This is a genomic window from Micromonospora sp. NBC_00362, from assembly GCF_026342155.1.
GTDB classification, from domain to species: domain Bacteria; phylum Actinomycetota; class Actinomycetes; order Mycobacteriales; family Micromonosporaceae; genus Micromonospora; species Micromonospora hortensis.
The window spans coordinates 2749713-2980398 of sequence record NZ_JAPENH010000001.1 but is presented as its reverse complement, the minus strand read 5'-3'; the positions used below and the strand labels follow the sequence as shown (position 1 = coordinate 2980398).

Sequence of the window (230686 nt, the reverse complement as noted above, 5' to 3'; positions counted from 1 at the left end):
CAGCACTGTCGACGTGGGCAGCACCTTCACTGTGACCGTCCCGTTCGGCTCGGCGCACCTGCCGGCGGACCGGGTGGCGGCGTTCGACCCGCTGCCCGTGGGTGAGCCCGAGCAGGCCCGGCTCTTCGTTGCGGAGACCGCGCTGTGGGCCGGCGTCGCGTCGACACCCGAGCTGGACCGGCAGCCGGTGAAGGGCACCTCGGCTGGCCGGATCCTGGTCGTCGACGACAACGCCGACCTGCAGGAGCACGTCAGTCGGCTGCTCTCCCCGACCTGGGACGTGGTCACCGCGAACGACGGGCTCGATGCCCTGCCGCTGGCCCGCGAGGGCGGATTCGACCTGGTGCTCACCGACGTGATGATGCCGCGGCTGGACGGGTTCGGGCTGGTGAGCGCGCTGCGCGCGGACTCGCGTACCCGGCATGTGCCGATCGTGCTGCTCTCCGCCCGCGCCGGCTCCGCGGAGGCCGTTGCCGGGCTCGCCGTCGGCGCCGACGACTACCTCACCAAGCCGTTCTCCGCGCAGGAGTTGATCGCCCGGGTCCGGGCCAACGTCGAGCTGGGCCAGCTGCGCGGGCAGATCATCCGCCGGCTCCGGGCGCTGGCCGACGCGGCGGTGGCGGTGAACACCGCCCGATCCACCGCCGACGTGCTCCAGGTCGCCGCCCGGCACGCGTTGACTCTCGCCGAGGCCGCTCGGGTGGTGGTCACCGCGGCCGAGACGCGCTTCGAGGCGGATGGCGGCGGCACCACCGCCGCCGACCCGTCCTTCGTGGCCGAGCTGACCGGCACGACCGGGAAGCAGCTCGGTGAGCTGCAGGTCTGGCGGGCGGCCGGCGACGAGGCGCAGGCCGACGACGCCGCGTTGACCCAGTTGGCCCGGCTCGTCGGGGTGCGACTGGAGAACGCCCAGCTCTACGAAGCCGAACACCGCATCGCCACCACGCTGCAGCACAGCCTGCTGCCCCGGTCGCTACCCCAACTGCCCGGCGCGGTGGTGGCCAGCCGTTACCTGCCCGGCAGCGCCGACGTCGAGGTCGGCGGCGACTGGTACGACGCCATCGCGTTGAACGGCGATGAGCTGGTGCTGGTCATCGGCGACGTGGTCGGTAAGGGCGTCCGGGCCGCCGCGGCGATGGGGCAGCTGCGCAACGCGCTGCGGGCGTACGTGTTGGAGGGCTTCGATCCGGGTGAATCGCTGACCCGGCTCAACCGGCTGGTCGGCTCCACCGAGGGCCGCTCCTTCGCGACAGTGGTCTGTCTGCTGTTCAACCCCCGCACCGGTCGGCTGCGGTACGCGAGCGCCGGTCACCCGTCCCCACTGTTGATCACGGGAGGCGACGTGGCGTTCCTGCACGACCGGGCGCTCGGTCCACCGGTCGGCGCCCTCCCCAACGCGACGTACGAGTCGGTCGTGGGCGAGTTGCCGGCCGGCACTCGACTGCTGCTCTACACCGACGGGCTGATCGAGGACCGTCAGATCGGCATCGATGCCTCACTGGCCCAGCTGCGCGTCGACGCGGCCACCCCGAGTGAGCACGTGGTGGACCTGATCGACGCCGTCGTGGAGCGGGTCACCGGACGGCCGCGCCGTGACGACGTGGCGGTGCTCGCCCTGGAGGCGGCAGAACTGAACCGCTTCGCGCTGCGGCTACCGGCGGACCCGACCCGGCTCAGCGTGCTCCGGAAGCGGCTGGAGGACTTCCTGGTCGCGCACTCCGTCGGCGAGACCGACCTGTTCGACCTGACGGTCGCCGTCTCCGAGGCCGCCGCCAACGCCATCGAGCACCCGGTCCACCCGGCCGAGGCCATGATCAGTGTGGAGGTGGCCATCGAGGATCGGACGGTGACGGCCACAGTGCGCGACAGCGGGCAGTGGCGGGAGTCGACCGGCTCCGGCTTCCGGGGCCGCGGCCTGGACCTGATCAGGGCGCTGGGCGAACTGTCGGTACGGCGTACCGCTGAGGGCACCGAGGTGACGCTGCGCCGGCAGTTGCAGGACTGACCGCGCGCCCGGCGGCGGCCGGCGCCTAGGCCGGGTCGAGCCAGCCCTGCTCGCCGAGGCCGGAGATCTCCAGCACCCGACGGACCTGCCGGGACGGGCGGACGGTGAGTCGCCCCGGAAACTCCTGGGCGAGCCGGACCAGGGCGTGGATGGCGGCCGAGTCGAAGAAGGTGACAGCGCTCAGGTCGAGAGTGATCTTCCCGGCGGGCTCGCGCAGCGCCGTCTGGAGCATCGTGTCCGCTGTCGCCATGTCGACCTCGCCGGCCACCACGACGTGGAGGTGGTCACCGTCGATCTCGGCGCTGGCGGAGAAGACGGGCGGTGCTCCCCCTTGATCCACGCTGACACCATGGCACAGCCACCCTGGCAGGGCAACAACCTCCACCGGGTGGCCGTGGCGCGGGTCACCGGCGGCCCCGGCGATAGGCTTGCGGCATGACCGTCCGTCCGCCGCTGACACCAGGCACGCTCTCCCCGATGCGACCGGTGCCACCCCAGATCGCCCGACCGGAGTACGTGGGCAAGGCGCGTCCGCGGGAGTGGCGTGGCTCGCACGTGCAGACGCCGGAGACCATCGAGAAGATGCGGCTCGCCAGCCGGCTCGCCGCCCAGGCGACCCAGCTCGCCGGCGAGCACTGCAAGCCCGGCGTGACCACCGACGAGATCGACAAGGTGGTGCACGAGTTCCTCTGCGACCACGGCGCGTACCCGTCGACGCTGGGCTACAAGGGCTTCCCGAAGTCCTGCTGCACCAGCCTCAACGAGGTCATCTGCCATGGCATCCCGGACACCACGGTCCTGACCGACGGCGACATCATCAACGTCGACGTGACCGCGTACATCGGTGGGGTGCACGGTGACACCGACGCCACCTTCTGCGTCGGCGAGGTCAGCGAAGAGGCCCGGCTCCTGGTCGAGCGGACCCACGAGGCGATGATGCGCGGCATCCGCGCCGTCGCCCCGGGACGCCAGATCAACGTGGTGGGCCGCGTCATCGAGTCGTACGCCAAGCGGTTCGGCTACGGCGTGGTCCGCGACTTCACCGGCCACGGCATCGGCGAGGCCTTCCACAGCGGCCTCTACGTGCCGCACTACGACAGCCCGCGCCCCACGGACATCATGGAGCCCGGCATGACGTTCACCATCGAGCCGATGATCACCCTCGGCACCTACCAGTACGACATGTGGGACGACGGGTGGACAGTGGTCACCAAGGACCGGAAGTGGACGGCGCAGTTCGAGCACACGATCGTGGTGACCGACGACGGCCACGAGATCCTGACCCTTCCGTGAGCGCGAGGAACGCAGCGAAGCGGAGTCCCGCAGTCGCGAACGAAGGGCAGGCGCCGTGACCGACACCCCGGCGGCGCTACGCGAGGCGCACCACGCGGACGTCTCCGGCGGCTGGCTGCGCCCGGCCGTCTTCGGCGCGATGGACGGCCTGGTCACCAACATCGCCCTGATCGCCGGTGTCGGCGGCGGCGGGGTGTCGCCCCGCAGCATCGTGCTCACCGGCAGCGCCGGCCTCGTCGCCGGTGCCATCTCCATGGGCCTCGGCGAGTACACCAGCGTGCGTTCCGCCAACGAGCAGGTCGCCGCCGAGGTGGCAAAGGAGCGACGGGAACTGGAACGGCACCCCGAGGCGGAGGCCCGGGAGCTGGCCGACGCGTGGGTGGCCCGGGGCCTGCCCCGGGACCTCGCCACCCAGGTCGCCGAGGCGGTGCGGCGCGACCCGGAGGAGGCGCTGCGGGTGCACGTCCGCGAGGAGCTGGGCGTCGACCCCGACGACCAGCCCAGCCCGTGGGCGGCGGCGATCTCGTCGTTCCTGTTCTTCTCGGTCGGCGCGCTGGTCCCGCTGCTGCCGTACCTGCTCGGCGCCACCGCACTGTGGCTGGCGCTCGCCGTCGGTGGGCTCGGGCTGTTCGCCGCCGGTGCCGTGGTGGCCAGGTTCACCCGCCGTCCCTGGTGGACCAGTGGGCTACGCCAGCTGCTGCTGGGCGCCGCTGCGGCCGGCGCCACCTACCTGGTCGGCTCGCTGATCGGCGTACCGGGCGGGCTGTGACGCGCCTCAGGTGCTGAGCAGCTCGTCGATCGTGCCGTCGACAGCGCGACCACGGGCCGCCAACTCCTCGGCCTGCCGGGCCAGCACCACACCCACCTCGGTCATGTCCGCGCCGGCCAACCCGGTGCGCCGCACCGCGTCCCCCGGATCACGGAAGTAGGTGCGACTCAGCAGACCGGTCACCGTGGCCGCCGCCAGCCGGGCCTCACCGAGCATCAGCAGAGCCTGATCGGTCTCGTACCACTCGGCCAGCCGGGCCGCCCGGGAGTGCGCCGCGCTGCCCCTGTACCAGGCCTGGCGGGCCGCGGTGCTGAACTCCGCCGGCCGGGCCCGAGCCAGCCGACCGAGGTGCTCGTCGCGCAACGTCCGCAACCAGCCCGTCGGATCGTGCAACGCCTGCGTGGTGACGTACCGGTCGGCGGTCAGCGGCCAGAGCGGGGAGAGCACCCGGGCCTGGGCCAGGTAGTCCTCGGCGGCGGCCACTGTCAGATCGACGAGCACCCCGTCCACCCGCCGGGTCGCCGGCGGTGGGCCGGTCCCGGGTCGATAGGTGACCACCAGCATTCCCGCCTCGCGTTCCCCACCGCCGTCGTCGTCCCCATGCGCCAGAGGCCCATGCACAGCGATCGCGAGCGCATCGGCCGGGAACCGACGTCGAACCGCCTCGGCGACCCGCTCCGCGACCGTCCACCGTCGATCCTCGAGGCCCCGGTCGACACCGGTCTGCTCACTCCTCGCGCTCACGGGACTGCCTTTGTTCGCGGCTGCGGGGCTCGCAACCCCGGCTCACTCCTCGCGCTCACGGGACCGCCTTTGTTCGCGGCTGCGGGGCTCGCAACCCCGGCTCACTCCTCGCGCTCACGGGACCACCTCGCCTTGGCTACCGAGCGTCAGCCTAGCCAGCCGACGGTGGAGCGTCGGGCGCGCCGCGCCCGGTCGGGGCCAGCCGGAAGATGTGGATTTCCCGGCCGCCGGCACGCTGCACGTACGTGTGGTACGCCGGCCACGCGGTGACCAGCAGCCGCCACAACCGGTCCCGTTCGGCGCCGGAGGCCCGTTCGGCCCGCACCGCGACCCGCCGGCCCTTCACGTCCACCTCGGCGGCGGGATCGGCGAGCAAATTCATCGCCCAGCCGGGGTGGTGGGTCTGCCCCCAGTTGGAGCCGATCACCACGTACGCGTCGCCGTCCGGCACGTACAGCAGCGGATTACTGCGCGGCTTGCCGGAGCGGCGGCCCGTCGTGGTGATCAGCAGGGAGGGGAGCAGGCCGAGCGCGACCACCCGGCCCCGGGTGAGTCGACCAACCATCCGATCGGCCGGAACCAGCAGGCGCGCGGTGGCGCCGAACCAGCGATGATGACCGGCGCGACGGACGACATTCCTGAGCACTGACACGCCGGTCAGTCTGCCGGCTGCCCGGCCCCGGCGGCACCCCCGCGCGGTCCCTTTCGGTGGCCCGGCGCATCGGTCAGTCCAGCCGCCGTTCGATAGGCAGTCGGGCCCTGGTGAACAGGCCCGCCCCGAGCATCGCCACCACCGGCACCAGCACCAGGACCCCGAGCGCGGGCCACGGCACCAGAAAGGGGTACGGATCGGATACCGGCCAGTAACTGGCGTACTGCCGGTTGACCGAGACCAGCACGATCGCGGCGGTGCCGAGGCCGGCCACGATGCCGAGCACCGACCCGAGACCGGCGATGACCCCGGCCTGGCAGATCGCCAGCAGCCGGCGTACCGCTGGGGCCGCGCCGACGGCCGCGAGGGTGGTCAGCTCGGCGCGTCCCTCGGCGGCGGCGAGCGCGGTGGCGATCCCGGCCGCCCCCACGGTGATCAGCCCGGCCGCCGCCGCGAGCAGCAGGAGCAACGGTGAGACGTCGCGTGGGGCACCACCGTTCTCCACGCTCAGCGCGAGCGTCCCGAACGGCCGCAGGACGGCGGCGAACCGTGCCTGTTGCTCCTCGTCGGGCGGGGTCGTGGTGCCGATCACCCAACCGGTCTGAGACCAGCTCAGGTCGAGTTGCCGCGCGGCGGCGGCGGACAGCAGCAGACGGGACTGGCCGGTCGCCCGGGGCAGCGCGTACCCCGGAAGGTCGTGGACGGTGACCGGCCGGTCCGGCCCGGCCTCCACCTCGCTGACCCGGACGGTGACGAGGCCGTCGTGCAGGTAGCGCGGGTCGGTCACCAGCACGCCTCCGGCGCGCAGCACGGCCGTGGCGGCGGCTGTCGTCGCCGGGTCCACGCCGGTGAGCAGGGGGAGTGCGGTCCCGTCGTCGACTCCGGGTTCCACGTAGCCGCCGAAGTAGTCCGCCTCGCTGATCTGGCAGCGGGGATCGGCGCGGGCCTGCTGGCGCTGCTCCGCGGGAAGGTGAACGCCGGGCTGCCAGGGGCAGGCCCGGGTCAGCGGGAGCACCGGTGCGATGTCGCAGTAGCCGGTGCGCCCCGCCCCGCAGCTCGGTGTCTGCACCGGGGCAACAGCGCCGACCCCGAACTGACTGCGGGCCGCGTCGGTGATCTGGGCCAGCGTGGGCTGCCCGGCCGATCCGACCGGGTTGACCATGACATGGCCGGTCGGCAGCGCCGGCCGGTATGCGCGCGCCTCGCGGGCGCCCTCGCTGGCCAGGTATCCGCCGAGGGCGACGCTGCTGGCCACGGCGGCCATCACGGCGCAGATGGCCGGTGCCGCGGCGGCCCGGTTGCGGCTGGCATCGCGCAGAGCGATCCGTGGTGCCAGCGGCAACACCCGGCCGAGGCGGGCGAGCACCCCGAGCAGCGTGGGCGTGCAGCAGACCAGGCCCAACTCGCCGAGGATCAGCCCGGTGAGAACCACCGCCGGGGAAGTCCGGGTGGCCCCGAACGCCGCCAGCCCCGCCCCGCCGACCACCAGCGCCAGTCCGAGAGCCAACCACCGGCCCGGAGACTTCGCCGGGGTACGTCGTCCGGCGAGCCCGGCGCTGACGTCCTGCCGGGCGGCTGTCCAGGCCGGTGCCAGCGCGGCGAGCACCCCGGCCAGCACCGCGACGCCACCGAGCAGGACCAGCGCGCTCGGCCAGCAGCGGTAGCCGCCAAAACGGGCGCTGAAGACGTACTGCTCCATCAGCGGGCGACCCGCGAACGCCGCTCCGACGCCGACCAACAGGCCGGCGGCGGCCCCCAGCACACCCAGCACCACACCGTCGGCCAGCACGACCCGGCGAAGCTGGGCGGCGTCCCCGCCCGCCACCGCCACCAGCGCCAGATCCCGTCGACGGCGACGGACTCCGACGGCGAAGGCCGGCCCGACCAGCAGGACGACCTCCAGCAGCCCGAGGCCGGCGATCAGGACGCCGGTGCTCAGGTCGTTCGGGTTGTCCCCCAAGACCGACCCGAGCCAGGTCCGGTCCGCCCCGGTCGCCGAGCCGATCTGGTACCGCGCCGTGACCACCACCCCACTGGCGTTGAGCCGGGACACCAGCGCCTCGTCGACGGTGCCCGGCACGTCCGCCAGCCAGACTCCGTCCGGCTCCGGGCCGGTCGACGGCACGGCCCCCGGGTGCAGCGCGACCACCGGTCCGAGGTCGTCCGGGAACTCGACCACGCCCACCACTGTGTACGCCCTGCTGCCGTCGGCGGCGGCCACGGCGTGGCCGAGGCGAAGGTCCAGGCGACGCAACGCCCTCGGACTGACAGCGACCTCACCGGGTTGCTGCGGCGCCCGGCCGGCCCGGAACCGCACCAGCCCGCGGGCCAGCGGGTCGGTGAGGTCCAGCACCCGACCGTTCACGACCTCGTCGCGGTGCGGGCCGCGCAGGGTCAGCGGGACGTTCTGACGCACCTCGGTGACCCTGCTGCCCGGCCCGAGCAGCGCCGTCAGCCGGTCCGCTGTGACCTTCCCGGGGGGAGCGCCGTCGCGGGTGTACCAACCCTCGCCCCACTCGTCCTGCCCCACCGGGCCGTTGGCGATCCACTGCAGCTGCGCGTCGGCCACGCCGAGCCGGCGGTCGACGCGTTCCTGTGGGGTCAGCTCGGCCATGTCGTAGCTCGCCGCCAGGAAGGCCAGCGCCGCCACCGGCATGGCGATCATCGCGAGCACCAGGGCGGTCCGACGCCGTGACCGGCGTGACTCCCGCCGGGCGATCCGCAGCGCCGCCCGCCAGGAGCCGGTCAGCTCGGCGAACCGCCGTCGGCCGACCGGGGCAGGTGGCGCGACCGGCCGCTGCGTCGCGGGATCGGCCCGACCGGGGGCCCGCGTCGGACGGCGAACGGTCACCGGTCGCTGCCGGACAGCAGTTGCTCGACACTGCCCAGCGGTGCAGTCGTGTCGACCAGGACGCCGTCGCGGAGGAACACCACCCGGTCGGCCCAGCCGGCGTGCCGTGCCTCGTGGGTGACCAGCACGCCGGCGGCTCCCGCGTCGATCCGGCGGCGCAGCAGGTGCAGCACCGCCTCACCGGTCTGGGAGTCCAATGCCCCGGTGGGTTCGTCGGCGAGGACCAGCCGGCGGTCGCCCACCAGCGCGCGGGCGATGGCCACCCGCTGCTGCTGCCCTCCGGAGAGCTGGTCCGGGAAACGGTCGCCCAACGCGGGTAGCCCCACCTCGGTGAGCGCGGCCATGGCCAGTGCGCGGGCCCGACGCCCGCTGGTCCCGTCGAGTTCCAACGGGAGCGCCACGTTCTCCAGTGCGCTCAGACTGCCCAGCAGGTTGAGCTGCTGGAAGATGTAGCCGATCCGACGGCGGCGCAGCTGGGCCAGCCCGCGGCGGTCCAGGGCCCCCAGCGGCTGCCCCTCGACCCGGACCTCGCCGCCGGTCGGACGGTCCAACCCACCGGCGAGAGCCAGCAGGGTCGATTTTCCGGAGCCGGACGGCCCCATCACGGCGACCAGCTCGCCGGGCCGGACGACCAGGCTGACGCCGCGCAGCGCGTGCACCGCCGCCGGCCCGGCGCCGTGGGTGCGGTGGACGGCGCGTAGCTCCAGCACCGCGTCGTCCGATCCGCTCACCGTCTTGCCTCCTCGCCGGCCCAGCGAGCCGCGTCCCGCGCGTCGGCGTCATCGGGTCGGGACGGGGGAGGCGCCGGGCCGCTGGGTTGGTGCCGGACCAGACTGGTCTCGCAGTGGTCCAGCCAGCGGACCTCTGCCTCGGCCTGGAACACCATCGAGTCCAGCACGAGTCGCCAGGGAAGGTCCTCCGGCCGGTTGCTGCCGTACTTCAACCGGGTCAACTCCTGAAGGGCCCGCATCGTCGCGCTGCGTTGGGCCTGCACCACCGACCGGACGTCGACCCCGGGGGTGGTGAGCGCCAGTGCCAGCTTGATCGCCAGTTCGTCGCGGGGGCGGTCGGTACGGCTGATCGGGGTGGCGAACCACAGCGCCAGGTCCGCCCGGCCGGCGTCGGTGATCTCGTACGGGCGCTGCCCGGCCTCGCTCTCCGGCAGCGGGCGCACCAAACCGTCCCGTTCCAGCCGGGACAACGTGGTGTAGACCTGACCGATGTTCAGTGGCCAGGTCGAGCCGGTCGACTCCTCGAACGCGGCGCGCAGCTGGTAGCCGTACATCTGGCCGCGTTCGAGCAGGGCGAGCAACCCGTGACGGATGGACATGGCAACGGAGTATGCATACCTGGTATGCGTACCGCAACCGGAGTGGACCGGCTCAGGCCGGTCGACCGGGAAACGGGACAGTCAGCGGGGTCGACCCGGCAGTCTTCCGCCACCGGGTGGCCCGCACGGCGTACTCGACAAGGGCGGCCAGCGCCTGGTCCCGGTCGGCGCCCGTGGTGGACGCCAGGGCCGCCCGCCAGTGGGCGGCAGTGCGCTCCTCCACCTCGGCGGCGAGCCGCAGGGCGCTGGCCCGGTCGGTGACCGGGAACGGCAGGGCGTACCCGGCGCGGTCCGGCGGGACCACGCCGCCGGCCGTGGTGAGCTGCACCACCAGCGCGTCGCGTCGACGTCGATGCGCGGCCTCAGCCTGACGTGCCGCGTCCCGCGCCGCTCCGCTGAGCCGGACACCGATCCGTCCGTAGGCGTAGATGGCCGCGTACTCGGCGGACAGGGCGGAGGCGAGTGCCTCCTCGGCGGACGGCTGCCTCACTTCAGTGCCTCCTGGTGAGTCGCCCGAGCGGCGACGATCGACCCGAGCAGTGCCGCCCGTTCCGCGGGCGCCGCGGCGCAGGCGGCGGTGGCGGACTGCTGGGCGGTCTTCTCCAGCGCCCGCAGGGCGGCGCGCGCGCCGTTCGGATCGGCGGCCGGGGCCGTGGTCGGGGCGGCGGAGGCCGCCGACGGGACCGTCACGCCGATCACCCGGGCCAGCTCGGTGGCGTGCGCGGTGTGCGTCTCGGCGATCGGGTTGAGCCGGTCGGCGAGGTCGGGATGGGCGGTCGCGCTCGCCCGGTACGCGGCGGCCAGCGCGAGTGACTCGTCCACCATCGGCCGCAGCGGGTCGGGTGGCGGGGCTGGTTGGTCGTCGCGGTCGAAAAGATCACAGCCGGTCAGCGGCGTCACGGCGCCGCCGAGCACCAGCAGCGCGCCGGCACTCAGGAGCTTTCGCCGGGAATGTCCGGATGCTTGGTCGCGCTGTGTCGTTCTGCCGTTCCCCACCGGCCAAGTCAACACCATCCGTGCCGCTCCGGGGGTCACCGGCGTCGGTGCGCCGCCCGGTCCGCCGCCGGGCAGGCGCGTTACGCTCTGCGCAACCACCGGCGTGTCCACTCCGGTGGCGTGCCGGCATGGCGGGACTACCGGTCCCCGTCGACCAGGGAGAGGGTGCGGAGATGACGCAGCGTGGCCGTGCCACCAGGCCGACGGGTCGACCCCGCGGTGCTGCGGGCCCCCGCGGCGGTGACCTCGCCGCACGGCGGGACCGACTGCGGGCCGTGATCGAGCCGGTGGTCAACGACGCCGGCTACGACCTGGAGGACCTGTCCGTCTCCCGGGCCGGCCGCCGGCACGTGGTGCGGGTGATGGTGGACACCGACGGCGGGATCGACCTGGACGCCGTCGCGGTCGTCTCCCGCGCGGTCTCGGCCGCGCTGGACGCCGCGGAGGAGACCGGTGGCGACATCGTCGCCGGCGAGTACCAGCTGGAAGTCAGCTCACCCGGCGTCGACCGGCCGCTCACCCTGCCCCGCCACTGGCGGCGCAACGTGGGTCGACTGGTCAAGGTCACCGCCCGGGGCGCGGCCGCGCTGCCCGGCCAGCGGGGCGAGCAGCCCGCCGGTGACCGTCAGCTGACCGGCCGGGTGGTCGCGGCCGACGACGAGGGCGTGCACCTGGAGACCGACGACGGCCGCGCCACCTGGGCGTACGCCCAGTTGGGCCCGGGCCGTGTGCAGATCGAGTTCACCCGGCTCGCCGAGCTCGGTGAGCCGGACGACGAGTTCGACGACGCGGATGATTCCGACGAGATCGACGATTCAGACGACATCGACGACGAAGATGATGTGGAGGACGAGGAGAGGTGAACATCGACCTCGCGGCGCTGCGCGCACTCGAGCGCGAGCGGGAGATCCCGTTCGACACGATTCTCGCGGCGATCGAGACCGCGTTGCTGACCGCCTACCGGCACACCGACGGGGCCGAGCCGCACGCCCGGGTGGAGATCGACCGTAGGTCGGGCGCCGCCCTGGTGTACGCGCAGGAGATGGATGCCGACGGCAGCCTGGTGCGGGAGTGGGACGACACCCCGCACGACTTCGGCCGGATCGCCGCCATGACCGCCAAGCAGGTGATCCTCCAGCGGTTGCGGGAGGCCACCGACGAGGTGCACTTCGGTGAGTACGTCGGCCGCGAGGGTGACCTGGTCACCGGCGTGGTGCAGGCGCACGAGACGCGTACCGAGAAGGGCATCGTCAGCGTCGACCTGGGCAAGCTGGAGGGCGTGCTGCCGCAGTCCGAGCAGGTGCCCGGCGAGCGGTACGCGCACGGCGAGCGGGTCCGCTGCGTCGTGGTGCATGTGGCCAAGGGCATGCGCGGGCCGCAGATCACCCTGTCCCGGTCGCATCCGGCTCTGGTCAAGAAGCTCTTCGCGCTGGAGGTGCCGGAGATCGCCGACGGCACCGTCGAGATCGGCGCGATCGCCCGTGAGGCGGGCCATCGCACGAAGATCGCCGTCCGCTCCACCACCCCCGGGGTGAACGCCAAGGGCGCCTGCATCGGCCCGATGGGTCAGCGGGTGCGTGCCGTGATGAGCGAGCTGCACGGTGAGAAGATCGACATCATCGACTGGTCGGACGACCCGGGCACCTTCGTCGGCAACGCGTTGTCGCCGGCCAAGGCGCTGCGGGTCGAGGTGGTCGACCTGGCCAACCGGGCCGCCCGGGTAACAGTTCCCGACTTCCAGCTCTCGCTCGCCATCGGTCGGGAGGGGCAGAATGCCCGACTCGCGGCCCGTTTGACCGGTTGGCGGATCGACATTCGTTCCGATGCGGAGCAGACCGCGCCGGCGGCGCGTGGGGTAACTGATCACGTGCGGGAGCCGGGCGGCGCGATCTCGGGGAGCTAGGGGTAGACTTCCTCCAGTGGTACGACGCGCGCAGCCGGAGCGCACCTGTGTGGGTTGCCGGCAACGTGCGCCGGCCAGCGAATTGCTGCGAATCGTCGCGGTCAGGGACGAGGCTGGTCACAGCCTCCGGCCTGATCCGCGCCGCAGGCTGCCGGGTCGGGGAGCGAACATGCACCCGGATCCGGCCTGCTTCGCGCTGGCGGTGCGGCGCCGCGCCTTCGGGCGTGCGCTGCGCAGCACCGAGGTCCTCGACCACGGTGCGCTGGCGGAGCACGTCGATGCGCCAACCACTACGTCCGGTCAGCCCGACCGGGCGAGGGTCGCTAGCAGGGTAGGACGACCGACATGAGCACACGATGAAGTCCCTGAAATGACCAGGCTTCAAGTGCACGAGTGAGGTCGCTGCGGGTGCTGCCCGCACGACCTCGGAGTGAGGAGTGCAGTGGCAGGCAAGGCCCGCGTACACGAGCTTGCAAAAGAGCTCGGGGTCGAGAGTAAGACCGTTCTCGCCAAGCTGAAGGAAATGGGCGAGTTCGTGAAGTCCGCGTCCAGCACCGTCGAGGCGCCCGTCGCCCGGCGGTTGCGTAACGCATTCGTCGCGTCCGCCGGAGCCCCGGCTCCGGCCGCCCCGTCGGCGCCCGCGTCGACGCCGGCTTCAAACCCGACCCCGACGCCAACCCCGGCCCCGGGCGCGCCCCGGGTCTCGGCCAAGCCGATGCCGCCTCGGCGGCCGGCCGCGCCGGCACCCGGTCCGAAGCCCAAGGGTCCGGTTCCCGGCGCGCCGCAGACGGCGACCCCGGTCGCCAAGCCGGCGAGTGCCCACGACATCGAGGTGGCGGCCGCGGAGGCGCGTGCCGCCGCGCTGAAGGCTGAGCAGGAGGCCGCGGTCAAGGCCGCGCAGGCCGCCCGCCAGCAGCAGCGGGACAACCCCGTTCGCCGGGAGCCTCCGGCAGACGGCGGTAACCGCCCCGGCCCTCGGCCGGGTCCGGCGGCGATGCCGCCCCGTCCCGGTTCGCCGGCAGCTCGACCGAGCACGCCGGCTCCCGGTCCGGGTGCCCGGCCGGGCGGTCGTCCGCCGGCGCGCGGTGCCGGTAACAACCCGTTCGGCATCCAGGGTGGCCAGCAGCAGCGGCCCCCGGCCGCCGGTGCGGGTGGTCCTCGGCCCAACACCCCGGCGGGCATGCCGCCGCGGCCGAGCCCGAACTCCATGCCGCCGCGGCCCAGCCCGGCGTCCATGCCGAGCCAGCGGCCGGCTGCCGGTCGCCCCGGTCCCGGTGGCGCCGGTCGTCCCGGTGGCGGCGCAGGTCGTCCCGGTGGCGGTGGCGGCGGTTTCCGTGGCGGTCCCGGCGGTGGCGCCGGTGGCGGTGGCGGTTACCGCGGCGGCCCCGGTGGCGGCGCGGGTGCCGGCGGTGGCGGTGGCTACCGTGGCGGTCCCGGCGGCGGTGCGGGTGCTCCCGGTGGCGGTTTCCGTCCGGGTGGTCCGGCCGGTGGCGGCGGTCGTCCGGGTGCGGGCGGTCGTGGCCGTGGCGGCGGCGCCGCGGGTGCCTTCGGGCGTCCGGGTGGTCGGCCGACGCGCGGTCGCAAGTCCAAGAAGCAGCGCAGACAGGAGTTCGACAACCTGTCGGCTCCGACCATGAGCTCGGGTGCTCCCCGGGGTCAGGGTCAGATCGTCAGGCTCTCCCGTGGCGCCTCGCTGTCGGACTTCGCCGACAAGATCAACGCCAATCCGGGTTCGCTGGTCCAGGAGATGTTCAACCTGGGCGAGATGGTGACCGCGACCCAGTCCTGTTCTGACGACACCCTGCACCTGCTGGGTGAGCACCTGGGCTTCGACATCCAGATCGTCAGCCCGGAGGACGAGGACCGCGAGCTGCTCGCGCAGTTCAACATCGACCTCGACGCGGAGGTGGCCGAGGAGCGTCTGGTCAGCCGTGCGCCGGTGGTGACCGTCATGGGTCACGTCGACCACGGTAAGACCAAGCTGCTCGACGCCATCCGTAAGGCGAACGTGGTGGCCGGTGAGGCGGGTGGCATCACCCAGCACATCGGTGCCTACCAGGTCCACGTCCCGCACGAGGGCGAGGACCGGGCGGTCACCTTCATCGACACCCCGGGTCACGAGGCGTTCACCGCCATGCGTGCTCGTGGTGCCCAGGTCACGGACATCGTGATCCTGGTCGTCGCGGCCGACGACGGTGTGATGCCGCAGACGATCGAGGCGTTGAACCACGCCAAGGCGGCCGACGTGCCGATCGTGGTCGCGGTCAACAAGGTCGACAAGCCGGACGCCAACCCGGACAAGGTCCGCCAGCAGCTGACCGAGTACGGCCTGGTCGCCGAGGAGTACGGCGGCGAGACCATGTTCGTCAACGTGGCAGCCAAGCCGGGCATCGGCATCGAGGAACTGCTCGAGGCTGTCCTGCTGACCGCCGACGCGTCGCTGGAGCTGACCGCTCCGATCGACGGGCCGGCGCAGGGTGTGGCCATCGAGGCGCACCTGGACAAGGGCCGCGGTGCGGTGGCGACGGTGCTGGTGCAGAAGGGCACCCTGCGGGCAGGCGACTCGATCGTCGCCGGTGGGGCGCACGGCCGGGTCCGGGCCATGCTCGACGAGAACGGCAACCAGCTCACCGAGGCTGGGCCGGCGCGTCCGGTCATGGTGCTGGGTCTGACCGCGCCTCCCGGTGCGGGCGACACGTTCCTCGCCGCGGCGGACGACCGCACGGTGCGGCAGATCGCCGAGCAGCGACAGGCACGGCGACGGGCGGCGTCCTTCGCCAACTCCCGTGGTCGGGCCACCCTCGAGACGCTCATGGAGCAGCTCAAGGAGGGCGAGAAGACCTCGCTCAACCTCATCCTCAAGGGCGATGTCTCCGGTTCGGTGGAGGCCCTGGAGGACGCGCTGTTCAACCTCGACATCCCCGAGGAGGTTCAGCTCAAGGTCCTCGACCGAGGCGTGGGCGCGATCACCGAGAGCAACGTCATGCTCGCGAGTGCCTCGTCCGAGCCGGTCACGATCATCGGCTTCAACGTGCGGGCCTCCAACAAGGTCCGCGAGATGGCCGACCGCGAGGGCGTGGAGATCCGGTACTACACCGTCATCTACCAGGCCATCGAGGAGATCGAGGCAGCGCTCAAGGGCCTGCTCAAGCCGGAGTACGAGGAGGCCGAGCTGGGCAGCGCGGAGATCCGCGACGTCTTCCGCTCGTCCAAGATCGGCAACATCTCCGGTTGCATCGTCCGGTCGGGCATCATCCGACGCAACGCGAAGGCTCGCCTGCTTCGGGACGGGGCGGTCGTGGCGGACAACCTCACGATCACCTCGCTCAAGCGGTTCAAGGACGACGCCACCGAGGTCCGCGAGGGCTTCGAGTGTGGTCTGACCCTGGGTGGTTACAACAACGTCCAGGTCGGCGACGTCATCGAGACCTTCGAGATGCGGGAGAAGGTTCGCGCCTGATCCGGCAGTGACACGCTGATCAAGGGGTTTACGCCACCCGGCGTAAACCCCTTGATCATGCGGGGCGGGTTGGCGGTATCGTCCGGGGCGATGTTCACCGGAACCGCGGTCTTCGACCTGCTGCTGCCGGGCGACTCCAGGTCGCTCAAAACCAAGAGATCATATGTACGGCCGATCGTGGCGGCGCTGCGCCGCTTCGAGGTGTCGGCCGCCGAGGTGGGTGCGCTCGACCTGCATGGTCGAGCGCAACTGGCGGTGGCCGTGGTGGCCGCCGAGACGGCGCACGTCCGCGAGGTGCTCGACTCCTGTGAGCGCCTGGTGGCCAATCGCCCCGAGGTTGAGTTGCTGTCGGTTCGACGCCGGCTCTACGGCGTGGACGACGACTGACCACGGTGCCGGCTGTGCCGGGCGACCGGAGCGGCCCCGAAGGTAATGTTCGAGATGTTGGCCGGTCGGCCGGCGGCCTCCGGGCCGCCGGGTCGACCGGAAGCAGGACGCCGTGGAGGTGGCGAGATGTCTGATCCGGCCAAGGTACGCCGGCACGCGGAACGGGTGCGTGAGCTGGTCGCGTCGGTGGTGCGGAGCCAGATCAAGGACCCGCGGCTCGGGATGATCACCATCACCGACGCCCGGATTACCGCTGACCTGCGTGACGCGACGGTCTTCTACACAGTGCTCGGTGACTCGGTGGCCCAGGCGGACACCGCGGCGGCGCTGGAGAGCGCCAAGGGGCTGCTGCGCAGCACTGTCGGCAAGGCCCTCGGGCTGCGCCACTCGCCGACGCTCACGTTCGTCCTCGACGACGTGCAGGACCAGGTCAAGCACATCGACGACCTGCTCGCCGCCGCTCGCAACGCCGATGCCGAGGTGCAGCGGCTCGCCGCCCAGGCGAAGTACGCGGGCGAGGCCCAGCCGTACCGGGTGGACGACGAGACCGATGAGGCCGACGAGACGGACGAGGCCGACGAGGCCACCGACGTCAAGGAAACCCCGCGGGGTGGGGAAACGCGGTGACCAGCACCGCCAGCGCCCCGTTCGCCGGGGCAGCCGGGCTTGGCCCCGTCGAGGCGGACTGGGCCGCGGCCGAGGCGTTGGTGCGGGCTCTCCCGCCGACCGCCCGGGTGCTGCTGATCTGCCACATCAACCCGGACGGCGACGCGCTGGGCAGCATGCTCGGCTTCGGTCTGGGTCTGCGGCAGTTCGGCGTACGCGATGTGCAGGCGACCTTTCCCGGGCCGCCGGAGCTGCCGGAGCCGTTCCGGGGACTGCCCGGGCTGGACCTGCTGGTTCCGGCGGACGCCGCCGACCCGGCGCCCGATCTGGTGATCTGTTTCGACGCGGCGAGCGAGTCGCGTCTCGGCGAGTTGGCCGGGCGGTTGTCGTCGGCGGGTGCGGCGCTGGTGCTCGACCACCATGCCTCCAACCCCGGGTTCGGCACCGTCAACCTGGTCGACCCGGGTGCGGCGGCCACGTCGGTAGTGGCCGAGCAACTGCTGGCCCGGCTCGGGGTGGTGGTGGATCCGGCCATCGCCGAGTGCCTCTACGTGGCGCTGACCACTGACACCGGCTCGTTCCGGTTCGAGGCGACCACTCCGGCGGTGCATCAGATGGCCGCCCGGTTGTTGGCGACCGGCATCTCACCGGGTGACATCTCCCGGCGGGTCTTCGACACCCGGCCCTTCGGCGCGGTCCGCCTCTTCGGTGAGGTGCTCGGCCGCGCTCGACTGGAGCCGGCCGCCGCCGGAGGTCGGGGCCTGGTCTGGACCTTCGCCACCCTCGACGACCTGGCCCGGCACGAGCAGCGGCCGTACGTGCTGGAGGCGCTGATCGACTCCGTGCGCTGCACCGCTGAGGCTGACGTGAGCTGTGTGGTGAAGCAGACCAGGCCCGCCGAGTGGGCGGTGTCGATGCGCAGCAAGGGCGCTGTGGACGTCAGTCGGGTCGCGGTGGCGCTGGGCGGTGGTGGGCACACGTTCGCGGCCGGGTTCACCGGTCGGGGCACGGTCGAGCAGGTGGTCGAGTCGATCCGCGGTCAGTTGGACGCGGCGCTGATCGACTGACGCGCTTCGGCCGCCATCGATCCGTCGGTCCGGAAGATCAGGGTCAGCTCCGGGGAGTGTTGGTCTTCCCGCGTTCCGTGATACCGGGAAGAATTGCGGGATGGAGCAGCCGCACGACCTCACCGTTGAGGCCCCCCGCGCCTGGGACCGGCCCGCCGTCTCCGTTCCCGTCCTCGTCTGCCTGTCGCTCGTCGGTGGCCGGTTCGCGTCCTTCTCCACCGAGGCGAATCTGTTCACCCTCGGGACGGGTGGGGTGCTGATCTGGCTCGGTCTGAGCAACCGGGTCCCTCGCCGGCCGGCACCGCGCCGGCTGGGCACGGGAGCGGCCTGGTGGGCGGTGCCGGTGGTGGTCTTCGGGGTCTTCGAGGGCGTGACGTTCGTGCTGGCCGCCGGCGATGACTTCCCCACCTTCTCCCGGCTGGCCGATCCTCTCCTGGAGGATCAACTGACCCGGTCGGCAGCCTGGTTCGCCTGGTTGGCCGCCTTCTGGGGGCTGGTGCGGCGATGATGCGCGCGCTCGCTATCGGCGGCTTCCTCGCCGCGTTGGTCCTCTTCGCGGTGGTCGAGTGGATGGCCCGGCGGGAGGGGTCGCGGATCCCCACCCTCGGCGAGGTCTGTGCCTACGTGATGCGCTACGAGGTCGGTCCGGTGCCGGTGGGCCGGATCGGTCTGTTCGGGTTCTGGTGGTGGCTGGGCTGGCACTTCCTGGCTCGCTGAGCCGGGTTGCCGACCGTCCAAATGGCGGGAACCGTAAGCAGTATGTGGACCTGAACGATAACTTGGGAGAAGGCCGGTGCCGCCTGGCGGTGCAGGTCATGGGCGGTGGTGCCACACCCCGTGCCGCCTCCCTCCAGGGTCGGATCGACCCGGGCTCACGCTGCCCAGTCGGCTGCTCCGGTAACCCCGGACCGCCGTGGGGCGCTCAGCAGGACCGCCCGTGAGGGCCGCCGCGTGTCGGCGGCTCACGCCCTGGGAAGAGGAGCGCCACCATGCCGAACAAGCCCAAGACCGAGACCACCACCGACGACGCCCGCGAGCAGGCCCGCCGCGCGCTGCAGACGTCGATGGACACCCGTCAGTGACTCGTCTCGACCGGTGGTGACGCCGCCGCCGCTCCGCGCCGACGGCATCACCGTCCGGTCACCAGTGGGGGTCGAGTCGTTCAGGACAGGAACGTGTCCAGGGCCGCCTCGATGGTGCCGGAGTCCGGCGTCGCGTACGCCCTCATGGTGGTCTTGTCGTACGAGATGAAACTCGGGCACCTGTTCGTCGGGGCGGTCACGGTGCCGCCGTCGCCGACCTTCTCGGCGGTCCTGGCCGCGTAGAAGGTCAGGGTGTAGCGCGACGAGACGTAGTCGATGGTGACCGGCTTCTCCGCCTTGTCCTTGTACTGACACTTCTTCGGGGCGCCCTGGCTGCCCTGGTCGAACTTCAGGCAGCCGACCACCGACACCTTCTGGTAGTCCGCGCCCTTGGCGTAGTAGGACTTGTCCGACGGGACGTATGTCGACGACCAGGACGTCGGCCGGTCGGGGTTGTTCGAGAACGTGTACGCCTTGGCGCCGGCCGGGCCGCTGTAGGGTGCCGCGTTCAGGATCGGGCTGCCCTCGCAGACGTTCGCCATGTCGCTGGAGTAACGGGCGGTCATCGCGTTGTTGTTCGGTGGATCCGCCGGCCCCGGCGTGGGGACGGTCCCGGTGCCCGGCGTGCTGCCGGTGCCCAGCGTGGGGGTGGAGGACGTCCCCCGTGCGGGCTCGTCGTCGTCGTAGGCGAGCAGGATGCCGATTCCCGCGCCGCAGATGGCGAGTATGACGACCACCGCGCCGGCGACCAGCCCGATGATCAGGCCCTTGTTCGACTTGTCCGGCGCCGGCAGTGGTGCGCCGTAGTACGGCTGGGGTGGTGGCTGTCCGTATGGCGGGTAGCCGCCCTGCTGCGGGGCCGGCGGGCCGCTCCAGGGGGTGACGTTCGGGTCGGGCGGAGGGTAACTGTCGCTCACTGTCATAAGGCCTATCGCTGTCGTGGTGCCCCCCGCGTGGGAGCCTCGGACAGGGTAGTGAGCGCCGCAAACCGGGATGCCGGCGACAGGGGGGCGTATCAGGGCCTCGATCCTCGGTGACGTCCGCCGAGCTGGTCGAGGGGTGGGTCCGTAAGTTACCGCTGGCCTTGTGCTCCTTACCGCAGCCGTGCCAGGATCGGCGGCGATGAACCACGCCACCACCGCTCACCGACCCGCCTCGCCCCGGCGGATCGCCGCGCTCGCCCTGCCGGCCCTCGTGGTGCTCGCCGCCGAGCCGCTCTACGTGCTGGTCGACACCGCAGTGGTCGGTCACCTCGGCCGGGTGCCACTCGCCGCGCTCGCCGTCGGCGGCACGGTCATGACGCTCACCGCCTGGGTGGGCACAGTGGTCGCCTACGGCACCACCGGCCGCGCGGCCCGCCGCTTCGGCGCGGGTGACCGGGCCGCCGCGGTCGCCGAGGGCGTCCAGTCGTCCTGGCTGGCGTTCGGTGTCGGCCTGCTGATCGCGATCGGCATGCAGGTCGGCGGCGGCGCGCTCGCGCGTACCCTCGCCGGTGGTGGTGGCGAGGTCGCCGACGCCGCCGCCCAGTGGTTGCGGATCGCGGCCCTCGGCGCTCCCGGCCTGCTCCTCGCCGCCGCCGGCAACGGCTGGCTGCGGGGCGTGCAGGACACTCGCCGCCCCCTGTACTTCGTGCTCGGCCCCAACCTGCTCTCCGCGCTGCTCTGCCCCCTGCTGGTCTACCCCGGCGGGCTGGGTCTGGTCGGCTCGGCGGTGGCGAACGTCGTCGCGCAGACGCTCTGCGGGGTGCTCTTCGCCGCAGCCCTGGTCGGCGAGCGGGTGTCGCTGCGCCCCCAGCCTCGCGTGATCCGCCAACAACTGGTGCTCAGCCGGGACCTGCTGATCCGTGGGCTGGCGTTCCAGGCCAGCTTCCTGTCCGCGACCGCCGTCGCCGCCCGCTTCGGCGCCGCCGCCGTCGGCGCCCACCAGATCGCCCTGCAACTCTGGTTCTTCACCGCGCTGGTGCTCGACGCCCTCGCGATCGCCGCGCAGTCCCTGGTCGGTGCCGCGCTCGGCGCCGGCGACGACGCGGGTGCGCGGGCGCTCGCCCGCCGGGTCGGGCTGCTCGGCGGCGTCTGCGGCGTGGGCTTCGCGCTACTCGTCGCCGCCGGCGCGGGCGTGGTGCCGTCGTGGTTCAGCTCCGATGCGGGGGTACGCGAGCAGGCGATGGTGGCCTGGCCGTGGTTCGTCGTCATGCTGCCGCTGGCCGGGGTGGTGTTCGCCCTCGACGGCGTGCTGATCGGCGCTGGCGACGTGCGTTACCTGCGCAACCTCACCATCGTGGCGGCGCTCGGCGGCTTCCTGCCGGCCATCTGGCTGGCGTACGCGCTCAACCTCGGGCTGGGCGGCATCTGGGCCGGGCTCACGGTGTTCGTGGTGATCCGGCTGGTCGCCCTGCTGCTGCGACTGCGCGACGGCAGGTGGGCGGTGACCGGCGCGGTCCGCTGAGAGTCCTTGCTGGCGCTGCCGGTCGTCCGGGTCACGCAGGGGCCTGCCCACGCACTCTCCGGTACCGGTCATCTGGCAGGCTTGGCCGACGTGAGCACCGATGGTCTGATCGTTGTCGACAAGCCCGGCGGCATGACGTCGCACGACGTGGTGGCGCGCATCCGCCGACTGGCGAAGACCCGACGGGTCGGGCACGGCGGCACCCTCGACCCGATGGCGACCGGCGTGCTGGTGATCGGTGTCGGCCGGGCCACCCGGCTGCTGACCTACGTGATCGGCGCCGGCAAGAGCTACACCGGCACCATCCGGCTCGGCCAGACCACAGTCACCGACGACGCCGAGGGCGACGTGACCGCCACCGTGTCTGCCGCGCAGGTCACCGACGACGCGATCCGGTCGGCGCTGGCCGGGCTCAGCGGCGAGGTCGACCAGGTGCCGAGCGCGGTCAGCGCTATCAAGATCGACGGGCAGCGGGCGTACAAGCGGGTTCGCGACGGGGAGAGCGTCGAGCTGCCGGCGCGGCGGGTCACCATCTCCCGGTTGGAGGTGCTGGCGATCCGTCGCACCGAGCCGGACGTGGTGGACGTGGACGTGGACGTGACCTGCTCCTCCGGCACGTACATCCGGGCCATCGCCCGGGACGCCGGCCTGGCGCTCGGCGTCGGCGGGCACCTCACGGCGCTGCGGCGTACCGCGGTGGAGGGCTTCACCCTCGCCGAGGCGGCGACGCTCGACGAGCTGGAGCAGCGCGCCCCGGACGTGGTGAACCTGCCACTGGACGCGGCGGCCGACCGGTTCTTCGCGCGCCGGGAGGCCACGCCGGACGAGGCCCGGGTGCTCGCCCACGGTGGGCCACTGGACCCGGCCGGCCTCACCGGACCGTACGCCGTCTTCGGGCCGGCCGGCGGCCTGATCGCTATCGTCAGCGAGCGGGACGGGCGCGCCCGCGCGGAGATCGTGCTCGCACCGGCCTGACAGTGCAGCGCAGGTCCGTCGGCCCGCAGCCGGCGGTGTCGACCCGCCGTGCCGGCGGGACAGCAGAGAGGAACGGCATGCAGCGGTGGCGGGGCTACGACGCGGCGCCCGGCGGGTGGGGACGCTCGGTGGTCACCATCGGCGTCTTCGACGGCGTACACAAGGGGCACCAGGCGACGATCGGGCACGCCGTGGCCCGGGCCCGCGAGTTGGGCGTGCAGTCGGTGGTGGTCACCTTCGACCCGCACCCGGCCGAGGTGGTCCGCCCCGGTTCGCACCCGGCGGTGCTCACCGAGCCGGCCCGTAAGGCCGAGCTGATCGAGGCGCTCGGCGTGGACGTGCTCTGCGTGGTGCCGTTCACCCCGGAGTTCTCCCGGGTGCCGGCCGAGCAGTTCGTGCACGACGTCCTGGTCGAGCACCTGCACGCGGCGTTGGTGGTGGTCGGCGGCAACTTCCGCTTCGGGCACCGGGCCGCCGGCGACGTGGCGTTGTTGGAACGGCTGGGTCAGACGTTCGGCTTCGGTGTGGAGGGCGCCCCGCTGGTCGCCGAGGCCGGCACCGTCTTCTCCTCCACGTACATCCGGTCCTGCGTCGACGCGGGTGACGTGGGCGCGGCGGCCGCCGCGCTGGGCCGCCCGCACCGGGTGGAGGGCGTCGTGGTCCGCGGCGACCAGCGGGGCCGGGAGTTGGGCTTCCCCACCGCCAACCTGCTCTGCCACCGCTACGCGGCGGTGCCCGCCGACGGCGTGTACGCGGCCCGGCTGATCCGCCGCGGCCAGCACGAGCCGCTGCTGGCGGCGGTGTCAGTGGGCACCAACCCGACCTTCTCCGGCCGGGAGCGGCGGGTCGAGGCGTACGCGCTGGACTTCTCCGGCGACCTGTACGGCGAGCGGCTGGCCCTGGACTTCGTGGCGCACCTGCGTGGTCAGATCCGGTACGACTCGATCGAGCCGTTGATCGCCCAGATGAATCAGGACGTCGAGCGCACCCGGCGCGTACTGGCCTGATCGTGGCGGGGTGACGGGCCGCCAACGAGGCCCTTCGCCGGGTGTTACCGGCGAGTGCTGGTAGTCTTGCCGGGACGTCGGGTGACCGGCGTGGGGCCTCGCGTGCCTGCTCGACGCCGCGGGTGCGAGGAACCGGTCCGTTCCCGGTCCACCGGGACGACGGACACCCACTTGATCAACCCATCGAAACAGGGAGAACATGGCGCTCGATCAGGAAGCCAAGGCCAGCATCCGCGCGGAGTACGCGACCGCCGAGGGCGACACCGGTTCGCCGGAGGTCCAGGTAGCGGTCCTCACCAAGCGGATCGCCGAGCTGACCGAGCACCTGAAGGTGCACAAGCACGACCACCACAGCCGCCGTGGGCTGCTGCTGCTGGTCGGCCGGCGCCGTCGGTTGCTCAACTACGTCCAGAAGAAGGACATTGCCCGCTACCGGTCGCTCATCGAGCGGCTCGGTCTGCGCCGGTGACGTGACGGGGGAGTGGCCGGACGGCCGCTCCCCCGTACCGCGTCCCACCTGAGGAAACACGGGCCGCGCGACCACCCGAGAGGGAGCCGGTCAGCGTACCGGTCTCCGGTAGTGGCCCCCGGGAACCCCGGCATCATGCCGGCCACCCGGGCGCTTCGATCGAAGACCGGCCGGCTGAGCAGCTCCCCGATGTCGTGGGCCCACGACGCGAAGGAGCACGACAGCACATGACCGAGACCAAACTCGGCACCGAATCCCGCACCGCCGTGATCGACAACGGGTCCTTCGGCACCCGCGAGATCACCTTCTCCACCGGTCGGCTGGCTCGCCAGGCCGCCGGTTCCGTCATCGCCCAGCTGGGCGAGACGGTCGTTCTCTCCGCCACGACCGCCGGTAAGCACCCGAAGGAGCAGTTCGACTTCTTCCCGCTGACCGTCGACGTCGAGGAGCGGATGTACGCCGCGGGCCGCATCCCCGGCTCGTTCTTCCGCCGTGAGGGTCGGCCCAGCGAGGACGCGATCCTCACCTGCCGGCTGATCGACCGGCCGCTGCGCCCGTCGTTCGTCAAGGGCCTGCGCAACGAGGTCCAGGTCGTCGAGACCATCCTCGCGCTCGACCCGCAGCACCCGTACGACGTCGTGGCGATCAACGCCGCCTCGATGTCGACCAAGCTGTCCGGCCTGCCGTTCTCCGGCCCGATCGGTGCGACCCGCGTCGCCCACATCGACGGCCAGTGGGTGGCCTTCCCGACCCTGGAGGAGCTGGCTCGCGCCACCTTCGACATGGTCGTGGCCGGCCGCACGCTCGAAGACGGCGACGTCGCGATCATGATGGTCGAGGCCGAGGCCACCCCGAACGCCGTCGCCCTCATCTCGGCCGGTGCCACCGCCCCGACCGAGGAGGTCGTCGCCAGCGGCCTGGAGGCCGCCAAGCCGGCGATCCGTGAGCTGTGCCGCGCGCAGAGCGAGCTGGCCGAGGTCGCCGCCAAGCCGGTCACCGAGTTCCCGGTCTTCCTGGACTACCAGGACGACGTGTACGACGCCGTCTCCGAGCTGGCCCGTGGCGAGGTGGCCGAGGCGATCACCATCGCCGGCAAGGCCGACCGCGAGGAGGCCCTGGACCGGGTCAAGGCCCGGGTCGCCGAGGAGCTGGGCGCCCGGTTCGAGGGTCGCGAGAAGGAGCTCAGCGCTGCCTTCCGGTCGCTGACCAAGTCCGAGGTGCGCAACCGCGTGCTGCGCGAGCAGGTCCGGATGGACGGGCGTGGCCCGCGCGACATCCGGGCGCTGACCGCCGAGGTCGGCGTGCTGCCCCGGGTGCACGGTTCGGCGCTGTTCGAGCGGGGCGAGACCCAGATCCTGGGCGTCACCACGCTGAACATGCTCCGCATGGAGCAGATGGTGGACACGCTGTCCCCCGAGAACCGCAAGCGCTACATGCACAACTACAACTTCCCGCCGTACTCGACCGGTGAGACCGGTCGGGTCGGCTCGCCGAAGCGTCGCGAGATCGGCCACGGCGCCCTCGCCGAGCGCGCGCTGATCCCGGTGCTGCCGTCGCGCGAGGAGTTCCCGTACGCCATCCGGCAGGTGTCGGAGGCGCTCGGCTCCAACGGCTCCACCTCGATGGGTTCGGTCTGCGCGTCGACGCTGGGCCTGCTCTCCGCGGGTGTCCCGCTGAAGGCGCCGGTCGCCGGCATCGCGATGGGGCTCATCTCCGACGAGGTGGACGGCAAGACCCAGTACGTGACGCTGACCGACATCCTCGGTGCCGAGGACGCGTTCGGTGACATGGACTTCAAGGTCGCCGGCACGCCGGAGTTCGTCACCGCGCTCCAGCTCGACACCAAGCTCAACGGCATCCCGTCCGACGTGCTGGCCGCCGCGTTGCAGCAGGCGAACGAGGCCCGGCAGGTCATCCTCGGGGTCATGAAGGCGGCGATCGAGGCTCCGGCCGAGATGTCCGACTACGCGCCGCGAGTCACCACCGTCAAGATCCCGGTGGACAAGATCGGCATGGTGATCGGCCCGAAGGGGCAGACCATCAACGCGATCCAGGACGAGACCGGCGCCGAGATCTCCATCGAGGACGACGGCACGATCTACGTCGGCGCCACCAACGGCCCGTCGGCCCAGGCGGCCGTCGACCGGATCAACGGCATCGCCAACCCGACGCTGCCGAAGCAGGGCGAGCGGTTCCTCGGCACGGTGGTCAAGACCGCCGCGTTCGGCGCGTTCGTCTCGCTCCTGCCGGGCCGTGACGGCCTGCTGCACATCTCCAAGGTGGGCGACGGCAAGCGGGTCGAGCGCGTCGAGGACTTCCTCAACGTCGGTGACCGGGTCGAGGTCGAGATCGCGGACATCGACGCCCGCGGCAAGATCTACCTCGACAAGGTCCGCCCGGAGGGCACCGAGGCTCCGGCCGCCGGTGAGGCCGCCGCTGGCGACCGGCCGGCTGGTCGGGACCGGGGCGACCGGGCTCCGCGTGACCGCGGCGACCGTGAGCGTGGCGGCGACCGTGGCGGTCGTGGCCCGGAGCGCGGCGGCGAGGGCGGCAACGGCGGCAACGGCGGCGGCGGCGAGGGTGGCGAGGGCGGCGAGCGTCCGCGCCGTCGGACCCGGCACAGCTGATCGTCGTACAACGCATCACCCACCCCTCGTCGAACCGGGAGCACGTCGTGAGTCGGGCCATCAGCGCGCCGTTTCCACCGGATCGACGGGGGGTGGCCCCGTCTCGGGACACCGGGGCGGGCCGCTCCGGCGGCACCGCCCGGGCGGTGACCCGGACGCTCAGCGACGACCCGCTGGGCGGCACGGTACGTCGTACCGTGCTGCCCAGCGGCCTGCGCGTCCTCACCGAGGCGATTCCGGCGATGCGCAGCGTCTCGTTCGGCATCTGGGTGGCGGTCGGCTCGCGTGACGAGACCGGCCCGCAGGCCGGTGCCGCGCACTTCCTCGAGCACCTGCTCTTCAAGGGCACCCACAAGCGCACCGCACTGGAGATCTCCTCGCAGATCGAGGCGGTGGGTGGCGAGACGAACGCCTTCACCACGAAGGAATACACCTGCTACTACGCCCGCGTGCTGGACGAGGACCTGCCGCTGGCGATCGACGTGATGTGCGACCTGGTCGCGGACTCGCTGTTGGAGCCGGCCGACGTCGAGACCGAGCGTGGCGTGATCCTGGAGGAGATCGCCATGCACGACGACGAGCCCGGTGACGAGGTGCACGACCTCTTCGTCGAGGCGGTCTACGGCGATCACCCGCTGGGCCGGCTGATCTCCGGCACCGCGGAGACCGTCACCCCGATGACCCGGCGGCAGATCCAGAGCTTCTACCGGGGTCGCTACACCGCGCCGCAGATCGTCATCGCCGCCGCTGGCAACCTCGACCACTCCGCGGTGGTCAAGCTGGTCCGTCAGGCAGTGCGCGGCACCCCGCTGGACAGCGACCCGTCCGGCCCGGCGCCGCACCGCGCGGCGACCCCGGCGGTACGCACCAAGCCGGCGACCACACTGGTGGAGCCGAAGGAGACCGAGCAGGCACACGTCATCCTCGGCTGCCCCGGCATCGACCGGCTCGACGACCGGCGGTTCGCCCTCGGGGTGCTCAACAACGTGCTCGGTGGCGGCATGTCCAGTCGCCTGTTCCAGGAGATCCGCGAGCAGCGCGGCCTCGCGTACTCGGTCTACTCCTACGCGAGCCAGTACGCCGACACCGGCCTGTTCGCCGTCTACGCCGGCTGCGCGCCGGGCAAGGTGGACGAGGTGCTGGCCCTGACCCGCGCCGAGCTGGCCCGGGTGGCCGCCGACGGGCTGACCGAGGCCGAGGTGGCCCGGGGCAAGGGGATGAGCAAGGGCTCGTTCGTGCTCGGCCTGGAGGACACCGGTTCCCGGATGAGCCGGCTGGCCAAGGGTGAGCTGCTCTACGGCGATCTGATGCCGGTCGACGAGCTGCTCCGCCGGGTCGACGAGGTCACAGTGGAGGACGTGAACGTCCTCGCCGCCGAACTGCTCAGCCGGCCGATGTCGCTGGCCGTGGTGGGCCCGTTCGGCGCCGGCGACTTCGCGGTCTGAGGTCTGCCGCCCGGCCCGGTCGAGGCGGCCCGGTCGGGTGTCCCGGCCGGTGGAGCACAGCGATCCGGCCGGAAGGGCCCGTCCCGATTGGGATAGGTTGTGCCCCGTGACTGACGAGCGGGGAAGGACCCCGGCCCAGCAGCTGCGGGTCGGCGTCTTTGGTGCGCGTGGGCGCATGGGCATCGAGGTCTGCAAGGCGGTCGACGCCGCCGACGATCTCGCCCTGACCGGGGCGATCGACCAGGGCGACAGCCGATCCTCCGTCTCCGCCGCCGACGTGGTCGTCGACTTCACCACGCCGGACGTCGTCATGGACAACCTCCAGTGGTGCGTCGAGCAGGGCATCAGCGCGGTGGTCGGCACTACCGGCTTCACCGAGCAGCGGCTGGAGCAGGTGCGCGGCTGGCTGGCCGACAAGCCCGACGTGGGTGTGGTCATCGCCCCGAACTTCGGTATCGGCGCGGTGCTGATGATGCAGTTCGCCGCGCGGGCCGCCCGACACTTCGAGTCCGTCGAGATCATCGAGCAGCACCACCCGCGCAAGCTGGACGCCCCGAGCGGCACGGCCACCCACACCGCCCGGCAGATCGCCAGGGCCCGCGCCGAGGCCGGCCTCGGGCCGGTCCCGGACGCCACCAAGGACGAGGTGCCGGGTGCGCGCGGCGCCGAGATCGACGGGGTACGTGTCCACGCGGTGCGCGCCACCGGCCTGGTCGCCCACCAGGAGGTGCTGTTCGGTGGCACCGGCGAGACGCTGACCATCCGGCACGACTCGTACGACCGGGTGTCGTTCATGCCGGGTGTCCTGCTGGCCGTCCGCGCGGTGCGCAACCGTCCCGGCCTCACCGTCGGCCTGGACGCCCTGCTCGACTGACCGGCCCACGTCGGTCCGGGGTGAAACCTGGTCGCGGCGCGGGTCCGGCCGGCCCTAGGCTGCCCCGATGATCGATGGTGGATATGGTGACCGGGCCGGGCGCCGAGTGACGCTGCGACCGGTCGACGACGACAACTGGCGGGCGGTGGCCGACGTCGCCCCGCGCGACGACCAGCGCCGGTTCGTGGCGGCGTTGGGCGCGCGTTACCTGCTGCTGAGCATGCGCTCCGAGGTGTGGAACTCGCTCGCGGTGTACGCCGACGAGACCGTCGTCGGCCACGTCATGTGGGGCGTGGACGACGACGGTTCGCACTGGATCGGCGGGATGCTGATCGACGCCGCCGAGCAGGCCCAGGGCGTCGGCCGGGCGACGGTGCAGACGCTGGCCCCCTGGCTGGCCGCCCGGGATGGCAACCCCCCGGTCCGCCTGTCGTACCACCCCGACAACACGCCGGCCGCAGCCCTCTACGCCTCCCTGGGCTTCCACCCCACGGGTGCCGTGGACGACGACGAGCTGATCGCCGAACGAACCCCCTGAGCCCCGCGATCTTGCACTTTCTGTCGCGACATAAGGCGCATCTCACGCAACTCGACAACCGAAACTGCAAGATCGCCGGGCTGTCGCCCACCATGGGCGAGGAGGGGCACCTGGCACCTGGTCAGCGGCTCACTCGGCCGGCACCTTCTCGGTCGGCACGCCCACGTGCAGGCGCACCTGAGGCACCAGCATGTCGTCGACGTCCAGCGCCCGGGCCGCGCCGTCGAGCTCCCACCCGGTGCTGGTCAGGAACTTGCGGGTCGCCTCGTCACCGTCGAACGCCCAGGCCACCGCACGACTCATCCCGTCCTCCCGCCACAGGTCGACGGCGGCCGCGAGCAGTCGACTGCCGTGCCCGCGCCGGCCCCACCGGGGCTCGATCAGCAGATCGGTCACCGCCGCCACGTCCGGGCCGAGCGCGTCGGCCGGCTCACCCGGGGCCAACGCCTCGGCGTCGGCCGGGCCGGAGGCGGCGAACCCCACCAGATACGATTGCTCGGCCTGTTCGACGGCGACCAGCACCCGGTGCGCGCCCGAGGGCGGCTCCAGCACCGCAGCGCTCCACCGCCGGGCGAGGAACGCCTCGTCCAGGTTGTCGAGCACATGCCGAGGCAGGATCCGGCGGTACGCGACCCGCCAGGTCGCGAGCTGGATGCGTGCGATCTCGCCGGCGTCCTCGGGACGCGCCGGGCGGACGTACCCGAGAGCCATGGGACGGAAGCCTACGCAAGGCGAGGGAGACGACGGTGGCGCAGGGTGCCAACAGGACAACCGCGCAGGTCGTCGGGGTGGTGGTGCTCGCCGCGGCGGTCACCGGGTTCCTCGCCGTCGCCGCCGTCCGACACGGGTTCTTCGACCTGAAGGTCTACTACGGCGCGTTGACCTGGTGGGTGCACGACGGCGGGGAGATCTACGACTACCTCAAGCCGGGCACCCAGTACGGCTTCACCTATCCGCCGTTCGCCGCGCTGGTCATGCTGCCGATGGCGTACCTGCCGTGGACGGCCGCGATCGTGGTGAGCGTGCTCGCCAGCGTGGTCACCACCACTGTGCTGATCTGGTGGCTGGTCGACCCGATCGCCCGCCGCGCCGGCTGGACCCGGTGGTTCGCCCTCGCCGTGGCGCTCTGCCTGGCCGCCGCGTTCGAACCGATGCGGGAGACGGTCAACTTCGGCCAGGTCAACACGCTGCTGCTCTTCCTGGTGGCGGTGGACCTGCTGCGGCTGCTGCCCGCCGGCAACCGATGGACCGGCGTGGGCATCGGCCTCGCCACCGCGATCAAACTGACCCCTGGCGTGTTCATCGTCTACCTGCTGGTGACCGGGCGGTGGCGGGCGGCGCTCACCGCCAGCGGCACCGCCGCCGGGGTGTCACTGCTGGCCGCCGCGCTCTTCCCCGACGCGTCCCGGGAGTTCTGGACCGAGGCGCTGTGGAACACCGGGCGGGTGGGCGAGCTGGCCTTCGTCTCCAACCAGTCGCTGCGCGGGGTGGTCGCCCGGCTCGACCCGGAGCACCCGAGCACCTTGCTGTGGCTGGTGCTGGTGCTCGGCACCCTCGCGCTCTGGGCCTGGAGGTCCCGGGCCGCCGTCGCGGCCGGCGACGAGGCGACCGGCCTGGCGCTGACCGGCGCGGTGATGTGTCTCGTCAGCCCGGTCACCTGGGTGCACCACCTGGTCTGGCTGCTGCCCGCGTTGATCCTGCTGGTCGACAACGCGATGGCCGCGCCGGCCGGCCGCCGACGGCAGGTCCTGCTGGTCGCCGCGACCATCGGGTACGCGCTGCTGATCAGCCGGACCGTCTGGCTCTGGGAGAAGGACTTCACCGGCGTCGACGGCTTCCTGGGCAGCAACGCCTACGTGTGGGTCAGTCTGGCGTTGCTCGCCTTCCTGCCGATCCGCCGGTGGCTGACCCCGAACGGGTCAGCGGTCGAGGCGTCCGGCGTACCGCAGCTCGACGAGCCCGACCGGCGGGCCCCCACCGGCCAGCGGCACCTGGTAGGTCGACCGCTCACCGTCCGGTGACAGGCCGGCGCGCTCGCAGAACCGCCGGGCCCGCCGGTTGTCCGCCAGCACCCACGCCCGGTACCCGGCCCAGCCCCGCTCGGTGAGCCCGCTGCGGGCGGCGTCCAGCAACGCCGCAGCGGTTCCGTCACCCCAGTGGGCCGGCTCCACGTAGAGCGCCACCACCTCGCCGACCGTCGGGTCCAGGTCGTCCCGGTCCTGGTTGCGGCGGTACGGTCCGAAGGTGGTGAAGCCCACTACCAACCCGTCCACCTCGCCGAGCAGGGTGATGAACGGGTGTTCCGGATCGGCGGTGCCGACGTCGCGACGACGCTGCGCCCAGGCCACCACGTTGAGCCGTCCGAGCACCTCGTCCGGCATGAAGCCGGCGTAGCCCGCCTGCCAGCCGTGCACGTGTACCCGGGCGACCGCCTCGGCGTCGTCCGGCTCCTCCCGACGGATGGTCAGCATTGCACCGTTCTATGCCCCGTTGGTCCTCACGTCCAGCTTCCCGCACCGGCGTCGTACCGATGAATTAAGGTCGCCGACGATGACCGCACCGGAATCGCTCTCGCTCGCCCAGGCCCGCCGCGTGGCGCTCGCCGCCCAGGGCTTCGCCGACCCGACGCCGACGGGCGTGCCCACCCGCCGGCACCTGCGTCGTGTGCTGGGCCGGGTCGGGCTGATCCAGATGGACTCGGTCAACGTGCTGCAACGCGCGCACTACCTGCCGCTCTACAGCCGGCTCGGGCCCTACCCGACCACGTTGCTCGACCAGGCCGCCTACCGGCGCCCCCGTGAGCTGTTCGAATACTGGGGCCACGAGGCGTCGCTGGTCCCCGTGGAGCTGCACCCGATGCTGCGCTGGCGGATGGCCCGGGCGCACAGCGAATCCTGGGGCGGCATGCGGCGGATCGCCCAGGAGCAGCCGGAGCTGGTCGCCTGGGTGCGGGACGAGGTGGCTGCCCGGGGGCCGCTGACCGCCGCCGAGATCGAGCACGACGCTCCCCGCGAGACCGGCAACTGGGGCTGGAACTGGTCGGCGGTCAAGCGGGCGTTGGAGTTCCTGTTCTGGGCCGGGGAGGTGGCCGCCGCCGAGCGCAGCACCTCCTTCGCCCGCCGCTACGACCTGCCCGAGCGGGTGTTGCCCGCGGCGGTGCTGGCCGCGCCCACCCCGACCGACGCCGAGGCGTACCGGACGCTGATTTCCCTCGCCGCGCGGTCCCTCGGGGTCGCCGCCGAGCCGGAGCTGCGCGACTACTTCCGGTTGCCGCTGGCCGGCGCCCGGCAGGCCGTCGCCGAGCTGGCCGAGGCCGGTGAGCTGATGCCTGTCACAGTGGCGGGCTGGCGACAGCCCGCCTGGCTGCACACGTCCGCCCGGCTGCCCCGCTGGGTGCGGGGCAACACGCTGGTCAGCCCGTTCGATCCGCTGATCTGGGAACGGGCCCGCACCGAGCGGCTGTTCGACTTCAGCTACCGGATCGAGATCTACGTCCCGGCGCCACAGCGGGTCTACGGCTACTACGTGTTGCCGTTCCTGCAGGGCGACCGGTTCACCGCACGGGTCGATCTGAAGGCCGATCGGAAGGCCGGCGTGCTGCTGGTGCCGGCCGCCTGGCTCGAACCCGGCGCCGACCCGGGGGAGACCGCCGTCGCGCTCGCCGCCGAGCTGTACCGCCTCGCCGGCTGGCTTGGCCTGGACGAGGTGGCCCCGCCAGCGGCCGGCGATCTGGCCGGTCCGCTCACCGCCGCGTTGGCCGGCGTGTCCGGTGTACCGTGAGCGCGTGACGAGCGTTCCCGGACCGGTCGACCAGCCGCACCCCGCCCCCGGCGCGGTCCACACGGCGCCGGCAGACGGTGACACGGGTCCCGCCGCCTTCGGTCCGGGTGGCTTCGGTCCGGGTGGCTTCGGTCCCGGCGGCTCGGGTCCGGAGGGTTGGCCGACGACCCCGACGGGTGGCTACCCGGCGCCTGAGCCCGACCGGCTCACCCGGTTCGTGCTGCGGCTCTACGAACGTTCCCCGCGCTGGGCGGTGCCGTTGGCCGCGGTCGGCTGCGTCGCCGTGGGCATGAGCTACGCGCTGCTCAGCAACCCGACCCACGCCGACCCGGACGCCGCGCCCACCTGTCTGCTCAAGTTGACCACCGGGCTGGACTGCCCGGGCTGTGGTGGCACCCGCGCGCTCTGGTACGTGCTGCACGGCGACCTGGCGGCCGCGGCCCGGCACCACTTCCTGTTCGTCTTCGCGCTGCCGTTCCTCGCGTACCTCTTCGTGGCCTGGGCGGGGAACCAGGCGTTCGGTTGGCGACTGCCCGAGCTGCGGATCAGCTCGAAGGTCATCGGCGGGTTCCTCGCCGCGTGGCTGGCCTTCTCGGTGCTTCGCAACCTGCCCTGGGCGCCGTTCACCTCGCTCTACGTCTGACCGGGCTCTACGTCTGACCGGGCTCTACGTCTGACCGGGCTCTACGTCTGACCGCGCTCTACGTCTGACCGCGCTGTCGTCTGACCGCGCCGCCGCCGTCCTACCCGCCAGTGCCCGCTGCGCCGCCGCCGGACCTGCCGCCGCCCGACAGGCCAGTACCCGACCTGCCGCCGCCCGACAGGCCAGTACCCGACCTGCCGCCCGCCCGACGCACCGCTGTCTGGCACCGCACGCGCCGGTGCCCGAGAACGCGACCTCGGCTGCGGACCTCGGCTGCGGACCTCGGCTGCGGACCTCGGCCGCGGACCTCGGCCGCGGACCTCGGCCGGGGGCGCTATTCGGGCGTCCTTTGGACCTGATTCGTCTACGACATCACGGGCCCGCCGGCGCCTATCACCCATGATCGACTCGGCTCTCAGGAAACTGGGCCATCCACCCGACGCGGATACCCCGACTTTCGGGAACCCGAGTTGATCAGCCACTGAGCAGCCGCAAGCTCGCGTCCGCGCCACGGCGGCAGACGTACCTCGCCCCAAGATCGTGCTCGATCCTGGATGTAGTGGGGTCGGGCGCGACGGATGCCACTACATCCATGATGTTGCGCGATCTTGCGAGCGGAAGCGGCTGCCGAGCCGCTCGGGCCCAGGTCCCTCGGCTCGTTCGGGTCGCCCAGGGGCCTGAACGGTGCTCGGGCCTCGGTCGCAGGCTCGGGCGGCCCACCTGCCGGGGCTGATGTCGCAAACGATTCAGCTCCAAAGGACGCCGATGCACCTGTCCGCCCCGGCGTCGACGACGATGCCCGGCTCCTGGTCCCTGGACCTCGGCCCCGGCCCTCGGCCGACGCCCGGGGGCGTCGGCGGGTTCGGCGCTGTCCGAGTGATCGACATTGCACGGGGCGCGCCTGAGTTGGGTCGGGCGGTACCCCACCACTAAAGTCCCAGGAATGCCGGACATGGTGCAGCCCCAGGTCAAGTTGATCGCGTGGACCCAATTCGCGGCCCCGGACGACGTGCCGTGGTCGACAGACGCGGAGGGCGGCCAGGCGCTCGCCGAGTTCGCCGGTCGGGCCTGCTACCAGTCGTGGAAGAAGCCGAACCCGGCGACCGCCACCAACGCCGGCTACCTGGCGCACATCCTCGAGGTGGGCCACCTGAGCGTGCTGGAGCACGGGTCGGTCACCTTCTACTTCACCGGGGTGTCCCGCTCCTTCACCCACGAGCTGATCCGGCACCGGCACTTCTCGTACTCCCAGCTGTCGCAGCGCTACGTCCCGGAGCGGGACGCGGCCATGGTCGAGCCGGCCGTCATCGCCGACGACCCGGAGCTGCACAAGAAGTTCGTGGAGGCCGCCGAGGCGAGCGTTCGGGCGTACACCGAGTTGCTGGAGGGCCTCGAGCAGCGCTTCTCCGACGAGCCCAACCCGACGCTGCGCCGTAAGCAGGCCCGGCAGGCTGCCCGAGCGGTGCTGCCCAACGCCACCGAGACCCGAATCGTGGTCTCCGGCAACTACCGGGCCTGGCGGCACTTCGTCGCGATGCGGGCCACCGAGCACGCCGACGTGGAGATCCGTGAGCTGGCCGTGGAGTGCCTGCGCCAGCTCCAGGGGGTCGCCCCGAACGTGTTCGCCGACTTCGTGATCACCACGCTGCCGGACGGCACCGAAGTGGCGGCCAGCCCGCACGAGGCGTCCTGAGCCCTTCCCCGGCGGGCCTCGGCTGGTCGTCCGCTAGGTTGGAGGGTATGACGCACGACCACCTCGACGCCGCGGCCCGACCGGCGTCCCGCCCCTTCGGCCGGCTGCTCACAGCCATGGTGAGCCCGTTCACCCCCGACGGTTCCCTCGATCTCGACGGCGCCGCCCGGCTGGCGAGCCACCTGGTCGACGAGCAGGGCAACGACGCGTTGGTGGTCAACGGCACCACCGGCGAGTCGCCGACCACCACCGACGCGGAGAAGGAACACCTGATCCGGGCCGTGGTGGAGGCCGTCGGTGACCGCGCCAAGGTGGTCGCGGGCGTCGGCACCAACGACACCCGGCACACCATCGAGCTGGCCGCCGCCGCCGAGAAGGCGGGCGCGCACGGCCTGCTCGTGGTCACCCCCTACTACAACAAGCCGCCGCAGAGCGGGTTGCTGCGACACTTCACCGCGGTGGCCGACGCCACCGGCCTGCCGGTGATGCTGTACGACATTCCGCACCGCTCCGGCGTGCCGATCGACACCGAGACGTTGGTCCGGCTCGCCGAACACGGCCGGATCGTCGCGGTCAAGGACGCCAAGGGTGACCTGACCGCCACCAGCTGGGTCACCAGCCGTACCACCCTCGCCTTCTACAGCGGTGAGGACGCCCTCACCCTGCCGGCGCTGGCCGTCGGGTGCGTGGGCGTGGTCGGCACCTCGACGCACTTCACCGGGGCGCTGACCGCACAGATGATCGAGGCGTACGACGCGGGGGACATGCCGACCGCGCTGGCCCTGCACCGGCGGCTGCTGCCGCTGTTCACCGGCATCTTCCGTACCCAGGGCACCATCCTGGTGAAGGCGGGCCTGGCGTCGCTGGGCCTGCCGGCCGGCCCGGTGCGACCCCCGCTCATGGACGCCACCGACGACGAGATCGCCCAGCTGCGCGCGGACTTCGCGGCAGCGGGCCTGGAGCTGCCCGAATGAACGAACGACACGATGGACGTCGAGTAACGGCGTCGCAGAATGAGGTGGACGCGTGACCGAGGCGCACATCGAGGCGGAGCTACCCCCGCCGCTGCCGGAAGGCGGCCTGCGGATCATCCCGCTCGGCGGGCTCGGCGCCATCGGTCGGAACATGACCGTCTTCGAGTACGACGGCAAGTTGCTGATCGTCGACTGCGGAGTGTTGTTCCCCGACGTCGAGCAGCCGGGTGTGGATCTGATCCTGCCCGACTTCGGTCCGATCCTGGACCGGCTGGCCGACGTCCAGGCGATCGTGCTGACGCACGGTCACGAGGACCACATCGGCGCGGTGCCGTACCTACTCGCCCACAAGCCCGACATCCCGCTGGTCGGCTCACAGTTCACCCTCGCCCTGGTCGAGGCGAAGTTGGCCGAACGGCGGATCCAGCCGTACACGCTGACCGTGCGGGAGGGCGGCCGCGAGCGGCTCGGCCCGTTCGAGTGTGAGTTCTTCGCTGTCAACCACTCGATCCCGGACGCCCTCGCGGTGGCCATCCGCACCCCCGCCGGCCTGGTGCTGCACACCGGCGACTTCAAGATGGACCAGCTGCCACTTGACGGCCGGATCACCGACCTGGCCGGTTTCGCCAGGCTCGGCGCCGAAGGCGTCGACCTGCTGCTGTCCGACTCCACCAACGCGGAGATCCCCGGTTTCGTCACCCCGGAGCGGGAGATCGGCCCGGTGCTCGACTCGATCTTCGCGAAGGCCAAGGGTCGGATCATCGTGGCCTCGTTCGCCTCGCACGTGCACCGCGTGCAGCAGGTCTTCGACTCCGCCGCCGAGCACGGCCGCAAGGTCGCGCTGATCGGCCGGTCCATGGTCCGCAACATGGGCATCGCCCGGGACCTCGGCCTGCTCAACATCCCGGCCGGCCTGGTCATCAGCATCGACGAGGCGACCACGCTGCCGCCGGACGAGATCGTGCTGATGTCCACCGGTTCCCAGGGTGAGCCGATGAGCGCCCTGGGCCGGATGGCCAGCGGCGACCACCGGCACATCACCATCGCTCCCGGTGACACCGTCGTGCTGGCCTCGTCGCTGGTGCCGGGCAACGAGACCTCGGTCTACCGGGTGATCAACCGGCTCGCGCGGGCCGGCGCGGTGGTCGTGCACAAGGATGTGGCCAAGGTGCACGTCTCCGGGCACGCCCCCGCCGGGGAACTGCTCTACCTGCTCAACGTGGTCCGGCCCAGCAACCTGATGCCCGTGCACGGCGAGTGGCGTCACCTGCGGGCCCACGCCCGGCTCGGCATCGAATCCGGGGTCGCCGCCGACCGGGTGGTGCTCTGCGAGGACGGCGACGTGGTCGACCTGGTCGAGGGCCGCGCCAGCGTGGTGGGGCACGTGAAGAGCCGGTACGTCTACGTGGACGGCCTCGCCGTCGGTGACGTCAGCGAGTCGCTGCTCACCGAACGGCGGATCCTCGGTGACGGCGGTTTCATCGCCACCACGGTTGTCGTGGACTCGGTCACCGGCAAGGTGGTCGCCGGCCCGACGCTCTCCGCGAAGGGCTTCTCGGAGGACCCGGAGGCGTTCAACCCGGTGGTGCCGCTGGTCACCGAGGCGCTCAACCGGGCTGCGGCGGACGGCATCACCGACCCGCACCAGCTTCAGCAGATCGTCCGGCGGACCGTGGGAAGGTGGGTCAACGACAAGTACCGTCGTCGGCCGATGATCGTGCCCACCGTCGTCGAGGTCTGAGCAACTCCCGCTGACGCCGGTCCACCTGAACGGGGTGGGCCGGCGTCAGCCGTACCCGGGAGGGTCAAGGCAGCGCGGCGACTGCCTCGGCGTACGCGATGCCGGTGGCGATGGCGGCGTCCATGAGGACCCGTAGCTGCGCCGGTGCCACCCCGTGTGCCAGGTCGGTGGCCACGTCGCCGGCCAGCACCAACTCGTCGCCGAGGTCGTGCGCGTACGCCTTGGGCAGCAGCCGGTCGTGGTTCCACGCGTTGCAGAAGGCGTACGCCTCGGCACGGCGGGCCGCCGGCAGCCGCCGGTTGGCCATGGCGCGGGCGTGCAGCACCTCGCCGCGCTCACCGGCCCGCCGGAACTGGATCACCGTCCCCTCCCAGTGGCCGACCACTGTCTCGCCCTCGTCCACCAGGTACCGGTCGCCGCGCCCGTCCAGGATCCCGGTGATCATGCCGAGGGAGAGCGCCGACAACTCGCGTTCGCCCAGCTCGGGATCGGTGTCGGTGCCGGCGTCGGCCTGGAGGTCGGACCAGTCGGCGTCAGGCTCGTCGGGTTCGTCGTCGGTGGGCAGCGGAACCGGCGCCGCGAGCGGACGCTCGGCCAGCCAGGCGGCCATCCGTCCGGAGTGGTGCCCCGTCCCGTTGCGCGCGTCGAAGCTGCCGGCCAACTCGTTGGCCACCCCGAGCAGCAACGCCCCGAGCGTGGCGACGTCCAACTCGGTGGCCGTCCGCTCGCCGTACGCCGGGCGGGGCATCGTCCGCCCGCCCAGCCCCGCGTCGGCGGCCAGCCCGCAGACCAGTGCCCCGGCGGCGGCGAACTCCATGGCGGCGAGATCGTCGGTCGGCCGGTCCAACCGGGGCAGCTGCTCGGCCAGAATGGCCAGCCCGCGCTCCAGGTGCCCGCCCAGCGCGCAGAACCGCAGGTGCGCGGCGAGGTGCGGGAACGCCGCGCGCTCCCGCCGGTGCCGACGGTACGCCCGCACGTGCGCCGTCGCCGCCCGCGCCGGCTCGCCGGTGCGCAGTGCCGGCAGCAGACCGGCGACCAGGTCCCGTTCGGGCTGGTCGGTGCAGGACGGCGGGTCGCCGTCGGTTTCCCCGAGCTCGCTGACCGCGGCATGCCACTCGCCCCAGCCGGCCAGCAGCTCGGCACGGCGGGCCGAGGCGCAGCCCGGGCAGCCGCCGGCCGGGCCCGGCCGTTTTCCGGACCATCGCTCGTACCAGTGCCGGGCGGTGGGCTCGTCGCCGAGATGATCGGCGATCCGGCAGTGCAGCTCCGCGACCGTCGGTGTGTCCGGACCATCCGTGCCGACGCGGTGGGCCAGGTCGTGCAGCAGGGACCGGGTCTGGTCCAGCCCGACCCGGGGGGTGCCGAGCAGCGCCTCCACCGCGTACCGCTGGTAGCGCAGCAGCAGCCCGGTCTCCGTCTCGGTGAGCAGGTCGGGCCGGTGGTCGGCGGCGGCCCGGCAGCGCCGGACCGGCTCGACCAGACGCCACCGCTCCCCGTGCAGCAGGTACGCCTCGATCAACGCGAACCGCGCGTCCATCCCGGACCGGACGTCGCCGGCCGCGTCGGCGCGCTCGGCGAGCCGCTCCAGGGCCACCTGCCGGGCCGGACCGTCGGGGAGGTCCCGGGCCTCGGCCAGCGCGGTCTCCAGCGCCGGTACGCGGCCCCGCGCGAGGCGGTCACCGGCGCCGGTGGGTGGCGTGCCGGTGCGGCTGCCGGTGAACTCGTCCCGGCCGGTCACGACGGCACCGCGCCGGGCAGTCGACGAACCGCCACGGCCAGTTGGCAGCCGGTGGATATGCCACAGTCGAGCAGTTGGTCGAGCTGGTGTGGCGTCACGCCCCGTTCCAGGTCGGTGATCACCTCTCCGTACACCCGGGCCCGACCGTCGTCGGCGACGTGGACGAACGCCTTCGGCCAGAGCCGGTCGTGGTTCCAGGAGTTGCAGAACGCGTACAGGTCGGGCACCCGTTCGATGCCGAAGGTCGGGTCGACCATGGTGCGGATCTGGAGCAGCTCACCGTCCCCGCCGACGCGGAGGAACCAGATCAGGTTGTCGTCAAAGTTGCCCACCAGCTCGCCGTCCGGGGTCGGGCCGACGGACCGGCCGCGGGCAGCGAGCACCGCCGCGACCAGTTCGCCGGTCAGCGGACGCAGCGCGCCAGGGTGCCCGGCCAGCGGATCGTCCGGATCGCCTTCGATTTCCGGCGACGCCATGGGGCATCCCTTCTGAGGCGGATATCACGACCGGCGGTGGGGTTCGTGTTACGACGCGCGGACACGACCCGGAAAAGCGGGGATCTGCCCGGCCCCACCGTTACCGTGACTCTATGGCGGGCCGTACCTCTCAGGCGAGCCGGCGGCGCGGCGCGTCGCCGCGCGGTGGCACCAACAGTCGTGCCCGTCAACCGGCGAAGAAGACCACCCGGGCACCGGTACGACGTCGCACCACGCCGGCCCGGCCCGGCGCGGCGGTCTACGTCGGCCGTGCGGTGGGTGCACTGTGGATGGGGCTGGCGCACGGGATGGGCTGGGCGGTGCGCGCCGCTGGTCGGCAGGCTGCCTCGGCCCGCGACCTCGACCCGGAGCACCGTCGGGACGGTGCCGGGCTGCTCATGTTCGGGCTCGCCCTGCTCAGCGCCGTGTCGCTCTGGCTGTCCGGGGCGGGGCCGGTCGGCGCGCGACTGGCCGACACGGTTCGGCTGTTCCTGGGCGCGATCTCGATCGTCGTACCGGTGCTGCTGATGATCGGGGCGTGGCGGCTGATGCGTCAGCCGGCCGATCCCGAGCACCGGGGTCGTGGGTTGATCGGCTGGGGTTCGCTGCTGGTGTCGACCGCCGCGTTGCTCCAGATCGGTCAGGACCCGGTCGACTCGCTGGAGCGTGACTTCGCCGGAGGTCTGGTCGGCGCGGGCGTGGGTGGGCTGCTGGAGCGGGCGGTCACCGCCTGGGTGGCGGTGCCGCTGCTCATCCTGCTGCTGCTCTTCGGCCTGCTCGTGGTGACCGCCACGCCGATCAACAAGATCCCGGAGCGGCTGGGCCTGCTCGCCGGTGGGCTGGTCGGCGCACCGGAGGCGGATGAGGAGGCGGACGAGGTGGCCGCGAAGCCGGCGCGCAAGCGCCCGGCGAAGCGGATGCCCGCGCCACTGGACCCGGACGACTTCGAGGACCTGGACGGCGCGGACCTCCAGGAGACACTGGTGCTGCCGCGCAAGTCTCCGGGGAAGGTGCCGGCGAGCCGCAAGCCGTCGGTCGAGCCGCCGGAACACTCGCCCGCCCCGACCCGGGCCGAGCAGCTCGCGTTGACCGGGCTGTCCGGGGACTACACCCTGCCGCCGGCCAACATGCTCAGCGCCGGGGCCGCCGCGAAGACCCGCAGCAAGGCCAACGACGAGGTGATCGCCGCGCTGACCGGCGTGTTCGACCAGTTCGACGTGGACGCCGCCGTCACCGGTTTCACCCGCGGCCCGACAGTCACCCGCTACGAGGTGGAGCTGGGGCACGGCGTCAAGGTCGAGCGGATCACCCAACTGTCCCGCAACATCGCGTACGCGGTGAAGTCGCCGGACGTTCGGATCCTCAGTCCGATTCCGGGCAAGAGCGCCGTCGGCGTGGAGATCCCGAACACCGACCCGGAGAACGTGGCCCTCGGCGACGTGCTGCGCTCGCGCGCGGCGACCAGCGATCACCATCCGATGGTGGTGGCGCTCGGCAAGGACATCGAGGGCGGCTTCGTGGTGGCCAACCTGGCCAAGATGCCGCACATCCTGATCGCCGGCGCCACCGGCGCGGGCAAGTCGAGCTGTCTCAACACCCTGCTGGTGTCCATCCTCACCCGGGCCACCCCGGACGAGGTGCGGCTGCTGCTGATCGACCCGAAGCGGGTCGAGATGACCGGCTACGAGGGCATTCCCCACCTCGTCACCCCGATCGTGACCAACGCCAAGAAGGCGGCCGACTCGTTGGACTGGGTGGTCCGCGAGATGGACATGCGCTACGACGATCTCGCCGCCAACGGGGTCCGGCACATCGACGACTTCAACCGCAAGGTCCGCAACGGCGAGATCAAGGCGCCGCCGGGCAGCGAACGCGAGATGCGTCCGTACCCGTACCTGTTGGTGATCGTGGACGAGCTGGCCGACCTGATGATGGTCGCGCCGCGCGACGTGGAGGACTCGGTCGTCCGGATCACCCAGCTCGCGCGGGCCGCCGGCATCCACCTGGTGCTGGCCACCCAGCGCCCCTCGGTGGACGTGGTGACCGGTCTGATCAAGGCGAACGTGCCGTCCCGGCTGGCGTTCGCCACCTCCTCCCTCGCGGACTCCCGGGTCATCCTCGACCAACCGGGCGCGGAGAAGCTGCTCGGCCGTGGTGACGGGCTCTTCCTGCCGATGGGCGCCTCCAAGCCGGTCCGGATCCAGGGCGCCTGGGTCACCGAGCGCGAGATCGCCGACGTGGTGAAGTTCTGCAAGGACCAGCGTGAGCCGGAGTTCCGCAAGGACGTGCTGGCCCCGGCGCAGGAGAGCAAGAAGAAGGTCGACGAGGACATCGGCGACGACCTGGACCTGTTGGTGCAGGCGGTGGAGCTGGTGGTCACCTCGCAGTTCGGCTCGACCTCGATGCTGCAACGCAAGCTGCGCGTCGGTTTCGCCAAGGCGGGCCGCCTGATGGACCTGATGGAGACCCGGGGAGTGGTCGGGCCGTCCGAGGGGTCGAAGGCGCGCGACGTGCTGGTCAAGCCGGACGAGTTGGACGAGGTCCTGGCCGGCCTGCGCGGCGAAGGGGCGGACTGACGGCCGTTGGCAGCTTCTGCTCGGCTCACCAACGACCAGGTCGCTCCGTCCGCCGTTAGCCTCGGGTCATGCCGGCGACGACAGAGCCTTCGGAGATGGACCGGGACTCCCGTGGGCGGGTCGGGCTCGCCAGCCTCCGACCGTACCTGCGTGGCCACCGGACCAGCCTGATCGCGGTCGGGGCGCTCTCCCTGCTGGGCACGGCTCTGGCGTTGTCGCAGCCGGTGCTGGTACGCAGCGTGCTCGACCGGCTGGCCGAGCGGACGGACGTGTCCACGCCGGTGGCCCTGCTGGTGGCGGTGCTCGTCGGAGCCGCGGTGTTGACCGGCTTCCGTGACTTCATTCTTCAGCGCACCGCCGAACGGCTGGTGCTGAGCACCCGGAAGCGGCTCGCCGGGCACCTGCTGCGGTTGCCGGTCGCCGAGTACGACAGTCGCCGTACCGGTGATCTGCTCTCCCGCCTCGGCGCGGACACCAACCTGTTGCGAACGGTCATCACGTCGGGGGTGTTCGACCTGGTGACCGGGGCGATCACGGTCGTCGGAGCGGCGGCCGCGATGGTGCTGATCGACAGGTTGCTGTTCGGGGTGACAGTGGCCGGGTTGGCGATCGCGCTCACCGTCGGGCTCCTCACGGCCCGTCCCCTGCGGAAGTTGTCCCGATCAACGCAGGCCCGGCTGGGGGAGATGACCTCGGCGGTGGAGCGGGCCCTGGCCGCCGTGCGGACGATCCGCGCCAGCCGGGCCGAGGGCCGGGAGGCCGAGATCATTGGCCGGCACGCACACGACGCGTATCGCGCGGGAGTGCGGCTGGCGGCGCGGCAGGCTCTGGTGGGCCCGGTCAGCTCGACAGCCATGCAGGCGGTTCTCCTGCTCGTCCTGGGCGTCGGCGGCAGCCGGGTCGCGGGCGGGCACATCAGCGTCGGCTCCCTTGTGGCGTTTGTCCTCTTCATGTTCTACGTCTTCATGCCGCTGGCCCAGGCGATCCGGGCATACGTGCAGTTGCAGAGTGGACTGGCCGCGCTGGAACGCATCGAGGAGGTGCTGCGGACGCCTCCGGAGAATCCGGGCGGGCTGCCCGAGCCCAGGGGGGCCGACAGCAGGGGCGTGCCCACGCGCAGCGGCAGCGGCAGTGGTGCCGCCGTGGAGTTCGACCGAGTTGTGTTCGGCTACGACGGCACGCCGGTGCTGCGCGAGGTGAGCTTCTCGGTGCCGTTCGGCAGTCGTACCGCCGTGGTGGGGCCGTCCGCTGCCGGCAAGTCGACGCTGCTCATGTTGGTCGAGCGGTTCTACGACGTCCAGTCGGGCAGCGTCCGGGTCGCCGGGCGGGACGTGCGCCACAGTCCTCTGGCGGACCTGCGCGGTCAACTGGGGTACGTGGAGCAGGAGGCGCCAGTCCTCGCCGGGACGCTGCGGGACAACCTCAGACTGGTAGCTCCGGAGGCCACCGAGGATCAGTTGCTGAGGGCACTGGCCGAGGTGCGTCTCGAACACGTGCTGGCGCGGACACCCAAAGGTTTGGACACCGAGGTGGGGGAGCGGGGCGTCCTGCTCTCCGGCGGGGAACGGCAGCGTCTGGCGATCGCCCGGTGTCTGCTCGCCGATCAGCCGATCCTCCTGATGGACGAGCCGACCAGCAATCTCGACGCTCGCAACGAGGCCCGACTGCGGGAACTGATCGACCGGGCCGCCGCCGATCGGACGATGATCGTCGTTGCGCACCGGCTTTCCACGGTTGTGGACGCCGACCAGATCGTCGTGCTCGACCGGGGCGAAGTGGTGGACGTCGGTTCGCACCGGGAGCTGACCGGTCGTAACGATCTATACCGTGAGCTCGCCCGGCATCAGTTGATGCTGAGCTGAGCGGGGCGGCCCGGAAGCCCGTCCGGACCGCCCAGCAACAGGACCTAGATCCATCCGCGCCGTTCTGCCTCGACCCCGGCGGCAAAGCGGGTGTCAGCGGACAGAAGCTCCATGACGGTGGCGATGTGCCGCCGTACGGTGCGGGTGCTCATCCCGGTGCGTCGGGCTATGCCCTGGTCCTTGTGCCCGTACGACATCAGCAGAAGAACGTCCCGCTGCGCCTGACTGAGGGGGCCGATCTGGCTGTCGCCCGGGGGGATCGGTCGGGCCCACTGCCAGAGCAACTCGAAGTAATGCCGGAGCGCTCTGGCGAGCGGCTGCGAGCGCACCAGGAGGAAGCTCTTGTGTTCGCTGGTCACGAGCGGCACCATGGCGGCGGTTTCGTCGACGAGTTTGAGCTCGATGGGCACTCGCGCCAACGCCCGAGCCTCGCCGTCCGGCTGCGTGGACGCGATCGGCACGGGTTCCGCCCGGTCGACCAACCTGGCGTCGAAGATGATCCGGCTGCGAACCTGGCGGCGGGCGGCCTCGACCTCCGGGTGGCGAACGCTGGACATGATCACGCCCGTGGCGTCGTTTACCGTCACCATCGAATCCCGAACAGCGGTGTTGCCCAGTCCGATCGCGGAGTCGAGGATCTCGTCGTCCTCGGCGAGCACCCGGAGTACCCGGTTGCCACCGTGACTTCCGGTGTCCGAGAGGCTGTTCTGTTGCAGGTCGCGCAGGCGATGGTGACCGTCGAGGAGGGCCTGATGCTGGTGAGCCAGGTCATCTTGCAGGTGCAGTAGCGCGCATTCCAGGGCGATCACAGGTTCCACCGCTCGCAGCTCCGGCTCGCCGGCGTGCGTCTGCCGGTAGGCGAGCCCGCGGTCGACAAGTTCCTGAACGGCTTCCTCCTCTCTGCCGGCGGTGTACTCATCGACGGGTACCGCGCCCCGCTCGAGCAGGTCGGAATAATGTTCCACGACTTGATCCGGGACGAGACTGCGGAGTATGTCGCCGCTTGTCCCTTGGCTCCCTTGCGTCAGCTTGCCCATCTCTTGCCCCCGTTCCCCGTTGTACTTGTTCCGCGATTCGCGCGCCGGTGGATATACCCGGTGAGAAGTTGCCACTGGCAGATCGAACCTTATCCACACGTGCCCCCTCCCGTAGCGTTCGAAACACCCGATGAACACAGGTCAGGTGGACACCGACGGGAGACGAGATGAACGAACTGTCGGATTTGAGACGCTCGGTTGAGTCATTCCCCGTGGACGATGCGTTTCTCGCCGCGCTGCACGCCGCAATGCACAAAGTCGCGCTCGAAGAGTGGCAGTTGCATTCGAGTGAACCGTGGTGCTATGTGGATCCTCCGGCGCACAATCGACGTGCCCAGGGCTGGAAGCTGCACGTCTCGACCACGACCGGACTAGCGGCGGAAACCCTGGAAAGAGTCGCCGTCGTGTTGTTGGCAGAGCACGCCGCCTTCAAGTTCGCCCGGACCCCGGCACTCGTTGAGGACCTGAACTCGCCGCGCTGCCCACGGGGTGGTAGCGGAAAGTTCATCACCGTCTACCCGGAGGATGACAATCACTTCCGCCGGCTCGCCGAGGCGCTGCACAAGGCGACGGAGGGACTGGTTGGCCCAGCGGTGCTGTCGGACCGGCCGTACCGCCCGGGAGGGGTGGTCTACTACCGCTACGGCGGCTTCATGCGCAACGACATTCTCAGCAGCGACGGCAGTTACATCCCGATGCTGGTGGCACCGGACGGGACGTGGGTGCAGGACGCCCGGGAGGCATGGTTCAGTCCGCCGGAGTGGGCGCCGCCCCCCTTTCCGGACATGCCCACGGCGAAGCCGCCCGAGCAGCGAGGTGGGCCCGTGCGGCTGGCGGACCGGTACGTCGTCCGGGCCGCGATTCGGCACTCGAACCGGGGCGGCGTCTACCGCGCCGAGGACACCGCGGCGGACGGCACCACGGTGATCCTCAAGCAGGCCCGGCCGCATGTGGGCGGGGGACCCAGCGGCGAGAACGCCCAGCGCCGGCTCCAGCACGAAGCGAGGATGCTGGATCTTTTCGAGCCGCACGGATTCACCCCCCGCAAGCTCGCGACGTTCGAGCAGAGTGGGCACCTCTTCCTGGCACAGGAGGAAGTGCTCGGCGAGCCGTTGCGCCAGTGGGTCGAGCAGCACTCCCGGCGGAACGACGACGGCCTCGTGCCGTTGGACGCTGTGCTGTCGGTGGCCCGGCAGTTGATCGAGGTCGTCCGGGTCGTCCACGCTTCCGGGCTGGTGCTGCGTGACCTCTCACCGGGCAACGTCATGGTCGAGGAGGACGGCCGGGTCCGGCTCATCGACGTCGAGTATTTCGCCGCGCCCGGCGACGAGGCACCTCGGGTCTTCACGCCCGGGTACGCCGCGCCCGAGGTGATGACCGCGCCCATGTGGGGTCCGGCTGCCGACTTCGCTGCCGATCTGTACAGCCTCGGCGCGGTGTTGCTCTACCTGTCCACGTGCCTGGAGCCGTACATGCAGGCCGACGACGCGCCACGCCGGCCGGTGGACGGCCGGGTCGCCGAGATGATCGCTGTCGCACTGCCACAGAGCGCCGCGGTACGCGTCCTCGCCCCGGCGATCGTGGGACTGATGACCGATCGGCCGGCCGACCGGTGGTCGGTGTCGCGGGTGGTCGACCACCTCGACGAGAACCGACCCACCCCTGCGGACGTGACGGTGCCGGCGCCGGCGGGTCGGGTGACGCCGCAACGGATCGACCGGATGCTGGATGACGGCACGGACTACATCCTCGATGTCATGACCCCGGACCAGCAGCACCTGTGGCCGCCGCTCGAGGTCCAGGGCATGACGAACGACCCGTGCAACGTGCAGGCCGGAGCTGGAGGCGTCGTCGCCTACCTGGCCCGAGCAGCGGGTACACCGGCGAACGCGGACCTGCGCCCCGGACTCGGTGTCGCGGCTCGCTGGCTCGCTCGTCGCCTGCCCGAGGAACGGCGAGTCCTGCCCGGGCTCTACTTTGGGCGTTCCGGCGCGGTCTGGGGGCTGCACGAGGCGGCAGTGGCCCTGGACGACCACGACCTCGCCGCGCAGGCGGTCCGCTTCGCCAAGCGTGCTCCGGTCCGCTGGCCCAATCCCGACCTCACCCATGGCACCGCTGGCGTTGGCATGACCCAACTGCGCTTCTGGGCCGTCACCGGTGACCCGGACTTCAAACAACGCGCCAAGGCCGCGGCGGACTGGCTCGCCGACGCCGTCGTGACCGGCCCGGACGGGGTGCAGTGGATGGTTCCGGAGTCGAGCGATTCGGCGCTGGCGGGTCTGACCCACTACGGGTACGCACACGGCGTGGCCGGTATCTGCCACTTCCTTCTCCTGGCCGGTCGCGCGTTCGACGACGAGCGGTATCTGGAGCTGGCGCGTTCCGGTGGTGACCTGCTCGCCTCGGCGGCGGTCTGGGAGGGCGGCGCCGCACTCTGGCCCAGTGGTGACGCGGAGAAACAGAAGGCCGGCGTGGACACGGCCATCAGCTGGTGGTGTAGCGGGTCTGCCGGTGTCGGCGCCTTCCTCCTCCGGTTGTGGCAGGCGACCGGTGATCCGCGCTACCGGGAGCTGGTGCAGGGCGCGGGTGTGGCCCTGCGGCGTGACAAGTGGTTCATGACAACAGTTGCGTGCCACGGCTTGGCGAGCAATGGCGAGCTTCTGCTCGACATGGCCGAGGCCTTCGACGATCCCACCTATCGGCACTGGGCCGAGGAAACCGCCGCCTGTATCGCTGTCCGCAACGTATATCAGCGCGGACGCATGGTTGTCCCGGGTGAAAGTGGCCGGGGGGTAAGTATCGGGTACAACGTCGGACTCGCCGGGGTGCTCGCATTCCTGCACCGCCTCAAGAATGGTGGCCAGCGAATGTGGATGCTTGACGGTCTGCTGTCCGACGGCGTTACTGCGAAAGGAGGTGAGAAATGAGCACCGAACTGCTTGAGAGGGAGATTGTCACGGACGACGTCCAGGCGCTTCAGGAGTTGACCGAGGCGGACCCGTCCATCGGCATTCTCGCGGAAGGCTGTTGCTGCGCCGGCACCCTGCCGTGGAGCGGCGCGACCTGCGCGTTGTCGTGGGTCACCTGCGGAACGTGTACCAACACCGACAACTGAGGGAGGCGACATGAGTCGTTTCGAGTGGCCCGATCAGGCCATTGAACTCGAAATCATGGAGCGGATGCCCGAGGACGCTCTCTCGAATCTGCGGGCCGCTGCCGGCTGCTGTGACCCGTGGCTGTCCGTGGTGACCTGTTTCGGCTGCACGATCTCCAGATAGGGGTGATGCTGTGAGTTGTGACGTGGACGCTCTGCAGGAGTTGCCAGAGTCCATGACTGATGCCAGGGCCGAGGGCTGCTGCGTCGCGGGTTCCTTCATCACCTGCGACACCTGCACGTTCCTCTGTAGCGCGAACAGCACCTGACGCTGAGAACGGGACGGGCCGCCGGTGACGACCGGCGGCCCGTTCGTGCTGGTGCGAAGCCGGTGTCATGTCTTGTCGTCGATCGCCTCAGTGGAAGATCTTGAGACCGATCACGCCCGTCACCACCAGCAACAGGCAGAGGATTCGGGGCAGGCTCGCCGACTCGCCGAGCGCCAGCATCCCGACCAGCGCCGTGCCGACCGCGCCGATGCCGACCCACACCGCGTAGCCGGTGCCGACGGGGATGTCCCGGAGCGCGTACGACAGCCCGGCCATGCTCAGCAGCAGGGTCACCACGAACACCACTGACGGGACCAGCCGGCTGAAACCGGCGCTGCGGTCCAGGGCGATCGCCCAGGCCGTCTCCAACAGTCCCGAGATCACCAGTACGAGCCAGGCCATCGTTCACCTCACCGGGAGCGCCCGGGCTGTCGCGCCGGGACGAGTCGAGTCTGCACGTCACGCGGGGCGTCTTGGCCTGACCGGGTACGCCCACCACTCGTCCGGAGCGGCCACGAGGATCCGGCCGCCGGAGCCGACGCTAGCACCGACCCCGGTGGCGGGGCGGTGACCACCACCACGGTCCGTTGACCTCTACCTGACTTCAACGTGCAGTATCGCCACCATGACCATGCTGTACGCCGACCCCGAGGTCGCCGCCGCGCTGGACGCCGCCACCACGGTCGACGCCATGCGCGCCGCCCTCCTGGCCGCGTACGAGGGACGCCTGATCGCGCCGCCCCGGGCCGCCGCACCGCTGAGCGGCGGGCGGATGGTGCTGACCGCCGGGCAGCTGGTCGACGAGTGGTACGGCTTCCGCTCCTACGACACCTTCGGTCACCCGCAGGGCGAGCAGTTGGTGGTGCTGCACGACGCCCGGACCGGGGCGATCCGGGCGGTCGCGGTCGGCGAGGAGTTGGGCTCCCGTCGTACCGGAGGGTTGGGGGGCGTCGCTGTCGACGCGCTGGCGCGTCCCGACGCCGCCAGCCTCGGGGTGATCGGTTCCGGCCGGCAGGCGTGGACCCAGGTCTGGGCCGCCGCCGCGGTCCGCCCGTTGCGCGAGGTGGTGGTGCACAGCCGCTCCACCGCTCGCCGGGAGGCCTTCGCCGCCCGGGTCCGTGCCGAACTGGGCGTGCCGGCCCGTGCGGTGGCCGATCCGGGCTCGGCCGTCGCCGGGCGGGACCTGGTGGTGCTGGCGACCACCAGCCCGACCCCGGTGCTCCGCGCCGCCGACCTCAGCCCCGGCACGCACGTCAACGCCGTCGGTTTCAAGCAGCGCGACCGCAGCGAGTTCGGCACCGACCTGCTGGACACCGCCGACCTGCTGGTCACCGATTCACCGGCCCAGGCGGCGGACTACCAGCCGCCGATGCTCGCGGCCACACCCCCGTACGCCGGGCGGTTGCGCGACCTGGGCGGCATCCTGGCCGGCGCGGTCCCCGGCCGGACCACAGCGGACCAGATCTCGGTCTTCTGCTCCACCGGCCTGGCCGGCACCGAGGTGTTCCTCCTCGACGCGCTCACCCGGGTTGGCGCCGAGGCGCGCTGACCGGAATGACGTTCGCCTCCGTGTCGACCGTCCCCGCAGCCCGCGTGCGTGGGGTTACCCGGCCGGCCCGGTACCCTCGGATGGTGTCTGCCACCTCTCCTTCTCCCGCTGACCACGCCGAGGGCCGTCGCGTCGCCCTGCTGACCCTGGGCTGTGCCCGCAACGAGGTCGACTCGGAGGAGCTGGCCGCCCGCCTGCACGCCGACGGCTGGCAGGTGACCACCGACGGCGAAGGCGCCGACGTGGTGGTCGTCAACACCTGCGGTTTCGTGGAGAAGGCCAAGCAGGACTCGATCCAGACCCTGCTCGCCGCCGCCGGAACCGGCGCCAAGGTGGTCGCCGCGGGCTGCATGGCCGAGCGGTACGGCCGGGAGTTGGCCGACAGCCTCCCCGAGGCCCAGGCGGTGCTGAGCTTCGACGACTACCCCGACATCGCCGCCCGGCTGAACGCCGTCGTCGCCGGCGAGCAGATCACCGCGCACACCCCACGGGACCGGCGCGAACTGCTGCCGCTGACCCCGGTGCAGCGCCGCGACAGCACGGTGTCGCTGCCCGGCCACGGCACTGTGACCCGTACCGTCGTCGACACCGACGAGCACACCCCGGCGCACCTGCGCCAGGTGCTGCGTCGGCGGCTCGACACCGGTCCGGTGGCCTCGCTGAAGCTGGCCAGCGGCTGCGACCGCCGCTGCGCGTTCTGTGCCATCCCGGCCTTCCGGGGGGCCTTCGTCTCGCGTACCCCGGACGAGCTGCTCGCCGAGGCGGAGTGGCTGGCCAAGACCGGCGTACGGGAGTTGGTGCTGGTCAGCGAGAACTCCACCTCGTACGGCAAGGACCTGGGTGACCCGCGCGCCCTGGAGAAGCTGCTGCCGCAGCTCGCCGCGGTGACCGGCATCGTCCGGGTGCGGGCCAGCTACCTTCAGCCGGCCGAGACCCGGCCCGGGCTGGTCGAGGCGATCGCCACCACCCCGGGCGTGGCACCGTACTTCGACCTGTCGTTCCAGCACTCCAGCGAGCCGGTGCTGCGCCGGATGCGACGTTTCGGCTCCACCGACCGGTTCCTGGAGCTGCTGGCCGGTGCCCGCGCCCTTGCTCCCGACGCGGGCGCCCGGAGCAACTTCATCGTCGGTTTCCCCGGCGAGACCCGCGCCGACGTCGACGAGCTGGTCCGGTTCCTGACCGAGGCCCGGCTCGACGCGATCGGCATGTTCGACTACAGCGACGAGGACGGCACCGAGGCCGCCGGCCTGCCCGGCAAGGTCTCCGCCGCGACGATCAAGCGCCGATACGACCGGCTCAGCGCCCTCGCCGACGAGCTCTGCTCGCAGCGGGCCGAGGACCGGCTCGGCTCGACTGTCGAGGTGCTCGTCGACTCGATCGAGGACGGCGTCGTGGAGGGCCGGGCGGCGCACCAGGCGCCGGAGGTGGACGGTTCCACCACCCTGGTCGCCCCGGCCGAGGGCGGGGTCGACCTGGCCGCGCTGCGCCCGGGCGATCTGGTACGCGCAACGGTGACCGGCACCGAAGGGGTGGACCTGCTCGCCGTGCCGGATGAGATGATCTCGGCGGCGCCCGGCGCGGCACGGTGACGGCGGGCCCGAGCGGAGCGGGGGACCCAGGTGGTGCGGTGCCGGGAACGCCACGGCGGCCCGAGCGGAGTGCGGCGGTGACCGGGGCGACGGAGTCGACGCCGGGCCGGGTGGTGGCCGTGGTGCCCGTCGTCAACGCGGCCAACGCGTTGACCGCGCTGCGGTTGGTGCTGGTGCCGGTCTTCGCCGCCTCGGTGATCATGTCGGGGATGACCCACGCCGGTTGGCGGATGGCGGCCTGCCTGATCTTCGCGGTGGCCTCGGCGACCGACCTGGTGGACGGCTGGATCGCCCGCCGCTTCGGGCTGGTCACCTCGGTGGGCAAGGTGGCCGACCCGATCGCCGACAAGGCGCTGACCGGCGCGGCGCTGGTCCTGCTCTCCTGGTACGACCAACTGCCCTGGTGGGTGACGGCGCTGATTCTCGTCCGCGAGCTGGGCATCACCGGGCTGCGGTTCTGGGTGATCCGGCACGGCGTCATCGCCGCCAGCCGAGGCGGCAAGGTCAAGACCGCGCTCCAGATCCTCGCCATCGCCTGGTACCTCTGGCCGATGCCGGCCGCGCTCGCCGCCGTCGGCCCCTGGATCATGGCGGCCGCCGTCCTGGTCACGGTCGCCACCGGCTTCGACTACATAGCCCAAGCCCTCCGCCTCCGCCGCCCCCGCTGACCCATCTCTCCCCCCGGCCTCCGGCCCTCTCCCCCCGTTGATCATGAGGTTATCGCCAGTCGGGGCGGCGTGTCGCGACGCTAACTTCATGATCGACGCGATTGGGTCGAGGGTTGGGGCAGGGGTTGGGGCAGGGGTTGGGGGGAGTTGGGTTGGGGACTGGTGGGCGGGGAAGGACTGGTTGGGTGTCGGTGAACGGTGGCGGGGCGGGCGGTGCTGGGGTGAGCGGTCCTGGGGCGAGTGGTGCCGGGGTGAATGGCGCTGAGGTGGACGGTGCCGAGGTGGGCAGCGCGGCGGCCGCGGTCGTGCACCGGCTGGCCGAGCGGCACGAGACCCTGGCCACCGTCGAATCGCTCACCGGCGGGTCGCTGGCCGCTTCGATTGTGAACATCGCCGGGGTCAGCGGGGTCTACCGGGGTGGCCTCGTTGTCTACGCCACCGAGTTGAAGGCGACCTTGGCTGGCGTACCGGATGACCTGCTGTCCGAGCGAGGCCCGGTGGACCCGGAGGTGGCGGCGGCGCTCGCCGAGGGCGGCCGGCAGCGGTGCGGCGCGGACTGGGGACTGGCCACCACCGGGGTCGCCGGCCCGGAGCCGCAGGACGGGAAACCGGTCGGCCTGGTCTACGTCGCGGTCGCCGGCCCGAACGGCGGCGAGGTCCGCCAGCTCGACCTGGGCAGCGGGCGCGACCACGTCCGCGCGGGCGCGGTGGTCGAGGCGCTGCGATTGCTCGCCGAGCGGCTGGCCGCCGCGAACTCATGAACACCTGGGGCCGAAGCGGTCAGAGCCACCCAAGCCGACGCCACACGGGCGGCGGCGCGCCCCGGTGAGCCCGTCCCGGCGAACCGACGGGCGGGGCGGGATGTCGCCCGGGCCCGCAACGGGTACGGTTGCGGGAAGGCTCCGACGTTCGGGGTCGGCGCGGTCCGCCGCGGCCGGCCGCCCAGCGGCGGGCGCGAGGTATCCCTCAGGGGGAGGTGCGATGATCCTGCTACGCCGGGTGATCGGTGACGCACTGCGAGCGCGCCGGCAGGGCCAGCAGCGCACGCTGCGTGAGGTCTCCACCGCCGCCAACGTCAGCCTCGGCTACCTCTCCGAGATCGAACGCGGGCACAAGGAACCGTCGAGCGAGCTGCTCGCCGCGATCTGCGACGCCCTCGGCGCCCGCCTCTCCGAGCTGCTTCTTGAGGTGAGCGACACAGTGGCGCTCGCCGAGCAGATGCCGGGGGTGCTCGTCTCGATGCAGGACGAGCCGGCCGACGCCGCAGCCAAGAACACCAACCGGGGTGTTCGCCAGGTCACCTCCGACGGCAAGGTCGCTGTGTCGGTCCGTCAGGACTCGCCGCTCAAGGCCACACTGCGCAGCACCCGGGTCCGCCCGAACGAGCGCGACCGGGACGTGGTCTGCGCCGCCTGAGCCGCCGATCCGGTTGACCATGGGCGGGCTGGCCCCGGCCAAGTAGGGTTGCTCGCAGGAGCCGCCGGTGCTGTCGACCGCCCGGTACGGATGCCTCATTGGCGTTCGGCTGGGACGATGGAGACCGGCCGGTCATGGTCGGTCGGTTGAGCCGGCCCGGCCGTGGTGGAGCGACGCTACTGAGGGGATACCGCGGAGATGGCGAACCCGTTCGTCAAGGGTTGGAACTACCTGATGGCGCTCTTCGGTGCGAAGATCGACGAGCACGCCGACCCCAAGGTGCAGATCCAGCAGGCCATCGAGGATGCCCAGCGGCAGCACCAGGCGCTGGTTCAGCAGGCGGCCGCGGTGATCGGCAACCAGCGTCAGCTGGAGATGAAGCTGTCTCGGCAGATGACCGAGGTCGAGCGGTTGCAGGGCAACGCGCGGCAGGCCCTGGTGCTCTCCGACCAGGCCCGGGCCAAGGGCGACGAGGCCGAGGCGGTGCGGTTCGAGCAGTCCGCGCAGACCCTGGCCAGCCAGCTCGTCTCCGCCGAGCAGGCCACCGAGGACCTGAAGACCCTGCACGACCAGGCGCTGGGCGCCGCCGCCCAGGCCCGCCGAGCGGTCGAGAACAACTCGATGATCCTCCAGCAGAAGCTCGCCGAGCGCACGAAGCTGCTCAGCCAACTGGAGCAGGCCAAGATGCAGGAGACGGTGGCCCGCTCGCTGGAGTCGATGTCGTCGTTGACCGCGCCCACCAACACCCCATCGCTCGACGAGGTGCGCGACCGGATCGAGCGGCGGTACGCCACAGCGATGGGTCGCGCCGAACTGGCCGGCAACTCCGTCGAGGGCCGTATGTTGGAAATTCAGAAGGCCACTATCGACTCGGCTGGCTCCGCCCGGCTGGAGCAGATCCGCTCCAGCATGGCGGGCGAGCAGCTCGGCGGCGCGGCGCAGCGACCGGCGGTGCCGCAGGCCGAGAAGACCGGCCCGGCAAACGATCCGACGGCCGCCGCCCGGTTGGACGAGCTGCGCGCCAGCATGGCTCGCGAGCGGGGCACCGGCGACCCGACCGCCGCCGGCTGAACGACCGGATCGAGGGGGTCACTGTGGCAGACGAGCGGACACGGTACTTCCGGAGGCTGGGTCGGCTTCGCCGGTCGGCCCGACGGTGGAGCGTGCTGGCCGGTGGGCTCGGCGGCGCTGCGGTGGTGCTGACTCCGTACGCCGGCCTTGGTCTGCCCGACGCGGCCTGGGCCGGCGCCGCGGGCAGCGCGGTGGCGCTCGCCGCCTGGCGCTGGATCGACGTACGCGCCCTGACCGCCCAGCCGGCGCCCCCCGCGCTCGACCCGGCCGAGGCGGCGGCCCGGTCGCGGGCCCGGTTGATCGCAGCCGTCGAGCGGCTGCCGGTCGGCCCCGGCGTGCTGGCCGAGGTGCGCCGGGTCCGCTCCCGGATCGCGCTGCGCGGTACCAGCGCCGGAGAGCAGTGGGCCCGACTGGACCGGGCGGCGCTCACCCTGGCCGGGATGGCCCCCCGGCTCACCGGGCTGGCCGAGCCGGCGGTGCTGGAGGCCGCCGCCGCCGACCGCTCGCTGCGCGAGCTGGCCGCGCGGGTGGCCAGCGTCGAACGCGCGCTGCGGCTGGCCCCGGTCGACGCCCGGCCGCCGCTGGCCGAGGCGCACGCCGCGCTGACCGCTCAACTGGAGGGCGGGGTGGCGGCGTACGAACGGCTGGTGGTCGCCGCCGCCGGCTACCTGGCCGAGGACTCCCGACCGGAGACCGCCCACCCGGCCGCCGACCGGCTCACCGAGGCGACCGACCTGTTGCACGGGGTCGCCGGGGCGCTTGCCGAACTGCGGGCCGTCGGCACCCCGCTGCGCGCGCCGACGCGCTGACGGCGCATCCGCCGAGACACCGCGCCGACGGCGGGAGCGTCGCGACCGCAGCGCGGACGCCGGGTCGGTCACTGTGGTGTCGTCACCACTACCGGCCCGGTGTACGGCGAGGTACCCACGACGTTGAACGACCGGATCCGGTAGTGGTACGTGACGCCCCGGGCCAGCCCGGTGTTGGTGAAGCCGCGGCCGGTGACAGTGAAGGTGGCCGCCTCCTGCTCGAAGGCCGGGTCGAGCGCCCGCTGCACGATGAACCCGGACCCCGGACCGCCGGGTGTGCTCGCCTCCCAGGCCAGGACCACCGTCGCGGTGTCCGGCCCGGGTGCGCTGGCGGCGGCGCTCACCCCGTTGGGGGTCCCCGGCGCGGGTGGCGAGGTCACAGTGGCGACAGTCGACCACGCCGAGGCGGATCCCAGGTAGGTGGTCCGCACCCGGTAGTAGTACGTGGTGTCCGGTGCCACCGTGGCGTCCAGGTGGTTGTCGCCGACCCCGATCGCCGTGGTGCCCGGGCCGCTGGTGAACGTCGGGTTGGTGGCCCGTTGCACGTCGATGCCGGTGGCGAACGAGCGGTTCGTCCAGCGCAGCGCCACGCGCAGCGGCGCGGCCGGCGGGAGCGTCGCGACCAGACCGCTCGGCGCGGCCAGGTGCACCGAGGCGGGTACCCCGTTCGACCAGGACGAGTAGCTGACCGCGTTCTCCGCCCGGATCCGGTAGTGGTAGGTCACCCCGGGGGTGACCGTCGCGTCGGTGTAGCGGGTGGCGGCGGCCGCGACGGTGATCGTGGTGACCTCGCCGCCGAAGGTCGCGTCGGTGGCCCGTTGCAGCAGGTGGCTGGTGGCGGGCGGTCGCCCGCCGTTGCTGGTCCAGGCCAGCGCGATCGCGGGTAGCGCGGTGGCCGAGCCGGGCACCGGTGTGGCGGTCAGCCCGGTCGGTGCCTTCGGCGCCACCCGCAGCACCAGCGGCCGGCTCATTCCGCCGTCGCGGTGGCCGGCGAGCTGACTGTGCCAGCGGTACTCCCAGCCCAGGTTGACCAGTTGGTTGACCACTGTGGCCGGTCGACCGTCGATCGGACTGACCGGCGTCGACCCGGTCCGCGCTCCGGCCGGGCGACAGGGGTCGAGCAGCCGGACGCTGTCTCCCAGCTTGAACGGCAGCACCGGCGCGACCGGGCGCAGCGCCACCACCACGTCCTCCCGGGGGTTGACCCGGATGATCCCCTTCCAGCCCAGCTCCGTGCCGTGCGGGAGTCGCAGGGTGCCGTCCCAGCCAACGCGGTTGATCACCTGCACGTCGCAGCCGGCGACGTGCAACGGCTCGGTCTGCCGGACGTCGCCGCTGATCCGCCAGAGCTGCGTGCCGTCGGTGGGGGAGCCCACCGGCACGGCGAGGTCGGTGGTGAAGAGCACCTCGGTGACCGGGTCGGTAGCAGCGAGCGGCAGCGTTGTTGGTTTGCACGGCCCGGCGTGTGGGTGCCCGACGCCGAGCCGGCCCGCCGACCGGCCGTGGTCCGGCTCGAAGATCGGCCGTACGGCCTTCACAGCGATCGGGACTGTCACCGGGCCGGTGCCGGCCGTCGGCGTGAACGTCACTGTGGTGGCGTGCACCGGCACCGTCGTCTGCGCCGGGGTCCGGGTGCCGAACGCCGGGTCGTACGCCGGCTGCGGGACGATCGGTGGGCGCTGGCTGGCCGCGTACGCCAGGGGCAGCCGTTCGCGCAGCCGGCTCAGGTCGTACGGCGACTCGGGCGTTCCGGTGACCCGGAACTGGAGCACAGTGCGGGTGTTCGGGCCGTACCCCGGTTCGGTCTGAGGAGGGCCGCCCTCGGCGCTGCGGTCCGGGGCGTCGGTGTGCTGGTCGTAGCGACTGTCGAAGCCGGGCAGCGGGGCCGGAGCATCGTTGTACAGGATCAGCGTGCTGCCCGGCGGCATGGAGGAGAAGTCGACGAGCACGTCGGCCCGTTCGCCCGGGGCGAGCAGCACCGTGTGTCCGTCGACGTTCAGCACCGTCGGGTCGAGCCGGTCGTAGCGGTAGCGGATCGGTTGGTTCGGCAGCACCACCGGCGCCGGCAGGAGGCCGGCCTCGTTGCCGATCTGGATGAACTCCGGGCCGGCGGCGCGCGGGTCCGGGACACCGCCGTCGCGTCCGTCGGCCGGCCACCCCGCCGGACGGTCCGCGGCTCGGGCGGCGGGCACCATCGGCACCTCACCGGCGTCGGCGTCGGCGAGCGCCCCGTCGGCCGTCCACATCGGCGCGTCGGAGCAGGCGCGGTAGAGCTGGAGGTTGAGGCTACGGTCCAGGCAGGCGTTGAGGATGCGGAACCGGTACGCGCGCGGCCGCACCTCCAGGTACGGATAGGCGACGCCGTTGACGAGCGGGGTGTCGCCGTACGCCTCGGGAACGGCCGACGGGTGCGGTACGCCAGGGCTCAGCGGCGGCTCGTCCGGCGCGCCGACCGGGTCGTGGTACGGGTTCGCCACCCAGCCGTCGGCGCGGGCGTCGTCCGCGCCGGAGGTGCGGGACCAGGGTCCGTAGTCCCACCGGCCGGTGGGGTTGCGTCCGCCGGAGGAGTACGGGTTCTGCCGGGGCTGATAGACGTGCGGGTGCCAGAGGCTGCCCCGGGCGCCCCAGCGTTCCCGGTCCCAGGTCGGGTCCTCGGCGGCGAGTTGGGTGTCGTCCGGAACGAACGTCTTGTCCTCGATCACCAACGGCACCTGGTCGGCCGGGAGCACCGCGTCGGCGACGAGCTGGTCCTCGGCCGGGTCGGTGAGCAGGTAGAGCGCGAGCTGTCCGCCGTAGACGGTGAGCCGGGCCAGACCGAGGGTGTTGTCGTGCAACCACAGCAGCCGGCCGCTCTGCTCGTTCGGGAAGTACAGCGTGGTGGCGCCGGCGCCGGGCGCCGGCATGTCCGGCACGTGGGCCAGGCCGGGCCCGGTCGGGTACGGGGTGATCTCGCCGGCGGGGGTGATCCACTGCCCCGGGTTGCCCGCGCTGGTCCAGCCGGTCTGCGCCCCGGCCAGGTGCAGTACCGCCCGGTTCTGCGGGTACGGCGCCGGTCCGTCCAGGGGGCCCAGGCCGGCCCCCTCGATGGTCTCGTCGACCGGCAGGAACAGCTCGCCGGAGCGACCGGTGGGGAGCTGGTTGATGAACTTCACCCGGACCGGTCGACCCCTACGGGCGCGGATCATCGGCCCGAGGTGCCACTGCCGCTCCGGAGGAGCCACAGTGTTGTGTCCGGCCGGGTCGGTGCCCAGGTTGAGTTGCCGGTAGCCGCGCAGCCGGGTGACCGGCAGGTCCCGGTGCAGGCGCTGGGCGTACTCCTGTAGGCCGATCTCGTAGTAGTCGCAGCCCGGGTAGCTGATGGTGTCCGGCACCGCCACCGGTAGGCGGCTGCCGAGGTCGCCGTTGCCCGGTTGGCCCGGGAGGGGCAGTGGGTCGACGAACTTGCGCAGCCCGGTCCCGGCCACCACCTGCCCGTCGGGGCCCCGTGTCGGGCGGGGGCTGTGGGCGAAGTTCGGCACCGGGCCGAAGTAGCGGGGCACGACGGCCGGGTCCAGGCTCGACGTGACAACGGCCTCCTCGGCGGTACGGGGGGCCGGCACGGACGCCGCCCCGCCGTCGGCGTCGGCGTCGCGGGTGGTCCGCTCGAAGAAGGTGGAGCGGAGTCTGCGGAACATCGCCATGACTCTCCCCGGTTCGGGGCGCGAGGTCCGCCACCCCGGCGTGGAGGACCTCGGCACTCTGCTGACGGTCGGTGAGCGCTCAACCGCAGCATGCGACTCCGACGGCCGGTTAGGAATTACCCAATCGTCCGTTTCTGCCATGGATCCCGTCTGGCGAGAGCCTGGTCAGCCGGATCTCGGCGGGCCCGGACGCTCGGGCTGGCAGACCGGGCACCAGTAGGTGACCCGTTCGCCCAGTTCCTCCTTGCGGATCGCGGTGCCGCAGCGGCGGCAGGGCTGGGCGCGGCGGCCGTACACGTAGCTGGTCTGCCCCCGGTGCAGTGAGCCGGTGCTGCTCTGCGTCCATCGGCCCCGGTTGGCGGCGAGCAGTCGCTGCGCGAGGGCCACCAGGCCTGGCAGGTCGGGCACTCCGCCGACCGGGGTCCACGGTGACACGCCCCGCAGGAACAGCACCTCGCACTTGTAGAGGTTGCCCACGCCGGCCAGGTTGCGCTGGTCGAGCAGCGCCTCGCCGATGGTCTGCTCCGAGTGGTCGGCGAGCCGACGGACCGCCTCGGCCGGGTCCCAGTCGGCGCCGAGCAGGTCGGGGCCGAGGTGGCCGACCAGCTGGTCCTCCTCGACGGTTGGCACCAGCGTCAGATCGTGCAGGTGGTAGCCGACCGCGACAGCGCCGGGGCTGCGCAGCACCACCCGGATCAGGTGCGCGGGCCGGCCGCTCCAGCGTTCCCCCGGGGCGTACGCCCGCCATGCGCCGTCCATCCGCAGGTGGGAGTGCAGGGTCCAGTGCTCCTCGGTCGGGGCGTTGAGCCGCAGCAGCAGGTGCTTGCCCCGGCTGGCCGACTCGCGGACGGTCCAGTCGGTGAGGTCCGTGGTCGCCAGTTGCGGCACCCGGAAGTCACTGCCGGTGATCCGCGCGCCGGCCAGCGCGCGGTGCAGCACGCGCGCGGTGTTCCAGACGGTGTCGCCTTCGGGCACCCTGCCATCCTCCCTCTGTCGAGCAAGATTCGCATGTGTCGCTATTTGTACTCAGGTTCCTCATGATCTCCTGACATGCGAAGGTCAGGGGGTTCTGAGGAGAATGCCCATGACGCGACCCTCTTGTCGTATCCCATCCGTCGCCCTCATCGCCACCCTCGCCCTCCTGCTCACCACAGCGCTCCTACCCGCGACCGGCCCTGCCCCAGCCGCACCCAGCGGCGCTCCGATCACCCTCGTCGCCGCCGCACCCGGCGGCGAACTGTGGAACGCCGACCTCACCATCGTCGACAGCGACGATGTCAACGTCCGGCGTACCGCCGCCGGCCTCCGCCTGCGGGAGGCCCGGTCCAATGAGCGCGGCGCCCGCAGCCCGCACAGCGCGGTCGCCGAGGGGATGCTGCTGACCGCGCCCCGCACCCTCGCCCGGCCGGCCACCCGGGTCCGCGCCGAGATCAACGCCGCGGTTCCGGCCGGGGCGACAGTGGAGGCGCAGGTCCGCGGCTGGAGGGCCGCCGGCTGGACGGAGTGGCGGGCGGCCACCGTCGGGGCGGTCTTCGACCGGCCGGTCACCCGGGTGCAGACCCGGGTGGTGCTCACCGCCCCGAACGGCGGCGCCACGGCGACCGTCCGGGGCGTGCGGCTCACCGCCGACGCGAACGCCGCCGTCTCCGCCGCCACACCCGGCCGCACCTACCGGGTGTACGCCACCCGCATCGGGCTGGTCGGTGAGCTGACCGCCAACGGCCGTACCGTGCAACCCCGGGACCACTTCGCGGCGCTGCCGTCGCGGCGAGGGCTCTCCCCGCTCAACACCGGCGACTACACGGTGCGGGTCTGCACCACCAGCGGCTCCCGATGCGAGTACGCCCCGGTCTGGGACGTCGGGCCGTGGAACACCCGCGACGACTACTGGAACCCTTCGTCGGTCCGGGAGAACTGGAAGAACCTGCCGCAGGGTCGACCCGAGGCGCAGGCGGCGTACCAGTCCGGCTACAACGGCGGACGGGACCAGTTCGGGCGCACCGTGCTCAACCCGGCCGGCATCGACCTTGCCGACGGCACGTTCTGGGACGGGTTGCGGCTGACCACCAACGCCTGGGTGGACGTTGCCTACCTGTGGACCGGAGGCGGGCCGCGCGGCGTGGTCGGTGACGGGCCGCTCAACATCCGCACCGGGGCCAGCACGTCGTACGCGACGCGTGGCCTCGCCGCCCGGCTGGCCCACGTGCCGATCCAGTGCTACGTCACCGGTCAGTCGGTCGCCGGCCCCTACCGGACCACCACCCGCTGGAACCGTCTGGCCAGTGGCCAGTACGTCAGCCACGCGTACATCTCCAGCGTGTACGGCGGCAGCGTGCCGGTCTGCTGAGCCACGCTCACCCCGTCGGGCGCCCCGTCAACGTCAGGGGCGCTCGTCGGGGCGAGCCGTGCGCACCATGTCCTGGTAGCGCGGGTGGCTGGCACCGTAGACGGCGTAGTTGAGACGGGCGTGCGTGAGGCTCAGATCGCCGTTGGGACCGCCCCGGACGGCGTCGGCGTCGGCGTCGGTCTGGCCGTCGTCGGTCCAGAAACAGACGGGGCAGGTCCCCCCGCCGGTCCGGGATGCACAGCAGGGACAGCCCACAGGAACCACATGCTCACCCACCGGAGAAGCATTCCACAGTCGAACATCAGCCCGATACCCGCAGGAGGTCCCCCGGGGAGGCCGCGAGGAGGTCCGCGGCCCGCCCGCCGTTGACAGCGACGGCGACCAGACCGGCCGAATCGACGTACGCCACCAGGCCACCGGGCGGGGCGTCGCCGAAGGTCCGCCCGTGCACCGCCACCAGGGCCGGCGTCGGCCCCGGCGGGCCCACCCGGAGCGTGGCCGGCAGCGAATCGAGCAGCTCGGCCGGCGCGGCCAGTTGGACGTTGCCGAAGTGGTCCACTGTCAGCACCTCGGCGGTGAAGCCCTCGGCGTCCCGGGCCAGCGTCGGCGTCGGAAGTCGCACCAGCCCGGCCGGGTCGACGGGTGGGCCCGCGTTGGCCAGCGGCGCGCCGAGCGCCAGCCGGGCCGCCACCGGTGCGAAGACGTCGCGGCCGTGGAACGTGTGGGACACCCGGGAGGCCAGCCAGCCCGACCCGGTCAGTTCGACCGCGTCGGTCACCCCACCGAGCGCGGTGGCCGCGTCCAGCAGCAATCCGTTGTCCGGTCCGACCAGCAACCCGCCCGGGGTGGCCAGCGCGACCCCCCGTCGAGCGGTGCCCACGCCCGGATCGACCACCGCCACGTGCACTCCCACCGGCAGATACGGCACGGTCTGCGCCAGCACGGCGGCACCCCGCCGGACATCCGCCGGCGGCACCAGATGGGTCACGTCGATCACCCGGGCGGCCGGCGCGATCCGGGCGACGACCCCGTGGCAGGCGGCCACGAAGCCGTCGGTGAGGCCGTAGTCGGTGGTCAGCGAGATCCAGGGCACTGCGGACATGCCCGCAGGCTAGTAGAACCGCGGCGTGCTGGCGGATACGGGACAGCGCAGTGGCCGACCGGCCCCTCCCGCCGCCGGAGGACGTTGGGCAGACTGCCCTGGTGACAACTCGGAACCTCCCCGCAGTCGGAATCCTGCTGGTCGCCGTCGCCCTCAGCGCCGGTTGTGGCAGTGACGACGACGGCAGCCCGACCGCGACCCCATCCGTCTCGTCCGAGGCGGCCCCGACCGGCCTGCCGACGCCCCAAGCCGCACCCAGTGCCGACGGCGCGACCCCGCCCTCCGCCTCCGCACAGGGCACGACGCAGCGACGGCCGGCGAGCCCGCCGCCGGTGGTGCTGCCGAAGCGCCCGGCCAGTGCGCCCGGCGCGAAACAGGTCGTCGACGCTTTCCGGGCCGCCGGCCTGAAGGTGCCGCGCCCGAAGGACCGCTCGGTCGACTGCGGGCCGGACGGCCTCGGCCTGGGCTGTTCCGAGCTGATGGCCACCGACGCCGTCACTGTCTACGTCTTCCCGGACGAGACCAGCGCCAGCGACATCGCGGAGACCTGGGGTGGTCAGTCGTACCGGCGTGGCGTTGTGGTGCTGAACTACCTGGAGGCGAAGACCCCGGCCGCCGACCGGCCCCGCTACGAGAAGGTCCTCAACGGCCTGCGCTGATGTGCCAGCGTGGCCCAAGCATGTCGTTCTCTTGACTGTGATGTCTGTGAGTCATCGTGATGACTCACAGACATCAGGCTCTCTGCCGGATTGCCCTCGGCGGGGCCCTGGCGTCAGCCGCGCAGACGCAGGCCGCGGGGGGTGGCCCGGAAGCCGGCGGCGGTCAACGCGTCCCGCAGCGGCGACGAGTGCACCGCCTCACCGTCGGCCCGTTCCACCGACATCGCGCCCAACGCCCCGGAGTGGACGGCGTCGGCGAGCGCCTTGCCGGCCGCGGCGAGCGTGTCGGTGTCGTCGGTGAAGGAGAGCAACGTCCGGCCGCCGCGTTCGACGTAGAGGACGAGGTCACCGCCGACCTGCACCACCAGGGCGCCCGCCTTGCGGCCGGCCCGGTGCCCGGTCGCCGGGGTGGCACCGTCGCCGGAGTCGATCACCCGTTCCGGCCAGGGCAGCGCCGCGCCGTACGGGTTGGCCGGGTCCGTCGCGGCGAGCACCGTGGCCACCGCGCCCCGACCCCGGGCGCCGTCGGTCGGCTCGGCCAGCGCGCGCAGCCTGTCCACCGCACCGGGTACGGCGAACTGCGCCGCCCCGAGCCCTTCGACGAAGTAACCCCGGCGGGCCGAGCCGCGCTCCTCCAGCGCCGACAACACCGGGTAGACCGCCGAGAACCCGCCGACCACCTGCTCGGCCATCACCGCGCCCCGGGTGACCACACCGTGCCGCTCCAGCAGCAGGTCGGCGAGCGTGGCGGCGCGTCGGGTCGGGTCGAGGTCCCGCTCCGGGAGACGCGACCACCGGCCGGCGACGGTCGGCGGGCCACCCCGGGTCGGCAGCGCCACCCGACCGGGCCGCCGGTAACGGGTGCGGGGCGCTGACGGCCGGGAGCGGTGCGCGCCGCCGGCGCCGAGCACCGCGCGCAGCGGGGCGAGGGTGTCGTTGCTGAGGTGCCCGGCCCAGACCAGGTCCCAGATCACCCCGGTCAACGCGGCGTCGTCGGTCGAGCCGACCCGGTCGGCCAGCGGGCGGAAGAAGAGCGCCTGCCCGTCGCCGAGCGCGTCGAGCACCGCGTCGTGCAGCGGGGTACGGGTCAACGCCTCGTCCGGGGGTGGAAGCAGCAGCGGCGCGGCGTCCGCGTACGCCAGGGTGACCCACCCGTCGCCCCCGGAGATCGCGCCCGACCCGGCCCAGAGCACCTCCCCGCTGGCGCACAGCTCGTCGAGCTGGGCGGGGGAGTAGTCCGCGACCCGAGCGGGCAGCACCAACCGCTCCAGCGCGGACGCCGGCACCGCGGTGCCCTGCAACTGCTCCACAGTGGCGGCGAGCGCCTCCACACCTCGGGCGGACGAACCGACCTGCTGCCAACGTGGCAGGAACGTCGCCAGCGCCCGGGGCGGCACCGGCTCGATCTCCCGGCGCAGCGCGGCGAGGGAGCGGCGGCGCAGCATCCGCAGCACCTCGGCGTCGCACCACTGGGCGCCGGCCGAATCCGGGGTGAACTCCCCGGAGACCACCCGCCCGGTGGCGCCGAGCCGGCGCAGCGCCTGCTCGACGACGAACACCCCGAGCCCGAACCGGGCCGCGCAGCTGGCCGCGGCGAACGGCCCGTGGGTGCGGGCGTAGCGGGCCACCAGGTCACCGAGCGGATCGGCCACCGGGGCGAGGTACGCCTCGGCCACCCCCATCGGCAGCGCCACGCCGAGGGCGTCACGCAGGCGGGCGGCGTCCTCGACGCCCACCCAGCGCTGCTCGCCCGCGATCCGGACCCGCAACACCCGGCGGGTGGCCTCCAGCTCGCTGAGCCACGTCTCCGGCACACCCCGCTCGGTCAACTCGGTGTCGCTCAGGTCACCGAGCACCCGCAGCAGCTCGACGACGTCCTCGGCGTCGCGGGGGCGGCGCTGATCGGTCAGCCACCGCAGTTGCCGGTCGGTCTCGGTGAGCACCGCCGGGTCGAGCAACTCCCGCAGGTCGACCCGGCCGAGCAGCTCGCCGAGGAGCGTGGAGTCGAGGGCGAGGGCGGCGGCGCGGCGCTCGGCCAGCGGGGCGTCGCCCTCGTAGAGGAACGCGCCGACGTAGCCGAAGAGCAGCGACCGCGCGAACGGCGACGGCGCGCTGGTCTCCACCTCGACCAGTCGCACCTTGCGGGTGGCCAGGTCGCGCATCAACCCGGCCAGCGCCGGCTGGTCGAAGACGTCCTGGAGGCACTCCCGGGCGGCCTCCAGGGTGACCGGGAAGTCCGCGTACTCGCGGGCGACGTCGAGCAGTTGGGCGGCGCGTTGCCGTTGCTGCCAGAGCGGTTGGCGGCGGCGCGGGTCGCGGCGCGGCAGCAGCAGGGACCGGGCGGCGCACTCCCGGAAACGGGCGGCGAAGAGGGCGGAGGTGCCTACCGACTCTTCCACGAGCTGGGTGATCTCGTCGGGCTCGAAGACCACCACGTCGGCGCCGGGCGGCTCGTCGGCGGTGTCCGGAAGTCGCACCACTATTCCGTCGTCGGACGGCATCACCTGGGCGTCGACCCCGTACCGCTCGGCCAGCCGGCGGCCCACAGCGAGGGCCCAGGGTCCATTGACCCGGGCACCGAGCACGCTGTGCACGGCCAGCCGCCAGTCACCCAGCTCGTCGCGGAACCGCTCGACCACCACCGTGCGGTCGTCGGGCAACGAGCGGGTGGCTTCCCGCTGCTCGCGCAGGTAGGCCATCAGGTTGCCGGCGGCCCAGTCGTCCAGCCCTCCGTCACGCAGCGCGGCCAGGGCCGCCTCGTCGGTCTGGCGCAGCAGGGTGCGTACCCGGGCGCCGATGGCCCGGCCCAGCTCCACCGGCCGACCCAGCTGGTCGCCCTTCCAGAACGGCATGCGCGCGGCCTGCCCCGGCGCGGGCGAGACCAGCACCCGGTCCGGAGTGATCTCCTCGATCCGCCAGGAGGACGAGCCGAGCAGGAAGACGTCGCCGACCCGGGACTCGTAGACCATCTCCTCGTCCAGCTCGCCGACCCGGGCGGCCCGTTCGGCGCCGGCCAGGAACACCCCGAACAGGCCCCGGTCGGGGATCGTGCCGCCGCTGGTCACCGCCAGGCGTTGCGCTCCCTGGCGGCCGGTGAGCAGGTCGGTGGCCCGGTCCCAGACCAGTCGGGGGCGCAGCTCGGCGAATGCCGTGGACGGGTAGCGGCCGGAGAGCATGTCCAGCACGGCGTGCAGCGCGGAGTCGGGCAGCTCGGCGAAGGGCGCGGCCCGGCGGACCAGCACGGCCAGGTCGCCGAGCGGCCACGGCTCCAGCGCCACCATCGCGACGATCTGCTGGGCCAGCACGTCCAGTGGATTGCGTGGGTAGTGCAGCTCCTCGATGGCGCCGGCGGTCATCCGCTCGGCGACCACCGCGCAGGAGAGCAGGTCACCGCGGTGCTTGGGGAAGACCACCCCCCGCGAGACCGCGCCCACCTGGTGCCCGGCCCGGCCGACGCGTTGCAGGCCGGCGGCCACGCTGGGCGGCGCCTCGATCTGCACCACCAGGTCGACAGCGCCCATGTCGATGCCCAGCTCCAGGCTGGAGGTGGCCACCACCGCCGGGAGCTGACCGGACTTGAGCGCCTCCTCGATGTGCTTGCGCTCCTCCCGGGAGACGCTGCCGTGGTGGGCGCGGGCGATCACGGGCGCCGCGCCGGTGGCCGCGCCGGACTGGGCCATCACCTCGGCCGGCGGCCGGTTGCGCAGCGGACCGGCGGGGCCACCCCAACGCCGCGCGCCGGATGCCGGGCCGTCGTCGCCCGCCGGGTCGTCGCCGGCCGGCAACCCCTCCGGTACGCCGATCGCGCCCTCGCCCGCCGCGGATGCGGCCACCGCCTCGGCGGCCAGCTCGTTGAGCCTTGCGCAGAGGCGCTCGGCACTGCGCCGGGAGTTGGTGAAGACGATCGTCGAGCGGTGCTGCCCGATGAGGGTGAAGACCCGCTCCTCCACGGCCGGCCAGATCGACGCCCGACGTGGCCCGGGCCCGCCGAGGTCGTCCTCCGGTGGCTGCTCCTGCTCGTCGAGGCGGGTCATGTCCTCCACCGGGACCTCCACGCTGACCTCGATGGTCTTCGGGGTGGCCGGCTGCACCACGTCGACCGGGCGGGCGCCGCCGAGGAAGTGCGCACAGGCGTCGATCGGCCGGACGGTGGCCGAGAGGCCGATGCGCTGCGCCGGGGCGGGCAGCAGCTCGTCGAGGCGTTCGAGGGAGAGCGCGAGGTGGGCGCCGCGTTTGCTGCCGGCCACCGCGTGCACCTCGTCGACGATCACCGTCTGGACGCCGCGCAGCGAGTCCCGAGCCGCGGAGGTGAGCAGCAGGAACAGCGACTCGGGTGTGGTGATGAGGATGTCGGGTGGGGTGCGGGCGAAGGCTCGTCGCTCGTCGGCGGGCGTGTCGCCGGTGCGCATGCCGACGGTGATGTCGGGCGGTGCGACGCCCAGCCGGGTGGCCGCCTGCCGGATGCCGGCCAGCGGGGCGCGCAGGTTGCGCTCGACGTCGACGGCGAGGGCCTTGAGCGGGCTGACGTAGAGCACGCGGCATCGCTGGCGGGCCTCGGCCGGTGCTGGCTCGCGGGCGAGCCGGTCCAGCGACCAGAGGAAGGCCGCGAGTGTCTTGCCCGAGCCGGTGGGCGCCACCACGAGCGCGTTGCGGCCGGCGGCGACCGACCGCCAGGCGCCGGTCTGCGCGGCGGTCGGGGCGGCGAAGGCGTTGTCGAACCAGGCGCGGGTGGCCGGGCCGAACCCGGCCAGCACCGCACCGGCGTCTGCTTCTGCCCCGGTCACCGGTCCATCGTGCCCCGCCGGTCCGACATCCACTAACGACCTCACGACGGAATGAGCCAGCTAAAGGCAAAAAGCGTGGAAGGTGCGCTTAATACGTTAAGTCTCACTTAACTGCTTGCTTCTAAGGAGCAACATAAAGTAACTTCACTCGCAACGCGAACCGGGGTGAGGGGATGTGATGGCCGGCGAGCAGCGCACCGTCGAACCGGGCACCGACGTGCTGATTCGCAAGGTCGACAGCCACCTCGCCGCGCTCCGCGCCGGCCTGCACGGCCCCGAGCTCGAGCTCGCCGAACGCCTCGCCCACTGTCTGCGAGAGATGGTTCTCTGCACCGCCCAGGCCAGCGCCGCCGACCGGGGTCAGGTCCGCGTTGCCGTGCACTACTTCGTGCTCCGTCGCGAGAGCCGTGGCCGCCTGCTGTCGGTGCGGTCGCTGACCGCCGCCGAGCGGGTGGTCGACCGGGTCGCCCGCCAACTCGGCCGCCTCGACCTGCTGGCCGTGCTCCGTCGCGACCGCCCCACCCCCGACGACGCGCAACCCCTCAACAACGCCCTGCTGCGCTGACGACGCCGCACCTTCCCTCCCACGTTGTTGATCAAGAGGTTTGCGTCATCCGCGCCCGTGTTCCTGACGCAAACCTCTTGATCAACGGCCTGAGCTGAGGGTTAGGGCTGGGGCTGTCCGGGCGAATTCCGGCAAAACCGCCCGGCGGGGGAGGAACTGGCGTCTGATCGCTGCTAGGCGCCACCGCTGCCACGGGCGTCGGCCATGTCGATCGGGAGCGCAGGTGCTGGTACTGCTCATCCTCCATCTCGTGGCGGCCCTCGCCGCGCCCCTGCTCGTCCGCTGGTGGGGTCCGCGCGCGTGCTACCCGCTGGCGCTCGCGCCGGCCGCAGCGTTCTGCTGGGCGGTGGCCCGCACCCCGGCCGTCGCCGACGGCGGGGCGGTGGTCGAGACGTACCCGTGGATCCGGCAGTTGGGCCTCGACATCGCGTTCCGGCTCACCACACTGTCCTGGCTGATGACGCTGCTGATCGGCGGCGTCGGCGCGTTGGTGCTGGTCTACAGCGCCCGCTACTTCGGTGCCGGTTCCATCGGGCTGGCGCAGTTCGCCGCGGTCCTGGTCGCGTTCGCGGGCGCGATGCTCGTCCTGGTCTTCGCCGACGACCTGCTGCTGCTCTACGTCGGCTGGGAGCTGACCACGATCTTCTCGTACCTGCTGATCGGGCACAGCACCGAACGGCGGTCCAGCCGCTGGGCGGCGGCGCAGGCGTTGACAGTCACCACGCTGGGCGGCCTCGCCATGCTGGTCGGCTTCATCATGCTGGGCGAGCACGCCGGCACCTACCGCTGGTCGGCGATCAGCGCACAGCCGCTGCCCGGCGGCGGGTACCTGGTGGGTGCCGTGCTGCTGATCCTGGCGGGTGCCCTGTCCAAGTCGGCGGTGCTGCCGTTCAGCTCGTGGCTCCCGGTGGCGATGGCGGCACCCACGCCGGTCAGCGCCTATTTGCACGCCGCCGCCATGGTCAAGGCCGGCGTCTACCTGGTCGGGCTGCTCGCCCCGGTGCTCGCCACGGTCGGCCCGTGGCGGCCGCTGGTGCAGGTCGCCGGCGTGGCGACCATGCTGCTCGGCGGATGGGCCGCGCTGCGCCAGACCGACCTCAAGCTGCTGCTGGCGTACGGGACGGTCAGTCAGCTCGGCCTGCTGGTGGCGGTGACCGGCTCGGGCACCCCGGACGCCGCGCTGGCCGGCACCGCGATGCTGCTGGCGCACGCCCTGTTCAAGGCGGCGCTGTTCCTGGTCGTCGGCATCATCGACCACGGTGCCGGCACCCGTGATCTGCGCGAGCTGTCCGGGGTGCGGCACTGGTCCCGGACTCTGTTCGTGGTCGCCGTGCTGGCCGCGGCGTCGATGGCCGGTGTGCCGCCGCTGGTCGGCTTCGTCGCCAAGGAGGCGGTGTTCGGGGCGTTCACCGACCAGCCCGTGCTGCTCACCGGCCTGGTCGCCGGCACGGTGCTCACCGTCGCGTACAGCGCCCGCTTCCTCTGGGGCGCATTCGCCGACCGGCCCGGTGTGGCGCCGGTCCCGCCGGGGCCGATCGCCGCGTCGCTGCTGGTCCCGCCCGCGGTGCTCGCCGGTGTCGGTCTGCTCGCCGGTCCGGCCGCGAGCGTGCTGGACCACCTCCTGCGCCCGTACGCCGATCTGCTCGGCGGGGTCGACGCGCACCTGGCGCTCTGGGCCGGACCGACACCGGCGCTCGGCCTGTCCGTGCTGGCGCTCGTCGGCGGCGGCCTGCTCTTCGCCGTGCGCGGGCCGCTCGCCCCGGTGCTGGCCCGGCTCCGATCACCGGTGAGTGGAAACCAGGGGTACGAGTGGGTCATCGGCCGGTTCGACCGGCTGGCCATCGACGTCACCGGCGCGACCCAGCGCGGCTCACTGCCGCAGTATCTGGGCATCATCCTGGTCACCCTGGTGCTGGTGCCCGGTGCGGCGATGATCTCCGCCAGCCCCTGGCGGGCGCGGATTCCGCTCTGGGACAGCCCTCTGCAACCGGTGGTCGTCCTGGTGATCACGGTGGCGGCGGTGCTGGCGGTCGGGGCCCGTCGCCGGCTGACCGCGATGCTGCTGGTGGGCATGACCGGCTACGGCACGGCGATGCTCTTCGTGCTGCACGGAGCGCCCGACCTGGCGCTCACCCAGTTCCTGGTGGAAACGTCGACGATCGCGGTCTTCGTGCTGGTGCTGCGTCGCCTGCCGGAGCGGTTCTCGGCCCGTCCGCTGCGCCGTACCCGCTGGGCCCGTCGGGTGATCGGGGTGGCGGCGGGGTTGGTGGCCGCCGGGTTGGCCCTCACCGCCGTCGGCGCGCGCCGGGCGCCGGACATCTCCGCAGCCTTTCCCGACCTGGCGGTGGTGCACGGGTACGGCCGCAACGTGGTCAACGTGACCCTCGTCGACATCCGGGCCTGGGACACGATGGGCGAGCTGGCGGTGCTGGTGGTGGCCGCGACAGGGGTGGCCAGCCTGATCTTCGAGCGCTCCCGCACCGGGCCGCGGCCACGCCGGCCCGACTCCGAGCAGGGGGTGGGTGGACGCGGCCGACCGGTCTGGCTGCGCGGTGGCCCGACCCTCTACGAGGAACGTCGCTCGATCGTGTTGGAGGTGGTCATCCGGCTGATCTTCCACACCGTGGTGCTGTTCTCGCTGTTCCTGCTCTTCTCCGGGCACAACGCGCCGGGCGGCGGGTTCGCCGGCGGACTGGTGGCGGGTCTCGCCCTGGTGGTGCGCTATCTGGCCGGCGGCCGGTACGAACTGACCGAGGCGGCCCCGATCGGCGCGGGCGCGATTCTCGGCGCCGGGCTGGCCATGGCGGTGGGCAGTGGCGTGGTGGCGTTGCTGGTCGGCGGGACGGTGTTGGAGAGCGCGAAGGTCGACCGAGCCCTGCCACTGGTCGGCGACGCCCATCTGGTCACGTCGCTCTTCTTCGACATCGGCGTGTATCTGGTCGTGATCGGGTTGGTGCTGGACATCCTGCGCAGCCTCGGTGCCGAGGTGGACCGGCACATCGAGGCCACCGGAACGGCCACCGGCGGGTTGGCCGTCGACAAGGGGGACCGGGCGTGAGCGTGAGGAGTGAGCCGGGTTTGCGAGCCCCGCAGTCGCGAACAGAGGTGGCACCGTGAGCGTGAGGAGTGAGCCGGGTTTGCGAGCCCCGCAGTCGCGAACAGGGGTGGCACCGTGACGCGGAGCGGTGCGGGGCCGACGTTGGTGCTGGTGCTGGCCGTCGCGGTGCTGGTCGGCTGCGGGGTCATCCTGCTGTTGGAGCGCAGCCTGACCCGGATCCTGCTCGGGGTGGTCATGCTCGGCAACGGGGTGAACCTGTTGATCCTGTTGGGCGGGCGGTCCGGCGGGGCGCCGATCGTCGGTACGGGCCCGGTGGAGCAGATGAGTGACCCGCTGCCACAGGCGATGGTGTTGACCTCCATCGTGATCACCTTCGGGTTCACCGCGTTCCTGCTCGCTGTGGCGTACCGCAGCTGGTATCTCTCCGGCGACGACGAGGTGCCCGACGACCTGGAGGACCGGCAGATCATCCGCCGGGCCGGGCGCAACGAGGTGGGTGCGGCCGATCGCGGTGGGGAGGGCCCGAACGGTGACCCGGAACAGGTCGATCCCGAGCCGGCCCGTCGCCGGTTACGACGCGGGGACGAGTCGTGATGCGCGCCCTGGTGCCGCTGCCGGTGGTGGTGCCGCTGCTCGGTGCGGCGCTGACCCTTCTGTTGGCCGGGAAGCCCCGAGTCCAGCGCGCGATCAGCGTGCTGTGTCTGGGAGGCACGCTCACTGTGGCGGTGCTGCTGTTGGTGCAGGCGTACCGGCACGGGCCGGTGGTGGTGGCGGTCGGGGGGTGGCCGGCGCCGGTCGGCATCGTCCTGGTGGCCGATCAACTGGCCGCGCTGATGCTGGTGGTCTCCTCGGCGGTGACCCTCTGCGTGCTGCTCTACTCGATCGGCCAGGGTCGCAGTGAGACGAGCGAGAGCTCGCCGGTGTCGATCTTCCACCCGACGTACCTGGTGCTCACCGCCGGCGTCACCAACGCGTTCCTGGCGGGTGACCTGTTCAACCTCTTCGTCGGGTTCGAGATCCTGCTGGCCGCCAGCTTCGTGCTGATCACCCTGGGGGGCACCGAGACCCGGATCCGGACCGGGTCGACGTACGTGGTGGTCAGCATCCTCTCCTCGATGATCTTCCTGACCTCGGTGGGTCTGGTGTACGCGGCCACCGGCACGCTCAATCTCGCCCAGCTCGCCCAGCGCCTCGACGACCTGCCCGACGGTGTCCGACTGGCCCTGGAGCTGATGTTGCTGCTGGCCTTCGCGATCAAGGCGGCGGTCTTCCCCCTGTCGGCCTGGCTGCCGGACAGCTACCCCACCGCGCCGGCCCCTGTCACTGCCGTGTTCGCGGGTCTACTCACCAAGGTGGGCGTCTACGCGATCATCCGCACCGAGACGTTGTTGTTTCCCGGTGGGCGTGCCCACATCCTGCTCATGGTCGTCGCCGGGTTGACCATGGTGATCGGCATCCTCGGTGCGGTGGCCCAGTCCGACCTGAAGCGACTCTTCTCGTTCACACTGGTCAGTCACATCGGCTACATGATCTTCGGGGTGGCGTTGAGCACCGTCGCCGGCCTCTCCGGCGCGATCTTCTACGTGGTGCACCACATCACCATCCAGACCACGCTGTTCCTCGTCGCCGGGCTGGTCGAGGAGCGTGCCGGCAGCACCGACCTGCGTCGTATCGGCGGGCTGGCCCGGGTGGCGCCGCTGCTGGGTGTGCTCTTCTTCATCCCGGCCATGAATCTCGCCGGAGTGCCACCGTTCTCCGGCTTCCTCGGCAAACTCGGCCTGCTCCAGGCCGGGGTGGCCGCCGGCGGGCCACTGCCCGGGGTGCTGGTCGCGGCCGGCACACTGACCAGCCTGCTCACCCTGTACGTGGCGTCCCGGGTGTGGAACATCGCCTTCTGGCGTGCGCCCCGGCTTGCCACCAGCGAGCCTGTCGTCCAGTTGCCGAGGCTGATGGTGGGCGCCACAGTGGCCCTGGTCGCCATCGGGCTGGCGTTGACGGTGCTGGCCGGTCCGCTCTTCGACGTTACCGCCGACGCGGCTGAGGACCTGCGGCTGCGTACCCCGTACGTCCGTGCCGTGCTGCCGGGCGGTGTGCCGTGACCGGCTCCCCGGAGCCAACTCCCGACGCCCCCGGCCCCGCCGTCGTGGGGCGGGGCCGGCTCGGGCGCTGGCGGGACCAGGCGGTGGCGCTCGGGTGGCTGGTGCTGGTCTGGAACCTGCTGTGGGGCGACATCAACTGGGCCAACCTGGTCGGTGGCCTGCTGGTGGGTGCCGCAGTGCTGGTGTTCTTCCCGCTTCCGGAGGTCAGCTTCGGTGGCCGGTTGCGACCGTTGGCGCTGCTGGTGTTCGCGGGCCGGTTCGCCGTCGAGTTGGTCAGCGCGAGCCTGCACGTCGCACGGATCGCCGTGCAGCCCGGCTACCGGCCGCGCGGGGCGGTCATCTCGGTCCGGTTGCGGGTGTCCACCGACCTGAACCTGGCGCTCACCGCCGAGGCGGTCTCGTTGGTGCCGGGCACCTTGATCCTCGAGGTGGACCGGGACTCCGGAACGCTTTACCTGCACGTCCTGGACACCCACGGCCCGGGGGACCTGGACGTGGCCCGGGCCCGCACGCTCGCCGTCGAGCGGCGAATCGTCCGCGCGGTCGGCTCCACCAGCGAACTGCGCCGACTCGACGTCACCTCACCCGAGAAGGGAACCCTCCCGTGACCACCTTCCTGGCCGTCGTCCTCACCGCACTGCTGTCGGTGACCGCGCTTCTCGCGCTGGCCCGCCTCTATCGTGGCCCGTCGCTGGTGGATCGGGTGATCGCCGCGGACATGCTGCTCGCCACGATGGTCGGCGCGGTGGGCGCCGAGGCGGCGGTCAACCGGCACGCCACCACGCTGCCCGTGCTGGTGGTGCTCTCCCTGCTCGGCTTCGTGGGTTCGGTGTCGCTGGTCCGCTTCGCCGTCCGGGAGCAGCAGTGATCGCGACGATCGCGGATTGGCTCGGCGCCGGTTGTCTGGTGGCCGGCGCGCTGCTCGCCCTGGCCGCCGGGATCGGCGTACTGCGTTTTCCGGACGCGCTGTCCCGGATGCACGCGGCCACCAAGCCGCAGGTGCTCGGGGTGCTCCTGTTGCTGCTGGGCATCGCGTTGCGGCTGCGGTCCCCGGCCGACCTGGGCATGATCCTGCTGGTGGCGGTCTTCCAGTTGGCGACCGCGCCGGTGGCGGCGCAGATGATCGGGCGGGCCGCGTACCGGTCGGGGCGGCTCGACCGGGGTCTGCTCGACGCCGATGAGCTGGCCGACCGCGGACCAGGCGGCGGGCCGGCGGGGCCGGCGGGCCCGGCGTGACGACCGCCGAGGCGGCGGGCCGGCAGGGCCGGCGTGACGACCGGCGGGGCCCGCTGAACCGGACGTTCCGCTCCTTCGGCCCACCCCCAGCGGAGTCCCAGCCAGCGCAGATAAAATGACAGCATGATCGACTCTTCTGCCCAGGAGGGCAGCAGTAGCCAGCCGGGTCGTGCCCGGCATATCCCCGTACCGACGACCCCGGGAGCCCTGAGCGACCCGTGTTGATCGTCGTTGGTCTCCTTCTGATCATTCTTCTCACTGCCGCCACCGGTTACTTCGTGGCGCAGGAGTTCGGCTATGTCGCCGTGGACCGGGGCAAGCTGCGCCAGCTTGCCGATGACGGCGATCAGGCCGCCGCCCGGGCCCTGACCGTCACCAGCCGGCTCTCCTTCGTGCTCTCCGGTGCCCAACTCGGCATCACCGTCACCGCGCTGCTGGTCGGCTACGTCGCCGAGCCGTACCTGGGCGGTGGCCTCGCCGACCTGCTCGGCGTGGCCGGCGTCAGCGAGGCGGTCAGCCTGCCGCTGTCGGTGGCGTTGGCCCTGGTCATCGCCACCATCGTGCAGATGGTCCTCGGTGAGCTGGCCCCGAAGAACCTGGCCATCGCCCGGGCCGAGCAACTGGCCCGGGCGCTGAGCCGCTCCACCCTGATCTACCTCGCCGTCGCCGGGCCGCTGATCCGGCTCTTCGACCGGGCCTCGGTCCGGCTGCTGCGCCGCATCGGCATCGAGCCGATCGAGGAGCTGCCCAGCGGCGCCACCCCGGCGGACCTGGAACAGATCATCGCCGAGTCCCGCGAGGAGGGCAGCCTCGACGCCGAGATGTCCACGCTGCTCGACCGAGGTCTGGACTTCCGCGAGCTGACCGCCGGCGAGGCCATGGTGCCGCGCGTCGACGTGCACACCGTCCGGGCGCACGAACCGGTGAGCCGGGTGGTGGAGCTGCTGGACACCGGCCACTCCCGCTTCCCGGTACGCGGTGCGGAGGGCGTCGACGACCTGCTCGGCATCGTCGGCATCGCCGACGTGCTCGGCGTACCCCCGGGGGAGCGGGCCACCACCCCGGTGAGCGCTGTGGCCGGGCCCCCGCTGCTCGTACCGGAGACGTTGCCCCTACCCACGGTGCTCGACCGTCTACGGTCCGGGCACCGGCAGATGGCGTGCGTAGTCGACGAGTACGGCGGCTTCGCCGGCGTCATCACGCTGGAGGACATCGCCGAGGAGCTGGTCGGCCCGATCCGCGACGAGGACGACCCACCAGAGCGGGCGCCGGCCCGGCAGGACGACGGGTCCTGGGTGGTGCCGGCCCGCTGGCGGATCGACGAGGTCGCCGACAGCACCGGCATCGCCCTGCCCGAGGCCCCCGAGTACGACACCCTGTCCGGGCTTGTGATGCGGGAGCTGGGCCGGGTGCCCGAGGTCGGTGACCGGCTGGAGATCAGCCTGCAACCCGAGGGGGCGGACGGCGAGGACAACGAGACGGAGCCGCGGGCTCTGGTCGAGGTGCTGGCCGTGGACCGGCACGTGGCCGACTCGGTGCGGTTGCAGTTGACCACACCCGAGGTGACCGCGTGAGCCCCGGGATCGCGCTGTTCAGTTCGGTGATCCTGCTGGCGCTGAACGGATTCTTCGTGGCCGCCGAGTTCGCTCTGGTGGCCAGCAAGCGCTACCGCCTGGAGCAGGCGGCGGCGAACGGTGGTCGAGCGGCACGGGCCGCGCTGGATGGCGTCCGCGAGCTGTCGCTGATGCTGGCCGGCGCGCAGCTCGGCATCACGCTGTGCACCCTGGGTCTCGGCGCGCTGGCCGAGCCGGCGATCGAGCACCTGCTCAGCCCCCTGCTGCACGCGGTGGGCCTACCGGACGCGGCCAGTCACCTGATCGCCCTGGTCTTCGCCCTCGGGGTGGTGACCTTCCTGCACCTGGTGGTGGGGGAGATGGCACCGAAGTCGTGGGCGATCACCGACGCGGAGCGCTCGGCGACACTGCTCGCGTTGCCGTTCCGCGCCTTCGCCCGGGTTTCTCGGCCGGTGCTCTCCGCGCTGAACGCCCTGGCCAACGCGATCCTGCGGCTGTTCGGCGTCAACCAGCAGGACCAGCTCGCCCAGGTGCACGGCCCGGACGAGCTGCGGATCCTGCTGGAGCAGTCCCGTGAGCACGGGCTGCTCGGTGCCGAGCAGCACCAACTGCTGACCAGCATGCTGGAGTTGCAGGGCACGTCGGTGGCGCAGGTGATGGAGCCGTTCGCCACCATGGTCACCGTCCGCCGGGACGACCCGGCCGAGCGGATCGAGGAGGTCAGCCGGGACAGCGGCCGATCCCGGCTCGCGGTGCTCGACGAGGCGGGCGACGTGTGCGGGCTCGTGCACGTCCGGGAGGCGGTACGGGTGGTCACCACCGGCCGGGTCGCCACCGCCGGCGAGCTGATGACCCCCGCGTTCACACTGCCCGCGACGTCCTCGGTCACCGAGGCGGTGGCGGCGATGCGGGCCCGGCAGTCACAGCTCGCGCTGGTCCGCAACGGCGGTGGCCCGGCCCGGCCGATCGGCTTCGTGGCCCTGGAGGACCTCCTGGAGGAGGTCATCGGGGAGTTCGACGACGAGACCGACACGGTCCCGCGCGGGCGTCGTTTGCGCTGACGAGCCGACCCGGCCGCACTGACGACGTGCGGCCGGGTCGACGTCGGTGCTGTTCGACGTCGGCGGGCTTGAGATCACCTCGACGGGGTAGGCGCGGCTGGTGCGGGGCGTTCTGTCCCCGTTCCGGGAGGAGGCGCGCGGTGCGGCTGACGGGAGTGTCCCCGGAGTCCGGCGGCACCGGACTCTCCGTGCAGACCACGCTGCCCAACCCGAGTACCCGGCCGGGCCTGCGCCTGCCCGGCCGGGTGACAGTCGCGGCCGGGCCGGAGGACGTGCTGGTGCGGCACATCCGACTCGGCCTCGTCACCACTGTCGAACCGGACGATCCGGCCGCGGCCCGACGTCTCGTGCAGTTCCACCATCTGCCGATCGCTGGCCGGTTCGTCGTGCCGGCCGGTCGGCGGCGGGCGGTCGACTTCGCGTTCCCGCTGCCGTGGGAGACCCCGGTGACCACCTTCGGTGGGGTGCCGCTGCTGAGCCTGCGGATGGGCCTGCGGACCGAGGTGTCGCTCGACCCCGACCTCGACCAGGGGGCCATGGTGCCGGTCTTCGTGCATCCGATCCCCACCCAGCAGCACGTGCTGGCGGCGCTGGACACGCTCGGCTTCATGATCCGCCAGTCCGGGTTGCTGGAGGGCGGGTTGCCGGGGGTGGAGCACACACTGCCGTTGCACCAGCGCTGGGGCTACTGGGTGGGGCCGCTCTACGCCGGCCCGATCACCGAGCTGGAGGTGATCTTCGTGACCAACTCGGCGGGCCTGGAAGCGATCCTCTGGATGGATCGCCGGCTGGCGCTGGCCGGAATCACCCACCAGAGCATCAGCAGGTTCCGGATCTGGCACGAGGACGCCGACCGGCGGGACTGGGTCGCCACAGTGGACGGCTGGATCCGCCAGGCGATCAACCGGCACGCCGCCGCGGCCGCGCACGCCGACTGGTCCGCGCAGATCGCCGGGTCGGCCCACGTCAGCCGCCATCCCGACGAGCCGATCCGATCCGGCTACGGCCTGGGCGGCACCGCCGGCGGCGCCGGCGTGGGAGGCGGCGGCTCCGGCGGCGACGGCACCTGACCGTCCCCCCGGCCCGCGCCCCCGGCCCCGCCCTCTCACCCCCCCGGGCCCGCGCCCCCGGGGCCCCGCCCTCCCACCCCGCGATCTTGCAGTTTCTGCGGCGACAAAACGGCTCAGAATGCGCGTTTCAACGACCGAAAGTGCAAGATCGCGGCGGGCGGGCGGGCGGGCAGGCGGGCAGGCGGCGGGCAGGCGGGCGGGCAGCGAGGGTGGGGGTGGGGGTTGGGGTTGGATTAACCCGCGCTGGCGGTGGCCAGCTTGAGGCTGAAGGCCAGGAACAGGGCGGCCACGGCGGTGGTGCCACCGGCCGCCAGGCGGCGGCGCTGGCGGAACTGGGCGGCCAGGAACGTGCCCGCGAAGATCAACGCGGTCAGGTAGAGCGCGCTGGTCACCTGCGCGATCAGCCCGAGCAGCAGGAACGACAGCGCCGGCCAGGCATAGCCGGGGTCGACGAACTGGATGAAGAACGAGATGAAGAACAGGATCGCCTTCGGGTTCAGCAGGCTGATCACCAGCGCCTTGCGGAACGGGCTGCGCATCGCCGCCGGCTCCGCGGCGTCGATGAGCCGCGGCGTGCTCGGGTCGTTGCGGTCGCGCCAGCGGCGCGCGGCGCCGAGCAGCATGGTCACCCCGACATAACCGAGGTACGCGGCACCGGCGTACTTGATCACCATGAACAGCGGCGGGTACGCCTTGAGTAGCGACGCCACACCGGCGGCGGAGAGGAACATCAGCACCCCGTCGCCGACGAACACGCCACCGGCGGCCCGGTAGCCGACCGCGACGCCCCGCTTGGCCGCGGTCGAGAGCACGAAGAGTGAGTTCGGCCCGGGCAGCAGGATGATGGCCACGGTGCCCAGCACGTACGTCCAGATGTCGGTGATCCCCAGCACGCCCGTCATCATCACGCCACCGGTGCCGTCCGCAGAAGTCTTTCTCGCAGCCTGGCCTGTGCGTTCGGCCACTCGTCGACGGTCATCGCGTACTGCACGGTGTCCCGCCAGGAGCCGTCCGGGCGTTGCCGGTGCATCCGCAGCACCCCCTCCCGGGTCGCGCCGAGGCGTTCGATGGCCGCCTGGGAGCGAACGTTGCGGATGTCGGTGTGCCAGGCGACCCGTACCGCGCCCAGGTCGTCGAAGGCCCGGCCGAGCAGCAGAAGCTTCGCCTCGGTGTTGATCCCGGTACGCCACCAGGACCGGCCGAGGAAGGTGTGCCCGATGGCCACGGCACGCCGTTCCGGATCGATGTCGTAGTAGGAGGTGCTGCCCACCACCACCCCGGTCGCCGCGCATCGCTGCACCCAGGCCACCCGCTCGCCCCGGTGCTGGGCGGCCAGGGCGGTGCGGATCACCTCGGCGGTGTCGGCGGGGGCGGTGGGCGGCGCGACGCTGAGGTGCCGCCACACCACGGGGTCCGCGGTGGCGGCGTGCAACTCGTCGGTGTGCGCCAACTCCAGCGGCTCCAGCCGAACGTGTTCGCCGTGCAGCGGCACCGGCTCGTGCCAGGGCGTGCGGGGCGTCCGCAGGTACGCCGGCAGCGGCGCGGTGACCCCGGAGTCCGGCTCGGGTGCCCCGGCGGTGAGTCGCAGTGGCAGCACGCCGGCCCAGTGCGGGAGGTCCAGGTCGGCCTCGTCCTCGCGGACCCCGCCGGCGCGGGCCCGGACGGACACCTCGCGCAGTGGCAGCGCCAGTACGGCGGTCTCGGCCAACTCCCGACGGCTGGGCGGACGGGTGGCGGTGCTGCGTCCCGCGCCGACCTTCTCGACCAGCGCGGTGAGCATGGCGAGCTTCTCCCGCTCGTCGCTGACCAGTCGGGCGGTGCCGTGCGCGACGACCGAGCGGTAGTTGGCGCTGTGGTGGAACTGGGAACGGGCGTAGACCAGCCCGTCGAGCACTGTCACCGCGACGCAGACCGGTAACCCGTCGTCCCCCCGGGCGGCGAGCAGCGGCCGACTGCCGGTGGAGCCGTGCAGGTAGAGCGTGTCGCCGATGCGGACGTGCAGGGTGGGCAGCACCCGTGGCTGGCCGTCGACGACGAAGCTGAGCGCGCAGTCGTACGCCTCGTCGAGCACGGCGTGGGCGGCGGCCTGGTCGTAGCTCATCTTGTCGCGGGAGCGGTGGGGTGTGGTCCGGGCGGTGGGTGGATACATGCGCGCGCCCCTTTGTTCTAGTACAATCTCTTATTTGTGTCAGCACACTATCAGCTCACCGGTACGACAGCCGTCGAGATTTCGGCCAGCATCGAGTCGGGCATCCGTACGGGCACCCTGTCAGCGGGGGCCGCCCTGCCACCCGTGCGGGCACTCGCCGCCGAGTTGGGGGTCAGCCCCGCCACCGTGGCCCGCGCCTACCAGGAGCTACGCCAGCGTGGCCTGCTCGCCACCGCCGGCCGGCACGGCACCCGGGTGCGCCCCCGCCCGCCAGTGGCCGCCCGCCGCTCCGCGCTGCGCCCCCCACCGTTGCCCGGCACCCGAGACCTGTCCCGGGGTGAACCCGACCCCCGTCTGCTGCCTCCGCTGGGCCCGCACCTGGCGGCGCTCGCCATCGAGAACGGCCCGCCGGTCGGCTACTCCGATGCCGGAGTTCTGCCCGAACTGGCCGAGGCGGCCCGTGCCCGGCTGCGCGCCGACGGCGTACCGGCCGGGGAGTTGACGCTCACCGGGGGTGCGCTGGACGGCATCGAGCGGTTGCTCGGCGCCCACCTGCGCCCCGGCGACGCGGTGGCGGTCGAGGACCCGGGCTGGGCCAACCTGCTCGACCTGGTCGCCGCGCTGGGCCTGCGCCCGATCGGCGTACCGGTGGACGACGATGGACCGCTGGTCGTCGGGGTTGCCGCGGCGCTCGCCGCCGGAGCGCGGGCGCTGATCGTCACCAGCCGGGCGCAGAATCCGACCGGCGCCGCCGTCTCCGCAGCCCGCGCCGAGGCGCTGCGGACACTGCTCGCCGGCCGCCGCGACCTGCTGCTGATCGAGGACGACCACGCGGCCGAACTGGCCCGCGTACCCCTGCACCCGCTCGCCGGTGCGACAGCGAGTTGGGCCTTCCTCCGTTCGGTGAGCAAGCCCTTCGGCCCGGACCTGCGGATGGCGGTCTTGGTCGGCGACGAGACGACTGTGGCCCGGGTGAGCGGCCGTACCCGGGTGGGCGCCGGCTGGGTCTCCACAGTGCTGCAACGCCTGGTGCTCTCCCTGTGGCGGGACCCGGCGGTCACCGAGTTGGTGCGGCGGGCGGCGCAGAGCTACGAGCAGCGCCGCGATGGGCTGCTCGCCGCGCTGGCCGAGCACGGCCTGACCGCACACGGTCGCAGCGGCATAAACGTCTGGCTGCCGGTCGCGGACGAGACCAGCACTGTGACAGCGCTTCGCGACGCCGGCTGGGCGGTGGCCCCCGGCGCGCTCTACCGGATCGCCGCCCCGCCGGCCCTGCGCATCACCGTCAGTTCCCTGGGCCCCGCCGACCTGGCCCCGCTGGCGGCAGCCCTGGCCCGGGCCGAAAACCCACCCCCCTCCCAGGGTTTCCCCACCTGACCCCACCCCGGGGGCCCTCCACGCCCCCGCCCGCGCGATCTTGCGGTTTGTGTTGACGAAATGTCAGACCTGTGCACGTTGGTCGGGGCAGAAAGTGCAAGATCGCGGGGATTCGGGACGGCGGGGACGGGTATGCGGGCGCCCGGAGGTGGGGGACATGGCTTCTGGTGGGGCTCGTAAGGGGATCTGGATCGCGGTGGCGGTGGCGATCATCATCATCGTCATCGTGCTGATCGCGATCGCGTCCGGCGGCGATGGGGGCGGCAACGGGTACTGACGCGTTGCGGCCGGGGCGCCGGGGCGTATCCGGCGGCGAGCATCGAACGGGTATATAACAGTCGACATGGCCGAGAGTGCTCCCGGCGCCCAGCGGTTCATCCCGCCCGACGCCGACACCATCGACGACCTGCGCAACGCCGCCGGCGGCTGCCGGGGCTGCGAGCTGTACCGGGACGCCTCGCAGACGGTCTTCGGCCGAGGCGACGAGAGCGCCCGCGTGGTGCTCGTCGGCGAGCAGCCCGGCGACATGGAGGACCAGAAGGGGCTGCCCTTCGTCGGCCCGGCCGGACGCCTGCTGCGCCGCGCCGTCGACGACGCCGGGTTGGACCCGCGTCACCTCTATCTGACAAATGCCGTGAAGCACTTCCGTTTCGAGTTGCGCGGCAAGCGGCGGATCCACCAGACCCCGGACCAGGCGCACATCACCGCCTGCCGCCCCTGGTTGGTCGCCGAGTTCGCCCGGCTGCGTCCGGAGATCGTGGTGGTGCTCGGCGCGACCGCAGCCAAGGCCCTGCTCGGCCCGTCCTTCCGGGTCACCCGACAGCGGGGCGAGCTGCTGCCCTGGCCGGAGTCGGCCCAACACCCCGCCGACTTCGAGCAGGTGCCGGTGGACAACGCCGGAAAGCGGGCCGACGCGCCGGAGGCTCGGGTGCTGGCCACCATCCACCCGTCCGCCGTCTTGCGGGCCGACGACCAGGACAAGGCGTACGAGGGGCTGGTCGCCGACCTCACCGTCGTCACCCGCGCCCTACCCGGCTGACCAGCCACCCCGCGCGCCGCCGGAAACTGTCCACGATTGACGGTGCGTCGCGGACCGCGTGGGTGGGTAACGGGGGTCGATGGATGTCGACAACGTGGAGCGTCGGGCGGGTGCGCCCACTGCGGCCGCCGGGCGTCGCGGGAGATGGAAGCGGTTCTTCGAGCGGGCGCCCGGCTTGCAGCTCATGGCCGTCTACTGGGTGCCGATGACAGTGCTCATCGGGCTGCCGGTGCGCTGGCTCTTCGACCGCCAGGAATCACTTGACGAGGCCCTGCTGGGTGCCGCGCTGAACGCCGTCTCGATCGGCCCGGCGCTCTACCTGAGCCAGCGGATGGCGGGCGAGCAGGCCGCCCGGCGCGATCCCGAGGGGTACGCGCTGCGCGAGGCGGTGCGTACCGCCACCGTGCCCGAGGACGACGTGGCGCGGGCCGAGCTGCCCGGCTACCTCGCCGAACAGCGGCGGGCCACCTGGGCGGCGCTGCTGGCCATTCTGGGCATCTGCCTCGGGCTGGTCCTGCTCGCTCTGCTCGCCGCCGACAACGAGGGCTTCCCGGTGATCTTCGGCGTGGTCGCCGCCGTCAGTGTGGCCGTCGCCGCACGCACCCTGACCCGGATCCGTCGGCTGGCGTCCCTGCTGGCCGCGCCCAACCCACCGCAAGCGCCGGGATCGCGTGGGTAGGGCGGCTCAGTCGCCTGCCGTGATCTTGCTGAACACGTCTTTGGCGGCGATCAGACCACCCTCGACCAGATAGAGATCCACTCCGCGCAGCACCGTCCCGTCCTCCGCCCGCGGCCAGCCCCACTCGCACAGGACCCGGTCGCCGGCCGATCGGACCGCTCCGAGGGTCGGCCCAGGGCCGAACTGGTCGGCGAAGGCACGGCACACCGCGTCCCGACCCCGCAGGGTCACCGCCGCACCGTCCCAGGCGCTCGGGCTGTAGGTCACGTCCTCGGCGAGGCAGGCCGACACCGCGGCCAGGTCGCCGCGGTGCCACGCCGCGTTGAACCGCTCGACCACCAACACCCCGGCATCGCTCACCCGGGCACCATAGGCGTGGGCCGCGCCGGGAGCGACCCCGTTCCGGCACGACGGTGCGTCGCGGGCCGCGTGGGTAGGGCGTTCGGCTGTCGGCAAAACCCACTGCCGCTGGTCGGTGCGGGTGCGCGAGGATGAGTCACCCCTTCCGACAGGAGCGCCGATGGCGACCGACCTGACCGCGCCGCGTACCGCCGCCCGACCCGACGTCGCGTCGATCCAGCGGCGTACCCTGCGGCTGCTCTTCACCACCCAGATCATCGGCGGGATCGGCGTGACCATCGGCATCGCCGTGGGCGCGCTGCTCGCGGCCCGGATCGCCGGGACGGCGGTGGCCGGTGTCGCGCAGAGCGCCGGGGTGGTCGGTGCCGCGCTGCTCGCCGTCCCGGTCACCCGGATCATGGCGCGGCACGGCCGCCGGCCCGGCCTGGTGCTGGCGTACGCGGTCGGCGCCGTCGGTGGCCTGCTGGTGGTGCTGGCAGCGGCCACCCGCTGGGTGCCGTTGCTCTTCCTCGGCATGCTGCTCTTCGGCGGGGGCACCGCCGCGAACCTCCAGGCCCGCTACACGGCGGTGGACCTCGCCGAGCCGGCCCGTCGCGGGCGGCAGCTCTCCCTGATCGTCTGGGCCACCACCATCGGTGCGGTGGCGGCGCCGAACTTCGCCGCGCTGGCCGACCGCGTCACCACCGGCTGGGGGTTGCCCCCGCTGGCCGGCCCGTTCGCGTTCAGCGCGGCCGCGTTCGTGCTGGCTGCCGTCGTACTCCTCGGGTTGCTCCGGCCCGACCCGCTGCTCACCGCGCGGCGGCTCGCGGCGGCCGACGCGACGGCCACCGATCTGCCGCCGGCCGCCGACGCGACGGCGACCGCGGTGGCGGCCGAGGCGCCGGCGGCAGGTGGTGGCGCGACGCCGGCCGCCGCGCCGGTCACGGTGCGCGCGCCGCGCGGCGCCGGGATGCGTGTGGCCTGGTCGGTGGTACGCGGACAGCCCGCCGCCCGACTCGGCATCGCCGCCGTGGCGGTGGGTCACCTGGTGATGGTGGCGGTGATGGCGATGACTCCGGTCCGGCTCGGTGAGTCGCACGCCGACGCCGACGTGTTGCGGCTGGTCGGCATCGTGCTGAGCCTGCACATCGCCGGCATGTACGCGTTCTCCCCGGTGGTCGGTTGGCTCACCGACCGGCTCGGTCGACGGGCGGTGATCCTCGGCGGGGTCGGGCTGCTGCTGGCCGCCTGCGCGGTCGCCGGCACCGCAGGGCACCACACGCCCCGGCTCTCGGTCGGTCTGGTCCTGCTCGGGTTGGGCTGGTCGGGGACGATGGTGGCCGGCTCGACCCTGCTGTCCGAATCGGTGGCGGCCGAGGTGCGGCCGAGCGTCCAGGGGCTGTGCGACCTGATCATGGGGCTGGCCGGGGCTGGCGCCGCAGTGGTCAGCGGGTTTGTCATGCAGTTCGCCGGATATCCGGTCCTCACCCTGCTCGCGGCGGTCGCGGCGGCGCCCCTCGTGGCGCTAGCGTTGCGGCCGGTGCCGACCGGGGCACCGGACGAGGAGGGCTGATCACTGTGCGGCTGACCGACTTCTGGACGCGGCTGGACGAGGCGTTCGGGCCCGGCTACGCGGCCAGCATCGCCCGCGATCAGGTGCTGTCCCAGCTCGGCGGGCGGACCATCGAGCAGGCCCTGGCATCGGGGGAGCAGACGCACGTGGTGTGGCGGGCGGTTTGTGCCGCGTACCCCGACCGGGTGCCCGCTCGACTACGCTGAGCAGCCTTTTCGCCCGTTCCGCGTGTCACTTGTCGAGTCGTACACCTGTTCGGCTATTGTCCACAGCGGGGTGCTCGTCCACAGCTCGCGGCCCGTCGGCTGGTTTTCTGTCGGACCTAGCGCCTAGCGTGTCCGCGTGACGCGAAGCTCAGCAAAGACGCCGGCGAAGGCAGGGGTGGCAACCATGGCAGCAGGGCCTGACCGGGAGAAGGCACTCGACCTTGCTCTCGCTCAGATTGACAAGCAATTCGGCAAGGGCTCGGTGATGCGGCTGGGTGACCGGCCGGTCGTCCAGACCGCAATCATTCCGACCGGTTCCATCGCGCTCGACGTTGCCCTCGGCATTGGCGGCCTGCCCCGGGGCCGGGTGGTCGAGATCTACGGCCCCGAGTCCAGCGGTAAGACCACTGTCGCACTGCACGCGGTGGCCAACGCCCAGCGCAACGGCGGCATCGCCGCCTTCATCGACGCCGAGCACGCGCTCGACCCGGAGTACGCGAAGGCCCTCGGCGTCGACACCGACGCGATGCTGGTCTCCCAGCCGGACACCGGTGAGCAGGCGCTGGAGATCGCGGACATGCTGATCCGCTCCGGCGCTCTCGACATCATCGTGATCGACTCGGTGGCGGCCCTGGTGCCGCGCGCCGAGATCGAGGGCGAGATGGGCGACAGCCACGTGGGCCTTCAGGCCCGGCTGATGAGCCAGGCGCTCCGGAAGATCACCGGTGTGCTCAGCAACACCGGCACCACGGCGATCTTCATCAACCAGCTGCGGGAAAAGATCGGCGTCATGTTCGGCAGCCCGGAGACCACCACCGGTGGTCGGGCGCTGAAGTTCTACGCCTCGGTCCGGCTCGACGTGCGACGCATCGAGAGCCTCAAGGACGGCACCGACGTGGTCGGTAACCGCACCCGGGTCAAGGTCGTGAAGAACAAGGTCGCCGCGCCGTTCAAGCAGGCCGAGTTCGACATCATGTACGGCAAGGGCATCTCGCGTGAGGGCTCGCTGATCGACGTCGGCGTGGAGCAGGCGATCATCCGCAAGTCCGGAGCGTGGTACACGTACGACGGCGACCAGCTCGGCCAGGGCAAGGAGAAGGCCCGGGAGTTCCTGAAGGAAAACCCGGACGTGGCCGCCGAGATCGAGAAGAAGATCCTGGAGAAGCTCGGCGTCGGGGTCGGCGCGGGTGACGCCGCCGGTGGCCCGGAGCTGCCGCCGGTCGACTTCTGACCGGTCGCTGACCCATGGCAGGACGACGTGCTCGTACGGGGCGGGGCTGGGATGCCAGTCCGCCTCGTACGGGCGACGCCACCGATGCGCCCCGCCCTCGGCGAGGCCGCCGGGGTCGGTCCGAGGAGGCCGACGCCGTCGAGTCTCCGGCGCCTCCGCGCGACGAGTCCGAGGTGGCCCGCGAGATCTGTCTGCGCCAGCTTGCCGTCCGGCCCCGCACCCGGGCCGAGCTGGCCGGGGCGTTGGCCAAGCGGGGCATCTCCGAGGACGTCTCGGCCGAGGTGCTCGACCGGTACGACGAGGTCGGCATCATCGACGACGCCGCGTTCGCGCGGGCCTGGGTGTCCAGCCGGCACGCTGGGCGCGGCCTCGCGCGCCGGGCGCTCGCCAACGAGCTGCGCCGCAAGGGCGTGGACGGCGAGGTGGCCACCGAGGCGCTGGGTGAGCTGGACGAGGAGACCGAGGCGGACACCGCCCGTGGCCTGGTAGAGCGCAAGCTGCGTACCGCCCGAGGCGAGCCGGACGCGGTCTTCCGCCGGCTGGTGGGCATGTTGGCCCGCAAGGGCTACCCGCCTGGTGTGGCCATCCGAGCGGTGAAGGACGCGCTCGCCGCGCAGAGCGCCGAGGCGGCCGAGTTCGCCGAGCAGATCGACGCCGACGCGCTCGCCGACGCCGAGGGCGAGTTGGAACGCGACAACCGTCTGGTCGACTGAGCGCACGCGATGGGTGTGTCGCCTCATGCTGAGGACCGCCCGTCGGGATGAGCACCGGCGCCCGCCGAGCGACCGCGATCTTGCACTTTCTGTCCCGACGTCAGGGGCATTCCGCCCATACTGACAACCGAAACTGCAAGATCGTCGGGACTTTCTCGCCCGGCCGCAGCTCTCACGCGCCAGTGTCGACCTTCAAGTTGGAGCGATCTTGAAGTGACGAGCCCGACGAGGGCTGGGCGCGAGCGGGGGGTCGCTGGTGTCACAAAGTCGGGTCTTACGCGGGGTGCCGCCGCCGCTGAACAGGCACGACATCCGTATCGAGGCCGTCGGCTCGCGGAGTTTGTCCGCTCCTGTCCGACGCGACATGAGCGCGTGGTGACGGTTCAACTTCTCTCCGTTCGGGGGGTTTGATCATGAGTCCTTGACCAGAGCACCCCCGGCGACCTAGCCTCGCCATACAGGCTCACATTGCCCGACCAGCGCAGGCTAAGCGCACAACATAGATCGCGTAACAGAACAGCATCACTTTGGCCGACTCCGCGGCCTTTGGCGGCAGTTCCGGACAGGCCGGTCCGGAACGCTGCGACAACTGCACCCGGTCGCCGACGCTGCCCCATGGGCACCGCCGGCGGAGAAAGCTACCCACGGCCAGCCGCTCCGGTCGGGCGTCCACAGCCGCAGGAGTGTGCCCCCGGCACGGTCGCTGCGGTCTCGACGTTAGGGGAGGCGGCCATGGCGGGGCGGCGGCACAGGTTCATCGGTAGACCCGACGGGGTCCCGGCATGAACGCGTTCGACGTCGTGCTCCTCGCGGCCGTCCTCGTCCTCGCGGTGGTGGTGATCGGAGCCGTGTTGGTCGGCATCCGGACCATGCGCCGAATGGGCGCCGCGCCGGCTCCGGAGGATCCCGCCTTCATCGCGGAGAAGGACCGCCAGGAGCAGTCCCTGGCTGCCCTGCGGACCGCGGCCGACGAGGCGAACAGCACGATCGACGTGGCGAAGTCAGCTGCCGCCGCGGCCCGTACCGAGGCGGCGGCGGCGAAAGCCGAGGCGAAGGCGGCCCGCGCCGAGGCGCGGCGGGTCCTCGACGACGCCCGGGCCGAGGCGGACACCGTCCTGGAGCGCGCCCACAAGCAGGCCGAGGCGGACGCCGAGCAGTTGCGCACGGCAGCCCGGCGCAGCGGCGAGCGGGAGGTCGCGGTGCTCGCCGCCACCACCCGGGAGCAGGCCGCCGAGGTGGAACGTCGGGCAGCTCGGATGGACGAGCGGGAGCGGATGCACACCGAGGAGGTGGAGCGGTTCGCCGAGCGGGAGCGGCAGCTCACCGCCGCGAAGGCCGCCCTCGCCGCCCGGGAGGCCGCGCTCGCCCAGCGCGAAGCCGAGCTGACCGAGTCGGAGGAGCTGCGCCGCCGGGAGCTGGAGCGAATCGCCGGGCTCACCGCCGACTCCGCGCGACTGGAGCTGGTCGACGCCATCGAGACGTCTGCCAAGCGGGAAGCGGCGCTGCTCGTGCGGGACATCGAGTCCGACGCGCGCAACACCGCCGAGCAGCGCGCCCGACACATAGTGGTGGACGCGATCCAGCGGGTCGCCAGCGAGCAGACCGCGGAGAGCGTGGTCAGCGTCCTGCACCTCCCCGGTGACGAGATGAAGGGGCGGATCATCGGCCGGGAGGGGCGCAACATCCGCGCCTTCGAGTCGGTGACCGGCGTCAACCTGATCATCGACGACACCCCCGAGGCCGTACTGCTCTCCTGCTTCGACCCGGTCCGTCGCGAGGTGGGCCGGGTGACCCTGGAGAAGCTGGTCCTGGACGGGCGCATCCACCCGCACCGGATCGAGGAGGTCTACGACCTGGCCCGGCAGGAGGTGGAGCAGCTCTGCCTCCGCGCCGCCGAGGACGCCCTGGTCGAGGTCGGCATCACCGAGATCCACCCGGAACTGGTGACCCTGCTCGGCCGGCTGCGCTACCGCACCTCGTACGGGCAGAACGTGCTCAAGCACCTGGTCGAGACCGCCCACATCGCCGGCATCATGGCCGCCGAACTGCGGTTGGACGTGCCGATCATCAAGCGGTCGGCGTTCCTGCACGACATCGGCAAGGCGCTCACCCACGAGGTGGAGGGCAGCCACGCCATCATCGGCGCGGACCTGGCCCGCAAGTACGGCGAGCACGAGGACGTGGTGCACGCCATCGAGGCGCACCACAACGAGGTACCCCCGCAGACCATCGAGGCCGTGCTCACGCAGGCTTCCGACGCCTGCTCGGGTGGTCGGCCGGGCGCGCGCCGGGAGAGCCTGGAGGCGTACGTCAAGCGGCTGGAGCGGATCGAGGAGATCGCGGCCGGCAAGCTCGGTGTGGACAAGGTCTTCGCCATGCAGGCCGGCCGGGAGATCCGGGTCATGGTCAAGCCGGACGACGTCGACGACATCGGGGCGGCAGTGCTGGCCCGGGATGTGGCCAAGCAGATCGAGGAGGAGCTGACCTACCCGGGTCAGATCCGGGTCACAGTGGTCCGCGAGTCCCGGGTCACCGAGATCGCCCGCTGAACAGCCCGATCACCAGGAGCTCAGCAATATCGGGGTGTCCCCTTCTTGGGGACACCCCGATGTCTGAAAAATCGAGTCAATCATGCGCGTGCTGCTTGGCGGCGCGGCCCGGCGGGACGCCTGGCTGCCCACGTCGCAGGTCAGCCCTGCGGTTCACTGATGGTGTTGCCGCCGACCGGAGTCGCACCGGTGGCGATCCGCCGCTGCGCGCGGAAGCCACGCTGACGGCTGCGCCGGTCCAGCCAGTTGGCCAGCGCGGTGAGCAGTGAGTTGATCACGATGTAGATCGCGGCCACCACGATCGCCGCGGCGACGATGTTGCCCTTGTTCGCGGCGAGGTCGTTGACCCCGCGCTGGAGCAGTTCCGGGAAGGCGACGATGTAGCCGAGCGCGGTGTCCTTGAGCAGCACCACCAACTGGCTGACGATGACCGGCAGCATGGCCCGGGCGGCCTGCGGGACGAGGATCAGCTGCATGACCTGGCTCTTGCGCATGCCGATGGCGTACGCGGCCTCGGACTGACCGCCGGGCAGTGAGCGGATTCCCGCCCGGAACGCCTCCGCGAGGACCGAGCCGTTGTAGAGGGTCAGCCCGATCACGACGGCCCAGAAGGCGGTCACCGGCCCCTTGATCACGAACGGCACGCCGTAGAAGATGAAGAAGATCATGAGGAGCAGCGGAACGGCACGGAAGAACTCGACCACGGCGCCGGACGGGATGCTGATCCAGCGACGCTCGGAGAGCCGGCCGACCGCGAAGATGATGCCGAACGCCAACGAGAGCACCATGCCGACCGCAGCCGCCCAGAGTGTGGCGAGCAGACCGGGCCCGATGAACTGAGTCCAGGTGGTGGCCTCGGTGAAGGGCTTCCAGAGCTGCCCCTCCCACTGGCCCGCCTCGTCGAACTTCGAGTAGATCCACCAGAGCAGCCCGGCCAGGGCGACACCGAAGACGACGCTCAGTACCGCGTTACGGATCCGTGCCCGAGGCCCCGGGTGGTCGTAAAGGACGGAGTCGGTGCTCATCAGCGCTTCACCGCCAGTCGGTTGGCCAGCCAGCCGAAGGCGTAGCCGGTGGGGATCAGGAACGCGGCGAACGTGCCGGCGAAGACCAGGAAGATCATGATGACCGCGTCGCCGTTGTCATTGATCAGCTGCTTCATCACGTTCGAGGACTCCATCAAACCGATCGTGCCGACGATCGTGGCGTTCTTGCAGAGCGCGATCAGGATGCTGCCCAGCGGCGCGATGACGGAGCGCGTGGCCTGGGGCAGCACCACGATCCGTAGGGTCTGGGCGAAGGAGAGGCCGATCGCCCGGGCCGCCTCGGCCTGCCCGGCGGGCACGGTGTTGACCCCGGACCGCAGCGCCTCGCAGACGAAGGAAGCCGTGTACACCGACAGGCCGACCACCCCGAGCCAGAAGTTGTTCAGGTCCAGGTCGTCGGAGAGGGTCAGGCCGAGCGTGGAGTACAGCCCGAAGAAGCAGAAGAAGACGACCAGGGTGAGCGGCGTGTTACGGAAGATGTTGACCCAGACTGTTCCGAAACCGCGCAGCACGGGAACCGGCGAGACCCGCATGGCGGCGAGCAGCACGCCGAGTGTCAGCGCGAACACCGCCGACGCGCCGGTCAGCTTGAGGATCCAGATAAAGCCCGACAGGTAGGCGTCGAAGTTAGTCGGATCGGCGAATACGTGCATGCGTCCGCTCCCGGGGGCAGGTCGTCGGCGTCGTCACGGGCCGGGGGCCGACACCCGTGTCCGGATGTCGGCCCCCGGGACCGGTCAGACGCTGCTGCAGTTGGTCAGCTTGGTGGTGTCCAGCTCGGGCGCGGCCTTGCCGCTCTTGCCAAGACTGGTGTCCCACGCGGCCTTGTAGGTGCCGTCGGCGGCGGCGGCCTTGAGGATCTCGTTGACCTTCTCGCAGCCGTCCTTGTCATCCTTCTTCAGGCCGATGCCGTAGGGCTCGGTGGAGAAGGTCTTGCCGACGACCTTGAACTTGCCGGCGAACTGGGACTGGGCGGCGTAGCCGGCGAGGATGATGTCATCCGTGGTGACGGCGTCGACCTGGCCGTTCTCCAGCAGCGGCAGGCACTTCGAGTACGCGTCGAACTGCTGCAGCTTGGCCTTCGGGTAGTCCGACTGGATCCGCTTGGCGGGCGTGGATCCCGAGGCCGAGCAGACCTTCTTGCCCTCCAGGCCCTCGGGGCCGGTGATCGTCGAGTCGGCCTTGACGAGCAGGTCCTGGCCGGCGATGAAGTACGGTCCGGCGAAGTTGACCTTCTGCTTGCGCTCGTCGTTGATGGTGTACGTCGCCACCACCAGGTCGACGGTGCCCTGCTGGATGAAGGGCTCCCGGTTGTTGGAGACCGTCGTCTTCCACTCGATGTTGTTCGCGTCGACGCCGAGACCCTTGGCGATGATCTTGCCAATCTCGATGTCGAAGCCCTCGTACTGGCTTCCGGTCTGCAGACCCAGGCCAGGCTGGTCGGCCTTGACGCCGATCACGAGCTTCTTCTGGCTCTCTGCCTTGCCGACGATGCCCTTGGCGCCCGAGCTGCCGGTGCTGCCGCCTTCGTCCCCGCCACAGGCGGTCATGGTGACGGCCAGAGCCGCGACCGCGGCGACTGCCGCAATGCGCTTCAAACGCATACTCTTCTCCTTCTTCAACGGAGCCCACCGAGGTGCGGCGCGCTCCACTACGGACGCCTAGTGCGTGAGGATCTTGGAGAGGAAGTCCTTGGCCCGGTCGCTGCGCGGGTTGTCGAAGAACTCCGCCGGCGAGGCGTCCTCGACGAGCTTGCCGTCGGCCATGAAGATGACCCGGTTCGCCGCGTGCCGGGCGAAGCCCATCTCGTGGGTGACCACGACCATCGTCATGCCGTCGCTGGCCAGCGAGGTCATCACGTCGAGCACCTCGCCGACCATCTCCGGGTCCAGGGCGCTGGTGGGCTCGTCGAAGAGCATCGCCTTGGGCTGCATGGCCAGCGCCCGGGCGATGGCCACCCGCTGCTGCTGACCGCCGGAGAGTTGGGCCGGGAACTTGTCCGCCTGGTTGGCGATGCCGACCCGGTCCAGCAGGGCCAGGCCGCGCTCGCGAGCGGCGGTCGGCTTCTCCTTGCGGACCTTGATCGGGCCGAGGGTGACGTTCTCCAGGATGGTCTTGTGCGCGAAGAGGTTGAAGGACTGGAAGACCATGCCCACCTCGCTGCGTAGCTTCGCGAGGGGCTTACCCTCGGCCGGCAGTGGCTGGCCGTCGAAGGTGATGGTGCCCGAGTTGATCGGTTCCAGTCGGTTGATCGCGCGGCACAGCGTCGACTTGCCGGAGCCGGACGGGCCGATCACCACGACCACCTCGCCCCGACCCACCGACAGTGAGACGTCGTCCAGCACGTGCAGCGGCCCGAACCACTTGTTGACCGCGTCCAGCACGATGAGCGGTTCGCCCGTCGTCACGTCGTCCACCGTCCCCTGTCGTCTCCCGGATCGGGGTCGGTTGACCCCCGGTGCGGCCACTGTAGGCGGCCTGATGTGGCAGAACGCAACCCAGCGGGTCACGGAGCGGTAACACCGGTCACGATCGTTGTCAGGCGTCCGATTTTGGTCACCGGATGGGCGGTCGCGGTGGCGATCGTGGCGCTCTGTCGCGATCATGGGTGGATGACCGAACCCGTACGGTTGACCAAGTACGCCCGCGGCGGTGGCTGCGCCTGCAAGATCCCGCCGGGCGAGCTGGAGATCATGGTGGCCGGTCTCGGCCCGGCGACCGGCACCGCCGAGTTGCTGGTCGGGTTGGACCACGGCGACGACGCGGCGGTGGTGCGCCTGGATGAGCGGACCGGCCTGGTCAGCACCGCCGACTTCTTCACCCCGGTGGTCGACGACGCGTACGACTGGGGTCGGATCGCCGCGGCCAACGCGCTCTCCGACGTGTACGCGATGGGCGGCACCCCGCTGGTGGCGCTCAACCTGCTCTGCTGGCCGCGCGACGTGTTGCCGCTGGAATTGGCTCGTGAGGTGCTTCGCGGCGGCCAGGACGTGGCGCGGGAGGCCGGCTGTCACCTGGCCGGCGGCCACAGCGTGGACGACGACGGCCCGAAGTACGGTCTCGCGGTCACCGGCACGGTCCGACCGGAGGAGCTGATCACCCTCGACGCCGGGCGGGCCGGGGTGCCGTTGTCCCTGACCAAGCCGCTCGGGGTGGGTGTGCTGAACACCCGGCACAAGGCGACCGGGGAGAGCTTCCCGGAGGCGGTGGCCACGATGAGCGCGCTCAATCGGGAGGCCGCCCGTGCGGCGGTCGCCGCCGGCATCCGGTGTGGCACCGACGTGACCGGGTTCGGGCTGCTCGGGCACGCCTCGAAGCTGGCCCGGGCCAGCCAGGTCACGGTGGCCATCGACACCGCCCGGGTGCCCTATCTGGCCGGCGCGCGGGAGGCGCTGCGCGACGGGTTCGTCAGCGGCGGCAGCCGGCGCAACCTGGAGTGGGTGACCCCGTGGACCGACTTCGGTGCGGCGGACGAGGCGGAGCGGCTGCTGCTGGCCGACGCGCAGACCTCCGGTGGCCTGCTGGTCGCCGGCGAGGTGCCCGGCGCTCCGGTGGTAGGCGAGCTGCTGCCCCAGGGCGAGCACCGGGTCGTCCTGCGCTGACCGGGGGCGGTCGACCTGCGGCAGGACACGCGGTGGCGGTGGCGGGGATGGGCCACCGTACCCGATAAACTGTCACCTTCCCGCTACTCGGAGCAATGCCGCTCAGGGAAATTTTGCCCGGAATGGTCACAGACCGGTAACTTGCCCCCGGCTGGGGTCAAATGCCCCCCACCATCGTGTGTAAGGCCCGATCCGGAGGCCGGTGGGGACGAACGCAGCGAGGAGGCGGAATGACCGAGCTGTGGAACTGGAGAATCGACGGGGCTCAACCCGTGGAGGTCTACCCGGCGTTGGCGGAGGCGCTTGGTCGGGTGGTGATGCCGCTGGCGGTGGCCGACCCGGCGCGGCTGCCGGCGTACGCGGTGGTGTGTGACGTCTGGCAGGCGCCGGGCGAATTCGCGACGGTGGTGGACTGCTACGGGGTGCCCGAGCAGCTCTCCGAGCACGCGAGCATCGCCGCACTGGCCCGATTGCTGGGCCGCAACTGCCTGTTGCGCGACGACACGCTCGACGCGGGTCGGCACCTGCTCGTCGCTCCGGACGGCACGGTCCGTCCGGTGCACTTCGACGTGCGGGACACCGAGGACGGTGAGGTGCTCAGCAGGCTGCGGCTGTGCTCGCTGGGTGACCCGGGTTGTCGGGGCTGGTCGCAGTGCCACCGCTCGCGCTGGGCGCCCGACACCGTCGCACCGGCGCTCGCCGCGGCCTGACCCTCTTCAGGGTCAGGCCCGGCCGGGTGCCGTGCCGGTCAGCGGCGATCAGTTGGCGGTGGTGGCCGACCGGTCGGTGGTGCCCGATCCGGCGCCCCGCACCACCAGTTGGTCGAGCAAAGTGCGGGTCGCCTCGGCCACGGCGGCCACCGCGGCGTCGAACGCGGCGGCGTTGTGCGCGGCGGGCGCTCGGAAGCCAGAGATCTTCCGGACGTACTGCAACGCTGCCGCCTCGACGTCCGCGTCGGTCACCTGCGGGGTGAACGGCTCACGCAGCGTCTTGATGCTCCGGCACATGTCAGCTCCTCCTCCGTCCACCGCTGACTGCCACTCGCCGTGCCGGCGGTGGTACCGACGGTGACACTGGGTCGATATTTGTCTATCCTGGTCACGGACCAGAGCCGTTCGAGCCACAGCCGCCGCTCGCGCTCCCAGCGACCCGGGCCCCCGGAGACTCATTGTGGACCATGCCCCCACCCGCCCATCCCGTCCCGACCTAGACGATCTCACCCGTAGCCTGCGCGTTCCGCTGGAACGGATCGCCGTCGAGCACGCCGATCTGATCGAGTCGGTGCGCAGCCGAGTCGTCACCAACGACTCCGTGCCGTCCGGCATCGTTGCCGTCGCCGCCTTCAACTCGTCCATCTGAGTGATGGTCTGCCGGTGCGGTCCGCCCGGAATGGGCGGATCCTGCCGGCGGATCAGCCAGTTCGTGTTGAAGGTGCACAGCCGGTGCGACCTCAGCTGCGACCACTGCTACGTCTACCAGCACGCAGACCAGACCTGGCGTGGCCGTCCGACGCGGATGCCGCCGGCCACCGTCCAGGCCGCCGCACGGCGCATCGCCGAGCACGCCCGCGCGCACGAGTTGCCGGTCGTGCACGTGGTGCTGCACGGGGGTGAGCCGCTGCTGCTGGGGGCCGCCGGGTTACGGGAGGTGTTGGCCGAGCTGCGCAGGGCGATCACCCCGTGGGCGCGACTCGACCTGCGCATGCAGACCAACGGCGTGCTGCTCGACGAGGAACTGTGTCGGCTGTTCGTCGAGTACGACGTGCGGGTCGGGGTCTCCTTCGACGGCGACCGGGCCGCCAACGACCGCCACCGGGTCTTCGCCCACGGCGGCAGCAGCCACGACCACGTCCGCCGGGCGCTGGCCCTGCTCCGACAGCCGGAGCACCGCGCCAGCTACGCCGGCATCCTCTGCACGATCGACGTCCGCAACGATCCCGACCGGGTGTACGAGGCGCTGCTGGCCGAGAGCCCGCCCCGGGTCGACCTGTTGCTGCCGCACGCCACCTGGGACGATCCGCCGGAGCGCCCCGGGTCCGCGCCCACCCCGTACGCGGACTGGCTGGGGCGGATTCACCGGCGATGGGTGGACGACGGGCGGCCGGTGTCGATCCGGATGTTCGAGGCGCTGCGCCCGGGCGGCGGCGGCACCGAGGCGTTCGGCCTCGCACCAGCCGATGTGCTGGTCATCGAGGCCGACGGGACTTGGGAGCAGGTCGACTCACTGAAGACCGCGTACCACGGCGCGGCCGGCACCGGTTTCGACGTTTTCGACCACTCGGTGGACGAGGTCACGCGGCACCCCGGGGTCGCCGTCCGGCAGGACGGCGTGGAAGGGCTCTGCGCGACCTGCCGGGCCTGCCCGGTGGTCGACCGGTGCGGCGGCGGCCTGTACGCCCACCGCTGGCGCACCGGCTCCGGCTTCGACAACCCCTCGGTGTACTGCGCCGATCTGCTCCGCCTGATCGACACCGCGGACGCCTACCCGCCGCCCACCGCATCCGCGTCGGGCGAAGGGTCGACCACCTCGCCCGTCGACGGGTTGCTGGACGACCTGGCGACCGGGCACGGCTCGGCGTCGACGCTCGCGCTGCTCGCCGACACCCAGCTCTCCATCACCCGGGCGCTGCTGGCGGCCTGTCGGGACGGGTCGGGCACCACTGCCGCCTGGGAGTTGCTCGTCCACCTCGACCAGGCGGCGCCGGAGGCGGTGCGGGCGGTCCTGGCGCATCCCTTCGTCCGGCCCGGGCTGGTGCATCGCCTGGACTCGTCGGCCCCGCCCACCCTCGGCGCGGCTGTCGACCCTCTGCCGGCCATCGCCATCGCCGCGGCGCTGCGGGCCGGTGTCCCGGCCGCGTTGCACGTCCCGGTGCTGGCCGACAGGATCACGTTGCCCACGCTCGGCAGCCTGGTGCTGCCCGGCCTGGGGGAGAGCGCCGAGGTGACAGTCCGGCCCGGCGAGCTCCAGGTCCGGGGCGGGTCGGTCGCGCAGACGGTGCTCCTCGATCCGCTGGCGCCGCCGTCGACCGGCTGGTTTCCGACCCGCGACGTGTCGGTGCCCGGTAACCGGTTGCTCCTTGAGGACGGTGACCCGTACCGCGACTGCTACGGCCAGCCGGTGGAGTCCCGCCTGGACGGTCCGGCGGCGCGGGCGTTCGGCCGTACCCTGGCGGCCGCCTGGCGGGTGGTGCACCGGGACGTGCCGGCGCACGCGGCAGCGCTCGACGGCGGTCTGCGTGCCGTCGTTCCGTTGGCGCCCGACCCGGCGCGACCACTGCGGAGCGCGACCGCCCGACACGCGTTCGGCGCGGTCGCCGTCACCCCCCATCCCGATCCGGAGACGATGGCGGTGCTGCTCGTGCACGAGTGGCAGCACGCGAAGCTGGGTGCGGTGCTCGACCTGTACGACCTCGTCGAACCCGGGCAGGGCCTTCGGATCCGGGTGCCGTGGCGCCCCGACCCGCGGCCACCGGAGGGCGTCCTCCAGGGGGTGTACGCCCATCTTGCCGTCACCCAGGTCTGGCAGTCCCGGGCGGTCACCGACGATCCGGGCGCGTCGGCGCACGCGGCCCACTTCCTGGCGTGGACCCGGGACGGCGTCGACGCGCTGCTGGCCAGCCGGTCGCTCACCGCTGCGGGTGAGCGGTTCGTCGGCCAGCTGCGCCACGCCCTGGAGGCGACCCGTGTCGGGTCCAGATGAGCACCCACCGCCCAGACTGGGCCGTCGCCGCCTCGCCGACGACCTGCGGGCGCTGGGCGTGCGCCCGGGGGTGTGCCTACTGGTGCACTGCGGCCTGCGTCGGGTGGGCCCGTTGGAACACGGCCCGGCGACCCTCGCCGGCGCGTTGCGCGACGTCCTCGGCCCGGCCGGCACGCTGCTGGTGCCCACCCAGACCGACGGCAACTCGACCACCTCCCGGGTCCACCTGGCGGCCACCGCGGGCATGGACCGGGCGCAGCGCGAACGGTACGAGGCGGCGCTGCCGGGCTGGGACCGCCGGACCACCCCCTCCCATCGGATGGGGGCGCTCGCCGAGTACGTCCGGTGCACCCCCGGCGCCGTGCGCAGTGACCATCCGCAGACCTCGTTCGCCGCGCTCGGCCCGCGGGCCCGGCAGCTCACCGACGGCCATGACCTCACCTGTCACCTGGGGGAGCGCTCACCGGTCGGCGGCCTCTACGCGGCGGACGGGCAGATCCTGCTGCTCGGCATCGGCTACGAGGTGTGCAGCGCCCTGCACCTGGCCGAGTACCGGCTGCCGGTGCCACCGCCCGAGCGGGACTACCACTGCTTCCGGCTCGTCGACGGTCGGCGGGTCCGCCTCGACTTCCGGGCCCTCGACCTGGACGACCGGGACTTCCCGATGGTGGGCGCCGCGCTCGACGACACGCCGTTGGTGCGGCACGGTCGGGTGGGGCGGGCCGACGCCCGCCTGCTGCCGGCCCGGGCCGCTGTCGACTTCGCGACTGCTTGGTTCACCACGAACCGGTTGGCGGCGCGACGTTGACGCGGGGACTACGCTGATGATCCGGCCGCGTGGGGAGGGCGGAGGGTCAGCGGTGAGCACAGTGGACGCACCCTCCCAAGCACGCGCCCCACTCTTCTTCATCAGCTATTCGCGGGCGCCGGTCGGCCGGGCCACCGGCAAACCCGCCGAGTACGTCTCCCGTTTCTTCGAGGACCTCTCCGTCCACGTCAGCGAACTGGTCGGCCCGGTGACCGGAGTGGACGCCGGCTTCCTGGACAGCTCCATCGCCGGCGGTGAACGCTGGAGCCCGGAGCTTCTCCAGGCCGCCGGCACCTGCCAGGTCTTCGTTCCGCTGGTCTCCAGCGCGCTGCTCGGCAGCGACTGGTGCGGCCGGGAGTGGGACGCGTTCTCCCGCCGACGGATCACCCCGCGACACCGCTCGGCCTCGATCCACGAGACAGCGATCGTGCCGGTCACCTGGTCGCCGACGAACGGCACGGCACTGCCTCGGGTGCTCCGCGACATCCAGCGCTTCACCCCGACCGCGATGCCGGATCCCGACATCGCGGTGCACTACCAGCGGGACGGGGTCTACGGCTTGCTGACCATGCAGTGGGAGAACGCGTACCGGGCGGTGGTCTGGCGGCTCGCGCAACGCATCGTGGCCATCCACCGTTCGTACCTGGTCGAACCCTGGGTGCCGGCGAGCGTGGACGAGCTGTGCAACCGGTTCGCCGAGGAGTCGGAGTGAGCCCCCCGACGGCCCGACGCCGACCGGGGGCCCGCGGGACGTACTTCTTCCTGAGTTACGCACACTCGGCGCCGCCGCCGGGCGCCCGGGCCGACGCCGACGTCTGGGTCGGCCAGTTCTTCGCCGACCTGACCGACGAGGTGCGGCGTCAGGCGCGACCGGTCGCCGGCATGCGGATCGGCTTCTTCGACCAGCACATCCCGTTGGGCGCCGACTGGAAGGCCGCCCTCGCCGAGGCGCTCGGTGACGCTGAGGTCTTCGTCCCGCTCTATTCGCCCGGCTACTTCAGCCGCCCCTGGGCGCTGGGGGAGCAGGAGTCCTTCCGGGCCCGGCTGGCCGCCGCCGGGTCGACCCGGATCACCGCCGGCCATCTCACCCCGGTGCTGTGGATCCCGTTCCCCCCGTGGGAGGCCCACCCGGAGCTGGACGGCGCCCTGGACCTGGGCCGGGACGTCCCGGAGTACGCAGCGGACGGCCTGCGCGCGTTCTGCATGCTGGCCTCCTACCGGGCCCAGTACGAGCTGATGCTGAGCCGCCTGGCGAGCCGGATCGTGCACACCGCCGAGCGGCGTCCGATGGGTCCGTCCCGGGCGCCCGGCCTGGACGAGGTGGTCCGTCCGGCGCCGACCGACCCGGACTTCGTCGTCGCCGTCCTGGCCCCGACCCGGGACCGGCTGCCGAGCGATCGCGACCCCGCCGGCTACGCGGCCAGCGGCCGGCTCTGGCGGCCGTACGGGCGCAGCCAGCAACTACCCGCCGCCGAGTACGCGGTCAGCACCGCCGAGCGGCTCGGGCTGTCGGCCCGTACCGAGGACTTCGCGCAGGCCTCCGCGTTGCTCGATCGGCGGCCGGCCGTGCTGTTGGTCGACCCGTGGATCGCGGCGGCGCCGGACGCGGCCGGCGTTCTCGCCCGGATGCTGCACGGCCTGCGGGAGTGGGTCGTTCCGCTGGTGGTCACCGACGACGACGACAGCCAGGACGCCACCCGCTGGGCCACCGAGGTGACGCAGCTGTTGCACGACGCCGGCCTGCCCCAGGTGAAGCGGGCGTGCAACATGCCCGAGTTCGTCGACCTGATGCCCGCGCTGGTCACCGAGGCGCGCCGTCAGTTCCTCAAGTACGGCCCGGTCGTCCCCTTCGAACCACCGCCGGAGCCGGTGCCGAGCCTGCGCGATGGCCTGCCTGTCGCCGGCTCGACCGACCCGGCGTCCCCGCCTGATGATCCGGCCCCACCGCGTCCCCACGGAGAAAACCGATGAACAACGATCGCGAAGGCCAGGTCGTCACCTTCTACTCGTTCAAGGGTGGAACGGGCCGAACGATGGCGCTGGCCAACGTGGCCTGGATCCTGGCGGCCAGCGGCCGGCGTGTGCTCGTCGCCGACTGGGACCTCGAGTCGCCCGGTCTGCACCGCTTCTTCCACCCGTTCCTCGACGCCGAGGCGATCCAGGGCACCAGCGGTGTGATCGACATGATTCGCGACTACGAGTGGGAGACCACCCGGGTCAACGACCGGCCGGACCGCTGGATGGAGCAGTACGCCCGGGTCGGGCGGCACGCGTTCTCGCTGCGCTGGAACTTTCCCGACGGCGGCGGCCTCGACTTCCTCTCCGCCGGCCGGCAGAACAGCGACTACGCCGTCTCGGTGAGCGGGCTGGACTGGGACAACTTCTACAACCGGCTGGGCGGCGCGCAGTTCTTCGAGGCGCTGCGGGCGGACATGAAGCGCCAGTACGACTTCACCCTGATCGACAGCCGGACGGGGTTGAGCGACGTCGCCGACATCTGCACCCTGCACCTACCGGACACCCTTGTCGACTGTTTCACCCTCAGCGACCAGGGCATCGACGGCGCGGCCCGGGTGGCGCACTCGGTACGGGACCGGTACCGGCGGCGCGACATCCGGGTCCTGCCGGTGCCGATGCGTGTCGACCAGGCCGAGAAGGAGCGGGCCGAGGCGGGTCGCCTGCTGGCCATGCGCCGGTTCGCCGGGTTGCCGGCCGGCATGACCGAGGCGGAACGGCGGCGTTACTGGGCCGCCGTGGAGGTCCCGTACCGGCCGTTCTACGCGTACGAGGAGACCCTCGCGACGTTCGGCGACCCGCCGGGCTCACCGACGTCGCTGCTGGCCGCGTTCGAGACGTTGACCGGGATCCTCACCGACGGCGCGGTGACCGCGCTGCCGGTGATGGACGAGTCGGTGCGGGAGCGGGGCAAGGCCCGGTTCCGCCGACGCACCGAGGCGATCGACGACCAGATCGTGCTCCGGTATGCGCCGGAGGACGCCATCTGGGCCGAGTGGCTGGAGCGGGTGCTCAGCTCGGCCGGGCTGCGGGTGGTGGAGCCCACGGCCGCCGTCGGGTCCGCCGGTACGCCGGCCCCGCGCACGCTCACAGTGGTCTCGCCGGCCTACGTGGCGACCCCGTCCGGTGGCCTGCCCGACCGGGACACGAGCACCGGCTCCACGGCCCTGGCCGTGTACGTCGCCGACCTGCGCCCGCTGGCCGAGTTTCCGTCCCAGAGCTCCACCAACCTGGTCAACGTGAGCGCCGCGACCGCCGTGGAGCGGGTGTTGCGGCTGGTCGGCCGACCGGTGCCGTCGTCGGCGGACGGCCCAGCGGGTGGGAGTGCCCGTTACCCCGGCACCGAGCCGTTGATCTTCAACGCTCCCAACCGAAACGCCCGGTTCACCGGCCGGGAGGACGACCTGGCGCGGCTGCGCGCGCAGTTGCAGAGCGGGGGCAGCGCGGTGGTGCTTCCGGTCGCCCTGCAGGGTATGGGCGGCGTCGGTAAGACGCAGGTGGCTTTGGAATACGTGCACCGGTTCAAGGCCGGGTACGACGTGGTCTGGTGGATCGTGGCGGACCCGCCGCAGTTCGTCGACACGGCCCTCGCCGACCTCGCCGGTCGCCTCGGCATCCTCGTCGGGCCGACCCTGCCCGACACGGTCCGGTCGGTGCTCCAGGTGCTCGGCCGTGGTGAGCCGTACGAGCGGTGGCTCGTCGTCTTGGACAACGCCGAAGAACTCGACCAGATCGAGCCCTTCCTGCCGCAGGGCCCCGGGCACGTCCTGCTGACCTCCCGCAACCGCGCCTGGGGCGACCGGGCGAACCCGATCCAGGTGGACGTCTTCGACCGCACCGAGAGTGTGGCGCACCTCGCCCAGCGGGTGCCCACGATCAGCGCCGAGGAGGCCGACCGGGTGGCCGAGGCGCTCGGCGACCTTCCGATCGCGGTGGCCGCGGCGGGCGCCTGGCTCGCCGACACCGGCACGTCGGTCGCCGACTACCTGCGGCAGATCGAGCGGCACGGCCCCAGCGCCCTCTCCGTGGAGGCGACCTGGGACCTGTCACTGAACCGGCTGCTGGAGCAGGCGCCGGCCGCCTACCGGCTGTTGCAGCTCTGTTCGGTGCTGGCCCCGGAGATCGCCCTCGAACTCATCTACAGCGACGAGATGGCGGCGGCCCTCGTGCCGTTCGACCCGTCGGTTTCCGAGCGGCTGGTGCGCGGCGCCCTGGTCCAGCAGATCAACCGCCTGGCACTGCTCAAACTCGATGTCCAGGGCGGTCGGGTCCAGGTGCACCGGCTGTTGCAGGCGGTGGTCCGCGACCGGATGACCGACGACGAGATCACCGCCGCCCGACACCAGGTGCACCTGGTGCTGGCCGCGTCCCGGCCCCGAGGCGACGTGGACGACCCGACCACCTGGGCCCGGCTGCGCATGCTCTGGCCGCACCTGGAGGTCTCCGAGGCGCTGACCTGCCCGGACGAGCCGGTGTGTCAGCTACTGATCGACCGGGTCCGCTATCTGTGGCAGCGCGGTGGTCTGGACCAGGCCGACACGTTCAGCCAGGAGGTGGACGACACCTGGAGCGCCCGGCTCGGGGACACGCACGACGAGGTCGAGGCGTCGGCCCTGGGCCGCCAACTGCTGCACCTGCGGTTCAACCGGGCGAACATCCTGCGCAGTCTGGGCCGGTTCAACGAGGCACGGGACCTGGACGAGGCGGTGCTGGCCGAGCAACGCCGCCTGCTGGGTCCGCTGCACCCGCACAGTCTGATGACCGCCGGCAGCCTCGGCGGTGACCTGCGGGCGCTCGGCCGCTACGCCGAGGCCCTGGAACGGGACCGGTCCACCTACGCCTCCTGGCTCCAGGTGTTCGGCGAGGACCACCCTCGGACGTTGAGCGCGGCCAACAACCTCGCCGTCTCGTACCGGCTGGTCGGCGACTACCGGTCGGCCCGTCGGTGGGACGACGAGGTGCACCAGCGGCGGCGGCTGGTTCTCGGCCCCACGCACCCCTACACACTCGTCTCCGCCGTGCGGCTCGGCAGCGACCTGCGGGAAGCTGGCGAGTACGAAAGGTCGGCCACCCTGCTGCGCACCGTGTACGACACGTACTGCGAGGTGCTCGGGCCGGATGACGGCCAGAGTCTCGCCGCCCAGGTCAACCTGGCGGTATCCCTGCGCAGCTCCGGTCGGGGCAGCGAGGCCGCGCCGATGTTCGAGACGGCCTACCGCGAACTCGACGAACGCTTCGGGGCGGACAACCCGGACACGGTGGCGTGCCGGTCGAGTCGCGCGGCGAACCTGTTGGCCGTCGGCGACGCGGCTCGGGCGCTGACCGAGATGAACGCCGTGCGGGTGGCGTTCGAGGAGCAGCTCCGGCTCGGCCCGGAACACCCGCACGCCCTGGCGACGGTGAGTAACATCTCGGCGGCGGAGCGCGCGCTCGGACGCAGGTCTGACGCGCTCGCGTCGGCGTCCCGGGCGGTCGGCGAGTTGCGCAAGGTGCTCGGGCCGGACCACCCGCACACCCTCGCGGCGGAGGTCAACCAAGCGGTGTGTCTCGCCGAGGAGGGTGACTGGGAGTCGGCGCGGGACCGCCTGCGGGAAACCGCCGGCCGACTGGCCGCGGTGATCGGTGCGGAACACCCCGACACGCTGCGCTGCCTCGGCGATCTCGCCCTGGTGGCGAGGCGGGCCGGCGACGGCCCGGCCACCGAGGACGTCGGCGCCGTGGCGGACCGGCTGGCCGAGGTGATCGGTCTGGAACATCCCACAGTGCAGACCCTGCGCGAACGGCGGTTCGTGGTCCGGGTGATCGACCCACACACCATCTGAGCGGGGCGTTCGGCGGGCGGCCGGCTGTCCGGGCCGACCCGCCGGCCCGGCCGGGCCTGGCGCTCAGAGCCGCGGGCTGGTCGCGAGGTCCGGCGTGGCCAGCCAGGTCAGGGTCTGCGGCAGGATCTCCACCGCCCCGAAGTGCGCGGCGCCGGGCTGCACCTGCACCTCGGCGCGCGAGATCCGCGAGGCGAGCCAGTGTGAGTGCTCCACGGGAGAGAAGCGGTCCTGTTCGCCGTGCCAGAGCCGGACCTCCGCGCGGATGGCGCCCAGGTCGAACCCCCAGCCGCGCCGGATCGCCAGCACGTCGTCGATCCAACCCTCGGGGCCGTGTCGTAGTGCCTCGGAGTACATGTCGGTCAGCAGTCGGCGGATCGCGATGTCGTCGACGACCCGGATGTCCTCGTCGGGCAGTTGGGGGCGGAGGAAGTCCAGAAGCGTCATCGGGTCCCGGCGGGCCTCGTCCGCACGAACCTTCAGATTGAGCGTGAGTTCGGCGAGGTCCTCGTCGGCCTGCCCGTAGTCCTCCACGTTCGATTCCGCCATGCCCGCGTACCAGTCCAAATCGGGTGCGCCGGCCGGGGCGAGCCCCACCAGCACGGCGGCCCTGGTGACCCGGTCCGGCAGCAGCGCGGCGCAGGCCAGGGCGTGGGGCCCGCCACCGGATCGGCCCACCACCGCGAACCTGTCGATGCCGAGGTCGTCGGCGATCGCCGCCACGTCGGCGGCGGCGTCGGCCACCCGCCGGCCCTCGTGCCGGTCGGAGTCGCCGTACCCGGGTCGGTCGTAGCAGACGAGGTGCACGCCGAGGCGGTAGACGACGATGCCCCGGGGGCGAGGGCCGCTGCGGCTGCCCGGGGTGCCGTGCAGCAGGAAGACCGCCGGCCCGTCCGGCGCTCCCGAGGTCTCCACCGCGAGGCGCCGCCCGTCCGGGGTCGTGACGGTGCGCTGTGTCGCATCTTGTCGCGTCACGGTTGGCCTCCCGCGGGTCGTCATGTGCTCCCCCGTGAACGGAGCCGGCGCATCGTCGGCACCGAGTGCAAAGCCCCCGAAATCGCCCAGAACACATCCTTGTTGTGCAGCGTACTGCCCGTCGTGGATGCCCGCCATGGGCCAGCGGGTCAATGCCGGTGGGTTGGGCCACCCGAACGGGCCGCTACCCTGGTAGCCCGAGGGGAAGGGGCACCAAGAGGGTGGCTAGGACCTACAACGTCGTGACGTACGGCTGCCAGATGAACGTGCACGATTCTGAGCGGATCTCCGGCCTGCTCGAACAGGCCGGCTACGTGCGCGCGGTGCCGACCGACGACACCCCGGACATCGTCGTCTTCAACACCTGCGCGGTGCGAGAGAACGCGGACAACCGGCTCTACGGCAACCTCGGTCGTCTGCGCCCGGTGAAGGACAAGCATCCCGGGATGCAGATCGCGGTCGGCGGCTGCCTCGCTCAGAAGGATCGGGGCGACATCGTCCGCAAGGCCCCCTGGGTGGACGTGGTCTTCGGCACCCACAACATCGGCGCGTTGCCGGTGCTGTTGGAGCGGGCCCGGCACAACGCCGCCGCCGAGGTGGAGATCCTGGAGTCGCTCGACGTCTTCCCGTCCACGCTGCCCACCCGCCGCGAGTCCACGTACGCCGGCTGGGTGTCGATCTCGGTGGGGTGCAACAACACCTGCACGTTCTGCATCGTGCCGGCGCTGCGCGGCAAGGAGAAGGACCGGCGCCCCGGCGACATCCTCTCCGAGGTGCGCGCCCTGGTCGACGAGGGCGTGCTGGAGGTGACCCTGCTCGGGCAGAACGTCAACTCGTACGGCGTGGAGTTCGGCGACCGGTTCGCGTTCGGCAAGCTGCTGCGGGCCTGCGGCGACATCGACGGGTTGGAGCGCGTGCGCTTCACCAGCCCGCACCCGAAGGACTTCACCGACGACGTGATCGCCGCCATGGCCGAGACGCCGAACGTCTGCCACTCGCTGCACATGCCGTTGCAGTCCGGCTCCGACGACGTGCTCCGGGCGATGCGCCGGTCCTACCGCTCCGAGCGCTACCTGGGGATCATCGAGAAGGTCCGCGCGGCGATGCCGGACGCGGCGATCACCACCGACATCATCGTCGGCTTCCCCGGTGAGACCGAGGCCGACTTCCAGCGCACCCTGGACGTGGTCCGGGAGGCCCGGTTCTCCTCGGCCTTCACCTTCCAGTACTCGAAGCGGCCCGGCACCCCTGCCGCGACAATGGGCGATCAGCTGCCCAAGCAGGTCGTGCAGGAACGCTACGAGCGGTTGATCGCCTGCGTCGAGGACATCACCTGGGCGGAGAACAAGCGCCTCGTCGGTGAGACCGTCGAGGTGCTGGTCGCCGTCGGTGAGGGCCGCAAGGACGAGCGGACCGGCCGGATGTCCGGTCGGGCGCGCGACGGTCGACTGGTGCACTTCGCGACCGAGACCGCCGACGGGGAGTCCCTCGCCGGTCAGATCCGGCCGGGCGACATCGTGCACACCACTGTCACGTACGCCGCCCCGCACCACCTGAACGCCGACGGACCGCCGGTGGCGCACCGTCGCACCCGCGCCGGCGACGCGGCCGAGGCGGGTCGCTCCCCGCGTACCCCCGGGGTGTTGCTCGGTCTGCCGACGATCGGCGCACCGCCGGTCGTGGCCGCCCCCGCCGCTGGCTGCGCCACCCACTGACCGCACGGAAGGGCCCCTGGACGAGGGGCCCTTCCGTGAAGGGTCGAGTCAGACGGTGATCCGGCCGGCGCCGGCGCCCGCCGTCACGATGGACTTGACGTTGCTCGCGGTGTCCAGTTGGTAGGAGTACGGGATGCTGGCCACGCTGCCGCCGGCCTGGCCGGTGGGCGAGTTGACGAAGTGGTTGTTGCGGGCGACCAGGTTGCCGGGCCCCGAGTCTCCCTCGCCACGGTGGTACGGGTCGTCGACGTTCTCGAAGTAGTTGCCCTCGACGAGCACCCCGGCGTTCTCCGTGGACGCCACGCCGTAGCCGCCGTTGGCCCGGTAGTAGTTGTTGTACACGTGCACCGGGTTGCCGAAGCGCACCCGGGGGTTGCGCTGGTTGCTGCCGTCGAACCAGTTGTGGTGGTAGCTCACCCGCAGGTGACCGACGTCCTGGCTGGCGTTGTCGTCGCTGTGGCCGAGCAGCATTGTCTTGTCGTGGCTGAAGACCCGGTTCCACGAGACGGTGACGAAGTCCGAGCCGCGCTTGATGTCGACGGCCCCGTCGTACCCGTTGCTGAAGCTGTTGTGGTCGATCCAGATGTTGGTGGCCGACTCCTGCACATTGATCGCGTCGTCGTTCCAGCTGCGGAAGGTCAGGTTGCGGATGATCACGTTGCGGTCACCGCTGACGTTGAGCCCGCAGCCGGCGATGGTCGCGCCGTAGTTGCCGAGGATGGTCTTGTTGGACCGGACCCGCAGCATGCCCGAGCAGGTGATCGTTCCGGACACCCGGATCACCGCGGCGCCTGTCGCGTTCAGTGCGCTGGTCAGGGCCGAGGCGGTGGTGACGGTGGTGGTGGCGGCGTTGCCGCCACCGGTGGTGCCGCCGTTCTGGGTGGCCCAGCCGACAAGTGTCGAGGGCGGCTGCGTGCTGGGCGGGGGAGTGCTCGACGGTGGCGGGTCGGTCGGCGGTGGGGTGGTCGGTGTGGTGCTGCCGGTGCAGGCGACGTCGTTCAGGCTGAAGCTGCTCGGAGCCGGGTTGCTGGAGCTGTTCCAGCTCGCGTTGAAGCCGAACGTGGCGCTGGCGTTTGTCGCCAGGTTGCCGTTGTAGTCGACGTTTGTCGCGGAGACCTGGCTGCCGCTCTGCGAGGCGGTGGCGCCCCACGCCTGGCTGACCTGCTGACCGGCCCCGTACGACCAGCGCAGTGTCCACCCGGAGACCGGGTCGCCGAGGTTGGTGACAGTGACGTTGCCGGTGAACCCGCCCGGCCACTGGCTGGCGACCGAGTAGGCCACCTGGCAGCCGGCGGCCGCCTGGGCGGACACGGAGGTCAACAGCGCAGCGCTGACCAGGGTGGCGGTGGCTGCGGCAGTGGTGGCGATCAGCGTCATTCGACGCCGTCCTGTGCGCATGCTGCTTCCTTTCGAGAAGGCGGACGGAGGTGTCGCGACGCCCATGCCCGTGGGCGGCGAGTCTCGGCCGGGACCAGTGGTCCTCGGGCCCGCCAGTGCAGGTTCGTGAAGGAAAGCGGCTCCCGCGCTCGCGCCCGCCAACGAAGAGGCAAGCGCTTTCCCGATAAGAACATAGAAGTGTCTGAATGTAAATGGCCGGGACGGCCGGTGCGCTGCTGCCGGGACGGCCGGCGCGCTGCGCACCGGCCGTCCCGGTGGATCAGCAGCCGGTGCCGCTGAGTTTCACGGTGCCCGGCGCGCTGGCCGTGCCGTTGGCGGTGAAGCCCACCGTCACCGACCCGCCCGCCGGCAGGGACGGGGCATGGCTCGGAGCCGCCGCGGTGACAGTCGTACCGGACTGCGTGACGGTGGCGTTCCAGCCACTGCCCAACGTCACCCCGGACGGCCAACTCCAGGCGACCGACCACGGGTTCACAGCGCCCGAGCCGGTGTTCTTCACCGTCAACTCTCCCTGGAAGCCGCCCTGCCAGGCGTTGACCTGCCGGTAGGTGGCCGTGCAGGCGCCGGTCGGTGGGTCCGTCGGTGGGTCCGTCGGCGGATCGGTCGGCCCACCGGTGCCGCCACCGGACGGCGCGATCAGGTACGGCTGGAGGACCGCCTGCTTGGCGGTGTTGACGTTCGTCCAGTCGTCGAGCGCGATCCCGCCGGTGTCACCCGAGTTGGGATTCCACGACCAGTAGGTGAAGGACATCCCGGTCACCCCGGTCCCGGTGTACGCCATCAGCTTCTCCAGCCACACCTTGTCCTTCGGGTCGACCAGTGTGCTGCCGAACTCACCCATCATGATCGGGGCGATGTTCTGCTTGTAGAGGTAACCGAAGTACTTGTCCCAGATGGCCGGCATGTTCGCCGGGTAGTCCGGGGCGTCGAACCAGGTCTGCCGGTACACCGAGGTGGCGTACTCGTGCGGCGAGTAGACCAACCGGTTCGCCACGCTCAGCCGGACCGGGAACTGACCCGCCTTCGACAGGTTGCCGCCCCACCAACCGCAGTCCTCGTCGTTGCTGGTGTCGCCGTCCCAGACGTTGGAGAGGCCACCGCTCGGGCAGCTCACCCCCTCCACGAAGATCAACCAGTTGGGCTGGACGCCGAGGATGGCGTTCCCGGCCCGCTCGGCGGCGAGCCGCCAGTCCCGGGTGGTGTCGCCACAGCCCCAGCACGCGCCGGTGGCCGCCGGGTTGGTGCCCTCCGCGTGCGGCTCGTTGTGCAGGTCGGCGCCGATCACCGTCGGGTTGCCCGCGTACCGCTGGGCGAGCATCTTCCAGTCGTTGATCCAGGTCGCCTCGGAAACCGTCGACGTGTACCAGAGCGGCGACTGCCCGGCCGCCGTCGGCCGGTGCCGGTCCAGGATGATCCGCATGCCCTTGCTGCCGGCATAGTCGATCACCTTGTCCAGGATCTGCAACGGCGACAACCCGATCAGGTCCGGGTTGACGAAGTCGTTGATCCCACTGGCGGTCGCCCCCGGCTTCAGCGCGTCGTTCGAGTACGGCACCCGCAACGTGTTGTAACCCAGCCGGGCCATCGTGTCGAGCTGTCCCCGCCACGGGTTGTTCGACCACAGCCCGTGGAAGGTCTTGTTGTCGGTCTCCATGCCGAACCAGTTGATGCCGGTCAACCGGACGGTCGTACCGGTGCTGTCCACGATCTGGTTGCCACTGGTACGCAGATAACCCGTACCGGTGCCGGCGGCGACGGCCGGGCTGGTGCTGACGGCGGCGGCGAGGAACACGCCGGCCGCGACGGTGACGAGCGCGGTGAGCGCGCCGCCGAGAGCTTGAGGACGGAACAATTCGAGCTCCACTTCGGAGGTCCGACGCCGTCCAGGAACGACGCCGGCGGGCAGCCGTCGGCACGTCGCGGTCCCCCAAGGGGTACGCGGACAGCACACGACGGCCCATGTCACGCGGACGTGGTCACTCGCGGAAGCTCACCGGCGGCCCTCGACGGCGGATGTTCCGCCTTCGTCGCCCTCGCGCCGGTGGCCCTACCTGGCTCCGTCGCTCATTCTGATCAGCCCACGTCAATGCGTCAACCTCCCCGCTCACACCGCCCGCCCGTACCGCCCGGCCTGGCGTGGTGTGGAGTGGCGCTGCCCGCGCCGCGCGTCCGTTCGCAACGCGCTCCCCCGCACATGATCGTGCTCCAACCTGGATGTAGTGGTTTCCCGGCACCAGGTGGCCACTACATCCTGGATCGAGCATGACCTTGGTGGGCGCGGATGCGCCGAACCCGGCTCCCGATCCCCCCAGCACCCCCTGCTGGTCGTCGAGAGCCGCCCACCATCAGGGGCGGACACGCGGGAGCCCCCGGTCCCGCTGGGGGACCGGGGGCTCCGGACGTCGTCAGCTCAGCCGGCCTGCTCGGCGAGTTGGAGGAACTGCCGCTTGGAGGCGAGGGCCTGCTCAGCCTCCTTGATCCGGCGTGCGTCCCCGGCGCTCTGCGCCCGGGCCAGCCGGTCCTCGGCCTCCGCCACCTGCGCCCGCATCTGGGCGAGCAGCGGGTTGTCCTCCTTGGTGGTGCGGCGCCACGCCGAGTCCATCACGTCACGGACCTTGTCGTCGATGACGCGCAGTCGGCGCTCCAGCCCGGCGGCTGCCTCGCGGGGCACCCGGCCGGCCTCGTGCCACTGGGCCTGGATCTCCCGCAGCTTGGCCTGGGCGCCCTTCGGGTCGGCGTCGATGTCCAACGCCTCGGCCTCGGCGATCAGGGCCTGCTTGCGCTCCAGGTTGCCGCGCTGCTCGTTGTCCCGTGCGGAGAAGACCTCGCTGCGCCGGCTGAAGAAGGCGTCCTGCGCACCCCGGAACCGTTCCCAGAGCTTCTGCTCGGCCTCCTTGGAGGCGCGCGGAGCGGCCTTCCACTGGGTCATCAGGTCCTTGAGCTGGTTGGCGGTGGCGGCCCAGTCGGTGGAGTCGGAGAGCTTCTCCGCTTCGGCGACCAACTCCTCCTTGGCGGTCTGGGCCTGCTTGCGCTGCGAGTCCAGGGAGGCGAAGTGGGCGCCGCGGCGGCGGGTGAAGCCGTCCCGGGCGGCGGCGAACCGCTTCCACAGCTCACCGTCGGCCTTCTTGTCGACCCCGCGGATGGTCTTCCACTCGTCGAGGATCTCCTTGAGCCGGTCCCCGGCGGTCTTCCACCCGGTGGATTCGGCGGCCAGCTTCTCGGCCTCCTCGACCAGCGCGGTCTTGCGGGCCAGGGCCTCGCCGCGAGCGGCGTCCCGGGCGGCGCGCGCCTCGCCGGCCTTCTCCTCGGCGAGGGTCGCCAGCTTGTCCAGGCGGGTGGCCAGCGCGTCGATGTCGCCGACCACGTTGGCCTCGGGCAGCGTGGCACGGATCCGCCGGATCGTGCTCAAGGAGTGCCCGGCGTCCGCCGCACCCGACTTGAGTCGCGCCTCGGTCAGGTCCACCTCGGTCACCAGGTCGGCGAAGCGACGGGCGAAGTGTGCCAGGCCCTCCTCCGGTGCTCCCGCCTGCCAGGATCCGACCACCCGCTCTCCCTCGGTGGTCTTGACGTACACGGTGCCGTCCGCGTCCACCCGTCCGAAGGCAGTCCAGTCGCTCATGTACCCATCCTCGTTCTCCCGGCGTCGAGGGATCGATCCCCCGTCGCCGCCACGGCGCAGCCAAGTTGCTTCCGGCATTGTCACAGGTCCGACCCGGTCCGCGTCGAGCGCCTATCGCCGACCGTGACCATACGGTGTCCTAGGGGCCGAATGACCGGATCGGCGCGGAGACGCACCGGGGATTCCCGCTACGGTGGACGGGTGCCACTGGTCGCTGCCGCCGTCTGCCCGCATCCGCCCCTGCTCGTGCCCGAGGTGGCCGGCTCCGCGGCCCCGGAGTTGGACGGTCTGCGGGCGGCCTGCGACACCGCCGTACGCCGGCTGTTGGCCGCCGATCCGGACATTGTGGTGCTGGTGGGCACCGGCCCGGTGACCGGCCCGATCCGCACCCCGGCGACCGGTTCTCTCCAGCCCTGGGGTGTCGACCTGGACGTGCCGTTGGTGCCAGACCTTCCGGACCGGGGCGCGGTGCTGCCGTTGAGCCTGACCATCGGCGCGTGGTTGCTGGCCCGTCACGACACCCGACCGCCGGTGACGGCAGTGCAGGTGGCCGCCGACGCCGGCCCGGCCGAGCTGGCCGCGCTCGCTGACGAGGTCGGCGCCGCCGGCGACCGGGTGGCGTCGCTGGTGCTCGGGGACGGGTCGGCCTGCCGGGGAGAGAAAGCACCCGGGTACGACGACGCGCGCGCCCTCCCGTACGACCAGAGTGTCGCCGCGGCGCTGGCCGACGCGGACCTGGACGCCCTGCTCGGCCTCGACCCGGTGGTGTCGACGGAGCTGAAGGCCGCCGGTCGCGCCCCCTGGCAGGTGCTCGCCGGCGCGGCCCGCGCGGCTGGCGGTGGGTGGCGTGGCGAGTTGCTGCACGACTCCGCTCCCTACGGGGTGGCCTACTTCGTGGCGTCCTGGGAGCGGGTGTGACGGGCACGGTTGTCGCTGTGGTCGGCCCGACCGCGGCTGGCAAGTCCGCGCTGAGCATCGCGTTGGCGCACGCCTTGGACGGCGAGGTGGTCAATGCGGACTCGATGCAGCTCTACCGGGGCATGGACATCGGCACCGCGAAGCTGACCCTCGCCGAGCGGGACGGGGTGCCGCATCACCTGCTGGACGTCTGGGACGTCACCGAGCCGGCGAGCGTCGCGGAGTACCAGCGACTGGCCCGCGCGGCGGTGGACGACATCCTGTCCCGGGGGCGGGTGCCGTTGCTGGTCGGTGGCTCCGGGCTGTACGTACGGGCGGTGCTGGAGCGCTTCGAGTTCCCCGGCACGGACGCGGCGCTGCGGGACCGGCTGGAACGGGAGTTGGCCGAGGTCGGCCCCGCCCCGCTGTACGCGCGGCTGCGCGCCGCCGACCCGGTCGCCGCCGAGGGCATCCTGCCTGGCAACGGCCGGCGGATCGTGCGGGCGCTGGAGGTGATCGAGCTCACCGGCGCGCCGTTCGCCGCCTCGCTGCCGCAGCCCACGCCGTACTACCCGTCGGTGCAGCTCGGCGTCGACCTGGACACCGGCCTGCTGGACGAGCGGATCGCCCTGCGGGTCGACCGGATGTGGGCCGACGGCCTGGTGCCGGAGACCCGTGAGCTGGTCGGGCGCGGGCTGGCCGGGGGGCGGACGGCGAGTCGGGCGCTCGGCTACCAGCAGGTGCTGCGCCTGCTCGCCGGTGAGCTGACCGAGGCGCAGGCGCACGAGGAGACGGTCCGGGCGACCCGGCGCTTCGTCCGCCGGCAGCGGTCCTGGTTCCGCCGTGACCCGCGGATCCACTGGCTGGACTCGACGACCCCGGACCTGATCGGGGCCGCCCTGCGTCTGGTGCCGGCCGCTGCGCGATGATGGGGGCGTGGAGTTCACCAAGGGCCACGGCACCGGCAACGACTTCGTCCTTCTTCCCGACCCGGACGGTCAGCTCGACCTGACCCCGGAGCTGGTCGCGGCGCTCTGCGACAGGCGTCGGGGCATCGGCGCGGACGGCGTGCTGCGGGTGGTCCGCGCGGCCAAGCATCCGGACGGCGCGGGTCTGGCCGGCGAGGCCGAGTGGTTCATGGACTACTGGAACGCCGACGGCTCGTTCGCCGAGATGTGTGGCAACGGCGCCCGGGTCTTCGTGCGCTACCTGCTCGACACCGGGTTGGCCACGCCGGCCGGCGCGGCGCTGCCGGTGGCGACCCGGGCCGGCGTCGTGCGTGCGCTGGTCGAGGGCGACGTCGTGTCCGTCGAGATGCGCCGACCCCAGGTGTACGACAGTTCCGCCGCCACCCTCGGCGGGCTGACCCTGGCCGGTGCGGTCGTGGACGTGGGCAACCCGCATCTGGTCTGCGTGTTGCCGGCCGGCGTGGAGCTGTCGGCGCTGGACCTGACCGTCGCGCCCGGGTTCGATCCGGCGGTCTTCCCGAGTGGGGTGAACGTGGAGTTCATCGTGGCGGGTGACCCGGTCGACGGCAGCGACGAGCACAGCCTGATGCGGGTGTACGAGCGCGGTAGCGCCGAGACCCTGTCCTGCGGCACCGGTGCCTGCGCGGTGGGTGCCGTGGCGCTGCGCGACGCCGGGCGAAACACCGGCGTGGTCGCGGTCGACGTGCCCGGAGGCCGCCTCACGGTGACGGTCACCGCCGACTCCTGCTGGCTCTCCGGCCCCGCCGTCCTGGTGGCCACCGGCGAGCTGAACCCAACAGCGCTCCGCCCCTAACAGCCCCCCACGCGCCCCACCCCCACCCCCACCCGTGTTGATCAAGAGGTTTGCGTCAGGTCTTGCGTACTTCCTGACGCAAACCTCTTGATCAACGGCGCGGTCGGTGGGGGTGGGCCGTTGGCGCGTTACGGGGTGGCGCTGGCGCTTGCCGCGATCTCGGGGAGGTCGGCGGGGCCGGGGTCGGCGGCCGGGAGCGGGCTCGGGTTGTGCGCGGCGGCGCGCACGGCGGCGGCGACCGCCGGGGCGACCCGGGAGTCGAACACGCTCGGCACGATCACCGTCGGGTTGATCTTCTCTTCGCCGACCACGTCCGCGATGGCCCGGGCGGCCGCGAGGGCCATCTCCTCGGTGAACTCCTCGGCGTGCGCGTCCAGCATGCCGCGGAACACCCCGGGGAACGCGAGCACGTTGTTGATCTGGTTCGGCTGGTCCGAGCGGCCGGTGGCGACCACTGCGGCGTGCTTGCGCGCCTCCCGTGGGTCGACCTCCGGGTCGGGGTTGGCCAGGGCGAAGACGATCGAGTCCTTCGCCATCTGCGCGATGTCGTCGCCGGTGAGCAGGTTCGGCGCGCTGACCCCGATGAACACGTCGGCGCCACGGATGGCACCGGGCAGGTCGCCCGAGTAGTTCTCCTTGTTGGTGTTCTCCGCCAGCCACTGCCACGCCGAGTTGAGCCCGGTCAGCCCACGGTGCAGGGCACCCTCCCGGTCGCACGCGATGATGTCGCCGACGCCCTGGCGCAGCAGCAGCTTCATGATCGCGGTGCCGGCCGCGCCGGCTCCGGAGACGACCACCCGGACGTCCTCGAGCCGCTTGCCCACCACCCGCAGCGCGTTGGTCAGCGCGGCCAGCACGCAGATCGCGGTGCCGTGCTGATCGTCGTGGAAGACCGGGATGTCCAGCGCCTCGCGCAGCCGGGCCTCGATCTCGAAGCAGCGCGGCGCGGCGATGTCCTCCAGGTTGATGCCGCCGTAGGCCGGCGCGATCGCCTTGACGATCTGCACGATCTCGTCGGTGTCCTGGGTGTCCAGCACCACCGGCCAGGCGTCCACCCCGCCGAAACGCTTGAACAGCGCGGCCTTGCCCTCCATCACCGGCAGCGACGCGGCCGGCCCGAGGTTGCCCAGGCCGAGCACCGCCGAGCCGTCGCTGACCACAGCGACGGTGTTGCGCTTGATGGTCAGTCGCCGGGCGTCGGCCGGGTTCTCGGCGATCGCCATGCAGACCCGGGCCACCCCCGGGGTGTACGCGCGCGACAGCTCGTCGCGGTTGCGCAGCGCGACCTTCGAGGTCACCTCGATCTTGCCGCCCAGGTGCAGCAGGAACGTCCGGTCCGACACCTTGCGCACGTCCACGCCATCCAGCGCGGTCAGCGCGTCGACCACCTGGTCGGCGTGCCCGGCGTCGGCGGTGTCGCAGGTCAGGTCGACGATCACGTGGGTCGGGTCCGAGTCCACCACGTCCAGCGCCGTGACGATCGCCCCGGCCTCGCCGACGGAGGTGGTGAGTCGGCCGATCGAGGAGGCGTCCGCGGTCACGGCGATCCGGATGGTGATCGAAAATCCGGCGCTGGGCAGTCGGGTGATGGCCACGGGATCCCTCCGTAACGGCTGTGCGGCCGTTCGGCCGCCGCCCGCATTTCTACCGGGTTGTCGCGGCCGACCAGCATTCGCCCCCACTTTTGGCGACCTTCACCATGGGCATATAGCAGGTGCGTTCGGCGTTGTGTCATGTCAGGATTACGTTCTACTTATCAAAACGGACAGGAGAACCGCTTGCGAGACCAGGAGAGCTTTGTCCCCGTCGAGGACGAGCTCGACGACGTCACCACCGGCGAGATGGAGCTGTCGGAGCGGCAGTCCCTCCGACGCGTCCCGGGCCTGTCAACCGAGCTCACCGACGTCACCGAGGTGGAATACCGCCAGCTGCGGCTGGAGCGGGTCGTCCTGGTGGGCGTCTGGACCGAAGGCACTGTCACCGACGCGGAAAACTCGCTGACCGAGCTAGCCGCGCTGGCCGAGACCGCCGGTTCGCAGGTGCTCGAAGGGCTCATCCAACGTCGTACCCGACCCGACCCGGCCACGTACATCGGCCGTGGCAAGGTCGACGACCTTGGCGCGGTGGTGCTTTCCACCGGCGCCGACACGGTCATCTGTGACGGTGAGCTGTCCCCGTCGCAGCTGCGCAACCTGGAGCAGCGCACCAAGGTCAAGGTCGTCGACCGCACCGCGCTGATCCTCGACATCTTCGCCCAGCACGCCAAGAGCAAGGAAGGTAAGGCGCAGGTCGAGCTGGCCCAGCTCCAATACCTGCTGCCCCGACTGCGCGGTTGGGGTGAGACGCTCTCCCGGCAGACCGGTGGTTCCGGCCGCGGTGGTGGCGCCGGTGGCGGTGTGGGTGTTCGTGGTCCCGGTGAGACCAAGCTGGAGACCGACCGGCGGCGCATCCGTCACCGCATCTCCCGGCTGCGTCGTGAGATCAAGAGCATGAAGACGGTCCGCGTGACCAAGCGTGCCCGGCGTTCCCGCAACTCCGTTCCCGCGGTCGCCATCGCCGGCTACACCAACGCCGGCAAGTCCAGCCTGCTCAACCGGCTGACCGGCGCGGGCGTGCTGGTGGAGAACGCGCTGTTCGCCACGCTGGACCCGACGACCCGCAAGGCCACCACCTCGGACGGGCGGCTCTACACCCTCTCCGACACCGTCGGCTTCGTCCGACACCTCCCGCACCAGATCGTCGAGGCGTTCCGTTCGACGTTGGAGGAGGTCGCGGAGGCGGATCTGGTGGTGCACGTCGTGGACGGCACCCACCCGGATCCGGAGGAGCAGGTTCGGGCGGTCCACGCGGTGCTTGCCGAGGTCAGCGCGGACCGGCTTCCCGAGCTGTTGGTGGTCAACAAAACCGACGCGGCCGACGAGGACACTCTGCTGCGGCTCAAGCGGCTCTGGCCGGACGCGATCTTCGTGTCCGCGCACTCGGGGCGCGGCATGGACGAGCTGCGCGCGGCGATCGAGGAGCGGCTACCGAGTCCGGCCGTGGAGGTCCGGGCCGTGCTGCCGTACGACCGGGGCGACCTGGTCGCTCGGGCGCACCGCACTGGTGAGGTGCTCAGCACGTCGCACCTGCCGGAGGGCACTCTGCTGCACGTCCGCGTCGGCGCGGAGCTTGCGGCGGAGCTGACGGCCTTCGACGTGGAGCGGCAGGGGCAGGCGGCCGGCAGCCGGTCCTGAGCGGCCACGGCGTCATCCACCGGAAACGCGCGGCATGCGACACTGGCCGAATGCGCCGCGTTGTTTCCTCGGTCACGGTTGCCCTCGGCCTGCTCGGGGCAACCGTGGCGCTCGCCGGAGTCGCCGCAGCGGCTCCCGCCCCTGGGGCGTCCGGGCCGCCCGCAGCGAACCCTGGCCAGAAGCGATGCACGATCGCCGACGAGCGCCTACGGGAGCTGTCCGGGCTGGTGGCCACCAAGAGTGGCTACATCGTCATCAACGACGGCACCGACGTCGCGGCGCGCAAGCGTGTGTTCTTCCTCGACAGCAAGTGCAAGATCTCGAAGGAGCCGGTCCGCTACTCGGGGCAGGGTCCGTTCGACACCGAGGATCTCGCCCTGTCCAAGGACGGCCGCACCCTCTGGATCGCCGACACCGGTGACAACCCCGACTCGAAGGAGCGCCGCAGCCGCGTCGCACTCTGGTCGATGCCGGTCACCGGCGCCAAGCAGCCGACGCTGCACCGGCTCTCCTACCCGGAGGCCAAACCGCACGACGCTGAGGCGCTGCTCATCGGCGACGACGGAAAACCGCTGATCATCACCAAGGTGACCAGTGGCAAGGCCGAGATCTACACGCCGTCGGCGGCCCTCAAGAGCGGCGACACCGACCCGGTGCCGATGCGTAAGGCCGGCGAGCTCACGCTGCCGAAGACCCAGACGGAGAACACCCTCAACACGTTCGGACGGATTGCCATCACCGGCGCATCGAGGGCACCGGACGGCTCCCGGGTGGTTCTGCGCACGTACGCGGACGCCTTCGAGTTCGACGTGACCGGTGGCGACATCGTGGGCGCGCTCACCACCGGCAAGCCGCGGGTGACGCCGCTGGCCGACCCGTTCGGCGAGGCCATCAGCTACACCTCGGATGGAAAGTCGTTCCTCACCGTCTCCGACGCGGGCCGGTTCACCGAAGACGAGCCGGTCGACATCCTCGGCTACACCCCGTCCACGTCGACCGCCGCGCCGCTGAGTGCGGAGGACGGCGGCAAGCCGGCCGCCTCGAAGTCCTGGACCGACGGGCTGAGCCTCGACGACATCACGTACCTGGTCGGGGCGGTCGGGCTGATCGGCCTTCTGTTGGTCGCCGCCGGAATCTTCGGCATCGTTCGCGCCCGCCGTCGGCCGCCGACCGCTGACGAGTCCGACCCGTCGGAGCCGGACGGTGATTCGTTCGGCCCGCGCGCCGGCCGCGCCGTTGACGGGTTCCCGGCCGACGACGACCGCAGGCGTGGTGTCTACGGGGGTGGCGTGCCGGCCGGCGGCGCGGTCTACGGCGGCGGTGCGGGTCGCGGTGGCCCGGCCCCGGCGGGTGGTGCGGCTCGTGGCGGCCCGGCCCCGGCGGGTGGTGCCGTGTACGGCGGCGGCGGACGGCCGCCCTCGGCTGACGGCGGCTACGGTGCGGCGCGACCGGACGGCGGCGGTCCAGGCGTTTACGGCGGTGGCGGTCGTCCCCCGGCTGGTGGCGGTGGTCGTCCCCCGGCTGGCGGTGGCGGTGGTCGTCCCCCGGCTGGCGGCGGTGGCCGTCCCCCGGCCAGTGGTGGCGGTCGTCCGCAGGGCGGTGGTGGCCGTCCTGGCGGTGGCGTCTACGGCGGCGACGGCGGTCAGCCCGGTCGCGCGGAGCCGCCCCGGCGCGGAGGGCAGGAGCCCGACCACCGTGGCCAGCGGCCCGGCCGCCGACGTGACGACGACGCGCCTGTGGACCCGTACGGGCAGTATCCCGGGGGCGGTCGCGGTCCCCGAGGCGACCGTTACTGATCGACGTTGAGGCGCTCACCCGCCCTGACGAGTGGTGCGGGTGAGCGCCGTCGGCACCCACCCGCCAAGGTCAGATCCGGCGTAGCACCGCCACGACTCGTCCCATGATGGTGGCGTCATCGCCGGGGATCGGGTCGAAGGCCGGGTTCTGCGGCATCAGCCAGACGTGCCCGTCGCGCCGCCGGTAGGTCTTCACTGTCGCCTCGCCGTCGAGCATGGCGGCCACGATCTCGCCGGAGTCGGCGGTCGGCTGTTGCCGGACGACCACCCAGTCGCCGTCGCAGATCGCCGCGTCGAGCATCGAGTCGCCCTTGACCTGGAGCATGAAGACCTCGCCCTCACCCACCAGCTCGCGGGGGAGGGGGAAGATGTCCTCCACTGCCTGCTCGGCGAGGATCGGCCCACCGGCGGCGATCCGGCCGAGCATCGGCACGTACGCCGGGGTGGGCCGCTGTGCTCTCGACAGCTCGTCGTCGATCGCCTCGCTGGGGGCGCGGACGTCCACCGCGCGCGGCCGGTTCGGGTCGCGGCGCAGGAAGCCCTTCTTCTCCAGCTCCTTGAGCTGGTAGGCGACGCTGGACGGCGACACCAGGCCGACCGCCTCGCCGATCTCGCGGACGCTCGGCGGGTAGCCGTGACGTTCCACCCAGTTGCGGATGAACTCCAGGATGCGCCGTTGCCGGGCGGTCAGGTCAACCGTCGCCGGGTCGGGGAAGGCGCTGACCACCGGGGTGACCGGACGCACGGCGGGCTGACCCGTCCGGCTGCGCGCGGCGCTGCGGCGTCGGGTGGCTGGCGGGCCCGCCTCGGTGATCTGCTGCGGGCTCTTCGGCCGGCTGGCCCGGTCCTCGGTCACGTCCGTCCTCCCTGGTCGGCGCTGGGTGCCTCGTCGGCTCGTGGTGCGTGCGGTGGTGCCACGTTGTTCATGACCGTATAGGTGAGATCAGTCATTTTCAAACATCTGTACGACCTCTCACCGGCGTGTCGGGGTGAAAAAGCGCTCCGGTCGTACGGATGTTCTGATAAATGGTACGTCAGGTAGCACTGGTGTTCGATCCTGGATCATTTTCCGGCCGTGTTCGGCCGGTTGGCCGGTAACTCGAGCGGCATCGTGACGTTGGGTCTTCGGGCGTTGTGCGGTGCGTTGGTGACCGGTTGGTCCGTGACGCGCCGGACACGCCGGCCAACTTGACCCGGCTTCCCCAGCGACATACGGTCGACCCCTAGATGTAGTAGTGACACGGGCGTAAGTTGCCTACAGGTTGGGTCTGACTACCGACCGCACTCCCGTAACGTCGATCACGGCGGGCGTCATCCGAGGATGGCACCGTCGTGGTGAGTCGTGCCCGGGGGTGTGTTCCGGTGTGCTCGCGGTTGATCATTATTTGGAGGTGGGCGATGCGGTGTCCGTACTGCCGGCACGCTGACTCCCGGGTGGTCGACTCGCGGGAGGCCGACGACGGCCAGCTCATCCGACGGCGGCGGTCCTGCCCGGAGTGCGGCAAGCGGTTCACCACCGTCGAGGAGGCGGTCCTCGCGGTCGTCAAGCGCAGCGGGGTGACCGAGCCGTTCAGTCGCACGAAGATCATCGGCGGGGTGCGTAAGGCGTGCCAGGGCCGGCCGGTGGACGACGACTCGCTCGCGCTGCTCGCGCAGCGGGTGGAGGAGACGGTCCGGGCCAAGGGGGCCGCCGAGATCCCCAGCCACGACGTGGGCCTGGCGATCCTGGGTCCGCTACGCGACCTGGACGAGATCGCCTACCTGCGGTTCGCCAGCGTCTACCGCTCGTTCGACTCGCTCGCCGACTTCGAGCGCGAGATCGAGACGTTGCGGGCCGCGGCGCGAGCCCGGGAGCAGGGCCGGGCCGATGCGGTTGAGGCCGCCGGCCGTACCAGCTGAGACTTCACGGTTTTTCAAGAGATTGGGACGCGCGGTGGGTGACCGCGCAGACGAGGGGGGCGACGGCGTGACTACTAGCCGTTCACGAAGCAAGGCAGGCGCGGGGCTGAAGATCGAGCGGGTGTGGACGACCGAGGGGGTCCACCCGTACGACGAGGTCTCCTGGGAGCGCCGTGACGTCGTGATGACGAACTGGCGGGACGGCTCGATCAACTTCGAGCAGCGTGGGGTGGAGTTCCCGGAGTCGTGGAGCGTCAACGCGGCGAACATCGTGACCACCAAGTACTTCCGGGGAGCGGTGGGGACCCCGGAGCGGGAGTGGTCGCTCAGGCAGTTGATCGACCGGGTGGTCACCACCTACCGCACCGCGGGTGAGGAGTACGGCTACTTCGCCAGCCCGGCCGACGCCGAGGTGTTCGCGCACGAGCTGACCTGGATGCTGCTGAACCAGGTGTTCAGCTTCAACTCGCCGGTCTGGTTCAACGTCGGCACGCCGTCGCCGCAGCAGGTCAGCGCCTGCTTCATCCTGGCCGTCGACGACTCGATGGACTCGATCCTCGACTGGTACAAGGAGGAGGGGCTGATCTTCAAGGGCGGCTCCGGCTCCGGGGTCAACCTGTCGCGGATCCGCTCGTCCCGTGAGCTGCTCTCCTCCGGCGGCAACGCCTCCGGCCCGGTCAGCTTCATGCGCGGCGCGGACGCCTCCGCCGGCACCATCAAGTCCGGCGGCGCGACCCGCCGGGCGGCCAAGATGGTCATCATCGACGTCGACCACCCGGACATCCAGGAGTTCGTTGTCACGAAGGCGCGCGAGGAGGACAAGATCCGCGCGCTGCGTGACGCCGGGTTCGACATGGACCTCGGTGGTTCCGACATCGTCAGCGTGCAGTACCAGAACGCCAACAACTCGGTCCGGGTCTCCGACGAGTTCATGTCGGCGGTCGAGAACGGCAAGGGCTTCGACCTGCGCGGCCGGCTGGACGGCTCGGTGATCGAGACCGTCGACGCCAAGAACCTGTTCCGCTCCATCTCCCAGGCAGCCTGGGAGTGCGCCGACCCCGGTCTGCAGTACGACGACACGATCAACGACTGGCACACCTGCCCGGAGACCGGGCGGATCACCGCGTCGAACCCGTGCTCGGAGTACCTGCACCTGGACAACTCCTCGTGCAACCTGGCCTCGCTCAACCTGATGAAGTTCCTCCGCGCCGACGGTGGCTTCGAGGTGGAGAAGTTCGTCAAGTCCGTCGAGTTCGTCATCACCGCGATGGACATCTCGATCTGCTTCGCGGACTTCCCGACCGAGAAGATCGGTGAGACGTCCCGCGCCTACCGGCAGCTCGGCATCGGCTACGCCAACCTGGGCGCCCTGCTGATGGCGACCGGCCTGCCGTACGACTCGGACCAGGGCCGCTCGGTCGCCGCGTCGATCACGTCCCTGATGACCGGCACCGCCTACCGCCGTTCGGCCGAGCTGGCCGGCGTCGTCGGCCCGTACGACGGCTACGCCCGCAACGCCGAGCCGCACAAGCGGGTCATGCGTAAGCACGCCGCGGCCAACGACGAGATCAAGCCGACCAGCCCGGTGGCCACCGCGATCGTCCGCGAGGCGACCAAGCAGTGGACCCAGGGCAACAAGATCGGTGATAAGAACGGTTGGCGCAACGCGCAGGCGAGCGTCCTCGCCCCGACCGGCACGATCGGCTTCATGATGGACTGCGACACGACCGGCGTGGAGCCGGACCTGGCGCTGGTCAAGTTCAAGAAGCTGGTCGGCGGCGGCTCGATGCAGATCGTCAACCAGACGGTGCCGCGGGCCCTGCGCAGCCTTGGCTACCCCGAGGAGCAGGTCGAGGCGATCGTCGAGCACATCGCCGACCACGGCCACGTGGTGGACGCCCCCGGCCTCAAGCCGGAGCACTACCCGGTCTTCGACTGCGCCATGGGGGAGCGGACGATCGCCCCGATGGGTCACGTGCGGATGATGGCGGCCATCCAGCCGTTCGTCTCCGGCGCCATCTCCAAGACGGTCAACATGCCGGAGGCGGCCACCGTCGAGGACGTCGAGAAGATCTACTTCGAGGGCTGGAAGCTCGGCCTCAAGGCGCTGGCGATCTACCGGGACAACTGCAAGGTCGGCCAGCCGCTCTCGGTGGCCAAGTCCAACAAGGCCACCGCGCCGGCCGCCGTCGAGACCGCAGCGGCCGCGCCGGCCGCTGTCGAGAAGGTCATCGAGTACCGGCCGGTGCGTAAGCGCCTGCCGAAGAAGCGCCCGTCCGAGACGGTCAGCTTCTCCGTCGGTGGCGCCGAGGGCTACCTGACCGCGTCGTCCTACCCGGACGACGGCCTCGGTGAGGTCTTCCTGAAGATGTCCAAGCAGGGCTCGACCCTGGCCGGCGTGATGGACGCCTTCTCGGTGGCCATCAGCATCGGCCTCCAGTACGGCGTGCCGCTGGAGACGTTCGTCAGCAAGTTCACCAACATGCGCTTCGAGCCGGCCGGTATGACCGACGACCCGGACGTGCGGATGGCGGCCTCGGTGATGGACTACATCTTCCGTCGCCTGGCGCTGGACTTCCTGCCCTACGAGCGTCGCGCCGAGCTGGGCATCTTCACCGCCACGGAGCGGGCCGCGCAGCTGCGGGCCGAGGCCGACGCGGAGGCTGCCGGCGTCACCGGCGCCGAGCTCACCGCGATGGCGTCCTCCGCGCCGGTGGCGACCCCGGCCAAGCCGGAGGCTGTCGCCCAGCCGGCGCAGGAGATGGCCGACGTGGCCGCCGCCAAGCCGGCTCCGAGCGTGGGCTCCAGCACCGAACTGCTGGAGGCCGTGATCGGCAAGGCCGCCGACGCGCCGCTCTGCTTCACCTGCGGTACGAAGATGCGCCCCGCCGGTAGCTGCTACGTCTGCGAGGGCTGCGGCTCCACCAGCGGCTGCAGCTGACGTACGCGAAACGCGGCGCTGCCCCGGCTCCCTCGTGGGAGTCGGGGCAGCGCCGTTTCCGGGTCCTCTGGAGGTTCGCGCGGGAGGGCATGTTGTCGTTGGCCGTGATGCCTGTGAGTCATCTTGATGACTCACAGGCATCACGCTCGTCAGGGTGTTGCGCGGTGGGCTGCCAGGCGGGCCATCGGCTCAGGGAAGCCGGGACGGCGGGTGATCTAGCTCGCTCGCTCGGCGGCGCGCACCGCATTGCGGAACAGCATCGCGACGGTGGTCGGACCGACCCCGCCGACCCGGGGCGTGATGGCGCCGGCGACCTCGGCGCACGCTTCGTCCACGTCCGGTAGGAGGCGCCGGCCTTCGTAGCGGACGCCGGCGCCGATGACGACGGCGCCGGGCTTGACGTGCTCAGGCCGCACGATCCCGGGTACGCCGGCGGCGGCCACGAGGATGTCGGCGCGGCGGGTGTAGCGGGCCCAGTCGGGCACACCTGTGTGGACGACGGTGACGGCGGCGTTGGCGGTCGGGCGCTTCTGAGCGAGCAGCATGGCCAGGGGGCGGCCCAGGGTGGCGCCGCGGCCGAGGATGACGACCTCACGACCGGCGACGGGGATCTCGTAGTAGGCCAGCAGGGCTTCGATGCCGGCGGGAGTGCACGGCAGCGGGCCGGGCAGGCCGACGGCGAGACGCCCCATGTTCAGCGGATGCATGCCGTCGACGTCCTTTTCCGGGTCGATGGTCAGCAACGCCGCGTCGTAGTCCAGGTGCCCCGGAACGGGGTACTGCACGAGCAGTCCGTGTACGGCCGGATCGTTGTTGAATCGGGCAATGGTCTGGTGTAGCTCGGCCTGGGTGGCGGTGGCCGGCAGATGCACGTGCGGGGACGCGAACCCGAGCGCGGCAGCCTGGCGTTGCTTGATGGCGATGTAGCCGGCGCTGGCGTCGTCGTCACCGACGAGGATGGTGGCGAGGCTCGGTGTGATGCCGCGGTTGCGCAGGCGGGCGGCTGCGTCGGCGGTCTCGGCCAGGACGGCTTCGGCGACGGGTGCACCCGGCAGCAGGCGGGCCGTGCCCGACGGGGTGTGCTGTTCTGTGGATTCGCTGGTCGTGGTCATGATGGTTCCTCGACGCAGGCGCCCAGGCGGTCGACGCCCGCGAGAGGCTCCCCGATGGTTCCACCATCCCCGTGCCGCCAGTCGCCGGTGGTTCGATGATGCCGCATCACCAGGGCGGTTGCCCAATTGGACCAGCAGTGCCGCCGTCAGCGCCGGGCGGATCCGCACCCGCCGTCCGAATGGTTCGGTAACACCCGTGCTCCGGCTTACGAAGAAGGGGTGTGAAGGCTACGAGGGAGGACGGCCTGTGAGTGAGCCGAGCCGAGCCGACGACGACATTTCCGGCATCGGAGCCGATCCGGTGGCCTTCGAGGTCTTCTACCGGCGGCACCTGGAGGCCGTGGGCCGGTTCGTGGCGCGGCGGGTCGACGACCCACACCTCGCCGCCGACCTCACCGCCGACGTGTTCCTGGCGGTGATCGAGTCGGCGGCCGGGTACCGACCGGACCGGGGTAGCCAGATCGGCTGGCTGTACGGGGTGGCCCGCAACGTCATCGGCGACGAGCGGCGTCGGGCGGCCCAACGGCTGCGGGTGACCGGACGGCTGGCCGGACGACGGGACCTGGGCCCCGACGACATCGCCCGGATCGAGGAGCGGATCGACGCCGAGTCGGCGGCCCGCCGCACCCATCGGGCGCTGAGCGAGCTGCCCGAGGGCACCCGGACGCTCGTCGAACTCGTCGCCGTGGACGGCCTCACCGTCGCGGAGGCGGCGACGGTGCTCGGGATGTCACCGGTCGCCGCTCGGGTCCGCCTGCATCGTGCCCGCCGGGTCGTCCGCGCCGTGCTCGCCCGCCCGGTCACCACCCTCGCCTGATGAGACGGAGATGACGATGAACGAGACCGAACGGTCGCCGCAGGGTTTCGAGGAGCAGCTCCTCAGGGATCTGACCGCACACGTCGCCCAGCGGGCCGAGATGGCGTCGGCGGCCCGTCTCGTCGGACGGCGTACCCGGTTTCTGCGCGGTTGGCGCCTTGCCGGAGCGTTCGGGCTGGCGGTCGCGCTGACCGCCGGTGCGCTGGTGGTGCAGACGGTCAGGGTGGGCGACCAGCCGCCGCCGACGGCCAGCGCGTCGGAGATCTTCCACTTGGCCGCCGACGCGGCCCGGCAGCAGCCGGAACTCACCGCCCGACCCGATCAGTACGTCTTCACGGAATCCCTGGCGACAATCCGGGACCTGCCGGACAGCGGCCCTTACCAGACCATTCGGAACCAACTGTGGGAGTCGGCCGGCGGGGTCGCGTACACGCAGGGACGCTACCGACCGGAGAGCGACCCGAACGGGTGGAGCGAGCTGAGGGAGCTCCGGATGGGCGATGCCGCCGATCCCACGAAGAAGCTCGACGCGTTCCAGCCGCCCGCGTACCACGGCAACCTGCCCACCGATCCGGATGAGCTGCTTCGATACCTTCGGGAAAACCCGGTCGACCTGCATCTCCCCGAAGGCGCCGATGAGGAGGCCGTGTACGGGGACGAGAGCATGGTGTACACCACCGCGCGGTCGATGCTCGACGGCTACGTGCCGCCCCGAGCGCTGGCGGCGCTGTTCGAACTGCTGGCGCGGGAGCCCGGAGCGGTCGTCATATCGGGCGACGTGGTGGACGCCGCAGGTCGACACGGGGTGGCGATCCGGATGCCCGGCGTGATCGGTGGCAACGAGGACTTCCTCTTCGACCGCGACACCCACGTCTTCCTGGGCCGCCGTGGGTCGGTGGTGCGCAACGGCAAGGAGTCCCTGCACACGGCTGTCGCGCTACTCCGCGTCGCCATCGTGGACCGGCCGGGCCAGCTGCCGTGAGCGGGCCGGTCACCTCGGACCCGTCAGGGCTGGGCGAACAGGGGGCCGTAGTTCGAGCGGAACATCTGCTCGCCGAGGCGGCGCATCACCAGGTCGCGCAGCGAGGGCGGGAGCCCGGTGGCCCTGTCCCGGCGGTGGGTCTGACTGAGCACCCAGTTGGTACGCGGGCGACGCCGCGCCTCGAAACCACGCAGCGCGTCGGCGACGGAATCGGCGGCGGCCAACGACAACGCGAGCACGACCGCGTCCTCCACGGCCATCGCCGCGCCCTGGGCCATGTTCGGCGAGGTGGCGTGGGCGGCGTCGCCGACCAGCAGCACCGGCCCCCGGGACCAGGATTCGAGCACGACCTCCTGGTTCGGCCCGGCGTGCAGGGTGCCGTCGTCGTAGTCGAGGGCCTTGAGCATGGTGGCCACCGGCTCGGTGAACGTCGCGGCCAGCTCGTCGCGCCAGCCGGGCCGATCGGCCACCGGGCCGTCGTTGTAGTAGCAGTACGTCTGCTCGGCGCTGATCGGGATGGTCAGGAACTGCCTGCCGCGCCCCAACTGCACCGACCAGACCGGCTCGTCGCCGAGGCGGGGAGCGACCCACCGGTACGCGTACTGGCCGAGGTCGCGGGCCACCTGGCCGTCGAAGGCGAGTCGGCGGACCGTCGAGTTCACCCCGTCCGCGCCGACCACCAGGTCGTACCGTCCGGTGCTGTCGTCGTCGAACTCGACGGCGACCTGGTCGCCCTCTTGCAGAAGTGCGACCGGCTGGCGGCCCCAGCGGATCGGGGCGTCGCCGACGCCGTCGAGCAGCGCCCGGTGCAGCTGTGCCCGGGGCAGCGACACGCACGGCCCGACGCCCCGCCACAGCGCGGCCACGTCGATGTCGAAGAGGCGACGCCCGCGCTGGTTGGCGCTGCGCTGCCGGGTGATCTCCACGGCGACGTCGGCGACCGGCTCCCGCAGACCGAGTACGTCGAGCATCCGCGTCGCGTTGCCGGTGAGGTACATGCCGGTGCCGGAGTCGGTCGGCTCGGAGGCCCGCTCGACCACGTCGATCGTCGCGCCCCACTCGCGTAGCGCGGCCATCGCCGCCAGTCCGGCGACACCTCCACCGACGATCAGTACCCGGACTCCGTCACCCCGCACGACACGTTCCTCCCCGTTGCCCCTGCCCGCACCCCGACTGAGCTGCTGCTCAACGGTCCAGCCGCCGCAGCACTCTACGAGGCGGGTGAGCCAGCGCACGGGAACGGGGGCTGAAATACCGAGGAATGGGCTGCGACGATGAGGCATGACGACCGCTGAGACGTACGCCGAGTTCGGCAGCCGCGAGGCGCGCGGGGTGTCGCCCACGTACGAGCGCCTGTCGCAGGCCGTCGCGGGCGACGACGAGCTGCTCACCCTGCTCGGCGGGCTTCCGTCGGCCAAGCGGCAACCGAATCTGCTGTTCGGCGTCGTCCGTTGGCTCGGTGGCCCGGTCGACGACCCGGCCGCGTTCCACGACTACGTGGTGACGCACTGGCCGGCCATCGAGACGCAGATGCGCACCCGGGCCACCCAGACGAACGAGGCGGGCCGGTGCGCTGTCCTACTGCCGGTGCTCGCCGCGTTGCCGCAGCCCCTCGCCCTGCTGGAGGTCGGTGCGTCGGCCGGGCTCTGCCTCTACCCCGACCGGTACGCATACCGCTACGGCGACCATCACGTCGGCTCCGGTGAGCTGGTCCTCGACTGCGCGGCCGACGGGTTGGCGCCGCCGGGAGGCGTACCCCGGGTGGTGTGGCGGGCCGGCCTGGACCTCAACCCGCTCGACGTGACCGACAGCGACGACGTGTCCTGGTTGGACGCGCTGATCTGGCCGGAGCACGCCCACCGGCGGGCCCGGCTGCGCGCCGCGGCGGCCGTCGCCGCCGCCGACCCGCCGCTGCTGGTCCGCGGCGACCTGGTGGACGACCTGCCGGCGCTGGCCGCGCGAGCGCCGACCGACGCGACGCTCGTGGTCTTCCACACGTCGGTGCTCTATCAGGTGCCGCCGCCGCGCCGGGACGAGTTCGTCCGGTTGGTCCGCGAGCTGCCGGGGCACTGGGTCGCGAACGAGGGGCCGGAGGTGCTCCGGTACGACGCGTTGCCCGAGCCACCCGACGATGCGCTGTACAACGTTCTCGCGCTCGACGGGAAGCCGCTGGCCTGGGCGAGGGGCCACGGCCAGGCGATGACCTGGTTCGGCTGACGCCACTATCGGTCAGCTCAACGGGTCAGCTCGGGCATACGGGCGCGCAGGGCCCGGATGAACCAGTCCACCGCCGGCGCGGTCGCGTCGCCTGTCGACCAGCCGTTGATCACCGCCAACAGGTCGAGGTAGCGGTCCCGGCGGGGATCGTTGGCCGGCACCAGCCGGTCGAGCAACCGCCGACGCAGGTCGGCGTCGTCGGAGTGACAGCGCAGGCTGGCGTACCGGCCGGTGACGGCTGCGACCACCGGGTCGGCGTCCGGGCTGGTCGGGTCGAGACCGGCCGCGAGGGCGGGGGCCACCGCGTCCCGGACCACAGCGACGGCGTCCGGGCGGGGCAAACCCGACACGTCGTGGTCGGCGGCGTGCTGCCGGACCAGCTGCCGCATCCCGGCCCGGAACTCCGGCTCCCGACACAGCTCGGCCAGTTCCAGCCACGCCTCGACCTGCTCGATGCTGGGGTCGTCGGGAAGCTCCGGTGTCATCGAGACGATCACACCCGGGTACGCGGGTTGGTCGCCGAGACCGGCGAAGACGCTTGCCAGGAAGTCGGCCACCAACTGCCCCCGTTCCCGGGTGGTGAGCCGGGCCAGCCGGTGCAGCTCGTCCACCTCGGCCGGGCCCGACCCGCGCCTCGCCGCGACGGTGAGCACCGCCTGGCGCAGCCGCAGCACCCGGATCTGCACGGCCAGCGCCTCGGCGTGCGCGGCGGCCACCTCGGGCACTGTCACCTCCTGGTTGACCACCCGCCGGATGGTGGCCAGGTCCAGGCCCAGCTCACGCAGTGTCCGGACCAGCTCCAACCGGGCCACGTCCGCCGGACCGTACCGGCGGTAGCCGGCCGGGCTCCGGTCCGTCGGGGGCACGATCCCGCTGTCGGCGTAGTACCGGATGGTCTTGACGGTCAGGCCGGTCCGCCGGGCCAGCTCGCCGATCGTGTGATGCGTCTCCCCGCTCATGCCTCCACCCTCGTGTCTCCCCCCGGTGGAGACTCAAGCCGCTGCGCTCATCGGTCAGCGGACCCTCTGGTGACGGAGCAGGACCACCCCGTTGCCGAAGACCCGGCTCTCCACCAGCCGCAGACCGGTCGGAGTCTCGGTGTCGGGGAAGAGTCGACGGCCCCGACCGACAAGCACCGGGTGGACGTAGATCCGGTACTCGTCGATCAGGTCGTGCCGGGCGAACGTCGCGGCCAGGTCGGCCCCACCGAGCGCCAGGTCTCCGCCCGCTTCGGCGGTGAGCTTGCGGACCTGCTCGACGTCGACCTCGCGTACGACAGTGGCGTTCCAGTCGGCGTGGTCGAGGGTGCGCGAGTAGACGATCTTCGGCATGTCCCGCCAGATCCGGGCGAACTCGCGCTCCGGGCCGCTGGCGGCCGGGTCCTGATCGGCGGTCGGCCAGTAGGCGGCCATCATCTCGTGGCTGACCCGGCCGCTGAGGAACCCGCCCATCGGGGCGATCACGTCGTTGAAGTGCTGGTGCAACTCCTCGTCGACCTGGTGCCAGCCGATGTCGCCGCCGGGGCCCTCGAAGAACCCGTCCAACGACAGACTCATCTGCACAACGATCTTCCGCATTGCGTCTCCTCCGTATGCGTCGACGGGTGTCGAATCCGATCGTCGTCGGACCGTACGACGAAACGACCGCTCGCCGTGACGACGCCGAGGGCATGTCTCGCCCCAGGCAGCGGAAGGCCGACCACGAACCGTCCCTAGACTGCTGCGGTGACCGGAGAGCGACTACCCCTGGCCGACCGGCCGCTCACCGAGCCGCACCCGTCCCGGCTGCCGTCCGACCATCCCGACCGGGCCCGGATCCTCGCCGCGCACACCGCCGCGTTGGCGGCCGGTGAGGCCGGTTACCTCGACCCGGCGAGCGGGCTGTTCGTGCTCAGCGCCGGTTTCCTGGCCCGCCGGGGCACGTGCTGTGGGCGCGGCTGCCGGCACTGTCCGTACGTGGATGATCCACCCTCGGAATAGGCGTGGACGAGGACTTCCGCGCGACACCGACACCCCGTACGGTGTCCGACGGACATCTGGCGGGCGCCTTCCGCCGTCGGTTCGGCGAGAGGGTGGAGTGTGCGCGGTCGGATCGTGGTCGCCGGGCTGGCCGGGCTGTTGGTGAGTGGCTGTGCCGACGAGGCGGAACCGGTGGCGGTGCCGCCGCCGGTGCCGATCGCTGTGGACGTGGCGGCGGCCTCCTCGGGCGGCGCCTGCCGTCTGCTGGACTTCGCGGTGATCGAGCAGGTGGTGAAGGTCCGCTTCGACGTGGCGGCGGCCAGCGAACAGGGCGACACCCACACCTGTGTGGTCCGGGCCGCGGGTGCCACCCTGCCGGAGTTGACGCTCAGCGTGACCGAGACCACTGTCGACAAGGCCAGCTTCGGCGCGGACGTGGTGCCGGACAAGGCGGCGAAGGTCACCGGGCTGGGCCAGCAGGCGTACAAGCGGACCACCGCCGCGGCGAGCGGGCACGGGCCGGTCGCCGAGGTGGGCTGGCTGGCCGGCGACGGACGGCTGGCCACGGTGAGCTGGACCACTGCCCGTGGCAGTGAGCGCTCAGTGGTGGAGAAGCTGACCGGTGACCTGACCGCGTTGGCGAAAAAGGTGGACACCCGGGCGTTGTGACGCCCGGGTGCCCGGTTGCTCAGCCCGTTCGCTCAGTTGGCGGCGACGAAGACCCGGGAGGCGACCTCACGGGGCAGCCGCACCCGGTCACCGGAGCGGTCGATCGACACCCCGTCGCGTTCCTGGGCCACTGTCACAGTGGCACCCGGGTCGACACCGGCGGCGTGCAGTTGGCGCAGCACGTCGGCGTCCTTCTGCACGCTCTCGCAGATCCGGCGCACCACTACCGACCCGGAAAGGCCGGGGAAGGCCAGGTTGCGCTCGCCCTCGGCGGCCTCGGTGGTCTCCGCAGCCGGCGAACCCAGCTCCTGAAGCCCGGGGATCGGGTTGCCGTACGGGGAACGGGTCGGCCGGTTGAGCAGGTCGTAGACCCGCTTCTCCACCGCGTCGCTCATCACGTGCTCCCAGCGGCAGGCCTCCTCGTGGGCCTCCTCGTAGGGCATCCCGATGACGTTGACCAGCAGCAGTTCGGCGAGGCGGTGCTTGCGCATCACGGACACGGCGCTGCCGCGACCCAGTGCGGTGAGCGTCAGGTGCCGGTCTCCCTCGACTGTGAGCAGGCCGTCGCGCTCCATCCGGGCGACGGTCTGGCTCACTGTGGGGCCACTCTGCTGCAGCCTCTCGGCAATCCGGGCACGCAGCGGTGGCACCCCCTCTTCTTCCAGCTCGAGGATGGTGCGCAGGTACATTTCGGTCGTGTCGACCAGGTCGTGAGACTTCATAAGGTCAGCGGCCCTCCGGTGCACGATGTTACCTCGGCGAACGGCTGGTGACCTTCGCCGAACCGCGTGCCGTCTACGCGAATGGTGTTGGATGGTCGCCATGTCCGGTACCCAGGAGCTGTTGGTCGAGGTCGATCGGCTCGTCGCCGAGCTCGACCAGGCCGATCCGCCCACCCTGCTCGACGTCCGCTGGCGGCTCATCGGCTCGCCCGGGCGCGACGACTACCTCGCCGGCCACCTGCCCGGGGCGGTCTTCGTCGACCTGGACACCGCGCTCTGTGGGCCGCCGGGCGCCGGCGGCCGGCACCCGTTGCCCGACCCGGCCGCGTTGCAGGCCGCGCTGCGGGCGGCCGGCGTCCGCGCCGGTCACCCAGTGGTGGTGTACGACGGCGGCGACGGCCTCGCCGCATCGAGGGCCTGGTGGACGCTGCGCTGGGCGGGTCACCGGCCGGTGCGCCTGCTGCACGGCGGCTACCCGGCCTGGGTCGCCGCCGGCCGGCCCGTCTCCACCGACGCGCCCACCCCACCCCCCGGTGACGTCGTGGTGCGCCCCGGTGATCTCCCGGTGCTCGAGGCCGGGCAGGCCGCCGCGCTGGCCGCCGCGGACGACGCCGTGTTGCTCGACGTACGGACGGCGCCCCGCTACCGCGGCGAGGTCGAGCCGATCGACCCGGTCGCCGGGCACGTGCCGGGAGCGGCGAACCTGCCCGCCGGGGAGTACGTCGGGCCGGACGGCCGTTTCCTGGCCGCCGACGTGTTGAGTGAGCGGTTCGCCGCCGCCGGGGTGGCCGAGGGGCGGGCCGTCGGGGCGTACTGCGGCTCGGGAGTGACAGCCGCCCAGGCGGTGCTCGCGCTGCACCTGGCCGGCCGCACGGACGCCGCGCTCTACGTTGGATCGTGGAGCAACTGGGTGGCGGACCCGGCCCGACCGGTCGCCTCCGGGTCGACACCCGGCCGCTGACCAGCGCGTGCGGTGGGCCGGCGCCGATCCTCGTGCGACGATGGGCTCATGTCCGACGACACTGTGGTGGTGTGGGACGAGTCGCTGCTCGCCTACGACATGGGTGACCATCCACTCGACCCGGTCCGGGTGGAGCTGACCATCGCGCTCGCCCGCGAGCTGGGCATCCTGAATCGGCCCGGGGTGCGGATGGTCAAGCCGGAGCCCGCCGACGATGCCCTGCTCACCCGGGTGCACGCGCCGGCCTACCTCGCCGCGGTGCGCAACGCGCCGCGCGACCCGCTCTTCGCCGGGTACGGGCTGGGCACCTCGGACAACCCGGTGTTCGAGGGCATGCACGAGTCCAGCGCGCTCATCGCCGGGGCGACGGTGGCCGCAGCCGAGGCGGTCTGGCGCGGCGACGCCCGGCGGGCGGTGAACGTGGCCGGTGGGCTGCACCACGCGATGTCCGCCCGAGCCTCCGGCTTCTGCGTCTACAACGACCCCGCGGTGGCCATCGCCCGCCTGCTCGACCTGGGCGCCGAGCGGGTCGCGTACGTGGACGTCGACGTGCACCACGGCGACGGGGTGCAGGACATCTTCTGGAACGACCCGCGGGTGCTGACGGTCAGCGTGCACGAGACCCCGCTGGCGCTCTTCCCGGGCACGGGTTTCCCGGACGAGACGGGTGGGCCGGGTGCGCAGGGCACCGCTGTCAACATGCCGTTGCCGCCCGGTGTCGACGACAGCGGCTGGCAGCGCGCGTTCCACGCGATCGTGCCGTCGGTGCTGCGCGCGTTCCGGCCGCAGGTGCTGGTCAGCCAGTGCGGCGCCGACGGGCACCGACTGGATCCGCTGGCCGACCTGAACCTGACGGTGGACGGGCAGCGGGCCACCTACCTGGCGATGCGGGCGCTCGCCGACGAGTTGTGCGAAGGCCGGTGGGTGGCCACCGGCGGCGGCGGGTACGCGCTCGTCGAGGTGGTGCCCCGGGCCTGGAGTCACCTGCTGGCAGTGGCCACCGGTGACCCGATCGACCCGGCCACGCTCACGCCACCCGCGTGGCGGGACCTGGTCGCCTCCCGCCGTCTGGGCCGGGAGATACCGCTGCGGATGACCGATGACGCCGACCCGTCGTACGAGCCGTGGCAGCCGACCGGCGAGCCGAACGCCGTGGACCGGGCGATCGCGGCCACCCGCAAGACGGTCTTCCCGCTGCTCGGGCTCGACCCGCACGATCCACGGGACTGAGCCGGGCCGGGGGGAGGGCGTTCCGGTGACGACAGTGGATCAGCCGGTCGACGTGCTGCTCAGCGATGGCAGCACGGTCCAGTTGCGACAGATCGACCCGGCCGACGCACCGGGCATCGTGGCGATGCACAGCCGGTTCTCCGAGCGCACCCGCTACCTGCGCTACTTCTCGCCGTACCCGCGCATCCCGGAGCGGGATCTGATCCGATTCGTCACTGTGGACCACCACGACCGGGAGGCGTTCGTGGTGCTGGCCGCCGACCAGATCGTCGCTGTCGGCCGGTACGAGCGCCTCGGCCCGCAGGCCCCCGAGGCGGAGGTGGCCTTCGTGGTGGAGGACGCCTACCAGGGGCGGGGGATCGGCTCGGTGCTGATGGAACACCTGGCCGACGCGGCCCGCCGCAACGAGATCATGAGCTTCGTCGCGGAGGTGCTGCCGGCCAACGGGACGATGCTGCGGGTCTTCGCCGACTTCGGCTACCAGGTCCAGCGCGAGTACGCCGACGGCGTGGTCCACCTGAGCTTCCCCATCGCGCCCACCGAGGCCAGCCTGGAGGTGCAGCGCGGCCGGGAGCACCGCACCGAGGCCCGCTCGATCGCCCGGCTGCTCGCCCCGCGCGGCATCGTCGTCTACGGTGCCAGCGCCACCGGTCAGGGCGTCGGCGCGGCGGTGCTCGGGCACCTGCGAGATGGCGGGTTCACCGGTGCGGTGGTGCCTGTGCATCCGAGCGCGTCGACAGTGGCGGGCCTCCCCGCGTACCCGTCGGCGGTTGATGCCGGTGCGCCGGTGGACCTGGCGGTGGTCGCGGTCCCTCCGGAGGCGGCGACCGCCGTGGTCGCCGACGCCGCCGCCGCGGGGGTGCACGGCCTGGTGGTCATCTCGGCCGGCTTCGCCGAGGCCGGCGGCGAGGGCGCGGCCGCCCAGCGGGCGCTGGTCCGCGCGGCGCACGCCGCCGGGATGCGGGTCGTCGGCCCGAACTGCCTGGGCGTGGCGAACACCGACCCGACGGTACGCCTCAACGCCACCCTCGCCCCGGCGTTACCGCCGACCGGTCGGGTCGGCATCTTCAGTCAGTCCGGTGCGTTCGGGGTGGCGCTGCTCGCCGAGGCGGACCGGCGGGGCCTCGGGCTGTCCAGCTTCGTCTCGGCCGGCAACCGGGCCGACGTCTCCGGAAACGACCTCCTGCAGTACTGGCAGGACGACCCCGGCACCGACGTGATCATGCTCTACCTGGAGACCTTCGGGAACCCGCGCAAGTTCGCCCGGTTGGCTCGGCGGATCGGCCGCGCCAAACCGGTCGTCGCGCTCGCCTCGCCGGCCCGCCCACCCGGGGTCGGTGACGCCGCCGGGCCGGACGAGGTGGCGGTGGCCGCGTTGTTCGCCCAGTCCGGTGTGATTCGGGTGGACACCGTGCCGGAGCTGCTCGACGTGGGTGTGCTGCTGGCCAACCAGCCGTTGCCGGCCGGCGGTCGGGTCGGTGTGGTCGGCAACTCCTCGGCGCTCACCGGGCTCGCCGCTACCGCCTGCGTCGGGCACGGCCTGAGCGTGGCCGACGGCTATCCCCGCGACGTCGGGCCGAGCGCCGGTGCCGCCGAGTTCGCCGCCGCGCTCGCCGAGACGGCCGCCGACGAACGGGTGGACGCCCTGGTGGTGGTCTTCGCCCCGCCGCTACCCGGCCAGCTGACCGCTGTGGACGCCGACGTGACCGCCGCGCTGCCGGCCGCCCTCGCGCTGGGCAAGCCGACGGTGGCGACGTTCCTGGTCGGGCGGCTGCCACCGGGGGTGCCGGCGTACGGCGGCGTGGAGGAGGCGGTCCGCGCGCTCGCCCGCGCGCATCGGTACGCCGAGTGGCTTCGCCGCCCGCCAGGGGTGGCACCGGAGCTGCCCGACCTCGATCGTGCCGCCGCGCAGGCCGCGCTCCGGGCCGACGGCACCGACCCGGGCGCGCTGCTGGCCGCGTACGGCATCGACGTGGTGGCCTCGGTGTCCGTCGACTCGGTCGACGCCGCTGTCGACGCGGCGGCGCGGCTGGGCTTCCCGGTGGCGCTCAAGGCGGCCGCCCCCGGGCTGCGGCACCGGCTCGACCTCGGCGCGGTCCGGCTGGACCTGCCCGACGAGCCGACCCTCCGCCGGGCGTACACCGACCTGGCGGCGACCTTCGGCCCGGACGCGTTGGTCCAGCCGATGGTTCCGCCCGGCGTGGCCTGCGTGGTGGAGGTGGTGGAAGACCCCGCGTTCGGGCCGGTGGTCGGCTTCGGCCTGGGCGGGGTCGCCACCGAGCTGCTCGGCGATCGGGCCTGGCGGGCGGTGCCGCTGACCGACCGGGACGCGGCCGAGCTTGTCGACGAGCCTCGGGCCGCGCCGCTTCTGCGGGGGCACCGGGGGGCCGCACCGGTCGACCGGGCGGCCCTGGCCGATCTGCTGCTACGGGTGGGTCAGCTCGCCGACGAACAGCCCCGGGTGCGCTCCCTGACCCTCAACCCGGTGCTCGCCCGCCCGGATGGCATCTCGATCCTGCACGCGCAGGTGGGGGTGGGTGGCGTGGTCGCCCGCCCGGACACCGGCCCCCGCCGCCTGTGAGCGTGCCCGGTCAGGCGCGGCTGGAGATCTGCTGGACGCCCCAGGCGTTGCCGTCCGGGTCGGCGAAGAAGACGAAGCCGACGTTGTCCAGCGGATCCGGCACCGGCCGGGGGTTCTGACCCACCACCTGGATCTCACTCACCTCCACCCCACGTTCGACCAGCTCATCGTGGGCCCGCTTCAGGTCCGGCACCACCAGTTGCAGGCCCTTGAGCGAGCCGGGCGGCATCTCCGGGACGACGCCCTTGCCGATCACGATCGAGCAGCCCGAGCCGGGCGGCGTCAGCTGGACGATGCGCGCCTCGTCGCTGATCACCGTGTCGTGATCGACAGTGAAGCCGAGCTGGTCGGCGTAGAACTTCTTCGCCCGCTCCACATCGGAGACCGGGACGATCACCACTTCGAGTGTCCAGTTCATGGGTGCTCTTTCTCTGTCGTCGTTGTTGACCGCAGCAGGTCGGCCAGTCGGGTGAAGCTCTGCCCGACGCCCCGCGCCATCGGATAGCGCAGCACGATGTTCCGTCCCTCCGCGGTGGCGTAGAGCAGCGTGGTGGTGACCGTCGTCCGACCGGCCAGTTCGGAGAACTCGTGGCTGACCAGCGTCTCGCCCGGGTAGGACTGGTCGTCGAACAGCTCGGTGTAGAGCAGACGGTGCGGTGGCTCGATCTGCCGGTAGACCCCAGCCTGGACCATCCGTGCGCCCTCCGGGCCTCGCGACACGAACCGCCACCGCCCGCCGACCCGCAGGTCGACGTCGCACTCCGTCAGCCCCCAGCCGCGCGCGCCGTACCACCGAACCAGCAGTTCGGGTTGGGTGAAGGCGGCGAACACCAGCTGTGCCGGTGCCTCGAACAGCCGACTCAAGACGATCTCCCGTTTGCCCGGGGTGTGGACGACGAGCGGATCGCCGATGGTGGTCAACCGCCCGTTCCGTTCGGTCTGGCGGGCCGACGCCCGGTGCCGGTGGGGTCGACGGATTGGAGTTCGTCGAGCAGTGTGTCGAGGCGCTGATAGCTCTCCGCCCAGTAGTCGCGGTAGTCGGCGAGCCAGGCCGTCGCCTCCCGCAGCGGGCGGGCCTCCAATCGGCGCGGACGGCGCTGGGCGTCCCGCCCCCGGCTGACGAGACCAGCGCGTTCCAGCACCCTGAGATGCTTGGAGATGGCCGGCTGGCTCATCGCGAAGGGTGCCGCCAGCTCTGTCACTGTCGCCTCCCCGGCCGCGAGCCGGGCGAGGATGGCACGCCGGGTCGGGTCGGCCAGCGCCGCGAAGGTCGCATCCAACAGCTCCGTGTCCGCCACGAATAACCTCCTGGTTCTATAACCAGTTGGTTCTATCGCGATGCGGCGTCTTCGTCAAGCACCCGACAGCACGGGAGGCCCCGGCGAACCGCCGGGGCCTCCCGTGGAACCGGGTGCGTCAGCAGGCGTACGCCTCCAGGCGCTGGGCCCGCTCCGGCGCGCGCAGCTTCAGCAGCGTCACCTTCTCGATCTGCCGGATCCGCTCGCGGGACAGGCCGAACTCCCGACCAACCTCGTCCAGGGTGCGCTGGCGGCCGTCGTCCAGGCCGAACCGGAGGCGGATGACCGCCTGTTCCCGCTGGGACAGGGTGGAGAGCACGATGCTGACCTCGTTGCGCAGCTCGCCCTGGGCGGCGGCGTCGCCCGGCTCGGTGCGCGGGTCCACCGACGCCACGAAATCGCCGAGCGCGCTCTCACCGTCGTCGCCGACGGCCTGGTCCAGGCTGACCGGCTCCCGGTCGTAGGAGATCAGCTCGATGACCTGGATCTCGGGGATCTCCAGTGCGCGGGCTACCTCGGCGACCGTCGGTTCGCGGCCCAGCGTCACCGCCAGTTCGCGGCGGGCCCGGACCATCCGGTTGACCTGCTCGACCATGTGCACGGGGATGCGGATGGTGCGGGCCTGGTCGGCCATGGCGCGGGTGATGGCCTGTCGGATCCACCAGGTGGCGTACGTGGAGAACTTGTAGCCCTTGGCGTAGTCGAACTTCTCCACGGCCCGGATCAGACCGAGGTTGCCCTCCTGGATCAGGTCGAGAAACGCCATGCCACGGCCGGTGTAGCGCTTGGCGATGCTGACCACCAGCCGCAGGTTCGCCTCCAACAGGTGGTCCTTGGCCGCCCGACCCTCGGCGACGATCAGCTCCAGGTCGGCTCGCAGCTCCGCGGAGACCGGGGTGCAGGTGGCCAGTTTCTCGCCGGCGAACAGGCCGGCCTCGATGCGCCGGGCCAGGTCGACCTCCTGCGCGGCGGTCAGCAGCTTCGTCCGGCCGATGCCGTTGAGGTAGGCCCGGACCAGGTCGGTGGAGATGCCGCGCTCGTCGGTGGCGTCCAGGTCGACGAGGGCCTCGGAGGCCCGGTCGGTGTCGGTCGTGGTGGCCGGGCGCGTCCGGTGTTCCGTCATCTGCAGAACCATCTCTGTCTCTCCCCGTTTCCACGTCGGTGCCGTGTTCCCGGCCCAGTGGTGCCGGTGTGAACAACAGCTTGGCGGGCGGGGCGTAAAACGGGAGTGAGGCGATCGGGCACCCGACAGGAATCGCGTCGGATCGCTGGTGCGGTGTGTCGTCGGAGTGTGTGGTTGCCCGCCCCGGCTACGTTGCGGACGGCCGGCCACCTCTGGTCGGTTGGAAACGACAGTTGGAGGACGGTGTGGTCTTCAAGCGGCTCATGAAGGCGATGGGCGTCGGTGGTCCGTCGGTGGAGACGGTGCTGGCCAACCCGAACTGCCGCCCGGGCGGCCAGTTGGAGGGCCGGATCCAGGTGTTGGGCGGCGACCACCAGGTCGACATCGACCACGTCGCCCTCGGCCTGGTCACCCGGGTCGAGGTGGAGAGCGGCGACAACGACTACGACACCACTCAGGAATTCCACCGCCAGCAGGTCACCGGAGCGTTCCGGCTGGAGCCCGGACAGCGCTACGACATCCCGTTCCGCTTCGACGTGCCGTGGGAGACGCCGGTCACCGAGCTGTACGGGCAGCACCTGCACGGGATGACGATGGGTCTGCGTACCGAGCTGGAGGTCGCTCGCGCGGTCGACAAGGGTGACCTGGACGCCGTGTCGGTGCACCCGCTGCCGGCGCAGGAGCGACTGCTGGACGCGCTGCTGCGGCTGGGCTTCCGGTTCGCACGCGCCGATGTGGAGCGTGGTCACATCTACGGCGTACGCCAGACGTTGCCGTTCTACCAGGAGATCGAGTTCAGCCCGGCACCGCAGTACGCCCGCTCGATCAACCAGTTGGAGGTCACCTTCGTCGCCGACGCGCAGCAGATGCAGGTGGTGCTGGAGGTCGACAAGCGCGGCGGTGTCTTCACCGAGGGCCGGGACGCCTTCGGCCGGTTCACTGTCGACCACGCCACCGCCGACCGCACCGACTGGACCGCCGAACTCGACAACTGGCTCCGCCAGTCCCTAACCCGCCGAGGCCTCTTCTCCTAACCCCACCCAGCCCCGCACCCCCAGCCCCGTCCGTCGATCATGAAGTTATTGCCATGACACGCCGAGCCGGCGGGTAATAACTTCATGATCAACAGGGGTGGGGGTGGGGTGGGGTCAGAGGTCCAGGAGGAGGGTTTGGGGGCCTATGTTGATGCTTTCCACCAGCATGTGGGCGCGGAAACGGCCGGTCTCGACCTTTGCTCCTCGTTCCCGTAGGGCGTCGACCACCGCTGTCACCAGTGGCTCGGCGACCTCGGCGGGAGCGGCGGCGGTCCAGCTCGGTCGGCGGCCCTTGCGGACGTCGCCGTAGAGGGTGAACTGACTGACCACCAGGATCGGCGCGCCGGTGTCGGCGGCGGACCGCTCACCGTCCAGGATGCGCACCTCGTGCATTTTGCGGGCCATCGTCTGAGCGGTCTCCACGGTGTCGGTGTGGGTCACCCCGAGCAACACCAGCAGGCCGTTCTCGATGGCGCCGACCACCTCGCCGTCCACCGTCACGCTGGCCCGCCCGACGGTCTGCACCACCGCCCGCATCAGGCGTTCACCGGCTCGATGAAGCCGCGCTCCACCAGGTGCGCCACGATCGGGCCGGCGGCCTCGGCCATCTCGTCGGGCTCGACGTCGTGCGCGGCGGCGAGCAGTGCGAGCTGGTCACGCAGCGGCAGCCGGCCGTCGGCGCCACCGACCAGCGCCAGCACCAGCGGGTCGATCTCCTCGGTCCAGCGCAGGCCGTGCGGCATCGCGAGGACCTGCCGGTCCACCCCCCAGCCGTCGTCGCCCATGGTGGCCTCCTGTCGCAGCTGGAGGCCTTCGGCGGCCCGGTAGCGCTCGGCGAGCAACGCCTCGGTGTCGCGTACCCGGAGAAAGTCCTGGCGGTCGAACCAGGCGGCGACCCGGTCGCCCAGCGGTGGCTGCACCCGCTGGCGCAGATCCTCCACCCGGACCACCGGGTCGGCGTGCCCGCCCCGACGCAGCGACACGATGCCGAAGCCGATGCCCTCCACCTTGTGCGCGTCGAACCAGTCCAGCCAGGCGGCCATCCGCTGCGGGTCGGCGGTCTCGCCGACGTCGGTGAGCCACAGGTCGACGTACGCCATCGGGTCGGCCACCTCCCGCTGGATCACCCAGGCGTCCAGGCCGGTCCCGGCGAACCAGCCGGCCACCCGCTCGTCCCACTCCTCGCCCGCGACGTGCACCCAGTTCGCCAGGTACTGCATCGTGCCGCCCTCGGTGAGCAGGCCCGGGGCCGCGGCGGCGAGTTCGGCGCCGATCGCGTCACCGACCCGGCCGGAGTCGCGGTACACGTGCGTGGTCGTGCCGGGGCCGACCACGAACGGTGGGTTGCTCACCACCAGGTCGAACCGCCGACCGGCCACCGGGGCGACCAGGTCGCCGCGGAGCAGTTCCCAGTCCTGACCGTTGAGGGCGGCGGTGGTCGCGGCGAAACGCAGCGCCCGCTCGGAGAGGTCGGTGGCGGTCACCGACCTGGCGTGGGTGCCCAGGTGCAGGGCCTGGATGCCGGAGCCGGTGCCCAGGTCCAGTGCGGTGTCGACCGGCCGGCGCATGGTCGCGCCGATCAGGGTGTGGGTCGCCCCGCCGACGCCGAGGACGTGCTCGGCGTGCAACGGGCGACCCGGTCGGGCGCTGGCCGGCACGTCGGCGAGCACCCACCAGTCCTCACCGTACGGCTCCAGGTCGACGCCGGCACGCAGGCCGTCGCCGTACCGCTCGATCAGCCCGCCCGCGAGGGCCTCGGCCAGGCTCAGGGGCGCCAGCGCGGCGGTCACCGCAGCCTCCGACTCGGTCTGGGCGCAGATGAACAGCCGGATCAGGGTGCCGAGCGGGTCGCCGTCCTCGGTGGCGCGCAGCGCGGCCCGGTAGTCGTTGCGGGCGACCGCCGCGGTCGCCTGGGCGCCCAGCCGCTCGGCGATGCCGTGGCTGGTGAATCCGGTCCCGGTCAGTGCGCCGCGCAGCGCGTCGACGCCGGCGGGGGAGAGCAGCATGTCGTGTTCGTCCACCCCGACATCCTGCCCCCCGTCGCGTCCCGGATCAGCGTCACCCGCCGGAAGGTGTCGGAGCGTCGGTGTCCGCCCGGCTCGGTACGCCAGGCAGGATGGTCCGCATGACGCTTGTTCTGCCCATCGACCCGGAGGCCAACCGGCTGCTGGAGCGCAGCCCGCTGGCCCTGCTGCTCGGCATGGTTCTTGATCAACAAGTGCCGATGGAGAAGGCGTTCTCGTCGCCGTACGTGCTGGCGCAGCGGCTCGGCCATGAGCCGGACGCGGCGGAGCTGGCCGGGTACGACCCGGAGGCCCTGGTCGCGCTCTTCGCCCAGCCGCCCGCGCTGCACCGGTTTCCGAAGGCCATGGCGGCCCGGGTGCAGGAGGTCTGCCAGGTGCTTGTGGAGCGGTACGACGGTGACGCGGCGCTGCTCTGGGCCGAGGTCGCCGACGGGCCGGAGCTGCTGCGCCGGGTCTCCGCGCTGCCTGGCTTCGGCAAGCAGAAGGCGCAGATCTTCGTGGCACTGCTCGGCAAGCGGTTCGGGGTGACCCCACAGGACTGGCGGAAGGCGGCCGGAGACTACGGCGACCCGGGCGCGTACCGGTCGGTGGCCGATGTCACCGACGCCGATTCGCTGCGTCGGGTGCGGGAGTTCAAGCAGCAGATGAAGGCGGCGGCCAAGGCGAAGACGGCCGGCGGCTGAGCCGTCTGTTCAGGCGGCGGTGGGGTGCGCCAGCGAGGCCAGCGCCCGCCGGACGTCGGCCAGTGAGACGGTCGCCGAGTCGTCCAGGTCGGCCAGGCCGGCCTCGATCCACTGGCGCATCAGCGTGGTGACCCCGATGCCCCGGGCGTCGGCGGCGGCGCGGACCCGCTCGTAGGTGTCCAGTGGCAGCCGCACCGAGCGGCTCACCATCGGCACGTCGCTGTCGGGGGTGGGCAGCTCCGCCGCCGGGCTCTCGTCGATCAGCTCGGCGATGCGCTCGCCGCCGCCGTGGAACTGCTTGGTCGCGTCGTTACGGTGCATCGTCACGGCCTCCTCATCTACCGAGATCTCCGCACGGCCTCGTCGTAGCGCTTGGACTCGACGTCGCTCAACTCGCGGGCGGAGAGGATGTCCCAGTCGTTGTCGGTGCCATCGGCCTCGGCGAGCAGCACCGCCAGCCTGCGGCCCCGACGGGCGGCGGCGTAGACCACCATCACGTCGTCACCCAGATGACGGATCACCCGTCGGGCGCTGTGCAGCGCCTCCCAGACTTCCCCGGGTGTGACGTCGTAGACCCTCAGGTTGGCCAACGCCTCGTCGGTGAAGCTGAACCTGCTGCCCACATCGCGGAGCGTACCACGCGCGTAACACGCGGCGGGATGAGTCGAAGTTCGCTGATCACGGACCCGCGGTGACAGGATGAGGCGTAACCCCCTCGAGGAGGTCCATGGTGAAGCGTCAGGCGTACCAGCCGATCCTGATCACCGACGCCTCGCGCAGCCAGGGTGATCAGCTCAACAGCCGTCAGCGCCGCTATGTCCTGATGATGGGCATCCGGGTGGCCTGCATCATCGTCGGCGCGATCCTGGTCGGTGCGAACGCCCCACTGCTCTGGCTCTGGCTGCCGTTGTGCGCCCTCGGCATGGTGCTCATCCCCTGGCTGGCCGTGCTGCTGGCCAACGACCGGCCGCCGAAGGAAGAGCACCGGCTGGCCAATCGGTTCCACCGCCGGCACACGGACGACACCCCGCCGATGAGCCTCACCGCCGAGGAGCGCCCACACAAGGTCATCGACGTCGAACCCTGACCCGCAAACGGGCCAGGGTTCGAGCAGTCGGGGCTGTGGCCGTGTGACGGCCGCTACGCCCGTGGCCGAGCCCCGGCCGTGGAGACGGCAAGCGCGCCCAGGTCGGTGGCGCGGCTCAGTGCCGCGGTCGGGGTGGCGCCGGCGAGCCACGCGGTGAGCAGACCGGCCGCGAAGGCGTCGCCCGCGCCCGTGACGTCCACCACCGCCACCCGGTTGGCCGGAGCCACGCAGACCGGCGTGGTGCGGTCCACCCAGACCGCGCCGGCCGCGCCGCGCTTCACCACCACCCGCCGAGCCGTCGCCGACAGCACCCGCCCCTGCGCCGCCGGGTCCAACCCACCGGCCAGCACCGTGGCCTCGTCCGCGTTGACCAGGAGCAGGTCGATGTCGCGTACCCAACTCAGGAACGCCGCCGCGCCGACCCGCCGCAACGGCGCCGCGGAGGCCGCGTCGACGCTGATGGTCAGCCCGCGCTCGCGGGCGGCGGCCAACGCCCGCAGCCCCGCGCCGCGCGACTCCGCGTCCAACAGGGTGTACGCGGACAGGTGCAGATGCCCAGCGCCGGGCGCCGCCGCGAGGGCCTGCTCGACGTGCGCGGCGCTCAGCCGCAGGTTCGCGCCCCGCTGGCTGACCATGGTGCGCTCGTCGTCGGCGGCCAACACGATGACAGTGCCGGTCGCGGCGCCCTCGACCCGCTCGATGGCGCAGTCGACGCCCGCCCGCTCCAGCTCGGCCACCCGGTCCCGCCCGGCGTCGTCGTGACCGACGGCCCCGACGAGCGTGACGTCCACCCGCTGCGCGGCGATCCAGGCGGCGGTGTTGGCCGCCTGACCGCCGCCGCCGAGACTGATTGCGGCCCCGGTGTCCGAGCCGGCCGCGAGCGGCCCGGACAACACGGCGACCACGTCGGTGATCACGTCCCCGACGACGACCATCCGGGCCGGTCGGGTCATGCCGGGACGGCGGTGCCGCGGGCCACCGAGGCGACCGCGATCCGCGCGGCCAGGTCGGCGTTGCGCAGGATGATCCGCACGTTCACCGCCAGGCTCGCGCCCTCGGTGGCCGAGTGGAAGTGCGCGAGCAGGTACGGCGTGACGGCCTTTCCGGTGATCCCGTCCCGCTCCAGCAGGGCCAGACCCTCGGTGAGCGTCCGGTCGTGCAGCTCCGGGTCGAGCTGCTCGTCGACCGGCAGCGGGTTGGCGATGAGCATCCCACCGGTGTGCACGGCGTGCTCGTCGCGGGCGGCGAGCACTGCGGCGACCTGCTCCGGCGAGTCCACCGACCAGTCCAGGTCGAAGCCGGCGTCGGTGAGGTAGAAGCCGGGGAACCGGCGGGTGCGGTAACCGACCACAGCGACCCCGAGGGTCTCCAGGCGCTCCAGCGTCGCGCCCACGTCGAGGATCGACTTGACCCCGGCGCAGACCACCGCGATCGGGGTCTGCGCCAGCGTGACCAGGTCCGCCGACTCGTCGAAGGTGTGCGCGGCCTCCCGGTGCACCCCACCCAGCCCGCCGGTGGCGAACACGCCGATGCCGGCGGCCGCGGCCACCGCGCTGGTAGCGGCCACCGTGGTCGCGCCGTCCGCGCCGGTCGCGGCGGCCACCGCGAGGTCGCGGACGGAGAGCTTGGTCACGCCGTCGACGGTGGCCAGCCGGGTCAGCTGCGCGTCGTCCAGGCCGACCACGAGCTCGCCGGCGATCATGCCGATCGTCGCCGGAACGGCCCCGGCGTCCCGAACCGTCCGCTCGATCTCCCTGGCCACGCGCAGGTTCTCCGGTCGGGGCAGACCGTGCGAGACGATGGTGCTCTCCAGGGCGACGACGGGCCGGCCGTCGCGCAGGGCTTCGGCGACCTCGGTGCCGTAGCTGATGTGAAAGTCAGTCACACGGGCACCGTACGGGGTGGGGCCTCGGCTGGCCTCAAGTGGACCCGGCCGTGATGACCTGCCAAACTTGTCGGTTGGAGGTGCAGACGTGAGCACAGAGGTTCTCGAGCGTCCGGAGCTGAAGGACGCCGATACCGGTCCAGAGATGTTCCATTACGTCCGCAAGGAGAAGATCGCCGAGAGCGCCGTCATGGGCACTTTCGTCGTCGCTCTCTGCGGCGAGACCTTCCCGGTCACCAAGGCGGCCAAGCCGGGTTCGCCGGTCTGCCCCAAGTGCAAGGAGATCTACGACTCGTACCGTGAGTGAACCTCGGCCGGTGCTCCGACCGGCGACGTAGCCTGCGGCGGTGACCACCTCCACCGCCCTGCTCCTCGCCGACCTGACCGGGGTGGCGGTGTTCGCCGCGTCCGGGGCCTCGGCGGCGGTGGCCAAGCGACTGGACCTGTTCGGCGTCGCGTTCGTCGGCTTCGTGGCCGCCCTCGGCGGTGGGATCTTCCGGGACCTGGTCATCGACGAGGTGCCGCCGCTGGCCTTCGCCGACTGGCGGTATGTGGCCACGGCCGCGATCACCGCACTCGCCGTCTTCTGGCTGCACCCGCAACTGGCCCGACTGCGCACCACAGTGCTGGTGCTGGACGCGGCCGGCCTGGCGCTGTTCACAGTCACCGGCACGCTCAAGGCGCTCGACGCCCGGGTACCGGCGGTCGGCGCCTGCCTGATCGGCATGCTCACCGCGATCGGCGGCGGCCTCGGCCGCGACCTGCTCACCGCCGAGATCCCGGTCGTGCTGCGCCGGGAGATCTACGCGCTGGCCGCGCTGGCCGGTTCGATCCTGGTGGTGCTGCTGTACGTCACCGGGCAGACCGGCCCCGCGCCGCTCACCGCCGCCGCCGTCCTGGTCTTCGGGCTACGCCTGATCGCGCTGCGTCGACGCTGGTCCGCGCCGGTGGCCACGCTGCGCCCGCCGCGCGCCGACGGGGCGGATCCACGCACCGACCGGGAGTGGTGAGACGGTCGGGCCGGCGCTCGTTCGAGTGCGGGATTGTGACCAGCGTGGCGTCGCCTGGGCCCGGCGGCCCGTGCTGGTTATGCTGAGTCGGCCTTCGCGGCAGCTTCTGCGCGGAGGCGTTTTCATGGGCGGCGGATCCTCGTGGCCCTCGCCCGGGGTCCGCCATCGTGCGGTCGGAGAGGAGCTTCGCGTGGCAGCCCGGACGCCGGTGCTCGAGACGTTCCCGGCGCTACGCGCCTGGCAGCGCAAGGCGCTGGTGGAGTACCTGCGTCGCCGTAGCGAGGACTTCACAGCCGTCGCCACGCCCGGCGCCGGCAAGACCACCTTCGCCCTGCGGATCGCGGCCGAGCTGCTCGGTGACGGCACCGTGGAGGCCATCACAGTGGTCGCGCCGACCGAGCACCTGAAGAACCAGTGGGCCGACGCCGCGGCCCGGGTGGGCATCCAACTCGACGCGGCGTTCCGCAACGCCGACCTGCACTCCGCGGCCGACTTCCACGGCGCTGTGGTCACCTACGCGCAGGTGGGGATGGCCCCGCAGGTGCACCGGCGACGCACCATGACCCGACGCACCCTGGTCATCCTCGACGAGATCCACCACGCCGGCGACTCCCGGTCCTGGGGCGACGGGGTGAAGAACGCCTTCGAACCCGCCGTACGCCGGCTGATGCTCACCGGGACGCCGTTCCGCTCCGACGACAACCCGATCCCGTTCGTCAGCTACGAGCGGGGCGGGGACGGGCTGCTGCGCTCCCGCGCCGACTCGGTCTACGGCTACTCCGACGCGCTGCGCGACGGGGTGGTCCGGCCGGTGCTGTTCCTGGCGTACTCCGGGGAGACCCGCTGGCGTACCAACGCGGGGGAGGAGCTGGCCGCCCGGCTGGGTGAGCCGATGACCCAGGACCTGGTGGCCCAGGCGTGGCGTACCGCCCTGGACCCGGCCGGTGACTGGATGCCACAGGTGCTGCGGGCCGCCGACGCCCGACTCACGGTGCTGCGCAAGGCGGGCATGGCCGACGCCGGTGGTCTGATCATCGCCACCGACCAGCAGACCGCCCGCTCGTACGCCAAGCTGATCGAGCAGGTGACCGGCGAGAAGGCCGCCGTGGTGCTGTCCGACGACCAGGGCGCGTCCGCCCGGATCGCGACGTTCGCGGCATCCGACCAGCGGTGGTTGGTAGCGGTGCGGATGGTGTCCGAGGGGGTCGACATCCCGCGACTGGCGGTCGGGGTCTACGCCACCAGCGCCAGCACGCCGCTCTACTTCGCCCAGGCGATCGGCCGGTTCGTGCGGGCCCGCCGGTCCGGGGAGACCGCGTCGGTGTTCCTGCCCAGCGTGCCGCACCTGCTCGGGTTGGCCAGCGAGATGGAGACCGAGCGCGACCACGTACTCGGTAAACCCAAGGAAGCCGACGGTTTCGACGACGACCTGTTGGAACGCGCGCAGCGCGACGACCAGGCCAGCGGGGAACTGGAGAAGCGGTTCGCGGCGCTCTCGGCCACCGCCGAGCTGGACCAGGTGATCTTCGACGGCGCGTCGTTCGGCACCGCGGCCCAGGCCGGCACCCCCGAGGAAGAGGAATACCTCGGCCTGCCCGGTCTGCTCACCGCCGACCAGGTTTCGCTGCTGCTGACCAAGCGGCAGGCCGCGCAGCTCGCCGCCCAACGCCGTCGTACGGCCGACGGGGCCGCTCAGCCGGCCGCTGCGGCCACGGCGGCGCCACCCGCACCCATGAGCGCCGCCCAGCGTCGCGTGGCGCTCCGGCGCCAACTGAACGCTCTGGTGGCCGCCCGACACCATCGCACCGGTCAGCCGCACGGCAAGATCCATGCCGAGCTGCGCCGGCTCTGCGGTGGCCCGCCGAGCGCCCAGGCCACCATCGAGCAGCTTGAGGAACGCATCGCCACCGTGCAGACCCTCTAGACCCGCCCGGCCGTGGGCGGGCTGCGCCCTGTCGGCCGTGTCGACGATCAGGTCCGGCTTCATCGCCATCGCCCGCCATCGCCCGCCGTGCCCGGTGTCGCCGCTGGTCGTGCTTGGTGACACCGGCCGGCCGTGCCTGATGTCGCCGCTGGTAGTGCCTGGTGTCAGCGGCCAGCAGAACCGGCGCCCGGGTGACCACCGCCTCGGCGCTTGCACCGTGATCCACTCGGCTTCCTTGAAAACGCGGTGTTCGAGCGAGGTGGAAAGCGCGACTTCCTTGAACCCGAGTGGATCAACGGGGGCCTGGGCGGTGCTGCGGCTTGCCTGCCCGGAACGGCCATGGATGCCCGTGTGCGGGGCGTCCCGATCTCAAGATCGCGCAGCATCCTGGTTGTAGTGGTGTCGGCGCATCGGTGAGGCCACCACATCCTGGTTCGAGCGTGACCTTGAGGGGCGGTGGCACCCAGACCTCGCTCCGGCCTGTCGGAGCGGGCTCGTCGTCAAGATCCGCGCAGGATCAGGGATGTTGCTGACTCCGGCAGTGTCGGACGCAGCAACATCAGGGAAGTTGTTCGGATCTTGGCGCGGGGCGCGGGGCGCGGGGCGCGGGGCGCGGGGCGCGGGGCGCGGGGCGCGGGGCGGCCGGGCGCGGGGCGGCCGCGCGTCCAGACAGAAAAAGCTGACCGGAGGCACCCTCGGGGTGTCTCCGGTCAGCTATGTCGGTTTGCGGATTTAGTTCGCCATCAGATCGGCGCCACGCCAGCTGAAATCGGGCTCCGTCGCGAACCGCTCGGTGATCTTTACGAGATCCTCCGCGTACTTGTTCGCGTGGTGTCCGCAGAACACCAACTCGCTCCCACCCGTGAGAGTGATCCGGAGCTTCCCGGCAGCATTGCAGCGGTCGCACCGTTCATCGGCGGCTGGGGGAGCCGCCGTCACGGGCGGCGGCGTGAGGGTCGGGGTCATCGCCTTCCTCCTCTGGTCGTCACCGATGAACAATCTCTTCGGTCGTTGCTCACCTATCGTGCAACACCCTTACTAGGCACTGCCTTCCCTGTGTGCCCGCGGGGGACCGAGGTCACACCTGGAAGGGACAGTGTGCCGTGCACCAAGGGTGCCACGTCAACGATCACATTCGTGCATCCGGACGATCACCATCTGGTGTTGCACACCAGGTGGTCAAAACGACACGTTCGGTTGACGAAACCCGCTCAGTCCAGGTAATCCCGGAGGACCTGCGACCGGGACGGGTGACGCAGCTTGGACATCGTCTTGGACTCGATCTGCCGGATCCGCTCCCGGGTCACCCCGTAGACCTGGCCGATCTCGTCGAGCGTCCGGGGTTGGCCGTCGGTCAGGCCGAAGCGCAGGCGTACCACACCCGCCTCACGCTCGGAGAGCGTCTGGAGCACCTGCTGGAGCTGGTCCTGCAGGAGCGAGAACGAAACCGCGTCGACCGCGACCACGGCCTCGGAATCCTCGATGAAGTCGCCGAGCTGGCTGTCGCCCTCGTCGCCGATGGTCTGGTCCAGTGAGATGGGCTCCCGAGCGTACTGCTGGATCTCCAGCACCTTCTCGGGTGTGATGTCCATCTCCTTGGCCAGCTCCTCCGGAGTGGGCTCGCGGCCCAGGTCCTGGAGCAGCTCACGCTGTATGCGGCCGAGCTTGTTGATGACCTCGACCATGTGCACGGGGATGCGGATGGTGCGGGCCTGGTCGGCCATGGCGCGGGTGATGGCCTGTCGGATCCACCAGGTGGCGTACGTGGAGAACTTGTAGCCCTTGGTGTAGTCGAACTTCTCCACGGCCCGGATCAGACCGAGGTTGCCCTCCTGAATCAGGTCGAGGAAGGCCATGCCGCGGCCGGTGTAGCGCTTGGCCAGCGACACCACCAGTCGGAGGTTCGCCTCCAGGAGGTGGTTCTTGGCCCGCTCGCCGTCGCGGGAGATCCAGCCCAGGTCACGGACCATGTCCCGGACGAGCTTCTCCTCGCCCTCGTCGGCAGCCCGCAGCCGCTCGGCGGCGTAGAGCCCGGCCTCGATCCGCTTGGCCAGCTCCACCTCCTGCTCGGCGTTGAGCAGCGGAACCTTGCCGATCTGCTTCAGGTACGCCCGGACGGAGTCGGCGGAGGCGGTCAGCTCGGCGTCGCGTCGCGCCTGCTTGAGGGCCTCGGACTCCTCGTCGTCCCACTCGAAGTCGTTGTCGGTCGCCGAGGCGGCGGCGTCGGTTTCGGCTGCCTGGGTCAGCTCGGCCGGCTCCTCGACCACCACGTCCTCGATCGCGGCGGCCAGCTCCTCCGGGTCGATCTCGCCCTCGGCGCCCTCCTTGGCCTTGCCGCCAGCCTTGGTCGGCTTGGCCCCGGCAGCCGCGGCCACCGTCGCCTTGGTGGCTCGGGTCGACTTGGTCGCCTTCGCCGGCGTCGCCGTGGCGGCCTCGGCGCCGGTGCCGGTCGCCTTGCGGGCGGCCACCTTGCGCGGGGCCGACGTCGCCGGGGCGTCGTCGCCGGCGGGCGCCTGCTTCGGGGCCGGCGCGGCGGCCTTCTTGGTGGTCTTTGCGGTGGTGGCCCGGGACGCCGGCGTGGTCGAGCGGGCCGCGGCGACGCGGCGACGGGTGCTCGCCGAGCCGTCCACCACGACGGTCACTCCCGCCTCGGAGAGCGCCCGCAGGATCTTCTTGGCCTGGGCCGGAGTCACCTCGGCGGACTCGACGGTGCGCGCGAGCTGAGCCGACGTGAGCTGACCACCGGCGCTCTGGGCGTGGGCGATCAGGGTGTCGGTGAGCGAGCGAACGTCGGCGCCGGGCTGGCGGGGTTCTGTCACGAATGACCTTCCGGAGGCGAAGAGCGGGCACGGCGGGTTCGTCCAGCGCAGCGAGGGTTACCGTGCCGGGCGATGTGGTTGAGGGACCCTCGTGTCACGGTCCGGCCGGTGGTCGGCGGTCCGTGCCGCGTGGGCAGGGGTGAATTGTAACGCCGTCTGCGGCGATCATCCTGCTCCGCACCACGTACCGCCGGTGGGGACCGTCGGTGGGGCGGAGATATGGGCTTCGCGGTAATGATAGCCGCGCGGCCGGCGAAGGGCTTCCGTCGTCGCGCCAGGTAGCGCGCAGGTCGTGTCCGAACTGCCGTCTGAGCAGGCAGTACGAGGTCGACGTGGCGATTGCGAGGATGCGCGTGTGGATCACCGAGGTCGCTGTCGGTCCGGCCGGCGGCGTGCCCACCAGGTCGCGGTTGGGCAACGGTTGTGAGCCGAGCATGGACGGGGCGGTAAGCACTTAAGCGACATTACCAACCGAAAGGGGCATATTGGCGGAGGTCGGCCGCTCAAGCCGCGAGGGCGTCGCGGGTGTGCCCGCCTCGCAGCGGATCCCCGGCACCGAAGATCCTGGTCTGGTGCCGTCGTACGGCGTCGGGAACGATGATCTTCGGAAGCCTGGGTCGGTAGTTCCACCCACCCACATGCACCCGGAGTGCGGAAAGAGGCGAATCATGACCAACTCGGCCACGACACCGTCGGAGCTGCTGACCATCGCGGTGGAGGTGGCTCGGGCGGCGGCGGACACCGCGTACCGGATGCGCGCCGAGGGGGTCGTCGTCGCCGCCACCAAGAGCACCGTCACCGACGTGGTCACCGCCGCCGACCGGGCGGTCGAGCGGCAGATCCTCGACGCGTTGGCCGCGCTGCGCCCGGACGACTCGGTGCTGGGCGAGGAGTACGGCGAGGAAGCTTCCGGCGCGACGCGCAGCGGTGTGCGCTGGATCGTCGACCCGATCGACGGCACTGTGAACTACCTGTACGGACTGCCGCACTCGGCGGTCTCGCTGGCCGCCGAGGTGGAGGGGGTGGTGGTCGCCGGCGTGGTGCGCAACGTGAGCACCGGCGAGGAATGGACCGCCACAGCCGGCGGTGGGGCCTGGCGCGACGGTGTCCGGTTGCGATGCTCCGGGGAAGTCGATCTGGGGCAGGCGCTGGTCGGCACCGGCTTCGGCTACGACGCCCGCCGCCGGGCGCACCAGGCGCAGGTGGTCGCCGGTCTGATCGCACACGTACGTGACATCCGTCGGCTCGGCGCCGCGGCGCTGGACCTCTGCCTGGTCGCCGAGGGGCGGCTCGACGCGTACTTCGAAAAGGGTCTTGCGGCCTGGGACCTGGCCGCTGGCGGGCTGGTGGCCGCCGAGGCGGGGGTTCGGGTTGCCGGCCTGGCCGGTCGGCCGCCAGGGCCGGACCTGGTGGTGGCGGCCCCGCCCGCCCTCTTCGCGCCGCTGCACGACCGGTTGGCCGCGCTGGACGCCGCCGGCGGTCCCTGACCGGCGGACCAGCTCAGCCGGCACCGGCCTTTCCAGTGGCCGGCTCTGGCCGGTGGGCCAGGTCGGTGCCGATCGCCGACCTGGCGCTGCGGTGGGCCGGTTACGCCGTCACTTGGCGGGCGGGGACGGGCAGGCGCCCTTGGGGGCCTCCGGCGGACCCGAGTCGCCCAGCGACTGGTTGACCTCGGTCGTGGTGGCGAGCTGCTGGAAGCGGTTGCCCAGCACCACGTCCACGGTGTCGTCGGCACGCTTCGGGTCGTAGCCCGGAACGGCGTTGTTCAGGAAGTACGCCTGGAGCAGGTGCGCGGAACCGACGCCCTTCGGGCCGTACCGCAGCAGCGCGACGCTGTCGACCTTCTTCTCGTTCCCGGTCTTCTTGACCTGGAACTGTCGATTGCTGAACTCGTCGGCGACGGTGTGGGCGAGACCGGGCTGATCCGTGGCGTTGAACACGTTGATCTTGACGTCCTTGCGCTCGCGCAGGGTCAGATCCGCCAACGGCCAGCCCTCGGGGCAACCCGCCGCGGTGCCCACGTTGCCCTGGCTGTCGCGGACCACGGCCACGACGACGAAGACCAGGGCGATGATCGCCAACAGGCCGACGACGACGAGTGCTCGCACGCGCGCAAAACTCATCAGGGCACTCCCCGGACCTCAGTGGGTGGTGGCGGCCAGGAACGATCGCTCAGGCCGCCGGCCGTCGAATACGCCGCTGAGGTTAACGGTTGTCCGGCCGTCGCGTGGAAACAGCCCGACATGCCGGCGCGCCGACCGCGAACCGGGTACTACTACCCCTATCTTCGTGTCGCCTGAATCACATTGGGAACAACTTCGCGTGCGGGGGCGTACATCTCAGCCGCAAGGGCGGTATACATGCCTCGCCCAAGGGGGGGTAAGGTTCCGCGCTCGCAGGGGAGTCGCCCCAGCGAGCTCGACCCGTTCGGTCCTCGGGTCGGGTGCCCGACACAAGTGGTGGCCGGCCAGCGGAACCGAAACAGCGTCGTCCGGCGTTACAACCGGAAGCGACAACATCGATATGGGAGAGTGAAACCGATGGCCACCGACTACGACGCCCCGCGTCGCGACGAGGTCGACCTCGGCGAGGACAGCCTGGAAGAGCTCAAGGCACGGCGCGTCGACTCACAGTCGGGCGCGGTGGACGTCGACGAGGCCGAGGTGGCCGAGAGCTTTGAGCTGCCCGGTGCCGATCTGGCCGACGAGGAGCTCACGGTCAAGGTGCTTCCGATGCAGCAGGACGAGTTCCGGTGCGCCCGCTGCTTCCTGGTCCACCACCGTAGCCAGCTGGCGGTCGAGCGTAACGGCGAGCTGATCTGCCGCGAGTGCGTCTGACAACCACAACAACACCGGCGGCGGCCTCCTGAACGGGGTCGCCGCTGCCGGTGTAGGCATGCGGCAGCGGTGGGTACCTGCTTGACTCGTAGCGGGTAGCCACAGCACCGGGAGGTCCGATGAGCGATCGAGGCGGCACCACCGATGGCGGCACGGACGGCCTCGGCGCCACCCGTGGCACGGACGACCTCGGCGCCACCGATGGCGGCACGGACGACCTCGGCGCCACCCGTGGCACCGACGACCTCGGTGCCACCGTGGCGGCGTTGACCGCTGACGACATCGCGCCGGCCAGACGCCGCCAACTGCTGACCCGGATGGTCGGGCAGGCCCGTGCGCGGGGCGTCTCCGACCTGTTCAAGCCCCGCGCCGCCGTGCGGTGGATGGTCGACGCCGTCGCCGAGATCGCCCCGCACGTACCGGTACGGGACCTGGACACGCTGCGCCAACACTTCCCCGGCCTGGACGACGTCGCCCTGGCCGACCGGCTCATCCGTAACGCGTCGAGGACCACCGCCGCGATCGGCGCTGCCGGTGGGGGCGTCGCGGCCGTCGAGTGGACGGTGGCCCCCACCCTGCTCTCCGCGCCGGTGCTGCTCGCCGCCGAGACAGTGGCCGTGGTGGCGGTGGAGCTGAAACTCGTCGGCGAGTTGCACGAGATCCACGGCGTGGCACTACCGGCCGCCGGCAGTCAACGGGCGGTCGCGCTGGTGCACTCGTGGGCCACTCAACGCGGCGTCAACCCGATGGTGCCCGGCGTGGGAGTGGGAGCGGTGCTCGGCACCGCCGCCCGCAAGGAGTTGCGGGACATGCTGCTGCGGCGTTTCGGGCGCAACCTCACCACGCTGGGGCCGTTCCTGACCGGCGCGGCGGTGGCCAGCTTCCTCAACCGCCGGGCCACCCAGCAGATGGCCGAGCAACTCCAGGTCGACCTGCGTCGGCGGGGCATCGCCCGGCCCGCGCCACCGGCGGCCCTCCCAGGCCCGCCCACCGGCACCTGAGCGGGCCTCACCGTCGAACCGGCTCCTGAGCGGGCCCATGCCGTCCGACCGGCTCCTGAGCGGGCCCATGCCGTCCGACCGGCTCCTGAGCGGGCCCATGCCGTCCGACCGGCTCCTGAGCCAGCCCGTCGGCGTCGGCTCAGCCCAGCTCGCCCGCCGTCGGGTGGGAAGCCGACAGGGCGTCCCGTGCGGTCAGCACCGCCTCGGCCAGCTCGACCGGGTGCCGGGTGCTCACCACCCAGAACGGGGTCGGATCCTCGGGATCGTCGAGGATCACCTGCACGGCCCCGCCGATCCACGGTCGCTGCACCACGAAGGCGAGCGGGTCCGCGCCGACACCGAGCACCTCACGTCGGCCGGCCACGTCCAGCGGCACCACGTCGGCCACGAAACGGACCGGCAGGCGGGCGTCGTCCACCCGCAGCTCGCCGTCGGTCACCCCGACCCGGATCCGGCCCAGCCACCACAGCCCGACCGCGGTGAGCGGCACCAACACGGCGAACGGCAGCCAGGCGCGGACGCCGGAGGCGCCCATCCAGATCTCGACGGCCAGCAACGCGGCGGCCACCAGCCCGGCCAGCCACAGCCACCAGGGCAGATCCAGCCGCTCGGTGTACGCCGAGCGGGCGGAGACCGGCGGCTGATCGGCGGACGGGGAGGGCGACATGCTCACTCCTGCGAGGGTACGGCGCACGGCGGCTCGACGAACCGGCAGGATGGCAGGGTCACCCCGCGAACCGGACGGAAGAGGGGACCCGTGACCGACGTCGTACCCGTGCCCGTGCAGCTGCTCGACCCGGAGCTGCCGTTGCCCACGTACGCCCATCCCGGCGACGCCGGGGCCGACCTGGTGGCGGCCGCGGACGTGGAGCTGCCACCCGGCGGCCGTGCCCTGGTGCCCACCGGTGTGGCCATCGCGCTTCCGGAGGGGTACGTGGGACTGGTCCATCCCCGCTCCGGTCTGGCGGCCAGGCTCGGCGTGACGGTGCTCAACGCGCCCGGTACGGTCGACGCCGGCTACCGGGGTGAGATCCTGGTCAACCTGATCAATCATGATCGGGATGTGCCGGCGAAGATCTCCCGCGGCGATCGGATCGCGCAGCTCGTGGTCCAGCAGGTCGCGCGGGCGCGGTTCGAGCCGGTGGTCGAGCTGCCCGCGTCCCGGCGCGGGACTGGTGGGCACGGGTCCACCGGTGGGCACGCCGGGCTGGTGCCGTCGCCGACGGGCCAGGACCGGGTCGAGCGGCGGCCGAGCGAGCCGGGCCGCGGGCAGACGGAAGAGGTGGCAGGGTGAGTGTGAACAGCGGAGGGCAGGCGCAGTGATCTTCTCCCGAAAGCGGGCCGATGCGGAGCGGCAGACCCGTGACGAGCGGGCTACCCAGGTCCCGGACCAGGGCGATGCCACGCCGACGCTGGAGCGCGGCCCGTACGACATCTCCGAGAGCTACGACGACGTGCAGCGACTCGACCTGGGCAGCCTGCACATCCCGGCGATCGCCGACGTCGAGGTGCGGGTGCAGGCCGACCCGCAGGGTGTGGTCCAGCAGGTGGTGCTGGTGCACGGTGACAACGCGCTCCAGTTGGGCGTCTTCGCCGCCCCCCGGTCCGAGGGGATCTGGGACGAGGTGCGCGAGGAGATCCGGCAGTCGCTGCTCCGTGACGGCGCGAGCGCGCAGGAGGTCGCCGGCGAGTACGGCCCGGAGCTGCACGCCCAGGTGAACACCCCGGACGGCGCGACGAACCTGCGGTTCGTCGGAATCGACGGGCCGCGTTGGATGGTCCGGGGCGTGTTCCAGGGCCCGGTGGCGACCGACCCGGCAATGGCCGGCCCGCTCGTCGAGTGCCTGGACGGCCTGGTGGTCGACCGTGGGCAGGAGGCGAAGCCGGTCCGCGAGCCGTTGCCGCTGCGGCTGCCCCGGGAGATCGCCGACCAGGCCGAGGCCGAGGCGGGCGACGCCGCCGCCGCGCCGCGTCAGGTCTGACCGGCGCGCACCGGCCCGCCGGAACCAGCCCCGTCGGCGTACGCTGGCGGCACGGTTCCGGCGCCGCCGGCGCCGGCCGGGGACGGCGAGCGTGGAGAGGGTGACGCGGAGGTCATGACGACCGACGAGGGCCGGGTGTCGCTGCGGCGCATCCTGCAGAGGTTCACCGCCAGCGAGGCCGAGATCGACGCGCAGGAGCTGCGTCGGGAGAGCGCCGAGTGCGGCGGAATCCCCGCCCAGCAGTGCTCCCGGGGTCAGCTGGTCTCGGTCGCCGGTCGGCTGCGCACCGTGGTCTATACGCCGCGCACCAATTTGCCCACCCTCGAGGCCGACCTGTACGACGGCAGTGACGTGGTGACCCTGGTCTGGCTGGGTCGACGGCACATCGCCGGGATCGAGCCGGGCCGGCATCTGACCGCCCGTGGCCGGGTGGCCGTGCGGGACGACCGCAAGGTCATCTACAACCCCTACTACGAGCTGGACTCGCCCAAGTGATGGCACTGCGGACGGAAGGCCGGCGATGACGACGGGACAGGACCGGGCGGCACAGCCGGATACCGACCCTCAGGACGAGGAGCCGCTGCCGACGATCGCCGAGCAGATGGCCGATCAGCTCGGCGGCTGGCGCGGGCTGGTCGAGTCCAGCATTCCGGTAGTGGTGTTCGTCGTCGCCAACATCATCGGCGAGTTGCGGCCGGCGGTGATCGCGTCGATCGCGGTCGCCGTGCTGATCGCAGGGCTGCGGCTGGCCCAGCGTCGACCGATCCGGCACGCCGTCAACGGGCTCTTCGGCGTCGGCGTCGGCGCGGCCATCGCGTGGCGCACCGGCGATGAGCGTGACTTCTACCTTCCCGGCATCCTCTACGGCATCGGCTACGGCATCGCCCTGCTGATCTCGGCCGCGATCCGCCAGCCGCTGGTGGGCTGGATCTGGTCGGTCCTGGTGGCCAAGGGCCGTTCGGAGTGGCGGTCCGACCCGAAGCTGGTGCGCACCTTCACCCAGCTGACAGTGCTCTGGGGCGTGGTCTGGCTGGCCAAGGTGGGGGTGCAGGCCGGGCTCTACCTGGCCCACCAGGACACCGCCCTGGGCGTGGCCCGGCTGGCGCTGGGCTACCCGCCGTACGCGCTGCTGTTGCTGATCACGGTCTGGACGGTGCGTCGGGTCACCCGGGAGTCGCCGCCGGCCCCGCTGCCCAGCGCCTGAGCGGCGCCCGGTCATCCGGGCCGCTCAGCGCGCCGGTCGGGCTCAGCGTGAGCCGCGCGTCCGTTCGACGCTGTCCGGCCCGAGGACCACCTGGCGGACCTGGTCCTCCACCTCGGCGGTGCAGACGAAGATCAGCTCGTCGCCGGCCTCGATCGGGTCGTCCGGGCTGGGCACCAGGACCCGCTTGCCGCGCAGGATCGCCACCAGTGCGGAGTCGCGGGGCAGCGGCACGGCGTGGATCGGCTGACCGACGTAGGGGGCGGTCGGCGGCAGGGTGATCTCGACGAGGTTCGCCTCGCCCTGTCGGAAGGTCATCAGCCGGACCAGGTCGCCGACGGTGACCGCCTCCTCGACGAGCGCGGCCATCACCCGCGGCTTGCTCACCGCGACGTCCACGCCCCACTGCTCGGTGAACAACCACTCGTTCTCGGCCCGGTTGACCCGGGCGACCACCCGGGGCACCGCGAACTCGGTCTTGGCCAGCAGCGACAGCACCAGGTTGGTCTTGTCGTCGCCGGTCGCCGCGACCACCACGTCGCAGCCGGCGACGTCGGCCTCCTCCAGGCTGGACAGCTCGCACGCGTCGGCCAGCACCCACTCGGCGGCCGGCACCCGGTCCGGGCGCAGCATCTTGGGCTGACGCTCGATCAGCATCACCTGGTGGCCGTTGTCGATCAGCTCCTGGGCGATCGAGCGGCCCACGTTGCCCGCGCCCGCGATGGCGACCCGCATGGCTCAGTGCCCTCCTTCCGGCGGCGTCGCCGCCACCGACGTGACCGTCGCCACGATGTCATCGCTGACCAGCATGAACACCTGGTCGCCCTCCTGCATGACCGTGGAGCCGGTGGGCAGCGTGCCGATGCCGAAGCGGATCAGGTAGGCCACCCGCGCCCCGGTCGCGTCCTCCAGCGTCCGCACCGGTCGGCCGATCCAGTCCTTGTGTACGGGCACCTCGACGATCGACACCGTGCTCGTGGGGTCGCGGAAGATCTCCACGTTGCCCTCCGGCACCAGGTGTCGCAGCATCCGGTCCGCCGTCCACCGCACGGTCGCCACCGTGGGGATGCCCAGCCGCTCGTAGACCTGCGCCCGGCGCTGGTCGTAGATGCGGGCGGCGACCCGGGACACACCGAACGTCTCGCGGGCCAGCCGAGCCGAGATGATGTTGGAGTTGTCGCCGCTGGACACCGCCGCGAAGGCGTCCGCGCGCTCGATGCCGGCCTGCCGGAGCACCTCGCCGTCGAAACCGGCCCCGGTCACCGTGATCCCGGCGAAGTCGGGGCCGAGCCGGCGGAAGGCGTCGGCGTCCTGGTCGATCACCGCCACCGAGTGCCCTCGGGACTCCAGGCTGTGGGCGAGCGTCGACCCGACCCGACCACATCCCATGATCACGACGTGCACGCTGTCCCTCCCAAGGTGCGTACCGCTGGCGCTGCCGGTGGCCTTCGAGTGCGAGCCTGCCACGTCCCGGTCGCGAGCGGGGACCGACCGTACCCCGCCGTCACGAGCAGCGGTGATCGCCCACCCCCGCGCCCCCGCCGTGGTGGTCGTACTCTTGGCGTTCGTGGCCAGTCCCACCTCGCTGCTGAAGCGGCTTCTCCTCGGTCGACCGTTCCGGTCCGACCGGCTTCAGCACACCCTCCTGCCGAAGCGCATCGCGCTGCCCGTGTTCGCCTCCGACGCGCTGTCCAGCGTCGCGTACGCGCCCGACGAGATCCTGCTGACCCTCTCCATCGCCGGCGCGTCCGCGTACTTCTTTTCGCCGTGGATCGCGCTGGCCGTGGTCGTGGTGATGCTCACCGTGGTGGCCAGCTACCGGCAGAACGTGCACGCCTACCCGTCCGGTGGCGGCGACTACGAGGTGGCCACTGTCAACCTGGGGCCGAAGTTCGGCGTCGGGGTGGCCAGCGCGTTGCTGGTCGACTACGTGCTCACCGTGGCGGTGTCGGTCTCCTCCGGGGTGGCCAACCTGGGCTCGGTGGTGCCGTTCGTGGCCACCCACAAGGTCCTGATCGCGGTGAGCGCTGTGGTCCTGCTCACCGCTGTCAACCTGCGTGGGCTGCGCGAGTCGGGCACGGCGTTCGCCATCCCCACCTACGGCTTCGTGATCGTGATGCTCGGGATGCTGCTCACCGGGCTGTTCCGGGTCTTCGTGCTGGGCGACGAGCTGCGCGCGCCGAGCGCCGACCTGGTGATCCAGGCCGAGCACAGCGTCACCGGTTTCGCGCTCGTCTTCCTGCTGCTGCGGACGTTCAGCTCGGGCGCCGCCGCGCTCACCGGCGTGGAGGCGATCTCCAACGGGGTTCCGGCGTTCAAGGCGCCGAAGAGCCGCAACGCCGCCACCACCCTGCTGCTGCTCGGCACCATCTCGGTGAGCATGTTGGTCGGGATCATCTGGCTGGCCCGGCTCACCCACCTGCAGTTCGTCGAGGATCCGAACCTCCAGATCGTGTCCGGCCCCGAGGGGTACGTGCAGAAGACGGTCACCACCCAGCTCGGGGAGACCGTCTTCGGTTCCGGGTCGATCCTGCTCTACGTGCTGGCCGGGGTGACCGCCCTGATCCTGTTCCTGGCCGCGAACACCGCGTTCAACGGCTTCCCGGTGCTCGGCTCGATCCTGGCCCAGGACCGCTACCTGCCCCGCCAGTTCCACACCCGGGGCGACCGGCTGGCCTTCTCCAACGGCATCACCTTCCTCGCCCTCTTCGCGATCGTGCTGATCGTCGGCTTCCAGGCCGAGGTGACGAAGCTGATCCAGCTCTACATCGTCGGGGTCTTCGTCTCGTTCACCGTCTCCCAGGTCGGCATGATCCGGCACTGGAACCGGCACCTGCGCACCGAGCGGGACCCGGAGGCGCGCCGCCGGATGGTCCGCTCCCGGGCGATCAACACGTTCGGCGCGGGCCTGACCGGCGCGGTGCTGGTGATCGTCCTGATCACCAAGTTCCTGCTCGGCGCGTGGATCGCCATCGCCGCGATGGCGGTGATCTACGTGCTGATGCTGGCGATCCGGCGGCACTACGACCGGATCGCCGTCGAGCTGACCCCACCGGACGAGGGCCGGGCCGTGCTGCCCGCCCGCAACCACGCGATCGTGCTGGTCAGCAAGGTGCACCAGCCGACGCTGCGGGCCATCGCCTACGCCCGCGCCACCCGACCGGACACGCTCACCGCGGTGACAGTCAACGTGGACGAGAAGGACACCAGGGACCTGCAGGCCGACTGGGAGCGCCGAGAGATGGCCATCCCGCTCACCGTGATCGACTCGCCGTACCGGGAGATCACCCGCCCGATCCTGGACTTCGTCGCCTCCACCCGGCGCAAGTCGCCCCGGGACGTGGTCACCGTGTTCATTCCGGAGTACGTGGTCGGCCGTTGGTGGGAGAACCTGCTGCACAACCAGAGCGCCCTGCGCCTCAAGGGTCGGCTGCTCTTCGAGCCGGGGGTGATGGTGGTCAGCGTGCCGTGGCAGCTCGCGTCGACAGCGAGCAAGAACCTGGACCGGCTGGACGCCACACTGTCCCGGACCCCGGCGCGTGGGCCACGGAGCGCCGTGCCACCGCTGGGCGCCGCCCCGCCGGTGGCCGCCGCGCCGCCCAGCGAGGGCGGGCCCGAGAACAGCGCAACGATGGGAAACACACGTGACTGAGCCGGGCGGTCCGCGGACCGCGACACCCAGGACGCCGTCGGCGTCGACCTCGTCGACGTTCGAGCGGGGGCTGGCCGAGACGGACCGGGTCGAGCTGACCGTAGACGCGGTCGCCCCCGGAGGGCACTGTGTCGCCCGGGTGGACGGGCAGGTGGTCTTCGTCCGACACGCGCTGCCCGGTGAACGGGTCATCGCCGAGGTCACCGAGGTGCACCGGGGGTTCGTCCGGGCCGACGCGGTGACAGTGCTGGAACCCTCACCGGATCGGGTCGAGCCGCCCTGCCCGTACGCCAAGCCGGGCGCCTGCGGGGGCTGCGACCTCCAGCACGTCGCACCGGCCGCGCAGCTGGCCTGGAAGACCGCTGTGGTCCGCGAGCAGTTGGTCCGCCTCGGTGGGCTGACCGACGTCGAGCTGGACCGGCTCGGCGTCCGGGTCGAGGCGTTGCCCGGTGGGCTGCTCGGCTGGCGCTCCCGGGTCCGCTACGCGGTCGACGCCGCCGACCGGGCCGGCCTGCTCAAGCACCGCTCGCACGAGGTGGTGCCGATCGACCGCTGCCGGATCGCCCACCCGGCCATCCAGCAGCTGCCGGTGCTCACCCCCACCGGTGCGCGCTGGCCGGCCGCCGAGGCCGTGGAGACCGTCGCCAGCACCGGCGGGGACGTGACCATCACGGAGATCCGCGACGGGATGCCCGTACCGGTCAGTGGCCCGACCGAGGTCCGCGAGGTCGCCGCCGGACGGGACTGGACGCTGCCCGCGTCCGCGTTTTGGCAGGTGCACCCGGCCGCCGCAGACACCCTCTCCGCCGCCGTGCTGGAGTTGCTGGACCCGCAGCCGGGCGAGGTCGCCTGGGACCTCTACGGCGGTGCTGGGCTGTTCGCCGCCGGGCTGGCCGCTCGGGTCGGCGCGACCGGCCGGGTGACAGTGGTCGAAGCGGCGGCGCAGGGTGTCGCCGCCGCCCGGGAGAACCTCGCCGACCTGCCCAGCGTCGAGGTGGTGTCGGCCCGGGTGGAGACCGCGCTGGCCCGCCGACGAATCACCGGCCCGGTCGACGTGGTGGTGCTCGACCCGCCGCGCTCCGGGGCCGGCGCCCAGGTGGTCCGCGCGCTGGTCGCCGCCGGCCCGCGGGCGGTCGCGTACGTGGCCTGTGACCCGGCCGCCTTCGCCCGGGACGTGCGTACCTTCGCCGACCTCGGTTGGCGGCTGGCGGCGCTACGGGGCTTCGACCTCTTCCCGATGACGCAGCACGTCGAGCAGGTCGGGCTGCTGCTTCCCCCGGACGGGCGGTAGAACACCCGACGTCGGCGCCTGACCGGGTGCTCAGCTGCCCACTCCCCGCCAGGCGCGGGTGCGTGGGGCTCGGGCCAGGCTGCGGAGTACCGGGGGGCCGATAGACTCTCCGGTCATGAGTGTTGAAGAGGACACGGCCAACCACGGCCGGCTGCTGGGGACGGTTCGCGGTCCGCAGGACGTCAAGCGGATGTCCGGCGAGGAACTGGACGTCCTCGCCGCCGAGATCCGGGACTTCCTGATCACCAAGGTCTCCCGTACCGGCGGGCACGTCGGGCCCAACCTCGGTGTGGTCGAGCTGACGCTCGCCATGCATCGCGTCTTCGACTCCCCCCGTGACCGGCTCCTGTTCGACACCGGCCACCAGGCGTACGTACACAAGATCCTTACCGGACGTCAGGCCGGCTTCGACAAGCTCCGTCAGCGCGGTGGCCTCTCCGGCTACCCCAGCCAGGCGGAGAGCGAGCACGACCTCATCGAGAACTCGCACGCTTCCACGGCGCTGTCCTACGCCGATGGCCTCGCCAAGGCGTACGCCCTCCGGGGCGAGGCGCGCAGCGTCGTGGCAGTGGTCGGTGACGGCGCGCTGACCGGCGGCATGTGCTGGGAGGCGCTGAACAACATCGCCACCGCCGGCAACTCCCTCGTGATCGTCGTCAACGACAACGGCCGGTCCTACTCGCCGACCATCGGCGGGCTGGCCGACCACCTCTCCTCGCTGCGGCTCAACCCCGGCTACGAGAAGGTCCTGGACACCGTCAAGGACGCCCTCGGCTCCACGCCGCTGGTCGGCAAGCCGATGTACGAGGTGCTGCACGCTGTCAAGAAGGGCATCAAGGACGCGGTCGCCCCGCAGGCCATGTTCGAGGACCTGGGCATCAAGTACGTGGGCCCGGTGGACGGGCACGACGTGGGCGCGGTCGAGGCGGCGCTGCGCGCGGCCAAGAACTTCGGCGGCCCGGTCATCGTGCACGCCGTCACCCGCAAGGGTTACGGCTACCGCCCCGCCGAGGAGGACGAGGCGGACTGCCTGCACGGGCCCGGCAGCGCCTTCGACGTGGAGACCGGCGCGCTGCTGGCCGCCCCGTCGGTGAAGTGGACGCACGTCTTCGCCGACGAGCTGCTGGCCATCGCCGACGAGCGCCCGGACGTGGTGGGCATCACCGCCGCCATGGCCGAGCCGACCGGCATCGCCAAGCTGGCCCGCAAATACCCCGAGCGGGTGTACGACGTGGGCATCGCCGAGCAGCACGCGGCCACCTCGGCGGCCGGGTTGGCGCTCGGTGGCCTGCACCCGGTGGTCGCGGTCTACGCCACCTTCCTCAACCGCGCCTTCGACCAGGTCCTGCTGGACGTGGCGATGCACAAGCTGCCGGTGACCTTCGTGCTGGACCGGGCGGGCATCACCGGCCCGGACGGGCCCAGCCACTACGGCATCTGGGACATGTCGGTCTTCGGGGTGGTGCCGGGGCTGCGGATCGCCGCTCCCCGCGACGCCGCCACCCTCCGGGAGGAGTTGCGCGAGGCGCTGGCCGTCGACAACGGCCCGACAGTGGTGCGGTTCCCGACCGGTGCCGTCGCCGCGGACCTGCCGGCGCTGCGCCGGGTCGGCACCGTCGACGTGCTGGCCGAGTCCGCCCGTACCGACGTGCTGCTCGTCGCCGTCGGCTCCTTCGGCCAGTTGGGCATGGAGGTGGCCGCCCGGGTCGCCGAGCAGGGCTACGGGGTCACCGTCGTCGACCCGCGCTGGGTGCGTCCGGTCCCGGCGGAACTGGTCGACCTGGCCGCCCGCCACCGGCTCGTGGTCAGCGTCGAGGACGGCGTCCGGGTCGGCGGGGTGGGCGACGCGCTCGCCCAGGCGATGCGTGACGCCGACGTCCGGGTACCGCTCAAGGATCTGGGTGTGCCGGCCGACTGGCACCCGCACGGCACCCGCGCGCAGATCCTCGCCGACCTGGGTCTGACCGCTCAGGACGTGGCCCGCAACGTCACCGGTTGGATCTCCGGCCTGGATGCCACCCCGGACCGCCTCACCCCCAGCGACGCGGCCGCACAGAACTGACGAGAACGAACGACGGCGGGCGTCCCTCGGGACGCCCGCCGTCGCATATCCAACCCCGCCCTGCCCTTCGCGCCCCGCCCTGCGCGCCCCGCCCTGCCTCCGCCGATCTTGCACTTTCGGTTGGCGTATTGCACCTTGCGTGTCGATTTGTCGGCACAGAAAGTGCAAGATCGCGCGGGTGGGGTGGGGTGGGGCGGGGTGGGGGTGGGGGTGGGGGTGGGGTTTAGCGGGGGGAGATTGAGCGGTAGTGGGTTTTGTCGGTGTTGGCGAGGCTGTAGGTCTGGGAGCGGGACGGGGTGGGGATGACCGCCAGGCCGGGGCGCTCGACCAGCAGGGGAGTGCCCGGCGGAACGGACAGGGAGCTGTCCCGGGTGGCCCGCCAGCTCAGCACCACCAGCGGCTGACCGGGCACCGGAAGTTGGTACGCCTGCAAGGGGGTGGCCCGGTCGGCGGGTGAGACGACCGGCGCGCTCCCGTCGGCCGGTCGGTAGATTACCGCCGTCATCGCGCCGGCGTCGGTGTCCCAGCTGAGCTGCTGCAACTCGGCCGGCTCGCCACCGCCGAGGGCGACTTCGCCCAGCGAGCGCACGGTGAGCTTCGCCATCGGCCAGGACGTCGGTACCGAGCGTGGGGCGTCCCGGTCCCCGATCCGGCGCGGGATGCTGCCGAAGGGGCCCCGATCGCCGGACAGCACGCAGGTGTCCAGGCCGGTGAGCGCCCGCCGGCCCGTACCGGACTCGTCGCGGACCAACGGGTAGCGCGGGTCGACGGTGCCGGTGCCCAGGTCGAGCAGCCGGTCGGCGGCCCGCCCACGGGGGAGCGACTCCGTGGTTCGCAGGGTCGCGGTCACGCCGACAGCCGTGCAGGACGGCACGTCGACAGGTGCGCTGAGACCGTCCGCGATCCTCAACGTCCGGTCCTGCGGCCCGAGCAGGCTCTGCACCCGGGCCGAGACCAGGTAACGCCGACCGCCGGCCGTCTGCACCGGCAGCACGTCGGAGTAGACGAGGTAACCCGGATCGGTGTACTCGGTGGCGCGGGTCACCGCGTACCGGTCGCCCTCGCGGGTCAGTTGCAGCAGCCAGGAGGCGCTTTCGCCGGGTACGTCGGCGGCCACCAGCGCCACCGGGGCGCCGTCGACCCGACCGGAGAAGAGGATGCCGGACGAGGGCAGATGCGCGCGGTCGTCGGCCGGCGACCGCCAGTTCCGGACCGCTGCGGTGACCGCCGCCGTCGCCGTGGCGTCCCCGGAGAGGTCGCCTCGGGGTGGCCACACGGCGAGGGTGCCGTCCAGGCTGTCGTACCCGACCCGGAGGTCCTGCGGCTTCCGCTCGGCTACCGGACCGCAGGCCGTGCCAGCCAGCAGCGCGCTCAGCAGGACGGGAAGCGCCCTGCCGTACCGACGGCCTGCAGTCACCTGGCCCGCCCCCGATCGCCTCGCCGTCGCTGTCGGAAAGCGCCATAGTACGAGATGTCCGATGCGGCACCTCAGTTGGCCGGCCTCGTACCCACCACAATGGACAGCACCGGGGGTTTAGGGCGTTTTGGTTGCTCCGGTAGACTCCGCCGACTGTGACGCCTGCCGAGTCCCGCGCCCTGCCCGCGCCGCACCCGGAGGCGGCAGCCGACTCCGCCGAGCTGGTGAGTTACCGCACACCGGCCGGCCTCTTCGCCGGCCCGCCCGCGCTGACCGCCCCCAGCACAGCGCCGGCCGAGCCCGAAGCGCTGACCGCCCGCACCGCAGCACCGGCCGAGCCCGAAGCGCCGACCGCCCGCACCGCGGCACCGGCCGAGCCCGAAGCGCCGACCGCCCCCACCACAGCGCCGGCCAATCCCGACGTGCCGACCGACCCAGAAACGCCGGCAGTGCCCGAAACGCGGGCCGAGCCCGGAGCGGCGGCCGAGAGCGCGGTGCCGACGCGGGCGCGGTGGCGCCGGTGGACTCGGCGTCGGCAGCACCTGGCGGTGGGCGGGCTGTTCCTGCTCGCCGCACTCTGGGTGACCAGCCGGATCTGGCTGGACCCGTCCGGTCGGGTGGCCTCGCTCTACACCGGTGACCCGGCGCAGGTGCAGTTCTTCCTCGCCCACTCGGTACGCGTGGTGCTGCACGGCGAGTACCCGTTCTACACCGAGCAGTTCAACTACCCGGACGGCGTCAACCTGATGGCCAACACGGCCGTGTTGGCGCTGGGCATCCCGATGGTCCCGGTGACGCTGCTCTTCGGACCGGCGGTCTCCTTCGTGGTGCTGGTCACGCTCGGTCTCGCCGGCACCGCCATGGCCTGGTACCTGATGCTCTCCCGCCACCTGGTGCGTACCCCGCTCGCGGCGGCGGTCGGCGGCTGGTTCTGCGGGTTCTCGCCCGCGATGCTCTCGCACGCCAGTTGGCACCCGAACATCATCAGCCAGTTCCTGCTGCCGTTCATCGTGTGGCGGGTGCTGGTGCTCACCCGCTCCGGAAAACCGGTCCGGGATGGGGCCCTGCTCGCCCTGCTGGTCACCGCGCAGGCGTTCATCAACGAGGAGATCCTGCTCTTCACGGCGTTGGCCTGCGGCGTCTTCCTGCTGGCGGTGCTGGCCCAGGAGCCGGCCCGGTGGCGGGCGGCGTGGCGACCCCTGGGCGCCGGCGTGGTGACCTGCGCGCTGCTGGCCGGGGCGCTGCTGGCGTACCCGCTCTACGTGCAGTTCGCCGGGCCGATGGCGTACCACGGGCTCAGCGACGCGGTGAAGGACTACGGCAACGACATCGCCGCCTTCTTCGCCCCCGGCTCGCCCACCCTCGGCGGCAACCAGCGGGCCAACATCAACCTGGCGCCGAACTACTCCGAGGAGAACGCCTTCTTCGGCTGGAGCCTGTCGATGCTGGCCATCGGCATCGTGGTCTGGCTACGCCGGGAGTTGATCGTTCGGGCGCTCGCGGTGACCGGCGTGTTCTTCGCCGTGCTCTCCCTCGGCGAGCGGGTCTCCTGGTGGGACCGCGAGCTGATCACCGGGCCGTGGCAGTGGTTGGTCCACCTGCCGCTGCTGGACGCTGTGGTGCCGACCCGGTTCGGGCTCATCACCAGCGTGGTGATCGGCCTGCTGCTGGCGCTCGCCGTCGAGCGGGCCTGGGCGCTACGCCCGGCCGACCGCCGTACCGTCCACGTGCTCACCGCCGCGGGCCTGGCCTTCGCGCTGCTGCCGATCGCACCGATGCCCCTGCGGATGGTCTCCCGGCCGCCGGTGCCGGACTTCATCACTGCCGACCGGTGGCGGGCGTACGTCGGGCCGGACCAGACGCTGGTGCCGATCCCGGTGCCCAGCATGGGCAACACGCACGGCATGCGCTGGGCGGCGGCCACCAACCTCGACTTCAAGATCCCCGGTGGTTACTTCCTCGCGCCCCGCAACGGCAACACCGGTGACGCGGGCCGGTTCGGCGGTCGTCCCAGCGGGGTTGGTCAGATGCTGGAGGAGGTGGCGACCACCGGCCGTACGCCCAAGCTGGACGACCGGCAGCGTCGGCGCTTCGCCGACGAGCTGCGGCACTGGCGGGCGGCGATCCTGGTGCTGCCAGTGCGGCAGCAGAACGCCGAGCCGCTGCGACGTACGGTCGAGGAGCTGGTCGGCCCGGGCCGCCAGGAGTTGGACGTCTGGGTCTGGGACGTCCGGACGCTCACCGACCGTTCGGTCTGATGACCACCGGGACGACGTCCCCGAACATCGCGCCCCCGGCGACGGTCGGCGTGTTCCGTCCGGCCTGGCTGCGGGACGCGCTGGTGGTGGCCGGCTATCTGGGCCTCGCCGTGCTGGTGACCAGCGGGCAGTGGGGTCACCCGTGGCGGCTGTTCCACCAGGCGGGTGACCAGATCCTCTTCGAGTGGATGCTGGCCCACGCGGCGCATGCCGTGGTCGAGGGGGAGAACCCGCTCTTCAGCGCCGGGTTGAACGCGCCCGACGGGGTCAACCTGATGGCGAACACCTCGGTGCTCGGCCTGGGTGTCCCGCTCACCCCGGTCACCCTGCTCTTCGGGTCGCAGGTGGCGTTCTGCGTGGCGGTCGTCTGCTGCCTCGCCGGGACCGCCGTCGCCTGGTACGTGCTGCTGCGCCGCCGGCTGGTCGCCACCCGGGCCTCGGCAGCGGTGGGTGGGCTGATCTGTGGTTTCGCCCCGGGCATGATCGCTCAGGCGGGCGCCCACCTGCACATCGCCGCCCAGTTCCTGGTGCCCGCGATCCTCGCCCTGGTGTTCCGGCCCGTCTCGGAGACGACGCGACACGGCGTGTGGCGGCCCGGCGTCGGCCTGGGGCTGCTGCTCGTCTGGCAGGTCTTCATCGGCGAGGAGGTGCTGGTCTTCCTGGTGCTCGCGGCCGGCGTCTTCGCACTGGGTTACGCGCTCGCCGACCGGGTGGCCGCACGCCGGCTGGCGCCGGCCCTCTTCGGCCGACTCGCGGTGGCGGCCGGCGTGGCGGCGGTGCCGTTGGCGTACCCGCTGTGGTTCCAGTTCCACGGCCCGCAGCACTACTCCGGGATGGCGTTCGCCACGCAGGGCTTCCAACTGGACGTCACCTCGTTCACCGCGTCGGCCCGGCAGACAGTGCTGGGTGACGACTGGCTGCCGGGGCTGCTCTCGCCGAATCCGACCGAGGAGAACTCGTTCTTCGGCCCAGGCCTCCTGGTGCTCGCCGTGGTGATCGTGATCTGGCAGTGGCGACGACCGCTGGTCCGGGCGCTGGCCGCCTGCGGGGTGGTCTTCGCCCTGCTCTCGCTCGGCGACGAACTGCGGGTGGACGCCGAGGCCACCGGCATTCCGGGGCCGTACCGGCTGGTCGGCGGACTGCCGTTGCTCGATCTCGCGGTGCCGGCCCGGTTCGCGCTGGTCTGCGTACCGGTGCTGGGTGTGCTGGTGGCGCTGTCACTGGACCGGGTCGGGGCCGCGCGCGGGCCGAACGTGGCGCCGGACGTGCCGGTGCGGCTGCTGTGGGCCGGCGCGGTCGCCGCCGCGTTGCTGCCCCTGATTCCGACGCCGATCCGCGTGGTGCCGGTCGCGCCGGTGCCGGCGTTTCTCGCCGCCGGTGGCTGGCGTCAGCTGGTGCCGCCCGGCCGGACGGTGGTAGCGGTGCCCCCGGTCACCGGCGCCGCGCGCAGCCCGGTGATGCTCTGGTCCGCCCGTACCGGTCTGGGGTTCGCCGCGCCGGGCGGCTACTTCATCGGGCCCAGCGGCCCGGACGACCCGGCGGCCCGCTGGGGTGCGCCGGACCGGCCCACGTCGGTTCTGCTGCGGGAGGTGGCCGAGACCGGCGCGGTGCCGGTGCTCAGCGACGCCGACCGCCGCCAGGCCGTCGAGGACCTGCGGCACTGGCGTGCCGCGGTGGTCGTCCTCGGGCACCTGGAGCACGGTGACCCGGTCCGCCGGACCGTCGACGACCTGCTCGGCCCGGGCCGGCCGGTCGACGGCGGATGGTTGTGGGACGTCCGGGACCGGGTCGGCTGACTAACCCACCAGGGTGCGCACGTCCCACACCCAGACGTCGTCGACCCGCTGCGGTGGCCCGATCAGGGCGGTGACCAGCTCACGGAGCACCGCCTCGCGGGGGTGCGCCCCGAGCACCACCACCGACGCCCGCCAGAACCGCAGGTCCTCGACGGCCTGGCGGCGGTTCTCGTCGGTCAGCGCCGGAACCGTGCCGCTGTCCATGGTGGAGTAGATGAGGGAGCTGGTCGGTCGGTTCGGCGCACCGAAGACCCCCTCACCCAGCTCGTTCGGGCCGATGAAGTAGCCGCCCGGAACGGGGAACTCCTGCCCGGTCAGCGCACTCCACCGCAGCGTCGGCAGACCGTGAACGTTGCTCGGGATCGGCACGGGCACCAGGGTTCGACCCGCCGGCACGTACGGCCGCCAGCCGCCAGCGGTGATGAAGTGCGGCGGCGGGTCGATCTGCTGGGCGGGCAGCGGGCGGGGGAACAGCGGCAGCACGGCGAGCGCGACCGCCGCGTACCCCACCGGGCGCAGCCACCTGCGGCGCGTGGCGGCCGGCGCGGCCGGCTCGTCGTCGGACGTCGCCGGGGTCGCCTCGGCCACCCGCTGGGCCGGCACCCGCGGCTGGTCGGCCACCGGGCGCCCCTGGCGGTGCGCGGCGTCCCAGGTCAACGCGATCAGTACGCCCACGGCGGCGGCGACCACCAGCGTCAACCGGGTCGGCATCATCATCTCGACCAGCGGCAGGTCGTCCGACACGTACGACCACGGGCCGCGCACACCGGTCTCCACACCGTTGAAGCGCACGAACGGCCCGATCGCGGCCACGCTGAACACCACGATGAGCACCGCGGCGATCCGGGCGGCCAGCGAGCGGCGTACGAGCAGCACCAGGGCCACCACCGAGAGCAGCACCAGCGGCCAACCGAACCAGGTGTTCTGCTCGGTCAGGCCGATGGTCTTCTCCACGGCCGGGTCACCGGCCCAGGTGTCCCGGGCGAAGGTGACGAAGGCGACCAGATCCTCGCCCCAGTTGTGGAACACGCCGCCCTGCAGACCCCGGTAGGACTGCGGGCCGTTGAACTGGAACCAGATCGGGTACGCGGTGAGCACCAGGGCCAGCCCGCCGGCGACGCCGAGCCCGGCCAGGAAGGTGCCGGCGACGGCCCGGGTCGCTCGCGGCCGCTGCACGGCGTACGCCAGCACGATGACCAGGCAGGCCAGCGCGGTGAGCAGCAGCATCTCCTCGTTGATGAAGATCTGGTACGCCACCAGCGCACCGAGCACGAGCCCGTTGCGTCGCCACCGGCCCGGCTCGCCCAGGGTCAGCACCCGCACCACGATCAGCGGGAGCAGGAAGTTGGAGACGAAGTTCGGCTGGCCGTTGGCGTGGTGGATGATTCCCGGCGCGAAGCCGAGGAACGCGCCGCCGACGAACGCCGCCGCCCGGGAGCGCACCAGGTGGCGGGAGAGCATCCAGTAGCCGGTGCCAGCGGTGGCCGCGAGCGCCGCGCCCAGGTAGATCGCGTACACCACCTGGGGGCCGAGCAGCATGGTCAGCGGGGCCAGCGGCAGGGTCACCCCGAGCAGCGAGGTGTTTGCCATCATGTTCACCCCGTCCGGGGCGTTCTGACGGGCCGTGAACAGCGGGTTCTCCAGGTGCCGCACCGAGTACTCGCCGTGCGCGAACAGCCACTCGAACCAGCTGTGGTCGGTGGGCAGGTGCGAGGAGACCCGGCCGTTGACGTCACCCCAGTAGTTGAGGCAGACGAAGACGCCCAGCAGCACATAGGCTCCGAGGGCCAACAGGTCGGCTCGGGCCGGACGGCGTCGAGGCCGCCGTGTCGACTCGGCCTCCACCGGGTCGGCGTCGGTCACGGGATTCAGCGAAGGGTCTACCACCGGCACAGCCACGACGCGCCATCGTACAGGCGGGGTTCCGTCACTTTTGCCGGGCCGGTGCGCTGACTGTCGGTTTGCCGGACGGTGACCCGTCGGCCAGCCTTACCTGGCGACGGAAGGAGGGTCGTTGTCGATCATCGAGTTGGGCGAGATTCGCGACGAGCCCCTGTCGGCGTCTCCGGTTCGCCGCCCGCGCGCCGTCGGTCGCCCGCTGCGCAGCGCGACTGTGCTGTTCCTCAGCCTGGTGGTGCTGGCCGGTGCCGCGCCGACAACGCGGCGAACGGTGAGCGTGGTGCCGGCGTCGCGGACGGCCACCGCGTACCTGGCCGGGGACGCCGTCTTCGTGGTCGATCCGCCGACACCCGACGGGGACCGGTACCTGACCGCGTACGCCCGACCGGCGGCGAACGGCACCGGGGTGCGGCGGCGGTGGCAGGCGCCGCTGGCCCGCACCGGTGACTACCTCGACGTCCGGGTCGAGCACGGGTTGGTGCTGGCGATGGCGGTCAGGGCCCCCAACCGGCTGTTCCAGACCACCGCCTTCGACACCGCGACGGGCCGGCAACGCTGGCAGCATCCCGGTGCCCCCCAGCCGACACCCGGCGGTGGCCTGCTGGTGACCAATGGCCGGGAGGACGGGTCGGGCGCGATGAGCGGGGTCGAGCCCGACACCGGCCTGGTGCTCTGGTCGCTGCCGATCCCGCCGGCCGCCAGCCCCACCTACCACCTCACTCCGGAGGGGCAGGTCGACCGGTTCGTGCTCCTGCAACCGACCGGCGAGGTGCAGGTGTACGACGCCGGCACCGGCCAGCTGCTGCGCAGCATCGACACGCTGCCCGGTGACCGGTCGGCGTACCAGCGGGTGCAGATCGTCGACGACCTGCTGCTGCTCGTCCCGCCGGGCAGCACCCGGCTGGTGAGCTTCGGGCTGACCGAGTTGGAGCCACTGTGGACTGCGGAGGTGACGCTGGTGTCGCATGTGCTCGAATGCGGCGGTCTGCTCTGCGCGGTACCGCAGACCGGCGGCCTCCAGGTGCTCGACCCGGCCACCGGCTCGGTGCGGTGGTCGGAACCGGGCCAGGACGTCCTGGCCGACGTCCGGTACGGTCGGCTGCTGATGGCCAGGCCCGGCCAGGGGTACGCGGTGCGGGACGCGGCCACCGGGCAGGTACGGACCGAACTGGGCGCGTGGAGTCTGATGCCGGTGCTACGGCCGGACGACCCGCTGGTCGGTGTGCGGCGGGGTGACGACGGTCGGATGGTCGTCGCCGAACTGGACCTGGTGGCCGGCCGAACACGCATCGTCGACGTGCTGCCGGGCATCGCCGGCAGTTGTCAGGCGTCCCTGCCGGTGCTGCTCTGCCAGCGCCTCGACGGCACTACCGCTCTGTGGAGGTTGACGCGGTGACCGACTCGGTGATCGACCTCGGCGAGCTGCGGGACGACAGGGACCCGGAGTCGACGCCGCGCCCACCTCGCGCTCACGGTCGCCCGCTGCGCTGCGCGCTGGTCGTGGTGCTCGCGCTGGTCACGCTCGCCGCGTCCGCCGTCGTACCGCCCCGGCCGGCCCCGGTGACACTGCCGGGCCGGCCCGGGTCCGATGTCATGATCGATGGTGACCTTCTCCTGGTCATGGAACCGGCCATCACCGAAGCGCGGCAGGCGCGGCTGGCCGCGTATCGAATGCCCGGCATCGAGCAGGTCTGGCAGGTGACGCTGCCGGCGGAGGCTCAGTACTGGGGGATGACGCCGCTGGCCGGAATGCTGCTGGCCACCGGGTACGAGATCGGCCCGGAGGGTCGGGAGACACTCACCGTCGCACTGGACCGGGCGACCGGGGCGTACCGGTGGCAGCAGCCGGGCGCCGTCTCCAAGCTGATCGACGGCAATCTGCTGCTGCGCAGCGGCGGCGAGACCGTACCGTCCAGTTTGCGCGCTGTGGATCCGTGCTGCGGCACCGTGCGTTGGGAGCAATCCGGCCTCAGCGCCGACATGAGGGTGCGGGACACCGGGCTCGGGGTGGACCGGGTGGTGCTCAACCAGGTGGACGGGCCGGTCGAGGTACGCGACGCGATCACCGGCGCGGTGCTGGCCCGCGCCGACCTGCGCCCACCCGACGGCGGTCGGATCGGACTGGACCTGACCAAGGACCTGCTGCTGTCCATCGACAGAGGCTCGGGCACCGTCACCGCGTACGAGCTGGACCAGCTCAAGCCCCGCTGGACCCGCGCCAGGGTGCACATCGACTTCGCGCTGGACTGCGGCCCCGTCCTGTGTCTGCGCACCGGCAACAACGAACTACAGGCGCTCGACCCGGCAACCGGCGAGGTGCGCTGGCGCAGCAGCCAGTGGGGGTGGGCCTGGCCGGCCGACGGCCGGCTGTTGGCCAACCTCAGCGGTGTCGGTCCGTCGGAGCAGTACGTCGTGCTCGATGCGCTGACCGGCCAGCAGTTGGCCGACCTGGGCCGGTGGGAGCTGTACCAACTCGGTGCCGGCGGCCGGCTGTTCGGCCTACGCCGGCATCCCGACGGAGGGATGCTCGTCGGTGAGCTGGACATCGCCGCCGGGAAGGTGCACATCCTGGACGTGCTGCCCGATGTCACCGGGGGGTGTCAGGCGGTCACCGGCTACCTGGTGTGCGTCGCCACCACGACCGGCTCGTACCAACTCTGGAAACTGACCGACTGATCACCAGTTCGCCTGGGTGGCCGGCGGGGGCAGCGGCACCGACGCGGGCCGCAGCACGTACGCCACCCCGCCGCTGCCGCGTTGCCAGACCGCCTCGAACCCCTGTCGGGGCACTGTGCGACGGACCGCGTCGTCGTCCGGGGCGTACGGGTCGTTGAGCACCGGGTCGCCGTCGGCGGTGAAGCCGACCAGCACCATCAGGTGCCCACCGGTGTCGTACCCGAGCCCCGGCACCTCGTCGGCCCGGAACGCGGCGGAGACGATCAGCGGGATGCCGGCGGCGACGAACGACTCCGCCTCGGCCAGCGACCGCAGCCGGGTGACGAACGCGTCCACCCCGTGCAGACCGGCGTACGCGGTGTTGAACGGCCAGTTGCCGGCCCCGGCGTACGCGTGGTCGTAGCAGTGCCGGGCGGCGTGCACCACCACCGGACGTGGGCCGGACGGCTCCACCCAGGCGTAGCGGTCCGGCGTCGGCTCGGCGCCCCAGTAGGCGAGCACCATCGAGGTGCAGGTGGGGCTGCACCAGGAGTCCCCGCCACCACCCCACTGCGGGTACTGGCCGGCGTGCAGCCGCTGCGAGTAGCGGGGCACGTCCAGCACCCGACCCCAGGCGGCGGACGAGACGGGCTTCCCCGCGTACCAGTGGTCGGCCGTCGTGGGGCCGGTGGCGACCGCGCCGATGCTGCGCAGCACCGGGCCGGTCGGGCCGCCGGCGGGCCGGCACAAGGTCACCCGCGTCTGCCAACCGGTAACCGTCGCTCCGGTCACGATCAGGGTGTCGGTGTCGACACGGGCGGCACTGTCGCGCTGTCCGGGCAGCGACGTGCGCCGTACCGTGTGGTCGCCGGCGGCCCAGCGGGCCAGCCGGTACCAGTCGGTGCTCGGCGCGTCGTCGTTCCAGCCGCGCAGGTCGACCTCGATCCAGCAGTCGTCCGGGGTGTCGGCCGTCCAGGACGGCACCACCTCGGCGATGGCGAAGCCGACAGGTACCGGCGGCGACGTCCAGGTGCCCCGTTCGGCGACGCCGTCGAGGACGAGCCCTCGACCGCTGGGGCGCAGGCCGTCGCCGCTGCCGCTGGTCGTGTCGTCCGGCAGGTGAAAACCCCGGTAGGCGATGTCCCGCCGGGTGGGTGGTGCCGCAGTGGTCATGCCAGTCCGTCCGTCGTTCGGTGCCGCCGGCCAGCATCGCGTACGCCGCGGTGGCCCGCAACGCCGGCCGGCGCGGCCGGCGAGGGACGATGGTTGCCGGCCGGCACTAGGTTGTCGGTGGTCAGCAGCGAGGAGGCCGGGATGCGGGTACTGGTGGTCGAGGACGAGCGCAACCTCGCCGACGCGATCGCACGGGGGTTGCGCAAGCGGGGGATGGCGGTCGACGTGGCGTACGACGGCGACGCCGGCCACGAGGCGGCGTTCATCACCCGGTACGACGTGGTGGTGCTCGACCGCGACCTGCCGGGTGTGCACGGCGACCAGATCTGCGCCGACCTGGCGGCCTCCGGCGCGTTGACCCGGGTGCTGATGCTCACCGCCAGCGGCACTGTGGCCGATCGGGTGGAGGGGTTGCAGCTCGGCGCGGACGACTACCTGCCCAAGCCGTTCGCCTTCGACGAGCTGGTCGCCCGGGTGCAGGCGCTGGGCCGGCGGGCCACCCCGGCCGCTCCGCCGGTGCTCGAACTGGCCGACCTGGTGCTCGACCCGGCTCGCCGGGTGGCCACCCGGGCCGGGGTGCCGGTGGACCTCACCAACAAGGAGTTCGGGGTGCTCTGCGAACTGCTCAAGGCGCGTGGCGCGGTGGTCTCCAGTGAGGAGCTGCTGGAACGGGTCTGGGACGCGAACACCGACCCGTTCACCACCATCGTCCGGGTCACGGTGATGACGCTGCGCAAGAAGCTCGGTGACCCGCCGTTGATCGAGACGGTGGTCGGGGCGGGCTACCGCACCGCCGAGGTAGGCGCATGAGCCGCCGGCTGCGACCCACCCTGCGGCTGCGGCTGACACTTCTCAACGGGGTGCTGCTGATCGGGGCCGGAGCGATCCTGGTGTTGCTGGCCTGGCTGCTGGTCCGCGACGCGTTGCGCCCCACCGACGAGTTGGTGCCCGGCACGATCGTGCTGCTGTCCGACGGCCGGCAGATGGACGCCGCCCAGTGGCAGCGGCAGTTGGTCGATGCCGCCTCCGGGGAGCTGCTGGCCAAGGGCCTGGTCGCGCTGTTGGCGATCAGCGTGGTCGGGGTGGCCGGCGCGTACGCGGTGGCCGGTCGCGCGCTGCGCCCACTGCACCAGGTCACGGCGACCGCCCAGCGGCTCGGTGAGGCGACGCTGGACCAGCGGATCGGCTACTCGGGAGCCGATGACGAGGTGGCCGAGCTGGCCAAGACGTTCGACGCCATGCTGGACCGGATCGCGTCCGCCTTCGAGGCCCAGAAGCGTTTCGTGGCGAACGCCTCGCACGAGCTACGTACCCCGCTCGCCGTCATGCGGACGGAGATCGACGTGACGCTCAGCGACGACGACGCGGACACCGCCGAGTACCGACGGATGGCGACAGTGGTCCGCGACGCCTCCGAGCGGGCCAACGGCCTGGTGGACGCGCTGCTGGTGCTGGCCCGCAGTGAGGCGCAGACCGGGCGGCAGCTGGGCCGGCGTACCGAGTGTGACCTCGCCGCGGGCACCGCCAACGCCCTGTCGGCGATGCGCCGCGAGGTGGAACGGATCGGCTTGCGGGTGCAGACGTCGCTGGAGTCCGCGCCGGTCGTCGGTGACCCGGGGCTGCTCGACCGGCTGGCCGGAAACCTGATCGAGAACGCGGTCCGCTACAACCACCTGCACGGTCGGCTCTGGGTGCGCACCGGCACCGACGGTGACCGGTCCTGGCTGGTGGTGGGCAACACCGGGTTCGAGGTGGACCAGGCCGACGTGCCGGGGCTGTTCGAGCCGTTCCGCCGTGGTGGCCGGGAACGCACCGGGGCCCGTGGCTCCGGCCTGGGGCTGTCCATCGTCCGAGCGGTGTGTGCCGCGCACGGCGGCACCGTACGGGTGGTCGCGCAGGCCGGTGGTGGCCTTGAGGTGACTGTCACCCTGCCGTCGTCGGACGCCCCGGTGGTGCCCGGAACGGTGTCCGCCGCCGGCTGATCGGGGTTGCGCGCCACGCTCGACCGGTGGCAAGATCGCGTCGTCAGCTCGGAGAGTGAAAGGGGGGTGCGTCGATGTCCATCAGTCAAGGCTCCGCACCCCGGGTCCTCGCAGGCTGACCCCCGGCGGCGGAGCGTCCCCATCCGAAGATGGCGAGACCACCGTGTGTCCACGGATCCGCAACATCAGGTTCGACTGCCACGACACGTACACCCTGGCCGGCTTCTGGTCGGCGGTGCCCGGCTACGCCCGGCTCCCGGAGGACGTTCCGGGTGACCCGGAAGCCGCCCTGCCGACCACTGTGGAGGACCAAGCATGAGTTCGACGATCCACAACATCAGCATCGACTGTCACGACACGTACGCACTCGCCGGCTTCTGGGCGCAGGTCTTCGACTGCCCCCGGCATCCCGACGACTTCCCCGGCGACCCGGAGGCGATGCTCCTGCCGCCGGGCGGCCCGGAGGTGCTGTTCCTCGCGGTGCCCGAGGGCAAGACGGTGAAGAACCGGCTGCACCTCGACCTGCAACCCGCTGACCGGAGCCGGGCCGAGGAGGTCGAGCGGCTGCTCGGTATCGGCGCGACGCTCGTCGCCGACCACGTCGGCCCGACCGGTGGTGGTTGGGTGGTGCTCGCCGACCCGGAGGGCAACGAGTTCTGCGTGCTCGGCAACGCGGCCGAGCGGGCGGCCGCCGCGGCGGCGCGGGCCGCGGCAGCGGCTGCCGAACCGGCCTAGCCGTCGACGTACGACACCGGGCACCGGCCACCCTCGCGTGGCCGGTGCCCGGTGCCACGCTGCCGGGTCGGGACGTGACCGCGAGATTCAGGCAGTGGCCGGGCCGTGCCGTGGCGCGGGTGACTGGACGAAGGCCGTCGCACCCTCGTACTCCGCGACCGGGGCGGCGCCGACATGCTCGTACTCGAGCAGGAGCAGGCCCTTCGCCGTCGCTTCGTGGTGAACCAGTCGGAAGCCGACGGATGCGCTGGGATGGTCGAGCAGCCGCCGCCCGGAACCGGCCACGGCGGGGGCGACGACGAGCCGGAGTGTGTCGACGAGGCCGGCCGACAACAGAGCCTTGCCGAGTTGTGCGCTCCCGTGGATCTGGAGCTCCCGTCCGGGCCGGGCCTTGAGCTCCCCGACGGTGTGGACCGGGTTGCCCCGGAGCAGCGTCGTCGGGTGCCAACTACCTGCCGCGAGGGTGTTGGTCACCACGTACTTCGGTAGTGAGTTCATGCGTTCGGTGAACGGATCGTCCGGGTCGGTGATCTGCGGCCAGTCCCGGGCGAACGCCTCGTAGGTCCGTCGTCCGAGCAGCAGACCGTCGGCGAGATCCAACCAGTCGGAGGTCCGACGGACGAAGACCTCGTCCAGGTAGGGCACGAGCCAGCCGCCGCTGGTGAATTCGTCGCTCGTGTCCTCGGTCGGCGAGCCGGGCCCCTGGCTGACGCCGTCGAGAGTGACGAACTGGGTAAGGACGAGCTTCACAGCGCCCCCTGGCTCTCGGCGAGCCCGGCGAGTTGTTCGGTGACCGAGCCCCAGCCGTCCGCGAAGCCGATCTTCTCGTGAAGGTCACGAGCGGCGGGATCACCGTGGCGGACGATGATCCGGTAGTCGGTGCCGTCCGGGTGGTCCTTCATGGTGATCTCCGCCGTCATCGGAACCGGGGTGGGGTTCGCCGGCCGCCAGGAGCTGTCGATCACGTTGGTGAACACGATCCGTTCGAGGTCGTCGACGACGAGGAAGCACGCGTCGAGGTGCGGGACGAACTCCACCCCGTCGTCGCTCAGCCGGGTCACGAGTGCGCCACCGGGCCGGACGTCCAAACGATCGACGCGGCACAGGGCCGGCGCCGGTATCCACCACTTCTCGAAGCGGGACGGGTCGGTCCAGGCACTCCACACGGCGGCGCGAGGGGCGCGGATGACCCGCGCCATGGTCAGGTCCAGGTCGGGATTCATTGCTGGTTCTCCTGCTCATCGGTGACGAGGCGTTCCAGGCGGTCCGTGCGCTCTTCCCAGGTCCGGCGCTGCTCCGCGAGCCAGTCGTCGACGACGGCGAGGCGCTCGCGGTTGAGCGCGCAGGTGCGCACCCGGCCGGACTTGGTCGTGTAGATCAGTCCGTTCGACTCGAGCGTCCGCACGTGCTTCATGAACGAGGGGAGGGTCATCGGACATTCGCGGGCGAGGTCGCCGACGCTCGTCGGACCGTGGCCGAGGCGTCGGATGACCCAGCGCCGGGTCGGGTCAGCGAGGGCGAGGAACACGCCGTCGAGCTGCGCCGAATACTGTGCCATAAGGCTAAGTGTTCCTCGGGGGTGACACTTAGCGCAAGGGCAAAGTATTGGCGGGCCGCAGGGGGTGGCTGCCACAACGACGGCGGCTGGTCGGACGTGCTTCAGAAAGCAGCGGGCCCCGGCCACCCGAGGGTGGCCGGGGCCCCGGTCTCGTACGGATCAGGACTGCTGCTCGACCTGGCCCCGGATCGTGGTGAACTCGGCCTTCGCCTGGTCGGCGGACTTGAAGTACATCACCACCATGCCCAGACTGCCCCGGTCGGCCCAGACGCAGATGCCCAGCGGCACGGTGTCGGCCTTGCCGTCGCCGCAACGCGCCTCGCCGCCGAGCGGGCCGGCGTCGACGGCCGTCATCGCGTCAACCGTCAGCTGCTTGGACAGGCCATCCACATAGGAGTCGAGCTCCTTCTTCGGGTCCGACAGCAGCCCGGACACGCCAGCGATCATGACGAGGTCCTGCTTGGTCGGGTCGCCGTAGAAGGCGGCGACGGTGCTCGTCTCGTTCCCCGCCGCCGTCTTCATCCCGGCGACCGCCTGCTCGGCGGCCGTCAGGAGCTCCGGGTTGGTGAGCTTCGGCCGGCCGGCGAGGGTGGCCGGCGCGACCACCCGGGTCTTGCTGGCGTCCACCACGGCACCCACGTCGTCCTTGACGACGAGCCAGGTGACCGCCGCGCCGCCGACGCAGAGCACCAGCACCACTGCCAACACGATCAGCACGATCTTGCCGACGTTCGACTTCTTCGCCGGGGGAGGGCTGCCGACCAGGTTCGGGTCACCGTAGGGCTGCCCAGGCTGCGCGGGCGGGAAGCCCGGTTGCGCGGGCGGGAACCCACCGGGCTGCTGCGGCTGTCCCTGCTGCTGCGGCGGCGGCCAGCCGCCAGGCTGCTGGCCCGGCTGCTGCGACGGGTCGGGGGAATCGTGCGGCGAGCCGTAGGGATTGGCCGGCGGCTGGGACATCAGTCAGCTCCAAGATGGGGGTGCAAAACGCGTGATCCTAACCCGACGCGGCGGCCGCCGTCGTCCCCGCGGAAACCCCATGCCGCAGCCGTCTGATCACAAACGGTCGCGGTGGTCGGTCCGTCCATCGGGGACGGTCCGACCACCGCGACTGTGGTGCTGCGATCTCGTCAGGCTGGCAGGCTCGCCGCACCCGGCGGCAGGAACCGCTGGCCGGTGACCCGCTCGGAGGTGCCGGTCCGGTCCAGGTACGGCGTGACGCCGCCCAGGTGGAACGGCCAGCCAGCGCCCAGGATCATGCACAGGTCGATGTCCTGCGCCTCGGCGACCACACCCTCGTCCAGCATCAGCCGGATCTCCTGCGCGAGCGCGTCGAGGGCGCTCTGGCGTACCTGCTCGGCGGTCAGCGGCTGGTCACCGACCACGAGCAGCTTGGCGACCTCCTCGTTGACCTGGTCGTCGACCACGAGCGGCTGGCCCGAGTCGGCGATCCGCCTGAGGTTCTCGCTGACGGAGAACCGGTCCGGGTACGCGGCGTGCAAAGTGCCGCCCACGTGGTACGCGACGGCCGGCCCGACCAACTGGAGCAGGGCGAGCGGACGCATCGGGAGGCCCAGCGGGTCCAGTGCGCTGTTCGCCACGTCCAGTGGAGTGCCCGCGTCGACGGCGGCGAAGACGGTGCCCAGGAAGCGGGTGAGCAGCCGGTTCACCACGAACGCCGGAGCGTCCTTGACCAGCACGCTCGACTTCTTGAGCTGCTTGCCCACGGCGAACGCGGTTGCCAGGGTGACGTCGTCGGTGCGCTCGCCGCGGACGATCTCCAGCAGCGGCAGCACCGCCACCGGGTTGAAGAAGTGGAAACCGACGACCCGCTCCGGGTGCTCCAACTCGGCGGCCATGTCGGTGATCGACAGCGAGCTGGTGTTGGTGGCGAGCACCGCCTCCGGCGAGACGATCTTCTCCAACTCGGCCCAGACCTGCTTCTTGACGCCCAGGTCCTCGAAGACCGCCTCGATGACGAAGTCCGCGTCGGCGAAGGCGCTCTTGTCGACGGTGCCGCTGACCAGGCCGTACAGCTTGGCGGCGGTGCCCTTGTCCATCCGGCCCTTGGTGACGGCCTTCTCGATCTGGGTGTGCACGTAGCCGACGCCCTTGTCCACCCGGGACTGGTCGAGGTCGGTCATCACCACCGGCACCTGGAGGCGGCGGGCGAACAGCAGCGCCAGTTGGCTGGCCATCAGACCCGCGCCGACGATGCCGACCTTGGTGATCGTGCGGGCCAGGCCCTTGTCCGGTGCGCCGGCCGGGCGCTTGGCCCGCCGCTGCACCAGGTCGAACGCGTACAGGCCGCTGCGCAGCTCCTCGGAGAAGACCAGGTCCGCGAGGGCCTCGTCCTCGGCGGCGGTGCCGGCGGCGAAGTCGCCGTCCTTCGCCGTCTCCAGCAGGTCGAGCGCCTTGTACGCGGCCGGGACCGCGCCGTGCAGCCGCTGGTTCAGCGTCTCCCGGGCGAAGTAGAGCACGCCGGCCCACATGTCCTTGTCGACCTCGGGCCGGGTCACTGTGACCTGACCCCGGACCACGCCGGCAGCCCACTCCAGGGACCGCTCCAGGAAGTCCGCCGGCTCCAACAGGATGTCCGCGATGCCCAGCTCGGCCGCCTGCTTCGGCTTGAGCATCTTGTTCTGCATCAGCGGGTTCTGGATGATCACCTGGGTTGCGGCGGGGATGCCGATCAGGTTCGGCAGCAACTGGGTGCCACCCCAGCCGGGCACCAGACCGAGCGAGACCTCGGGCAGCGCGAGGGCCGCCGCGCCGCCGGAGAGCGTCCGGTAGTGGCAGTGCAACGCCAATTCCAGGCCACCGCCCATCGCCGCGCCGTTGACGAACGCGAAGGTGGGGACGCTGCTGTCCTTGAGCCGGGCGAAGACCCGGTGGCCGAGCCGGCCGATCTCCAGTGCCTGCGCGCGGTCGGCGAGCTGCGGCAGCCCCACGATGTCCGCGCCCACGCAGAAGATGTACGGCTTGCCGGTGACCGCGATGAACGCCGGGTCGGCGGCGAGCGCGGCGGTGATCGCCTCGTCCAGGCTGGCCAGCCCACCCGGGCCGAAGGTGTTCGGCTTGGTGTGGTCGAAGCCGTTGTCCAGCGTGATCAGGGCGGCGGGCCGGTCCAGCCCTGGCACGTTCACCTGGCGCAGCAGCGCTCGGGTGACGACCTCGTTCGGTGCCTTCACTTGTTGCCACCCTCCCAGTGCGGGTTCTCCCAGATGACAGTGCCGCCCATGCCGATGCCGATGCACATCGCCGTGAGGCCGTAGCGGACCTCGGGGTGCTCGGCGAACTGGCGGGCCAGCTGCGTCATCAGCCGCACGCCGGAGGAGGCCAGCGGATGACCGATGGCGATCGCACCACCCCACGTGTTGACCCGCGCGTCGTCGTCGGCGATGCCGAAGTGGTCGAGGAAGGCGAGCACCTGCACGGCGAACGCCTCGTTCAGCTCGAACAGGCCGATGTCGTCGATGCTGAGCCCGGCGAGGCGCAGCGCCTTCTCCGTCGACGGGATCGGGCCGACGCCCATCACCTCCGGCTCGACTCCGACGAAGCCGAACGACACCAGCCGCATGGCGACCGGCAGACCCAGCTCGCGGGCGGTGGCCTCGTCGGCCAGCAGACTCGCTGTGGCGCCGTCGTTCAGGCCGGCCGCGTTGCCCGCGGTGACCTTGCCGTGCGGGCGGAACGGGGTCTTCAGGGTGGCCAGCTTCTCCAGCGAGGTGTCCCGCGGGGCCTCGTCCACAGTGGCCAGACCCCAACCACCCTCGGCGTCGCGGATCGACATCGGCACCAGGTCGTCCTGGAGCTTGCCGTTGGCGTACGCCTTGGCGGTCTTCTGCTGCGAGGCGAGCGCGAACGCGTCGGTGCGTGCCTTGGTGATGTGCGGGACCAGGTCGTGCAGGTTCTCCGCGGTGGAGCCCATCACCAGCGCGGACGGGTCGACCAGCTTCTCCGCGATGATGCGCGGGTTGGGGTCGACGCCCTCACCCATCGGGTGGCGGCCCATGTGCTCGACGCCGCCGGCGATGGCGATGTCGTACGCGCCCATGGCGATGCCGCTGGCCACTGTGGTGACCGCGGTCATCGCCCCCGCGCACATCCGGTCGATGGCGAAGCCGGGAACGGTCTTGGGCAGCCCGGCCAGCAGGGCGGCGGTGCGGCCGATGGTGAGGCCCTGGTCGCCGATCTGGGTGGTGGCCGCGATGGCGACCTCCTCGACCCGTTCCGGGGGCAACTGCGGGTTGCGGCGCAGCAGTTCCCGGATGCAGCGGATCACCAGGTCGTCGGCGCGGGTGTTGGCGTACATGCCACCCGCCTTGCCGAACGGGGTACGGACGCCGTCGACGAAGACGACGTCGCGAACTTCACGGGGCACTTGAGCCTCCTATTCGACCGTGATTCGGCCTTCGCGCCGGGCGGCACGTCGGACCGAACAAGGGTCGGCGACACGGGCACGTTCCCCTCGAATGCTACTCGCCAGTAACCAACCCCGTCCCCACCCCCGCCTGTGGCCCACCCCACACCACCCCGCACTCACCGTTGATCATGAAGTTGTTGTCACGACACGCCGACGCGCAGGGCAACAACTTCATGATCAACAGTGGGTGGGGTGGGTTAGGGGGTGGGGGTTTTGGGGGTTAGGGCCTCGGTGAGGTCGGGGGTGAGGAGGCCGATCTGCCACTCGCGGGCGTTGAGGCCACGCAGGATCTCCGCTACCGACTCCTCGGTGATCTCCTCCGGCGGGGTCCAGGCCAGCCGGCGGACCGAATCCGGAGTGATCAGGTTTTCCGGCGGAAGGTTGTGCTCGCCGGCGATGCGGATCACGACCTCCCGGCAGCGGGCCAGCCGGCCGGCCGCCACCGGGTCCCGCTCGGCCCATCGGTGCGGCGGGGGCGGGCCCTCCACGGCCGGCGAGACCGGCAGGGAATCCTCCGGTAGCTGCCGGGCGTCGTCGAGCGCGGCGAGCCAGGTGCGGGCCAGCCGACGGACCGATCGGCCACCGAAGCCGGGCAGGGTCAGCAGGGTCTTCTCGTCCTTCGGGTCCAACTCGGCCGCGGCGATGATCGCCGAGTCGGGCAGCACCCGACCGGGAGCGGCGTCCCGCCGGGAAGCGATCTGGTCCCGGGCGTACCACATCGAGCGGACCCGGGCCTGCGCCCGCGCCCCTCGCAGCCGGTGGATGCCCGAGGTGCGCCGCCACGGCTCCGCCCGGACCCGGGGCGGACGTGCCCCGGTACGGACCAGCGCGGCGAACTCCTCCGCGGCCCAGGCGGACTTGCCCTGCCGGGTCAACTCGGCGTCCAGCGCGTCGCGCAGGTCGGTGAGCAGCTCCACGTCGAGGGCGGCGTACGTCAACCACGACTCGGGCAGCGGTCGGCTCGACCAGTCGGCCGCCGAGTGGTGCTTCTCCAGGGTGAACCCGAGCAACTGCTCGGTGAGCGCGGCGAGCCCGACGCGTTCGAAGCCGGCCAGCCGAGCCGCCAGCTCGGTGTCGAACAGGCGGCGTGGGCGCAACCCCACCTCGGCCAGGCAGGGCAGATCCTGGCTGGCCGCGTGGAGGACCCACTCGGCCTCACCGATCACCGCGTCCAGCGCGCTGAGGTCGGGCAGGGGCAGCGGGTCGATCAGCGCCGTGCCCGCACCGGCCCGGCGCAGTTGCACCAGGTACGCGCGCTGGCTGTAGCGGTAGCCGGAGGCCCGTTCGGCGTCCAGGGCGACCGGGCCGGTGCCCGCCGCGAAGCGGGCCACGACCTCGGCAAGCTCGGCCGGGGCGGCCACCGGATCGGGGGTGCCGTCACGCGGGGCGATCAGCGGAACGGGCCCACCGTCGGCCGGGTCGGCCCCCTCGCCCGCCGGCTGCGGCTGGGCCGACGGCGGGTGCTGGGGTGCGTTTCCCGGAAGTTCTTCGGTGGGCCGACGGCGCAGGGGTGGTTCGTCGGTCACCTGCCAACCCTAGTGCGCGCGGAGATCCGGCGGGTGCAGCCGGTCCGGCGTGTGTCGATCAGGTGTCCGCAAAGTGTCCTCCCGAGGGCCGAACGTCAGGCTGCGCCGGCCGGGCGGCGGTCGGAGAGGGCTGTGACACCGGGTGGGGGGAGACCGGCGGTGGAGGCGAGCAACGCGCACCAGCCGAGCAGGTGGGGGGTCAGGTCGTCGTCGATCGGCGTCCAGGACGCGCGAATCTCGATGTCACCGATGGTCGGTGGCCCGGCGAGATCGCCGAACCGGGTCGACATGGTCTGCGTCACCGTTCCGCCGATCGCCCGGTGGCCGGCGTCCTGGGCGTCCAACGCGTCGGTCAGCCACGTCCAGCCGACCCCGGGCAGCAGCGGGTCGGCGGCCAGATCGACCTCCAACTCGGCGGTCACGTAGGTGACCAGCCGTAGGGTGCCCTGCCACGCCTCGTGCCCGACCGGGTTGTGCAGCAGGATCAGCCGACCGGTCGCCACCTCGTCGTCGTCGCGCAGCACCGTCGCGGCGAGCGCGAACGCGTACGGGGCCAGCCGCTGGGGGGCGCCGACCTCCTCCAGGGTGATCTCCGGCCGGGGGGCGGCCGACCGCAGCCCGGCGACCGCGCGGGCGAACGTCTCCGGGAGCGCGATCGGGGGGGCCATGTCGGCAGCCTATGCCGCCGTCCGTCGCCCGCTTCGACGGCGCGCCGACGCCCACGAAGGGCACCGGGGCGTAAGGAACGGTGCCCTTCCTCTCACCCCCACCCGGTTGGGGGTGGCGGGCGTGGCACGATTGCGGCGATGACCACGGACACCACGGGCACTGTCGCCCGAGACGGAGATTCCCGCCCCGGCGGACCGGCCGACTCGCCCTTCATCAGGGCCTGCCGACGTCGGCCCGTCCCGCACACCCCGGTCTGGTTCATGCGCCAGGCGGGCCGCTCCCTCCCGGAGTACCGGGAGATCCGGGCGAGCGTGCCGATGCTGGAGTCCTGCCGGCGCCCGGATCTGGTCACCGAGATCACCCTCCAGCCGGTGCGCCGACACGGCGTGGACGCGGCGATCCTGTTCAGCGACATCGTGGTGCCCGTCGCCGCGGCCGGGATCGACCTGGACATCGTGCCGGGCACCGGCCCGGTGGTCGCCGAGCCGATTCGCACCGCCGCCGACGTGGAACGGATCCGCCTGATCACTCGCGACGACGTCTCGTACGTGGACGAGGCCGTCCGGCAGTTGGTGGTCGAGCTGGGCGACACCCCGCTGATCGGCTTCGCCGGCGCGCCGTTCACGCTGGCCAGCTACCTGGTCGAGGGCGGGCCGTCGCGCACCCACGCCAAGACCAAGGCCCTGATGTACGGCGACCCGGAGCTGTGGCACGCGCTCTGCGCCCGGCTGGCCGAGGTGACGTTGGCCTTCCTGCGGGTGCAGATCGAGGCCGGCGTCTCCGCCGTGCAACTGTTCGACTCGTGGGCCGGCGCGCTCTCCGAGGCCGACTACCGCCGTTTCGTGTTGCCGCACTCGACCACAGTGCTGAGCGGGCTGGTCGACGCCGGGGTGCCCCGGATCCACTTCGGGGTGGGCACCGCCGAGCTGCTCGGCGCGATGGGCGAGGCCGGGGCCGACGTGGTCGGCGTCGACTGGCGTACGCCGCTGGACGTGGCCACCGGCCGGATCGGCGCCGACAAGGCGGTGCAGGGCAACCTGGACCCGTGCGTGCTGCTCGCGCCGTGGCCGGTCGTGGAGGCCGAGGTGCGCCGCATCCTGGAGCAGGGCCGGGCGGCCCCCGGGCACGTGTTCAACCTCGGCCACGGGGTGCTGCCGGAGACCGACCCGGAGGTGCTGACCCGGGTGGTAGCACTGGTGCACGAGCTGTCCAGCCGCCGAGCCGACCAGGGCTGACCGGAAATGCGGCGGCCCTGGCGGGTGGCGGTGGTCGGCGGAGGGATCGCCGGTCTGGCCGCCGCGGTCCGCCTGCGCGACAGCGCACCGGCCGGCACCGAGATCACCGTGTACGAGCAGTCCGGCGTGCTGGGCGGGAAGCTGCGCACCGGGGAGCTGGCTGGTCAGCCGGTGGAGTTCGGCGCGGAGTCGTTCCTGATGCGCGACCCGACGGGCGCCGAGAGCGCGGCGGTGGCGTTGGCCCGCCGGCTCGGATTGGCCGAGAAGATCGTGCACCCCACCGTGGGGCAGGCCGCGCTGGTCATCGACGGGGGGCTGCGCCCGATCCCGGGCGGCACCCTGGTGGGCGTACCGGGAGATCTGGAGCGGGTGGCCACTGTCGCCCGCCCGGCCGCGGACGCCGACACCGACGGTGGTCGGCCGCTGGTCGGGCCGGACGCGGACATCTCGGTGGGCGAGCTGGTCCGGTCCCGCTTCGGCGACGAGGTGGTCGAGCGGCTGGTCGACCCGATGTTGGGCGGCGTGTACGCGGGCCGCGCCGACGATCTCTCACTGGTCACGACGATGCCGGCGCTGGCCCGCACGGCCCGGGTGGAGCACACCCTGGTCGGCGCGGTCCGGGCCGCGCAGGCCGCCGCGCCGCGTGCGCCCGGCGCCCCGGTCTTCGGCACCCTCGCCGGTGGGCTCAGCACCCTGGTCGAGGCGGCGGTGACGGCCAGTGGCGCGACGATACGGCGGGACGCCGCAGTGCGCGAGTTGACAGCGACCGACACGGGTTGGCGGCTCACTGTCGGCCCGACGCGCGACCCCGAGTTGGTCGACGTGGACGCCGTGGTGCTGGCGGTGCCGGCGCGACCGGCGGCGCGGCTGCTCTCCGGCCCCGCGCCGGCGGTGGCGGCGGGCGTCGGCGCGCTGGACTACGCGAGCGTCGCGCTGGTCACCATGGCGTTGCCGCAGCCGCGACTGCCCGAGCTGTCCGGCTTCCTGGTGCCGAGCACCGAGGGCCTGCTGATCAAGGCGGCGACCTTCTTCACCACCAAGTGGGGGCACCTGGGCCGGCCGGACGGGTTGGCCCTGGTGCGTGCCTCGGTGGGCCGGTACGGCGAGGAGGCGCACCTTCAGCGCCCCGACGCGGACCTGGCGGCCACCGTGCACCGGGAGCTGTCGGCGGTGCTCGGAACCCCGCTGCCCGCCCCGGTCGACGGGCACGTGCAGCGGTGGGGCGGTGCGCTGCCGCAGTACGCGCCGGGGCACGCCGACCGGCTCGGTGCCGCGCGGACGGCGCTGCGGGCCGCGCACCCCACACTGGTCCTCGCCGGCGCCGGCTACGACGGCGTCGGCATTCCGGTCTGCGTCCGCTCCGGCGAGACGGCGGCCGAAGAGATCATCACAGCACTGGGAGGATCGGCGAGATGACCGAGCAGACCAACGCGGCCCGGTTGCGGGAGCTGAACGACAGCATCCGCTACACCATGTGGTCGGTGTTCCGGGCCAGTTCCCCGCTGCCGTCGCTGCGGGACAACGTCACCGGCGAGGTGGTGTCCCTCTTCGACGAGCTGGCTGGCAAGGACGTCGTGGTTCGGGGCGTGTACGACGTCTCCGGGCTGCGTGCCGACGCGGACGTGATGATCTGGTGGCACTCCGCGTCCCCGGACGCGCTGCAGGACGCCTACCTGCGGTTCCGCCGCACCACACTGGGTCGGGCGCTGACCCCGGTGTGGTCGCAGATGGCGCTGCACCGGCCGGCGGAGTTCAACAAGAGCCACATCCCGGCGTTCCTGGCCGGTGAGGAGGCTCGTCCCTACATCTGCGTGTACCCGTTCGTCCGCTCCTACGAGTGGTACCTGCTGCCCGACGCCGAGCGGCGCGAGATGCTGGCCGAGCACGGCAAGATGGCCCGCGGCTACCCGGACGTGCGGGCCAACACTGTCGCCTCGTTCGCGCTCGGCGACTACGAGTGGATGCTCGCCTTCGAGGCCGACGAACTGCACCGGATCGTCGACCTGATGCGGGACCTGCGCGCCTCCGGCGCCCGCCGGCACGTCCGCGAAGAGGTCCCGTTCTACACCGGCCGCCGCCGTTCGGTAGCCGAGATCGTCAACTGCCTGGTCTGACCCCGCCCCGCCCTCCCTCGCCCCCCACTCCGCCGATCTTGCAGTTTCTGTCCCGGCGAAACGGCCATAAGCCGCGATCGGGCAACCGAAAGTGCAAGATCGCGGCAAGGCGAGGGGGCCCGGGCGGACCCTGGGCACCACCGCATCTCCCGCCGTCCGGCGCCGCACCCCCGCCCGGGTGCGGCGCCGGCCGGGGATCAGCTGGTCGTCGTACAGGAGACCAGCGGAACCGGGTTGCTGCCGTTCCACGAGCCGAGGAAACCGAACGTGGTGCTCGCTCCGGCGGCAAGGGTGCCGTTGTTGTTGGTGTTACGTGCGGTGACCAGCGTGCCGTTGGTGCTGACCGTCGCGTTCCACGACGAGGTGACCTGCTGGCCGTTGCCGTAGTTCCAGCTCACCGACCAACCCTGGGTGGGTGAGCCACCTGCGGTCACCTTCACGTCGGCCTGGAAGCCGCCGGACCACTGACCGGTCACCTGGTACGTCGCCGTGCAGGCACCGGCCGGCGGCGGGGTGGTCGGCGGGGGAGTGGTGGGCGGCGGGGTCGTCGGCGGGGGATCGGTGGGTGGGGTGGTCGACCCGCCGCCGAAGTCGACGTCGCTGCACAGGTAGTACGACTGGTCCAGGTGGCTGGCCTGCCAGACGGTGTAGACGATGTGCCGTCCGGTGCGGCCCGGCGCGCTCACCGGGATCTGGATCGAGACACCACTGGGGTCCGGGCTCCACTGGGAGGCGGGGGTGTTGCCGATCTGGCCCGCCAACTCCAGGTTGCCCCAGCCGAGTGGTTGGGTGGCGGCGTTGAAGCCCTGCTTGGTCACGTACACCCGGATGTAGTCGGCGCCGTGACGGGCCTGGTCGACGAAGCGGAGCCGGAAGTTGTTCGACACCGCTGTGGTCTTCCAGGCGCCGATGGTGTCCAGCGCGTTGTAGCGCGGGCTCTGGGTGCGTCCGCCGCTGCAGAGTTGGCCGTCGGGGACGGCGGCCTGGTGGTTGCCTCCCACACCCTCGCGGTACAGGCCGTTCCAGTTCCACATGGCGGCGGGGTCGGCCTGCCAGGCCTGCCAGCACATCGGGTCCTCGGTGGCCATCCGCGGGTTCTGGAAGTCGCTGCCCCAACGTTGCCAGCAGCCGTAGTTACGCGAGGCCGGGTCGACGACCGAACCGTGCGCAGAGGCGGGATCGGCCCGCATGGTGGTCACTGCGGTCGTCAACAGGAGCGTGGTGGTCGCCACGATGGCGAACAACCAGAGCACGCGTCGTGATCGGGTGAAGGACATGGAGCCCCCGGGGGGATGAGGTCGGACGTCGACACCCGGATCGCCGGGAGTGCCCACTCCCGTGCCTGATCGCTGGCTCCCGCGATGGCTCTACCAGGCACCATGCCAGGTCGATCGTCAACCGTCAATGGCCTCGCGTCGCATCGGCGTGTGCGGGATGCCGTCCTCGACGTACTCGGGCCCGCTGACCGTGAAGCCGTGCCGGGTGTAGAACGCGACGAGGTGCGACTGGGCGTCCAGCACGCACTGCCGGTTGCCCACCACCTCGAGCGCCGCCGTCATCAGCCGGCCGGCGTGTCCGCCGCCGCGCGCCGTCGGGGCCACCACGACCCGACCGATCCGGGCGACACCGTCCGGGTCGGCCAGAATCCGCAGGTACGCCAGCGGCGCGCCGCCGTCGGTGAGCCAGACGTGCCGGGTGCCCGGCTCGACGTCCCGCCCGTCCAGCTCCGGGTACGGGCAGTTTTGTTCCACCACGAACACGTCGATGCGTAGTTTGAGCAGGTCGTGGAGGGTGCGGGCGTTCAGGTCGGCGAAGGAGGCCGTCCGGAGTTCGGTGGTCTGCTGGGGCATCCACCGATGGTAGGTCGGGCGGGTTCCCCCGGTCGGGTGCGAGGTAGGTGGCGGCGGCCGGGCGGGCGCGGTCAGGCCGGGCGGGCGCCGACGGCGTCGCGGATCTCCGCACCCACAGCGCCCTCGACGGCGCGGGCGCAGTGCGCGCAGCAGAAGAAGCGGCCGTTGACCTCGACACCGTGCCCGACGATCTTGACCTGGCAGTGCTCGCAGATCGGTGCCATGCGGTGGATCGCGCACTCGAACGAGTCGAAGGTGTGCACGTCGCCGCTGACGGTGTGCACCTCGAACGCCATCCAGTAGTCGTTGCCGCAGACCTCGCAGGTTGCCACCGAAAACCTCCGTTACAAGGACAAGTGCCTACAGAATCGCTCAGATGGCCCCGACGTGGGGGCGGAACGTCGACGCCTGGCCGTGGCTGCGGCGTGTCGGCGTCGGCGTGTTGCCCGTTAGGCCTGGTGAACCGCCGCAACCCCCGGAGGATCACCGTGATCAAGCGCAACAGGCTCTTCGGCAACCAGACCCGGGTCACCTTCTGTCTGCCCCGCGATGTCCCGCCCGGCCCGGTGAGCGTCGTCGGCTCCTTCAACGGCTGGCAGCCGGGTCGGCACGAGTTGGTGGCCCGCCGCGACGGCACCAGGACGGTGACAGTGAAGCTGCCGCCGGGGGAGTACCGGTTCCGTTATCTCGGTACCGGTGGCGTCTGGTTGGACGACGAGTCGGCCGACCAGGTCGACGACCGGGGCAGCCTGCTCAGGCTCTGAGAAGAAAACTGCCATCATCGATGGATTTATCGATGAGAGTCTTTACTGTTAACAATGTTTAAATTACCTTGAGGGCACCTCACCGGACCTGGAGAAGGAGCTGCCCCCATGCGTCGAAGAATCACCGTCCCGCTGGTGGCGGCGGGCGCCGTCGCCGCCACCCTCACCGTCGCCGCCCCCGCGCAGGCGCACGGCTACGTCTCCGCCCCACCGAGCCGGCAGGCGCTCTGCGCGCAGGGCCGGGTGCCCGACTGCGGGCAGATCAAGTACGAGCCGCAGAGCGTCGAGGGCCCCAAGGGCCTACGCAGCTGCAACGCCGGAATCGCCCAGTTCGCCGTCCTCAACGACGACAGTCGGGGCTGGCCGGCCACCTCGGTGGGCACCTCGCTGACCTTCACCTGGGTGAACACCGCCCGGCACGCCACCAGCAACTGGGAGTACTGGATCGGCAACACCCGGGTCGGCGTGGTCAACGGCAACAACCAGCAGCCGGGCGCCACCGTCTCGCACAACGTCAACCTCGGCGGCTTCTCGGGCCGGCAGAAGATCCTCGCGGTGTGGAACATCTCCGACACGGCGAACGCCTTCTACTCCTGCATCGACGTGCAGATCGGCGGCGGAGGGTCGAACCCGACCCCCACCCCCACCACCTCACCCACCCCACGGCCCACCCCGACCGCCACGCCGACCACTCCGCCCGCACCGGGCGGCAGTTGGACGACAGGTCGGGCGTACCAGGTCGGCGACCAGGTCACCTACGGCGGAGCGACGTACCGCTGCCGGCAGGCGCACACAGCGATCCCGGGCTGGGAGCCGCCGAACGTACCGGCGCTCTGGCTCCAGGTCTGACCGCACGGGTGCGGCCTCCTGGTCGCACCCGTGTCGCCGTCCTCGCGTGAACGGAGCAACCGGCATGCCCCGTCGTACCCCGCTGGCGTCCCTCGTCGCGGCCCTGCTGCTCACCGGAGCCTGCGCTGGACCGCCCACGTCGACCCCGTCGGCCCTGCCGCAGCCGACCCCCGCGTCCCCGGCCGGCTCTGCGGCGGCCGGGTACGCGGGCGGCGGCTCCCCGATCGAGGCGGATGCCATGAGCGGGATCGACGTGGTGTTCCTGAGCACCATGGTCGGGCACAGCGAGCGCACCCTGCAGATCGTCCGGCTGGCCCGGGACCGGGTGCGCGACGACGCGCTGCGCACCCTGGCCGCCGCCGTCGAGGCGACCGAGGCCGACGAACTGGCCGCCATGCGCGGCTGGTTGCCCACGACCGGCCCGGGGGCCAGCGCGGCCGCACACCACCACGACGGGCACGGCGACGACGCCGCGCTCGACCGGCTGCGGACCGCGCCGGACGCGGACGTCGACCGCGTGCTGCGCGACGTGCTCGCCGACCACCAGCGATCGGCCGCCGACCTGGCCCGATCCCACGTCGGCGTCGGCCGCAACGAGCAGGTCCGCGACCTGGCCCGGCGGATCGAACAGTCCCGGACCGCCGAGGTCGAGCTGCTCAGGGGTACGGGTACGCCCTGAGCGCGGTCGTGCAGTGAGCGCGGTTACGCCCCGAGTGCCCGGGTCAGCGGGGTTCCAGCTTGATGGAGACCGAGTTGACGCAGTGCCGGGTGTCCTTCGGGGTGAAGCCCTCGCCGTGGAAGACGTGCCCGAGGTGACTGTCGCAGCGCGCGCAGCGGATCTCCGTACGGGCCATGCCGAGGGTGCGGTCCTCGATTTCCTTGACCCGGCCCGGGATGGCGTCGTCGAAGCTCGGCCAACCGCAGTGCGAGTCGAACTTGGTGTCGCTGGAGAACAGCTCCAGCCCGCAGGCGCGACAGTGGTAGACCCCCTGGGTCTTCGTGTCCACGTACTCGCCCGTCCACGGGCGTTCGGTGCCGGCCTCCCGTAGAACGTGGAACTCCTCGGGGGTCAGTCGGACCCGCCACTCTTCGTCGGTACGGGGCAGCTCGTTGTCGTCAAGACTCACCCGTCAACGGTACGTCGAACGTCGGGGGCGTGGCATAAGGTCGCGGGATGGGTGGCACCAAGGCTGCGGCCGCAGAGGTCGAGGTGGCCGGGCACACCGTCCGCCTGAGCAGTCCGGATCGGGTGATCTTCCCGCAGCGGGGGTTCACCAAGTCGGACGTCTTCCACTACTACCTCGCGGTCGGCGACGGGATCATGCGCGCCCTGCGGGACCGACCGACCACGCTGCAACGCTTTCCCGAGGGCGTCGAGGGCGAGGCGTTCTTCCAGAAGCGGGTCCCCACCCGGGGGGTGCCGCCGTGGGTGACGACCGCGCAGATCACCTTCCCGAGCGGTCGGAACGCGGCGGAGCTCTGCCCGGCCGATCTGGCGCACGTGGCCTGGGCGGCGCAGATGGGCACCATCGTCTTCCACCCGTGGCCCGTGCGGGCCGCCGACGTCGACCGCCCCGACGAGCTGCGCATCGACCTGGACCCGCAGCCCGGCACCGACTTCGCCGACGCCGCGCGGGCCGCCGGCGAGGTCCGCGCGCTCCTCGACGAGCTGGGCGCGACCGGCTGGCCGAAGACCTCCGGCGGCCGGGGCGTGCACGTCTACCTGCGCATCCAACCCCGCTGGACGTTCACCGAGGTGCGCCGGGCCACCATCGCGCTGGCCCGGGAGGTGGAGCGCCGCAACCCCGACCTGGTCACCACCGCCTGGTGGAAGGAGGAACGCGGCACCAGGGTCTTCGTCGACTTCAACCAGATGGCGCGCGACCGCACCATCGCCTGCGCGTACTCGCTGCGGGCCAACGCGCGGGCCACCGTCTCGACCCCGGTCACCTGGGACGAGCTACCCGACGTCGACCCGGACGACTTCGACCTGCGCACCGTGCCGGCCCGGCTCGCCGAGCGAGGTGATCCGCACGCCGGCATCGACGACGCACCGTGGGACATCACCCCGCTGCTGGAGTGGGCCGAGCGGGACGCCGCCGCCGGCCAGGGCGACATGCCGTACCCGCCGGACCACCCGAAGATGCCCGGCGAACCGAAGAGGGTGCAGCCGAGCCGCGCCAAGCGCACCAGTGGCGACGAGACCGCCTGAGCACCGAGCTATCTGTGCTCGCCGAGCATCACAGGCACGACCCAGGGTCCACCGCCGTGCCGATGATCGCGAACAGCATTCGGCGGAACGTGTCGACCTCGGCCTGGCTGAAGCCTGCCATCGCGTTCCGCTCCGCCTCCTCGCTGGCGTGGGCGACCCGCGTGCGTACCTCCTCGCCGGTGGTGGTGATGGCCGGAATGCGCAGCCGGCGGTCGCGGGGATCGGAGTGACGTACGACGAGATTCTTCTGCTCGAGTCGATCGAGCTGGGTCATCAGCGTGGTCTTGTCGAGCCCGAGGGTCCTCGCCAGCTCGACCTGGGTCAGCCCGGGTGTCTTGTCCAACGCGCTCAACACGATGTAGTCCCGCAGGTGCAGGCCGTGCCTCTCGGCCTGTTCGCCGGTCACCACGTGCATCCGTTGGGCGGCGCGGTGCAACAGCCAGGTGATCTCGGAGTCGAGCGACGGCGCCGGTCCGGCGGTCATCGCGCCGCACCCGACAACAGCGGGATTCCCTCGTAGGCGCGCCGGTCGTGGGCGGGGACGACCTGCATCAGCTCGGTCAACGCGGCCGATCGCAGGATGCCCTGCCGCACCTGTTCGGCGTCGCTGTCGGCGAGGGCCCGTAGCAGCCAGGGGCGTTCCACCCGCCGATGGACTCCGTCCAGTTGCCAGGTGAGGTCGCCGATGAACGCGTAGCGCTGCCCCGACGGGAGGGTCACGAACGCGACAACGGATCCCGTCGTGTGGCCGCCGGCCAACGCCAGCACCAGGGACCCGTCGCCGTGGACGTCGAAGCTCGCCGAGAAGCCGAGGTACGCGGGGCCGTCGAAGGAGTATTCGCGGATCTCGTGGCCGGGCGAGACGGCGCGGAAGACCTTTCCGTCACCGTCGCTCGCGGCGTACTCGAGCTCGCCTCTGTTCATCCAGATGGGGATGTCGAGCGAGTCGAGGCCGCTCGCATGGTCCCAGTGCGAGTGCGTCAGGAACACCCCGCGGAGCCTGGTGCGGTCGTAACCGCTGTCGTCGAGCTGCTCACGCACGGTTCGGGTGCTCTGGAAGGGGGCGCGGGCGAAGCGCGGCTGCATGGCGACGTGCGCCGCGACGTCGGCTCCGAAGCCGGCGTCGATGAGGAAGTCGCCCTTCGGGTGCCGCACGAGGATGGCGGTGGCGGCGAACTGCCGCTTGTCACGGAACGAGCCACCGCGAAGGGCGAATGCCGCCCGCGTCTCGTAGGTGCCCGTGGGGAGTTGATGGATCGCCATGTCGGGTGGCGGTGTCGCCTCGGGAAGGGCGGCCGTCCACGGCTCGGGGGCAGGAAGGGTTTTCACGGCTCGATCGTACGACGCCAGATCGTCTGACGCCAGATGAACCCCCCCCTCTGAAGTCTCGAGAATCGGCGCGCCTCGGTCTGGCCCGGCCGACCAGCGGAGCCGCGGTGTCGGCGCCAGCGGTTAGCCTGCCGTCATGGCGAGCACAGAGCTGGATGAGTTGATCGTCGCGGACGCCGACGCCCTGCGCGCGTGGCTGTCGGCCAACCACGCCACGTCGCCCGGCGTCTGGCTCGCCCTGACCAGGAAGGGTGGCACTGTCACGACGGTGACCTGGCAGCAGGCGGTCGACGAGGGTCTGTGCGCCGGCTGGATCGACGGGCAGGCGCGCAAGCGGGACGAGGAGTCGTCCTGGATCCGGTTCACCCCGCGTCGGCCCCGCAGTTCCTGGTCCCAGCGCAACGTCGGGCATGTGGCCCGGTTGGAGGAGCAGGGGCGGATGTTGCCGGCGGGCCGCGCCGCCGTGGACGCCGCGAAGGCGGACGGGCGGTGGGCGGCCGCCTACGCCCCGCCGTCGGAGGCGGAGGTGCCGGCCGACCTGCTCGCCGCCATCGCCGCCGAGCCCGCTGCTCAGGCCATGCTCGACGTGCTCACCAAGGCCAACCGCTTCGCTCTCATCCATCGCCTCAATGCCGTCAAGCGGGCGGAGACCCGCGAGCGCAAGATCGGTGAATTCGTCGCCATGCTGGCCCGTCACGAGACGTTCTATCCCCAGAAGGCGAGGCCGGCACCCGGGCCGACGTCGTCCTGAGCGGGCGTCAATGTCCCGGCAACCGATTGACTTTCGATAGGTAACGAGCGAAACTCGATGCATGGTTACGGAGCATCGAGCGGTTGCCGCTCTCAGAGTTTTCCTCGTGGTGCTGTTCGGAGTCCTGGTCCTGTTTCAGACCTTCTCCCTGCCCGGACAGTTCGCCCACATGGCCGCGGAATCGCCGCAGGACGCCTACCTCCGGTGGCCGGCCACTGTCGTGGCGGTGTTCTGGGTGCTGTGCGTCCAGGTCGTCATCGTCGCGACGTGGAAGTTGCTCAGCCTGGTCAAGAGTGACCGCATCTTCACCGAAGCGTCCCTGAAGTGGGTGGACGCGATCGTGTGGGCCATCGCCGCCGCGTGGGTGGTGCTCGTAGGTGTCTTCCTCTACGTGGGGTTCAACGCCGACGACCCTGGGCTGCCGCTGCTGCTGTTCCTGCTGACGGTGGGCGTCAGCGTGCTGGGGCTTCTCATGGTGGTGATGCGGGCGCTGTTGCGGCAGGCCACCACCCTGCGGACCGACATGGAAGCGGTGATCTGATGCCCATCGTCGTCCGCATCGACGTGGAGTTGGCCAAGCGCAAGATGAGCGTCGGAGAGTTCGCCGAGCGCGTCGGGCTCACCCCCGCCAACGTGGCGGTGCTGAAGAACGGCCGCGCCAAGGCGGTCCGCTTCAGCACCCTCGAAGCGATGTGCCGAGTGCTCGACTGCCAGCCCGGAGACCTGCTGGAGTGGGTCGAGGAGGAAACCCCATGAAGTACGTCCTGACCGTCGCCGCCGTTCTCGTGGTCGCCCTCGGCGTCGCCGGAATCGTGCACGGGGAGGCCGACGACTCGCCGGGCCTTCAACTCCTGGGCGTCGTGCTCGTACTCGGCGCGGTCGTTTTCGGCATCCGCAACCTCCGAGGTGGCGGTTAGTCGCCCAGGCGCACTGGCCGGCGCGAGCTGACCCCTCCCGTAATAACGATCATGTAACGGGCGCGAACCTTTCCCGGTAGGTCGCCTGTCTTGATGGTCGTCGGCCCGTCAGGGCCAGGGGAGGCGTCGGATGAAGCTGGTGTGGAGGCGGGCCCGCGAGGCGCGAGGGTTGCTGGTCGCGGCGGTGATCGCTGCCCTCGTCGCCGTCGCGTTGGTCACTGGGCTGTCCGACTACAACCGTCGGGCGGTGGACGCCGGGCAGCGGGCACTGGTCGCCGCCTCGCCCGCCGAGGAGCGCGGCCTTCTGGTCAGTGGCTCGGGTGGGCGGGACGCGGCCGAGTTCGCGACCCGGGACAAGGCGGTCCGAGCCGAGTTCGCCACCGGGCTCGGCGGCGTCCCGGTCAGTGTCACCGCAGCCCGATACGGCACCGGCCGGGAACTGACCGGCGACCTCGGGCAGATCCCGCGGACGGCCGACGAACCGGTCTTCGCGAACCTGGCCACGTTCACCGACCTCGCCAGCCACGCGGAGCTGACCACCGGAGCCTGGCCCACCCCCGGAGCGAACCCCGTCCAGGTGAGCCTGCCCGAGCGGGTCGCCGGCACCCTCGGCCTGACCGTCGGAGAACGCGTCCCGGTGCGCGACAGGGCCACCGAACGACGCGGGGAACTGGTGCTCGCCGGCACCTGGCGGCCCCGCGACCCGGCGGACGCGTACTGGCTGCTGGCCCCCGGCGTGGGGACCGGCAGCGCCGGTTCCGGCACCTCCTACGGGCCGTTCACGCTCGACCCGGCCGACTTCGCGGCCACCTTCCCGGGCTCGGTGTCGGCGTCCTGGCTGGCCCAACCGGACCTCGGCACCGTCGACACCGCCGACCTGCCCACCGTTCGGAGAGCCCTCACCGAGGCGATCACTGCCGTACCCGAGGCCGCCCAACTGGGCAGCTCCGGGCAGACGGTGACCAAGATGCCGCAGCTGCTGGACCGGATCGGCCGCGCCGACCTGGTGGGTCGCTCGTCGCTGGCCACCCCGCTGCTGCTCATCCTGGTGCTCGCCGGGTACGCGCTGGTGCTGGTCGCCGCGCTGCTGCACGAGGACCGTCGCCCACAGACCGCGCTGCTGCGCGCCCGCGGCGCCGCCCGTCGGCAGTTGGCCGGCCTGGCCGCCCGTGAGGCGACCCTGGTGGTCGCCCCGGCCGCCGTGCTCGGTCCACTGATCGCCGGTGAGGCGCTGCGGTACATCCGACCCGGCGGGTCGGGTGACCTCTACACCGCCGGCGGCAACACCACACTGGTCTGGGCGGCGGCAGCGGCCACCGCGGCCGGCTGCCTCGTCGCCATGGTCCTGCCGACGCTGCGGGGCGCCGGGACGTACGTCGCCGACATGGCGGCCCGATCCCGGCCCAACCGGGCCGCGAGCGTCCAACGCGCCAGCGTCGACCTCGTGCTCGTGGCGCTCGCCGTGCTCGCCTGGGTGCAGCTACGCCGGTACGCCTCCCCGCTGGCCGGCTCGGGTGGCCAGCTCGGGCTCGACCCGCTGCTGGTCGCCGCCCCGACGCTCGGTGTGCTGGCCGGTGCCGTGCTGGCGTTGCGGGTGCTTCCGCCGCTCACCCGGTTCGCGGAGAGGTTCGTCGACCGACGTCCCTGGACCGCCACCATGTTCGGCATGTGGCAGGCCGGCCGGCGTCCCCACGCCGGCCCGGTGCTGCTGCTCGCCCTCGCCGTCGGTGGCAGCACACTGGCCTGGTCGCTGATCAGCACCGGCGAGCGGTCCCAGGTCGAGCAGGCCGGCCACACTGTCGGCGCGGACCTCCGGGTGACCGAACGGACCGGGGGCGCCCCGCCGACCCGGGGCGGTGAAATCGCCGCCCTGCCGAGCGTGGACCGGGTACTGCCGGCGTGGCGGGACGAGATCCGGGTCGGACGGGAGAACCTGCCAGCGACGGTGATCGCTGTCGACCCGGCCAGCGCCCCGGGCGTCGTCCGGCTCGCCGACCGTCTCGCCGACGGATCGGCGTCGGAGCAGTACCGGAGGATGGTCGGCGCGCGGGGAGAGCCAGCCGGCGTCGAACTGCCCGCCGGAGCGCGTGAGATCACCGGCACGATCCGTACCCCGGTGAGCAATGCCGCCCGGTCGCTGAAGGTCGCGGTGACGCTGCTGCTCACCACCCCCGACGGGCTCGCCCTGCGGCTGCCGGCGGCCAACGCCGACAGCGACGGCCGAGCCACCCCGTTCACCGCGCGACTGCCCGACCTGGGCGGGGCGCGGCTACGGCTGGCCGGCTTCGAGGCCGACGGTGGGTTGGCCGCCGGCAACTCCTACGAACTCCAGGTGGACGGGCTGACGGTGGTCAAGGCCGACGGCACGAAGCAACCGACCGAACTGGGCGGCGACTGGGCCGTGACCGCCCTCGGGCAGGAGCCCATGCCCGTACGGACCACCGGCGCCGGGTTCGCCGCAGCCCGCGCGGTCGACGTGATCCCCGGCGGGCAGTTCGCCTACCAGCCGCCCACCCGGTTCGCTGTCGTGCCGGGCGGAGACAACAAGCCCATCCCGGTGCTGATGACGCCCGGGGTCCGCAACGCGCTGAGCCTGCGCGTCGGCGACACCGTCGACCTGACCCTCTCCGGGGCGACGCTGCCGGTTCACCTGGTCGGCGAGCTGGACTCCGTGCCGGCCACCACCGGCGAAGGCGTCCTGCTGGACCTTCCGGCCGCGGTCGACGCGATGATCCGGAGCAGCGGCGCGGTGCGACCCGTACCGGAATGGTGGGTCGGCGCCGCCGACGCGAACGCCGCCGCCCAGGCGGTCAGCGCACTCCCGGGCGTCACAGTGCTCAACCGGGAGGCGGCCATCGAGGCGGCCGCCGACGACCCGTACTGGCGCGGCTCGCGTACCGGCATGCTCGCCGCCGCGCTCGGCGCGGTGCTGCTCGCCCTCGTCGGCCTGATGGTGGACGTGTGGGCCACCGCCCGGCGTCGGCTCGGCGAGTTCGCGGTCCTGCACACCCTCGGCGCCACGCCCCGGCTGATGGCCCGGGCGCTGCTCGCCGAACAGACGTTCCTCGCCGGCATCGGCGTGGGCGTCGGGCTGTTGCTCGGCACCGCGGTCGGCGCGACGATGGCCCCACTGGTCATCCTCACCCCGGCCGCCGGCCGGCCGACACCCCCGGCGGCGTTCGTGCTGCCCTGGGTGCCGATCGGCCTGACCGCGGTCGGCCTGCTGCTGGCGGCGCTCGCCTTCAGCGCGTTCATCGCCACCGGCATCCGTCAGCGGGTGGCGGCGGTGCAGCTGCGAATCGGGGGAGAACGATGAGCGTCGGGGCGGCCGTCCGGCGGGTCCGGGCGTACGGGGGGCAGTTTCTGCTGCTGGCGGTGCTGACCCTGGTGGTCACGCTGCTGATCAGCGGAGTGCCCCGGCTGGTCAACCGGCTGGCCGAACAGGGGCTGCGAGCACAACTCAACAGCGAGCCGGCCGCCCGCCGGGACATCTCGTACACCACAAGCCTTGAGCCCGCGACGTCGCGGCGGACGGCGATGGGCGACGCCGCCGAACGGTTCGACGCCCTGGCCGCGGAGATGCCGCCGCCGGTGCGTTCGGCGGTGACCGAGCGGTGGTACAGCGTCGAGACCGCAGAGGCCCGCGTGGTCGGACCGGACCTGGCAGCCCGCAACCTGCTGGTCGACATGGGCCTGCGGGCCATGCCCGACATCCAGGGCGCGAGCACCCTCGTCGAGGGGGCGTGGCCGAGCGAGACCTATGTTCCCGATCGGCCGATCGAGGTGGCGCTCGACGTCGACGTGGCCCGCAAGATCAACCTGCGCGCCGGCAGCCAACTGCGCATCGGCAGAACCGATGACAAGGGCAGACTCATCAACGGTGACCCGCTGGTGGTTACCGGGCTGTTCCGCCCCGTCGACCGCGCGAACGGCATCTGGGACGGGCTCCCACAGCTACTGCGGATCATCGAACCGCAGGGTGATGGGCAGCCGTTCGTCATCGTCGGCGTCGTCGCGCAGTCGCCTCTCAACAAGCGGGCCGCCGAGGGCTGGGCGATCCAGTCCAACTGGCGGTACCGACTGGGCGTCGACCGGATCGACGCACGCGAGCTGGACAAGATGATCGACGGCCTGCAGGTGATGCAGCGCAACCAGCCGACGGGGCTCACCCTGACCCAGGGCGTCGACGTTCCGTTGCGCGCGTTCGCCGCCCAGATCGACGCCGTCCGCACGCTGCTCGCGGTGATAGCGGCCGGCGTCCTGGCCACCCTGGCGGGGCTCATCGTGCTCGCGGCCAGCCTCGCCACCAGACGACGTCGCTCGGAGTTCGCGTTGCTGCGCGCCCGTGGAGGTGGGGCCACCGCCGGCGCCCGGCGCAGCCTCGCCGAGTCGGTGCTGGTGGTGCCGGTCGCCGCCGTGCTGGGCTGGTGGCTGGGCACGCTGTTCCCCGGTGCCCCGGATCCGACCACGCCGTACGTCATCGGCGTGACCGTGCTGGTCACGCTGGCACTGCCGTTGGCGACGCTTGCCGTACCGGTTGGCGGAGCGGCTCGCCGGGACCTGATCCGGGTGCGCCCGTCGGCCCGTCGGCTCACCGTCGAGGTCTCCCTGTTGCTCCTGGCCGGGCTCGCGGCGGTGCTGCTGCGCCGGCGTGGCCTGACCCTCGGCGAGGTGGACCCGCTGCTCGTGTCGGTGCCGGTGCTTCTCGCGGTCGCGGCGGCGGTGCTGGCGCTGCGCGCGTACCCCTGGCCGTTGTTGCTGGTCAGCCGGCTGGCCGCGCGGACCCGGGGCAGCGTGGCTTTCCTCGGCACGGCCCGCGCCGGCCGCGCTGCGGTCGCCGCCCCGCTGGTCGTGGTGGTGCTGGCGATCGGCACCGCGGCGTTCTGCGCGGTCGTGGCCGCTGGCGTCGACGCGAGCAGGGAACGGGCCGCCGCGCAGATCGTGCCCGCCGACGCGGTGATCCGCGGGGAGCGCTTCGCACCCGACACCATCGACGAGTTGGGCCGCCTGCCGGGGGTCCGGGCCGTCACCCGGGTGCTGTACGAGGACGACGAGCGGCTCGCGTCCGACGAGGTCGGCACCGACGCCTTCATCGGGCAGACGGACGTGCTGCTGGTCGACGGGTCGGGGTTGGACAAGGTGGCCCGCGACTCCCGGGTGGACCTGTCGATTCCGGCCGCGCTGCGCACCGCCGCGCCCGGCCCCGGTCCGCTGCCGGCGATCGTCTCACCAGCCGTCGCCGCCGACCTGGCCAAGGCAGGGCTGGACGACTCCGCCTTCATCTCGGTGCAGGGCCAGCGGTACGAGTTCCGGGTGGCCGGCACGCAGGACGGTTTCCCGATGCTGGCGGCGAACGCCAGTCGGTTCGTGGTCCTGCCCTGGCAGGCCCTGCCGACGCGTACCACCACACCCGTGCCGACCAGCCTGCTGATCGCCGGGGACTCGTTGGACGCCGAGGCGCTGCGCGTCGCCGGCGACCAGGGGCAGGAGCGTTACCAGCGGGACGGCACGGTCACCGGTCGGGAACGGATGATCGGGGTCACCGTCGACACCCGGACGGACGTGCGCCGGGACCTTGGCGAGGGCGGGGCGAACGGGGTGCTGGCCTTCGGGTTCGTGGCCGGCGCCGTCGGCGGCACAGTGCTCGGGCTGTTGGCCATCGCGTTCACCGTGTTGGCCGGCGCGCGCGCCCGGGGTCAGGTGCTGTCCCGGCTGCGCACCCTCGGCCTTTCCCGCCGGCAGTGGCGAGGGCTGCTGCTGGTCGAGCTGACCCCGCTGGTGGCGGTGTCGGTGCTGACCGGCGCGCTGGTCGGTGCGGTACTGCCCCTACTGCTCAACCCGGTGCTCGGCCTGTCCGCGTTCACCAGTGGTGTGCCCGTCCGGGTGGCGTTCGAGCCCAGCCTGGTCGCCGCGGTGCTCGCGCTCGGGGCGGTCGCCCTCGGCTTCGCGGTCGCCGTCGAGGCCCTGAACAATCGCCGGTTGCGCCTCGGAGAGGTGCTTCGGCTCGGAGAGGAGAGCTGAGATGACCGCTACCGCCCAGACTCCACTGGTGCCTGACCTGGCAGCCCTGCAACAGCGGGCAGCGCTTCGCGCCGCCGAGCGGGCCGGCGGGCAGGACCGCCTTCGCGGGCACATCGTCTGCGACGGCCTGGTGCGCATCTTCAAGACCGAGGGGGTGGAGGTGGTCGCCCTGCAGGGGCTCGACCTGGTCATCGACCGGGGCGAGCTGGTGGCGATTGTCGGTGCCTCCGGTTCGGGCAAGTCGACACTGCTCAACATCCTCTCCGGCCTGGACACTCCGACCGCCGGTATCGCCCGGGTGGCCGACTACGACCTGCTCTCGCTCTCCGCCAAGCGGCGGCTGAGCTACCGCCGGCAGTTGGTCGGGTTCGTCTGGCAGCAGACCGGCCGCAACCTGTTGCCGTACCTCAACGCGCTGGAGAACGTCGAGCTGCCGATGCAGTTGGCCGGCAAGCGCAGCGGCAAGGCCCGCCGGGAGCGGGCCCGGGAACTGCTCGACCTGGTCGGTGTGGGCTACTGCGCGGACCGGCGCCCCGGGCAGCTCAGCGGCGGCGAACAGCAGCGGGTCGCGGTGGCGGTGGCGGTGGCCAACGACCCGGAGGTGCTCTTCGCCGACGAGCCGACCGGTGAGCTGGACGAGGCGACCGGCGCGGAGGTCTTCGCGGCGTTGCGCACCATCAACGCGGAACTGGGCGTGACCATCGTGGTCGTCACCCACGACCACGCCGTGGCCACGCAGGTCCGCCGGACCGTCGCGATCCGCGACGGCCGGACCGCCTCCGAGGTACGCCGGACCGCGCGGATCGACGCGGACGGCAACACGGAGTTGGTCAGCGAGGAGTACGCGGTGCTGGACCGCAACGGTCGGATGCAGCTGCCGGCGGCGTTCGTCGACGCGCTCTCGCTGAAGGAGCGGGTCCGGCTCGACCTGGAGCCGGACCATGTGCAGGTACGGCCCGGCGACCGGGCCTCGGACGAGCGGGGGGCGCGGGCATGAGCCGGCAGAACATGATGGTGACCGGCGCGGCCGGGTTCGGCGGTACGCCCTCGGCGCACTCCGGCGAGGTGGTCCGGGTCAGTGGGGTCAGCCGGACCTTCGGCCGTGGTGAGCACGCCGTGCACGCCGTGCGGGACGTGTCGTTCACGGCCAACCGGGGCGAGTTGGTCGCCATCCGAGGTCGGTCCGGTGCCGGCAAGACCACGCTGCTGAACCTGATCGGCGGGCTGGACCGGCCGGACAGCGGCCAGGTGGTGGTCGCCGGGCACGAGGTGACCTCGGCCGGGGAGGCGGAGCTGCTGCGGCTGCGCCGGGGCACCGTCGGGTTCGTGTTCCAGACCTTCGGACTGGTGCCGATCCTCTCCGCCGCCGAGAACGTGGGCGTGCCGTTGCGGCTGGCGCAGGTGCCGGCCGCGCAGCGGGAGGAACGCGTCGCGGTGCTGCTGGAACTGGTCGGCCTGGGCGGACACGCCGCGCAGCGCCCGTACGAGCTCTCCGGTGGGCAGCAGCAGCGGGTCGCTGTGGCCCGTGCGTTGGCCAATGAACCGGACCTGCTCATCGCCGACGAGCCCACCGGTCAGCTCGATTCGGAGACCGGCCGATCCATCATGGACCTGCTGCGCGCGGTGGTGCACGCCCGTGGCATGACGGCGCTGGTGGCCACGCACGACCCGGCCCTGATCGACCTCGCCGACCGGGTGCTCGTCCTGCGCGACGGCCGTCTGGTCGACGGCTGACGCTGCCGGGCAGGGGTTCGACGTTGGCCCACGCCGTCGCGGGTGCGGCGCTTTGGCGCTCGCTGTGGAGCTGATGTCGTAGACGAATCGCCGGGGGTGACTCGTCTACGACATCAGCCCCAGAGCGTTGGCACGGCGGTAGGGCGAGGCCGTCTGGTCGGGCCGGTCGTGTTCGGGCCGGTCGGTGCGCTCCGGGCCGTCAGCAGGCGACCCGGCGAGCGGGATCAGCAGGTAGCCCAGCCGAGCATCGTCGAATCCGGAGTGCCCCGCCGGGTGGACGCGACGCCGGGTCAGAGCGCGAGCTTCATGCCCTCGTGGCTGGCCACGAAACCGAGGCCCAGGTAGAAGCGGTGCGCGTCCGCGCGGGTCTTGTCGGTGGTGAGCTGCACCAGCGCGCAGCCACGCTCGCGGGCCTGGTCGACGGCCCAGGTCATCAGCTCCCGGCCCAGCCCCTGACCACGCCGGTCGGAGCGGACCCGGACCGACTCGATCAGGGACCGTTCGCTGCCGTGCCGCCCGAGGCCGGGGATGTAGGTGATCTGCAGGCAGCCGACGAGCTCGCCATCCTGCTCGGCCACGATGAGCTGGTTGCGCGGATCGGTGCTGATGTCCGCGAACGCCTTCTCGTACGCCTCGTCGACCTCGGTGTAGTCGCGGGCCTTGCCCAGGACGTCGTCGGCGAGCAGGGCGATGACGGTGGGCAGGTCGGCCCGGACCGCCTCCCGGTAGGTCACGTCGCTCATGCCGGTGATCCTGACACAGCGAAACCGGCGAATGGGCCTGTGCCGGTTGCGGGCAACGGGCAGCATGGGGCGGCATGGAGCTAGTGCTACTGCCGTTCCGCTGGGTGTACCGCGCGTTGGTGTGGTTCGCGAACTCGCCCCGCACGTTGATCACCTCGTACCTGTTGATGATCGTGGTGGCCGGGGTCATCTACGGGGAGGTCGAGGAGCGCAGCCCGGCCGATGCCGTCTGGTGGGCTGTGGTGACCGCCTCGACCGTCGGATACGGCGACATCTCGCCGACCACCTGGGCGGGCCGCACACTGGCCGCGCTGCTCATCTCGACGATGGTGCTGCTGGTCATCCCGCTGATCACCGCGCACTTCGCGAGCCGGCTCATCGTCGACGACAACGCCTTCGAGCATGAGGAGCAGGAACAGCTCAAGGCCGACGTGCGCCGGATGCGGGCGCTGCTGGAGGAGTTGGCCACCCGGCAGGGGATCGATCTGCCCCCACTGCCGCCGACCCAGCCCGTCAGCGGGCCGGGCAGCGCTGCCCCTCCGGTGGCACGGTCAGGTCGATCAGGTACGCGTCGACAGCGTTGGTGATGCAGGACGTCTGCGGGTACGCGGTGTGCCCCTCGCCCTCCCAGGTCAGCACCCGACCGACACCCAGCATCGACGCGAGCCGCGGGGTCTGCTCGTACGGCGTCGCCGGGTCGCCGGTGGTGCCGACCACCACGATCGGCGGCGCGCCGTTCGCCTTCCCGGTCGGGTACGGGTCACGCCCGCCCGGCCACTCGACGCAGCTCAGCATGCCGACCGCCAACGCCGGCCCGAACAGCGGGTACTTCCCGCGCCACTCGGACTGCAACCGCCGGATCTGCTCCCGGCTCGGCTTCTCCGTCTCGTCGGCGCAGTTGATGGCCAGGTTGGCGTCGAACAGGTTCGAGTAGTGGCCGTTGTCCTCCCGGCCGGCGTACGCGTCGGCGAGCCGGAACACGTCCTTCGGGTCGCCCTCGGCGAGCTTGTCGATCGCCCGGGCCAGCTCCTGCCAGCCGGATTCGGTGTAGAGCGAGGAGATGACGGCGTAGAACACCCAGCCGGCGGTGGCCTCCCGCCCGTCGGCGCCGCGTACCGGGGAGACCTTGGCCTTGTCGATGGCCGAGGTGACAGCGGCGCGGGCGTCCGGGGCGATCGGGCAGCGGCCGGCGTTCGCCGCGCACCAGCGGGTGAAGTTGGTGAAGGCCCGTTCGAAGCCGCGGGCCTGGCTCTCCGAGCCCTCGACCAGCCGCTGCTGCGGGTCGACAGCGCCGTCGAGCACCAGCGCCCGCACCCGCTGCGGGTAGAGCTGGGCGTAGGTGGCACCAAGCAGGGTGCCGTACGAGTAGCCCAGGTAGGTCAGCTTGTCGTCGCCCACGGCGGCGCGTACCGCGTCCATGTCGCGGGCGGCCTGCTCGGTGCCGTACAGCGGCAACTGGTCGCCGTAGCGGTCGCCGCAACCGCGCCCGATCCGCTGGCTCAGGCCGACGAAGCCGTCGAACGCCGACTGGCTCGCCGGGTCCGGGTCGAAACCGAAGCTGGCGTCCAGGTCGGCGTCGGAGATGCACTTGACCGGGCTGGACCGGGAGACCCCGCGCGGGTCGAAGCCGACGATGTCGAAGCGCTCGGTGATCGAGGCGGGCAGCCCGCCGAACTGGGAGCCGAAGGAGAGGTAGACGGCGGTGTCGACACCGGAACCACCCGGACCACCCGGGTTGATCACCAACGAACCCACCCGGTCGCGCTGCTTGGTGGACCGGGCGCGCAGCAGGGCGATCTCGAAGGTCTGCCCGGCGCCCGGGCCGGCGCTCGCCCCGCCGCCGGTGCCCCAGTCACGGGGCACCGCGATCCGGGTGCACTCGTAGCGCATGTTGGGTGCGCTCCGCCCGACCAACTCGTCGGGCACCTCCGGGCAGGGCTTCCAGTTCGGTGCGCTGCCGGTCGGGGCGGCCGCGCCCTCCACCTCGGTGCGCGGCGCGAACGCTGGCAGCGTGCAACCGGCGGTGAGCAGCGCGGCGACGACGAAGGCGGCCAGAGTACGACGGACCCGGCGGCTGGACGCCATCCGAGGCTGGTCGGCGGTGCGGGTCACGTGGTCCTCCGGAATCGGGTCGACGGCCAGGCTACGCCGAGCCGGTGGCGGCTCGGTCCACGGTGGCCGTCGGGTCGCCGCGCAGCACCTGGTCCACGTCGAAGCGGATCGGTCGGTCGAGCTGGTCGTAGCGGCAGGATCGGGGGTCGCGGTCCGGGCGCCACCGAACGAACTGCGCGGTGTGCCGGAACCGTTCGCCCTCCATGGCGTCGTAGCCCACCTCGACCACCAGCTCCGGGCGCACCGGCTCCCACTCCAGGTTCTTGGTGCCGGTCCACCTGCTGACCCCACCCGGGATGCGTTGGCCACGCTCGTGGTCGCCGTGCACCCATGGGTGCTCCCCGCCGGTGTCCCGATAGGGCGCCAGCTCGTCGAGCAACTCGGCGCGGCGGGCCATGCTGAACGACGCGCTCACGCCCACGTGGTGCAGGACCCCGGCGTCGTCGTACAGGCCGAGCAGCAGCGAGCCCACCACCGGGCCGGACTTGTGCCAGCGGAAGCCGGCCACCACCGCGTCCGCGGTGCGGGCATGCTTGACCTTGAACATCAGTCGCTTGCCCGGCTCGTACGGCAGGTCGGCCGGCTTGACGATCAAACCGTCCAGCCCGGCGCCCTCGAAGACGTCGAACCAGCGCCGCGCGGTGTCCGGGTCGGTGGTGACCTGGGTGACGTGCACCGGCGGGCGGACCCCGGCCAGCGCCTCGACCAGCCGCTCCCGGCGGCGTGGGTAGGGCTGGTCGAGCAGGGCCTCGTCACCGATCGCCAGCAGGTCGAACGCGACGAAGTCGGCAGGGGTGGTCTCGGCCAGCATCTTCACCCGGGACGCGGCCGGGTGGACGCGCTGGGCCAGCAGCTCGAAATCCAGCCGTGGCTGGCCGCTCGGCCCGTCGCGCCGAATCACGATCAACTCCCCGTCGACCGCGCACCGCTCCGGTAGCTGTCGGCGGGCCTGCTCGACCACCTCGGGGAAGTAGCGGGTCATCGACTTGCCGCCCCGGCTGGCCAACTCGACCTCGTCGCCGTCGCGGAACACGATGCACCGGAACCCGTCCCACTTGGGCTCGTAGGTCACCCCGGGCGTGGTGGGCAGCTTGGGAACGCTCTTGGCCAGCATCGGCTCGACCGGAGGGTTGATCGGCAGGTCCACGCCGACCAGTCAATCAGACGGTGCCGACAGTCGTGAGGCAGATCACCGTGGATGGCGGGGTGGCGTGTCCCCCTACGCGTCGCTCGTCCCCATCGGGCGAATCGCATAACCGCAGGTCAGAGCTACTTTCACGAGGTGTCCGAGTGGGTCTGTGACTGCTGCGGGCGGTGGCGGGTGAGCGTCGAGCTGATCCGGGGCCGCTACCGGTTCCGGCTGACCCGCCGCTACCCGGAGCGGTTCGGCGGCGGCCGGAACGTGCTCGGAGAGGTCGGCTCGGTGCCCGAGTTGGAGGAGCTGTTGCGTCGGCGTACCCCGCTCACCCTGGCCGACCTGCGCGAGGCCGCCTGATCCGCGCGGTCGGCGTCGTGCGGTGTGGCCCCGGGAACTGCCGGTTGCCAGGCTCGATGTGCCTCCACTGAGGAGGGCCGGACGGGATCGAGCTCCGGTGTCACAATGCTCCCGGCGGCCTCGTCTGCACCCGTGGCGGTGCCGAGCGGCGCCGCCGGGGAGGGGACACCATGCGGTTCGAGGCCGATACCGAGATCGCCGCGGATGCCGAGCAGGTCTGGGCGGTGCTTGTCGACGTGTCCCGCTGGCCCGAGTGGACGGACTCGGTGACCCGGGCCGAGCGGGGGGAGCCGGGTCCGCTGACCGTCGGCGCTACCGCACGACTGACCCAGCCGAAGTTGCGGCCGGCGGTCTGGCGGGTCACCGAGCTGACCGAGCGGCGGGAGTTCGTCTGGGTCTCCGACGCGCCGGGTGTGCGGACCACCGCAGAGCACCGGCTGCTGCCGCTGCCCGACGGGCGTACCCGCGTCGAGTTGGCCTTCAGCCAGTCCGGCCCGCTGGCCGGCTTGATCGGCCGGCTGTACGGCGGGCTGTTCCGCCGCTACGTGCGGATGGAGGCCGACGGGCTCAGGCGTCGCTGCGAGCGGGGCTGACGGCCGGCTTCTCCAGCACTGCCAACGAGATGCCGTTCGGGTCCGGACGGTGCGCCACGATCCGGTAGCCGTGCCGCTGGTACAACCGCAGGTTGCGCGCGCTGTCCGCGCCGGTGAACAGGGTGAAGCGGGCCGCCCGGCCGGCGCAGGCCCGCTCGACGGCGCTGAGCAGTTGCGCCCCGACACCCCGCCCCTGCTGGTCCGGGGCGACCGAGAGGCGGCCGACGTGCGCGGTGTCCCCGGCCAGGTGGGCCCGCACCGAGCCGACCAGTCGGTGCCCCAACCGGGCGGCGAGGACGATGCTCGGGCCGGCCAGCACCGCCGCCACCTCGTCCAACGTCTCGGTCAGCGGTGGCAGGAACGGGTCGGTGTAGTGCTGCGCCTCGCTCAGGTACGCGGCGCGCTGCACGGTGAGGATCTCGCCGGCGTCCACGACACCGGCCGGAACGATGCTCGCCTCGGCGTTCATCGGGGCAGCACACCACAGCCGCCGTTGCCATCGACGGGCGGCCCGACCGCGCCGGCCGTACCCTGACCCGTGTCCGGTCGAGGTCGAGGGGGCAACGGTGGCCGAGCTGACGTACCCGGAGGTGGGGTCGACCCGGCACGGGCCGCTGCCCGGCGGGTACCACCACCTGCGCCACCGGTATCCGTTGCCCGCCGGCTGCTTCGAGACCGCCGCCGACGCGGTCCTGAGCTGGCGGCTGCACCGCGCCGCCGGCGTCCGGATCCGCACCGACGCGCCGCGGGCCACCGCCGGTGTGCTGGTGGCCTCCGGCCTCGGCGTCGGCCCGGCCCGCCTCTGGGGGCCGTGCCAGGTGGTCTGGAGCGCGGACTCGCCCACGCTCGCCGGCTTCGGCTACGGCACCCTGCCCGGGCACCCGGAGCGGGGCGAGGAGGCGTTCGAGGTCGTCCGTGACGACACCGGCGCGGTCTGGTTCGAGGTCCGCGCGTTCAGCCTGCCCGACCGCTGGTTCACCCGCGCCGGAGGCCCGGCGGTCCGGGCCGTGCAGCACACGTATGCCTGGTGGCTCGGCCGTACCCTGCGTCGGCTCTGCGCCGGTCGCTGACCACCAGGGCGCCGGAGCGACTCAGAATCGGGCGAACGAGCGGATCGGGGCGCGCGGGCCGTACTTCGGTGCCCGGATGCCGGCCGCCTCCAGCAGCAGACACACCCGGCCCCGGTGACCTCGGAACGGCTCCAGCAGGGCCATCATCCGGGCGTCGTCGCCCCTCGGTTCGCCAGCCAGCGCCCAGGCCACGGTGTTCGGGATGTGGTAGTCGCCGACGCTGACCGCGTCCGGGTCGCCGTACGCGATCCGGACCACCTCCGCAGCCGTCCACGGCCCGATGCCGGGAATCGCGGTCAGCCGGCGGGTGGCGTCGGCGGCGTCGGTGCTGCGCTCCAGGCGGTCGGCGAGCGCCGCGGCGCGACGGAGCGTGTCGGCTCGGCGCTGCTCCACCCCGAACGGGTGGAACACCCAGTACGGGGCCGCGGCCACGGTGGCTGCCTCGGGCGGCAGGAGCAGCGGCTGCAACGGGCCGGGAGCCGGCTCCCGGAAGTGCCGCACCATCGCCGAGTACGCCCGGTAGGCCTCCTTGCCGGTGACCTTCTGCTCGAAGACCGCGCGCAGAAGTCGGGGGAAGACCTCCCCGGTGGCGGGCATCCGGAGGCCCCGGTGTTCCCGGGCCAGCCGGGCGACCAGCGGGTGCGCCGCTGCCAGTTCGGTGAAGCCGGTCAGGTCGTCGCGCAGCCCGGCGATCGCGTCGGCGCGGGCGAGGACGTGCTCCGCTCCGGGCCCGTACCCCTCGGCGAGCAACTCGCCGCCAGCCGGCCGCAGCGCGAGCGTGGCCGGACCGTCAGGGGTGCGGGTGGCCCACCAGAAGGTGCCGGCCGCCACCCGGGCGCACGGATCGTACAGGCTGAAGGTGAGCGCCCGGACCGAGGCGGTCAGCCGATAGCCGACCGGTGGGTGCAGCACCCTGGTCGCGGCGGGTTCGGTCTCGGTCACCCCGTCACTCTGCCAGGTCACCGGGAGGGCTGGCGACCGCCGTACCGGTCCCGCTCGCGGTTGAGGAGCTTCGCGGGGATACGTTCGCCCGACCGTCCCGGTGTCATTGAACCACCCGAATGGCCAGGATTATCTTGGCGAACAGGCGCATACCGCCCTTATGCCATTTTTGGCGGTGGGTCAGGTATCGATCATGTGGTTGTTTGATTGCCTGCAGGTAAACGCACTGCCCCGGGCCACCTGCGGCGGCCAGCAACTCCCACTCGCGGGAGAACCCGGTTCGGCCCGGAGACCGGTGTCCCGCCGACAGCCGCCACCAGGCGTCGCGCGGCCGACGCCGGATCGCCACGCAGTGTCAACGGGGGATCTGTGGAAGGGCATGCAGTGATGGCTGCGCGAGTCTGTGTCGAATCATCGCGAGTGGGATCTCACCTCGCTACCCGTCCGCAGGGCTGACGGGTGCCCACTGACGAGTGGGCCGTCCCGAGCGGACGGCCCAGCGCGTGATCGCCCTGAAGATCTATCGACTCCTACCGTCGTCGGCACGGCGACGGCTGCTGGGTCTGCTGCCCGCACACCGGCGGATCGGCCTGGTGCAGACGCTCTCCCGACCGCGCGGCGGCGACACGGTGCATCACCTCGGCGCCCGGGTGGCCGTGACCGACGGTGGCGTTCGGACCCGGGCCGAGGTCGTCGCCACGGCGACCCCGTTGGAGCAGTGGCACCGCAACCTCACCGCCGTCACCACCGCGTTGCACTCCGCCGGCATCGAATACCACTGCATTCGTAACGACGACCACCTGCGCAGCACCGTCGCGGTCCTCGACGACCAACGGCCGGCTGTGCAACGCCTCGTCCGCACCGCGCCGACGCTGTCCGGCGCGGACGTCCGGGTGGTGCAGGTCCAACCCCGTCGGGACCAACCGGACGGCGCCCCGACCGAGGTTATCCAGGTCTGCTTCCCGGTGACCGACGCCCGCGCCGGGGTGGTCCTCGGCGCCCAATACGCCTGCGAGATCGAGTTCTGGAGCCGGCACGGGGACATGGTCCGTGCTCCCCGGCGCAACGGGGTCGTCGACGAGGCCCCCGCCCAGGCCCAGCCGGTCCGGGTGGCGGCGGCGCTGATGAGCCACTTCGTGCCCGAGGCCGACGACCACACCTACGGCACCCGCCGGGACCTGGCCGTCCGGGCGCCGGACCGGGTCGGCTTCCCGATCGACGCCGTCTACACCTGGGTGGACGGCTCCGACCCGCAGTGGCTGAAGCGGAAGTCGCTGGCGCTCGGCGCTCCGGACGGCCCGCTGCACGCGGTCGCCGCGAACTCGTCGCGCTACCACAACCGCGACGAGCTGCGGTACTCGTTGCGCTCGCTGCACAGCTTCGCGCCCTGGCTGCGGCGGATCTTCCTGATCACCGACAGTCAACTGCCGAGTTGGCTCGACCCGAGCCATCCGATGATCACGGTCATCTCGCACGCCGAGCTCTTCGCCGACCTCGGCGGCCGGTCGTCGTACAACTCGCACGCCATCGAGTCCCGCCTGCACCGCATCGACGGCCTGGCCGAACACTTCCTCTACCTCAACGACGACGTGTTCCTCGGTCGTCCGCTGCTGCCTAACCACTTCTTCCACGCCAACGGGATCGCGAAGTTCTTCCCCTCGCCGGCCCAGTTCGGCCTGGGGGAGGCGAAGCCGGAGGACCCGCCGGTGAAGGCCGCCGGAAAGAACAACCGTCGGCACATCCAACGGCAGTTCGGTGTGACCATCACGCAGAAGATGAAGCACACCCCGTTCGCGCTGCGCCGCAGCATCATGCAGCAGATCGAGGGCATGTTGCCGGACGAGGTGGCGGCCACCGCGCGGCACCGGTTCCGGCACCACGGCGACCTGTCCATCCCGTCGTCACTGCACCAGTACTGGGCGTTCCTGACCGCGCAGGCCGTCCCCGGCGACATCGAGTACGAGTACGCCGACCTGGGTCACCCCTCGACCCCCGCCCGGCTGGCCGAACTGCTGGGTCGCCGGCACCGCGACGTGTTCTGCCTCAACGACACCGACTCCGACCCTCGGTCGTTCGCCGAGCAGGAGCGGATGCTGGCCGACTTCCTGCCGCGCTACCTGCCCTTCCCCGCCCCGTTCGAGCTGCCGGACGACGTGGTGGCGGAGCGGCGGAACGTGGGCGCGGGGGAGCTGTGGCGGCGCTCGTACCGTCCGGTGCCGGATGCCCGTCGGGGCACCCCGGTCGACGCGCCCACCATGCCCAACAACATGCTAAGCACGGTCACCGGCTTCAAGGCTGTCGTGACGAGGCCGGACGGCTGACCCGACCGCGCCGCCCAGCCAGTGTTTCCGTACACCGTCCCCAGTGGAGTTCAGCTTGGTACGCCCCGCACCCCAGCCGTCGTCCGAGCCGCCACGGGCGCTCGGTGAACCGTCGGGGCTCGTTGACGTCTACCGCCGGGTGTTGAGCGCGCAGACCCGCCGTGCCATCGCGACGAAGGTGAGTCCGCGAGCGCGCCACCAGCTGAAGCAGTGGGTCGCCCGGGCGTCCCGGGACGCCCAGGTGGCGGGACGCCGTAGCGAGCGGCTGGCCCGGCGGCAACCGGAACTGCTCGCAGGTGGTGATCGGGCGGTCGTGACGGCCGACCGCGGGTCGCGGATCGCGAGAGTCGACCCGGCTGTCACGCCGCTGGGCGCCAGGACGGCGAATCTGACGGCCGTAACGGCAGCGCTCGACGAGGCTGGCGTGGACTACTTCCGCGTCCGCGGGCGGTCACCGAGGGCGTCGGTGGTCGCCGTTGACGCCGGCGACCGCAGCCGGGTGTACGACGCGCTCGCGGCGGCCTGCGCCCGAGTGCCCGGTTACGTCTCCGTACCCCGGGCCAGCGGCGAGCGGCCCCCGGCCCCGGGCTTCGAGCCGAAGACGTGGGAGCGGGTTGCGGACGCCCCGGTTGTGCGGCTGACCTGGTACTGGACCGACCCCCGGCATCGGCTGGTGCTGGGGCTGGCGTACGGCTGCGACGTCGAGTTCTGGACCCGGCAGGGGGACACGCTCGTCGCCCCGCGTCGTAACCCGGTGGCGGAGCAGGTCCAGGTGTCGTCGCCTCCGGTCCTCGTGCCCGAGTCCCTGTTCACCGGCCTGGTGCCGCCGACCGCCAGCGTGACCGTTCGCAGTCGGCAGGAGTTCGCGGGGCGGTGCCCCGATGACGTGCCCTTCCCCATCGACGTCGTCTACACCTGGGTGGACGGCACGGATCCGGACTGGCTGCGTCGGCGCGCCGACGTGACCGGGACTCCTTACCACGCGGAGGCAGCGAGCCCGGCTCGGTTCCTCAGCCGCGACGAACTCCGCTATTCGCTGCGCTCGGTGCACCTGTTCGCACCCTGGGTGCGAAACATCTACCTGGTGACCGACGACCAGGTGCCCACCTGGCTTGAGCTGTCCGCGCCAGGGCTCCGGGTGGTCAGCCACCGGGAGATCTTCACGGACCCATCGGTGCTGCCCACCTACAACTCCCACGCGATTGAGAGCCAGCTGCACCACATCGACGGGCTCTCTGAGCACTTCCTGTACTTCAACGACGACGTCTTCCTCGGCACCGAGGTGCTGCCTCAGGACTTCTTCCTGGCCAACGGCATCTCCCGCTTCTTCCCGTCGCCAGCGCTGGTGCCGCCGGGCACCCCGAGTGCCGAGGACATCCCGTCCTCGGCGGCTGGGAAGAACAATCGCGCGCTGATCGCCGAACGCTTCGGAACCGTCCTCAACCAGAAGATGAAGCACATGCCGCACGCGCTTCGGCGCAGCGTTCTCTACGAGATCGAGCAGGAGTTCCCGTTGCCGCACCGCGGGACCGCCGCCAGCCGGTTCCGTGGCCTGACGGACATCTCGATCGCCTCCTCGTTGCACCACTACTACGCGTTCCAGACCGGTCGAGCCGTGCCTGGCGAGTTGGAGTACGCCATCGCCGAGTTGTCCCATCCCGACACTCCCGCGCGGCTTGCGCACCTGCTGGCCCGGCGGGACCGGCACGTCTTCTGTCTGAACGACGCCTTCTCGTCCGAGGAGGACCTGGCCGCCCAGCTCGCGATCATCACGCCCTTTCTGGACACCTACTTTCCAGTGCCCAGCCCGTGGGAGAAGGCCTGACATGATTGCCGTCCACGATCCGCGCCGTCTCGCGGCGACCGTCGCCGCTCTCCTGTGCCGGCAGTGACGCCATGTTCTGGTTGAGACACGGTGTCGGCAGGGCCAATCCCACGTCGTCGCGTCACCTCGCGGCTTATCTCCAGGTCGTCGCGCACCCCGACGACGACCTCTTCTTCCTCAACCCCGCCGTGCAGCATGCGATCGACAGCGGTTCCCCGGTCACCGCGGTCTATCTCACCGCCAGTGAGTCCGACGGCCGCAACGCTCCCCAGAACCACCCCGATCGCCGCGCCGTTCCCGTTGATTTCGCCGGTTACGCCGCAGCTCGCCAGAACGGCATCCGGGCGGCGTACGCACAGATGGCTCTCGGCGACCGGAGGGCCGCCTGGTCGCGGGTCGCTCAGGTGCTGGCGGGTGGCCTGCCGGTAGAGATCGCCACACTGGTCGGCGCGCCCGCAGTACGCCTGGTCTTCTTCAATTTGAGAACGCAGGACGCCGTCGGGGACGAGCCGCCCCGGTGGCTCAGCGCGTTGTGGGAGGGGAGCCTGCCGGCCCTGCCGGCCCTGCGGCCGACGGGCAGCCCGTTGGAGGCTGTCGGCGAGTACGACCGGGAGCAACTGCTCACCGCGCTGACGGCGCTGCTGCGGGAGGTCGAGCCGACCGTCGTGCGGTTGCTCGACCCCGATCCGGACCACAAGACCTACGACGCCGCCAGCGGAAAGATCGCCTACTCCGACCACCTCACGCACACGGCCAGCGCGTACTTCGCCCTTGAGGCGGTACGACGCTACGAACAGGCCGGCGGGCGGCCGGTCCTACGCGAGAGCTACCGGGGCTACTACAACCGGCACTGGCCGCGCAACCTTGGGCAGGAGGCGTTCGCCGCCAAGAAGGCGCTGCTGGACATCTACGGAGGCGTCCCCCGGGACTGCGGGGACCCGGTGGGTTGCGGCGACTACCAGGTCGGCGATCAGGGCCACGTGCCCGGTTACGGGCAGAGCACCCATCCCCGCTATCCCGGGAGCGGCTCCTGGCTGCTCCGACAGGCCGACGGGCGGCTCGCCGCGTTCGGGGTCCTCGGGGACCGGGCATCGGTGTGGCGGGAGACCCGACCCGGCAGCGGGAAGTGGCGTGGGCCCGATCTGGTCGACGGGGCAGGGCTGGTGCCGCACCTGTACGCGCTTGTGGGCGCCGACGCCCGGATCCACCTCTTCGGTGTCCGGCAGGTACTCGACCTGGCGCGGGAGGGACACCGACGCGTCCTGGTGACCACTGTGGAGTCGGAACCGGGCGGACCGTTCGGGCCCTGGGTGGACCTGGAAAACCCGGCGGACGGCGCGGTCGACGCGGAGGTCCGGCGGCTGGAGATGGGCATGCCGGTTGCCGCTGTCGGCGCCGACGGTCGAGTGCAGGTGTTCGTCCGAAACTTCGGGCGCGGCGTGAGCAGCCGCGTGCAGACCGGCCCGGACACCTGGGGCCCCTGGCGTGACCTCGGCGGCAGTGTCGTGCAGGAGGGGCTCGCGGTTACGAGCACGGCCGACGGTCGCATCGAGCTGTTCGCGGGGACCGACAAAGCGGTGCTGCACTGGCGCCAGGCCACTGTCGACGGGCCGTTCGAACGGCCATCGATGCTGTCCGTTCCGGCCCCGGCGGGTCCGCTGACCGTGGTGGAGGAGCCCGGGGGCCGGCTGCTGCTGGTGTTCCGCGAGGCGGAGAGCGGTCGGGTGCTGGCGCTGCGGCAACGGGTCGGCGGTGGCTGGCCGGTCAACCCGGCGAGCCTCGACGGCCGGGGCGGCTTCGGGTCGGTAGCCGCGGCGGCGGTCCCACGAGATCCGGGCGGGACGGTCCTGGTCAAACGCGATGACACCGGTACGACCAGCCTGTCCTGGCAGCCGGCGGGGCGGGGGGTGTCCACCGCGTGGTCCACCTCCGGTGTCCTCTTCGTCGGCTCCCCGGCGGTGGCGGTGGACGCCGACGGACGAGTTGTGGCTGGTGTTGTCGGGGTGGATGGACGGCTCTGGACGGCCAGGCAGCGGCGGGCGGGCAGTGGCGAACAGTTCGGTGAGTGGACGGCCACAGGGAACGGGCGGAGACGGGCATGAGCGGGACAGGCATGAACGGGGCGCATCTACGCGATCTGGCGTCCGACGCGCTGCGGCGTTGGCCACGGCTGAGGGTCGCCCTGCGCAGAGCCGACCGGCAACTGAGCCGGCAGGTGACGCAGCTGAAGGGCGCCGTCCAGACACCGGCCCCCCGGCGGATCTTCCGGGCCGCACTGCCGGCGGGACCGTCGATCCAGGCACGCTTCGTGGGTGTGCTCGACGGTCACACCCTCAACCTGGACCTTGAGGTGCCGAGTGCGCTCGCCGCCGATGTCGTCGGCGCCGAACTGCACCTCGTCCGTGGGAGTACGCGGCTGACCGTGCCTGCCGACCTACGGCGGGCCAGCGGAGGTCTGGCCGCGTCCGCCGCCGTCCTGCTCTGCGGCCGGCCGGGTGGACTGGATCTGCCCCCGGGTGATCCGTGGCGGGTGGAGTGTCGCCTCATCAGCGAAAGCGGCGGGGGAGATCCCGTCCGGGTGGTCGGCGGCTTGACCGAACGACCTGCGGGACCGACAGTGTCGACGCCGCCCTGCCCCGACTCGGGACACCGGTACCGACCGCTGACCGACCAGGCTGGCCGGCTCACGCTTGCCGTCGCGGTCCCCGGGGCACTGGCCGAGCTGACCGACGTCCGACTCGACTGGACCGGAGCGAGCCTGGACGTGCGAACGGTCGGCTGGCACGCCGACGGGCCGGTGGAGGTCGGGTTGGAGCCGCGGGGCGGCGGCGAGTCGTTCCGCATCGGCGGCGAACCGGTGGGCCCGGACCTGTTGCGATTCGCTCTGCCGTTGTCGCCCATGACGGAGACGGGGCGCGTTCGGGAGCGGACCTTCGACGTCCGCTTGTACGCCGGGCCACGCCGGCTGCGCGTCGGCACGGTGCTGCACGATCTCACCAACCCCAAGAAGTCCCTCCGGCCGCCAGCGGCGATCGTCTGGGCCGCGCCCGGCCGTTCAGTCCGCGTCCGCCCCTACTTCACGCCGGCCGGCAGCCTCGCCCTGGCCTGCCTCCCCATCCAATCCCGCCCGACGGACGGCAAATCATGAAGATCACCTATCTGCTGACCTGGGCCGATGCCATCGGTGGCACCGAACGCACCGTCCTGCGACAGGCGAACTGGTTGGCCCATCGGCATGAGGTGGAGGTCATCGGTGTCCTCCGCACCCGCGACGAGATGCCCTTCGAGGTTGACCCCGCGGTGAAGCTGGTGCACCTGCTCGACACTCGCGGGGGCGTGACCCGGCCGGTACGTGGTGGGATGCCCGACGCCGTCGCCGAGGCGCTGGCCGCCGCGCCCAGCACGTTGGTCCGGCGCCACTGGGAGGGCGCGTTCTCCGCGCTGTCCGACCTCGAACTCGAACGCGTACTCGGCGAGATCGACGCCGACGTGGTGGTTACCACCACCCCCGCACTGCTCGCGGTCGCCGCGACGCTGCTCCCCCGACGGGTGGTGATCGTCGCGCAGGAGCACCGCGTCGCCGAACTTCGGGGCTCCTCCGGTGAGCCGTTCGGGCTCTTCGCCGCCAGGGCCGACGCGATCGCGCTGCTCTCCCGCCCCACCCGGGACTGGTTCGCCGAACTGCTGGTGGACGCTGCTCCCCGCTTGGTCGTGCTGCCCAACCCGATCGAGGACGGTTACCGACCACGGTCGACACGGGAGACCCGTACCGTCGTGATGGCGGGTCGGTTGAGCCCGGAGAAGCAGTTCGAGCATGCGATCGCCGCCTTCGGCCAGATCGCCCCGGACCACCCCGACTGGCGGCTGCGCATCTTCGGAGGCGGTTCACGGGCGCGGCTGGAGGAGCGCATCGCCGGCCTCAAACTCGGCAATCAGGTTCACCTGCTCGGTCCGACGGAGAGCATCGAGGACGAGTGGGCCAAGGCGTCGGTGGCGATGGTGACGTCCCGCGTCGAGTCCTTCGGCCTCACCCTGATCGAGGCGATGAGCGCTGCCGTCCCGGTGGTGGCGTACGACTGCCCCAACGGGCCGCGTGAGGTGATCGAGGATGGCGAAACCGGATTCCTGGTCGCCCCCGACAACATCGATGAACTCGCCGCCGCACTGCGGAAGCTCGTCGAGGACGATGGTCTGCGGCACATGATGGGGCATGCCGCACTGCGCGATGTGGAGCGCTTCTCCGTCGAGAAGGTGATGCCACAGTGGGAGCGGCTCTTCGCCGACCTGCTCGCCGACCGTGACCGCCCGGGCTGGACGGATCGGCGACTGGCCGCGGTGGCCGCGCAGCAGGCCCGGAGGGCGGCGCCGAACGTCGTGCCGTCAAAGGCCGTCGCCCGCAGCGTCGGCGAGGTCGACGTGGAAGCATGGGCGGCCGGAGTCGAGGCCGGCCGGGACGACCTGCTCTGGACACGGGGGCAGTTGACGCGCCTCCGGGACTCCACGCCGTACGAGGTCGCGCGGGACAATCTGGACCTGACAGTGGACAGCCTCGACGCCGCAGGCATCGACTACTTCCTCGTCCGACAGATGTCGCCGACCTTCCGGGTGGCCGTACGGGAGGAGACCCGGCAGTCCGTCGTTGCCGCCCTCGCCCGTCGGCACGCCGGTCGGCCCGTCTACGTGGAAGCCTTCGACCAGCGGAACCGCACGATGGGGGTCTGGCCGGCGGCAGCCACGATCGGGGTCACCGCCATGGCCACGGCCGCCTGGCTGCGGGTCTTCGAACCGGCGATGACCCAGTCGCAGACGCTACGGCTCGGCACCATCTACGGGTGTGCCGTCGAGTTCTGGCAGACCGTCGAGGACGGATCGGACCTCTGCGGCCCGAGCCGGACGTTGGTGGGGGACCGGCTGGCCGCCGAATCCCTCACTCCGGCCGTGGTGACGGTCGGGGGGCGGAACTACCGATCCGTCGAACCGTTCACGCGACGGCTCGCCGACGAGATCACCTTCCCCATCGACCTCGTCTACACCTGGGTCGACGGGGCCGACCCGGTCTGGGCGCGCCGCCGCGCAGAGGCACTGGGGATCGGGTACGCCGAAGAGGGTGCGCTGCAGGGCGCCGAACGTTTCCGCAGTCGGGACGAGCTGCGATACTCGCTACGGTCGGTCGATCTCTTCGCGCCGTGGGTGAACCGGATCTGGATCGTGACCGATGGCCAGGTGCCGGACTGGCTCGACACCGCGCATCCGAAGGTCCGGATAGTCGACCATCAGGAGATCTTCGCCGACCGGAGCGTCCTGCCGACGTTCAACTCCCACGCCATCGAGACTCAACTGCATCACATCGAAGGGCTGTCCGAGCACTTCGTCTACCTCAACGACGACGTCTTCTTCGGCCGGCTCTTCGGACCCGACATGTTCTTCGACCCGGGTGGGCTGCCCAAGGCGTTCAAGAGCCCGACCCAGATCCCGCTCACGCCTCCCAGTCCGGACGACGAGGCGTTCGCGGTGGCCGCCAAGAACAACCGGCGTCTGCTGGAGGGAGCGTTCGGCAAGACGCTGATCCACGCGTTCCTGCACGCTCCGCACGCGCACCGACGCAGCACCCTCTACGACATCGAAGCGGCGTTTCCGGAGTCGGTCCGGCAGACGGCAGCCAACCGCATCCGTTCCACCGACGACGTATCCATGCTCTCGTCCCTGGCGCATCACTTCGGCTTGATGAGCGGACGGACGACGGGAGGGGCGATCCGCTGTACCTTCGCCAACGTCGGGCTGGCCGCGCACCTGCTGCGGCTGGACAATCTGTTGGCCGGCCGAGCCTTCGACGTGTTCTGTCTCAACGACTACCACGACGGCGACGTGCCGGCTGAGGACCAAGCCAGGATCATCGAGGCGTTCCTTGGCGCATACTTCCCCGTCGCCAGCCAGTTCGAGCGGGGTAGTGAGCGCAACCGTCGGCTGTCCGGGGCCGGGGGTCGATGACGGCGGCACCGGACCTCCGCACATGACGGTGGCCGGTCGCGCCCTCCCCGGCGACGACCGACCACCGTGCCCTCGTGGGCGACCAGGCTCAGTACGAGTAGCCGGAGCCTCCGGCGTCGTTCGAGCCGCTGTCCGCCGGCGGTGCGACCGCCTTCGGGGTGCCCTTGGGCAGGCAGCTCAGGTTCTTCTTGCCGTCCGGCTGGACCACGAACCAGGTGCCACCGACAGCCTGGCCCTTCCACTGGCCGGGCTTCTTGTCACCGATGTAGCGGTAGACCGGCCAGCCGGCGATGGTGAGCTGACGGGTGCCGTCCTGCCGGGTCACGCTGCCGACCTTGTCGTCGGAGACGCCGGTGAGCTCCGGGTTGCCGTCGGTCAGTGCCGGGGGCCACACCTCGGCGCACTTGTCGACGCAGTTCGACGACGGCGGGTCGGCGGTGTCCTTGTCGAAGCGGTACAGGATCCAACCGTCCTGGTCGGTGACCACCTTGCCCATCCGGGCCACACTCTTGCCGACCAACTTCTCGGTCAGGTCGACGTCCGCGGGCGGGGCGTCGGCGGCGGGCGCCTCCGGGGTAGCCGAGGCCTCAGGTTCAACCGTCGCGGTGGGCTCGGCCGCGGCGACGGCGACCGGCTCGGCCGCGCTCGAGTTCGCCCCGTCGTAACCCGCGGGAGCGCAGGCCGTTAGTGCGACCATCGCGCTCGCGACGATGACGGTCCGCTTCATCTGTGCCACGTGCCCTCCTCATTCTTGACAGTTCACCCATAGGTACGGCGGGCGGGCTGTCAAGGTTGAAGTAGTAACAGTGGTCAATTTCACGTAAACCGATTGAACCGTTTGGTGCTCCCCTGCGTACGCCCCCGCGAGGGGACCCTTCGCCAACGACAGATCGGCGCCGGTCATTGTGACAATGACCGGCGCCGATGCGGGCAGGCACTCTTACATGGGTACGGTGACCAGCGGACTCGCCACGCCGTTGGCATCCACCGACTGCACCTGGAGCTGCTTGATGTCCTTCGGCAGAGCCGACGTCGAGGCGCTCAGTTCGAGACCCTGCGGCCGGGTGTTGGTGCCATAGCCGCCCTCCGGCACCGACCAGGTCGAGATGACCTCGGTGGTGGCGTTCTTACGTACCACCACCAGTCGACAGATGCGTGGGCCGGGCAGCTTCCGCAGGCTGAAATTGATCCGGGTGCCGTAGTCCTTGGTCACCAGGAACATGGTGGTCTGCACACCGGTGGTCGCGTCGGTCGCCTCGACCTGGTCGCCCTCCACCTCGGTGCCGCCCACACCCGGGCCGCTCGGCGCGGCCGTCGGCGCGCTCGTCGGCGGGGTGGGCGCGCTCGGCGTCGACTCGGCGAGCACCCCCGGCGCCTGCTCGTTGCCGGTCACGCTGACGAAGCCGTACCCGGTCAGACCGCCGAAGACCACCACCGCGGCGGCCGTCGCGAGCATGTGACGAAACCGGGTACGCCGCCGGTCGGCCCGGACCGCGCCGAGCGTCCGGTCCAGCAGGGCCGGGTCGGTCGCCGTCTGCTCCATCGCCATCATCGTCTCGCCGTCGATGTCGGACAGCAGCCCGACCACCGGCACCATCGTCTCCAACTCGGCCGCGCACGCCCAGCAGGTGGCGAGATGCTCCTCGAACCGCTCAGTGTCCTGCTCGTCGAGCACACCGAGCGCGTACGCCGCGACGTCCATGTGGTCCGGCCGGCTCATTCTGTCACCCCCCGCTCCTGCAGAGCCGTGCGCAGCGCGCGCAGCGCGTAGTAGACCCTCGACTTGGCGGTGCCGAGCGGCAGGCCCAACTCCTCGGCGGCCTCCGGCACCGTCCGCCCCCGGAAGTACGTCGAGATCAGGATCTCCCGGTGCGACTGACTGAGCGTCCGCAGCGCGTCCGCCACGGTCATGGTCCGCAGCACCCGGTCGGTGCTGTCCGCCTCGGCGAACGCCGTGAGGTCCCGGTCGTACGTCTCCGGCGGCCGGGCCTCCTGGCTGCGGTGCTCGTCGATGGCGATGCGGCGGGCCACGGTGACCAACCACGGCCGCAGCGAACCCTGCCCCTGGGTGCCCAGGCGGTGCGCGTTGCGCCAGGCTCGCAGCAGCGTCTCCTGGACGATGTCCTCCGCGCGCTGCCGGTCCCCCCCGGTGAGGCGCATGACGAACATCAGCAACGGGCCGGCGTGCTCGGCATAGAGCTGACGGATCAACTGGTCGGAGTGGCTGGCCTCGGTTGTCGTCGCCTGATGGCGCCCGGGCGCCGGTCGCGGCGTCACCGGACCATTCTGGCGAGGCGTCGCCCGCGAGTCGACCCCCCGGGCAGACGAGGTTGACCGTGACGAGGGTCGCGCCGACAACCAGTCAGCGCGTACCGCGTCGCCATGCCAACCGGCCGCCACCGCGTGCATGCAGACCTCCGGGATCGTCCGTGACCAACGCCGGCCCACAAGGTGGGCCGCCCGGTGGTACGCAGCACCGGCCCCAACGGATCAACAATCGGCGAAAATATCTACGGCGCGTTGTCGAGTGGACGGTCAGCGGCGGACTGAGAACAGGCCAGGCGGTGGCGGATCGGAGCCGGTCGCGTCGGCATCCCGGACGATCTGCGCGCCGCTGGCGAAGCGATCCAGGTCGTCGCCGGCCACCACCCGGCCCGGGAACCA

The 230686-nt window shown here is 71.9% G+C and carries 212 protein-coding genes and 1 riboswitch (2 of these 213 only partly in view); of the genes, 131 read left to right on the top strand and 81 right to left on the bottom strand.

What is annotated here, in order from left to right:
- Nucleotides 1–2005 carry the 3' portion of a SpoIIE family protein phosphatase gene (locus OG992_RS13510; protein WP_266303390.1) on the top strand. Its footprint begins 1655 nt before the window's first position, so only the last 2005 of its 3660 coding nucleotides appear in the window; its start codon lies off the left edge, out of view; its stop codon occupies nt 2003–2005.
- Nucleotides 2006–2030: 25 nt separating this feature from the next.
- On the opposite strand, the gene OG992_RS13505 is transcribed toward OG992_RS13510, so the two are convergent.
- The gene (locus OG992_RS13505; protein ID WP_238686840.1) at nt 2031–2345 is read right to left on the bottom strand and encodes an STAS domain-containing protein; all 315 of its coding nucleotides are present in this window, start codon (nt 2343–2345) and stop codon (nt 2031–2033) included.
- 95 nt (nt 2346–2440) lie between these two features.
- On the opposite strand from OG992_RS13505, the gene map reads away from it, so the two are divergent.
- Entirely contained in the window at nt 2441–3298 is an 858-nt protein-coding gene (map, locus tag OG992_RS13500) for a type I methionyl aminopeptidase (RefSeq protein ID WP_112586528.1), read from the top strand.
- A gap of 55 nt (nt 3299–3353) precedes the next feature.
- Nucleotides 3354–4067, top strand: coding sequence for a VIT1/CCC1 transporter family protein (locus OG992_RS13495; protein WP_266303389.1), 714 nt, complete (start codon nt 3354–3356; stop codon nt 4065–4067).
- 6 nt (nt 4068–4073) lie between these two features.
- On the opposite strand, the gene OG992_RS13490 is transcribed toward OG992_RS13495, so the two are convergent.
- From OG992_RS13490 to OG992_RS13460, 7 genes are all read right to left on the bottom strand, one after another.
- On the bottom strand, nt 4074–4811 hold the full coding sequence (locus OG992_RS13490; RefSeq protein ID WP_266303388.1) for a nucleotidyltransferase domain-containing protein: 738 nt from the start codon (nt 4809–4811) through the stop codon (nt 4074–4076).
- A gap of 151 nt (nt 4812–4962) precedes the next feature.
- The gene (locus OG992_RS13485; protein ID WP_266303387.1) at nt 4963–5463 is read right to left on the bottom strand and encodes a nitroreductase/quinone reductase family protein; all 501 of its coding nucleotides are present in this window, start codon (nt 5461–5463) and stop codon (nt 4963–4965) included.
- A gap of 73 nt (nt 5464–5536) precedes the next feature.
- The gene (locus OG992_RS13480) at nt 5537–8314 is read right to left on the bottom strand and encodes an FtsX-like permease family protein (RefSeq protein WP_266303386.1); all 2778 of its coding nucleotides are present in this window, start codon (nt 8312–8314) and stop codon (nt 5537–5539) included.
- On the bottom strand, nt 8311–9045 hold the full coding sequence (locus tag OG992_RS13475) for an ABC transporter ATP-binding protein (RefSeq protein ID WP_238686836.1): 735 nt from the start codon (nt 9043–9045) through the stop codon (nt 8311–8313). The genes OG992_RS13480 and OG992_RS13475 overlap by 4 nt, the downstream gene beginning before the upstream one ends.
- Nucleotides 9042–9644, bottom strand: coding sequence for a PadR family transcriptional regulator (locus tag OG992_RS13470; RefSeq protein WP_238686835.1), 603 nt, complete (start codon nt 9642–9644; stop codon nt 9042–9044). The genes OG992_RS13475 and OG992_RS13470 overlap by 4 nt, the downstream gene beginning before the upstream one ends.
- A gap of 52 nt (nt 9645–9696) precedes the next feature.
- Nucleotides 9697–10134 carry a ferritin-like domain-containing protein gene (locus OG992_RS13465; RefSeq protein ID WP_238686834.1) on the bottom strand — a complete coding sequence of 146 codons (438 nt, stop codon included), beginning with the start codon at nt 10132–10134 and terminating at the stop codon, nt 9697–9699.
- On the bottom strand, nt 10131–10658 hold the full coding sequence (locus OG992_RS13460; RefSeq protein ID WP_266303385.1) for a hypothetical protein: 528 nt from the start codon (nt 10656–10658) through the stop codon (nt 10131–10133). Before OG992_RS13460 ends, OG992_RS13465 begins: the two co-directional genes overlap by 4 nt.
- A 155-nt stretch (nt 10659–10813) precedes the next feature.
- Between OG992_RS13460 and rimP the strand changes: the two genes are divergently transcribed.
- From rimP to OG992_RS13415, 9 genes are all read left to right on the top strand, one after another.
- A complete protein-coding gene (rimP, locus tag OG992_RS13455; protein WP_238686832.1) occupies nt 10814–11503 on the top strand; it encodes a ribosome maturation factor RimP in 690 nt (229 codons plus the stop codon).
- Nucleotides 11500–12543 (top strand): transcription termination factor NusA, encoded by a 1044-nt coding sequence (gene nusA, locus OG992_RS13450; protein WP_238671748.1) that lies wholly within the window; start codon nt 11500–11502, stop codon nt 12541–12543. Before rimP ends, nusA begins: the two co-directional genes overlap by 4 nt.
- 16 nt (nt 12544–12559) lie before the next feature.
- Complete coding sequence (locus OG992_RS13445) at nt 12560–12892, top strand: YlxR family protein (RefSeq protein ID WP_112624296.1); 333 nt, start codon at nt 12560–12562, stop codon at nt 12890–12892.
- Between the two features lie 93 nt (nt 12893–12985).
- A complete protein-coding gene (gene infB, locus OG992_RS13440; RefSeq protein WP_238686831.1) occupies nt 12986–16003 on the top strand; it encodes a translation initiation factor IF-2 in 3018 nt (1005 codons plus the stop codon).
- Nucleotides 16004–16093: 90 nt separating this feature from the next.
- Nucleotides 16094–16390: a DUF503 domain-containing protein gene (locus OG992_RS13435; protein ID WP_266303384.1), complete on the top strand. Its 297-nt coding sequence runs from the start codon at nt 16094–16096 to the stop codon at nt 16388–16390.
- 126 nt (nt 16391–16516) lie between these two features.
- Nucleotides 16517–17017 (top strand): 30S ribosome-binding factor RbfA, encoded by a 501-nt coding sequence (gene rbfA / locus OG992_RS13430; RefSeq protein ID WP_112624086.1) that lies wholly within the window; start codon nt 16517–16519, stop codon nt 17015–17017.
- The gene (locus OG992_RS13425) at nt 17014–18063 is read left to right on the top strand and encodes a bifunctional oligoribonuclease/PAP phosphatase NrnA (protein ID WP_266303383.1); all 1050 of its coding nucleotides are present in this window, start codon (nt 17014–17016) and stop codon (nt 18061–18063) included. Before rbfA ends, OG992_RS13425 begins: the two co-directional genes overlap by 4 nt.
- Before the next feature lie 100 nt (nt 18064–18163).
- Nucleotides 18164–18571, top strand: coding sequence for a hypothetical protein (locus OG992_RS13420; protein ID WP_238686829.1), 408 nt, complete (start codon nt 18164–18166; stop codon nt 18569–18571).
- Nucleotides 18571–18780, top strand: a complete 210-nt coding sequence (locus tag OG992_RS13415) for a DUF6186 family protein (protein ID WP_238686867.1) — start codon at nt 18571–18573, stop codon at nt 18778–18780. The genes OG992_RS13420 and OG992_RS13415 overlap by 1 nt, the downstream gene beginning before the upstream one ends.
- A 445-nt stretch (nt 18781–19225) precedes the next feature.
- On the opposite strand, the gene OG992_RS13410 is transcribed toward OG992_RS13415, so the two are convergent.
- Nucleotides 19226–20068, bottom strand: a complete 843-nt coding sequence (locus OG992_RS13410; RefSeq protein ID WP_266303382.1) for a hypothetical protein — start codon at nt 20066–20068, stop codon at nt 19226–19228.
- A gap of 199 nt (nt 20069–20267) precedes the next feature.
- Here OG992_RS13410 and OG992_RS13405 point away from each other — a divergent pair, with 199 nt between their 5' ends.
- From OG992_RS13405 to OG992_RS13370, 8 genes are all read left to right on the top strand, one after another.
- A complete protein-coding gene (locus OG992_RS13405; RefSeq protein WP_238686827.1) occupies nt 20268–21590 on the top strand; it encodes an MATE family efflux transporter in 1323 nt (440 codons plus the stop codon).
- Between the two features lie 132 nt (nt 21591–21722).
- Nucleotides 21723–22565 carry a tRNA pseudouridine(55) synthase TruB gene (gene truB / locus OG992_RS13400; protein WP_266305200.1) on the top strand — a complete coding sequence of 281 codons (843 nt, stop codon included), beginning with the start codon at nt 21723–21725 and terminating at the stop codon, nt 22563–22565.
- Between the two features lie 77 nt (nt 22566–22642).
- Complete coding sequence (locus OG992_RS13395; protein WP_196921595.1) at nt 22643–23572, top strand: bifunctional riboflavin kinase/FAD synthetase; 930 nt, start codon at nt 22643–22645, stop codon at nt 23570–23572.
- Nucleotides 23573–23771: 199 nt separating this feature from the next.
- Nucleotides 23772–24041: a 30S ribosomal protein S15 gene (gene rpsO / locus OG992_RS13390; protein ID WP_030337594.1), complete on the top strand. Its 270-nt coding sequence runs from the start codon at nt 23772–23774 to the stop codon at nt 24039–24041.
- Between the two features lie 227 nt (nt 24042–24268).
- Entirely contained in the window at nt 24269–26668 is a 2400-nt protein-coding gene (locus OG992_RS13385) for a polyribonucleotide nucleotidyltransferase (protein ID WP_266303381.1), read from the top strand.
- Nucleotides 26669–26715: 47 nt separating this feature from the next.
- Complete coding sequence (locus OG992_RS13380) at nt 26716–28113, top strand: pitrilysin family protein (protein ID WP_266303380.1); 1398 nt, start codon at nt 26716–26718, stop codon at nt 28111–28113.
- A gap of 106 nt (nt 28114–28219) precedes the next feature.
- Nucleotides 28220–28987, top strand: coding sequence for a 4-hydroxy-tetrahydrodipicolinate reductase (dapB, locus tag OG992_RS13375; RefSeq protein ID WP_266303379.1), 768 nt, complete (start codon nt 28220–28222; stop codon nt 28985–28987).
- Between the two features lie 67 nt (nt 28988–29054).
- Nucleotides 29055–29525, top strand: a complete 471-nt coding sequence (locus OG992_RS13370; protein ID WP_266303378.1) for a GNAT family N-acetyltransferase — start codon at nt 29055–29057, stop codon at nt 29523–29525.
- Nucleotides 29526–29654: 129 nt separating this feature from the next.
- Here OG992_RS13370 and OG992_RS13365 read toward each other — a convergent pair whose 3' ends face one another.
- On the bottom strand, nt 29655–30236 hold the full coding sequence (locus OG992_RS13365; protein WP_238686821.1) for a GNAT family N-acetyltransferase: 582 nt from the start codon (nt 30234–30236) through the stop codon (nt 29655–29657).
- Between the two features lie 35 nt (nt 30237–30271).
- Between OG992_RS13365 and OG992_RS13360 the strand changes: the two genes are divergently transcribed.
- Entirely contained in the window at nt 30272–31546 is a 1275-nt protein-coding gene (locus OG992_RS13360) for a glycosyltransferase family 87 protein (protein ID WP_238686820.1), read from the top strand.
- Here the strand turns inward: OG992_RS13360 and OG992_RS13355 are convergent.
- Nucleotides 31445–31996 carry a GNAT family N-acetyltransferase gene (locus tag OG992_RS13355; RefSeq protein ID WP_238686819.1) on the bottom strand — a complete coding sequence of 184 codons (552 nt, stop codon included), beginning with the start codon at nt 31994–31996 and terminating at the stop codon, nt 31445–31447. The two genes, OG992_RS13360 and OG992_RS13355, sit on opposite strands and share 102 nt — an antisense overlap.
- Nucleotides 31997–32075: 79 nt before the next feature.
- Between OG992_RS13355 and OG992_RS13350 the strand changes: the two genes are divergently transcribed.
- The 5 genes from OG992_RS13350 to OG992_RS13330 all read left to right on the top strand — a co-directional run bounded on the left by OG992_RS13350 (nt 32076) and on the right by OG992_RS13330 (nt 38356).
- Nucleotides 32076–33305 (top strand): winged helix-turn-helix domain-containing protein, encoded by a 1230-nt coding sequence (locus tag OG992_RS13350; protein WP_266303377.1) that lies wholly within the window; start codon nt 32076–32078, stop codon nt 33303–33305.
- A 4-nt stretch (nt 33306–33309) separates the two neighbouring features.
- A complete protein-coding gene (locus OG992_RS13345) occupies nt 33310–33948 on the top strand; it encodes a DUF2752 domain-containing protein (protein WP_266303376.1) in 639 nt (212 codons plus the stop codon).
- 952 nt (nt 33949–34900) lie between these two features.
- On the top strand, nt 34901–35641 hold the full coding sequence (gene thyX, locus OG992_RS13340; protein WP_210786506.1) for an FAD-dependent thymidylate synthase: 741 nt from the start codon (nt 34901–34903) through the stop codon (nt 35639–35641).
- A 47-nt stretch (nt 35642–35688) separates the two neighbouring features.
- Complete coding sequence (gene dapA, locus OG992_RS13335; protein WP_238686816.1) at nt 35689–36615, top strand: 4-hydroxy-tetrahydrodipicolinate synthase; 927 nt, start codon at nt 35689–35691, stop codon at nt 36613–36615.
- Between the two features lie 52 nt (nt 36616–36667).
- A complete protein-coding gene (locus OG992_RS13330) occupies nt 36668–38356 on the top strand; it encodes a ribonuclease J (protein ID WP_091400429.1) in 1689 nt (562 codons plus the stop codon).
- Between the two features lie 64 nt (nt 38357–38420).
- Here the strand turns inward: OG992_RS13330 and OG992_RS13325 are convergent, their stop codons facing one another.
- Nucleotides 38421–40004, bottom strand: coding sequence for a YbjN domain-containing protein (locus OG992_RS13325; protein WP_266305199.1), 1584 nt, complete (start codon nt 40002–40004; stop codon nt 38421–38423).
- 86 nt (nt 40005–40090) lie between these two features.
- Nucleotides 40091–40570, bottom strand: coding sequence for a YbjN domain-containing protein (locus OG992_RS13320; RefSeq protein ID WP_091400436.1), 480 nt, complete (start codon nt 40568–40570; stop codon nt 40091–40093).
- Nucleotides 40571–40683: 113 nt separating this feature from the next.
- On the opposite strand from OG992_RS13320, the gene OG992_RS13315 reads away from it, so the two are divergent.
- Together OG992_RS13315 and OG992_RS13310 are read left to right on the top strand one after the other, a co-directional pair.
- Nucleotides 40684–43146: a DNA translocase FtsK gene (locus OG992_RS13315; protein ID WP_266303375.1), complete on the top strand. Its 2463-nt coding sequence runs from the start codon at nt 40684–40686 to the stop codon at nt 43144–43146.
- A gap of 68 nt (nt 43147–43214) precedes the next feature.
- Nucleotides 43215–45008: an ABC transporter ATP-binding protein gene (locus OG992_RS13310; protein WP_266303374.1), complete on the top strand. Its 1794-nt coding sequence runs from the start codon at nt 43215–43217 to the stop codon at nt 45006–45008.
- Nucleotides 45009–45052: 44 nt separating this feature from the next.
- Here OG992_RS13310 and OG992_RS13305 read toward each other — a convergent pair whose 3' ends face one another.
- Nucleotides 45053–46045, bottom strand: a complete 993-nt coding sequence (locus OG992_RS13305; RefSeq protein ID WP_238686812.1) for a LuxR C-terminal-related transcriptional regulator — start codon at nt 46043–46045, stop codon at nt 45053–45055.
- Nucleotides 46046–46212: 167 nt separating this feature from the next.
- Here OG992_RS13305 and lanL point away from each other — a divergent pair, with 167 nt between their 5' ends.
- Genes lanL through OG992_RS33910 form a run of 4 tightly spaced genes read left to right on the top strand, consistent with a single transcriptional unit; the run spans nt 46213 to nt 49468 of the window.
- Nucleotides 46213–48972 (top strand): class IV lanthionine synthetase LanL, encoded by a 2760-nt coding sequence (gene lanL / locus OG992_RS13300; RefSeq protein ID WP_323181853.1) that lies wholly within the window; start codon nt 46213–46215, stop codon nt 48970–48972.
- A complete protein-coding gene (locus OG992_RS13295; RefSeq protein ID WP_238686811.1) occupies nt 48969–49160 on the top strand; it encodes a hypothetical protein in 192 nt (63 codons plus the stop codon). The genes lanL and OG992_RS13295 overlap by 4 nt, the downstream gene beginning before the upstream one ends.
- A gap of 10 nt (nt 49161–49170) precedes the next feature.
- Nucleotides 49171–49323 (top strand): hypothetical protein, encoded by a 153-nt coding sequence (locus OG992_RS13290; protein WP_238686810.1) that lies wholly within the window; start codon nt 49171–49173, stop codon nt 49321–49323.
- A gap of 10 nt (nt 49324–49333) precedes the next feature.
- Nucleotides 49334–49468 carry an ALQxL family class IV lanthipeptide gene (locus OG992_RS33910; protein WP_353962154.1) on the top strand — a complete coding sequence of 45 codons (135 nt, stop codon included), beginning with the start codon at nt 49334–49336 and terminating at the stop codon, nt 49466–49468.
- Between the two features lie 87 nt (nt 49469–49555).
- Here OG992_RS33910 and OG992_RS13285 read toward each other — a convergent pair whose 3' ends face one another.
- On the bottom strand, nt 49556–49870 hold the full coding sequence (locus tag OG992_RS13285; protein ID WP_238686809.1) for a multidrug efflux SMR transporter: 315 nt from the start codon (nt 49868–49870) through the stop codon (nt 49556–49558).
- Nucleotides 49871–49930: 60 nt separating this feature from the next.
- Nucleotides 49931–50002: riboswitch (guanidine-III (ykkC-III) riboswitch) on the bottom strand.
- Between the two features lie 91 nt (nt 50003–50093).
- Here OG992_RS13285 and OG992_RS13280 point away from each other — a divergent pair.
- The 7 genes from OG992_RS13280 to OG992_RS13250 all read left to right on the top strand — a co-directional run bounded on the left by OG992_RS13280 (nt 50094) and on the right by OG992_RS13250 (nt 56570).
- Nucleotides 50094–51017 carry an ornithine cyclodeaminase family protein gene (locus OG992_RS13280; RefSeq protein WP_238686808.1) on the top strand — a complete coding sequence of 308 codons (924 nt, stop codon included), beginning with the start codon at nt 50094–50096 and terminating at the stop codon, nt 51015–51017.
- A gap of 80 nt (nt 51018–51097) precedes the next feature.
- A complete protein-coding gene (gene rimO / locus OG992_RS13275; protein ID WP_238686807.1) occupies nt 51098–52606 on the top strand; it encodes a 30S ribosomal protein S12 methylthiotransferase RimO in 1509 nt (502 codons plus the stop codon).
- 77 nt (nt 52607–52683) lie between these two features.
- A complete protein-coding gene (pgsA, locus tag OG992_RS13270) occupies nt 52684–53274 on the top strand; it encodes a CDP-diacylglycerol--glycerol-3-phosphate 3-phosphatidyltransferase (protein WP_030336827.1) in 591 nt (196 codons plus the stop codon).
- 251 nt (nt 53275–53525) lie between these two features.
- On the top strand, nt 53526–54035 hold the full coding sequence (locus tag OG992_RS13265) for a CinA family protein (RefSeq protein WP_238681857.1): 510 nt from the start codon (nt 53526–53528) through the stop codon (nt 54033–54035).
- A gap of 220 nt (nt 54036–54255) precedes the next feature.
- Nucleotides 54256–54690 carry a helix-turn-helix domain-containing protein gene (locus OG992_RS13260; RefSeq protein WP_266303373.1) on the top strand — a complete coding sequence of 145 codons (435 nt, stop codon included), beginning with the start codon at nt 54256–54258 and terminating at the stop codon, nt 54688–54690.
- A gap of 198 nt (nt 54691–54888) precedes the next feature.
- The gene (locus tag OG992_RS13255) at nt 54889–55761 is read left to right on the top strand and encodes a PspA/IM30 family protein (RefSeq protein WP_238686804.1); all 873 of its coding nucleotides are present in this window, start codon (nt 54889–54891) and stop codon (nt 55759–55761) included.
- A 23-nt stretch (nt 55762–55784) separates the two neighbouring features.
- Nucleotides 55785–56570, top strand: coding sequence for a hypothetical protein (locus OG992_RS13250; RefSeq protein ID WP_266303372.1), 786 nt, complete (start codon nt 55785–55787; stop codon nt 56568–56570).
- 68 nt (nt 56571–56638) lie between these two features.
- Here the strand turns inward: OG992_RS13250 and OG992_RS13245 are convergent, their stop codons facing one another.
- On the bottom strand, nt 56639–60250 hold the full coding sequence (locus tag OG992_RS13245) for a hypothetical protein (RefSeq protein ID WP_266303371.1): 3612 nt from the start codon (nt 60248–60250) through the stop codon (nt 56639–56641).
- Between the two features lie 165 nt (nt 60251–60415).
- A complete protein-coding gene (locus OG992_RS13240; protein ID WP_238686801.1) occupies nt 60416–61225 on the bottom strand; it encodes a DNA-formamidopyrimidine glycosylase family protein in 810 nt (269 codons plus the stop codon).
- Between the two features lie 109 nt (nt 61226–61334).
- On the opposite strand from OG992_RS13240, the gene OG992_RS13235 reads away from it, so the two are divergent.
- Entirely contained in the window at nt 61335–62597 is a 1263-nt protein-coding gene (locus OG992_RS13235) for a hypothetical protein (RefSeq protein ID WP_266303370.1), read from the top strand.
- A 33-nt stretch (nt 62598–62630) separates the two neighbouring features.
- Here OG992_RS13235 and OG992_RS13230 read toward each other — a convergent pair whose 3' ends face one another.
- Nucleotides 62631–62873 carry a CPCC family cysteine-rich protein gene (locus OG992_RS13230; RefSeq protein ID WP_238671784.1) on the bottom strand — a complete coding sequence of 81 codons (243 nt, stop codon included), beginning with the start codon at nt 62871–62873 and terminating at the stop codon, nt 62631–62633.
- A gap of 25 nt (nt 62874–62898) precedes the next feature.
- Nucleotides 62899–63699 carry an S-adenosyl-l-methionine hydroxide adenosyltransferase family protein gene (locus OG992_RS13225; RefSeq protein WP_266303369.1) on the bottom strand — a complete coding sequence of 267 codons (801 nt, stop codon included), beginning with the start codon at nt 63697–63699 and terminating at the stop codon, nt 62899–62901.
- Nucleotides 63700–63800: 101 nt separating this feature from the next.
- On the opposite strand from OG992_RS13225, the gene OG992_RS13220 reads away from it, so the two are divergent.
- Complete coding sequence (locus OG992_RS13220; protein WP_266303368.1) at nt 63801–64358, top strand: hypothetical protein; 558 nt, start codon at nt 63801–63803, stop codon at nt 64356–64358.
- A gap of 113 nt (nt 64359–64471) precedes the next feature.
- Here OG992_RS13220 and OG992_RS13215 read toward each other — a convergent pair whose 3' ends face one another.
- Nucleotides 64472–69142 carry a DEAD/DEAH box helicase gene (locus tag OG992_RS13215; protein ID WP_266303367.1) on the bottom strand — a complete coding sequence of 1557 codons (4671 nt, stop codon included), beginning with the start codon at nt 69140–69142 and terminating at the stop codon, nt 64472–64474.
- A gap of 178 nt (nt 69143–69320) precedes the next feature.
- Between OG992_RS13215 and OG992_RS13210 the strand changes: the two genes are divergently transcribed.
- The 10 genes from OG992_RS13210 (at nt 69321) to OG992_RS13165 (ending at nt 79805) form a co-directional block, all read left to right on the top strand.
- Entirely contained in the window at nt 69321–69707 is a 387-nt protein-coding gene (locus OG992_RS13210) for a hypothetical protein (protein ID WP_238686796.1), read from the top strand.
- 223 nt (nt 69708–69930) lie between these two features.
- Complete coding sequence (locus OG992_RS13205; protein ID WP_266303366.1) at nt 69931–72765, top strand: Na+/H+ antiporter subunit A; 2835 nt, start codon at nt 69931–69933, stop codon at nt 72763–72765.
- Between the two features lie 114 nt (nt 72766–72879).
- Nucleotides 72880–73359 (top strand): Na(+)/H(+) antiporter subunit C, encoded by a 480-nt coding sequence (locus tag OG992_RS13200; protein ID WP_238686794.1) that lies wholly within the window; start codon nt 72880–72882, stop codon nt 73357–73359.
- A complete protein-coding gene (locus OG992_RS13195) occupies nt 73359–74864 on the top strand; it encodes a Na+/H+ antiporter subunit D (RefSeq protein WP_266303365.1) in 1506 nt (501 codons plus the stop codon). Before OG992_RS13200 ends, OG992_RS13195 begins: the two co-directional genes overlap by 1 nt.
- Entirely contained in the window at nt 74861–75472 is a 612-nt protein-coding gene (locus OG992_RS13190; RefSeq protein WP_238686792.1) for a Na+/H+ antiporter subunit E, read from the top strand. The genes OG992_RS13195 and OG992_RS13190 overlap by 4 nt, the downstream gene beginning before the upstream one ends.
- Nucleotides 75469–75732, top strand: coding sequence for a monovalent cation/H+ antiporter complex subunit F (locus OG992_RS13185; RefSeq protein ID WP_030489433.1), 264 nt, complete (start codon nt 75469–75471; stop codon nt 75730–75732). The genes OG992_RS13190 and OG992_RS13185 overlap by 4 nt, the downstream gene beginning before the upstream one ends.
- Nucleotides 75732–76100, top strand: coding sequence for a monovalent cation/H(+) antiporter subunit G (gene mnhG, locus OG992_RS13180; RefSeq protein WP_238686864.1), 369 nt, complete (start codon nt 75732–75734; stop codon nt 76098–76100). The genes OG992_RS13185 and mnhG overlap by 1 nt, the downstream gene beginning before the upstream one ends.
- Nucleotides 76101–76318: 218 nt before the next feature.
- Entirely contained in the window at nt 76319–77674 is a 1356-nt protein-coding gene (locus OG992_RS13175; protein WP_238686791.1) for a hemolysin family protein, read from the top strand.
- A complete protein-coding gene (locus tag OG992_RS13170) occupies nt 77671–78735 on the top strand; it encodes a hemolysin family protein (RefSeq protein ID WP_210787401.1) in 1065 nt (354 codons plus the stop codon). Before OG992_RS13175 ends, OG992_RS13170 begins: the two co-directional genes overlap by 4 nt.
- Nucleotides 78736–78875: 140 nt before the next feature.
- Entirely contained in the window at nt 78876–79805 is a 930-nt protein-coding gene (locus OG992_RS13165) for a sporulation protein (RefSeq protein ID WP_238686790.1), read from the top strand.
- A gap of 233 nt (nt 79806–80038) precedes the next feature.
- Here OG992_RS13165 and leuE read toward each other — a convergent pair whose 3' ends face one another.
- Nucleotides 80039–80710: a leucine efflux protein LeuE gene (gene leuE, locus OG992_RS13160; RefSeq protein WP_266303364.1), complete on the bottom strand. Its 672-nt coding sequence runs from the start codon at nt 80708–80710 to the stop codon at nt 80039–80041.
- On the bottom strand, nt 80710–81954 hold the full coding sequence (locus tag OG992_RS13155; RefSeq protein WP_266303363.1) for a bifunctional pyridoxamine 5'-phosphate oxidase family protein/GNAT family N-acetyltransferase: 1245 nt from the start codon (nt 81952–81954) through the stop codon (nt 80710–80712). Before OG992_RS13155 ends, leuE begins: the two co-directional genes overlap by 1 nt.
- Before the next feature lie 36 nt (nt 81955–81990).
- On the opposite strand from OG992_RS13155, the gene OG992_RS13150 reads away from it, so the two are divergent.
- The 3 genes from OG992_RS13150 to OG992_RS13140 all read left to right on the top strand — a co-directional run bounded on the left by OG992_RS13150 (nt 81991) and on the right by OG992_RS13140 (nt 85049).
- Nucleotides 81991–83331, top strand: a complete 1341-nt coding sequence (locus OG992_RS13150) for an aminotransferase class I/II-fold pyridoxal phosphate-dependent enzyme (RefSeq protein WP_266303362.1) — start codon at nt 81991–81993, stop codon at nt 83329–83331.
- 343 nt (nt 83332–83674) lie between these two features.
- On the top strand, nt 83675–84370 hold the full coding sequence (locus OG992_RS13145) for a UdgX family uracil-DNA binding protein (protein WP_238686787.1): 696 nt from the start codon (nt 83675–83677) through the stop codon (nt 84368–84370).
- Nucleotides 84371–84449: 79 nt separating this feature from the next.
- Nucleotides 84450–85049 (top strand): hypothetical protein, encoded by a 600-nt coding sequence (locus OG992_RS13140; protein WP_266303361.1) that lies wholly within the window; start codon nt 84450–84452, stop codon nt 85047–85049.
- Nucleotides 85050–85055: 6 nt separating this feature from the next.
- Here OG992_RS13140 and OG992_RS13135 read toward each other — a convergent pair whose 3' ends face one another.
- A complete protein-coding gene (locus tag OG992_RS13135; protein ID WP_266303360.1) occupies nt 85056–85409 on the bottom strand; it encodes a nuclear transport factor 2 family protein in 354 nt (117 codons plus the stop codon).
- 160 nt (nt 85410–85569) lie between these two features.
- On the opposite strand from OG992_RS13135, the gene OG992_RS13130 reads away from it, so the two are divergent.
- From OG992_RS13130 to rny, 5 genes are all read left to right on the top strand, one after another.
- Nucleotides 85570–86961, top strand: coding sequence for an MFS transporter (locus tag OG992_RS13130; RefSeq protein ID WP_266303359.1), 1392 nt, complete (start codon nt 85570–85572; stop codon nt 86959–86961).
- 5 nt (nt 86962–86966) lie between these two features.
- A complete protein-coding gene (locus OG992_RS13125; RefSeq protein ID WP_030489422.1) occupies nt 86967–87167 on the top strand; it encodes a DUF3046 domain-containing protein in 201 nt (66 codons plus the stop codon).
- A gap of 184 nt (nt 87168–87351) precedes the next feature.
- Nucleotides 87352–88398 carry a recombinase RecA gene (gene recA / locus OG992_RS13120; protein WP_007456801.1) on the top strand — a complete coding sequence of 349 codons (1047 nt, stop codon included), beginning with the start codon at nt 87352–87354 and terminating at the stop codon, nt 88396–88398.
- A gap of 14 nt (nt 88399–88412) precedes the next feature.
- Nucleotides 88413–89111, top strand: coding sequence for a regulatory protein RecX (locus OG992_RS13115; protein WP_266303358.1), 699 nt, complete (start codon nt 88413–88415; stop codon nt 89109–89111).
- Between the two features lie 782 nt (nt 89112–89893).
- Nucleotides 89894–91660 carry a ribonuclease Y gene (rny, locus tag OG992_RS13110; protein ID WP_266303357.1) on the top strand — a complete coding sequence of 589 codons (1767 nt, stop codon included), beginning with the start codon at nt 89894–89896 and terminating at the stop codon, nt 91658–91660.
- 140 nt (nt 91661–91800) lie between these two features.
- Here rny and OG992_RS13105 read toward each other — a convergent pair whose 3' ends face one another.
- The 4 genes from OG992_RS13105 to OG992_RS13090 form a co-directional block, all read right to left on the bottom strand.
- On the bottom strand, nt 91801–92685 hold the full coding sequence (locus OG992_RS13105; RefSeq protein WP_238687105.1) for an amino acid ABC transporter permease: 885 nt from the start codon (nt 92683–92685) through the stop codon (nt 91801–91803).
- The gene (locus OG992_RS13100) at nt 92685–93359 is read right to left on the bottom strand and encodes an amino acid ABC transporter permease (RefSeq protein ID WP_238687104.1); all 675 of its coding nucleotides are present in this window, start codon (nt 93357–93359) and stop codon (nt 92685–92687) included. Before OG992_RS13100 ends, OG992_RS13105 begins: the two co-directional genes overlap by 1 nt.
- An 84-nt stretch (nt 93360–93443) precedes the next feature.
- Nucleotides 93444–94310, bottom strand: a complete 867-nt coding sequence (locus OG992_RS13095) for a glutamate ABC transporter substrate-binding protein (RefSeq protein WP_238687103.1) — start codon at nt 94308–94310, stop codon at nt 93444–93446.
- Nucleotides 94311–94367: 57 nt separating this feature from the next.
- Entirely contained in the window at nt 94368–95123 is a 756-nt protein-coding gene (locus OG992_RS13090) for an amino acid ABC transporter ATP-binding protein (RefSeq protein ID WP_238687102.1), read from the bottom strand.
- A gap of 195 nt (nt 95124–95318) precedes the next feature.
- Between OG992_RS13090 and selD the strand changes: the two genes are divergently transcribed.
- A complete protein-coding gene (gene selD / locus OG992_RS13085) occupies nt 95319–96308 on the top strand; it encodes a selenide, water dikinase SelD (RefSeq protein WP_238687101.1) in 990 nt (329 codons plus the stop codon).
- A 230-nt stretch (nt 96309–96538) separates the two neighbouring features.
- The gene (locus OG992_RS13080; RefSeq protein WP_091400520.1) at nt 96539–97018 is read left to right on the top strand and encodes a hypothetical protein; all 480 of its coding nucleotides are present in this window, start codon (nt 96539–96541) and stop codon (nt 97016–97018) included.
- Between the two features lie 48 nt (nt 97019–97066).
- On the opposite strand, the gene OG992_RS13075 is transcribed toward OG992_RS13080, so the two are convergent.
- Nucleotides 97067–97315 carry a DUF2277 family protein gene (locus OG992_RS13075; protein WP_238687100.1) on the bottom strand — a complete coding sequence of 83 codons (249 nt, stop codon included), beginning with the start codon at nt 97313–97315 and terminating at the stop codon, nt 97067–97069.
- Between the two features lie 163 nt (nt 97316–97478).
- On the opposite strand from OG992_RS13075, the gene OG992_RS13070 reads away from it, so the two are divergent.
- Genes OG992_RS13070 through fxsT form a run of 6 tightly spaced genes read left to right on the top strand, consistent with a single transcriptional unit; the run spans nt 97479 to nt 106652 of the window.
- Nucleotides 97479–97667, top strand: a complete 189-nt coding sequence (locus OG992_RS13070) for a hypothetical protein (protein WP_238687099.1) — start codon at nt 97479–97481, stop codon at nt 97665–97667.
- Nucleotides 97668–97697: 30 nt separating this feature from the next.
- Nucleotides 97698–100007, top strand: a complete 2310-nt coding sequence (locus OG992_RS13065) for an FxsB family cyclophane-forming radical SAM/SPASM peptide maturase (RefSeq protein WP_266303356.1) — start codon at nt 97698–97700, stop codon at nt 100005–100007.
- The gene (locus OG992_RS13060) at nt 99991–100815 is read left to right on the top strand and encodes an aminoglycoside N(3)-acetyltransferase (RefSeq protein WP_266303355.1); all 825 of its coding nucleotides are present in this window, start codon (nt 99991–99993) and stop codon (nt 100813–100815) included. Before OG992_RS13065 ends, OG992_RS13060 begins: the two co-directional genes overlap by 17 nt.
- Before the next feature lie 52 nt (nt 100816–100867).
- Nucleotides 100868–101527 (top strand): TIR-like protein FxsC, encoded by a 660-nt coding sequence (locus OG992_RS13055; RefSeq protein ID WP_210785994.1) that lies wholly within the window; start codon nt 100868–100870, stop codon nt 101525–101527.
- A complete protein-coding gene (locus tag OG992_RS13050; RefSeq protein WP_266303354.1) occupies nt 101524–102786 on the top strand; it encodes a TIR-like protein FxsC in 1263 nt (420 codons plus the stop codon). The genes OG992_RS13055 and OG992_RS13050 overlap by 4 nt, the downstream gene beginning before the upstream one ends.
- Complete coding sequence (gene fxsT / locus OG992_RS13045; RefSeq protein WP_266303353.1) at nt 102783–106652, top strand: FxSxx-COOH system tetratricopeptide repeat protein; 3870 nt, start codon at nt 102783–102785, stop codon at nt 106650–106652. Before OG992_RS13050 ends, fxsT begins: the two co-directional genes overlap by 4 nt.
- Nucleotides 106653–106715: 63 nt before the next feature.
- Here the strand turns inward: fxsT and OG992_RS13040 are convergent, their stop codons facing one another.
- Nucleotides 106716–107624, bottom strand: a complete 909-nt coding sequence (locus OG992_RS13040) for an alpha/beta fold hydrolase (RefSeq protein WP_238687094.1) — start codon at nt 107622–107624, stop codon at nt 106716–106718.
- 221 nt (nt 107625–107845) lie between these two features.
- Between OG992_RS13040 and miaB the strand changes: the two genes are divergently transcribed.
- On the top strand, nt 107846–109339 hold the full coding sequence (gene miaB, locus OG992_RS13035; protein ID WP_266303352.1) for a tRNA (N6-isopentenyl adenosine(37)-C2)-methylthiotransferase MiaB: 1494 nt from the start codon (nt 107846–107848) through the stop codon (nt 109337–109339).
- Nucleotides 109340–109387: 48 nt separating this feature from the next.
- Here miaB and OG992_RS13030 read toward each other — a convergent pair whose 3' ends face one another.
- From OG992_RS13030 to OG992_RS13020, 3 genes are all read right to left on the bottom strand, one after another.
- Nucleotides 109388–110737 (bottom strand): cellulose binding domain-containing protein, encoded by a 1350-nt coding sequence (locus tag OG992_RS13030; RefSeq protein WP_238687093.1) that lies wholly within the window; start codon nt 110735–110737, stop codon nt 109388–109390.
- A 259-nt stretch (nt 110738–110996) separates the two neighbouring features.
- On the bottom strand, nt 110997–112589 hold the full coding sequence (locus tag OG992_RS13025) for a cellulase family glycosylhydrolase (protein ID WP_266303351.1): 1593 nt from the start codon (nt 112587–112589) through the stop codon (nt 110997–110999).
- Between the two features lie 558 nt (nt 112590–113147).
- Entirely contained in the window at nt 113148–114356 is a 1209-nt protein-coding gene (locus OG992_RS13020; RefSeq protein WP_238687092.1) for a DUF349 domain-containing protein, read from the bottom strand.
- A 150-nt stretch (nt 114357–114506) separates the two neighbouring features.
- Here OG992_RS13020 and OG992_RS13015 point away from each other — a divergent pair, with 150 nt between their 5' ends.
- Genes OG992_RS13015 through dapF form a run of 3 tightly spaced genes read left to right on the top strand, consistent with a single transcriptional unit; the run spans nt 114507 to nt 117035 of the window.
- Nucleotides 114507–115274: a hypothetical protein gene (locus OG992_RS13015; RefSeq protein WP_266303350.1), complete on the top strand. Its 768-nt coding sequence runs from the start codon at nt 114507–114509 to the stop codon at nt 115272–115274.
- Entirely contained in the window at nt 115271–116182 is a 912-nt protein-coding gene (gene miaA, locus OG992_RS13010) for a tRNA (adenosine(37)-N6)-dimethylallyltransferase MiaA (RefSeq protein WP_238687090.1), read from the top strand. Before OG992_RS13015 ends, miaA begins: the two co-directional genes overlap by 4 nt.
- Before the next feature lie 7 nt (nt 116183–116189).
- Nucleotides 116190–117035, top strand: coding sequence for a diaminopimelate epimerase (dapF, locus tag OG992_RS13005; RefSeq protein ID WP_238687089.1), 846 nt, complete (start codon nt 116190–116192; stop codon nt 117033–117035).
- 128 nt (nt 117036–117163) lie between these two features.
- Here the strand turns inward: dapF and OG992_RS13000 are convergent, their stop codons facing one another.
- Nucleotides 117164–118630, bottom strand: a complete 1467-nt coding sequence (locus tag OG992_RS13000; RefSeq protein ID WP_238683385.1) for an NAD-dependent malic enzyme — start codon at nt 118628–118630, stop codon at nt 117164–117166.
- Between the two features lie 183 nt (nt 118631–118813).
- Between OG992_RS13000 and hflX the strand changes: the two genes are divergently transcribed.
- Both hflX and OG992_RS12990 read left to right on the top strand, forming a co-directional pair.
- A complete protein-coding gene (gene hflX / locus OG992_RS12995; RefSeq protein WP_238683384.1) occupies nt 118814–120268 on the top strand; it encodes a GTPase HflX in 1455 nt (484 codons plus the stop codon).
- A gap of 50 nt (nt 120269–120318) precedes the next feature.
- A complete protein-coding gene (locus OG992_RS12990; RefSeq protein ID WP_266303349.1) occupies nt 120319–122064 on the top strand; it encodes a hypothetical protein in 1746 nt (581 codons plus the stop codon).
- Nucleotides 122065–122134: 70 nt separating this feature from the next.
- Here OG992_RS12990 and lexA read toward each other — a convergent pair whose 3' ends face one another.
- Nucleotides 122135–122920, bottom strand: a complete 786-nt coding sequence (lexA, locus tag OG992_RS12985; protein WP_030489395.1) for a transcriptional repressor LexA — start codon at nt 122918–122920, stop codon at nt 122135–122137.
- A 542-nt stretch (nt 122921–123462) separates the two neighbouring features.
- Between lexA and nrdR the strand changes: the two genes are divergently transcribed.
- Together nrdR and OG992_RS12975 are read left to right on the top strand one after the other, a co-directional pair.
- Nucleotides 123463–123963, top strand: coding sequence for a transcriptional regulator NrdR (nrdR, locus tag OG992_RS12980; protein WP_091400542.1), 501 nt, complete (start codon nt 123463–123465; stop codon nt 123961–123963).
- Nucleotides 123964–123997: 34 nt separating this feature from the next.
- A complete protein-coding gene (locus OG992_RS12975) occupies nt 123998–126904 on the top strand; it encodes a vitamin B12-dependent ribonucleotide reductase (RefSeq protein WP_266303348.1) in 2907 nt (968 codons plus the stop codon).
- A 215-nt stretch (nt 126905–127119) separates the two neighbouring features.
- Here the strand turns inward: OG992_RS12975 and OG992_RS12970 are convergent, their stop codons facing one another.
- The gene (locus tag OG992_RS12970) at nt 127120–128016 is read right to left on the bottom strand and encodes a bifunctional 5,10-methylenetetrahydrofolate dehydrogenase/5,10-methenyltetrahydrofolate cyclohydrolase (protein ID WP_266303347.1); all 897 of its coding nucleotides are present in this window, start codon (nt 128014–128016) and stop codon (nt 127120–127122) included.
- A gap of 247 nt (nt 128017–128263) precedes the next feature.
- Between OG992_RS12970 and OG992_RS12965 the strand changes: the two genes are divergently transcribed.
- On the top strand, nt 128264–128833 hold the full coding sequence (locus OG992_RS12965; RefSeq protein ID WP_266303346.1) for an RNA polymerase sigma factor: 570 nt from the start codon (nt 128264–128266) through the stop codon (nt 128831–128833).
- Nucleotides 128834–128843: 10 nt separating this feature from the next.
- Nucleotides 128844–129815 (top strand): CU044_5270 family protein, encoded by a 972-nt coding sequence (locus tag OG992_RS12960; RefSeq protein ID WP_266303345.1) that lies wholly within the window; start codon nt 128844–128846, stop codon nt 129813–129815.
- Nucleotides 129816–129838: 23 nt separating this feature from the next.
- On the opposite strand, the gene OG992_RS12955 is transcribed toward OG992_RS12960, so the two are convergent.
- Nucleotides 129839–130951, bottom strand: a complete 1113-nt coding sequence (locus OG992_RS12955; RefSeq protein ID WP_266303344.1) for an FAD-dependent monooxygenase — start codon at nt 130949–130951, stop codon at nt 129839–129841.
- A 145-nt stretch (nt 130952–131096) separates the two neighbouring features.
- Between OG992_RS12955 and OG992_RS12950 the strand changes: the two genes are divergently transcribed.
- Nucleotides 131097–132032: a DUF2332 domain-containing protein gene (locus OG992_RS12950; RefSeq protein WP_266303343.1), complete on the top strand. Its 936-nt coding sequence runs from the start codon at nt 131097–131099 to the stop codon at nt 132030–132032.
- A 17-nt stretch (nt 132033–132049) separates the two neighbouring features.
- Here the strand turns inward: OG992_RS12950 and OG992_RS12945 are convergent, their stop codons facing one another.
- Nucleotides 132050–132991 (bottom strand): MerR family transcriptional regulator, encoded by a 942-nt coding sequence (locus tag OG992_RS12945; protein ID WP_266303342.1) that lies wholly within the window; start codon nt 132989–132991, stop codon nt 132050–132052.
- 54 nt (nt 132992–133045) lie between these two features.
- A complete protein-coding gene (locus OG992_RS12940) occupies nt 133046–133609 on the bottom strand; it encodes a dihydrofolate reductase family protein (RefSeq protein ID WP_238683374.1) in 564 nt (187 codons plus the stop codon).
- A 147-nt stretch (nt 133610–133756) separates the two neighbouring features.
- On the opposite strand from OG992_RS12940, the gene OG992_RS12935 reads away from it, so the two are divergent.
- On the top strand, nt 133757–134011 hold the full coding sequence (locus OG992_RS12935) for a DUF5522 domain-containing protein (RefSeq protein ID WP_238683373.1): 255 nt from the start codon (nt 133757–133759) through the stop codon (nt 134009–134011).
- 99 nt (nt 134012–134110) lie between these two features.
- Nucleotides 134111–134659: a hypothetical protein gene (locus OG992_RS12930; RefSeq protein ID WP_238683372.1), complete on the top strand. Its 549-nt coding sequence runs from the start codon at nt 134111–134113 to the stop codon at nt 134657–134659.
- Between the two features lie 32 nt (nt 134660–134691).
- Here the strand turns inward: OG992_RS12930 and OG992_RS12925 are convergent, their stop codons facing one another.
- A complete protein-coding gene (locus OG992_RS12925) occupies nt 134692–135381 on the bottom strand; it encodes a metal-dependent transcriptional regulator (RefSeq protein WP_091400569.1) in 690 nt (229 codons plus the stop codon).
- A gap of 100 nt (nt 135382–135481) precedes the next feature.
- On the opposite strand from OG992_RS12925, the gene OG992_RS12920 reads away from it, so the two are divergent.
- From OG992_RS12920 to OG992_RS12910, 3 genes are read left to right on the top strand one after another with little or no spacing between them, the layout of a single operon-like run.
- Nucleotides 135482–136342, top strand: a complete 861-nt coding sequence (locus tag OG992_RS12920) for a sulfurtransferase (RefSeq protein ID WP_266303341.1) — start codon at nt 135482–135484, stop codon at nt 136340–136342.
- A 48-nt stretch (nt 136343–136390) separates the two neighbouring features.
- Nucleotides 136391–137572: an acetoin utilization protein AcuC gene (locus tag OG992_RS12915; RefSeq protein WP_238683370.1), complete on the top strand. Its 1182-nt coding sequence runs from the start codon at nt 136391–136393 to the stop codon at nt 137570–137572.
- A 25-nt stretch (nt 137573–137597) separates the two neighbouring features.
- Nucleotides 137598–140153, top strand: a complete 2556-nt coding sequence (locus tag OG992_RS12910) for a bifunctional GNAT family N-acetyltransferase/acetate--CoA ligase family protein (protein ID WP_238683369.1) — start codon at nt 137598–137600, stop codon at nt 140151–140153.
- 10 nt (nt 140154–140163) lie between these two features.
- On the opposite strand, the gene OG992_RS12905 is transcribed toward OG992_RS12910, so the two are convergent.
- The 4 genes from OG992_RS12905 to sigB all read right to left on the bottom strand — a co-directional run bounded on the left by OG992_RS12905 (nt 140164) and on the right by sigB (nt 142574).
- Nucleotides 140164–140571, bottom strand: a complete 408-nt coding sequence (locus OG992_RS12905; RefSeq protein ID WP_238683368.1) for a VOC family protein — start codon at nt 140569–140571, stop codon at nt 140164–140166.
- A complete protein-coding gene (locus tag OG992_RS12900; RefSeq protein ID WP_266305197.1) occupies nt 140568–141065 on the bottom strand; it encodes an SRPBCC family protein in 498 nt (165 codons plus the stop codon). The genes OG992_RS12905 and OG992_RS12900 overlap by 4 nt, the downstream gene beginning before the upstream one ends.
- 5 nt (nt 141066–141070) lie before the next feature.
- Nucleotides 141071–141451 (bottom strand): helix-turn-helix transcriptional regulator, encoded by a 381-nt coding sequence (locus OG992_RS12895; protein WP_266303340.1) that lies wholly within the window; start codon nt 141449–141451, stop codon nt 141071–141073.
- Nucleotides 141452–141569: 118 nt separating this feature from the next.
- Complete coding sequence (gene sigB, locus OG992_RS12890) at nt 141570–142574, bottom strand: RNA polymerase sigma factor SigB (protein ID WP_238683366.1); 1005 nt, start codon at nt 142572–142574, stop codon at nt 141570–141572.
- A gap of 245 nt (nt 142575–142819) precedes the next feature.
- Here sigB and OG992_RS12885 point away from each other — a divergent pair, with 245 nt between their 5' ends.
- Nucleotides 142820–143608 (top strand): sporulation protein, encoded by a 789-nt coding sequence (locus tag OG992_RS12885; protein ID WP_238683396.1) that lies wholly within the window; start codon nt 142820–142822, stop codon nt 143606–143608.
- A 114-nt stretch (nt 143609–143722) separates the two neighbouring features.
- Here the strand turns inward: OG992_RS12885 and dtd are convergent, their stop codons facing one another.
- Nucleotides 143723–144145, bottom strand: a complete 423-nt coding sequence (gene dtd, locus OG992_RS12880; RefSeq protein ID WP_266303339.1) for a D-aminoacyl-tRNA deacylase — start codon at nt 144143–144145, stop codon at nt 143723–143725.
- Complete coding sequence (locus OG992_RS12875; RefSeq protein ID WP_266303338.1) at nt 144145–145629, bottom strand: methyltransferase; 1485 nt, start codon at nt 145627–145629, stop codon at nt 144145–144147. The genes dtd and OG992_RS12875 overlap by 1 nt, the downstream gene beginning before the upstream one ends.
- A gap of 95 nt (nt 145630–145724) precedes the next feature.
- Between OG992_RS12875 and OG992_RS12870 the strand changes: the two genes are divergently transcribed.
- Nucleotides 145725–146315, top strand: coding sequence for an HhH-GPD-type base excision DNA repair protein (locus tag OG992_RS12870; RefSeq protein ID WP_238683363.1), 591 nt, complete (start codon nt 145725–145727; stop codon nt 146313–146315).
- 9 nt (nt 146316–146324) lie between these two features.
- Here OG992_RS12870 and OG992_RS12865 read toward each other — a convergent pair whose 3' ends face one another.
- Nucleotides 146325–146636: a hypothetical protein gene (locus OG992_RS12865; RefSeq protein ID WP_124858894.1), complete on the bottom strand. Its 312-nt coding sequence runs from the start codon at nt 146634–146636 to the stop codon at nt 146325–146327.
- Nucleotides 146637–146653: 17 nt separating this feature from the next.
- On the bottom strand, nt 146654–146938 hold the full coding sequence (locus tag OG992_RS12860; protein WP_030489374.1) for a hypothetical protein: 285 nt from the start codon (nt 146936–146938) through the stop codon (nt 146654–146656).
- A gap of 104 nt (nt 146939–147042) precedes the next feature.
- On the opposite strand from OG992_RS12860, the gene OG992_RS12855 reads away from it, so the two are divergent.
- Entirely contained in the window at nt 147043–147402 is a 360-nt protein-coding gene (locus OG992_RS12855) for a DUF3099 domain-containing protein (protein ID WP_181518647.1), read from the top strand.
- A gap of 53 nt (nt 147403–147455) precedes the next feature.
- On the opposite strand, the gene OG992_RS12850 is transcribed toward OG992_RS12855, so the two are convergent.
- Both OG992_RS12850 and OG992_RS12845 read right to left on the bottom strand, forming a co-directional pair.
- The gene (locus tag OG992_RS12850; RefSeq protein WP_238683362.1) at nt 147456–148355 is read right to left on the bottom strand and encodes a carbohydrate kinase family protein; all 900 of its coding nucleotides are present in this window, start codon (nt 148353–148355) and stop codon (nt 147456–147458) included.
- Complete coding sequence (locus OG992_RS12845) at nt 148352–149287, bottom strand: pseudouridine-5'-phosphate glycosidase (protein WP_266303337.1); 936 nt, start codon at nt 149285–149287, stop codon at nt 148352–148354. The genes OG992_RS12850 and OG992_RS12845 overlap by 4 nt, the downstream gene beginning before the upstream one ends.
- Nucleotides 149288–149375: 88 nt before the next feature.
- Here OG992_RS12845 and OG992_RS12840 point away from each other — a divergent pair, with 88 nt between their 5' ends.
- The 3 genes from OG992_RS12840 (at nt 149376) to OG992_RS12830 (ending at nt 152221) form a co-directional block, all read left to right on the top strand.
- Complete coding sequence (locus OG992_RS12840) at nt 149376–149594, top strand: DUF3039 domain-containing protein (RefSeq protein WP_007456912.1); 219 nt, start codon at nt 149376–149378, stop codon at nt 149592–149594.
- Between the two features lie 40 nt (nt 149595–149634).
- Nucleotides 149635–150297, top strand: a complete 663-nt coding sequence (locus OG992_RS12835) for a trimeric intracellular cation channel family protein (RefSeq protein ID WP_238683360.1) — start codon at nt 149635–149637, stop codon at nt 150295–150297.
- Between the two features lie 190 nt (nt 150298–150487).
- The gene (locus tag OG992_RS12830) at nt 150488–152221 is read left to right on the top strand and encodes a DEAD/DEAH box helicase (protein ID WP_266303336.1); all 1734 of its coding nucleotides are present in this window, start codon (nt 150488–150490) and stop codon (nt 152219–152221) included.
- Between the two features lie 732 nt (nt 152222–152953).
- On the opposite strand, the gene OG992_RS12825 is transcribed toward OG992_RS12830, so the two are convergent.
- Nucleotides 152954–153187, bottom strand: coding sequence for a hypothetical protein (locus OG992_RS12825; protein ID WP_030489368.1), 234 nt, complete (start codon nt 153185–153187; stop codon nt 152954–152956).
- A 245-nt stretch (nt 153188–153432) separates the two neighbouring features.
- Nucleotides 153433–155040, bottom strand: coding sequence for an RNA polymerase sigma factor (locus tag OG992_RS12820; protein WP_266303335.1), 1608 nt, complete (start codon nt 155038–155040; stop codon nt 153433–153435).
- Between the two features lie 668 nt (nt 155041–155708).
- On the opposite strand from OG992_RS12820, the gene OG992_RS12815 reads away from it, so the two are divergent.
- On the top strand, nt 155709–156527 hold the full coding sequence (locus tag OG992_RS12815) for an inositol monophosphatase family protein (protein ID WP_238683357.1): 819 nt from the start codon (nt 155709–155711) through the stop codon (nt 156525–156527).
- Between the two features lie 108 nt (nt 156528–156635).
- On the opposite strand, the gene OG992_RS12810 is transcribed toward OG992_RS12815, so the two are convergent.
- Nucleotides 156636–157148, bottom strand: a complete 513-nt coding sequence (locus OG992_RS12810) for a LytR C-terminal domain-containing protein (RefSeq protein WP_238683395.1) — start codon at nt 157146–157148, stop codon at nt 156636–156638.
- A 432-nt stretch (nt 157149–157580) separates the two neighbouring features.
- On the opposite strand from OG992_RS12810, the gene OG992_RS12805 reads away from it, so the two are divergent.
- A complete protein-coding gene (locus OG992_RS12805; RefSeq protein ID WP_007075406.1) occupies nt 157581–157877 on the top strand; it encodes a DUF4193 domain-containing protein in 297 nt (98 codons plus the stop codon).
- A 119-nt stretch (nt 157878–157996) separates the two neighbouring features.
- Nucleotides 157997–158878 (top strand): hypothetical protein, encoded by an 882-nt coding sequence (locus OG992_RS12800; protein ID WP_266303334.1) that lies wholly within the window; start codon nt 157997–157999, stop codon nt 158876–158878.
- A gap of 139 nt (nt 158879–159017) precedes the next feature.
- Here OG992_RS12800 and OG992_RS12795 read toward each other — a convergent pair whose 3' ends face one another.
- Entirely contained in the window at nt 159018–159545 is a 528-nt protein-coding gene (locus tag OG992_RS12795) for a DUF3093 domain-containing protein (protein ID WP_238683355.1), read from the bottom strand.
- Between the two features lie 90 nt (nt 159546–159635).
- On the opposite strand from OG992_RS12795, the gene dut reads away from it, so the two are divergent.
- From dut to OG992_RS12775, 4 genes are all read left to right on the top strand, one after another.
- Nucleotides 159636–160172, top strand: a complete 537-nt coding sequence (gene dut, locus OG992_RS12790) for a dUTP diphosphatase (RefSeq protein WP_091400603.1) — start codon at nt 159636–159638, stop codon at nt 160170–160172.
- Between the two features lie 25 nt (nt 160173–160197).
- A complete protein-coding gene (locus tag OG992_RS12785) occupies nt 160198–160860 on the top strand; it encodes a DUF3710 domain-containing protein (RefSeq protein ID WP_238683354.1) in 663 nt (220 codons plus the stop codon).
- Between the two features lie 114 nt (nt 160861–160974).
- Nucleotides 160975–161355, top strand: coding sequence for an OB-fold nucleic acid binding domain-containing protein (locus OG992_RS12780; protein ID WP_124816055.1), 381 nt, complete (start codon nt 160975–160977; stop codon nt 161353–161355).
- Between the two features lie 25 nt (nt 161356–161380).
- Complete coding sequence (locus tag OG992_RS12775; protein WP_210785171.1) at nt 161381–162064, top strand: DUF3159 domain-containing protein; 684 nt, start codon at nt 161381–161383, stop codon at nt 162062–162064.
- A 42-nt stretch (nt 162065–162106) separates the two neighbouring features.
- Here the strand turns inward: OG992_RS12775 and OG992_RS12770 are convergent, their stop codons facing one another.
- Nucleotides 162107–162796: a TrkA family potassium uptake protein gene (locus OG992_RS12770; RefSeq protein ID WP_238683353.1), complete on the bottom strand. Its 690-nt coding sequence runs from the start codon at nt 162794–162796 to the stop codon at nt 162107–162109.
- A 3-nt stretch (nt 162797–162799) separates the two neighbouring features.
- Nucleotides 162800–163465, bottom strand: a complete 666-nt coding sequence (locus tag OG992_RS12765; RefSeq protein ID WP_112586756.1) for a TrkA family potassium uptake protein — start codon at nt 163463–163465, stop codon at nt 162800–162802.
- 163 nt (nt 163466–163628) lie between these two features.
- Between OG992_RS12765 and OG992_RS12760 the strand changes: the two genes are divergently transcribed.
- The 3 genes from OG992_RS12760 to dxs all read left to right on the top strand — a co-directional run bounded on the left by OG992_RS12760 (nt 163629) and on the right by dxs (nt 169066).
- On the top strand, nt 163629–165713 hold the full coding sequence (locus tag OG992_RS12760) for an APC family permease (RefSeq protein ID WP_238683352.1): 2085 nt from the start codon (nt 163629–163631) through the stop codon (nt 165711–165713).
- Between the two features lie 70 nt (nt 165714–165783).
- Entirely contained in the window at nt 165784–167004 is a 1221-nt protein-coding gene (locus tag OG992_RS12755; protein ID WP_238683394.1) for a class I SAM-dependent RNA methyltransferase, read from the top strand.
- 115 nt (nt 167005–167119) lie between these two features.
- Entirely contained in the window at nt 167120–169066 is a 1947-nt protein-coding gene (gene dxs, locus OG992_RS12750; protein WP_238683351.1) for a 1-deoxy-D-xylulose-5-phosphate synthase, read from the top strand.
- A 223-nt stretch (nt 169067–169289) separates the two neighbouring features.
- Here the strand turns inward: dxs and OG992_RS12745 are convergent, their stop codons facing one another.
- Nucleotides 169290–170444, bottom strand: a complete 1155-nt coding sequence (locus OG992_RS12745; protein ID WP_238683393.1) for a hypothetical protein — start codon at nt 170442–170444, stop codon at nt 169290–169292.
- Between the two features lie 347 nt (nt 170445–170791).
- Here OG992_RS12745 and OG992_RS12740 point away from each other — a divergent pair, with 347 nt between their 5' ends.
- A complete protein-coding gene (locus OG992_RS12740) occupies nt 170792–172741 on the top strand; it encodes a hypothetical protein (RefSeq protein WP_266305196.1) in 1950 nt (649 codons plus the stop codon).
- A complete protein-coding gene (locus tag OG992_RS12735) occupies nt 172741–174537 on the top strand; it encodes a hypothetical protein (RefSeq protein ID WP_266303333.1) in 1797 nt (598 codons plus the stop codon). The genes OG992_RS12740 and OG992_RS12735 overlap by 1 nt, the downstream gene beginning before the upstream one ends.
- Here OG992_RS12735 and OG992_RS12730 read toward each other — a convergent pair whose 3' ends face one another.
- Nucleotides 174538–176400: a hypothetical protein gene (locus OG992_RS12730; RefSeq protein ID WP_266303332.1), complete on the bottom strand. Its 1863-nt coding sequence runs from the start codon at nt 176398–176400 to the stop codon at nt 174538–174540.
- Between the two features lie 151 nt (nt 176401–176551).
- Here OG992_RS12730 and OG992_RS12725 point away from each other — a divergent pair, with 151 nt between their 5' ends.
- Together OG992_RS12725 and OG992_RS12720 are read left to right on the top strand one after the other, a co-directional pair.
- Nucleotides 176552–177832 (top strand): PQQ-binding-like beta-propeller repeat protein, encoded by a 1281-nt coding sequence (locus tag OG992_RS12725; protein WP_266303331.1) that lies wholly within the window; start codon nt 176552–176554, stop codon nt 177830–177832.
- Nucleotides 177829–179112: a PQQ-binding-like beta-propeller repeat protein gene (locus tag OG992_RS12720; protein WP_266303330.1), complete on the top strand. Its 1284-nt coding sequence runs from the start codon at nt 177829–177831 to the stop codon at nt 179110–179112. Before OG992_RS12725 ends, OG992_RS12720 begins: the two co-directional genes overlap by 4 nt.
- Here the strand turns inward: OG992_RS12720 and OG992_RS12715 are convergent, their stop codons facing one another.
- Nucleotides 179113–180264 carry a peptidase C39 family protein gene (locus OG992_RS12715; protein WP_266303329.1) on the bottom strand — a complete coding sequence of 384 codons (1152 nt, stop codon included), beginning with the start codon at nt 180262–180264 and terminating at the stop codon, nt 179113–179115.
- Between the two features lie 141 nt (nt 180265–180405).
- On the opposite strand from OG992_RS12715, the gene OG992_RS12710 reads away from it, so the two are divergent.
- From OG992_RS12710 to OG992_RS12695, 4 genes are all read left to right on the top strand, one after another.
- A complete protein-coding gene (locus tag OG992_RS12710) occupies nt 180406–181074 on the top strand; it encodes a response regulator transcription factor (RefSeq protein WP_196921708.1) in 669 nt (222 codons plus the stop codon).
- Nucleotides 181071–182246 (top strand): cell wall metabolism sensor histidine kinase WalK, encoded by a 1176-nt coding sequence (locus OG992_RS12705; protein ID WP_238683344.1) that lies wholly within the window; start codon nt 181071–181073, stop codon nt 182244–182246. Before OG992_RS12710 ends, OG992_RS12705 begins: the two co-directional genes overlap by 4 nt.
- A gap of 163 nt (nt 182247–182409) precedes the next feature.
- Nucleotides 182410–182565: a hypothetical protein gene (locus OG992_RS12700; protein ID WP_266303328.1), complete on the top strand. Its 156-nt coding sequence runs from the start codon at nt 182410–182412 to the stop codon at nt 182563–182565.
- Nucleotides 182562–182981, top strand: a complete 420-nt coding sequence (locus OG992_RS12695; protein WP_238683342.1) for a VOC family protein — start codon at nt 182562–182564, stop codon at nt 182979–182981. The genes OG992_RS12700 and OG992_RS12695 overlap by 4 nt, the downstream gene beginning before the upstream one ends.
- Before the next feature lie 87 nt (nt 182982–183068).
- Here the strand turns inward: OG992_RS12695 and OG992_RS12690 are convergent, their stop codons facing one another.
- From OG992_RS12690 to OG992_RS12655, 8 genes are all read right to left on the bottom strand, one after another.
- Nucleotides 183069–183731, bottom strand: a complete 663-nt coding sequence (locus OG992_RS12690) for a dihydrofolate reductase family protein (protein ID WP_266303327.1) — start codon at nt 183729–183731, stop codon at nt 183069–183071.
- The gene (locus tag OG992_RS12685; protein WP_238683340.1) at nt 183728–184204 is read right to left on the bottom strand and encodes an SRPBCC domain-containing protein; all 477 of its coding nucleotides are present in this window, start codon (nt 184202–184204) and stop codon (nt 183728–183730) included. The genes OG992_RS12690 and OG992_RS12685 overlap by 4 nt, the downstream gene beginning before the upstream one ends.
- Nucleotides 184201–184539: a helix-turn-helix transcriptional regulator gene (locus OG992_RS12680; protein ID WP_238683339.1), complete on the bottom strand. Its 339-nt coding sequence runs from the start codon at nt 184537–184539 to the stop codon at nt 184201–184203. The genes OG992_RS12685 and OG992_RS12680 overlap by 4 nt, the downstream gene beginning before the upstream one ends.
- 159 nt (nt 184540–184698) lie before the next feature.
- The gene (locus OG992_RS12675; protein ID WP_266303326.1) at nt 184699–185496 is read right to left on the bottom strand and encodes a hypothetical protein; all 798 of its coding nucleotides are present in this window, start codon (nt 185494–185496) and stop codon (nt 184699–184701) included.
- Between the two features lie 170 nt (nt 185497–185666).
- Nucleotides 185667–187727 carry a 3-hydroxyacyl-CoA dehydrogenase NAD-binding domain-containing protein gene (locus OG992_RS12670; protein ID WP_266303325.1) on the bottom strand — a complete coding sequence of 687 codons (2061 nt, stop codon included), beginning with the start codon at nt 187725–187727 and terminating at the stop codon, nt 185667–185669.
- Entirely contained in the window at nt 187724–188920 is a 1197-nt protein-coding gene (locus tag OG992_RS12665) for a thiolase family protein (protein WP_266303324.1), read from the bottom strand. Before OG992_RS12665 ends, OG992_RS12670 begins: the two co-directional genes overlap by 4 nt.
- Before the next feature lie 239 nt (nt 188921–189159).
- Nucleotides 189160–190488 carry a ribonuclease D gene (locus OG992_RS12660; protein ID WP_266303323.1) on the bottom strand — a complete coding sequence of 443 codons (1329 nt, stop codon included), beginning with the start codon at nt 190486–190488 and terminating at the stop codon, nt 189160–189162.
- A gap of 95 nt (nt 190489–190583) precedes the next feature.
- Nucleotides 190584–191156 carry a DUF3000 domain-containing protein gene (locus OG992_RS12655; RefSeq protein WP_091400652.1) on the bottom strand — a complete coding sequence of 191 codons (573 nt, stop codon included), beginning with the start codon at nt 191154–191156 and terminating at the stop codon, nt 190584–190586.
- Nucleotides 191157–191294: 138 nt separating this feature from the next.
- Between OG992_RS12655 and hemE the strand changes: the two genes are divergently transcribed.
- The 3 genes from hemE to hemQ are packed head-to-tail and all read left to right on the top strand — an operon-like array spanning nt 191295 to nt 194506.
- Nucleotides 191295–192392, top strand: a complete 1098-nt coding sequence (gene hemE, locus OG992_RS12650) for a uroporphyrinogen decarboxylase (RefSeq protein ID WP_238683335.1) — start codon at nt 191295–191297, stop codon at nt 192390–192392.
- Between the two features lie 6 nt (nt 192393–192398).
- Complete coding sequence (gene hemG / locus OG992_RS12645) at nt 192399–193808, top strand: protoporphyrinogen oxidase (protein WP_238683334.1); 1410 nt, start codon at nt 192399–192401, stop codon at nt 193806–193808.
- Nucleotides 193805–194506, top strand: coding sequence for a hydrogen peroxide-dependent heme synthase (hemQ, locus tag OG992_RS12640; RefSeq protein WP_196921722.1), 702 nt, complete (start codon nt 193805–193807; stop codon nt 194504–194506). Before hemG ends, hemQ begins: the two co-directional genes overlap by 4 nt.
- A 197-nt stretch (nt 194507–194703) precedes the next feature.
- Here hemQ and OG992_RS12635 read toward each other — a convergent pair whose 3' ends face one another.
- The 3 genes from OG992_RS12635 to OG992_RS12625 form a co-directional block, all read right to left on the bottom strand.
- On the bottom strand, nt 194704–195783 hold the full coding sequence (locus OG992_RS12635; protein ID WP_238683333.1) for a lytic polysaccharide monooxygenase: 1080 nt from the start codon (nt 195781–195783) through the stop codon (nt 194704–194706).
- A gap of 117 nt (nt 195784–195900) precedes the next feature.
- Nucleotides 195901–196356 carry a GNAT family N-acetyltransferase gene (locus OG992_RS12630; RefSeq protein WP_238683332.1) on the bottom strand — a complete coding sequence of 152 codons (456 nt, stop codon included), beginning with the start codon at nt 196354–196356 and terminating at the stop codon, nt 195901–195903.
- A gap of 71 nt (nt 196357–196427) precedes the next feature.
- Entirely contained in the window at nt 196428–196688 is a 261-nt protein-coding gene (locus tag OG992_RS12625; protein ID WP_124815255.1) for a Prokaryotic metallothionein, read from the bottom strand.
- A 156-nt stretch (nt 196689–196844) separates the two neighbouring features.
- Between OG992_RS12625 and OG992_RS12620 the strand changes: the two genes are divergently transcribed.
- The 3 genes from OG992_RS12620 to OG992_RS12610 all read left to right on the top strand — a co-directional run bounded on the left by OG992_RS12620 (nt 196845) and on the right by OG992_RS12610 (nt 198648).
- Nucleotides 196845–197120: an isoamylase early set domain-containing protein gene (locus tag OG992_RS12620; RefSeq protein WP_238683331.1), complete on the top strand. Its 276-nt coding sequence runs from the start codon at nt 196845–196847 to the stop codon at nt 197118–197120.
- 108 nt (nt 197121–197228) lie between these two features.
- A complete protein-coding gene (locus OG992_RS12615; RefSeq protein WP_266303322.1) occupies nt 197229–197969 on the top strand; it encodes a lytic polysaccharide monooxygenase in 741 nt (246 codons plus the stop codon).
- A gap of 64 nt (nt 197970–198033) precedes the next feature.
- Entirely contained in the window at nt 198034–198648 is a 615-nt protein-coding gene (locus OG992_RS12610) for a DUF305 domain-containing protein (protein WP_266303321.1), read from the top strand.
- Between the two features lie 43 nt (nt 198649–198691).
- On the opposite strand, the gene msrB is transcribed toward OG992_RS12610, so the two are convergent.
- The gene (gene msrB, locus OG992_RS12605; RefSeq protein WP_091400676.1) at nt 198692–199096 is read right to left on the bottom strand and encodes a peptide-methionine (R)-S-oxide reductase MsrB; all 405 of its coding nucleotides are present in this window, start codon (nt 199094–199096) and stop codon (nt 198692–198694) included.
- Nucleotides 199097–199143: 47 nt separating this feature from the next.
- On the opposite strand from msrB, the gene ligD reads away from it, so the two are divergent.
- On the top strand, nt 199144–200181 hold the full coding sequence (ligD, locus tag OG992_RS12600) for a non-homologous end-joining DNA ligase (protein WP_238683328.1): 1038 nt from the start codon (nt 199144–199146) through the stop codon (nt 200179–200181).
- A 28-nt stretch (nt 200182–200209) separates the two neighbouring features.
- Here ligD and OG992_RS12595 read toward each other — a convergent pair whose 3' ends face one another.
- A complete protein-coding gene (locus OG992_RS12595) occupies nt 200210–200665 on the bottom strand; it encodes a MarR family winged helix-turn-helix transcriptional regulator (protein ID WP_238683327.1) in 456 nt (151 codons plus the stop codon).
- A complete protein-coding gene (locus tag OG992_RS12590; RefSeq protein WP_238683326.1) occupies nt 200662–201510 on the bottom strand; it encodes an MBL fold metallo-hydrolase in 849 nt (282 codons plus the stop codon). Before OG992_RS12590 ends, OG992_RS12595 begins: the two co-directional genes overlap by 4 nt.
- A gap of 136 nt (nt 201511–201646) precedes the next feature.
- Here OG992_RS12590 and OG992_RS12585 point away from each other — a divergent pair, with 136 nt between their 5' ends.
- The 8 genes from OG992_RS12585 to OG992_RS12550 all read left to right on the top strand — a co-directional run bounded on the left by OG992_RS12585 (nt 201647) and on the right by OG992_RS12550 (nt 210933).
- Complete coding sequence (locus tag OG992_RS12585; protein ID WP_238683325.1) at nt 201647–202261, top strand: YdeI family protein; 615 nt, start codon at nt 201647–201649, stop codon at nt 202259–202261.
- A 106-nt stretch (nt 202262–202367) separates the two neighbouring features.
- The gene (locus OG992_RS12580) at nt 202368–202802 is read left to right on the top strand and encodes a DUF2975 domain-containing protein (RefSeq protein ID WP_258400826.1); all 435 of its coding nucleotides are present in this window, start codon (nt 202368–202370) and stop codon (nt 202800–202802) included.
- On the top strand, nt 202802–203017 hold the full coding sequence (locus OG992_RS12575; RefSeq protein WP_030336216.1) for a helix-turn-helix transcriptional regulator: 216 nt from the start codon (nt 202802–202804) through the stop codon (nt 203015–203017). The genes OG992_RS12580 and OG992_RS12575 overlap by 1 nt, the downstream gene beginning before the upstream one ends.
- A complete protein-coding gene (locus OG992_RS12570) occupies nt 203014–203178 on the top strand; it encodes a hypothetical protein (RefSeq protein ID WP_238683323.1) in 165 nt (54 codons plus the stop codon). The genes OG992_RS12575 and OG992_RS12570 overlap by 4 nt, the downstream gene beginning before the upstream one ends.
- 130 nt (nt 203179–203308) lie before the next feature.
- The gene (locus tag OG992_RS12565; RefSeq protein ID WP_266303320.1) at nt 203309–206494 is read left to right on the top strand and encodes an ABC transporter permease; all 3186 of its coding nucleotides are present in this window, start codon (nt 203309–203311) and stop codon (nt 206492–206494) included.
- Nucleotides 206491–209199, top strand: a complete 2709-nt coding sequence (locus OG992_RS12560; RefSeq protein WP_266303319.1) for an FtsX-like permease family protein — start codon at nt 206491–206493, stop codon at nt 209197–209199. Before OG992_RS12565 ends, OG992_RS12560 begins: the two co-directional genes overlap by 4 nt.
- A 1-nt stretch (nt 209200) precedes the next feature.
- Nucleotides 209201–210196, top strand: coding sequence for an ABC transporter ATP-binding protein (locus tag OG992_RS12555; protein WP_238683320.1), 996 nt, complete (start codon nt 209201–209203; stop codon nt 210194–210196).
- 14 nt (nt 210197–210210) lie between these two features.
- Nucleotides 210211–210933, top strand: a complete 723-nt coding sequence (locus OG992_RS12550) for an ABC transporter ATP-binding protein (RefSeq protein ID WP_238683392.1) — start codon at nt 210211–210213, stop codon at nt 210931–210933.
- Between the two features lie 290 nt (nt 210934–211223).
- Here OG992_RS12550 and OG992_RS12545 read toward each other — a convergent pair whose 3' ends face one another.
- Nucleotides 211224–211676: a GNAT family N-acetyltransferase gene (locus OG992_RS12545; protein ID WP_266303318.1), complete on the bottom strand. Its 453-nt coding sequence runs from the start codon at nt 211674–211676 to the stop codon at nt 211224–211226.
- 74 nt (nt 211677–211750) lie between these two features.
- Between OG992_RS12545 and OG992_RS12540 the strand changes: the two genes are divergently transcribed.
- Complete coding sequence (locus tag OG992_RS12540) at nt 211751–212263, top strand: ion channel (RefSeq protein ID WP_238683318.1); 513 nt, start codon at nt 211751–211753, stop codon at nt 212261–212263.
- On the opposite strand, the gene OG992_RS12535 is transcribed toward OG992_RS12540, so the two are convergent.
- Together OG992_RS12535 and OG992_RS12530 are read right to left on the bottom strand one after the other, a co-directional pair.
- Nucleotides 212190–213761 carry an alpha/beta hydrolase gene (locus tag OG992_RS12535; protein WP_238683391.1) on the bottom strand — a complete coding sequence of 524 codons (1572 nt, stop codon included), beginning with the start codon at nt 213759–213761 and terminating at the stop codon, nt 212190–212192. The two genes, OG992_RS12540 and OG992_RS12535, sit on opposite strands and share 74 nt — an antisense overlap.
- A gap of 58 nt (nt 213762–213819) precedes the next feature.
- Nucleotides 213820–214935, bottom strand: coding sequence for an ATP-dependent DNA ligase (locus OG992_RS12530; RefSeq protein ID WP_112584960.1), 1116 nt, complete (start codon nt 214933–214935; stop codon nt 213820–213822).
- Nucleotides 214936–215070: 135 nt separating this feature from the next.
- On the opposite strand from OG992_RS12530, the gene OG992_RS12525 reads away from it, so the two are divergent.
- Nucleotides 215071–215283, top strand: a complete 213-nt coding sequence (locus OG992_RS12525) for a hypothetical protein (protein ID WP_124858806.1) — start codon at nt 215071–215073, stop codon at nt 215281–215283.
- A 170-nt stretch (nt 215284–215453) separates the two neighbouring features.
- On the top strand, nt 215454–215876 hold the full coding sequence (locus OG992_RS12520) for an SRPBCC family protein (RefSeq protein WP_238683316.1): 423 nt from the start codon (nt 215454–215456) through the stop codon (nt 215874–215876).
- Here the strand turns inward: OG992_RS12520 and OG992_RS12515 are convergent.
- Nucleotides 215851–216345: an N-acetyltransferase gene (locus OG992_RS12515; RefSeq protein WP_238683315.1), complete on the bottom strand. Its 495-nt coding sequence runs from the start codon at nt 216343–216345 to the stop codon at nt 215851–215853. The genes OG992_RS12520 and OG992_RS12515 overlap by 26 nt on opposite strands.
- Before the next feature lie 97 nt (nt 216346–216442).
- On the opposite strand from OG992_RS12515, the gene OG992_RS12510 reads away from it, so the two are divergent.
- Entirely contained in the window at nt 216443–216946 is a 504-nt protein-coding gene (locus OG992_RS12510; RefSeq protein WP_238683314.1) for a DUF1990 family protein, read from the top strand.
- 21 nt (nt 216947–216967) lie between these two features.
- Here OG992_RS12510 and OG992_RS12505 read toward each other — a convergent pair whose 3' ends face one another.
- Complete coding sequence (locus OG992_RS12505) at nt 216968–217888, bottom strand: DNA-3-methyladenine glycosylase (protein ID WP_266303317.1); 921 nt, start codon at nt 217886–217888, stop codon at nt 216968–216970.
- A gap of 473 nt (nt 217889–218361) precedes the next feature.
- Between OG992_RS12505 and OG992_RS12500 the strand changes: the two genes are divergently transcribed.
- From OG992_RS12500 to OG992_RS12480, 5 genes are all read left to right on the top strand, one after another.
- On the top strand, nt 218362–220209 hold the full coding sequence (locus OG992_RS12500) for a stealth family protein (protein WP_266303316.1): 1848 nt from the start codon (nt 218362–218364) through the stop codon (nt 220207–220209).
- A 43-nt stretch (nt 220210–220252) separates the two neighbouring features.
- Entirely contained in the window at nt 220253–222034 is a 1782-nt protein-coding gene (locus tag OG992_RS12495; RefSeq protein WP_266303315.1) for a stealth family protein, read from the top strand.
- A gap of 71 nt (nt 222035–222105) precedes the next feature.
- On the top strand, nt 222106–224136 hold the full coding sequence (locus tag OG992_RS12490; protein ID WP_266303314.1) for a PIG-L family deacetylase: 2031 nt from the start codon (nt 222106–222108) through the stop codon (nt 224134–224136).
- Complete coding sequence (locus OG992_RS12485; RefSeq protein WP_266303313.1) at nt 224133–225182, top strand: hypothetical protein; 1050 nt, start codon at nt 224133–224135, stop codon at nt 225180–225182. The genes OG992_RS12490 and OG992_RS12485 overlap by 4 nt, the downstream gene beginning before the upstream one ends.
- A complete protein-coding gene (locus OG992_RS12480) occupies nt 225179–228022 on the top strand; it encodes a stealth conserved region 3 domain-containing protein (RefSeq protein WP_266303312.1) in 2844 nt (947 codons plus the stop codon). The genes OG992_RS12485 and OG992_RS12480 overlap by 4 nt, the downstream gene beginning before the upstream one ends.
- 88 nt (nt 228023–228110) lie before the next feature.
- Here OG992_RS12480 and OG992_RS12475 read toward each other — a convergent pair whose 3' ends face one another.
- The 4 genes from OG992_RS12475 to OG992_RS12460 all read right to left on the bottom strand — a co-directional run.
- Nucleotides 228111–228758 carry a hypothetical protein gene (locus OG992_RS12475; protein ID WP_238683307.1) on the bottom strand — a complete coding sequence of 216 codons (648 nt, stop codon included), beginning with the start codon at nt 228756–228758 and terminating at the stop codon, nt 228111–228113.
- Nucleotides 228759–228962: 204 nt separating this feature from the next.
- On the bottom strand, nt 228963–229742 hold the full coding sequence (locus OG992_RS12470) for an anti-sigma factor (RefSeq protein WP_266303311.1): 780 nt from the start codon (nt 229740–229742) through the stop codon (nt 228963–228965).
- Nucleotides 229739–230431, bottom strand: coding sequence for a sigma-70 family RNA polymerase sigma factor (locus tag OG992_RS12465; RefSeq protein ID WP_238683305.1), 693 nt, complete (start codon nt 230429–230431; stop codon nt 229739–229741). Before OG992_RS12465 ends, OG992_RS12470 begins: the two co-directional genes overlap by 4 nt.
- Before the next feature lie 126 nt (nt 230432–230557).
- On the bottom strand, nt 230558–230686 hold the 3' end of the coding sequence (locus tag OG992_RS12460) for a spermidine synthase (protein WP_266303310.1). Its footprint extends 729 nt past the window's final position; only the last 129 of its 858 coding nucleotides appear in the window; its start codon lies off the right edge, out of view; the stop codon is at nt 230558–230560.

Coding starts and splice junctions, on each gene's coding strand:
- OG992_RS13285 (WP_238686809.1), bottom strand. CDS start 49,870: ATGGCCTGGCTCGTACTGGTGATCTCGGGACTGTTGGAGACGGCCTGG.
- OG992_RS13420 (WP_238686829.1), top strand. CDS start 18,164: ATGGAGCAGCCGCACGACCTCACCGTTGAGGCCCCCCGCGCCTGGGAC.
- OG992_RS13140 (WP_266303361.1), top strand. CDS start 84,450: ATGGATGTCGACAACGTGGAGCGTCGGGCGGGTGCGCCCACTGCGGCC.
- OG992_RS12805 (WP_007075406.1), top strand. CDS start 157,581: ATGGCCACCGACTACGACGCCCCGCGTCGCGACGAGGTCGACCTCGGC.
- OG992_RS12915 (WP_238683370.1), top strand. CDS start 136,391: ATGTCCGACGACACTGTGGTGGTGTGGGACGAGTCGCTGCTCGCCTAC.
- OG992_RS12520 (WP_238683316.1), top strand. CDS start 215,454: ATGCGGTTCGAGGCCGATACCGAGATCGCCGCGGATGCCGAGCAGGTC.
- OG992_RS12855 (WP_181518647.1), top strand. CDS start 147,043: ATGGTGAAGCGTCAGGCGTACCAGCCGATCCTGATCACCGACGCCTCG.
- rimP (WP_238686832.1), top strand. CDS start 10,814: ATGACGCAGCGTGGCCGTGCCACCAGGCCGACGGGTCGACCCCGCGGT.
- OG992_RS12705 (WP_238683344.1), top strand. CDS start 181,071: ATGAGCCGCCGGCTGCGACCCACCCTGCGGCTGCGGCTGACACTTCTC.
- rbfA (WP_112624086.1), top strand. CDS start 16,517: ATGTCTGATCCGGCCAAGGTACGCCGGCACGCGGAACGGGTGCGTGAG.
- hemQ (WP_196921722.1), top strand. CDS start 193,805: ATGACCGAGCAGACCAACGCGGCCCGGTTGCGGGAGCTGAACGACAGC.
- OG992_RS12735 (WP_266303333.1), top strand. CDS start 172,741: ATGACCACCGGGACGACGTCCCCGAACATCGCGCCCCCGGCGACGGTC.
- OG992_RS12870 (WP_238683363.1), top strand. CDS start 145,725: ATGGTCCGCATGACGCTTGTTCTGCCCATCGACCCGGAGGCCAACCGG.
- OG992_RS12685 (WP_238683340.1), bottom strand. CDS start 184,204: ATGAATCCCGACCTGGACCTGACCATGGCGCGGGTCATCCGCGCCCCT.
- OG992_RS12920 (WP_266303341.1), top strand. CDS start 135,482: ATGTCCGGTACCCAGGAGCTGTTGGTCGAGGTCGATCGGCTCGTCGCC.
- OG992_RS13460 (WP_266303385.1), bottom strand. CDS start 10,658: ATGGTGTTGACTTGGCCGGTGGGGAACGGCAGAACGACACAGCGCGAC.
- OG992_RS13260 (WP_266303373.1), top strand. CDS start 54,256: ATGATCCTGCTACGCCGGGTGATCGGTGACGCACTGCGAGCGCGCCGG.
- OG992_RS13155 (WP_266303363.1), bottom strand. CDS start 81,954: ATGTATCCACCCACCGCCCGGACCACACCCCACCGCTCCCGCGACAAG.
- OG992_RS12680 (WP_238683339.1), bottom strand. CDS start 184,539: ATGGCACAGTATTCGGCGCAGCTCGACGGCGTGTTCCTCGCCCTCGCT.
- OG992_RS13310 (WP_266303374.1), top strand. CDS start 43,215: ATGCCGGCGACGACAGAGCCTTCGGAGATGGACCGGGACTCCCGTGGG.
- OG992_RS12675 (WP_266303326.1), bottom strand. CDS start 185,496: ATGTCCCAGCCGCCGGCCAATCCCTACGGCTCGCCGCACGATTCCCCC.
- OG992_RS13350 (WP_266303377.1), top strand. CDS start 32,076: ATGACCGCACCGGAATCGCTCTCGCTCGCCCAGGCCCGCCGCGTGGCG.
- OG992_RS12575 (WP_030336216.1), top strand. CDS start 202,802: ATGCCCATCGTCGTCCGCATCGACGTGGAGTTGGCCAAGCGCAAGATG.
- OG992_RS12565 (WP_266303320.1), top strand. CDS start 203,309: ATGAAGCTGGTGTGGAGGCGGGCCCGCGAGGCGCGAGGGTTGCTGGTC.
- OG992_RS13405 (WP_238686827.1), top strand. CDS start 20,268: ATGAACCACGCCACCACCGCTCACCGACCCGCCTCGCCCCGGCGGATC.
- OG992_RS12695 (WP_238683342.1), top strand. CDS start 182,562: ATGAGTTCGACGATCCACAACATCAGCATCGACTGTCACGACACGTAC.
- OG992_RS12615 (WP_266303322.1), top strand. CDS start 197,229: ATGCGTCGAAGAATCACCGTCCCGCTGGTGGCGGCGGGCGCCGTCGCC.
- thyX (WP_210786506.1), top strand. CDS start 34,901: ATGGTGCAGCCCCAGGTCAAGTTGATCGCGTGGACCCAATTCGCGGCC.
- OG992_RS12555 (WP_238683320.1), top strand. CDS start 209,201: ATGACCGCTACCGCCCAGACTCCACTGGTGCCTGACCTGGCAGCCCTG.
- OG992_RS13235 (WP_266303370.1), top strand. CDS start 61,335: ATGACGCGACCCTCTTGTCGTATCCCATCCGTCGCCCTCATCGCCACC.
- OG992_RS12970 (WP_266303347.1), bottom strand. CDS start 128,016: ATGACCACGACCAGCGAATCCACAGAACAGCACACCCCGTCGGGCACG.
- dapA (WP_238686816.1), top strand. CDS start 35,689: ATGACGCACGACCACCTCGACGCCGCGGCCCGACCGGCGTCCCGCCCC.
- OG992_RS12925 (WP_091400569.1), bottom strand. CDS start 135,381: ATGAAGTCTCACGACCTGGTCGACACGACCGAAATGTACCTGCGCACC.
- OG992_RS12630 (WP_238683332.1), bottom strand. CDS start 196,356: ATGCCCCAGCAGACCACCGAACTCCGGACGGCCTCCTTCGCCGACCTG.
- OG992_RS13355 (WP_238686819.1), bottom strand. CDS start 31,996: ATGCTGACCATCCGTCGGGAGGAGCCGGACGACGCCGAGGCGGTCGCC.
- fxsT (WP_266303353.1), top strand. CDS start 102,783: ATGAACAACGATCGCGAAGGCCAGGTCGTCACCTTCTACTCGTTCAAG.
- OG992_RS12775 (WP_210785171.1), top strand. CDS start 161,381: ATGACGACGGGACAGGACCGGGCGGCACAGCCGGATACCGACCCTCAG.
- OG992_RS12540 (WP_238683318.1), top strand. CDS start 211,751: ATGGAGCTAGTGCTACTGCCGTTCCGCTGGGTGTACCGCGCGTTGGTG.
- dxs (WP_238683351.1), top strand. CDS start 167,120: ATGAGTGTTGAAGAGGACACGGCCAACCACGGCCGGCTGCTGGGGACG.
- OG992_RS12770 (WP_238683353.1), bottom strand. CDS start 162,796: ATGCGGGTCGCCATCGCGGGCGCGGGCAACGTGGGCCGCTCGATCGCC.
- OG992_RS12655 (WP_091400652.1), bottom strand. CDS start 191,156: ATGGCCCCCCCGATCGCGCTCCCGGAGACGTTCGCCCGCGCGGTCGCC.
- OG992_RS12945 (WP_266303342.1), bottom strand. CDS start 132,991: ATGAGCGGGGAGACGCATCACACGATCGGCGAGCTGGCCCGGCGGACC.
- OG992_RS13315 (WP_266303375.1), top strand. CDS start 40,684: ATGGCGGGCCGTACCTCTCAGGCGAGCCGGCGGCGCGGCGCGTCGCCG.
- OG992_RS12515 (WP_238683315.1), bottom strand. CDS start 216,345: ATGAACGCCGAGGCGAGCATCGTTCCGGCCGGTGTCGTGGACGCCGGC.
- OG992_RS12940 (WP_238683374.1), bottom strand. CDS start 133,609: ATGCGGAAGATCGTTGTGCAGATGAGTCTGTCGTTGGACGGGTTCTTC.
- OG992_RS13100 (WP_238687104.1), bottom strand. CDS start 93,359: ATGCACGTATTCGCCGATCCGACTAACTTCGACGCCTACCTGTCGGGC.
- OG992_RS13365 (WP_238686821.1), bottom strand. CDS start 30,236: ATGGCTCTCGGGTACGTCCGCCCGGCGCGTCCCGAGGACGCCGGCGAG.
- OG992_RS13245 (WP_266303371.1), bottom strand. CDS start 60,250: ATGGCGATGTTCCGCAGACTCCGCTCCACCTTCTTCGAGCGGACCACC.
- OG992_RS12960 (WP_266303345.1), top strand. CDS start 128,844: ATGACGATGAACGAGACCGAACGGTCGCCGCAGGGTTTCGAGGAGCAG.
- rimO (WP_238686807.1), top strand. CDS start 51,098: ATGGTGTCTGCCACCTCTCCTTCTCCCGCTGACCACGCCGAGGGCCGT.
- OG992_RS12465 (WP_238683305.1), bottom strand. CDS start 230,431: ATGCACGCGGTGGCGGCCGGTTGGCATGGCGACGCGGTACGCGCTGAC.
- nrdR (WP_091400542.1), top strand. CDS start 123,463: ATGCGGTGTCCGTACTGCCGGCACGCTGACTCCCGGGTGGTCGACTCG.
- sigB (WP_238683366.1), bottom strand. CDS start 142,574: ATGACGGAACACCGGACGCGCCCGGCCACCACGACCGACACCGACCGG.
- OG992_RS12635 (WP_238683333.1), bottom strand. CDS start 195,783: ATGTCCTTCACCCGATCACGACGCGTGCTCTGGTTGTTCGCCATCGTG.
- OG992_RS13080 (WP_091400520.1), top strand. CDS start 96,539: ATGACCGAGCTGTGGAACTGGAGAATCGACGGGGCTCAACCCGTGGAG.
- OG992_RS13385 (WP_266303381.1), top strand. CDS start 24,269: ATGACCGAGACCAAACTCGGCACCGAATCCCGCACCGCCGTGATCGAC.
- OG992_RS13410 (WP_266303382.1), bottom strand. CDS start 20,068: ATGACAGTGAGCGACAGTTACCCTCCGCCCGACCCGAACGTCACCCCC.
- OG992_RS12795 (WP_238683355.1), bottom strand. CDS start 159,545: ATGTCGCCCTCCCCGTCCGCCGATCAGCCGCCGGTCTCCGCCCGCTCG.
- selD (WP_238687101.1), top strand. CDS start 95,319: ATGACCGAACCCGTACGGTTGACCAAGTACGCCCGCGGCGGTGGCTGC.
- OG992_RS13020 (WP_238687092.1), bottom strand. CDS start 114,356: ATGAGCGACTGGACTGCCTTCGGACGGGTGGACGCGGACGGCACCGTG.
- OG992_RS12535 (WP_238683391.1), bottom strand. CDS start 213,761: ATGGCGTCCAGCCGCCGGGTCCGTCGTACTCTGGCCGCCTTCGTCGTC.
- OG992_RS13305 (WP_238686812.1), bottom strand. CDS start 46,045: ATGGGCAAGCTGACGCAAGGGAGCCAAGGGACAAGCGGCGACATACTC.
- OG992_RS12560 (WP_266303319.1), top strand. CDS start 206,491: ATGAGCGTCGGGGCGGCCGTCCGGCGGGTCCGGGCGTACGGGGGGCAG.
- OG992_RS13130 (WP_266303359.1), top strand. CDS start 85,570: ATGGCGACCGACCTGACCGCGCCGCGTACCGCCGCCCGACCCGACGTC.
- OG992_RS12585 (WP_238683325.1), top strand. CDS start 201,647: ATGGCGAGCACAGAGCTGGATGAGTTGATCGTCGCGGACGCCGACGCC.
- OG992_RS13030 (WP_238687093.1), bottom strand. CDS start 110,737: ATGCGCACAGGACGGCGTCGAATGACGCTGATCGCCACCACTGCCGCA.
- OG992_RS13225 (WP_266303369.1), bottom strand. CDS start 63,699: ATGTCCGCAGTGCCCTGGATCTCGCTGACCACCGACTACGGCCTCACC.
- rpsO (WP_030337594.1), top strand. CDS start 23,772: ATGGCGCTCGATCAGGAAGCCAAGGCCAGCATCCGCGCGGAGTACGCG.
- OG992_RS12550 (WP_238683392.1), top strand. CDS start 210,211: ATGGTGACCGGCGCGGCCGGGTTCGGCGGTACGCCCTCGGCGCACTCC.
- OG992_RS12815 (WP_238683357.1), top strand. CDS start 155,709: ATGACCAACTCGGCCACGACACCGTCGGAGCTGCTGACCATCGCGGTG.
- OG992_RS12800 (WP_266303334.1), top strand. CDS start 157,997: ATGAGCGATCGAGGCGGCACCACCGATGGCGGCACGGACGGCCTCGGC.
- truB (WP_266305200.1), top strand. CDS start 21,723: ATGACGTCGCACGACGTGGTGGCGCGCATCCGCCGACTGGCGAAGACC.
- OG992_RS13470 (WP_238686835.1), bottom strand. CDS start 9,644: ATGTCCATCCGTCACGGGTTGCTCGCCCTGCTCGAACGCGGCCAGATG.
- OG992_RS13115 (WP_266303358.1), top strand. CDS start 88,413: ATGGCAGGACGACGTGCTCGTACGGGGCGGGGCTGGGATGCCAGTCCG.
- OG992_RS12545 (WP_266303318.1), bottom strand. CDS start 211,676: ATGAGCGACGTGACCTACCGGGAGGCGGTCCGGGCCGACCTGCCCACC.
- ligD (WP_238683328.1), top strand. CDS start 199,144: ATGGGTGGCACCAAGGCTGCGGCCGCAGAGGTCGAGGTGGCCGGGCAC.
- OG992_RS13255 (WP_238686804.1), top strand. CDS start 54,889: ATGGCGAACCCGTTCGTCAAGGGTTGGAACTACCTGATGGCGCTCTTC.
- OG992_RS13295 (WP_238686811.1), top strand. CDS start 48,969: ATGAGCACCGAACTGCTTGAGAGGGAGATTGTCACGGACGACGTCCAG.
- recA (WP_007456801.1), top strand. CDS start 87,352: ATGGCAGCAGGGCCTGACCGGGAGAAGGCACTCGACCTTGCTCTCGCT.
- OG992_RS12850 (WP_238683362.1), bottom strand. CDS start 148,355: ATGACCCGACCGGCCCGGATGGTCGTCGTCGGGGACGTGATCACCGAC.
- OG992_RS12570 (WP_238683323.1), top strand. CDS start 203,014: ATGAAGTACGTCCTGACCGTCGCCGCCGTTCTCGTGGTCGCCCTCGGC.
- OG992_RS12950 (WP_266303343.1), top strand. CDS start 131,097: ATGACGACCGCTGAGACGTACGCCGAGTTCGGCAGCCGCGAGGCGCGC.
- OG992_RS12470 (WP_266303311.1), bottom strand. CDS start 229,742: ATGAGCCGGCCGGACCACATGGACGTCGCGGCGTACGCGCTCGGTGTG.
- rny (WP_266303357.1), top strand. CDS start 89,894: ATGAACGCGTTCGACGTCGTGCTCCTCGCGGCCGTCCTCGTCCTCGCG.
- OG992_RS13095 (WP_238687103.1), bottom strand. CDS start 94,310: ATGCGTTTGAAGCGCATTGCGGCAGTCGCCGCGGTCGCGGCTCTGGCC.
- leuE (WP_266303364.1), bottom strand. CDS start 80,710: ATGATGACGGGCGTGCTGGGGATCACCGACATCTGGACGTACGTGCTG.
- OG992_RS12905 (WP_238683368.1), bottom strand. CDS start 140,571: ATGAACTGGACACTCGAAGTGGTGATCGTCCCGGTCTCCGATGTGGAG.
- OG992_RS12780 (WP_124816055.1), top strand. CDS start 160,975: ATGACGACCGACGAGGGCCGGGTGTCGCTGCGGCGCATCCTGCAGAGG.
- OG992_RS13105 (WP_238687105.1), bottom strand. CDS start 92,685: ATGAGCACCGACTCCGTCCTTTACGACCACCCGGGGCCTCGGGCACGG.
- OG992_RS12480 (WP_266303312.1), top strand. CDS start 225,179: ATGAAGATCACCTATCTGCTGACCTGGGCCGATGCCATCGGTGGCACC.
- OG992_RS12715 (WP_266303329.1), bottom strand. CDS start 180,264: ATGACCACTGCGGCACCACCCACCCGGCGGGACATCGCCTACCGGGGT.
- OG992_RS13065 (WP_266303356.1), top strand. CDS start 97,698: ATGGGCGGATCCTGCCGGCGGATCAGCCAGTTCGTGTTGAAGGTGCAC.
- OG992_RS12610 (WP_266303321.1), top strand. CDS start 198,034: ATGCCCCGTCGTACCCCGCTGGCGTCCCTCGTCGCGGCCCTGCTGCTC.
- OG992_RS13015 (WP_266303350.1), top strand. CDS start 114,507: ATGACCGGATCGGCGCGGAGACGCACCGGGGATTCCCGCTACGGTGGA.
- map (WP_112586528.1), top strand. CDS start 2,441: ATGACCGTCCGTCCGCCGCTGACACCAGGCACGCTCTCCCCGATGCGA.
- OG992_RS13435 (WP_266303384.1), top strand. CDS start 16,094: ATGTTCACCGGAACCGCGGTCTTCGACCTGCTGCTGCCGGGCGACTCC.
- OG992_RS13075 (WP_238687100.1), bottom strand. CDS start 97,315: ATGTGCCGGAGCATCAAGACGCTGCGTGAGCCGTTCACCCCGCAGGTG.
- OG992_RS12990 (WP_266303349.1), top strand. CDS start 120,319: ATGCGCCGCGTTGTTTCCTCGGTCACGGTTGCCCTCGGCCTGCTCGGG.
- OG992_RS12865 (WP_124858894.1), bottom strand. CDS start 146,636: ATGCACCGTAACGACGCGACCAAGCAGTTCCACGGCGGCGGCGAGCGC.
- OG992_RS12595 (WP_238683327.1), bottom strand. CDS start 200,665: ATGACCGCCGGACCGGCGCCGTCGCTCGACTCCGAGATCACCTGGCTG.
- OG992_RS13290 (WP_238686810.1), top strand. CDS start 49,171: ATGAGTCGTTTCGAGTGGCCCGATCAGGCCATTGAACTCGAAATCATG.
- OG992_RS13210 (WP_238686796.1), top strand. CDS start 69,321: ATGGCCGGCGAGCAGCGCACCGTCGAACCGGGCACCGACGTGCTGATT.
- dtd (WP_266303339.1), bottom strand. CDS start 144,145: ATGCGGGCGGTGGTGCAGACCGTCGGGCGGGCCAGCGTGACGGTGGAC.
- OG992_RS13195 (WP_266303365.1), top strand. CDS start 73,359: ATGCGCGCCCTGGTGCCGCTGCCGGTGGTGGTGCCGCTGCTCGGTGCG.
- OG992_RS13395 (WP_196921595.1), top strand. CDS start 22,643: ATGCAGCGGTGGCGGGGCTACGACGCGGCGCCCGGCGGGTGGGGACGC.
- OG992_RS13320 (WP_091400436.1), bottom strand. CDS start 40,570: ATGGCGTCGCCGGAAATCGAAGGCGATCCGGACGATCCGCTGGCCGGG.
- OG992_RS12710 (WP_196921708.1), top strand. CDS start 180,406: ATGCGGGTACTGGTGGTCGAGGACGAGCGCAACCTCGCCGACGCGATC.
- hemE (WP_238683335.1), top strand. CDS start 191,295: ATGACCACGGACACCACGGGCACTGTCGCCCGAGACGGAGATTCCCGC.
- OG992_RS13415 (WP_238686867.1), top strand. CDS start 18,571: ATGCGCGCGCTCGCTATCGGCGGCTTCCTCGCCGCGTTGGTCCTCTTC.
- OG992_RS13370 (WP_266303378.1), top strand. CDS start 29,055: ATGATCGATGGTGGATATGGTGACCGGGCCGGGCGCCGAGTGACGCTG.
- lanL (WP_323181853.1), top strand. CDS start 46,213: ATGAACGAACTGTCGGATTTGAGACGCTCGGTTGAGTCATTCCCCGTG.
- OG992_RS12490 (WP_266303314.1), top strand. CDS start 222,106: ATGTTCTGGTTGAGACACGGTGTCGGCAGGGCCAATCCCACGTCGTCG.
- OG992_RS13145 (WP_238686787.1), top strand. CDS start 83,675: ATGGCCGAGAGTGCTCCCGGCGCCCAGCGGTTCATCCCGCCCGACGCC.
- OG992_RS12485 (WP_266303313.1), top strand. CDS start 224,133: ATGAGCGGGACAGGCATGAACGGGGCGCATCTACGCGATCTGGCGTCC.
- hemG (WP_238683334.1), top strand. CDS start 192,399: ATGCGGCGGCCCTGGCGGGTGGCGGTGGTCGGCGGAGGGATCGCCGGT.
- OG992_RS13280 (WP_238686808.1), top strand. CDS start 50,094: ATGACCATGCTGTACGCCGACCCCGAGGTCGCCGCCGCGCTGGACGCC.
- OG992_RS12825 (WP_030489368.1), bottom strand. CDS start 153,187: ATGACCCCGACCCTCACGCCGCCGCCCGTGACGGCGGCTCCCCCAGCC.